Below are 230,686 nucleotides of genomic sequence, written 5' to 3' on the forward strand. Positions count from 1 at the left end.
TTCAAATCTGCATTGGCATAATTCACTAAAACCAAGGCTTGTTTGGCAAACATCCCGACCACACCAAGCTGCTTACCTTTCCAGCCCGATTGATCTATCAGCCAACCTGCTGCAATTTTAACATCACCATTCAACTGCGGATAATGTGGCAATTTTTCAAATTGTTGGGCTAAAAGGTCATAAGCTTGCTGACTAATAATTGGATTCTTAAAAAAACTGCCTACGTTTGGAAATTCTTTCGGATCAGGCAATTTACTTTGACGAATCTGAATCACTTGTTGTTGTAAATTAAAAGCTGTTAGCTCATCACCCACGGCTTGTTTTAAGTCACCATAGCTAATTTTCAAATCTTCTTTTTTCAACAACTTGAAAGTCACATGCGTAATCACATAGCGAGTTGGATCATCTTTAAAAATACTATGACGATAACTAAATGCACAGTCTTTGGCTTGAATATCGCTAAACGTTTTCAACTGTCGGTCATAGACTTGTACACTTTCAATGAACTCGCCGGCCTCTACACCATAAGCGCCAATATTTTGTACAGGAGATGCGCCCACGAGCCCTGGAATCAACGCCAAATTCTGCAAGCCAAATAAATGATGTTCTGTCGTCCAAAGCACAAAGTCATGCCAAACTTGTCCCGCGCCGACTCGTATAGTTTTGGTATTCACATCTTCAGACAAGTTTTCTACGCCTAGAATGTTCATATGCACAACTAGAGCATCAATTTGTGCAGGAAGCAGCATATTACTTCCACCAGATAAAATCATGACATTCAAAGCGTGTTGCTGTGCATAATCCAATGCTTCAACAAGCTCATCTGGACTGTGAATTTGAACATAATGAGAGGCTATCGCATTTAAGCTTAACGTATTAAAAGGTTTAAGCTGTTTTTGTGTTTCTATTTGCATGCACGAACCTTAATTACTGTTCAAAGTGTTGTTCAAAAATACTGACCCACGCTTGGCTGCTCGACTCACATTGGTCAAGAACACGTTCAAAACCATCAAAACCACCATAGTAAGGATCAGGTAATGCTTGCTGCGGATACTGCGCGTCATGTTCAGACATCAGTGCAACTTTAGCGCGGAGAGGTTGAGCACCAAATTCAGTTTGCGCTGTTTGATACAACGCTTGAATATCGTCAAAATTACGATGATCCATCGCCAAAATTAAATCGAAATGGACAAAATCACTGGTCTGTAACTGTCGTGCACGTAAGCTGGATAAATCATAGCCCCGTTTTAAAGCATGTTCTTGACTACGCAAGTCAGGTGCTTTGTTGGGATGGTAATTACTGGTTCCCGCCGAATCGATTTCGATATTGAGCTGATGTGCATCACAAAAATGTCTGAGAACCACTTCTGCCGTGGGAGAACGACAAATATTTCCTAAACAGACACATAACACCTTATAGGGCGCTGTGAATGACATAACCACCTCGAAACAGCTTTATTTTCAAGTGTCTTATGTTAAGTTATTTAGAGGATGAATCCTATAGAAGTACAAAACAATATTGTTGGATAAGATATAAAAAAGGATGCTGTTATGAACCAATTTCAATTTCAAACTGTGCCGAATATTATTTCTGGCTTAGGCAGCATTCAGCAACTCAGAGGCATTTTAACAGCACGTCCTTATCAGCATCTGTTATTGGTTACAGATGCAGGCATGTTAAAGCATCAGCTCCATCTTCCCATCTTAGAAATATTAGAAGATCTCTCTCTGACTTACAGTATTTACAGTGAGGTTGAAGCAGATCCGAGTGAGCAAATTGTTTTAAATGCGGTTGATTATGCCAAACAGCAAAAGGTAGATGTCGTTTTAGGCTTTGGTGGTGGCAGCTCTATGGATGTTGCAAAAATTATTGCCATCCTCAGCCATCCTGCACAGCAGCAGAAGTTAGCCGATCTTTATGGGGTGAATAATGCCCAAGCACCTCGTCTACCCTTAATTTTAGTCCCTACCACTGCAGGGACAGGCTCTGAAGTCACACCAATTTCGATTGTCACCACAGGTGAAACGACAAAGACTGGAATCGTAGCACCCGTTCTTTTTGCCGATGTGGCGATCTTGGATGCGACATTTACTGAAAATCTGCCGCGTCATATTAGTGCTGCCACAGGCATTGATGCGATGGTACATGCGATTGAAGCTTATACCTCTAAAATCAAGAAAAACCCCTATGCCGACATGTTAGCAAAACATGCTTTAAAACTGCTGAATCAGAACCTCAGTTTAGTGCTAGAAGATGGTCGAAATTTAGAAGCTCGACAAAATATGTTAGTCGGTTCGATGTTGGCAGGACAAGCCTTTGCCAATGCCCCTGTCGGTGCTGTTCATGCGCTTGCTTATCCATTGGGTGGGCATTTTCACATTTCTCATGGACATAGCAATGCCTTAGTGCTGACAGAGGTTTTAAAGTTTAACCTCCCCCAAGCCAAGCAACATTATGCGGAACTGATCTGCTGGCTCGATCCAAAAAGTACAGGCTGTACCGATGGTCTTTCTGATCTTTTCGTTGATCATATGCAAAACCATTTAGACCGCAGTGGTTTAACCTTAAAACTCAAGGCATTGAATGTTTCTGAACACAGTCTAGATCAGCTTGCAACCGATGCCATGTTACAAACACGCCTACTACAAAACAACCCAAGAGAACTAGAGTGGCAACAGGCACGGGAAATTTATCAAGCCATTTACAGCTAAGCCATATAATTAGCTTAGGCTATTTATAAGACGATTTTAAGGATGATATCGATGAGACAAGCTGCAAAGACACGTGACCAATTTCATTATTTTCTACCGATTCAAACACGTTGGTCAGACAATGACCTCTATGGCCATGTCAACAACGTCACCTACTATAGTTATTTTGATACTGCCGCAAATGCCTTACTGATTGAAAAAGCAAATTTTGATATTCACCAATCCCCTATTATTGGTTTAGTGGTCGACTCAGCATGCAGTTTCTTACATGAGTTGTCTTATCCTGAGATTATTGATATTGGTGTGACTATTTCTAGAATAGGAAACTCTTCACTCACTTACGAACTTGCCATTTTCAAATTTGGTCAAGAAACTGCTTCAGCTCAAGGACATTTTGTTCATGTCTTTGTAGACCGTGAAACACGCAAAAGCACCCCGATTCCATCTGAAATGCGGAGTGCTTTGCGCCACTACTTAAGCCATGGCATTACTTAAGTTGGATATTCTGCAATTCACCATCAAAAGTTTGTACAAGGCCTTTGACCGTATCTTCGTTTTGCAGTAATTCATGCGCACGTTGAAATGCTCTTTGCTTGCGCTGCGCCTGCATGGTGTACGGGGTAATCGTTTCAACTTCTGCATATTTCACATCAAAACGCGTCTGAGGCCATTCAGCTTTGAGCGCATCTTCCAAGACATGACGTAATTGGGTGAGGAGTTGCTCATAACGCTGCGGAATCATAAACACAGACTCGGCATTAATTTGCCCAGCCATTAAACCTTGCTGAGCCAACTCTTGTACCGCGGGTGATAAGCCACTGCTTCTGAACCAGTACTCCCACTTCTCCACAGTCCACTCACCGACTAACTGCTGCGTTTGAAGTTGTAAAATATCTTGTGGCATTAAATCGGCTGATGCAGTTGAAACCTGTTCAAGTTGAACGGGCTCTACAATAGCAGCAACAGTTTGCAGGCTTTCATTTTCTACAACTTGGGTGTCCTGTACGCTATCTGCTGAAAGCACTTCATTTGCTAAATCAGAAGACTCCGCTTGCACAGCAGGTTCAGCTATTGCTACGACATCTTCAAGGGAAGCATCATTTTGACTTTCTAGGTCTAGCGGTACAATTTCATCAAATAAGAAATCATCACTATTTGGCTCATCGTCATTGCTTCGAGCATTAAATTCGTCTGCTTCATCTAAATCGAACAACACTTCATCGCTTGAAGGGTCGAATACGATTTGATCAGATTGCTGAGATGAGTCCACTGGTGGTTTATTATCTTCGGCGCTTTCTGAAAGATCGACATCATCAAGTTCAGGTTTAAACTCAGGTTCTGCATTCTGAGTTATTGCAGCGTCTTCAAATGCCGCATCAACATCTACAGTTTGAGCATCTTGCTGCAAAGCCGTTTCTGGAGCAGCACTCGGTATTGCCGTTTGTTGTACAGATTCAACTACAGCACTATTGGCATGAGCCACCAACACTTCATTTGGTTGTAATGGACGGAACGCCAACATGCGCAGCACTGACATTTCAAAGCCTTGCTCTTGGGTGACTGCTAGCTGTAATTCAGCACGCCCTTTACATGCAATTTGGTAATAAAGTTGCAAGTCTTGCGCAGCAATTTGCTGAGACAATTGCATGATTTTTTTATTAATTTCAGCACTATATTTGAGACTAAGTTCAGGCAAATATTGTAATAGCGCCAACTCATGTAAAGTCGAAATCAGCTGATCCAAAACTAAAGATACATCCAGTGCTTGCTGGCGGAATTGCATCAGCAACTCACTCACCCGTTGTTTTTGGTTTTGATGTATCGCAAGTATCAAATCATAAATAATAGTACGATCGATTAAACCCAACATTTCTTTGACATCTTGGTGCTGGATGGCTCCCTGACCGTAAGCAATCGCTTGGTCTGTCAAAGAAAGTGCATCTCGTAATGAGCCTTGGGCAGACTCTGCAATTTGCCAAATCGCATCTTGTTCAGCTTGGATGCTTTCTTTATTTAAAATATTCCCCAGATGCTCGGTAATTTCATCTACAGCCAACGGGCGTAGTGTAAATTGCAAACAACGCGAAATCACAGTAATTGGGAGCTTTTGAGGATCTGTGGTTGCAAAAAGGAATTTCACATGTTCAGGTGGTTCTTCCAATGTTTTGAGTAAAGCATTAAAAGAATGCGTAGACAGCATATGTACTTCATCGATTAAATAGACCTTAAAACGACCTTGTGTTGGCGCATAAGGAACATTGTCTAAAAGTTCTCGCGTATCTTCAACTTTAGTACGTGATGCCGCATCGATTTCAATCAAGTCAATAAAACGGCCTTCATTCACGGCGGTACAGGTTGGGCAAACTTCGCACGGCGTCGAAGTCACACCTGTTTCACAGTTCAAGCACTTCGCCAAAATACGGGCAATGGTGGTTTTTCCGACCCCACGCGTTCCTGTAAATAAATAAGCATGGTGCAAACGTCCGCGCTCCAAAGCACTGGTTAGCGCTCGAGAGACGTGGTTTTGACCCACTAGCTCATTAAAATTACGAGGACGATATTTCCGTGCAAGTACTTGATACATGTATGCTCCTTTTTATAGGCCTAAGCATACTGTTTTTTTGTCAAAGAGTGAATGAATTACTTCACCCCCTTCTCGCATTTCTAAGCTATAAAGCTGATTTAGATCAATAATTCAAAAACCATTAGCTCCATTTTTATCCCACTCCCTATCTCAAGCTATTTATGTATTTAGATTATGGATTTGAAATAAAGTGAGAGCTTTGGAAAAGCAAAAAGATGTAAATATTAAAATGAATTTCTAAAATACAGATATTTAGAAAATTAAGCTGGTTTCACCAAAACAAAATCACTCTGCATTTGGTATTTTTTTCCAGTCACATCTTCACGTATTTCTAGAACACGATCTTCTAAATCGACATAAAGTAAGTTTCGCGTTGTCACATTCACCAACTCTACCTTGTGCTGATCTTGAGCATTAAAACGAAGTGGTCCAGTCAAAGTTTCGATTTCATTATGGCCACTCAAACTTTCTCGTTTTAGGGTGTAGGTCATGTTTTCATGCAGCTCAAGTGCAACTGCCATACCCGGACAGTCTTCACAACGGGACAAACACCCCATACACGGCGTTGTCCCCTGATAACTCCCAACCCACGCAGGAATAATCTGCTTTTGTTCTGCCACTTGGAGTTTAGACTGATCATGTTGCGTTTGATTCGCCTCGGAACAACCTAAGAGTAATCCTGTAGCAACCAGCGGGATAAGAATGGGAGCCTTCATGTCACAAATATTCAAAACCTAAACCGCGACGAACATAACATATTTTAGACGATGACTAAATCTCAGCCCCGTCAAAACCAGCCTTTTTTGCCTTTTAAAACCGCATCTGCGCAGCGTAAACTTTCTTGGCTCAAAGCCCAAAGTCGATAATCCCCAGTCAAAGAACCTGTAGCAAAGTTATGTGTATAAGCAAAACTCAAGCCTCGCTCACCATCGCCCCAAGCCCCTGAACCATTAAAGCCCATATGACCAAAACCCTGCTCTGCAGTTTTTCCTAAGGTTAATATACGGTGATAACCCAAGCGCCAATGCATAGGTATCGGCATCACCCGATCTCGATCGGTATATTGCACTCGACTCAACTCAGAAAACACATCAGGACGAATCAACTGCTGACCTTTCCAAATTCCTTTTTGAGATAGCATCGCATACACTTTGGCTAAACTATTGGCTGTAAATACACCATTTGCTGCGGGAATGATCGCCTGAATCGCATCATCCTGATAAAAGCTGACCTTTTTCATACCTTTGGGAATCATGCCATCTTGAAAGTCTTGTGGATCTTGCCCTGACCACTGCATCGCTTTATCAAGCAATGAAACTTTACGCACTTTCGTTGGACTTTTTTGATTTGGTTGGATAGATACAGGACGGACAATGGGTCGTGCGATACGTTTTAATTCAGCACTGGGTGCACCAAAGTAAGCCCCATCTAGCTCAAGTGGCTCAACTAAATAGGTTTGGAAGAGTTTAGTTAAAGGTTTCCCCGTTGCTTTTTCTAAAGCACCACCGACCAGCCAACCAAATGACAAAGGTTGATAGGCAGCATCTTCACTAATTGCAAAGCGTGGTTGCGCCCTTTCAAATACGTCTAACATATGTGCCCAATCCAACATCTCTGTTGCATCGGCAATGTTATTACGAATATCAAATAATCCACTTTGATGACTCAGCACGTGTCTTAGCGTCATCTTCCCTTTGCCATTTTGGGCAAATTCAGGCCAATAATCCGCAATCGGTTGGTCGTAGCTCAGTACACCCTGACTGACTAAAATATGTGCCAAGGTTGCGAGCACGCCTTTGCCCGTCGAATAACACACCGACATAGTATTGGCCTGCCAAGGAGAATCTACCGCTGCCAAACCCGTATAGATATCGACAACTTTTTCACCCTGAAAATATAAAACACAGGCTGCACCGCCATATGCTGAACGAGCATCCTGTAAACGGCTAAACAGATGGGCAACACTTTGAAAACGTGGGTCAACATAGCCTTGATAATGGTTCGGATTCGCTTGTAAATATTGTTTTAAAATTTTCATTTACACATCCTTGTATTTTAAGCTGGCATAAAAAAGCCCAGTGTAATCTAAACTGGGCTTTTAAAAATTATAGTGCTTTCACCTGTCCCGTCACATGCGGTTTTTGATTCTTACTATTTCGAATTAAGAAAGCGGTATTTGCACCTTCTGTCGCGGTCATAAAATCGACTGTTGACGGTAAATACATCGGCAGTTTAAACCAAACATCCGCTTCATAAGCATCAGGCAATGTAATCGAAGCCAACGCTCGGGCCTTACTCCACATGCCGTGCGCAATGGCCTGTTTGAAACCAAAAGCTTTTGCTGTCACTGCATGAATGTGGATGAGGTTGAAGTCGCCCGAGGTCATTGCATAACGACGACCTGTGTTTTCAGAGACTGCCCAGACTGCATTCGGCTGATAATCTGGAGTCGTTGCTTCAACTAATTTTGGTGCTGTTTTACCATCGGTCTTTTGACGTGCTAAATACGTGGTTAAGGCTTCAACCACCACTTCATTGCCAACTTTCACCGTGGTAATGAAATCGAACTGAACACCTTTATCATGTGGCTCAAGCGCGCCATATTTACATGATAAAGTAAGGGTTTCATTGACGCCAACTTTACGCATTTGTTTAACTTGATTGCGAATATGCACCAAACCTAGCACAGGAAATGGAAACGGCTCTTGCCCCATCATGTGCATTTGTAGGCTTTGCGATAATACGGCCAAATAAATCGCAGGAATATAACCATTATTTTTAAAGCCACACACTTGGTTATAAGCTTTCAAATGCTTTTGATCGACGTTAAAAGAATCCACCACATACTCAACCTGCGGTAAGACTTTTTCACCTTTTGGCTTTTTAAAGATCAAACCTTGAATGACTTTCGGATAAGCCATATATGGTTTTGGAAGTTGACTAAAATGGCGAGTCTTCATACTGAACCTTTGAGAAGTTTTTATTTCAATATTTTTGAAAGCTCCTTCTCCCTCAGGGAGAAGGTTAGGATGAGGGAAAAATACCATCCCACTTATAATATAAAGAATTTATCCCCCTCTAAAGGAGAGATAAATTCAAGCTTTTAAATTAAGCACCCAACAAGCTTTGACCACAAACACGTACCACGTTGCCGTTTAAACCAGTCGATGCTGTCGCTGCAAATAAAGCAATGGTTTCAGCAACATCTACAGGTAAACCACCTTGGCTCATCGAGTTCATACGACGACCCGCTTCACGGATTGCAAATGGAATTGCAGCGGTCATTTGCGTTTCAATGAAACCTGGCGCAACCGCATTGATGGTAATGCCATTCGTCAAAGTTGGAGCAGTAAATTTAACTACACCAATTACACCTGCTTTCGACACAGCATAGTTGGTTTGACCTAGGTTACCTGCAATACCTGAAATAGATGATACACAAACAATACGACCATTGGCATTTAAACCCTCGTTCGCAAGTAAATAATCATTTACACGTTCAATTGCAGACAGGTTAATGTTAATCACCAAGTCCCAAAGCTCAGGCTTCATATTTGCCAACGTTTTGTCGCGGGTAATACCTGCGTTATGCACGATGATGTCTAAACCACCTTGAGCAGCTGCCGCAGCTTTAATTTTTTCACCTGCATCGTTTGCTGTGATATCAATTGCCAGTGTTGAACCACCGATCTCATCTGCAACACGGTCAAGATCTGCTTGTTGCTGTGGCACATCTAAACAAATCACATGCGCACCATCACGTGCCAAGACATGTGCAATCGCTTCACCAATACCACGGCTCGCACCTGTCACTACAGCAGTTTTACCTGCCAATGGTTTAGCCCAGTCGACATCTACAACAGCAGCTTTAGAAACACGAATCACTTGACCAGAAACATAAGCAGAACGTGGAGATGCTGCAAAACGTAAAGTTGACTCAAGATTTGCCTCTGCACCTGCATCCACATAAATCAAATGTGCTGCAACACCCTTTTTAAACTCTTTACCGACAGACTTCACGAAGCCTTCAAGCGCGCGCTGTGCAATCGCTTTTTTCACACTACCCGCAGTTTCAGGTGTCGTACCTATCACAATCACACGACCAGAAGCAGCCACTTGACGTGCGATAGGGTTAAAGAAGTTATATAACTCATTGAGTTGCTCTGATGACTCAATACCAGATGCATCAAAAATAACAACTTTGAATTTAGACTCTTTGTCGCCTGCATTAAATGCACTTAAGTTTAAGCCCACTTTAGCCGCAGCTTGCTGTAAATGTGCATTGTTACCTGCATAGCTATTGGCATGAACATTTGCCAACACTTGCGCAATTGCACCAGACAATGAACTGTTTGCTGCTGCACCCAGTAAAACAGCACCTTTAATAACAGGCGTTGCTGACTCAAAACGGTCTAAAAAAGTTGGTGCAGGTAAACCCAAATTTTTAATGACAAATTTACCAATTGGAGATTTTGCAAAAGTTTGGTATTGATCAGTCATGTTTTTTATCTCTCATACAAATTAATTGTTGATGGATTCAAAGATATCCTTTTAACTTCAAAGTGATGTCTAGAGTCTTATATTTCAATAGTTCCATCGGTTTCTATAGAATCATACTTGAGTTATAGAGGATATGTCTTGACCTGAAAGCCTATTGCAATGTCATTCTAGTCAATTCAGCCCTTTTTATAATATGCTAATGTACACCCTAAGAATAGATTAACATGCTTGGAAAAGCCTTATGAGCAAAACAACTCAAGAAAATCCAGCAGTGGAAAATTCTGCTACGGAAACTGTGTCAAATACATCAAAAAGTACATCTCGTAGAACTAAAAGTACTGGCACAACAACCCAATCAGTAAATAACACGACTAAGCCGACTCGCACTCGTGCTGCGTCAACTCGTAGTAAAAGCCCCGCTTCTTCTACAAATGCTTCAAAACCAAAAACTCAAACTGCTGTTCAACAGGATCAAACCATGAGTCAAAACACTGTTCGCCGCGTGGCTATTATCGGTGGTAACCGTATTCCTTTCGCTCGCTCAAATGGCGCATATTTCACCGCTTCGAATACAGATATGTTCACAGCAGCGTTAAACGGTCTTGTTGAACGTTTTAATCTTCAAGGTCAACGCCTTGGTGAAGTGGTTGCTGGTGCGGTACTTAAACACAGCCGTGACTTTAACATGACCCGTGAATGTGTACTAAACACTGCACTTGCACCAGAAACACCTGCTTACGATATTCAGCAAGCATGTGGCACTGGCTTACAAGCAGCTTTCTTAGTTGCCAACAAAATCGCACTGGGCCAAATTGAAGTGGGTGTGGCTGGTGGTGTCGATACGACGTCTGATGCACCAATTGCGTTTGGTGATGGTTTACGTAAAGCATTGCTTGAACTCAACATTGCAAAAACGGGTAAAGACCGTTTAAAAGCTTTAACTAAAATCAACCTAAAAGACTTGATGGATGCGCCAAAAAATGGTGAGCCACGCACAGGTCTTTCTATGGGTGATCACCAAGCTATTACTGCGCTTGAATGGGGTATTGCACGTGAAGCACAAGACGAACTTGCTGCATCTTCACACCAAAAAATGGCTGCGGCTTACGAAGAAGGTTTCTTCGATGACCTCATCACACCATTCTTAGGTTTAGAGCGTGACAACAACTTACGTGCTGACTCTACGGTTGAAAAACTTGCTAAGCTCAAACCAGCTTTTGGTAAAGGCGATGCGCGTACCATGACTGCGGGTAACTCAACCCCACTTACAGATGGCGCGTCTTGTGTGCTTTTAGCATCAGAAGAATGGGCAAAAGTAAACGGTCACGAAGTGCTTGCTTACTTAACCTTCCAAGAAACGGCTGCTGTTGATTTCGTTGAGAAAAAAGAAGGCCTATTGATGGCACCTGCTTATGCAGTTCCACGTATGCTTGAACGTGCTGGCATTAAGCTTCAAGACTTCGACTACTACGAAATTCATGAAGCATTTGCATCGCAAGTTCTTTCAACGTTGAAAGCTTGGGAAGATCCAAAATTCTGTAAAGACCGTTTAGGTTTAGATGCTCCACTCGGTTCAATTGACCGCACTAAACTCAACGTAAAAGGTTCTTCACTTGCAGCAGGTCACCCATTTGCTGCAACTGGTGGTCGTATCATTGCTACTGCTGCGAAGCTGATCAACCAAAAAGGTTCAGGTCGCGTACTGGTTTCAATTTGTGCTGCTGGCGGCCAAGGTGTAACAGCGATTATTGAAAAATAATTAACTGTTTTCACTTTTGAAAAAAAGACCCTTGAAAGTTGTACTTCCAAGGGTCTTTGCATTTTTATAGATGAAATAAAAATTATGGTTAGAAAAAGCATTCCTAAATGCTTTTTCGCTGATTAGATTAAAAACGATAACCTACGCCAAGGTAAGTAATTAAAGGATCGATATCGATTTTAGTAGAAGAATGAATTAAACGATTTCCTGTATTCCTATCTATAACATCGATCGTAGTTTTATTATTTAATTTTGAATATGAAACAGATGCCACGCCGTACCAATTAGAAGTTATGTCATATGTTGCGCCAAGACTTACGATTGGAGCAAAGGCATCTTCAGATTTTACTTTTACATAATGCTACCAAAATGTGCATACATGATGCCTAAGCCAACATATGGGCGGAATTTATTTATCCCAGACTTACCAAACTGATATTGTGCTTCAAATGCAGGAGTCCAAGCACGGACTGTCGCAACTTTAGACTTACTTCCTAAATTTGTAATTGGAATATCTTGTGCTACTTGTGCTAAAGGCAAATCAAGACCTATACCTGTATGGCCTATACCTGACATAGGCGCTAATATTTCTCCTTTTCCTTTAATATCGACTTTTGGCGATATTCCTCCAATCAGCTGTAATGAAACATTATCATTTACATAATAATTCATCATTAAACCGAGCGTATCTGCATCTTGAACTTCAAGGCCGCTCCCCCCAGCTGTCCATTGCTCTAAACCGTATAAGTCTGCACTACCTGACAAAGCATCTTTTAAATAGACCTCATCTGTGCCATTCACATTTTTTAACTCAAAGAACTGGCTCAATTCAGGTTCGTTCGGATTTTCTTTATACATATCTCCAAGCATATTAAGAATACTTTTCATAGCATCTGCATTTACATCCGAAGGATCAATTGAATTAACAACAGCATTCAATGAGACCGATCCAATATTTGCATTCCTACCATTTGCAATTGGAGTCGAAATATTAAATGGATTGGTCTTTCCTTGAGGCATAGCATGTAACCACCCCGCAGAAACAGAAAACCGTTTAAAACTTCCACCTGTAGCTGAAAAGCCTGACTGTGTAACACTCAGTAAAGCTATAGATACAACTAAAGCGCCTATTTTCATCGTCTAACTCCTTGTACGATATATTTTTTATTAAGTTTTATAAAAACACTTCTTTGTTTTTATATTTAGAAGTTATGTAATAAATGGAGTTATTTGTATGATCAAATTGTGATCAATTTTCATCTTTTGTTAAAATATAAAGTATTTAATATCAATAAAGGCCTTACTTTATCAGATAAGGCCTTTATGACTAATTAATGGATTTTTTAATTAATTAGATCTCTTGCGAAAGTAAAAACCACCTCAATATAAATTTCATGAGATATCAGAAATTAAATCGTTTTTCAGATTCTGAATTCAAACGCTTGGTTGGCGTACCTCGACAAGTTTTTACTGAAATGGTAGAGGTTTTAGAAAAAGCAGAATCACTCAAAAAGAAATCAGGTCGTCCTCATACTTTAGATATAGAGGATCAGTTGTTATTAACTCTCAATTACTTACGGAACTACAGCACTCAACTGGAATTAGCGGCAAATTACCATATCGCTGAAAGTAATGTGAATCGAACCATTAAAAAGGTTGAAGATGCATTGATGAAATCAAGACGTTTTACTCTGCCAAAACGAAGCATTACCACAGCAGACGAACACTTTAACTGGGTCATTATTGATGCGACAGAATGTTCAATAGAACGTCCGAAAAAAAAATCAGAGTAAGTTCTACAGTGGTAAAAAGAAGAAACATACGCTAAAAGCACAAGTGATCTATCATCCGAACAGCAAACAAATCATAGGGCTAGATATATCGAATGGCAGTCAGCATGATATTAAATTGGCAAGAAAAACGGTTAAGAAATTCAAACATTGTGAATATGTTATGACCGATTTAGGGTACTACGGATTAGAGCAAGATGGCTTTAAATTATTGATGCCAATAAAGAAAAAGAAGAATTTACCCTTATTTGATGTTGAGAAAAGGTACAATAAAATGATTGGAAAAATACGAGTTGTGATCGAACACATTAATAGTCAATTGAAAACATTTAGAATATTAAGTGAACGCTATCGAAATAGACGGAAAAGATTCGGTTTACGCATTAACTTAATTGCTGCACTCGTAAACCGGATAAACTTGCAATAATGACTTTCGCAAGAGATCTATTATTAATGATATTTTGGTTTGTAGCCTAACTGTTCTTCTAGGCAGTCATAACACCACTGGAAAATAAAGGTATAAACCAAAATACACATGGTTAAACTAAAGTCGAGCACGATAGCTTGCCAAATACTCATTTGCATTGCATATGCCACCATTGGGATGGTTGCAAGCATCAAACCACCTTCAAAACCAATCGCGTGAAGAACACGCACGCCGATGGTTCTTTTTAGCTTTCTTTTCGCTTCAAACTTTTCAAAAAAATGGTTAAACACCATATTCCATATGACCGAAGTGACAGCCATGGCAATACCGAGTACACCGGTGACTTCTAAAGGCATATGGAATATGAAACTTAAGGCAACAGCAATGATCACCAATAGGATGATTTCATAGCTGAGCGCATGAATAATCCTTCTTTTGGAAATCAACATTTTTAATTACTCTTTCATGATTGGATGTTGGCTATTTTATTTTTATAATATTGATTAATCGAGTTAGGTTCTTTCAATAAAACTGAAAGATGGAAAATTATGAATATCAATCAAGAGCAACTGATTATTTTTAAAACTGTGATTGAGTCAGGCTCATTTTCAGCTGCTGCACGCAAGTTAGGGAAAGTACCATCGGCCGTGAGTATGTCAATTGCTAACTTGGAAATAGACTTAAATTTACAACTCTTTTTACGTGAAGGACGTGAGCCCACAGCAACTGCGCAAGCCCTGACCTTGTATGAAAAGACCGAGCAACTGTTGACCGAAATGAATCAATGGAAACAGCATGCCTATGCCCTAAGCCACGGTTTGGAGTCCTCGCTCAACATTGTAGTGGTATCTGAGCTTCTACATATGCAATGGATCGACTACATCGCAATATTAGAAGCCGAATTTCCCAGTCTACAAATCAATATTTTTTCTGCACCTCAAGAAGATGCGCAGAAAATGTTACTCAACGGCACAGCACAACTGGCGCTGATGTTTGAACGTGAGCAACTGGAAAGCAGCGAACAGTTTGTAGAATTAAAACTCGAAACTTTAGTTCCCGTCGCCAATAAAGATTTTATTCTGGCGCAATTTCCACAAGTCAGCTTTGAACAAATTCAACATAGCCGTCAAATCGTGGTTGCCAGTCGCGATAAAAGCATTAAGCCAGAATTGCTATATTCCAAACAGTATTGGCGGACAGACAACCATCACTCAGCTTGCGCCTTAATCATGCAAAACTTTGGTTGGGGTGTTTTACCCTTAGAAATGTTGAATGAAAATCCGCAGCTCAAAAAGCAGCTCAAAATATTAGATCTGCTAGATTTCACACCGAAGTTTGAATATTTTGTGGACTTGGTCTGGAGTCGTGAAAGTGAATTGGGCGCGGCTGCGCGTTTTTTAATCCAATACATCCGAAATCAGCGTAAAAAAGTATAATAACTGCTGTTAAAACGTCCGAATCTACTTGGGTTAAAAGCAGTTTGTGTTATAAATATTTTACGGGTAATAACTTTAAGAACTAACGATCAATGACACAAACAGCATTAAACCAATTAAAAAGCTTAACCACCATTGTTGCCGACAGTAGCGATTTAGCGGCGATTAACCAATTTCGCCCGCTCGATGCAACCACCAATCCATCTCTAATTACAGCAGCTGCAAGTCAACCTGAAAATAAAGAGTTGATTGAAGATGCTTTCGCTCAAGCCAAAGCTGAAGGCTTTGAAGATGACTTACTTATTGAACGCACAATCGACATTCTTACCGTCAAATTTGGTGTTGAAATTCTCAAATTGATTGAGGGTCGTGTTTCCACAGAAGTAGATGCAGCGCTGTCTTATGATACCAATGCCACCATCGAAAAAGCCAAAGAGCTGCTGGCGCTATATAAAAACTACGGCGTAGATCAAGATCGTATTTTAATTAAAATCGCTTCGACATGGGCAGGTATTCAAGCAGCGAAAGTGCTAGAAGCTGAAGGCATTCGTACCAACTTAACGCTTTTGTTTGGTGTGCATCAAGCACATGCTTGTGCGGAAGCGAATGTCACTTTAATTTCACCTTTTGTTGGGCGTATTTTAGATTGGTACAAAAAGGCCGAAGGCGTGGACAGTTATCCCGTTGAAAAAGACCCTGGCGTACTTTCTGTGAAGCAAATTTACCAGTTCTATAAAGCACATGGGGTTAAAACAGAAATTATGGGCGCAAGCTTCCGTAGTATTGACCAAGTGTTGGGACTAGCTGGCTGTGACCTGCTGACTGTTGCACCTAATTTATTGGCTGCACTTGAACAAGACACGCGTGAAGTCAAAGCACAACTGTCTGCAAGTGATATTGCTTCAACGGCTGCGCCACTTAACTCGCTTAGTGAAACTGAATTTAGAGATCAAATTGAACATGATCTCATGGCAACACAACTGCTACAAGGGGGGATTGATGGATTTATTAAAGCCCGTCAACAGCTGAACACACTGTTACGTCAGTCTTTTGGTTTAGATGAAGAAATTTCAGCTTAACTTGATTTTTCTACTTTTAAAAGCCGATTTTGTTATCATGCAACATCGGCTTTTTTATTGAGAATACGTTGTGTTTGGTATTATCGACATCGGTACTTATATCATCGGTACAATTCTAATTGTGATTTTGCCAGGCCCAAATTCTCTTTATGTGATGTCCATTGCCTCACGATTTGGTATTAAGACAGGTTACTGGGGTGCATTAGGTGTTTTCACAGGCGATTTGATCCTCATTCTATGTACCGTGCTGGGTGCAGCATCTCTTTTACATGCTTTTCCTTGGCTGTTTATTTTATTAAAAATTGTAGGCGCACTTTATCTGTCATATTTAGGTATAAAGCTCTTGATTGCAGGAGTCAAAACCTGGAACTCTAGCCCACAACAGCTTGCAGCAAGTACAGATCAGAGTACGTTGCAAACCTTACATCCTTTTCGTTCAGCGCTGACCATTAGCCTTTTAAACCCAAAAGCTATTTTGTTTTATCTGTCTTTTTTTGTTCAGTTTGTCGACCCAAATTATGCTTACCCAGCACTGAGCTTTGCCTTACTTTCCATTATTCTACAAATCATCAGTATGGCCTATCTTAGTATCCTGATTTTTTCAGGTATTAAGCTGGCGAGCTATTTCAATCGTCAGTTTAAAGTTGCAGCCGTTGCGGTGGCGACCGTCGGTCTGCTGTTTTGTGGCTTCGGCTTAAAACTGGCACTTTCTACACTGTAATTTTCGTGAATAATCTCATTATTTTCGATAAAAAATCCATAGTGTGCTGTTTTATTTTTCAAGAACCAGCGTATGATCCTCGAACAATAGTAATTTTCACTCATTCAGATTATGTTTTGATCTTCATGCAAAAATTATTTCAAGATTTCTCAGTTCCAGCTGTATTCGCAGGTTTTATTACCTTCCTCATTGGCATTAGTGTGTCTTCAGTCTTGGTCATTCAATCCGCACAAGTCTTAGATGCAAATACCGCGCAAATCAACTCATGGTTTTGGGCTTTAGGTCTGGGTATTGGTTTGAGTGGCCTGCTTTTATCTTGGAAACTTAAATATCCTGTATCGACCTCATGGTCTACAGCGGCACTGGCCTTAATTATTGCGACAGGCAGTGGTTATAGTTTACATGAAGCAATTGGCGCATTTTTGGTCTGTGGTTTAGTTACTGCCATTTTGGGCTTTTTCGGTATCTTTGAAAAAGTACTGACGTATATCCCGCAAAGCCTAACCAGTGCCATGCTGGCAGGTGTGTTATTGAAGTTTGGTATTTCATTGTTCGCCAGTATGCAAGACCATTGGGGTTTTATTTTATCCATGCTGGCGGCTTATATTGTTTCTAAGCGACTTACCCCACGTTATTGCATTGTCATTACAGTCATTGCAGGCTTATTACTCTGTCCGTTGTTCTTAGACTTCCATACTGCTCAAATCACATGGAGCCTAGCGCAACCTGTTTGGATGGCACCTGAGTTCAGCATGTCCGCTCTTTTAGGTTTAGCGCTGCCTTTGTTTGTGATCAATATGGCATCGCAATACTTACCGGGTATTGCCATGATTAAAAGCTATGGCTATAACCCACATGTCAATCAACTGATTGGTTGGACGGGTACCGCTCAAGCCTTACTCGCACCTTTTGGCTGTTATAGTGTCAATACCGCAGCAATTAGTGCAGCCGTCAGTTTAGATGAACAAGTTCACCCTGATCCATCAAAACGTTATATTGCGGGCATGAGCTGCGGTTTCTTCTACATCTTAATGGGACTATTCGCAGCCACCCTGACCAGTCTTTTGCTGTCTTTCCCTGCGATTTTTATTACAGCCTTGGCTGGTATTGCTTTGTTTGGCACGATTAGTCATAACATCGCGATTGCATTTGAAGCGGTATCAGACCGTGAAGCTGCCCTCATGACGTTCTTATTCAGCGCATCTGGGGTACAGTTCTTTGGCATTGGTTCTGCCTTTTGGGGACTACTCTTTGGTTTTGCAGTTATGCTTATATTTAAGTTAAGGGCCAAAAAAGTTTAAGCCTTCATATAAAAAGCATCCATCGATGGGTGCTTTTTTATTTCGCAGATTCAAATCCCAAGTGCGACACATTTGTAGTTAGTTGAAAAAGTTAGGTGTATTCGTAGAATCATTGGACTTTTTCAACTCGCAATTGGAAAGCACACAATGAAGAAATACACCCAACTTTCTCAAGATGAAAGATACGAAATTTATGCTACTTTGAAAAGTAAAAGTTCAATCGCTACCCTTGCTCGGGAGTTAGGGCGTTCACGATCAACCATCTACCGTGAATTAAAAAGAAATACTGGACAACGTGGATATAGAGCTCAACAGGCAGCTAAATTTGCAAGTCAAAGACGGTACCGTCCTTCATCACCCATGACAGCGTTTGCCTTCGCTTATATTGATTATTTGATTGGCTTGGACTGGTCACCAGAACAAATTTCAGGTGCTTTAACACAACGCTGTTGGCTGGATGTACCTTCACATGAGTGGATTTACCAGTACATTTATCAAGATAAATCAAAAGGCGGTAAACTCCATCTACACTTAAGGCATCAGAAGAAATATCGAAAACGAGGTTACAAAAACACGGATCGTAGGGGTCAAATCATTGATAAAACAAGTATTCATTGCCGAGACCAGGTCATTGATCAACGACAACGTTTAGGAGATTTCGAAGGTGACACGGTGATTGGTAAACATCATAAAGGTGCTTTATTAACTCTCGTTGATCGAAAGAGCCTGTACGTACATATTGTTCATTTAGGGTCAACGAGAGCATCCTCTCAAACGATTACTTGTGCATTAGATCGTTTACAGATGAGCCATGCTTATAGTGTGACATTTGATAATGGCAAGGAATTTTCCGAACACAAAAGAATTACTGATGCTGGCATAGATACGTATTTTGCTGATCCTTACAAGTCTATTCAGCGAGCTAGAAATGAAAATACGAATGGTTTAATCCGGCAATATCTGCCAAAATCGTCATCGTTTGATGACGTGTCAAACGAACAAATAGAGCAGATAGAATTTGCACTCAACCATCGTCCTAGAAAAACACTAGGTTGGCATACACCGAGTGAAGTTATGGCTGGTTTTTATACTGTTGCACTTGCCGCTTGAATCCGCCTTTTTAAATATTGCTAACTTGAAAAATTAATGCTGATAACTTCGTTGAATCAATTCTTGCTTAAGTTGCATGGTCTCAGACAAATTTTCCACCTCGGTAAATGCTGTGAGCCAAATGCCATCTGCAGCATAGCGCAAAATTTTAAGCTCCAAATCATTGTCTGTATCCTGATGTCGCGCTAAACGTTTTTCTAGCCACTCAATCCAATACTCATTAAAGGTCCGATCCGTCAGCATAATCATCGAAATAGCTGACCAAGAATGCTCCAAGCCTAGCACCTGCTTTTCCAAAGTAATCTCGATATAGGCTCGGGTAAAGCAACCATAACAATCACGGTCTTGGCTAATCAACTCATCAATAACACGATCTAATTGTTCAAGCTGTTCCACAACCATCGCTTCAAGTAGCTTTTGTTTGTTTGGAAAATGATGAAAAACACAACCCTTACTCACACCAACCAAATCAGCCACTGCTTGTATGGAGACCCCAATCACGCCTTTTTCAGCAGCCAAACAGATCGCATGTTGTAGGATACTTTGGCGAACCTGTTCTGGTGCCTTTTTACGTGGACTTGCTTGTTGCATCGAACTTAATGCCCTGTTGAATTTGAAAATAAGTTAATCACAACTACACCAGAAACAATCAGTGCAATACCGATCATTGCTGCGAAACCTAGACTTTGTCGGAAAACAAAGTAACCAATCAGAGCGGTTAAAACAATACCAACACCCGCCCAAATCGCATAAGCGATACCCAATGGAATCACTTTAATCACTTGAGACAATAAATAAAATGCCAACGAAAATAAAACCACCACCGCCAGTGAAGGCAATAGCTTGGTAAAACCTTCCGACTTTACCAAAAAAGTCGAACCAATTACTTCAGAAATAATTGCCATCGCCAGCAAAGCATAAGCCATTAATATAGGATTCATCAGGAACTCAATAATAAACATACCGAACGGTCGGTATGTTTTTAAAATAGCAAAAACTAAACAAGGCTTTCTGCATACTTTTTTATTTTGTTTCAGTCGGCCTTGGGGTTTGCTTTATAAAATCAATGGTTCGATCAAAGGTGATCTGACTCGCTTGTTTGCTCATCATGAACTGATATTCATGCACCAAAAACTCCTTAGAGTCTGGATAAAAAGCCTCCGTGACTGCAACCTGATGCTGCTTCAACACCTCGACGAAAGGTAAAGACTGGCTCTTGGTTAAAAAGTCTTTATTTCCCCCACTGATAAAGACAGGTGGATACTGTGGCGTAATATGCTCACTGGTTGAAATTGACTTTAAAAAAGCTGCATCCTCTTTACGCTCTCCTGTATACGCTTGAACCAAGTTATAAACGCCCCATTCAATGAGCCTGAGTTCCTCAGGAGCGGTGTTCACAAAGCGATATAAGTCATAAATACCACAATGCAAAATTAGCCCTTTAAGCTGTTTCGGCTGAATGCTCGGCTTAAAATTGGATGCTTGAGCAAATGCGGGATTCGTCAAAAGTGCAGCATAATGACTGGCAATATTGGCTCCAGCAGAGTCTCCTGCTAAATACAGTTGGTTCGGGTTAATATGATACTGAGCAGCATTCAATTGTAAGAAATTCAGTGCATGATCGACTTGCTGTAACTGAGTGGGATAAATAGCCTCAGGTGCAAACTGATACTCTACCGAGACCACGTTAAAGCCTTGATTAGCTAGAAGTTTGAAATAACCTCGCGCATGCTCTTTTGACCCCGAAACCCACCCGCCGCCATGAATCCAAACCACCGTGGGCACTGTGTTTAATTGTTCAATATTTTGGGGTTGATAGATATCAACATTCAGCTCAGGGCTAGCTTGATATGGAATATTATTATGTACGATGACATCGGGAGGCGCAAAGCGATCTAGCATTTTCATTTGAATAGTGGTTGCTGTATTGAATGTTCCCGCAATCAGTTTGGTATTCTTTTCTACACTTTGACACGCACTCAATAGCACAATCATGAAAGCAGTAATAAGTACTTTTATTATTGATTGAAAAATCATACTGTTCGGCCCCACCCTTTTTTCAAATGATTCTAATACAATCTCTATCACATCGCATGATTAAACAGGTCTCATTTCAGCCTCATTTAAACACTAGAAGCACCTTTTAAAGAATATTGCTTTAAATCTGAAACTTGAGTTTTTCACTCAAGATTTTGGACACGTAAATCGGCTTTTTTTTGAATTATTTTCTTTAAATTTCATGAATTTTCAATTTTTAGCCCGATCAAAATTGAACATTTAATGGCAGTGTGTTATCAATAAATTAAGAACTAAATCTTATACAAAAAGGAGTCCCTCTGATGGCTTACCAACATATTTTAGTCCCTGTTGACGGTTCACAAATTTCTTTTTCTGCGGTTAAACAAGCGGCTGAAATTGCCAAAGTTTTTGGCAGTCAACTCACATTGATTAGCTTAGTTGCTGAAGACCCTCTCAAAGATGCTGATTTTTACTATACTTCTCCAATCATGAAAGACTATTTCATACAAGCCTATAACAATGCTGAGAAAGCCCTTCAGGATGCAGTTCAAATTGCACAAGAACAAGGTGTGACAGCTCAGTCTAAAATCATCAAAGGTGAAGTCTCTGAAGATGCTGTGGTCGAAGCGGCTGCTTCACTAAAAAATGACTTGATTGTGATGGGTTCACATGGCCGTAAAGGCTTTCAAAAATTCCTATTAGGCAGCTTTGCTCAAGATGTTCTCAAGTCTACTGAGCTCCCAGTTCTCATTGTTAAAGCTTAATCAACCATAACGCGTCTTTATGTGAGCTGATTTCGCATGTACTGCAAAATGATCCGCAAAAAGACGTACCCTTAAGGAGAAAATAATGAGCTACAAACACATTTTGGTTGCCGTCGATGAATCCCCGATGTCTTATGCTGCTGTTGAACAAGCACTTGAGTTGGCCAAAGATTTAAAGAGTCGTGTGACACTCATGAGCGTGATTGCAGTCGATCCATTTGTCGGAGTCGACTTCTATAAAGTTGCACCAGCCATCACTGACTATTTCCTACATGCTGAAAAAGTCGCTCAAGATCGTTTAGCCGAAGTAAAGCTCTCATTTGACCGTGATGAAATTGAGGTGGATATCAAAGTGATCCGCGGCATCTCTCCTTCTGAAGGTATTATTCATGTGGCCGATGAAGTCGGTGCAGACCTGATTTTGATGGGCTCACATGGCCGTACAGGCTTTAAAAAGATGATGTTAGGTAGTGTGGCGCAAAATGTTCTCACACAGTCTCCGATACCTGTGCTGATCGTAAAAGTTTAAGTATTGTTTTAAACAAAAAAGACTGCCGAAGCAGTCTTTTTTTGTTTAGCAGAACTCGTTCACTTCATTAGCTTTTACTAATCTGCTGATGCAAATTTTGCAAATAATGCTCTGCTGCCGACTGTTGCATAAAAGTTTTTTGAAATAACCCCGAAGCCTGATGGTTATGCGGGCTATACTCAACATTGACTTGAAATGTTCCCAATTCAGCACTTTTCGCAATACGAATAGCAATAATATGAACGGTATTTAAATAAAACCCATCTTCAATTTTAACTAACATATCTGTTTACACTCTACATGTTTGTCTGCCCAATAGCCTGTATACAGAAGCCGAAAAAAATACAGAATATTGAGCTAATCATCTGTTATGCCATAACATTATACCCATAAAATGCGATTCATTTCACACTATTCACATAAATGTTCATTATTTAGAAAAATACCAATGTGAGCTCTTCATGCCGTAATTCTTCAGTTTGCATAAAAAAAGCCAGTCTACTGACTGGCTTTTTTTATGCATAGATCAGTTAAATACTTAACATACCACTCAAAGTCTCACTGACATTTTTAGATTTCACTTGTGGTTTTAACCCCTCAAGCTTTGCTTTCACTTCGCTACGCTGTGGCTCTGCCAATGTGTACCAACGTGACAAAACCTGAAGTAAACGAGAGCCAACAATTGGGTTTTTCTCATCTAAATATTTTGCCAGTCCAATGAAATGATCCACACCAAAACTCCATGTGTTCACTGGGTTTGCATTTAAGCCACCACTCACAGAACGAATACGGTTCGGCACGCCCAAATCATAATCGACATGAGAAGTGAGGTATTGAATGGTTTCCGTCGTAGCACAAGGATGTGCCGCTTGAAGTGTGAACCACTGATCTAGTGACAAAGCCTCATCTTTAAAACGTTGATAAAAATCATGTAAAGCAGCTTCTGCTTGCGGTGCATCGTTCCACACCAAGACACGTAATGCGCCTAAACGTTCAGACATATTGCCTGTGGCTTCATATTGCTGATATGCCAGTTCAAAAGCGGTTTCATCACCTTGACGTGCCATCATGCTGAGCATGATGTTTTTTAGCGCACGGACTCCCATGGCTTGTGAGAACTCTTTTTGCAAATCTGGGTCTAAAGCCAAATAAGTGTCTTTACAGAACTCACCTAACTCACGTGCCAGTTTGTCAATTAAAGCATTACGCTGTTCTTGAATCTTCGCTGGTTCGTAGTCGGTGTCAATGCGGCTACCCAAATAACCTTCGCTTGGTACATCAAATAAACGTGATGCCAAGAGTGGATCTTGTTCAACAAGATCTGGCAGCGTGTTTTTAATGGCTTGAATATAAATATGCGCATCATGACCATTGAGTAAAATACGCTCAAGCAGTGTTTGCGTTGCTTGCCATTGGTTAAAACCATTTGTTTCGTATTGAATCAGGAACGCCAACTCTTCATCGGTATAGTTAAATTCTAAGTTGACGGGCGCAGAAAAATTACGCAGTAATGACACGACAGGTTTCGTGCTTAAACCGCTAAACACAATGCTGGCTTGGTCTTGGTCAAAAAGATATACACCGTCTTTGACTGCATTTTCAAATAAACTGTCTGAGTTTAAAACCAATTGCTCACCTGTTGCAGCATCGAACAGTGCTAAAGCGACAGGAATTGGAACAGCTTTTAGGTTCGGATACTTAGGATGTGCTTTTAAACTTTGCTTAAAGTTTAAGGTATAAGTTTGTGCAGCAGCATCATAATGCCCCTCAGCTTCCAATTTTGGTGTACCCGGTTGGTTATACCATGTTAAGAAGTTGGATAAATCTACGCCTGAACCTGCGGTTAAAGCAGCTACCCAGTCTTCAACGGTCACAGCTTGACCATCATGGCGTTCAAAGTATTCATCAGTTCCTTTACGGAATTTTTCTTTGCCTAATAAGGTTGCCATCATGCGGTTAATTTCCGCACCTTTTTCATAGACCGTTGCAGTATAGAAGTTATTGATTTCCACAAAGTGGTCTGGACGCGGCGGATGAGACAATGGGCCTGAATCTTCTGGGAACTGATGTGCTTTGAGTACCGCAACGTCGTCAATACGTTGAACCGCAGCAGACTGTAAATCTTCTGAGAAAGATTGATCACGGAAAACCGTTAAGCCTTCTTTTAAACACAATTGGAACCAATCACGGCAAGTAATGCGGTTACCTGTCCAGTTATGGAAGTATTCATGAGCAATGACCGACTGTACACGCATGATCGCGGCATCTGTCGTGTATTCTTCATCCGCCAAAACACATGACGTATTAAAGATGTTTAGACCTTTATTTTCCATCGCCCCCATGTTGAAAGCACTGGTAGCCACAATCATATAGTTGTCTAAATCATAGGGACGACCATAGTGTTCTTCATCCCAACGCATTGAATGCTTTAAGGCTTCCATTGCAATATGACATTTCGGAATATCTTTTTCTTCGGCATAAATTTCTAAAGCTACATCACGGCCTTCCGAGGTCACATAACAGTCTTTTAAAACAGCCAAATCACCAATCACACAAGCAAACAAATACGCTGGTTTTTTGGTTGGATCTTGCCAAATGGTATAGTGACGACCTTCGCCTGCCTCGCCCGCTTCAATCAAGTTACCATTGGCAAGGAGCACTGGATATTTTTTATCGGCTTCTACACGTGTGGTGAAAACTGAAAGGACATCAGGACGGTCTGGGTAAAAGGTAATTTTACGGAATCCTTCAGGCTCATTTTGGGTAACAAACAAATCTGATGCGGCTTGGTATAAGCCTTCCAGTTGTGTATTTGACTCAGGATGAATGATCACCGATGTCTCAAGTTTGATCTGATTTGGTGCATTACGAATCACCAACTGCTCTGCATCAAGCGCATATTGCTCTTGGCTAAGTTGCTGACCATTCAGGACTACACTTTTCAACTCTAAATCACGACCGAGTAAAACCAAATCACCCTCAGTTTGGCGCGTCAGCTCCAGCACAGCATCAACTTGGCTATGCTCATCATAGACCTGAATATCGAGGTGAATGCTATCTACTAAAAAAGATGGTTTTTGGTAGTCTTTTAAATAGACGGTTTGATCTGCTTCAATAATTGGATTTGCCGCAATATTCATGTCATGTCCTAATGCTATTGGTCTACAGCTTTATATTGTGTATGTTTTGATCATACGACAAGTTTGCCGTACTGTCTGTGTATGTTGAATGATATTTATATGGGCACGTTGAACAGGCTTTTCAATTCTATTGTTCTTATCCCGCGCATATGACTGCACCAAGTGAATAATAAACAAACAACTCCTCACATCGTGCCGTGCTTGTCTAGCAATATTTGCACCAGCCTTTACACTTAAACAGTGCCATTAGCTCTCTACCATTCAAACGCTGAGAAACTTAAAGACATCAATAAAATATAAAGCCAGCTCTTTTCAAATATCTAACTTAATTTTCAAATCGGCTACATTTTGTGCACAGTTTTTGCTTGTATCTAAATATGCATAACGCATGATAAAACTTAAGCAAAACAAATAGAGGTGTGAGATGTACTTAAAAGACCATATCGTCCGCGTCGAAAATATAAAAATGCTGCAAGCAATGCATGCTGCAAAAATTGATCATAAAGTCATTGCCCTGTTCATGAGCTGTGAAGGGTTGCCATTACAAGCACACGATGTCAGCAGCATTCTAAATCACTACGACACACTAGGGAGTAAAAAGTTGCCGAGCAAAAAAGTTCAAGCCATGATTGAAGCTAAAAAACTAGGTATGGAAGATGACTCTCTACCTTGCCCCGTTTAAATTCTACTAGTCCAAAAAATACGGTGCATGCCGTATTTTTTTACCCTATATTCGCCACTGCGTTGCTTCACCCGTCTAGCGTTTACAAAGCACTTCTGCTTATTCAATTACACTGCAATTTACAACGCCTTTCTGAAATTTTAGCGTGTATAATTTGAGAAAATCCTGAGTTTCAAATTCATCTTATGTCGCTTCAAATTTTGCACAAACAACTTGATGAGAGCACGCCTTGTCCACTTTGTCAGGCGGCCATGTTTTGGGTGGATGCTGAACAATACGACAAAGAAATTAACTTTCATGAATGTAGCCACTGCCAACATCGTGTTTTTAGCAATTCCAATCTAAATTGCCACTGCGACAGTTGTTTAGCCCAGCGCAAAAAAATATTGAAAGAAACTCGTCAGCAAGAACAGCGCAAAACTAAAAATCAAAAAGACATTTATGAGTTTGAGCTGGGCCAGCTCAGTTTTATGCATAAATTATTTTTATTGGCTCTATTAGATGACTACGCACAAGAACATACACAACATCAAGAATTTATTGATTGGGAACAGATCAAATATTTTAGCATCACCCCCAATTATCTGTTTCAAAATAGTCTCGTCAAACAATTGGTAAAAGAACAAATCCTCGTTGCCAAAGATTTTGCCAGTGAAGCCCATCAGTATTATATTAATGTACGTTTGGACGGCTATTCTGAACCTAGCCTATTTAGTGTTACGCAGCAATTACGTTATTGGTTTTATGAAAATCTTAGCCTTGGTGTGCCTTTTAAGACCGCGGATGAAGTCAAAAATGCCTTGTACCAATTGCTCTATCAGGAAATTATCCAATTTATGCAGTTTTACTGCCGTACTTGGGGCATTCAAATTGCGGGAAATAACAGTTTCCAAGTGTTTTGTTATCGTTTACTCGATGTACTCGCAGTCGGACAAATTTATTATTTAATCCAAACTGCATTGGAGTATTTATATCAACGGAAAGCCTTACAACCCAGAAATGAAAACTTTATTAACACCAACTTGTTGAAAAAAACTTTACAACAATACCGTGAACGCAGTGTGGCTGAAAAATGGGAAACTTCAACGCTGCCTCGACCGCATAACCTACCATTCAGCAAAATGAGCGAAGTCTTATTTTTCCGCTTTTTAGGCTATGACGAAGCCATTTTCTTCCAGCCTGTCTCTCGTTCATGGCAAAAAATTGAACCACGTTTGAGTTTCTACTCACAAAAACGCTGTATGTACTGCGGTTCAAATGAGCTCACCGTAGATTATGATGCCGACCAATATGTGACTTTATTTTGTCGCAAATGTAAGCATCAAGACCACTATTTCACCAAATAAGGGCATCCACTATGACCCAGCTTTTAGACCTGTCCTTGCTTAACACAAAACAATCGATTCAAGACCAAACCGATGTCTTGGTGGCATATGTTGCTGAAGCTTGGACTGCCCTGCAAACGCAACAACCTTTGGTGCAATGTATCACCAACAGTGTTGCTGCCAATTATGCAGCCAACATTTTATTGGCTGCGGGCGCCTCACCTGCCATGATTGATAATCCCTTTGAAGCGGAAAGTTTCACCCGTATTAGTGCAGCGCTCAGTATTAACCTAGGTACGCCAACCTCTGAACAAATGCAAGCCATGCAAATCTCGGCACAAACCGCGCAGCAGCAAAACATTCCGTGGGTATTAGACCCTGTGGGATATGGACCATTTTTAAAATGGCGCTCTGAAATGGTAGATCAGCTTTTAGCTTTTCAACCTACCGCTATTCGTGGCAATGCATCGGAAATCAGCACACTTGCAGGGAACCAGATCGAAACCAAAGGCGTTGACAGTACGGCAAGCAGTGCCGATGTTTACCATCAAGCAAAAACACTTTTAGCGCAGGCTGAAGTCATTGCTATTTCTGGTGAGTCTGACTATATTCTCTCAAAACAACTTGATGCTGTGATCCAAGTCAATGGTGGTTCGCATTTACAACCTAAAGTTACTGCTACGGGTTGCGCCCTTGGTGCATTGATCGCAGCCTATAGCGCAGTCACTAATCCTGTCATTGCAGCGCTGTCTGCCCATGTCCACTTTGCCATTGCTGGGCAACTTGCTTATACCCGAAGCCAAAGCACAGGAAGTTTTAATGTAGCGTTTATGGATCACATTCATCAAATGAAAGCTGAAACCATTTATGAATATGCGGATATACAGCTTATCCGTACCTCAGCCTAAATAAAGTATGGCGAGAGTTTCTGCTTAAGCAACTTCTCGCCCTAAAAACACGTTCATCGCCGCTTCTAGCAGAGTCAACACATCTAATTTACAGATACACATCAAGCCCATACCAATAAAATAATCAGGCGTATGTTGCATATAAAAGTTGATATGACGACTGGCTCGATTTCGAAGTCGAATCAATTGTTCAGGCGTGGTCTGTGGAAGTACACATGGATGCACAAACACATCATCACTGCGCTGTTGCACATTCGCATGACGGTCTTGCATTAGATCAAGTACCTGTAAGTAATCCTCAGGCATTGGCACTTCTGCACGCGGATAAAAGCGTTTTGAACGTGAAGCAAACAGCCGATATACTTTTGGCTGCATCAAACTCGAAACAAACCATAACTGACGCGTAGGATATTTTAAACGATAACCTAAGGTCACTCGAATTGCAGATGAAAGTGTTCTGTTTTGATTTCGGTAGTCAGGTAAAAAAGCGGCACGCGAGCTAAGAATATATAAGGGTTGATGCGCTGTCTTAAGCTTCAAGATGGCAATAATATTTTGCCCAACTATTTTTCCGCGATGATAAAAACGAATAATTGGTAATGCCACTACATCAGGGTTATACAACAATTGATGCAGTTCTGCTGGGATTGCATTTGGGAAAATTTGTCGATCAAAAGTTTCAAGCTCTTCAAATAGAATTTGTTTTTTTCTACTGAAAGCTTTTTAAATCAATGACCTTTTCCAAAAGTTGCATGAAGTGTTTCCATTCTTATTTTAATCATTTGTTTTACTGCTATAGTCTAAATGCAATGCTTTGATGACCACAGGGATAGAAAAAACTGTCTTCACCAAACAGGTAATTTCAAGGACCAAATACGACAGCCCAATTGCGAGCATAGAATAACTGCTTTTTATTTAGGTGCATAGCGCTTATTTTATAAGCAGAAAAATGCCAGCACGAGGCTGACATTTTTCTCACAATCTAGTTTTGCAATGATTAAGCAGTACGATAGGTGATATTGACTGTCTTAATTCGATTTGAATCCAACTCAAGCACTTCAAAGTGAACACCACGGTAGTCCAGTTGAGTTCCAACGTGTACATCACCATGAGTTTTATCTAGGATTAAACCGGCAACACTAATATAGCCCGCATCTTCTTCAACCAAATCGATCATGCCAAGTTCTAGTTCAAGCTGATATAAATCCAGCATGCCTGTCGCCTTCCACGTCTGATCATCAACCTTCACCAAATCAAGTTGCTCATCGGCATCGGGGAATTCACCAGCAATCGCTTCAAATACGTCAAGCGGTGAAACAAGGCCCTGCACATTACCAAACTCATCGCTCACCAAGACCAATGAACCTTTAGACGTTCTTAGCGTATTTATCGCATCAATGACTTTCATTTTTTCAAAAATGTAAATTGGACGATGACGTTTGATCAGGTCTTTCAATTGCTCTTCATCATCTAAGACATCGAGCAATTCTTTGGCGCGCGCAATACTGATCACTTTATCCAAGCCACCGCGGCACACTGGAAATAAACTGTGCGGTACAGACAGTACCTGTTCACGAATTTTCTCAGGTGAATCATCAAGATTGACCCATGAAATTTGACTACGTGGTGTCATGATCGACGCGACTGACCGTTCAGCCAATGTCAGTACACCACCAATCATATAACGTTCTTCATCCGCAAAAGTTTCTTGCGCTTGAAGCTGATCAGGGTCTTCAGCTTGGAGCTTGCCACCCATGAGTTTTAAAATAGAATCCGCAGTACGATGACGCAGAGGAATTTTCGCTTCATGTTTTGCCGCATTGCGCTCACCAAATTGGTTAAAGGCTTCAATTGCAATGGCAACACCAATACCCGAATAGATATAACCTTTAGGAATGTGGAAGCCAAAACCTTCCGCAATCAGGCTGATACCAATCAACAGTAAGAAGCTTAAACACAAGATGACCACAGTCGGATGACGGTTTACAAAAGTCATTAATGGTTTCGACGCCAACAGCATGACCACCATTGCAACGACCATAGCCACCATCATCACATTAATGTTGTCGACCATACCAATCGCGGTAATCACCGAATCTAGTGAGAACACCGCATCAAGGATCACAATCTGTGCCACAACTGCGGTGAAACCTGCGTAGACCACATTGGTGGTCAGCTTAACTTCTGGCTTACCTTCAATTTTTTCATGCAATTCGGTAACGGCTTTATACACTAGGAATAAGCCACCAAATAAAAGAATCAAATCTCGCCCAGAGAATGTCCAATCCAATACAGTAATCAGCGGTCGAGTCAATGTAACTAACCAAGTGATGATAAACAGCAAGCCCAGACGCATTAAAAGTGCAAGCGACAGACCAATGACACGCGCTTTATCACGTTGCTCAGGAGGAAGTTTTTCGGCCAAAATGGCAATAAAGACTAGGTTATCAATACCTAAAACTATTTCTAATATAATAAGCGTAAGTAAACTTACCCATATTCCCGGATCTAATAAAAATTCCATTATTTTATTACTCCAGAATTATGTTTCTGTTTTAAAAGCATAGACCTGCACGGCGACGGATCCATATTTGTGACCTGTTCAACTAAAGATGAAATAATTATGCCTGAGATGTGTGGCTTGTAATAATTTTTTTATGGTTTTTAACAAAATTTTAATATTCGACCACTTATTATGCAAAAAATACATAAAAATATCGAAATCTCTGTTCGAAATTTTGTCACTTAATGCCAATTGTCGCATTCCATAAAGATTAGACTCGGCGGTCATTTTTTAGTTTTTCTAATAAAACACATCTTAAATAAAACCCAAATTATTGTTTTTATTTAATTATTTATTTTAATAATAGTTAAAAAATATCAATTCACTACAATTATGATTTTAATAAATGACACTTTTTGTTAAAAACACTAGTTCACAAATCCATTTTTTTCACTAAAATGAAACACGGCCAGCATTGTTGTAAAAGTGGTCAATTACCCAAACCAAGGATGCACGGATTGACAATCCGATCAAAGTAATCGAAGACAGGATTCATCGCTATGAACAATGAAAAAGCATTGACCTTCAATAAGACGTCAAAAATGCTTGCCAATACTAGCTATGAAGGCGCATATCTGCATTTGGACTCCTCATTTGATCAGCATCAAGTTAAAGTTGTGGTTTCGCATAATAACCAAAAGTTTGACATGCACTTGCCTATCGTTCTACAGGACGGTGTTCCCATGGCTAAACTCTCTTTGGATTCTCACCAGAATGCTGAAGTCGAAGATGAAGTTGTACAATTTGCACAAAGTATTGTGAGCTTCCATCAAGATAAAGACGGCTATACCCTGTCTCTTCTAAACAGCCACGCTTAACTTTTCTTGATTACTGGCAAAGGTTACCCTTAACAGATTTCCTTTATGAGGATAAATCCAGTAATTTTGTATTGATAAGTGTATGAGTGTTCACATAAAATGTGTTCAAATGATCTATAAAATAAAAATACGATTCACGGGGAATCCGTCACATGACCAAAAAGTACAGCAAGTTCCTACCAGGTTCTGAAGATTTTTCTTTAGAAAGTTTTCCATTTTACTGGGTAACTCAAGTACATGCACAGTATGTACTCAATGTCGATCACGCTTTAAAAAAGTATGGTTTAGATAACTCACGTCGTCGTATTTTACTGGCTCTAGATTCAAAGCCACATGCCAGTGTTTCTGATTTATCTGACATGGTGGTCTCTAAAATGTCGACAACCACCAAAATTGTTTATCGCTTAAAGGATGAAGGATTGGTTGAAACTTATTCTTGTGAAGACGATGCTCGTATCACCCGCGTCCTTCTCACCGAAAAAGGTGTTGAAATGACGAATAAGATCAATGATCTCACCAGTGTTGTACTTGAGCAATCATTTGAAGGCTTAACACCTTTGCAAATTGAAAAAATGATGGAAAGCTTAAAACACGTGTTTAAAAATTTAGCTCGCTAAACCGTTTAAAAGTCGAAAAAGTTGAGTTGGGGACTCTCTTTTTCGACTTTTATTTTCGGCACATGTGAACATTCAAACTCTTCAACAGGAAAGCCTTGTACAAAGGATTGAATATTCGGTGATTTCCAGCTGAGCCACTCCTCTAAGCGTTTATGTGGAATCACGATCACTGAGCGCTTCACATCACCCGGCTCATGAAACTCCCGCATCATTGGATGGTCTATGGCATCCATTGTAAGCATGGTGGCTGAACGTACTACCTCGCCTGCTATACGACAGATTTCATAAAGTGCAGCAACAAATATCACTTGCCCATCCTGTCGTCTAACACCCCATCTCTGCGGCTTTTGCTCTATATATTTGGACTCATAAAATTCAAAAACGGGAATCACCCCAAACTGATATTTTGAAGTCGCTTCAATAAAACTGGCCTTTTGCAGAAGTGTCTCACTTCGAGCATTATAAGTTTTGCTTGCAATACTCTTATCTTCTGCCCATTTCGGTATTAAACCAAAATGTACCTTACGCCACTCAAGACCTATATTTGATTTGAACAATAAAGGCAGCTCATAACCAGGATAGACTTCTTCGACATAATCAAACGGAATTTCAGGTAGACCAAACTGTTGTACTTGAGCAAGGGTTAGAGGTTTAAAATTAGCGCACATGGATTTTCATCCAACTTGATGGTTAACAATAGTATGACGAGCTTTATATAATGAATTGTATAAGGCTTTTATCCGCAGCGTCTAGCTGAAATACTTGTTTAGCCCTATGCTTAAACCCATTCATAGCTCTAAGCAAGCGCCAATCTATAGATCACTATTACCCAAAATTAAATCAGTCTTATTGTTTTCCTCCATAGACATAGTGCGACTTATTTCAGCCAATAAAAAAGCCTCCGAAGAGGCTTTTTTAGCTTTACAGATTAATCTCCTGTATAACCTTTTAACTTCAAGCGTGCAGCATGTAGAAGTGGTTCTGTATAACCTGATGGCTGCTCACCACCTTTAAACACAAGGTCATAGGCTGCTTTGTATGCATAACCATCGAAGCTTGGCGCCATAGGGGTGTAAAGTGGATCGTTTGCGTTTTGCTCATCTACGATTTTCGCCATACGCTGCATCACTTCTTCAACTTGCGCAGCAGATACGATGCCATGACGTAACCAGTTTGCAACGTGTTGAGATGAAATACGTAAAGTTGCACGGTCTTCCATTAAACCCACGTTATTGATGTCTGGAACTTTCGAACAACCTACACCCAAGTCAACCCAACGCACAACATAACCCAAGATCCCTTGAAGGTTATTTTCAAGCTCTTTGGTTTTCTCTTCTTCAGTCCAGTTGGTATCTGTCGCTAAAGGTGGTGTTAACAAATCATCTAATGATAAAGGCTCTGTATTCAATAATTCTTTTTGACGCTCAGACACGTTGCATTGGTGATAGTGAATCGCATGAATGACAGCACCAGATGGAGAAGGAACCCATGCACAGCTTGCGCCCGCTTCTGGATGTTCAATCTTGGTTTTGTACATGTCTAAAAGCATATCTGGTTTTGGCCACATGCCTTTACCAATTTGTGCTTTACCACGTAAGCCCGCTTGAAGACCGATCATCACATTACGATTTTCATATGCTGGGAACCAAATTTGTGATTTCACTTCACCCTTACGAACAAATGGACCTGCTTCCATAAAGGTATGGATTTCATCTCCTGTACGGTCCATGAAACCAGTGTTAATGAAGATGGTACGGTCTTTTGCTTGCGCAATACAGTTTTTCAAGTTTACAGATGTACGACGTTCTTCATCCATAATACCGATTTTTAACGTTTTCTCAGGTAAACCTAATGCTTGCTCTGCACGTTCAAATAATTCAACTGCAAAAGCAACTTCTTCAGGACCATGCATTTTTGGCTTAACGATGTACATAGAACCTTTACGGGAGTTCTTGTTTTCGTTTTCACCTTTAATGTCTGCAAAAGACAAAAGCGGAGTGATTAATGCATCCATGATACCTTCGTAAATTTCAGCACCATCTACCAAGATCGCAGGGTTGGTCATGAGGTGACCCACGTTACGAAGAAGCATCAATGAACGGCCATGAAGTTTCGTTTCACCACCAATCAAGTTTTTGTGCGTACGGTCTTTATTCAAAGTACGCGTAACGGTTTTACCATTTTTCTCGATAGACTCTGAAAGTGTACCTTTCATCAAACCTAACCAGTTACGGTAGCCTTCAACTTTCTCTTCTGCATCTACGGCAGCGATCGAATCTTCTAAATCCTGAATAGTCGTTACAGCAGCTTCAAGAACTAAATCTTTTACGCCAGCAGCATCTGTTTTACCAATTGGGCTGTTTGCATCAATTTCAATTACAACGTGTAAACCGTTGTTTAAAAGTACGATTTCTGTTGGTGCAGCTTCATCACCATTGAAACCGACAAATTGTGCTTCTTTAGCCAAAGTCGATGTCGAACCGTCTTTTAACGTCACAACCAACTTTTTGCCTTCAACTGCATATTTTATTGCTTCAGCATGCGAACCATTCGCTAATGGGAAGGTTTCATTTAAGAAGTTTTTAGCAAATGCAATAACTTTGTCGCCACGTACAGGGTTATAGCCTTTACCTTTTTCCGCGCCACCGTCTTCAGGGATCACGTCAAAACCGTAAAGTGCGTCGTATAAAGAGCCCCAACGCGCGTTTGCAGCATTTAAGCAGTAACGTGCATTACGCACAGGTACTACCAATTGCGCACCAGCCAATAATGCGATTTCTTCATCTACATTTTCTGTGCTGATTTGGAAATCTTCTACTTCTGGTACTAAGTAGCCAATTTCAGTAAGGAAAGCTTTGTAAGCTCCAAGTTCAAATTTGTTGTTGCGGTGCCATTCATCGATCTTCGCTTGAATGTCGTCACGCTTAGCCAATAGTGCTTTGTTCTTTGGGCTAAGATCGACAACGACTTGTTCAAAGTTTTTCCAGTAAGTTTCACTGTCCAAACCTGAACCTGGAAGTGCTTCATTTTCGATGAAATCGTAAAGTTCTTTAGCAATCGCTAACTTGCCTTTTTGAATACGTGCAGTCATTGTCTTTCCTGATATTGCTACTTTTTATACAAGAGATTCTAGTATACCGATTTAAACTTGGCTGAATAGTAATATCACCGTGCGAAATAGTGATCATTTTTTATTTAATAAAGTATACAAACTACCAAATAAAATACTGCTCAAGGCACAAGCATTATCAATTTACAAAATGCTCTTTAGTAGTTTATTAAGTTTTTGAAATGCCGAAATTAGACTTAAGTGCAGTTTTGTATATTTTTTACACTTAAAACCAATATTCTCCCTATTTTCAATCCTGATTAAGCCATGATTATTCAAAAAAGTCGATAAATTAATCGATGAAAATGCACATAAAAAAAGCACCCTTTTGGGTGCTTATATTTTTAAATTTCTTCTTGTTGTTTACTTGCTTCAGCTTGTATTTGTCGATGTGCTTCATTCAAGTAATCATCTGATTGCATTTCCAATAAACGTGAACGCGTGCGTTCAATTTCAAAGGCTAATTTATCACCAGAGTACAAATCAATAATTGTATCTTCTGAGGTTAAAATCAGTTTTACCCCACGGTCATAAAACTCATCGACCAGATAAATAAAACGACGTGTCCCTTCAGAAAGATAATCAGTCAAATGCGGAACATTACTCACCAATACAGTATTATAAATATTTGCAATTTCGATAAAGTCAGCAGGACTACGTGGTTTTAAACACAGCTCTGAATACTCACACCATAAAACATCTTCAGTATGCCCGACCGTTTCTACAATACGATTATTAATAATAATCGGCTCATCTGAAATGGTTTGAGTTTGTGTCAAGGCGCTAAAACGCTGTGCGATCCAACGTTGATGCTCATGTGTTAAAGGAGATTTAAAGAGTTGCGCTTGTTTTAAAACACGTAAACGGTAGTCCACGCCTGCATCTACATTTAAAATCACACACTGCTGTTTCACCATTTCAATGGTTGGAATGAAACGATCGCGGTGAATGCCGTTTTTATATAAACCATCTGGCACAATGTTTGAGGTTGCCACCAAGGTAATGCCACGTGCAAAAAGCTTTTGGAACAAATCACTAAGAATCATGGCATCCGTCACATTTGAGACGAAGAACTCATCGAAACAAATAACCACTGCTTCTTTATAAATTTGATCCGCAACCGCATCTAAAGGGTTACGCTGACCTGAAAGCTTGTTGAGCTCACGATGTACATGTTGCATAAAATGGTGAAAGTGCATCCGTGTTTTACGACGAAATGGAATTGAGTCATAAAACTGATCCATCAGCCATGTTTTACCACGGCCTACACCGCCCCACATATATACACCACGTGGAGAAGTTTGACGGCGGAAACGACGGAATGCTTTTTTAGATGCCTTAAAACGTTGAATTAATTCATGCCAAACGCGATCCAACTCATGAACGGCCTGAGCTTGTGCCTCATCAGACATGAACTGTCCGGATGCTAAGGCTTGCGCATAGCGCTCTGCAGGAGATAAAGGACTGAATGCGGTAGGTGAATTAAAATCTGACATATCATTTAATACTGTTTTTAGGCTATATCAATTATAGCGGAGTGGAAAAGTTAATATATAACACTTTGGCATAATTATGCTTAGGCTATTTCCCATATTGTCGTGGACTGTAACCAAACCACCGTTTAAATGCATGATTAAAGGCTGCAGGCTCCGAGTAACCCAATAACTCTGCAATCATTTCAATGGAATATTCCTGATATTCCATTAAATGTAGTGCACGATCTTTCATTAATTGCTCACGAATTTGTTTATAACTGCTATTTAACTGTTGCAACTGATGTCTTAAGGTTCGCTCTGGCAAATTCAAAGCTTGCGCGGTTTCAGCCATGGTCGGCAGTAAACCTCGTTGCAACTCCAAATAATCTTGTACACGTTGAATCAGACTCGGCTGCTCTGCTGTTTCTTCCAAACGCTGCAATTCCGCCTGACATTTGCCTGCATAAACGTTAAATGTCATCAAATCTGCTGAAGGAATCGGCACATTTAAAACCCATTCATCAAACCAAAATTCAGCTTGCTGCGTACCAAAACTCACTTGCTGACCATAAACCTGCTGATAGAGCACCAGTTTTTTCGCATCTTCAGGTCGTGCAACAGGTAAAGTAATTCGAATCTCAGGCATTTCCAGCCCAATCATCTTATAAATATCTTGTAAAAACTTATATGTTCCCGCTATTTCAGAATGTGCACGCAACTGACCCACAGGTGTTTGCAAGTCTCTCGGTAGATAACACAGTGCGACTTGATCATTTTGTTTTTTCAAACCCAATAAGCCACTCAAATGCGTCAAACTCTGATAGCGAATACCCTGTTCTAACGCGGTATGTGTCGTTGGACTGGTCATCAATAACATCAGTAAGGGGCCATATCCTGCCAAAACATAATGCTGACCAATAAACAAGCCTTGCTCAGGCTCAATATCCTCTGCAATGATTTTCAAAATATCCCACTCTAGAGCAGGATGAATGATCGCATTCGGATCAAGCGACTCCACACGTAAGCCAATGCTTTGTAACTTTTGATCGACTGCGACTCCTGCTTTACGCATTCCTTGAATCAAATACATCAAGCCAAGTACAGAACGTTTCATAATCAATTAAAAGCAAAATATTGGCCTATGTTTTACTACAGCCACCTAGCGCACAACAATTGCCGAATCTATCAATTTTCTTGTCAGGGCTATCATAGACCTTCTGGATAGTTGCTCTACAATAAAGTAAAACAAAAAGGAAAAAACAAATGCAGGCAGCAAATTCAACAACCCCTCAGGTAAAAATCGCCATTATTGGTGCAGGCTTTGGTGGTTTAGCGATGGCTATTCGTCTTTTACAAAACAATATTCGTGATTTTGTAATTTTAGAAAAAGCCAGTGAAATAGGGGGAACATGGCGTGAAAACCAATATCCGGGTGCTGCTTGTGATGTACAGTCACATCTCTATTCTTTGTCTTTTTCACCCAAGACCGACTGGTCTAAACGTTATGCTGAAGCACCTGAAATTTATCAATACATGCAAACACTTACCGCTGAACATCAATTGCAGCCTTATATCCGCTTTAACACCGAAGTGTGTGCTGCACATTACTTAGACAATCAGTGTTTATGGCAACTCACCCTTAATCAAAATGAAACTCTGACCGCTCAATTTGTTATTTTCGCATCTGGTCCACTGCATGTACCGCAAATTCCGTGTATTTCGGGTATCGAGAAATTTAAAGGCAAAGTTTTCCATTCATCACAGTGGGATCATAACTATGACCTCAGCAATAAAAATGTTGCCTCTATTGGCACTGGGGGTAGCGCGATTCAATATATTCCTGAAATTGCAGAAAAAGTGAAGCAACTATACGTACTACAAAGGACAGCTGCATGGGTTATTCCTCGGGATGAACGTCGTTATTTACCGATTGAGAAAACACTGTTTAATCGATTTGATTGGTTTCGAAAAATTCATCGAGCTCGTCTGTATTGGACAAATGAATCTCGTGTAGTTCCCATTATGAAACCAAAGGTCATGAAATATGCACAAAAACTAGCAGAAGCGTATATTCACCATCAAGTCAAAGACCCTGAAACCGCAGATAAGCTGATTCCCAACTATATTATGGGTTGTAAACGCATCTTGGTCTCCAACAAGTATTACCCAAGCTTTAACCGTAAAAATGTTGAATTGGTTACCGATGATATTTTGGAGTTAACTGAGGACAGTATCATCACCAAAGATGGAAAAAAGCGTCCTATTGATTGCCTCATCTATGGCACAGGTTTTGTGACTGACCCACGTATTTATCTTAAATCCTTTAGCTGTACAGGGCTGAATCATGTTGAGCTTACAGACGCGTGGAAAGATGGAGCCGAAAGCTTCTATGGGATTAGCACCAAAGGCTTCCCAAACTTATTTCAGCTTTTAGGGCCCAATACAGTCTTAGGTCATAACTCGGTTATTTTTATGATTGAGTCACAAGTAAATTACATTCTACAGCTCATCGAGATGGCACAAAAAATCCAATCTCAAGCAATCGTTGTGAAAGCAGATATTCAAGACCAATTTAATCAGCATTTACAAAGTCAATTTACAGATACCATTTGGCAATCTGGCTGTGTCAGCTGGTATCAACAAGCGGACGGGAAAAATTTCTCTTTATGGCCAAGCTATACATGGAAATATTGGCTAAAAACACGAAAAGCCAATCCAGCAGACTATCGTTTTTTAAATTCTAAGCAAGATAGTCAAGCAATAAGTTAAGATCGCGGTCATAATAAGTTAGTATTTTTTCACACTTTATTTGACATGCAATCGTTTTGGTTGATTTTTCAGCTTCTTATTTGTTTAGCACTTGGATTTGTTTTGGCGCGTCGTTTACCCAAATGGCTTGAACGACTTGCCTTTCAAATCCTCCCCTATTTTACTTATATTCTCTTAATCGCAATTGCGATTGAGTTTTCAACGACTTTGCATAACATTGCCCAACCTTGGCAGATACTCAATCATGCAGCGCTTTTAGCAGTGATGACCAGTATCGGTGCTTTTGTCTGTTGTTACATATTATTTAAACTTTTGGGCTACCAACCGAGTCATGGCAAAGTGTCCATGAGCCTTGTGAGCAAATCATTAATCAATATCAGTTATGCATTTATCGCACTGGCCTTGGGTTATGGCTTTGCAGAGCTATCTTCAAGTTTCGGCTATACCCTTCATATCAGCACATGGAACTTGTTACTGGTTTTTATGTTCCTGATCGGGCTTGATTTAGCCTATTCCCCACTAGATCGCTCATGGTTGAACTGGCAAATACTGCTCGTACCACTTGGTTGTATTCTGGGTTCAATTATCGGGGCGTTTGTAACGGCCTATTTTGTGCCGAGCATTCAACTAAAAGACCTGATTATGTTGTCTCAAGGTTATGGTTTCTACTCTATGACTGGCATTGTGGTCACGGAGTTAAAGAATGCACATTTAGGCAGTATTGCACTGATGAATGATTTGTTCAGAGAAATCTTTGCGATTATGTTTATGTACATTATTGGCTGGCGTTACCCTCGCTCTGCAATTTCATCTGCAGGAGCTACAGCAATGGATGTTACACTACCGATGGTCAAACAAGCCTGTGGGAATGACTTTATTCCACATGCCATGGTGAGCGGTTTCATCCTGTCAGTTTTGGCACCGATTGTTGTCAGTGTATTGGCTGCTCTGTAAAGTATAGCACTCTATTCAATGCAGTCTTTTTATTTTGCTGTTGCCACTTCGCTCACCAACAATTCTTTTAAGATTTAATCCATAAAAAAAGCCTTTCGAAAGAAAGGCTTTTTAAATTTCTAGTCGCTTAAAGCGTCGCTAAAATATCTTTGAGCATCTGACACGGATTTGCAGACTGCGTAATTGGTCGACCAATCACTAGATGTGTTGCACCGTCTAACATTGCTTGTTTTGGCGTTACGATACGTTTTTGGTCATCCGCACTTGAACCCTCAGGGCGAATGCCCGGCGTCACCAAGGCAAACTCTGAACCTAAAGTCTCACGCAGCATTTTTGCTTCTTGCGCTGAACATACCACACCATCTAAACCACTGTCTTTAGTCAGTTTTGCTAGACGCTTGACTTGTTCAAATGGTTCAATATCCAGACCAATATCGGCTAAATCTTCACGGCCCATTGAAGTTAACACCGTTACTGCAATCAGTTGAGTATTATAATTGCCAGCCTTTAAGCGCTCAACACAGGTTTCCATCATTTTACGGCCACCTGAAGCATGGACATTTACCATCCAAACCCCCATATCTGCAGCAGCACATACCGCTTGCGCAGTCGTATTTGGAATATCGTGAAATTTTAGATCTAGAAAGACTTCAAAGCCTTCACCATGTAAAGCTTTAACAATAGATGAGCCTTCATGGGTAAATAATTCTTTACCGACTTTTACACGGCATAATTGAGGGTCTAATTGCCCAGCAATTGTCATTGCGTCATAATGACTTTTTGCATCTAAGGCAACAATAATACTCATGGGGAGACCCTTCAAACTCACAAAATTATGGCATTATACGGATTAAGCCTAAAACGACCAAGACTATTTTTCTAAAAACCATTTAAAATTCAAACTAAGTTATTTATTCATATACTTTTTATATAGTTATCAATATTTTAAAGCACAATAAAAAACGCCTTTGGCTATATATCCAAAGGCGTTTAAATCAAACTTGCTTCAATACTTCCTAAGATAAAAATCTTACTTCATATTGTGGCTTAAAGCGGTGTAGATGGACGATCATTAGGATTGATGTCTAACACCGTTTTTTCATGTCTTGTATGTGCTGCAGCTTCAGCAGCAGCCAACTGAGCGGATTGAATCTGCTCTTTACGAAGGTGATCAATGTCTTTACGTAGTCGCTTAATTTCCCAACCTTTCTGGAATACACGAAATACCTGAACACCAATTAACAAACCCAACACAATCCCTAAAGCCATTGTCAATAATAACAATAGACCTAAACGCATTGCTGGAACCTGTATAAACAACAGATCAACGGTTAGCTCAGTTCCGTTTTGTAGTACCAAAGCTAGGCAGTAGCCAAACAGTACAATTAATAATGCGAATAATACGTAACGCATAAGCACCCCAATAAATTTTATTCGCCTGCAGTCTCATTTACTGCATCACGTAATGCTTTACCTGGTTTGAAGTGTGGAACAGCTTTAGCAGCCACTTCTACTGACTTACCCGTTTTAGGATTACGCCCAACACGAGGTTCACGGTGATGGAGTGCAAAACTACCAAAACCACGAATTTCAATACGATTATCAGAAGACAAAGATTCAATCATTTGATCAATCATAATCTTAACAGCTTCTTCCACTAATGGCTCTGCTAAGTGCGGGTTTTTAAGAGAAATACGCTCTATTAAGTCAGACTTATTAAGTGCTTCAGTAGTCATCTGCGACCTCTTTAATTATCAAGCTACCTTGTAGATAGATTGATAATAACCTGTTTAAATACAAAACGGTAGCGTAATAAGTGAATACTACGCTACCGTTTATTGTATTTGTGTAAAAAGTATTAGTTAACTTACATTAACAATACAATTCAAACATCTACTTAGTTGCCCATTTGAGCTTTGATCAAATCACCAATAGTCTTAGGACCATTGTCTTGACCAGTAGTTGCTGTCTTCAAGTTAGCAACTGCTTCTTTCTCTTCAGCTTCGTCTTTCGCTTTGATAGACAAGTTGATAGAGCGAGATTTACGATCTACGTTGATGATTTTCGCTTCAACTTCTTGACCAACTTCAAGGAACTTAGTTGCATCTTCAACGCGGTCGCGGTTGATTTCAGATGCTTTAAGAGTCGCTTCAACTTCGTCAGCTAACTTAAGTGTTGCGCCACGAGCGTCAACAGCAGTTACAGTACCTTTTACAAGCGCACCGCGTTCGTTAGCAGCTAAGAAATCGTTGAACGGATCGCTGTTCATTTGCTTGATACCAAGGCTGATACGGTTGCCTTCAGCGTCTACAGACAAGATAACCGCTTCAACTGTGTCACCTTTCTTGTAACGACGGATAGCTTCTTCGCCTTGTTCGTTCCAAGAAATATCAGACAAGTGAACTAGACCATCGATACCGCCTGGTAAACCGATGAAGATACCGAAGTCAGTGATTGACTTGATAGTACCTGAAACTTTTTCACCTTTGTCGTGGTTCTTAGCAAACTCTTCCCATGGGTTAGCACGAGTTTGTTTGATACCAAGAGAGATACGACGACGCTCTTCGTCAACTTCAAGAACCATAACATCAACTTCATCACCAATCTGAACAACTTTAGATGGGTGGATGTTTTTGTTAGTGTGATCCATTTCAGAAACGTGTACTAAACCTTCAACGCCTTCAGCGATTTCTGCGAAACAGCCGTAGTCAGTTAAGTTAGTTACGCGAGCTTTAACGATTGAACCTTTAGGGTAACGGTTCATGATCGCTAACCATGGATCTTCGCCTAATTGCTTAAGACCTAAAGATACGCGGTTACGTTCTTTGTCAAACTTAAGTACTTTAACAGTAACTTCTTGACCAACTTCAACAACTTCTGATGGGTGCTTGATACGCTTCCAAGCCATGTCAGTGATGTGAAGAAGACCATCAATACCGCCAAGGTCAACGAATGCACCGTAGTCAGTAAGATTTTTGATAGTACCAGTAACTGTTTGACCTTCTTCAAGCTGAGCAAGAAGAGCTTCACGGTCAGCTGAAGATTCAGCTTCCATAACAGCACGACGAGATACAACAACGTTGTTACGTTTAGCATCAAGTTTGATTACTTTAAATTCTAACTCTTTACCTTCTAAGTGAGTAGTATCACGAATAGGACGAGTATCAACTAAAGAACCTGGAAGGAACGCACGAACTGGACCGATGTCAACAGTGAAACCGCCTTTAACTTTACCAGAGATAACACCAGTAACGATTTCGCCGTCTTCAAAGATTTTTTCAAGTTTAGTCCAAGTTTCAGCACGTTTCGCTTTTTCACGTGATAAAACTGTTTGACCCATGCCGTTGTCAAGCGCTTCAACAACAACATCAACAGTGTCGCCAACTTGAACTTCAAGTTCGCGTTGTTCATTTAAGAATTCAGCGCGGTCAACAATACCTTCTGATTTAAGGCCAGTGTCAACTGTTACCCAATCAGAATCGATGTTTACTACAACGCCTTGGATGACAGCACCCTTTTCAACGTTGATGTTTAATTCGCTTTCTTCAAAGAGGGCTGCAAAAGATTCGGTCATGATATACCTGATAAAGTCAGCGGTCTTGGATCAGACAAGGCCGGTTTAGTTAAGCGTCTACATAGTCCATTTTGAACTGATCAAGCTATGCTTCTGCTGAATATAAAAATTCGTTAGTTTGCTAATTGCTTATCGATATAAGCCGTCATAAGCTGAAATACCTCATCAATGTTCAATTCAGAACTATCAATGATGTAGGCATCAGCTGCTGGTTTGAGTGGAGCAACTTTGCGCTCCATGTCACGTTTATCACGTGCCTCAATATTAGCTAAAATATCGTTTATTTTAGCATCCAGCCCCATACCCTGCAACTGCTTTACTCTGCGTTCAGCACGAGATTGGGCTGAAGCGGTTAAATAAATCTTGGCTTGAGCCTCTGGAAAGATAGATGTGGCCATGTCTCGACCATCTGCAACCAAGCCCGGTGCTTGTGCAAAAGCATGCTGGCGATCGACCAGTGCAGCTCTAAGCTCAGGAATTGTTGCAACTTTTGATGCAAACTCCCCAACCCGTTCAGTTCGAATGGTTTGACTAACATCCTCACCATTGAGCAAGACTTGTGTGCCTTGTGCGGAACTTAAAAATTGTATGTCTAAATGTTTAGCAATTTCGACACATTGACTCAGTTCGCTTGACAAAGCATCTAACAAATCTTGTTGATGCAATGACAGGCCCAACAAGCGATATAACGCTCCCGAATCAAGTAAATGAAATTGATAATGAGCTGCTATTTTCGCAGCCAGTGTGCCCTTACCCGAACCACTTGGACCATCAATTGTGATTATTTGAACTGTCATTGCTTACCCAAAGTTTGTTATACAGATTTAGCGAGTTTCGAAAAACCTAGTTTAATCGCAGATTTAAGCTGTGCAAGGATTAATTTACTTACAAAAGGTGCACGTGCCTGTAATTCAATCGTATAGGTCACTAAAGTTTTATTCGAGTCAATCGGCTCAAACTCAATAATACCCAAATGATGTTTGATGAGTGGATTTTTAATAATCTTGTATTCAATACGCTCATTCACATTCATTAATGTAATTTGCTCTTTCAACGGTTTAATTGGACCAAAACCCATACGACGTACAGAACCAAGTCCATCCGGACGTTCTGGATCTGCTGAATCTTTCACTCGCACCACTTGAACTGGTGCAAAAGCGACGTTATAGGTTGAGTGTTTAGAAAGTAAATCAAATACCTGCTCTACGGGTGCATTAAATTCTTTTTTAATCTGAATATTATTCATGGTGGTTCCAACGCCTTATTTGACAATAATTATTGTCATTTCATTTTACATGAAATTATTATTTTACGAATTCATTCATCCCTTTTCTTGTAGACGGGATAGTCGCTTTTGTTCGCGGCGCATTTTAAAAAAGTGACTGAGCTGCTGTGAGCATTGCTCATGTAAACAACCCGACTCAACCAAGAACTGATGATTATAATAGCCCGTTTCAAATAATTTACGTGCACTTATAAGAGAGCCCGCTTTCGGCTCTGTCGCACCAAATACTACTTTTGAAACGCGTGCATGCACCAAAGCACCTACACACATGGTACAAGGCTCAAGCGTCACATACATGACCGCATCATCAGGTAAACGATAATTTTGTGTATTTTGGCAAGCATCGCGAAGTGCTTGAACCTCAGCATGCGCGGTAGGGTCATTTAGCGTAATAGGCGCATTAAAGCCCGAACCAATAATTTTATTTTGACTTACAATCACTGCTCCAACAGGGACTTCACCTTTTGACGCTGCAATAGCAGCCTGATCTAAAGCAAGCTGCATCCATTCACTATCTGTTTTTAAAACATCAGTCATAAAGATTAGATTACATCGTAATGTTTAAGGAGTTCATTCCAGCTTTCAATGCTCGTTGTTGGTGGATTACTAGCGAAAATACCCTTCAAGCTGTTACTAGCCCCTTGTTTCCATGCTGGCGACAAGTCTTTATCCACTAAACGTGCACGCACACCCTCAACAAAGTCTGCATGACGAATTTTCCAGTCAGAAATTTGTGTCTCAAGCTCAAACACTTCATTCCATGAATGAACCTGCTTCCCCCACTGCCATAACAGCCATGTTAATGCTGCAGTTGTAGGCGAACCTTTTTGCAAGTTCTCACTGGCTTGACGAAGCCAATCGCTACGCGCATCACTTAAACCAACAATAGCATCATAATCATGCTCAAAGTTCACACCACGACATACACTATGAATCACATCCAACGAGTTTTGTAGTGGGCCTGGACCTACTGGGCGGTGCATACTATTTAAGGTATCATCAATCGCTCTAAAATCACCTGCTGGATAATGACTCCAGTCAATATTAATGACTTTCTCAAGCACCGTATTACGCTGTGCATCACAGATATGTGTTGCCCAACCAATACTATATGCGCCCGCAGCCGTCATGATTGAACCCGTTAAGCCCGTGAACAAACCAATTGCCCCACGATCCGCTAAGAAACGCGTTGCACCCACATCTGGGTACAAACCAATATTAATTTCAGGCATCGCTAAACGTGAATGCGGTGTCACCAAACGGAATGGCGCTGCCATAAACAGACCTAAACCACCACCCATGACATAACCTTCACCCCAGACCAAGACAGGCTTAGCATAGTTGTGTAGTAACAAATCTAAAGCATATTCTTGCTCAAAGAACTGATTGGCTGTTTCAACTTCATCGTTAATCACCAATTGACGAAGTTTACGTACATCACCACCCGCACAGAATGCTTTTGGTGTGGTTGAATCCAACCAAATGGCTTTTACTGCGTCATCGCTATGAAAATCTTGAAATACTTCAAATAAAGCTGAAACAATCGTTTCATCTAAAGCGTGAAGTGATTTTGGTCTATTCAGACGAACAATGCGCCAACCATTTTTTGCTTCTTCTACAATCAAATCTGGATGGTAGTTTTTAGAAACGGGAGAATATGTCATGCGTCCAGCTGCCAATCTATAGGCTCAATGCCATGTTGTTTAAGATAATTATTGGATTTTGAAAAAACTTTACAACCGAAGAATCCACCACGGTTTGCTGCCAAAGGTGACGGATGCGCCGCCTTTAACACCAAATGCTTTTCTTGATCAATCCGTTGTCCTTTCCGCTGCGCATATGCTCCCCAAAGAATAAAAACAATATGCTCACGCTGTTCATTTAAAACATCAATCACATGATCGGTAAAGTCTTCCCAACCTTGTTTTTGATGTGATGTAGGTTGACCAGCTTCAACGGTTAATACACTGTTCAACAGCAAAACGCCTTGCTGCGCCCAACGAGTTAAATCCCCATGTTTAGGAATATCAATTCCTAAATCTTTATTTAACTCATGGAAAATATTACGTAAAGATGGTGGTAAAGCAAGCCCCTTTTGCACAGAGAAACTGAGCCCATGTGCCTGATTCGGCCCATGATATGGGTCTTGTCCGAGTATTACCACTTTTACATTCGCCAAAGGCGTCGTATTAAATGCATTAAAAATCAGCGCATTTGGCGGATAAATCACTTTATTCGCTTTTATTTCTGTAACAAGAAACTGCTTTAACGCATCCATCTTAGTACTAAGCAAAAAGTCACTTAATCCATGTTTCCAACTGGCATCCAGCTGAATTTTATCAAGCTTGGTTTGCTGTTGTTCTGTTAAAGACATACTTGCGCCTTATTCCCTTACTGTATATTCCGTGACAAATTTCACAGTTTGACTTGCAATTCTACATTCGGATTGTGAAATTGGATACCTTCTTTTAATTTGGTATACATTTCAGTGTCCGCCCATTCCGCTTGGATTTGTTCTGAAAACTCGATCTGGCTTAAATCTAAAAGCCCCATCTGAGTATTTTCAATATCTTCAATAAAACTCTGTGCATAGCCCGTATCGGTCTCATGCACAATCACCGAGTACACTTCTACATCGCCTTCACCGTTTTGAGTCACGGTAGACGTGAGTACTTGTTGTGCAAGATAAAAGAAAATACGTGAAAATTGTTCAGCCGATGGCGAAACAGGCAGTGACACCCAACGCGCACTAAATGTTTTACATGCTTGGATATATTCTGGATCATCGTTTTGCCAAAAACAAATCGCATGATCAAAAGAGTCATAAAGGTCTTTAATCACCCCTTTCAGCAAGCCAAAGTCATAAACCATTTGACCATGATCTAATTTCGACGCTTTGAGGAGTAATTCAACTTTATAGCTGTGACCATGAATGGAGCGTTTACAACGATCCGATGTACAGTTACGTACAATATGGGCATTTTCAAACTTAAATAACTTACGAATTAACATATGCCGTAATGCAATCAAACTTTCTAAGAATTGACTTTAATTATAAAGCAAAAGTAAACCTATGCTCATTTATTTTATTATTCAATCCAATTGGTAAATCATATCAGTCTTATATCCACCATTTAAAACGGTGACATGCTCCGATAAGCCACATATACCATTTGATCTTTTCGCACCAAATCACTACTAAACTGACGCTTACGCTCATTCAACAAGATTTCAATTCTGGCTTTAAAATAGTTCGATTGAACTCCGAGAAAATCATTAACAGTAGCCCGCTGAGCTTCGTCCACTTGTTTAAACGGATCGACCTCCCACAGTTCATTAGCATTGGAAAAATACTCCAAATTGGCCTGTCTTTGCTTTTGTAAATTTTGAATAGCAGATACATCCAACTTAGGATCAATGCTGGCCAACACCAGCGCAGGTGCAGTATTTACATTCACCTTTAATTCATTACTCGGTAAAGCACTCACATAAGGTGCAATCAGTTGATAGTTACGCCCCTCAAACCCACGCACCAACTTCAACTGTTCAACATTATAAAAAGCACGATTTGATGTCAGATAACCCTGAGCTAAACTTTGATAATAAGCAGATTCAGCACCCATCGGCCCACTGACTTCATCATCTTCATCTTGCCAATCAATCACTGCTTCTGAAAGTTGCGCAGGCAACCCCACACGTACCAACAGCTTTTCAAACCAAAGTTTTGCAGCCTCATTCGGCTTTTTATCCGACTTAACTAAAGCATTTAAATTAAATTTACCCGATTCATCTTCTAAACGCCCAGAAACAAAACCATCTTCCACTGGAAAAGCAGGCATGGGCTTCGCCCAGGTTTCTTGTAGATGATCGACTTCTGCTGCATTTTGAGCATCATCCACCAACAACTCAGAAAAAAAAGCTTCAGCACTTTTTGCGTATAACAGAGCTTGGTTTTGTCGCATTAAATAAGCCGTACTCTCTGCGGTATTACGCTGATGTTTCGCAATCGTAGCCGCAAGGATAGTTGCTAAAGCCACCATCACCAAAATGGTGATCAATGCAATGCCATGCTGAGAGCGCTTCAAAACATCCACCTATTTACAACGAATACATTTAAGGAAAAATGGTTTTGCATAGAGTCCGTGAGTTTCATATCCTGCAACTTAATTTTTTTGTTTTAAAAAGTCTGTATTTAATAAACTAAACACCCATTCATAACTCACCTCATTGACAGTGAGGTTTATTTTTAAACCGCGCGGTAGTATTTTTGCCTGAGTCACATCATTTTCACTCAATGCCACCTCAGGCCATTGTGCCATTTCATTGGGATTGAGTAACATAATTTGAAATTGATCAACTGAATCAAGTAGAACACTGGTTTCAGGTTGATCATTACCTGTTTGATTTAAATTTTTATATTTATAACGGTACAGTTTTTTTTCATCTGCTTTATAAATATATTCAACTCGCTCTTCAGGCGGTATGCCTTGCATTAAAGGATCAGTCACGCCAGCTTTACTAAAGGTTAACTGACCATTTTGCAACATGACTGCGGGTTGAACCTGCCCCGCAACATTGGCAGTAATTGGTACAATTTGCACCGTGTCACGTAACACTTGTTGATATGCTTCTTGTAGTTGACCTAAGCGCTGTTCATGTTGGGTATTACGCTCTTTAATCTTGATCAGATAATCAAAAACCTTCCAACCCAAAGCTGAAAGCACAGCAAAAATCGCGATTGCCACCAATAACTCAACCAAAGTAAAGCCTGAGCGTTTTGTCATGGTTGGCTTCCATCACGATGGTTAAAAAAAACTAAACTCGTAACACCCGAATCTACTTTTCCAGTTTCAGTATTCACCAAGCTCACCTGTACATTGACGCGTTGCACATTAGTACTAATCGTTGCTTGCGCTGATTTATCAATTTGCCAAGTTTCACCTTGTTGGGTGATTTGTTTAGAGGCCGTGCCTTGTAGCCAATCACGATTGATTTCCATCATCGAAATTTCATTCAAGGCAACAAATTGTGCCTTGGTACGCAAGATGGCATGGGCTGTAGACTGAGTATATTGCATACCCACTTTGGTTAAAGCGACCGCTGCCGTAGCAAAAATAGCCAGCGCCACCATCACTTCCAGTAACGTAAATCCTGAGACACGGTTAACTCGAGCAAGGCCAAAAGCTATGCTTGAGGTACGAGAATTAATGAAATAGCATTTCATTCGAGCGCAAGCCGGCAGACTATTCTTTAAATCTTTAGCTCGCATTTATTTTACCCAAATGATCAATTTCAATTTCTGCACCCACGGGCTCATTGGCATAATAAAATTGAATACGAACAGGTTTGGCTTCGCCATTCCCCAACCAAATCAGTTTAGGTGCATTCTCTTGGGTTAAATCATCGTTTTGGGCTTGGGAAACATCATAGTCTAAGGATTGCACAGCAAAAGAAACATTTTTAGCTAACATTTGCTGCGGGAACTCATTATATTTTTGCCATTTTTGATGATTCAACATTACATTATTTTGTTGTTCTGCTTGCATGATGAGTTGTGGGTTTTTATATTCAACGACAGCATAAGAAAAATCAGCCACATCAGTCGCAGGATAGATTTCTAATGCCAAAACACGTGCTTGATCATTTGCCTCACGTGCAATTTTCTGTACATCCATGATAAAAAAATCACGGGCTTGCGCAGCTTTACGTTGGTCAACTCCATTGATATTTAACATCACCAATGATGCCAGAATGGCCATAATAACAATAACCACCATCAATTCAACCAGTGTAAATCCTTGAATCCTTGAAGGTGGTTTCTGTTTCATACATCCTATCCGCTAAGCAAGATATCCCGCTGCGCCCGTTTGTTTAGGCATCGCCAGAGCTTGGTCGATGTAGGCCACGCGCAAAGTATCGCGCGACCCCAAATATCGTTGATAAAAACTAGAGTTCAAAATCGCTGCGGCACCGTGCGTCAAAGACCAAATAGATGCTAAATAGTCACGTACTGTCATTTGACTCTCTATCGACTCCAAATACCGCTCGGTCATACGAATAATTAAACGCAGACGTTGCTTCCGAATTTGATAAAGTTCAGTAAACAACTGATAGATCCCAACACCTGTGGTGGATAATCGCTCTTCTATTTGGTGAAATAGCACCGTGCGTTCAGGATGATGCAAATGGTGTAACATAAAAAAAGCCAGATGTTCAGGGAACTGCTTATCTGTATCTTTAATCATTTCAAGCAACATCTGCTCATTACGAATAATGAGCAACATATACAGTTCATCTTTACTTTGAAAATGTTTATAAAGCGTACCTTTTGCTAGATCTAATTCCGCAGCCAATGCATCAAGGGTCATTCCTGCTTCGCCATTTTCTAAAAGTAACTGTTCAGCCACTTGGAAAATTAACGCTTCTCTTGCTCGAAACTGAGCCTGACGATCCATTTTCACCCTAGTACTCTCTTATACACTTTTATCGTTTCAATTTATTTACTTCATGTTGAGAAGGTTTTCAAAGTTCTGTGTTGTGATGAACGCCATCTCTTCTAAGGACTTATCATATACATCTGCCAAGGCTTTGGCTACATAAGGTACGTACTTTGGCTCATTAGACTTTCCTCTATATGGCATCGGGGCTAAATAAGGACTATCCGTCTCAATCAACAAACGATCTAAAGGAACTTGCTTCGCCACATCACGTAAATCTTGCGCATTTTTAAAAGATACAATTCCTGAAAATGATACATAATAACCACAGTCTAAGACAGCTTTGGCCGTTTCCCAGTCTTCTGTAAAACAATGCAAAATTCCATGCGTTGATTTTTCAGCACGGATAATATCAACAGTATCGTGCTTGGCAGAACGGGTATGCACAACAACTGGTTTTTTTACGGCTTGTGAAGCATGAATATGTCGTGCAAAACAGTCTTTTTGCTCAGCGATGAAATCTGTACTATGAAAATAATCGAGCCCAGTCTCACCAATTGCCCAAACTTTTTCAGGCTGTGCCAACTCAATTAAATAGTCTGTGGTTGCACGAGCCATGGTTTCAGGATCTTCACAAGGATGTACCCCGACGCTATAGCCCACATCGTCATGCCGTGCCGCAATTTTTGCTAGCTCAATATGATCATCAAGATCAACCGAGATACTCATAAAGCGATGAACGCCCGCTGCACGTGCTTGCGCTAATGCTAAATCTAAATCCCCATCATAAGGGGTTAAATCTAGCATGGTTAAATGGCAGTGTGTATCTACAAACACAGGCGTTTCCTACTTCATATACTTAATTACATAGTGTAACTAGTTCGCCCTTCAGACTTAATACCTGCAAGCAACTTTTCCGCTTCTGATTTGTAATAAACCCCTTTCTCCCCAGAAAGTTGAATACCAAATCCTTGGAGTTTGATTCCATTTTGCTTTTGCGAAATCCAAATCACTTTACCTGTGAGAGGAATTTTCTGTGCTTGCTCTGGCAATGTTGCCAAAACAAAGACTTCCTCTCCCATTTTTACGGGTTGTTTGGATGGAATAAATAAACCACCACCAACCACAAAGGGCATGTAGCTTGCATATAACGTTGCTTTATCTGGAATATTGGCTTGAATAATCCCGCCCATACGTGGTTGCATAAAATTCCCCTGTTTTAAACATCCATCAACCGAATACACAATTGGTCGAGCACTAAATTAGTTTGTACGTTTTGTTCAATATATTGTTTTGACTGTTGCAACTCAGCATAAATTGAAAACAAAGTTTCAAGTGAATACCGTTCTGCCAGCACATTAAAATCCAAATCAGTGTTTTTTAACTGCTGATTTAGCTTGACACAAATCAAATCTGACAACAAGTACTCAAACATTTGACTAAAATCACTAAATGTCAGCGCTTTATTCCACTTGGTCGCAATTGCCGTCGGCATATTTTTATCTATCACCAACTTTTGCCAATCTTTTAAAAATTCAGCACGTTGGGGAATCCATTCACTCTCGGACAATGTAATTGCCTGCAACGGCATATGATTGGACAAGTTCATCAACAAATGTTGCTGTGCCAAATCGCTATGGGACAAATGCTGATTTAAAAATTGCTCTGCTTGCTGTTCATTTATGCGATCCAAAGCAAAATGTTGCAAACGACTGCGAATGGTTGCAGGCAGTTTTAAATAATGATCTGCCAATAAAATGATAACAACACGATCACCTGGTTCTTCAAGCGTTTTCAATAAAGCATTGGCTGAAGCTGTATTTAAAGCTTCGGCTGGTTCAATAATGATGACGCGCCAACCGTCTACCGTTTGCTGCACAAAAGGCAGCAGATCACGAATTTTCTCAATTTTGATCTTAGCATTTTGTTTCTTATTGTCTTCATCGGTAGTGATGTGCACATAATTGGGGTGTGTATCCGCCTTTAACCACTGACAACTTCCACACTCCCCACAGGCCAAATGATTTGGCTGCCGCTTAGCACATAAGACCCAAGCAAGAAACTGCTCAGCAAAAGTCTCTTTACCACAACCTTTTTTACCATAAAACAATAAGCCATGACCGATATGAGGAAAGCGTGTGGTTAAAGTTTCCCAAACATTTTGATGCCACGGATAAATCTGCTCAGGCAGCGTTTGCTTCATGTAGATGACCTAAGTTCTATTATGCAAAATGAGCCACATCCATGGCATTTAAACGATCTAAATCCTCTTGTGTATCCACACCCGGTGGTAAGTTTGCCTCTGCGATATCAATGGCAATACGGTGCCCATTCTCCAAAACACGCAGTTGCTCTAGGCTTTCGAGCTTTTCGAGTGTACCCATATCCCATGTCACATACTCTTGGAGCAATTTCACGCGGTAAGCATACAAGCCCAAATGACGGAAGGCTTGTTTATGCAACGCTTGTTCCACTTGTTTTGCAGCATCTCGGTCATATGGAATAGTGGCACGACTAAAGTAAAGTGCTTGTTTGTACTTCGACATCACCACTTTAACAATGCTGTCACGTTTAAATTCATCTAAATGCTGAATTGGTTCACACAAGGTCGACATTGAACACTCAGCTTGTGACTCTAAAAGTTGCGCGACTTGCTTAACCAAAGCCGCCGGCAATAAAGGCTCATCACCTTGAACATTCACAATGATATCTTCGCTGGCCCAGCCCTTAATTTTCGCCACTTCACTAAGGCGGTCTGTTCCCGAAGGATGATCCGCTGAGGTCAACACTACATCCACGCCTTCAGCCATGCAAAGATCATAAATTCGCTGATCATCCGTTGCAACGCAGAGATCATCAAAACCTTCCACTTTCTTCGCCTGATCAACGACCCGTAAAATCATTTCACGACCATGAATTTTAAGAAGTGGTTTTCCAGATAAACGTGTGCTCGCAAAACGCGCAGGAATAACAATATGCTTCATAATAGACCTTAAGAAATTTCAATACCTACAGCGGCGAGCTGTTGATGTAAGGTGTCATAACACGCCGTCGATAACACCGCATCGACAGGAACAACCCAAATATCGCGGGCAAAACTAGGGTTTTGTTTGAGCAACGCTAAAATTTTCACTGCATCTTTTTCAGTGGTAATAATGGGATTGGCATCATCAAAAACCAAATCCTCTAACTCATACTCATAATGATCGGCAAACTCATGACACTGGAACTGCTGTACTCCCATACGCTCTAAAGTACGATAAAAACGCTGCGGAAACCCGATCCCCACGACCGCATAAAAATCATCTTGCGGATTGAATGCTTTCGCTTCAGTACTGTTCAACAAATAAGGCTCTGCAACTTCTAAGTGCATGTGCATACTACGTGTAGGATGATCTGCATGTTCGATCACTATGCCTTGATCCAATCTAGACTTTGGTTCTCGTAAATAACCTTCGGGCAATAACTTTTCATTGCCTAGTCCACGATTATTATCTAGAACAATCCACTCAATTTGGCGATTTAATGCCCAATGCTGAAGCCCATCATCACTAATAATCAAATCAATGGGATAGTGAGATAAAAGCAGTTCAATACTTTCTTGGCGGTTGGGACCCACTGCCATCGGCACATCAGTAGATTGCACAATGAGTGTTGGTTCATCACCTACATTTTCAGGTAATGAGTTCAGATCCACCATAGTCGGAAATGGGCCCTTGGCACCATAACCACGACTGATCACACCCACTCGAATATTCTTACTTTGCAGATAACTCACTAAGTGAATGAGCAGAGGAGTTTTACCACTCCCACCCACGGTAATATTACCAATCACCATGACAGGTACAGGAGCCGTATACGCTTTTTTAATATTGCACCGATACAACTTACGGTTTAAAAGAAAACCACCTCGATATAACCAAGACAGCGGACGAAGCACAATTAACCACTTTGCCTGTGAGTTCCAAGCATCCTGAATAAACTGTGCACCTGACATGACTTAGTTTTCCTCAAAATTACGCTGATGGAGTTGATAATAAGCACCCTGCTTTGCAATAAGTTCAGCATGTGTACCTTGCTCTACTATACGCCCTTTATCCATCACCACAATGCGGTCTGCATTCTCAATGGTAGATAGACGATGTGCAATTACGATCGTGGTACGATCTCGCATTGCAGCATCGAAAGCACGCTGGATAAAGTACTCTGATTCATTATCAAGCGCGCTGGTAGCTTCATCTAATATCAGCACAGGCGCATTTTTCAAAATCGCACGAGCAATGGCTATACGTTGGCGTTGACCGCCTGATAAATTGAGACCTTGTGCCCCCAACTTGGTGTTGTAGCCTTGTGGTAAAGCCATAATAAAGTCATGTGCATAAGCTGCTTTTGCCGCTGCAATTACCTCTTCATCAGAGGCATTTTCAAGCTGCCCATAGGCAATATTGTCACGCACAGTGCGGTTAAATAAAACCACTTGCTGATTGACCATTGCCACTTGGGTACGCAGACTATTGATTTCAATATCGTGAATATCAATACCATCAAAGAGGATTTGACCCGAGGTCGTATCTTGAAAACGCACCAGTAAATTCACCAGAGACGTTTTACCAGCACCAGAACGCCCCACTAAAGCAATCGTCTCACCTTCTTTGACACTCAGATTAAAATCATGCAGCGCTTGATAACCATCCACATAAACTAAGTTCACATCTTTAAAGTCGATATTACCTTTCAGTACTGGAGTTAAAGTCCCAGTATTTTTTTCTTCAGGCAAATCTAAAATTTCAAAGACGGAATGTGCTGCCGCCATACCCCGTTGAATTTTTTCATTCACATCAGTCAATGCTTTAATTGGCCGACTCAACATACCTGCTGCAGTAATATACGCCACAAATTGACCCGCGCTGGTATCTTGTAGAATTTCTGGGCGTAGTGCGATCCACATCACAATACTCAGAGCAACGGACATAATCAACTGTACAATTGGACTATTGAGCTGTTGCACAACCACCATTTTCAAACCGCGTCGTAAATTCTCCAATGAGGTATCTTTAAAACGTTGTTGCTCATACCCTTGACCACCAAAACCTTTCACCACTAAGTGACCATTGACTGTCTCTTGTACCACGTGATTGACATCCCCCATGGTGTCTTGGACTTGAATAGAGAGCTTACGCATACGCTTTGCTGCTTTACGAATAAGCAACCCAATCAGTGGCGCAAAAATCAAAATACACAAAGTCAAACGCCAGTTGCTATATATAAGGTAACCGAGCAATGCAAGAGTGATTAGACCTTGCTGAACAATAGTTCTTAATGACTCTGTAGATGCGGCTGTAAGCTGCTCCACGTTATACATAATTTTCGCAGTGATATGACCACTGTTATTGTCCAGATAATACTGCGAAGGAAGACGCAATAATTTGGCAAAGACTTCTTGGCGAATATTAAAGACCAAGTTTCTGGAAATGACCGCTGTAAAGTAGCCGCCCATGAACAAACCCAGCCCACGGAAGAACATTACCACAACAACCAAAATTGGGAACAATGTCGTAAAACCTTGATCACGGTGTTGAATCGCTTCAATAATTTTTTCAAGTAATTTAGCGACAGAAACTTCTGTCGCCGCATTCATAGCAAAACCAATCACCACAAGAATCGCTACGCCCCAATACGGTTTTAAATAGCTCAGTAGACGTAGATAAACTTTTAAATCGTGTTTCACTAATAACCTCGAGAAGGCACTTTGGTACTAATATTGATATTTACAAATCCCAACTGACCTGCCACATCCATCACACGGATCACATCCTGATGGGTTGCTTTTGCATCCGCAGCAATCACAAACATTAGATCACGACGGTCATTGGAAATCTGTTTAATTGCGGTATTTAATTCTGAAACATCTTTCGATGCAATAGACTGACCATTAATTGAATAATGCCCTGTGGAATCTACCACCACTTCGATTTTATGATCAAATGTTTTCGGTGGAACACCTTGCGCATCAGGCAAGGTTAAATTCATACGACTAAATTGATTGAAGGTGGTGGTCAGCAATAAAAACACCAAAATAAATAATAAGCAATCAATCATTGGTGTAAGGTTAATATGAACATCTTCAACTTGTGAACGTTTGAATTTCATACTTCACCTTAGCTCGCTTGCTTCACAACAACATCATCATGGTTTTCAAGCACAGTTTCTGTTTGCTTATAAAATAAAGCCGCATGAAATAAAGTCGATTGCTGTTCTAATTCAGCAACATACTCTTGAACTAACCGCTGAAAATAACGATAAGCAAATAATGCGGGAATCGCAATGAACATTCCTGCCGCAGTTGTAATCAGTGCTTTAGAAATCCCCGGAATCATCAGTGTTGGATTACTACTATTCCCAATATCAATCATTAAAAATGACTCGATAATCCCAAGTACCGTTCCCAATAATCCTAAAAGAGGCGCGACAGCACTCAATGTTCCCAAAAAATTGATGTTTTTTTCAAGATAACCAATTTCCTGAGAGGCTGTTGCTTCCATCTGTGCACGTGCAAACTGTTCACCTTGTGCCTTACTTTGGTAACCAGCTTCCAAAATACGACCCAATGTCGTTGCCTGTAAATCCTGATTTTGTTTAAGTTTAGGCAAAACCATTTGTACGCTTTGCGCTGGGTTTAATAGCAAATCTTTCGGTAAAATAGTAGTTTTCTTCAAGCGAATAAAACGCTCTAAGCTAATCGCAACAGTAAAGATCGAACAGAGCACAAGGGGCAGCATAAGCCACCCACCTGCTTTTACCAATTCCCACATAACACTTCCCCAAGTATTTAGAAATAGAAAATAAAATTATTCAGCTAAGCAAATATTCAAAATACCATCCAACTCGTCGAGTGAATGATAATGAATCGTGAGCTTGCCTTTCCCTTGTTTATTATGATCAATTTTGACATTTGCACTAAAACGATCTGTTAAGCGCTGTGTCAATTGTTGAAGATCTGGTGCAATTTCCGTTTTGGATTTTTCTTGTTTAGGCGCATTGAGATCACGAACATATTGTTCAGTTTGGCGAACAGATAAGCTTTTCTCTATCACCAATTCTGCGACTTTCAGTTGATCTTTCCCTTTCAAAGTCAAAATGGCACGAGCATGTCCCATGTCTAGTAAACCTTGCTGCATAAAGTCTTTAACTTGCTCAGCTAGACTTAATAAACGTAGCAAATTACTTACTGTGGTACGCGCTTTGCCTACCGTATCCGCAATTTCTTGATGACTTAAACCAAACTCTTCATGAAAACGTTGTAATGCCATCGCTTGATCAATCGGATTAAGGTCTTGACGTTGGATGTTCTCAATCAACGCCAGTGCAATTGCAACTTGGTCTGTTAAATCACGAACAATGGCTGGGACTTGCGTTAAGCCAGCAAGTTGGGCCGCACGCCAACGACGCTCACCCGCAATAATTTCATAGGGGTGCTTTTCATTATCAATTGGACGAATCACAATCGGCTGCATCACACCGTGTTTTTCAATCGATGCCGCTAACTCTTGTAAGTCTTGCTCATTAATAAAACGACGTGGCTGATATTCACCACGTTGTAATAAATGCACATCAATTTGTTTTAGCTGACCGTGATCAAGAGCTTGTGCTTCAAGTTGTAATTTCTCTTTTTGAATGGAACCGAGTAAGGCATCTAAACCACGACCTTTTGCCAGTCCACGTTTTTTAACGGTCATGCGTTACTTCCTTTTTTCACTTTGCTTTTCTTAATCATTTCAGCTGCTAAATGTAAATAAGCAACTGCGCCCTTCGAGCTTTTTTCAAAATAAATCACAGGCAAACCATGCGCAGGTGCTTCAGCTAGACGCACATTACGTGGAATGACCGTGTCATAGAGTTTTTTGCCAAAGTATTGTTCTAATTCTTCAGACACATCACGCGTCAGTGCATTACGTGCATCATACATGGTGCGTAAAACACCAATAATTTTTAACTCAGGATTTAATGCTTGTTGAATACGATCAATGGTCTGTGTTAAATCTGCCAAACCTTCCAAAGCATAGTATTCACACTGCATTGGAATCATCACACCATCCACCGCTGCCAGTGCATTAACCGTGATCAAGCTTAAACTTGGCGCACAGTCCACAATGATGTAATCATATGCTTGTTCAATTTCTTGCAACGCATCACGCAGAATAAACTCACGCCCTTCTTGTTCAGCAATCGCAAGCTCAACTCCTGCCAAATCACGGTTTGCACCCAAGACCTTATAACCCACTTCCGCCTTGGTAATTGCAGTTTCTATAGGTACTTCACCCAGTAAAACATCGGTCACTGAATACAGTAAGTCATTTTTTTGAATGCCAGACCCCATGGTCGCATTGCCTTGCGAGTCCATATCAACCAATAAAACACGCTTTTTAAGTACTGCTAAAGATGCAGCCAAATTTACTGCGGTTGTGGTTTTACCTACACCACCTTTTTGGTTCGCAATCGCAATAATTTGTGCCATGACCCGCCTAATCCTTTGAATTTTTTTAGATACGTTTTAATAAAAGTAAGTGTCGTTGTTCGTCCAAACGTGGAACTTTTAACGCAATAATGTCACAACTAAATTCGTTTTTGAACGCTTCAACTTCTTCATGCGGAATCAAGCCTTTCATAGACCCAATAATGCTGTCTTGGTGCATATAAGGCTTCGATGCATTGATAAAATCGGTTAAAGAGGCAAATGCACGACTAGTAATCACATCAAACTGACCCAAATCATGGATGCTATCTTCATTCTCAACACGCGTTTGAACTGCAATTACATTGGTTAATTTTAAGTCTGCGATAAACTGTTTTAAAAAACGAATTTTTTTACCATTGGAATCGAGCAAAACACATTGGCGCTCAGGTTGGCATAGAGCAATAATCATGCCCGGCATACCACCGCCTGTACCAATATCTAGCAAACGACCTTTCGGCAAATCTTTTAAAATACTTAAACTATCTAATAAATGCTTCACCAGCATTTCTTTAGGATCGCGAATCGCTGTTAAATTGTAAGCTTTGTTCCACAGCACAAGTGCGTCTTGATACTTCAGCAATAAATTTAATGCTTCTTCACTCAAATCTAAGCCAAGCTTTTGACTACCTTGCTTTAAGTCTTGAAAAAATGGATGCATAAAGAAGACATCTCAATAAAATTAAACTGAAGTATACCGATTTCTCAGCCGTGGAACAGTAGCTAACGCTTAGTGATTATGCACTTAAACGTACATACCTTGACGAATCTGTAGATCTAGATCACTTAATCGCTCAGGTGTGCCAACATCCACCCATGCGGCTTGCATTTTCCCGGCAGAAACTTTTCCAGCAGACATCGCTTCTTTTAGCAATGGAGCCAGTGGACGCTTACCTGCTTCTAAACCCTTAAACATCTGTGGGTGAATAACCGCAACACCACTATAAGTCAGTGCTTCACCTGACTGCTCTTGTTCAAAGGTATAAGCACGCCCTTGATTTAAGATAAAGTCGCCTTTGGGATGTTGTGTCGGATTGGTTACAAATATCAGATGCGCAAAATCTTCTCCCAAATCGACATTGAGCAATGATGCAAAATCAAAAGTGGTCCAAACATCGCCATTCACTAAAATAAACGGTTCTGTCCCCAACAGTGGTAGAGCATTAATAATACCACCCGCTGTTTCAAGCCCTTCTTCTTCACGCGTCCAACGAATAGTCACTCCAAACTGCGAACCATCGCCAAGTGCACCAATCAACACATCGGCCAACCATGCAGAATTAATCACAATTTCTGTGACCCCAATTTGCTTGAGTTTTTCAATATGCCAAACGATCAGTGGTTTGCCACCCACTTCAAGCAGAGGTTTCGGTTTATAGAGTGTTAAAGGACGCATGCGGTTGCCAAGCCCCGCTGCCAAAATCATTGCTTTCATGCTGCAACAACCTCGTATTTGCCATATTTTGCTTCAAATTTCGGCATCACTTTATCGCAAATAAATTGCATGAAAGGTTGTAGTTCTGCATAAGGTTTGCTTTCTTCAAGTAAATACCACATCACACGTGGTAAATCTTTCAAATAACCTGATTTTCCGTCACGTTCAAATAAACGCACAAAAATACCCAGAATCTTGATATGACGTTGAATCGCCATCAAGTCAGCATCTTGTTTAAATTGTTCAAAGTCACGACCTTCTTTTGCCGATGCAGGTAACAAGTCATAAAACACTTTAAACCAACGATAAACGCGCTCAGGATTCCATTGCACATACGCATCACGTGTAATTGAGATCAGATCATAAGTATCTGCACCAATCACAGCATCCTGAAAGTCAATCACCCCCTGCTCTTGCTCATCTGCCAAAAGCATGAGATTACGACTATGGAAATCACGATGTACAATCACTTGAGGTTGAGCCAAAGCAGCATTGGCTAAAATTGCAAATGTACGTTTAATCAGCGCAGACTCATCATCAGTGGGTTGAATCTGTAAACTTGGCAATAACCAATCTGTCAATAGCGACATTTCAGTGATTAACTTTTCATAAGAATAAGCCGGGAAATGACCTTCACCATCAATAGATTGCAATTGAATCAACTGCTTAAAACTTTGCTCATAATGCGCATCGACAGTCTTATCATCGAGCTGTGTAGACAGTAGCACATCGCCAAAATCCTCAAGCAATAAGAAGCCTTGCTCCAAATCTTTCGCCACAATATGTGGTACACGAACACCGTTCGTATCAAAAAATTCATCAATCGTCACAAAAGGCACACAATCTTCTTTTTCTGGTGGTGCATCCATCAGCATAAATGTTTTATTATTCAACTTGATTCGTGCATAACGACGGAAACTTGCATCGCCTGCTAAAAAGTTAATTTCAAATTGATCTGAACCAAGTACAGATGAAATCCATGTTTGTATCAATTGTTCACGTTGTGTATTCATTTGCGATAAATTCTAATACAGGCTGAGTTTTTAAAGTGCTAAGTGTAGCCACTTATCAACTTTTTCTCTATGATGCGACAATAATTAATTGCGTTTTAAGCATACTTGGTAAATGAGACACATGAAGCATCAGTTTAAATTTAATCCTTTAGCGACTGCGATATTTACCCTTCTTTGTGGTAGCTCAATCACAAGCTATGCTGCAACACCAACCACGTCTATTTCAGACGAACAACAATCGCTAAAACAAGCACTACAAGAAAGCTATCCTGGGCAAAAGTTTTTCGAACAATACTACGTTGATAAGTCATCTCCTGAAGCTCAACAGCGCCAAGGTCGTTACTTAAGCTCCGCGTATTGCCAAGGCACATGGTTAACCCCTGTAAGCCCTGAAACCAAAGCTGCTGACGCAGCCAATGCGACATCTACCATTACAGCGGACTATGGTCACTACAACCCACAAGGTGACTCTGTTCTTGAAGGTAATGTCCTGATTGATCAAGAAGGTCGTCAAATTCGTGCCGATAAAATCACCATTGACCAGACTCAGACTTTTGCCAATGCTGAAGGACGCGTGCAAATGGCGCAAAGTGGTTTATTAGCGCAAAGCGACCAAATCAATTACAACCTAAAAACTCAACAAGGCGATCTGAAAAACAGTTTCTATATTTCAGAAGAACAACATGCGCATGGGCGGGCTGAACAAATCCTACGTGAGTCACAAACGACCACCACGCTAAAAAATGCAACTTATAGCACCTGCCCACCAGAGCAATCGCCAACATGGAAAATCCAAGCAGACGAAATTAAGTTAAATCAAGAAACTGGCCGTGGTGAAACACGCGGCACAAAACTTTATGTTAAAGATGTACCCGTTCTCGCAGTTCCTTATTTCAACTTCCCGATTGATGACCGTCGTACTACCGGTATTTTGACACCAAGTTTTGGCTTCACCAATGATGGTGGTGTAGAGCTTGCAGTACCTGTTTATCTCAACTTAGCACCTAACTACGACGCGACTGTTACGCCACGCTATATCAGCGACCGCGGCCCAATGTTTGAGGGTGAGTTCCGCTATCTAACCGAAAACTTTGGTTCAGGTCAAATTTGGGGGGGTTACTTAGCTTCTGACCGAAAATATGACGATGAAGACCGTAAAGATTTGCACTTTTTACATAACTGGCAAATCAATGAACAGTTCTCAACCAACCTTGAATATAACTATGCGTCAGACAAAGACTACTTTACTGACTTAAGCAATAACCCAAACACTAAGACAGACTTAAACCTGCGTCGTGCGTGGGAGTTAAACTATAAGAATGGAATTCCTGGTCTAAAAGCCCAACTAAAAGTTGAAGACTTCCAAACACTAGACGAAACCACACCCTACGTTGACCGTCCGTATGCGCGTTTACCACAGTTCTTACTCAACTATAAAGCGGGTAATGCACTGGGCTTAGAATACGAGTTCAACAACGATACGGCTTACTTTAAAAAGGACTTTGGGACTATCGACGGCGATACCAACGATAGCTTTGAACCAAGCGGCACCCGTGTCTATAATGACTTTTCTGTACGCTATAACTACCGTACACCGTGGGCTTTCGCCATTCCTGAAGTATCTATTCGCAATGTAAACACATTCTACGATCAAGATACCATCAATGAGTTTGACAACACCAACCGCTCATCGAATGACAAATCTTATGTTGTGCCACAGGTGACTTTTGATGCAGGTTTAACTTTTGAAAAAGAAGGCACTTTCTTACAGACGTTAAGCCCACGCATGTTCTATGCCTACGCACCCTATAAAAATCAAGATGGCGCACCAAACTTTGACTCTGCAACAGCATCGATCAACTATGATCAGTTATTTAGTGCAAATCGCTTCTATGGCCATGACCGTCTAGAAGACAATAACTTCTTGTCACTGGGCTTAAGCTATAGCTTATTTGATACGGTGGGTCTAGAGCGCTTAAAAGCCAGTGTAGGCCAAAGCTATTATTTCGAAGACCGCCGCGTAACGCTTGACCAAACAGCAGACGTCTTTGACAGAGAAAATCACTCTGGTCCGATTGTCAGCGTATCTAGCCAGCTCTCACAAAACTTTACCCTCGGTGCAAACTCAGCATGGATGGAAAATGGTGATAATGCGCAACGCGACTTACAACTTTACTTTACGGGCGATAAAGGCAACCTCTATAACGTTGGTTATTTCTACCGTAAAGAAATTGCAGACCGTCAAGAACATTACGACCAAGTGGTTGCATCTTTTGTACAACCAATCCATAACAACTGGCGTATTATGGGCCACGCTCAATATGACTTAGACAACAATGTCGCTCGTGAATACCTCCTTGGTGTCAATTACGAGTCTTGCTGTTGGGGGATCTCCGTTTATGGTCGCGAGTACTATAACGACTTGGATGACGTCAATGCTGCAGGTGTAGAACCTAAACGTGCAATTATGGCCGAAATTACACTTAAAGGCTTAGGCGGACTCAACAGTAAACTTTCATCCTTACTAGAAAATCGTATTCTAGGCTTTAACAATATTAATCAGACTTGGACAGACCGTTAATGAAGACAAAACAGTTCAAACAATTTTTTAAAGCGAGTGCTTTGGCTTTAGCTCTCGCAACCGCTATTCCAACTTTTGTACATGCGTCGGATGAAGTTGTTGCTGTAGTCGATAACAGTGTCATTTTGAAGAGTGACTTAGAAGCAAGCATGGCTGAGCTCAAACATCAACTTGAGAGCCAAAAGAAACAAGTCCCACCAGAGCAATATTTGGCACAACAAGCATTAGAGCAACTGATTATTCGTCAGACTCAGCTTGAACAAGTGAAGCGTTACAACATTCAACCTGATGAAAAAAGCTTGAATGAAGCGGTTTTAAATGTTGCAAAACAATCTGGTAGCACAAGCCTAGAAGCATTCCAACAAAAGCTCGATAAAATGGCACCAGGAACTTATGCTTCTTTGCGTAGTCGCGTTGCTGAAGATTTAGCCATCAATCGTTTGCGCCAGCAAATCGTTACCTCTCGTATCCAAATTTCAGACCAAGACGTTAAAAACTTCTTAAATACCCCACAAGGTCAAGCAGCACTCGGTAACCAAGTGCATGTGCTACATGTGCGTGTTTCAGGTGACAATGCTGACGCTGTGGCTAAGCAAGTTAAAACGGTACTAGCAAACGACAACGATGTCGCTGCAATTGCTAAAAAGTTCAGTACTGCTGGCACCAAAGTTGAAGGTGCAGATATGGGCTTTAGAGCACTTTCTGACATCCCTAGCGAGCTTGCAGCACGTGTGAGTCCACTCCAAGTGGGACAAACCACAGATTTAATTACAGTACGAGATGGTGTACATCTTTTAAAATTAGTTGAACGCAAAGGGGCTGAGCAAAAAGCGATTGTACCTCAATACAAAGCACGCCATATTTTGATCCAACCGTCTGAAGTGGTTAGCCCTGAAAATGCTAAACAAATGATCGAAAGCTTGTATAACCGCGTACAAAAAGGTGAAGACTTTGCCGTTTTGGCTTCCACCTACTCCAATGACACAGGTTCAGCACGTGATGGCGGGAGTTTGGGTTGGGTCAGCCCAGGTGTGATGGTTCCTCAGTTTGAAGAAACCATGAAAAATACACCGGTAGGTCAAACCAGTAAACCTTTTCAAACTCAGTTTGGCTGGCATATTCTTCAAGTGACTGAAACACGTCAACAAGACATGACTGCTGAATACCAAGAACGTATGGCACGTCAAATTTTAGGTGAGCGTCAATTTGATGCAGAGCTTGATAGCTGGTTACGCGAAACACGCAACAGAGCTTATGTCGAAATTAAAGATCCTAACTTAGACCGTAAGAACAACAAGTCATAAGTTTGAACACATAAAAAGACCAGCATTCATGCTGGTCTTTTTTCGCTTGGACGAAAACTAAAAATTTGGCATAAAAAAAGCCTCTCATGTGAGAGGCTTTTTTAACAATCAATTAACGATTATTTTCGTCATCTTGAGTGTCTTCAAATTTTGATTCGCCATCAAAACCAGTCGATTGGCCACTGAAGCCACCTTGACCACCGAAGCCACCTTGACTACCGAAGCCACCTTGACCACCGAAACCACCTTGACCACCGAAGCCACCTTGACCACCGAAGCCACCTTGTTGACCACCAAAGCCGCCTTGTTGACCACCGAAGCCGCCTTGTTGACCGCCGAAGCCGCCTTGTTGACCGCCAAAGCCGCCTTGTTGACCGCCAAAGCTACCTTGTTGACCAGCACCAGCAGGTGCACCAGCAGGACGTGGATTACGTGCAGGAACAACTGTAGAAATTGCATGCTTGTAAACCATTTGGCTTACTGTATTTTTTAATAAAACAACATATTGGTCGAACGATTCAATATGACCTTGTAACTTAATACCGTTTACAAGGAAGATAGAGACAGGAATACGTTCTTTACGGAGAGAATTTAAGAACGGATCTTGCAAAGTTTGACCTTTAGACATGTTATAACTCCAAAAAAATTTAAAAATCAGCGCAAAAAACTATCTTTATTTTTCAATTAAAAATTATAAAAAAGATAGTAGCTAAATTTTGCTTTATCCGTAGCAGTTTCGCAAGTCTTCTTGTGCCTGCGTGATAGTAGAATACGTTGTAAATTTATGTGCCTCTTGCAAAGATCTTAACCAAGTGTATTGACGTTTGGCAAGTTGTCGTGTCGCAAAAAGTGATTTATCCTCCATTTCACGTTGTTTTTCGACAGTTTTATCTCCTTTCTGTAAAAATTCGAGTGCTTGTCGATACCCAACTGAGCGCATAGAGGGTAAATTTTCATCTAAATCGTATTTTTTCATAAGTTCTTCCACTTCATTCAAAAATCCGATGTCCCACATAATTTTCAATCGTTGTGCAATTCTTTGGTGCAATTCGGCACGGTCTGGCATCAAAGCATAATTATGAAAATTATAGCGATAAGGCACGTTTTTAGGTTGTTCAGCTTGAAGTTTAGTAATAGGCTGCCCTGTCAATTTGTAAACTTCTAAAGCCCGAATAATACGTTGTTTATCACTCACTTTAAATTTTTCGCCCGCCAGTGGATCCACACTACATAATTCAGCATAGACCGCAGACCAACCCTCACTTTCACCTTTAGCTTCTATTTCAGCACGAACAGCATAATCTGCGCTCGGTAAATTGCTTGAAAGACCTTCTAAAAGTGCCTTGAAATAGAGCATAGTTCCACCCACCAAAATCGGGGTTTTACCTCGTGCATGCATATCATCAATTAGACCACATGCATCTTCAACAAAGTTTGCAGCCGAGTAGACTTCTAATGGGCTAATAATATCGATAAGGTGATGTGGATATTGCAGTAACTCTTCTTTGGTCGGCTTTGCTGTACCAATATCCATATCCTTAAAGACCAATGCTGAATCTACAGATATCAGTTCAAAATTCCCTTGCTCATAGAGCTGACATGCCAAAGCAGTTTTACCACTTGCAGTTGGCCCCATTAAATTGATGACCGGCAATTGTGTTGACATGTACAACTACTCTCCTCGAGCAAAAAGCTTATCTAGTTGAGCCAATGGAAACGCACGCCAAGTTGGGCGACCATGGTTACATTGGCTGGCAAATTCAGTTTGTTCCATTTGACGAAGCAAAGCATTCATTTCAGAAAGACCCAAAATGCGATGGGCGCGAACAGCACCATGACAGGCCATACCCGCTAGAATTTGATCACGCTTTTGCAGTAAGCCCTGCGCTTCATCATTTGGATCCAAATCGTTCAGTAATTCAGGTACCAGCGCCTCAAAATTGGCTTTATGTAAAATCGCAGGCACACCACGAACAATCACCTGCTCATCGCCATATTGATCAATTTCAAGACCTAAACGCGCCAATTGATCTTTGAGCTCTTCCACTCGTGTCGCTTGCATTCGCGTGATATTAATCACTTTGGGAATAAGTAACTGCTGAGAAGTCCAAAACTCTGGTTTATCCCATGCTGACTTCATTTGCTGTAGCAGAATACGCTCATGCGCTGCATGCATATCAACAATAATCAGCCCTTCTGTATTTTGAGCCAGCACATAAATACCATGCAATTGTGCAATTGCAATTCCCAATGGATGTTCGTCGACTTTAGGGCTTTGCACTGTAAAATCAGCCAAAGGCTGAGCTTGATCAACAGCAGATGATGTATCACGTAGAGGTGCTAAATAGCTTTGCAAAGCATTATTGAGCTGTTGTGAGCCCTGATAGCGTGAAGGTTGCGCCGAATAATGGACGCCTTGCGGTTGATTTGAACTAAAGTCAGTAAGCACATCCGATGGAGCTTGCTCACCAGTTTGTGCAGACTCAACATGACGATGCAACTGCAAAGGCTCTTGATAGCGAGGCTGCACAGGCATCGAAGCTTGATTTTCTGCAACCTTCATGGCATCAGATAAATCTGCGGTTGCCGTTTGAAACTGCGATAAAGTATCTTTAGCATAGTGACGTACAAATTCATGTACTTCACGTTGATTTAAAAAGCGAATTTCATGTTTAGTCGGATGTACATTGACATCAATATTTTCAGGGTCGACTTCCAGAAAAAGCAAATATCCCGCATGCTGATGTCCATGCAAAATACCATCATAAGCCATACGCAGCGCATGAGAGATGGTTTTATCTTTAACAATTCGACCATTCACATAAACATACTGCAAGTCAGCCTGAGCCCGCGCATCAGAGGGATGTCCCAACCAACCTGTTAAACGCATGTTGATGCTATCTGCATCCATCCAATAAGCATTTTCAGTAAATGCGCGCCCTAGCAACTGCTGTACGCGCTGAAAACGTAGCTCACCACTATCTGCAATCGGCAAGTTTAGTTTGATGCTTTGATTATGTTCAAGCACAAAACGAATATCGAAATGCGTCAGCGCTAAACGTCGAACGATTTCCTCAATATGACCAAACTCAGTGCCAGGCTTTTTGAGAAATTTTCGACGCGCAGGCACATTAAAAAATAAATCTTGTACCCGAATATGCGTCCCTTTAGGTGCAGCTACCGCCTGAATCTCTTGATGGTCAAATGCAGTTCCATTGACTTCAACTTGATAGCCAATACCATCATCCGCTTGACTACTGGTCAAGGTTAAACGCGAAACCGCTGCAATAGAAGCCAAAGCCTCTCCACGAAAGCCTAAACTGACAATTGCATGTAAATCTTCAGCGGTTTGGATTTTACTGGTCGCATGGCGCATCACCGCCAAAGGGAGATCTTCAGCGTGAATCCCTCGACCATTGTCCATGATTTCAATTAAAGTACTGCCGCCTTGCTCTACCCGAATAATCAGCTCTGTCGCACCTGCATCAATCGAGTTTTCAAGTAACTCTTTGACCACAGACGCTGGACGCTCAATGACTTCACCTGCTGCAATTTGGTTGGCTAAAGCAGGATTCAAGGTATGAATACGGCGTATCTTTAAATCATCACGCATTGTTTAATTGGCTCTCTAAAGCTTGTAATAATTCTACTGAATGAAAACTTAAGGTAGCAGACCGTGTCAGTTCATCTTCAGATTTTTGAATATCAATAATTAAGTCTGCCTCAGGGATCTCATCGCCCCCTTTAGACGGCCATTCAAACAAAAACAATGCATTGGGCGTTTCCAAATAGTCACGGATACCCATTAACTCCAGCTCATACGGATCGTTTAAACGATACAAGTCAAAATGGAAAATATCACGCCCTTGAACTTGATACGGCTCAACTAAGGTATAAGTTGGGCTTTTCACGGAACCTTGATGGCCTAAATGCTGTAAATAATGGCGTGTTAGCGTAGTTTTACCTGCCCCCAAATCCCCAATTAAATACACTACACCCGTCGTAAAATGCTGTGCCAAAATTTGCGCTAAATTTTGGGTATCTTGTTCATTATTGAGCGTTAAATTAAATGAATACTGCATAATACTCACGACAAGTGACAAAAGAACAATTATGATAGCACTGGACTCACAAAATGCCCAAGCCACAAGCTTGAAATCTCGTATTTAACTGCACCAACCGATTAGATATTGCCTGCACATCATGTTCAACATAAAACCTGCTGAATTTTGCCCTCCCATGCTCAATGGCGTGAGCGCAAGTAAAGTGTTTCTGCCTAAAATGACGCCCGCACCACACACCGTATTGGCTTATTTATCTGACCAATTTCCGCATATTGAAGCAACTGAGTGGCAGCAACGCTTTCATGATGATTTGGTCTATGATGCTGTAGGTAATATCCTCCATACAGATTCGGCATATCTTGAAAATCAGCATGTGTTTTATTACCGTTTTTTAGCGCACGAAATTGAAGTGCCATTTCAGCATGACATTTTATTTGAAAACGATCATTTATTAGTGGTGGATAAACCGCACTTTTTGACCATCAGTCCAACGGGGCAATATGTCCAACAAACCCTATTGGTGCGCCTGAAAAAACAAACAGGTATTGAGCATTTAACGCCCATCCACCGCCTTGACCGTGAAACCGCTGGCTTAGTGATGTTTTCCAAATGTATTCACAGTCGAGGGCTGTATCAGCAAATGTTTGCAGATCGACAGGTTCAAAAAACCTACCATGCGATTGCACCGTTTAACCGTGAACTCAACTTTCCACGCATAGTAAAACTACATATGCAAAAAGGTGAACCGTTCTATACCATGCAAGTCCTAGACAAAGCACCGAACAGTGAAACCGAGATCTTGCTTCTAGAGCATGATGCAACATGGGCAAAATATGAGCTTAAACCCGAGACAGGCAAGCAACATCAACTCCGTGTACACCTCAATTTCTTAGGCCTGCCGATTAAAAATGATCCGTTCTATCCTAAAGTTGTACATAAAGCCGACGATGATTTTAGTCAGCCTTTACAGCTCTTAGCCAAGCATCTTTCATTTAAAGACCCAATAACTCAACAGCTTATGCAGTTTAGCTCCAATCTTGAATTGACATTGTAATCTGCTTGTCATTACAAAATAATTTAAAATTCCATTGTATGAATATTGAAATTACAATGGAATTGATTAAAATAACTTCTACCCTTAAGTCGTTAAAATTATTTAAAAAATCATGAGAAAAACAGAAGTCTATCAAATTCGACTCGATTCCCAAGAAAAGAAACAAGCTTTTGCAGTGTTTAAACAACTGGGAATTACGCCTGCGCAAGCCGTTCGTTTATTCTTCAAACAAGTGGTTTTAACCAAATCCATCCCTTTCTCAATCGAAAACCAGAACATCAATATTGAACAACTGATTAAGCTACGTAAACTCAAGCAAGAACAAAAAGCGGTTGAACACATCACCAGTGCAGACTCAACTGCAACCAATGATTTATTTGCAGATGATGAACATATTGATCTTTTTGAGGAATTAGCTGCAATCTTGGGAGAAAGTGACAAAACTTAACAGTGTTGCATTTCTAAACAAATTTTAGAAATATCCCTTTCAAAACTTAGGTATGCTTCATGTAAACACTATAAATACAGCATGGAGTAATACATGATCGTTAGACGTGCCACTTTAGAAGACTTAGAAAAACTTGCTGTATTATTTGATGAATATCGCCAATTTTATGGTGCATCTTCCAACTTAACACTTTCCCAAAAGTTCCTTAAACTTCGCCTTGAAAACGAACAAAGCGTCATCTTCATTCATGTCAAAGACGATGTGATTACTGGTTTTGTGCTGCTGTATTTAGGTTTCTCTTCTGTGGCCTGTGCAACTTATTATATTTTAGATGATGTTTATGTTTCTCCACCGCATCGTCGCCATGGCTCAGCAAAACAATTGATCGATACCGCGATTTTGTTTGCGCGACACGAAAAAGCCATTCGTATTACGCTTGAAACGCAAAAGAATAATTATCAATCCCACAGCTTATATGAAGCCATGGGCTTTGTAGCGGATAATGAGTTTAAGACCTATCATTGCTTTCTATAGTATTCAGCGTCTAAAGACCTTCACTCTCAAGATCATTGCGTGCCTTGGCTAAAGCCACTTGTTCAGCATTTAAATAGATCCAACGTCCCTCGGCTAAATCTGGTATCCCCGTTAAGTCGAGCGCTCCAATTTGCTGACGATGCAAGCTCTCAACTTTATTCCCCACTGCCGCAAGCATACGTTTCACTTGATGATATACCCCCTGATGCACAGTCATTTGCAGTTCGCATTCGGCTAAGCGTTTTACATCTGTTGCAGCAAAACTCCCTTTTTCATTTCGCAGCTCCACCCCTTGCTCCAGCTGTTGGACTTGTTCATCTGTAACAGGGTCGGCCGTTTGCATCCGATACACTTTTGCCACATGCTTTTTAGGGTGTGTCAGCGCTTGTAAAAACTGACCATCATCGGTGAGTAACAATAAACCTGTGGTGTCTTGATCTAGACGACCTACACATTGAATACCACGATTCAAGAGCACATCGTCAAACAAATCAAAAACACTAAAATGATGCGTCGCCTGATGTGAACATTCATAGCCTTGAGGTTTATTTAAGGCGATATAGACTTTTTCGCGGTATTCAAAGCTCTTCCCATGTACCTTGTAGTTCAAAGCATCCAATTTGAGTTTATGTTTAGGGTCAGTAATGATCTGCCCATCAATTTCAATGGCTGCATTTTTAATCAACTGTTGGCAATGCTTTCGCGAACCAAATCCTTGCGACTGCAACATTTTTTCCAACAGCATCAGCACACCACATTTTTAAATAAAGGCTCATTTTATACTTAAATACAGGAACATCAATCAAAGGACTCAGCTCATTCGGCAGAGTGGCTAAAAAAACGTTACAATGCACATGTTTTTTTGACCAGTCTCCCTCTATGCCGAACTTAGATTTGAACCTGATCGTCCTCCTGATCCTACTGGCTTGCGGTATTTTTAGTCACAATTCTGCAGTAACCATTGCTGCGGCAGTACTCATTATTTTGCGGATGACACCACTGAGTGAATACTTCCCACTCATCCAACAACATGGATTGAATATCGGGATCATCATTTTAACCATTGCAGTTTTAGTGCCTATTGCAAGTGGTAGAATTAGCGGTGAAAGTATTTTTAAATCTTTTTTAAGTATCAAATCGTTACTTGCTATCGCTATTGGCGTTTTGGTAGCATGGCTAGGTGGGCGCGGCGTAAAACTGATGTCAAACCAACCCGATGTTGTTGCAGGCTTGCTGGTCGGAACCGTTGCAGGAGTGGCTTTACTACGTGGCGTTCCAGTCGGCCCACTCATTGCGGCTGGTTTACTTACCCTAATCATTGGTACAGGACAGCCCTAGCCTAGCGAATACAAAAAAAATCCAAATTCTCAAGCTAGGTCGAATTAATCTGTATTTGCTGCCTTTAAATTTGACTTCTTTTTATAGAATGTCCACTCAATATAGCGCTATGAATAAATATTCATCGTGCAGAACCTTCAGAGTTCATATGAATATTACGCTTGCTTAGTTCACTTATAACTTTTTCGAACAACCAAATTTTCATGTGATAAAGAACGTATAATACTTTTCATTTTCTCCTCTATTTATGTCCTCTCAAGAAAATAGCATCTCTCCCACAAGCCACTTATCTGTCATTATTTTGACATTAGCACTCGGTGGTTTTTGTATTGGTACGACTGAATTCGTTGCGATGGGACTCATCCAAGAGATCTCACAAAGTTTCAATCTCAGCATTCCTGTCACAGGGCATTTTATTAGTGCCTATGCTTTAGGTGTGACTATTGGCGCACCTGTGATTGCCATTTTGGCCGCAAAGGTTCCGCGTAAAACGCTCTTAATTGGTCTCATGCTATTTTATGGTATCGCCAATGCCAGTACAGCTCTCGCAAACAGCTATGAGTCTATGCTGATATCACGTTTTATTGCAGGTTTCCCTCACGGCGCTTACTTTGGTATTGCCGCTTTGGTGGTTGCAGAATTTGCAGGAAAACAAAAACGTGCTTCGGCAATCGCCATGCTCATGATGGGGCTGAATGTCGCGACCGTGATTGGTGTGCCTTTTGCGACATGGCTGGGTCAGCTGTATGGTTGGCGGGCAGGTTTTGAGTTTTCTGCATCTATCGCATTTTTAACCGTGGTCGCAATTTGTTTTGGCCTACCCAAAATGCAACTGGATCACACAGCCAGCATTCAAAATGAACTGCGTGGACTTAAAAATACACAAATGTGGCTCACACTTGCTGTCGGTGCAATTGGATTTGGTGGGCTGTTTTCTGTCTATAGTTATGTATCGCCTATTTTGACTGAATATACCCATGCCAGCATTCAAGTCATTCCATTTGCACTGGCATGTATTGGGCTCGGGTTGGTCATTGGTGGTGTCGTCGCAGGACACTTTGCCGATAAAAACTTAAACAAGGCGATTATTTGGGTCTTAGTTTCCAATGCCTGCTCTTATGTACTTTGTGCCCTGTCTATGGATCACCTTGCCACTGCTTTTATTGCACTCTTCTTGGTCAGCTTCAGTATTGCAGGCTTGGGGCCTTTACTACAAACCCGCTTAATGGATGTCGCTGGTAATGCACAAGGCTTAGCAGCTTCACTGAATCACTCTGCATTTAATATTGCCAATGCTTTTGGTGCCTTCCTGGGCGGCTGGTTAATTAGCCAAGGTTTTGGTTGGTTAGCTCCAATCTGGGTCGGAGTTTTACTAAGTTTGGGTGGGCTGATGATTTTATTGTTGGCTTTTCAGCATGAGAAAAAGTCGATATCCGCATGTAAAAATGATGCAAACCAGACTTGTTAACCCCCTATAAATGACTTTTATATAAAAACACTCTGTACACGACAAATTTCATAGGACCCTTGTCCTATCAGGCTTTTTCTTTCTTAAAATTGCTAGCACTTTCTTAAATTCTTCTTTTTTTCCAAAACCAATCAAACGTAGAATAGCCATTTGAACATAGTCCAAACCGTAGCGAAATAAACTTACTGAAAGTCGTCCATGCTTCTTTATTTTTATCGCTTTTTTCCGATCATGTTGCCATTCACCTGTTAAATAGCACCAACAGAAACCCATAGCTAGCACTGCTATCAATTTCTTGACTCGTCTAGGGTCTGTTAAACGAGTATTTTCAAGATTGAATCCACGTCCTTTGAGACAACTAAATAACGTTTCGATTTCCCAGCGTAATGCATAATCACGAATAGCAGAAGCATTAAACATAGGAGAAACAACAAGTAAAAGTTCTCCATCTTCTAATCGTAGCGCACTAATATACAGTTTCACTCGACCAACCCAAATACGTCGTTTACGACATTCAGTTTGACCAACTTGAAGATGACGAAATAAATCACTAATTTTATGATTCTTGGCTAAGTGATTGGTCACAATAAAGTTTTTTTAACACGTATACAGAAGTTAATGTCATTTTCAATTAACCATGTAAACCATTTCTCACCGATAAATTCTCTGTCTGCAAACACATTCACAATACGATCTTTACCAAAAATGGAGATAAAGCGTTGAATCAAAGCAATACGCTCTTTTGTATCTGAATTTCCACGTTTATTGAGCAATGTCCAAACAATAGGTATCGCTATTCCACGATAGACGATGGCTAACATCAAGATATTGATATCTCGTTTTCCCCATTTCCAATTAGTTCTATCCAAAGTTAATTGGACTTTATCAAATGAAAATATATTGAAAATTAACTGAGAAATTTGACGATAATCGAAATACTGACCTGCAAAGAAGCGTTGTATACGTCGATAAAATGATTGTGGTAAGCACTTGATGGGTAAGGCTTTAGATGCAGAAGAAAGATTACATGTCTGTTTTACAATTAATGCAAGCATAATCAGTGTAAAACATTTTGCATGTGACTTGTTCCACTTTAGATATTTGTTTAAGATGAGATATAACTCATTGAAATGTGTCATCATATTCGTCTTCAGAAAACAAGTATTATGCCATTATTTCAATGAGTTATCTTTTTTTGTCGTGTACAAAGATAAAAACAATAAGCGTGCATAAAAATTCAATCGTATTGTTATGCACGCTTTTACAATCCATCATTTAGATTAATATCAAGCCGTTAAGAATCTTACTGGCATTTTTTTAAATTCTAGGTTTTATTCGATACGCGATAACGTCATCCGCATTAAGAAGTTAAATACGAAACTCCTGAACTGACTGGCATAATCATTCAGGTAGTTTCTTCCCGCAGTGTGGACAATAGGCATATTGCTCACGCTCTTGCCTTAAAGATTCTTCTTTTTGTTCACGAATGAGCTGTAAAATAATATCGTCTGTTTGCTCTTTGGTCAGCCCAACTTCTTTACGAACTTCTTCAATTTTTTCTGTCTCTAAGACAAAATCAATATCGCTATTTTGGATTAATTCTCGAAATCTAAGTTCAAGTTTTTCTTTACGTTGCTCCAGTTCATTGGCTAAACCATTCGCCAAAATACCGGCAGGCAACGCGGCCAAACCTACCCCTAAAATGGTAATAATCGCACCAAGAAAACGTCCTAACGGCGTAATAGGTGTCACATCGCCATAACCCACGGTGGTCAGTGTAACTACGGCCCACCACATTGAAGCTGGAATGGAGCTGAAAACTTCAGGTTGTGCCTGACTTTCAATCAAATACACCCCTGCAGCCGCCATAATGATCATAATCATTAAGATGAAAATAACCGCTTGAAATGAGCCTTTTTCGCGCTCAATGACACGTAATAAAATTTGTAGAGACACAAAGTAGCGGGTGAGCTTGAGAAGTCGAAGCAAACGAACAATTCTTAAGAATCGTAAGTCGAACTGAACAAAGAAGTTTAAATACGCAGGTAGAATAGCCAAAAGGTCGATAATCGCTCCACCACTTTTGACCCAATTTAGGCGGTTTTTCCAATCCGACTCAAAACTATTAGCTTCAGCAACTGACCAAAAACGTAAGAGATATTCAATCGTAAAAACGATGATCGAGAAGATTTCAAAATAATAAAAAAAGTCTTGATACAACACATAGTACTTCTGTACCGACTCCAACAGCACAGCAGCAGCATTACTCATAATCAGTACAATGAGGAAATAGTTCAGCCCTCGGCTTAAGGGTGTCTCATAGTCTTCATTATGTAAATTGTTATAAACAAATTTGCGTAACATGTACCAAGCTGTCAATTTCATTACGATTCTAAGTTATTCTTATCCCTTAAAATTCAGTTTAACCGAACTTAACAGCAAAGTAAGTAAGAAATTTCTGCACGAAATGCCCTAGTTTTAAGATGTTATTCAATATATAACAGTGCTAAGCGAACTTGGTCATAGCCCATACGTGGATTGGTCAGTTCCACAATAGGACGAAGCTTGATCACACCATCTTCGCTAAAGTGTTCTGTTTGCTGACGCTTCATTAAGCGTTTATAAATTTTCCGCACTTGCTCAACTACTTCTTCTCCAGGATGTGCCACGGAAATATCCAAGCCCTGCTCTTTATGCAACTTTGCCAAATGGTTGATAATGGTTGCTGCCGTTAAACCGCGCTCTTGTGCGATATCTGCAATTTCATAACCACCTTCAAACAACTCACGTGTTTCATCGAGTGTTGCAGAAGCATAGTTGGCTTTACCTGCATTACGGGCAATTTTCTTTTCATTACGTTCAATCTCAATTTCATTGAGCGTTCCACCGCAGTGACGAATAAAGGCCTTGTGCTGTGGTTCAAGATCAATGGCCTCAAAATGTGTTTCGGCTTCATCGGACAGTTCTTGGAAGCGGCGGTCTGCCTTAATGGCAAGACTATCTAACTCCAACGCTTGTTCATTAAAACCTAACAACCTTAAACCTTCCAAAGTCTTTAAGCGCGACAAAGCCACATAGCCCTGTCCTTTTTCAAAAGTATGACTAAGATTAATTTCTGCTGCCGCTAAAGTCATCCCTTGTGACTTGTGAATAGTGATAGCCCATGCCAAACGCAATGGAATTTGCTGAAAACTGGCAATGGTTTTGCCTGCATCATTGTCCACTGACCAAGTTTCAGGCTCAACCACCAGTACCGTACCATCAGTCAGTTTGACCTTCGGCAAGATCCCAAAGTCATCATCTTCTTCAAAGCCCACTACTTCGCCTAAGCTACCGTTGATATAGCCCACATCGAAGTTGTTCTTTACAAACATCACTTTGGCATTTTTCTTGAGGGTTAGGTTTTCAGGTGCACGCACAGAAGACTTTAAGGTTTCAATAAGCTTGTCATTGCCATCACACACCGCTTCAAACTGGCGACCTTCATTTTCAATTTCATTCAAATGTTTGAAATTGATGGTGTCCACATCCATATTATGCGTATATAAACGTGTAAAGATTTCCCCAATATCTTGCTGACGTGTGGCTTGTAAAGCCTGCAAGTGCTCAGAGTTAATACTCTGACTGCGAATAGCATTTAGAATATCATTGAGATAATCATTGCCCTGACGGTGCTGCTCGGTCAAATAGCACACACGAAACTTGGCTTCCACCCAAGCATCAGACATAAAACAGAATTTATCGCGATTGCGTTCTTCATTTTTACCGACTGGCGGTAACTGGAAGAAATCACCGGCAACAATCACTTGAATCCCGCCAAACGGCTCTTCACTTTCTTTAAAGAACTTAAGGACTTTATTGACCAAATTGAGTTGCTTAGCATGTAACATCGAAATTTCATCGATGATTAAGACTTGGGCATTTTCTAAATGCTCTTTTAAGTATTTACGTTCTTTCATGCGTTTGAGTTCATCTTCCCCCAACGCATCTTTAATTCCAATGCCAGCCCAAGTATGAATTGTCATCCCATTCATATGCGTTGCGGCAATACCTGTAGAAGCTGTAATCGCCACAGGCACTTTACGAGCTTTTAAATAGTTAATGTATTGGTTCAGCGTATAGGTTTTTCCTGCACCAGCGGAACCGGTTAAAAAGACATTTTCGCCCGCTTTTAAGAGTTTGAGTGCAGTTTCTTGCTTCATAAGACCTATACCATTAATGAACGGCTATAGCCTACCGAGTTTTTGCTAAAAAGTTAAGCAGATCTCGTCACACAGTAAATGATGTGCGACAAATTAGGTCCATTGTTGTTTAATTTTTAAGAGCTGGGTTATTGGGTTTGATTCAGCATGGCAATGAATTGTTCAGCGACGACAACATCATCGGGTAGTGCTTTTTGGTTATTTGGATATTCAAGCTGATCAAATAACAGTTGTCCTGCAATATAGTGACAACCGAGCGTCAAATGCCGCTGTGCGTCGGTATGACTCATATGAAATGCAGCATATTCACGTACAATGATTCGCTCAGCAAAACTGGCTGCTAAGCAATGTTGAAAGCGACGTGACTCAGCAATGATGCGATCAATATCTTTAAGCTCCTCAAACACCCAACTCTCAATAAAATAATAAGCTTCATGGCTGATCGGTTGCCATGAGACATAACCAAGCTTTCGTTTCAGTTCCGCAAGTAACTCTTGGCTATGCAACTGATCATGCCACTGCACAGCCTGATGAAATAGGCTCTTCCATGTGACATTTTTTAAAACCTCCTTTTGCGTCTCAAAATGTTCAGGCAAATAATCGCGCACATAAGCATCAAACACCGAAACTCGTAAAGGAGGCCGATTTAAATAAAACGACTGTCTAAAGCTTTCAATATGCAATTTATGTTGCTTTAACTGAAGATAAAAATCACGGTGTTGTTGCTTGTCTTCGCTAAAATAAACCACTAAGTCTTCAGGAAGTTTCTGCGCAATTTTATCTAGATGCTGAATATAGGCCTGCATTACACGACTTAATTTTGTGTAGACCCGTTTCCCCCATTCGGGCTGTTGTTCGACCACACGGCGCAGCAGTTCGAGCCATTCATCTAAATACAAAATAGACGGGCTGATCGCTATCCGCTGATCATCCATATCTTGGCGTCTATTTTTTAAGACCACATGCTGGTTGGCCTCCAGCTCAAACCAGTGCTGTTGTAAGGCATACTCATAGCAACTTTGTATAAATAAGCGAGCCGCAACATGTTGGAAGTACTTTAAAGTCGTGACAATAATCTCAGGATGATAAGACTGAGTATCGAGATAACTTAAAGCCGTTACGGCAACGCGTATACTACTGTGCTGAATATTTTGACTAACCCAGTCTGTCACCACCGCTTTTTGTTTGAATAACCAATTTACGGTACGGCTTTCATCAAAAATCGGGAGCTTGGCGACCTTCTTTTGCCATGTCTTGGTCTCAGTTTTTAAAAAATGCCGCTTTGCCAACAAATCACGCGATGTCCAAAAATCTCGATGCATAAGCCGCACAAAGCCAAGCATATTGGGCTGCTCTTTAGCATGCGGATATAACAAGTGAATGTCATGCGTATGATCCACCAACTCTTGTAAAGAAAACCGTTCAGGAAATGCCGTTTGTACAATGCGATAAACATACGGATCTAAGAGTTGACTAGCACTACAACACAGCTCGTCATAACTACTCATCAAAGACTGTAGCGGTAAAATATCTTCCGCCTGATCTACATCTAAGTTGCATAAGCGCTGCAACTCGGCCAGCAAACTTCGCTCAGAAGCTGGATCAGCTGTATTGAATTCAACTTGCTGGCATAACTGTTGAAAGAGTTCTGATTGTGTTTCCCGTATTTCAGGCAAAATCATGTGCACGCGACTCGGTCCATCGAACAAAACAAACACTTGTTGAAGAATCAGCTGACGCAGCTGTTTAACTTTATTGCGCAAATACAAAGAATGTTGTGGGGACTGATCACCCACTAAAAACACAATGTCGTGTAAACAAAATTCTTCGAGCGCTTCTGCATAGTGTCCTTGATAAATAAACTGCGGGACACACAGCTCCGCCTGTTCAGCTGGCGCATAAAACTGAATATGAAAACAATGATTTAAAATTTGGATCCGTTGTGTTTTTACGTCGACACTTAAAACGTTTTGCACATTGAGTGTGGAAAGAAAAGCGAATTGCTCGTGATAAAGCTGCTGAATACTCGGAAAAACTTGTCTTAACTGTATAGCAAGACTTTGATATTGCTTAAGCTTATCATTTTGCTCCACGGCTGGCCCTCTTTGAACTTGGCTATTTTCACCACAACTTCAAAACCAATATAAACAAATCCTGAACCACAGGCTATGCCTTTTATCGATAGCCATTCTGTTCGGTGAAGCCATTTCTCCTCATTCCCTTACTCATGGTAGGTATTTGGTAGGTACACAAGTTTTTTGAATCATTCAATACTCTAAAAACGGTAATGAGCACCGATAACAACATAAATAATGGTAGAAGGAATCGCACCATGGCTTTTAAAAATATTGCAGATCAAACGAACGGTTTTTATATCCCTTGTGTTTCACTTTTTGGCCCAGGCTGTGCCAAAGAAATTGGTGGTAAAGCACAAAACCTCGGTGCAAAGAAAGCACTAATTGTGACTGACGCAGGTTTATTTAAATTTGGCGTAGCCGACACCATTGCAGGATATCTCAAAGATGCAGGTGTTGATAGCCACATCTTCCCAGGTGCAGAACCGAACCCAACTGACATCAATGTCCACAACGGCGTGACTGCGTATAACGAACAAGGTTGTGACTTTATTGTGTCCTTAGGTGGTGGTTCTTCGCATGACTGCGCTAAAGGTATTGGACTTGTGACTGCGGGCGGCGGTCATATTCGTGACTACGAAGGGATCGATAAAAGTACGGTTCCAATGACCCCTCTTATTGCCATCAACACCACGGCAGGTACAGCGTCAGAAATGACACGCTTCTGTATTATTACCAATACAGATACCCATGTAAAAATGGCAATTGTAGACTGGCGCTGCACTCCACTAATTGCAATTGATGACCCTAAACTGATGATTGCAAAACCTGCAAGCTTAACAGCAGCAACAGGTATGGATGCTTTAACCCATGCAGTAGAAGCTTATGTTTCAACAGCCGCAAACCCAATCACTGATGCCTGTGCTGAAAAAGCTATTTCAATGATTAGCGAATGGTTAAGTCCAGCAGTTGCGAACGGCGAAAACTTAGAAGCACGTGATGCCATGAGTTATGCACAATATTTAGCAGGTATGGCATTTAATAATGCATCTCTAGGTTATGTCCATGCAATGGCACATCAACTCGGCGGCTTCTATAACCTACCTCACGGCGTATGTAATGCAGTCCTACTTCCACACGTCTGTGAGTTCAACTTAATTGCCTGCCCTGACCGTTATGCACGAATTGCTGAACTGATGGGAGTTAACACCACAGGTTTAACTGTGACAGAAGCTGGATATGCTGCAATTGACGCAATTCGTGAACTATCTGCATCGATTGGTATTCCATCGAGCTTGTCTGAACTGGGTGTGAAAGAGCAAGATTTGGGTGTTATGTCTGAAAATGCGCAAAAAGATGCCTGCATGCTGACGAACCCACGTAAAGCAAACCATGCTCAAGTGGTCGACATCTTCAAAGCTGCACTCACATCTAGTGCTTCAGTGGTCGATTTTAAAGCAGCGGTCTAAGTTCTCTTCTTAACTTTTTGTTTGCTTTGACAATTTAAGTGGAATGAAACAGACGTCCATACTGTTTCATTCAGGTAAGCCTAATCCTTGCTTACCTGTGCACTTAAATTGTCTTTTTTTATTTGTGGTTGACAAAGTTTTGCACTTCATCAAGGATAAGAAAACTCATGACAATAACAACCAGAGCAAATTATGTCAGCAACTCAGACTCATCCTGCGTATACAACTGATGTCCTCGGTGAAGGCTATGAACAATTAAAACTCAGTTTTCCAGACGATTATGAAGGTGCTGTATGCGCAACCCTCGTACGCAAAAAAGCACCGCAAAATACTCAAAAAGCTGTGCTGTATATCCATGGTTTTATTGACTACTTTTTCCAAACCGAAATGGCTGAACAATTTAATCAGCATGGTTATGATTTTTATGCGCTCGATTTAAGAAAATATGGTCGTTCTCACTTGAGCCATCAAAAATATTATAACGTCCGTGATCTCAACGAATATGATGCTGAGATTACCCAAGCCTTAGAGACCATTGGCAATGAAGGCCATACTGCGGTGCTGCTTGCAGGACACTCTACCGGTGGCTTAATCACGACTTTATACGCTGCGCACAATCCTAAGCATCCGCTGATCAAAGCACTTTGGGCCAATAGCCCTTTTTATGATTTTAATATGCATCCCATTAAGCGCAAACTTGGCGTGCCGCAGCTCAGTCGACTCGCAAAGCATTTTCCTGACCTCAAGTTTCCAAGTGAACTGAATAAATGGTATGTACCGAGCCTACATCAAAATGAGCATGGTGAATGGAACTTTGATTTGAAGTGGAAACAACCACGCTATTCTATGGTTCGGATCAGCTTTGTACGTGCAATCCATGAAGCACAGAAAGAAATTCATCGTGGTGGTTTGAAGCTCTCCGTCCCTGCACTCATCATGCATTCACATCAAACGCTTAACCCAAAGAAATGGGGCGTAGCCGCGCAAACCAGTGATGTGATTTTAGATGTTAAAGACATTGAAAAGCAGGCTAAAAATTTACAAGGTGACGTCAGTGTCGTGACCATTCAAAATGGTTTACACGACTTAGTCCTCTCTGCACCTGAAGTTCGTGCTGAAGTTTATGCTGAGCTGTTCCAGTGGCTCGAGCAAAAAATAGTGTAACTACACCTTTCCAAAACAATTCATAATTTTTAAATTTTATATTTCTCAAGTAGCTGATGCGCAGGATGTCCATCCGGAGTCAGCTCAATGAGTCGCTCAACGGCATCAATCGCCTCTGGGTAACGTGCGACATGTTTAAACAACATATCGGTTTCATTGGCTTTAAAAATCGCACTGCTTAAACGTGACTCCAAGCAGTCGCGCCATGCACATAGAAATGGACTTTCTGTTTTAGGCAGTAAAACACCTGAACACAGCTTCAATGCGGTCTCAATATAGGCAGCATCTAAGGCCTGCTCGGCTTGTAAAAAATCGGCCTCAATATGCGCCAAAATTCGATAGGGACGAGATCCCAACATGCCACCAAGCAAGTCACGCAGTTGTGACATTTCGGCCTTAAGTGTTCCCACACTCACCTTGCGCTCACCATATAAGGCCTGATGCAAAGTATCTAAAGTCATACCCTGTGGGCACAACGCCAAGATGGTCAAAATTTCAATTTGTCGCGGTGTGAGGACCATCACTTTGCCATTAAAATGTACTTGTGGTACACCAAAAGCACGGATATATAATTGTTGGCGCTGATATTCTAACAGTGCCGTTTGGATGATAGATGCACAGCGCTCTGCTGCGAGTAGACCAAGGCTATTATGATTTTTCCATGTGGTGGATAAATCAATCACCCCAAGGACGTGTTTTGAGTAAGGGTCAATGATTGGTGCAGCATAACAGACCCAATCATGGATGGAGCTCATGTAGTGTTCATTTGAAAAGACACAACTGGACTGTTGAGTTTTTAAGGACAAGGCCAATGCATTGGTCCCCACCAATTCCTCTCGCCACTGTCCACCTTCAACAAAATGTACACTTTCTGCCGCATTACGCATTTGTCTACTGGACGCACTCCAAATAATGGTACTACCAATATCGCCTACAGCCACCACCATAGACGACTGTTGTGCAATATGTCTCAGTTCATCTGCACAATAACTCAAAGCATGTTGCAACGCTGAACCTTGTGACATGGAACCCTCAGAAATGGGCGCAGCAAAGCGATCTTTTGGAATTTCTGCGGAGTTAGAGCGCTGCCATGAACTTGCAATACTTTTTCCCAATTGTTCAGCTTGTACCGTCGAAATACTGCTACTGGTTCTAAGCTTTTCTATTTCTTGTCTTTTCTGTATTAAATGTTGCATTGCCATCATTCCTTATACTCAAAACAATTCCTGATATACGTCCACTGTATTACTTGGTTGTAAACATTTGTCAAAGCCGTGTAAACCTCCTTCCTTCCAACCTTTTTCCAACCTTATATTAGTTATGCTACTTAAATATTGTACAGATGTACCTTATACCAAAGCTGTAGATGCTTTTAAAAAATCAATAAGCAAAGGAACTTCAATATGCGCTATGTAGACCCTAACCAATCTGGTTCTAAAGTAGAATTTAAAGCACAGTATGACAACTTTATTGGTGGCGAGTGGGTTGCTCCAGTAAAAGGTGAATACTTTGAAAATATCTCTCCTGTCGACGGTAAAGTTTTTACAAAAGTCCCTCGCTCATCTGTAGAAGACATCGAACTTGCACTTGATGCTGCGCATAAAGCCAAAGAACAATGGAACAAATCTTCTCCTACTACACGTTCAAATTTACTCCTTAAAATTGCAGATCGTCTAGAACAAAATCTAGAAAAATTGGCTGTGGCTGAAACATGGGATAACGGTAAACCGATTCGTGAAACACTTGCAGCGGACATTCCTTTAGCCATTGACCATTTCCGCTATTTCGCAGGTTGTATCCGTGCGCAAGAAGGTGGCATTTCTGAAATTGATGAAGATACCATTGCCTATCACTTCCATGAACCATTAGGCGTGGTAGGACAAATCATTCCATGGAACTTCCCAATTTTGATGGCAACATGGAAAATTGCTCCTGCTTTGGCTGCGGGTAACTGTATTGTACTTAAACCTGCAGAACAAACCCCTGCGAGCATTTTGGTTTTAATTGAACTCATTCAAGATTTATTGCCTGCAGGCGTACTAAACGTAGTCAATGGTTACGGCGTAGAAGTTGGTCGCCCATTGGCAACCAATCCACGTATTGCCAAAATTGCATTCACAGGTTCGACTCAGGTCGGTCAATTGATCATGCAATACGCCACTGAAAACATCATTCCAGTGACTTTGGAGCTTGGTGGTAAATCTCCAAATATTTTCTTTGAAGATGTTATGGCGCAAGATGACGACTACCTAGACAAAGCACTCGAAGGCTTTGCTATGTTTGCGCTTAACCAAGGTGAAATCTGTACGTGCCCATCGCGCGCTTTAGTTCAAGAAAGCATTGCAGATAAATTCCTTGAAATGGCAGTTGAACGTGTAAAACGCATTAAAACGGGTCACCCGCTCGATACAGAAACGATGATTGGTGCGCAAGCTTCACTTGAACAACAAGAGAAAATCTTGGGTTGTATCGCAACAGGTCGCGGTGAAGGTGCACAAGTACTAACAGGTGGTAGTGAGCGTAATGAAGTGGGTTCTGGTTTCTATATTGAACCAACCATTTTCAAAGGCACCAATGACATGAAAATTTTCCAAGAAGAAATTTTTGGGCCTGTACTTTCAGTGGCAACATTCAAAGACTTTGACGATGCAATTAAAATTGCCAACGACACTATTTATGGTTTAGGCGCTGGTGTATGGTCACGTTCAGCACATACCTCTTACCGCGCAGGTCGTGCAATTCAATCGGGTCGCGTTTGGACCAACTGTTACCACATCTACCCTGCACATGCCGCTTTCGGTGGCTATAAAAAGTCAGGGATTGGTCGTGAAAACCACAAGATGATGTTAGAACATTATCAACAAACTAAAAACTTACTTGTGAGCTATGCAACCAAGCCTATGGGCTTCTTCTAAGCACTTAGCTTATTCGTATACAGTTCTCTATGTGTTTAGGGTGATTCGTTACCCTAAACATTTCTCCATCAAACATCAAACATCAAACATCAAACATCAAACATCAAACATCAAACATCAAACATCAAACATCAAAACAATAATTCAAAACTGTGTCATATAAATATTAGACAGGACGTCTAGTCGCTTGGTACTGAAATTGCATAAATATTGCATCCATCAAGCCATCTATAAAACTTAAGATATGGAGCTTCACATGACCGATTCTCCCATTAACAGCTCAACGACTCCGCTCTCTACTTCAACAGTAAGCACATCTGACGACTATTTTGAAAAAAGGCAACTGAAACAAGGTGCTGTAGGCTGGCTATTATTAGTCGGTTTAGGCGTAGCGTATGTCATTTCAGGCGACTTTGCTGGCTGGAACTTCGGTCTTGCTCAAGGTGGCTGGGGCGGTATGTTTATCGCAACGGTTGTCGTAGCCATCATGTATTTATGCATGTGCCTGTCGATGTCTGAAATGGCCACCATGCTGCCCACTGCGGGCGGTGGCTATAGCTTTGCGCGTACCGCATTTGGTCCATTTGGCGGCTATCTCACTGGCACGGCGATTTTAATTGAATATGCCATCGCCCCTGCAGCCATCGCATGCTTTATTGGTGCCTACTGCGAGTCCTTATTTGGTGTCGGTGGATGGATCATTTATCTCATCTGCTATCTGGTTTTTATGGGTATTCATCTTAAAGGTGCAGGTGAAGCCCTCAAGATCATGTTTGTCATTACCGCCATTGCAGCCGTCGCTCTTTTTGTCTTTATCATCGCAATGGCACCACATTTTAATAGCGCCAACTTATTTAACATTGCACCAACTGAAAATATCGGAGCAAGTAGCTTCCTACCGATGGGTTATATCGGCATTTGGGCTGCGGTGCCCTATGCGATTTGGTTCTTTTTAGCAGTGGAAGGTGTACCACTGGCAGCAGAAGAAGCCAAAGATCCATCCAAATCATTACCGCGTGGTTTGATCGGTTCAATGCTGATTTTAGCCGCTTTTGCCCTACTTATTCTGTTCTTAGGTGCTGGTGCTGCTGGCGCAGAACAACTTAAAGAATCAGGCGCACCCTTAGTTGATGCACTGGTAGCAGTCTATGGTCAAAACAGCTGGTTAGGCAGTTTTGTTAACTTTGTCGGTCTAGCAGGTTTAATTGCAAGTTTCTTCTCCATCATCTATGCCTATTCACGTCAAATTTTCGCCTTATCCCGTGGGGGGTATTTACCGACCTCGTTATCACTGACCAATAAAAACAAAGCGCCCTATTTAGCGATTATTATTCCCGGCATCATTGGTTTTTTATTGTCCCTAACAGGTGAAGGTGATCTGCTCATCCTGATGGCGGTATTTGGTGCGACTATTTCTTATGTCTTGATGATGCTTTCTCACATTAAACTGCGCATCAGCCGTCCAGAGTTGCATCGTCCCTATAAAACCCCAGGTGGGATTGTCACCTCATCAATTGCTTTGATTTTAGCCAGTATTGCGGTGATAGCTGGTTTTGTGGTGGATCCTAAAGTTTGGTTTATGGCTGCCACTATTTATGCGGTCTTTATTGCCTACTTTATTTTCCATAGTCGCCATCGACTCGTTCAAGGTACGCCTGAAGAAGAATTTGAAAGTATTCGCAAGGCCGAACAAGACTTATAGAAGGACCTATGACATGGCTTATAAAACGTTGATTGGACATCAGCACTATGTGTTTAATGATTTAAAAACTTTAATGGCGAAAGCAACCCCGCTGCGCTCAGGTGATCAACTTGCAGGTGTTGCAGCGGAAAATGCCACGGAACGTGTTGCTGCACAAATGGCACTGGCCGATGTTCCATTGAAGCAGTTTTTAACTGAAGTGCTGATCAGCTATGAACAGGATGAAATAACCCGCCTGATTATCGATGAGCACCGTAGTGATTTATTTGCACCAATTTCACATTTTACCGTAGGAGACTTTCGTAACTGGCTACTCAGTGAAGATGCGACTACGCAGAAATTACAACAACTTGCGCTCGGTTTAACCCCTGAAATGGTGGCTGCGGTGAGTAAAATTATGCGCAATCAAGACCTCATCTTGGTGGCAAGTAAATGTGAAGTCATCACCCAATTTCGCAACACCATTGGTTTAAAAGGTCATCTCTCGACCCGTTTACAACCGAATCATCCGACCGATGATCTCTTGGGTATATCGGCCAGTATTTTGGATGGCTTGATGTATGGCAATGGTGATGCTGTCATTGGGATTAATCCTGCAACCGATAACCTACAAAATTTATCGGAGCTGCTCAAACTACTCGATCATGTGATCCAAGAGCATCACATTCCAACCCAGTCTTGTGTACTGACGCATATCAGTTCGGGGATTCAACTGGCTGAAAAAAATGTGCCGATTGATTTGATGTTTCAATCGATTGCAGGCACACAGCGTGCCAATGAAGGTTTCGGCATTAACCTCGAATTAGTGCGTGAAGGCTATGAAGCGACACTGGCTCTCAAGCGTGGGACTGTGGGACAAAATGTGATGTATTTTGAAACAGGTCAAGGCAGTGCTTTATCTAGTAATGCACATCACGGTGTAGATCAACAAACCTTAGAAGTCCGTGCCTATGCTGTGGCTCGTAAATTTAACCCACTACTGGTAAATACTGTGGTTGGGTTTATTGGCCCAGAGTATTTATACAATGGTAAACAAATTATCCGTGCAGGCTTGGAAGACCATTTTTGTGGCAAGCTCCTAGGCTTACCTATGGGCTGCGACATTTGCTATACCAACCATGCCGATGCCGACCAAAATGACATGGATGTACTACTCACCCTTTTCGGTGCAGCAGGTTTGAACTTTATTATGGGCATTCCGGGTTCGGATGACGTCATGCTGAACTATCAAACCACGTCATTTCATGATGCGCTGTATTTAAGGCAACTTTTAGGCTTAAAAGCCGCACCTGAGTTTGATCTGTGGTTGGCGGAACAAGGCATCTTTAAACAACAGCAGCAGCACATTCTCTGGCCGGAACATATCCCGCCACAATTTGAAAAACTTTTGCATATATAAGGAGCAACTTATGTCACTTGTTCCTCTAGAAAACTATCAATCTGAACAGCATCAGGATGTTTGGGAAAATTTAAAGAAATTTACCGATGCTCGTATCGCCATTGGTCGTGCTGGTTGTAGCATCCCAACCCATGAACTGCTGAAATTTCAACTGGCGCATGCGGAAGCACAAGATGCGGTACATCAAGCTTTAGATGTCGAACACTTAGTTGCGAGTTTTAATACACTAGGTTTGGATAGTCTGACGGTACACAGTCAAACTGAAAACAAACAAGAATACTTAAAACGTCCTGACTTAGGTCGCCTGTTAAGTCCAGCTTCACAACATGGCTTAGAGGTTTTTAAAGCCAGCAACCCGCAAAACTATGATGTCTGCATTGTGATTGGTGATGGACTATCTGCACGGGCGATTGAAGAAAATGCAGTGCCTTTTATTCAGCACCTTATCCCGCAGCTGCAAGCGAAACACTGGAGCATTGCACCGATGGTGATTGCTACTGGAAGCCGAGTCGCTTTGGGTGATCCAGTTGCAGAGTGCCTACAGGCGACTATGCTCGTGATGCTGATTGGCGAAAGGCCCGGTCTGAGTTCACCTGATAGTATGGGCATTTACTATACATGGAAAGCAGCCTCAGGCACTTTGGATGCTAAACGCAACTGTATTTCAAATGTTCGACCTGCAGGCTTAAGCATTCCTGTTGCAGTACAACGACTAATGTCTTTGATGCGTGGCTCTAAGAAACTCGGCTACTCAGGTGTAGACTTAAAAGATGAACATGAAATGGTCAGTCTAGACACGGAACATACGCCTAAACGATTATTTTAATTTGAAGCAGATCAGCCGTGATTTTACGGCTGATCTTAAATAGCATGTTATGTTGATTTAGTTTTTTTAGCTTGCTTTATTCAGCGCTTGTTCTACAAAATGTAGGCGATCTTGGCCCCAATACATTTCATCACCCACAAAGAATGTCGGTGCGCCGAAAATGCCACGTTGAATGGCCTGTTCTGTTTCAGTGATCAGTTTTTGTTTCACCACATCCGACTGAACCATACTCATAATATCTTCTACAGAAAAGCCACTTGGTTCTAGCACTTCTGCCAAGACAGTAGGTTCATTCAGATTTTGTGGTGTACCAAACATCGCATCGAATAAAAGTTTTAAAACTTGCTCAAACTTTTCTAGATGCAACAATTGAACGCCTGTCAAAATGCGCATTAGGGTTAAAGTGTTCATTGGAAAATGCGGATTCATTTGCATTGGGATATGGTAATACTCCGCCCAGCGCTGCATATCTAAGATTGAATAAACCCCTTTGACAGGAATCTCTATCGGACTACGATTACCTGTTGCTTTAAACACCCCGCCTAATAAAATAGGCTTATACACAATCTGAATCTCTTGCTGCTCTGCTATTTGCAGTAAACGATAGTAGGCCAAATAGCTATATGGGCTGCCCAAATCAAAATAAAATTCTACGCTTTTCATGCTTTGTCCTTTTACCACGTTTCCATCCAAGGTCTTAAATCTAACTCATGCGTCCATGCATCGCGCGGTTGCTGCGACAAATGCCAATAATTTTCTGCAATATGCACGGGATTTAATATGCCATCCTGTTCTTTGCGCGCGTACATCTCAGGAAAAGTGTCTTTAATAAAATCGGTATCAATTGCCCCATCCACCACCACGTGTGCCACATGAATATTTTTCGGGCCAAGCTCACGTGCCATACTTTGCGCTAAAGCACGCAGTGCATGTTTCGCCCCTGCAAAAGCGGCAAAGTTTGCTGCACCTCTTATGCCTGCGGTTGCACCCGTGAAAATAATGCTCCCATGTTCACGCACGAGCATACGCTTCGCCACTTCACGCCCTGTCAAGAACGCGCCGAAACATGCCATTTCCCAAATTTTAAAATACTTACGTGCAGTTTCTTCTAAAATACTACATGGCACATTCGCCCCAATGTTAAACACTAAAACATCGATTTCACCAATATTGGCTTCAATTTCTTCTACCAAAGCGATGACTTGATCTTCTTTACGTGCATCCGACGCAAAGCCATATGCAAGGCCACCTTCAGCTTCTATCTCTGCAATTAAGGGCTGGAGTTTTTCGGCATTTCTTCGCGTCATGCAGGTGATGTATCCACCACGTGCAAACCGTTTCGCAATTTCACCCCCTGTAGCATCTCCTGCGCCAATCACTAACGCGACTTTCTTTTTAGCATCAGTCTTTTGCAACTGCTGTTCTGGCTGTAATTCATCCATAAATACACTCCCTTCATAAAATAACGATCGTTATCATAACGATCACTATGTTATAGTTTTTAGCGTCAGTCAATTTTATTTTGATGAAACTCCTATGCGCTATAAAACAGGCTATAAAGAAGAAAAACGTCAAGAACTGCTTAAAATCAGTGCTCAACTGGCCAAGAAGCAAGGCTTTGCCAATACTGGTGTCGACGGTTTTATGAAAGCGGCTCAAATGACCAGCGGTGCTTTTTATTCGCATTTTTCATCAAAACATGAATTATTTGAAGCACTGATCCAGTCCGAGTTGCAACACAGCTTTCAAGCATGGCAAGCCAATCCGCATGACAACCTCGAAGAGTGGATTGACTTCGAAATTGAACGTTATTTAGCGCTGTCTCATGTGCAACGCCCAGATCAAGGCTGTGTTATTCCCTCTCTTGCAGCCGAGGTAGCACGTAGTAGTGAAACAACAAAACTGTGTTTTCAACAGGAAATGCTTCGTGGTCACGCACTCTTTACACAACATCTAGGCAGTGAAACACAAGCTTGGGCGGTACTGTGTCAACTGGTCGGCGCAATCGTCATGGCACGCAGCATGGCGGATGAACATCTACAACGAGAAATTTTAAGCTCAAGCAAATGGATGATTAAAAACATGCTACAGCTCAAGTAAAATCTTGGATTGAATTTATAGTTTTTCTACATATTTTCTGATTTATTGCCTTCAACTTCTACGCATTTCCCTGTACATTTTTAAACTCCTTTAACCCCTGTGAACGAGCCAACTATGACGACACTACCCGATACCATTTACGCGATTCAGCATCTTGCTTTTGAAGATTTGGGCGCATGGGAAGATGTGTTATATCAATTGGGTTATCGGGTACGATATTTTGAAGCCGGCAAAGATGATTTAGCTAAAGCATTGAACTACACAGGTCTAACCGTCATTTTAGGTGGACCGATTGGGGTATATGAAACTGAAGATTACCCTTTCTTACAACAAGAAATAGACTTACTCAAAGTTCGTTTAGAAAAGAATTTACCCACTTTAGGGATTTGCTTAGGTGCACAATTAATTGCACATGCACTCGGTGCAAAAGTATATGCAGGTCATAGCAAAGAAATTGGCTGGAGTCAGTTACAGCTCAATATCGTTGAACATAACCCTCTACAAACACTGGTAGGAACTGAAGTGCTACATTGGCATGGCGACACCTTTGAACTTCCTGCTCAAGCTGAACTGTTGGCCAGCTCAGAAGTTTATCCCAACCAAGCTTTTCGTGTAGGCAAAAATATTCTAGGCTTACAGTTCCATCCTGAAGTCGCAGCGGATGGTTTAGAAAAATGGCTAATTGGGCATACTGCTGAACTTCGTCAAGCGAACATCAACATTCCAGCACTGCGTGCAGACAACCAACGCTTTGCAGCTCACCTAGAACATGTCTCTGGACAAGTTTTGGCAGCGTATTTAAAAGCACTGGTTTAATAATTCAGCCATAATCCGCTCAATGCGTATTTTGCTCTAAATTTTAAGTTCACAGCAGCCACAAAAAAGCACCTCTATGAGGTGCTTTTTTGGTAGATATCGCTTATTTTGCAACAGCTTTAGGCTGTGGAACTGATGCTTCAGTGGTGATATTCACAGTGATTTTATCACCCACGTTTGGCACGTATGCGCCTACACCAAAAGCAGAACGGTCAAATGAAGTGGTTGCATTGAAACCAATTGACTGTGCTTTGGTCATTGGGTGCTCACCTTGCTTATTCAACACGGCATCTAAAACGACAGGCTTTGTCACATTTTTAATGGTTAAATCACCTGTGATTTTGTATTTGTTTGCACCAACCGCTTGTACTTTTGTACTCTTGAAAGTGATCTTTGGATATTTTGCTGCATCAAAGAAATCCCCGCCTTGCAAGTGCTCATCTAAAGCTTTTACGTTGGTGTTTAAGCTAGATAAAGGAATCGTTACATTCACCGATGAATTTGCAGGTTTTGCATTATCAACATTAATTACACCCTGAATGTCGCTGAAGTTAGCAGATGGAGTTGAAAAACCAAAGTGGCTCCATGTGAAAACTGTTGCTGTATGTGTAGGGTCAATTTGATATGCCACAGGTTTCGCCATAGCAGTAGTCGCAGTTGCAACAGCCAAACCGATTGTTAAAGCTTTAAAGTTCATGTTTTTATCTCACATTGGAATACTGCTTAGTCTATAGAGTTCTACAACGAATACATCTATAAAGATAAAACGATATGTTGCAACTTTAGAACGATATAATTGTTTTTAAATGTAGCGACTTACCTACACCTGATATTGAATAAAACCCGTCTTCTTCACGACTTTATTATAAAGTTGTTGTGCGACCAAATTGTCCTGATGGGTGAGCCAATAAACCCGATCACAGGCTCGCTTTTCGGTATGCATTTTGACGTGTTCGATTAAAGCTCTTGCAATTCCTAGCCCATGATAGTCCTCATGGGTAAACACATCTTGTAAGTATGCGTACTATCATGCTCTATCACATCCACAATGCCTACAAGCCGACCTGCTATATAAGTGCAGCAAACCATACATATATAGTCAAACTACTTTATTATCCATACATTATTATAAGAAAACTCTAAATAATTCATCGACTTATTTGTATTTGTTTTATAATGATTTGACTATATTCACGCTTAGAATCAGTCAGTTTATGCCACGTGTTTTCAGATATCTGTTCCAATAAATCAACCTGATAAAATGCCTGATAAGCTTGCCATAGTGTAACCCAGATCGACTGATCGATTTCTGTCAGTGGCACAATTTGAATATTTCGTACTTCCATTTGGCTCTCAAAGTACTATTTATTTTTGTAAGGCTTATATTTAAGCTAAAATCACCACAAAGAAAAAGCCTTATTGAATCGCTTCAATAAGACTTCTTTTAGACGTGACAACCATCATAGTTTTTCAATCAGAATCCGATCAATTAACTTCATACCTGTCTGCTTTTCATGGTTTTTACGACGGATCTTAATTTGCTTATCTTCTGCTAAATCTTGCAATAACAGTTCAACAGCAACCATCGCTTCCAAAGGTAGATCTGGTCCAATCCACTTCTGTTCGCCCGCATCCATCAATACAACTTCATCATGAATTTGATCGTACAAGCTCATATCATCACCTAAAATTTATGCAGCTAGTTCAGCAGCAGCTTGCATATTATATACACCATTCAAAATAAAAGACGCCCCTAAACTGGAGCGTCCTTCAAACAGTCAATTTTTAAAAATTAAGCTGTCAATTCTTTTACCGCAGCAACAACTGCTTCAGTGGTAATACCGAAGTATTGGTATAAGTCTTTCGCAGGTGCAGATTCACCATAAGTCGTCATACCAATTACACGACCGTCTAAACCTACAAACTTCCACCAGTAGTCTACATGTGCTGCTTCAACAGCAACACGTGCACGAATGTTTGATGGAAGAACCGCTTCACGGTATGCTGCATCTTGCTTCACAAATTCTTCTGCACATGGCATAGACACGACACGCACACCTTCAAGTTGTGCGTGCGCCTCCATCGCTAAAGATACTTCAGAACCTGTCGCAATAATAATCGCTTTTAATTCGCCTTTTTCTTCAGCCAATACATAACCACCTTTCGCTACATTTGCAATTTGTGCATCTGTACGTGTTTGGAATGGTAGGTTTTGACGAGAGAAGATCAACGCAGTTGGGCCTTCTGAGCGTACAAGTGCAGATTTCCAAGACACAGCGGCTTCAACTGTATCACATGGACGCCAAGTATTTAAGTTTGGTGTACCACGTAAAGACGCAATTTGCTCTACAGGTTGGTGCGTTGGACCATCTTCACCCAAACCAATTGAGTCATGTGTATATACATGGATTACACGTTGTTTCATCATTGCAGACATACGTACTGCATTACGCGCATATTCCATAAACATGAGGAATGTTGCAACATAAGGAATGAAACCACCGTGAAGTGCAACACCGTTTGCAATTGCAGTCATACCAAACTCACGTACGCCATAGTGTACGTAGTTACCTGCAGGATTGTCCTGAACGCCTTGGCAACCTTTCCAAAGTGTTAAGTTAGAACCAGCCAAGTCCGCAGAACCGCCTAATAGTTCAGGCAATAATGGACCAAATGCTTGTAATGTGTTTTGGCTTGCTTTACGCGTAGCAATGGTTTCCGCTTTTGCATTGGTGTCAGCAATAAACGCATCTGCTTGAGCAAGGAATTCAGCTGGCAATTCACCTGAAAGGCGACGTTTCAATTCAGCTGCTTCAGTTGGATATTTTGCTGCATATTGAGCAAATAATTCATTCCAAGCTGCTTCAGAAGCCGTCCCTTTTGCTTTTGCATCCCATGCTGCATAAACGTCAGCAGGAATTTCAAATGGACCTTCAGTCCAGCCCAATGCTTCACGTGTTAATGCGATTTCGTCATTACCTAACGGCGCACCGTGACAGTCTTCTTTACCTTGCTTATTTGGCGAACCTAGACCAATAATCGTTTTACAGATGATGATCGTTGGTTTTTTCGTTTCAGCTTTTGCTTGCAAAGTCGCAGCACGTAATGCATCTGCATCATGACCATCAGCTTTAAGTACTTGCCAACCATAAGCCAAGAAACGTTGCTCTGTATCGTCAGAGAACCAACCTTCTACTTCACCATCAATCGAAATACCGTTGTCGTCATAGTAAGCAATCAGTTTACCTAGACCTAGTGTGCCTGCAAGTGAACATGCTTCGTGAGAAACACCTTCCATTAAACAGCCATCACCTAAGAAACAGTAAGTGAAATGATCAACAACGCTCATCTCATCTTTGTTGAACTGCGCTGCTAAGGTTTTTTCAGCTAGAGCAAAACCAACTGCGTTTGCAATCCCCTGACCAAGCGGGCCAGTTGTCGTTTCAATACCTGGTGCATAACCTAATTCTGGGTGACCCGGCGTTTTAGAGTGCAGTTGACGGAATGCTTTTAAATCTTCAATTGATAAATCATAGCCCGTAAGGTGCAATAACGCATATTGCAGCATAGAGCCATGACCATTTGATAGTACAAAACGGTCACGGTTCGCCCATTGAGGGTTAGTCGGGTTATGGTTAAAAAACTCACGCCATACCACATCAGCGATATCAGCCATCCCCATTGGCGCACCTGGATGTCCAGAGTTTGCTTTTTGCACAGCATCCATTGCCAATACACGAATTGCGTTTGCAATACGACGTTCGTTAAGCGGGGTTGTCATAGGTCAGAGTCCAAACAAATGATTTAAAGAGTAAGATGAATAGAATTCAAAGATAGGTGTATTGTCTTAAAAAAAGAGGAATGGGTAAAGCCTAATGGACAATATTTCGCTATTTATTCATCATCAATGTCTAATAAATGCGGGCATTGCCTAAAATCACAACAATTTCACTCAGAAATGTCTCTCTCGCTTTTCTCCAGTTCAAATCCTACACGATAGAATCATCAGCTTTTAAAAACAAAGCTCAGCCACCCTATTCACTAATCAGAACAAACCGTTATCCTTGAGGATCAAACACATCACAAGATACATTTGTATTTTTTACATACAATTAAACATTCATGGTGAATTTTATTCACCTTTTTAAATTATTCATGAATTACTACAGATTATCGATTATTTTCTGATGCTTATTTTGAGCATTTTTATTTACCCACTTAACACCCAAGCCAAAAAAGACTCAAACAAACTATTGTTTTACAATTAGATATAACCAAAGCACAAAATCTCATGATACGCACCCATAAACTTTGAATCAGAACCCGTTACTTTGTCATTTCGAACTAAAAATAAACGCTATATCAATTTTTTAGATGCTTATATCAGATAAAAAGTCGTTGAATTGAAATAAATTCAGTCATTTTGGTCGTGTAGAACTGGCTCAAACGGCTAAGTCGATGTACCATATTGCGTCTTTTAAATTAACTGTGATAGGACTTATGCGCGAGTACGCTGTATTTACCTCGGAATCTGTAAGCGAAGGCCATCCAGATAAAATGGCTGACCAAATCAGTGATGCTATCTTGGATGCGATCTTAAAAGAAGACCCATATGCGCGGGTTGCTTGTGAAACGCTTGTAAAAACGGGTGCGGTAGTACTTGCAGGTGAAATCACAACAACTGCAAATGTGGACTTTGAAGCGATTGTTCGTCAAACCGTAAATGGTATTGGTTACCACCATTCTGACCTTGGTTTTGATGGTTCAACATGTGCCGTGATCAACATGATTGGTAAACAGTCACCAGAGATTGCTCAAGGTGTAGACCGTCAAAAGCCTGAAGATCAAGGTGCAGGTGACCAAGGCTTAATGTTTGGTTATGCAAGCCGTGAAACTGACGTGCTTATGCCTGCTCCAATTTCATATGCACACCGTTTAATGGAAAAGCAAGCTGAGCTACGTCGTAGTGGCGCTTTACCATGGTTACGTCCAGATGCAAAAAGCCAAGTGACTTTTGCTTATGAAAATGGCATGCCTGTTCGTTTAGACGCAGTCGTATTATCTACCCAGCACGATCCTGAAATTTCTCAAAGCAACTTAAAAGAAGCTGTGATTGAAGAAATCGTGAAAAAAGTGATCCCTGCTGAAATGTTCCATGCAGACACCAAATTCCACATTAATCCAACAGGAATGTTTGTGATTGGTGGTCCAGTGGGTGACTGTGGTTTAACAGGTCGTAAAATCATTGTAGACACTTACGGTGGCATGGCACGTCACGGTGGTGGTGCTTTCTCTGGTAAAGATCCATCTAAGGTTGACCGTTCTGCTGCTTACGCAGGTCGTTATGTTGCGAAAAACATCGTAGCTGCGGGCCTTGCTGACAAATGTGAAATTCAAGTGTCTTATGCCATTGGTGTGGCTGAGCCAACATCTATTTCGATCAATACCTTCAATACAGCAAAAGTATCTGAAGAGTTGATCATTGCATTAGTCCGTGAACACTTCGACTTACGTCCATACGGGATCACTCGTATGCTTGACCTCATTCAACCGATGTATAAGCAAACTGCTGCTTATGGTCACTTCGGTCGTGAAGGTTCAGATACAGCATTTACGTGGGAAAAAACCGACAAAGTGGAAGCACTTAAAGCTTCAGCTGGTCTATAAGTTTGATCCTAAAAGAAACCCGCTTAATGCGGGTTTTTTTATTTGAACTGATGGAAAATAGCCCATCAGTTAAGTCGTGAAGTCATTGAACCTCACTACTTGGGTTTGTTGTCATGATTGAGCACATCAAAGAGCGAAGTCACGGCAGCGGGTTCGCTGTTTCGGTCGGCCAAATAGACTTGTACAGATTTAACAATAATCGCTGCTGCAAGACATGCAACAATACAGAAAATCCAAAATCCAAAAGGACTTCGAATATTATGTGATCCACAGTTTGGACAGTCTTTATCTGTTGATGCGACAACTGTTTCACAACATGCGCAGTGGTATTGATAGAGCATGGCTTTACCCCCCTTGTTTTTGTCCTTTCTTGTTTTTATTGTCCATCACCCTGCCTCACAGAATGTTAGATTCATTTATCTTATGTGAGTATTTGTTGAGACTCAAGCGCCATTCACCTGAAGTGATGTCAGCAACGGCTTACACTGAAAGATTAATCAATTGATTTAACGCATATTCCTCTTTATAACACCGAATCATGACAATTTCATTTTGTAACATAATAGTTTTTGACGTATTCCAAAGTATTTGCTCGAAACCCTTTAGTTTTCTCGCGATTGTTTATTAAAATAAGATGCAACGATGAGGAAGAAAGAATGGTTCTGTTGATTAAAAAAGGCGGTTTACGCGAACGTGCCAACCGCAGCCGTAGCTATAAAGGTTCAGAAAATACCGAAGCGACATTACAGCCCAACCGCTATGCGCAAAGTAAAAAAGATGAGGCGTCCACCTTGGAACAAGCTCCATCATCTAAAGAACTTAAAAATGACTTAAATGTAGATTGCGAGAGCATCATACCAAAGCCATAAAGCAAAAATCAGGAACAACCCGCCAGAAAAAATGTCAATATAACTTCCTGAACGCTGATATGCCGCCTTAATTTTAGGTAATGACAAAAGCAGCATCAACAGTGCAAAAGTCATAAAAGTTTGGATTGGAATAATCACCGCAAGTTGCATTTTTAAATAGGGACTTGCGCTAGAACTCAGTGCCAATGAAAACACACTACTGAAATAAATCAGCGTTTTCGGGTTAGACAAGTTAGTCAGCAAACCTGACATGAAATAATGGTTGGCCTTTGGTGGAGGCAGTTTTTGACCATCATCTAGCAAGGCTTCTTGCTGCATTGCGCTGAGGCCTGCTTTCAACATAAGCCAACCCATACGTGCAAGGAACACCCCACCAACCACCATCAATACTTGTTGAATCCACGGCATTTTGTCGATGAGTACGGTAAAACCTAACAAGGTTAAAACCACCCAAACGACGATGCCAACAGAAATACCTAAGATAGTTTTTAAAGTATTTTTTTGTGTGGTCGAAGCTGAACTTTTGGCAATCAGCAAAACATCAGGACCAGGACTTAGCTGCGCAACAAAATGCAATGCGCAAATCGTGAAAAGCAATGACATAAAAAAGCGGCATAAATTTTAAAAAATAATTATATCGTTTGTTATATTTATTTTAAATCATAAGCACTTAAAACATTTTCATAAAGATAAAAAAAGCCGAGTTAGAACTCGGCTTTAAAATTAGGTATGAAATTATTTATTCACATCTTTCATTTCAATTTTTTTCGCATCTGGCGTGACTTCTCGTGCTTCGCCATCAATAATACTCGAGTCACGATAAGCTGAACCGCCCTGCTGTTGCTGCATTTCTTGCATCTGGCGCATGATATCTGCAAATGGGTTTTGACCTTGAGCACCACCGCCCATGCCATTCATATCCCCCATCATGCCACCCATCATTTTTTCCATCATCGCTTGCTGACGTTTCATCATCACGTTCATCAGTGCACCTGTCATGGCTTTTTGCACCGCAGGAATAAGCAATAACACGGCAACCACATCTGTCACCAAGCCAGGAATCAATAAAAGAAAACCCGCAATGATTTTTGGCAGATTGTTTGTTAATGCAGGATCTGCACCCATCTGGCCCGCTTGCATTTGCTGCATTTGTGGCATTAAACCTGTTGAATACTTACGAATCAGGCTCATACCAATAAAGAAAGCGGCAATAAACCAGAAGAACACGTACCACATGCTACCAACGAGGTCGCCCACGCCGATCCATACGAAGACTTCGAGAATGACACCAGCTAATATAAAAAGAAATAATTTCATGAAAATTAATCTAATCTCAACAAAATGAATAAGGTGCAAGAATCAAGTGCTCAATCTACATCAAGCTTTTTTGATACGCTTATGTAACAATATGGGCATATTATTTTTTTTAAAGGGCAAGCATGTCATTAATTATTGGTATTGACCCCGGTTCTCGCCTCACAGGCTACGGTATTATTCAAAAAGAAGGTCAAAAACTAATTTTTGTCGATGCTGGCACCATTCGTACCGAAGCTGCTGATATGCCTGAACGGCTAAAACGTATTTTTGCAGGTATTGATCGTATTGTAAAATTTCATGGCCCAACCGAAGCCGCAGTTGAGCAAGTGTTTATGGCACAAAACCCTGACTCCGCACTGAAGCTAGGGCAAGCACGCGGGGCTGCTATTGCTGCACTGGTCAACCTTGACCTACAAGTTGCAGAATACACCGCACGCCAGATTAAACAGTCGGTGGTCGGTTATGGCGCTGCGGACAAAGAACAAGTACAAATGATGGTGATGAAGCTCCTAAACCTGAGCATCAAACCACAGCAAGATGCAGCCGATGCTCTCGCTGCTGCTATTTGTCATGCACATGCTTCAGGCAGTATGACCAAGCTTGCTGTACTCAATGCTCTTGGCGGTATGGCGCGCGGACGCAGCCGTAGTAGCTCTCGTCGACGCTAAGTGTTAAGTGTTAAGTGACATAGTCTTTAAAGTCTTTACGCATTTCACGTATCGATGGTGCTTTGGGATAAGTTGCTATCAGCATTCTTCCCGAAATGCGTAAATTTTTCTTTTGAGCAGGATCGATACGAATAAAGACCAATTCTTCTGGCTCATTGCGGTGGTTGATCTCACAAATCATAATGGTGTAGTTTTTTTCAATCACTTTATAACGACTAAATGCCTGCTGTACGATTTGCTTAAAATTTTTCTGTCCACCTGATGGTGCAAGTTGGGTATAAATCACCAACAGTATGCATGCACCAACTACCAAGGCCACCAGTAAGTATTTATCCATTCTTCGGCTTTGTTGCATAAATATGTAAGCATCTGATTTAAATAAATTTAATTTTGGATCAAAAAATAATCAAAACTTTTAAAATCATATAGTTATGAAATCTTTGTGCAACAAAGCCGAATCGATCTCTTAAATTTGTGACCTGAATCACAATTATAAAATTAACATATCTCAGCTTTATTGAGGCTGTATTTAAACGTATTGATAAGTTTAATGAACTATAAATTCAGTAGTTACCAACATTAAGTAGCGCTTAATTTTCATATTGAATTCCACAGTTAAAATGCTATAAAAAAAGCCCATCAAATGAGATGGGCTTTTTTAGTAAGTACAAATACTTACTTCATGCTTGCAAAAACTTCTTTCGCTGCTTGCAGGGTAAATTCAATATCTTCATCAGAATGAGCAGCTGAAATAAAGCCAGCCTCAAATGCAGATGGTGCAAGGTTCACACCACGGTCTAACATGCCATGAAAGAACTTACGGAATGCATCGATATCACACTTCAGCATCGAGTCGAAGCTGGTAATGTCTTCTTGATCGGTAAAGTACAAACCAAACATACCGCCTACTTGTTGCGTTTTAAAAGCAATACCCGCTTCATCAGCCGCGCCTTGTAAACCCACAAGCAGTTTTTCTAGCTGCGCTGTCAATTTTTCATAAAAACCATCTTGGCGCAGGTGTTTAAACATCTCAATCCCTGCACGCATTGCAAGTGGATTCCCCGACAGTGTTCCAGCTTGGTAAACTTTACCCAGTGGAGCAATACACTCCATCACTTCTCGTTTCCCACCAAAAGCACCAACGGGTAAGCCTGCACCAATAATTTTACCCAAGGTGGTTAAATCAGGAGTCACACCATAGTGAGCTTGTGCACCACCCAATCCAACACGGAAACCAGTCATCACTTCATCAATGATAAAAACAGAACCATGTTCATCACATACATCACGAATCGCTTGTAAGAAGCCTTCGATTGGTTTGACTAGGTTCATGTTCCCTGCCACAGGCTCCACAATCACCCCTGCAATCTCCGAACCAAACTTTGCAAAGCACTCTTTTAAAGTGGCTATATCGTTATACGGAAGTGTGAGTGTATGTTTGGCAAAGTCGGCAGGAACACCGGCTGAAGTCGCTTCACCTTCGCCGCTGGTTAGCAAGCCAGAGCCTGCTTTTACTAGCAGTGAGTCTGAGTGACCGTGGTAACAACCTTCAAATTTTACAATCTTGTCACGACCTGTATAACCACGTGCAAGACGAATGGCGGTCATGGTTGCTTCAGTACCTGAGTTGGTCATACGAACCAGCTCAATTGACGGCATAATTTCGCAAATAATGTCGGCTAAAGTCGTTTCATGTACGGTAGGTGCACCGAAGCTTAAACCATCCACTGCAGCATTTTGAACTGCTTTAATAATTGCAGGATGAGCATGACCTAAAATCATTGGTCCCCATGAGCCCACATAGTCTACATAGCGCTTACCATCCACATCGTACAAGTATGCACCTTGCGCCTTTTCAATAAAGACAGGCGTTCCGCCTACGCTATTAAATGCACGTACAGGTGAGTTCACACCACCCGGAATATGTTTGCTTGCTTGTTTAAACAATTGTTCTTGCTTTGGAGATAAGCTCATGAAGTTACTCAACTCAAAAAATAAAAAAACATCTAAAAATACTTAAGCTTTAGATGCAAATAAATCAGCCCACTGTTCTATACGATCAGGAATCGCAGACATTGATAGCCCTAATATATCACTAATCACCGCGCAAAGGTCGGCACCGGCCTCGATCACTTCACCTGAATTTTCAACTGTTAAGCCACCAATAGCACAAATCGGCACATTCAATTTGGCTTTGGCTTCTTTTAAAGTCTGCAAGCCAATATTGCCAGCTTCTGGCTTGGTCTCAGTTGCATAAATTGCACCAAAAGCCACGTATGTTGCACCTTCAGCAATCGCCTTTTCAGCCAGCTCAATCGAGTTCAAACACGTACGACCAATCACCGCATCTTTTGGCAGGCGTGCGAAAGCTTCAGCAACTTCGCCATCTCCTTGCCCTAAATGCACGCCAACACCGTATTTCACTGCCATTTCTAAGTCATCGTTAATCACAAAAGGAACACCATACTCAGCGCACATAGCTTTCATATACTCGACTTCGTAATCCTGTTCTTCTTTAGGTACTTTTTTACGGCGATACTGCAAAATGGCAACTTCACGTGTTGCCATTGCACCTTCTAATTTAGCCAAAAGTAGCTCTAAAGGATCATCATTTGTAATTAAATATAAACCGCGCATTTAACTCTACCTTTGGGTTATGTCGTTCTATTATAAAGCCAAAGGCGACTAATGCTTTAATGAATTGGAACTGAAAATGCGTTGCTTTGCACAAAAATCCCGCGACTAAGCTCAGGCTATATAAAAATACCTATTTTCAGTGATAGTCGCCCCACCGCTTTCGCAGTTTAATGGATACAGAAAGCAACAAGAATAAAATAAAAATAACAACTTTATAACAAGAATAAGAGACACGCAGCGATCTGATACGGCTTTTTAGCTTTTTAAACCAGTGGTGTTTGAACAACATCATAAAAGCTAAAAAGCCGCATATTTTTACTTAACGTCCATATAAAAAAAGCCTAGAGAAGGTCACTCTAGGCTTGGAAAACTAAAAGCACTTTAAGGTTCAAAGCACTTATATATTATTTGGTGAAAATATAAACAACGATCTCATTATTAGAACATTAACTCATACTTTGCAACTGTTAATTTCAAACTTTTAATAAAACTTTCATGATGAAGTCACAAAGTGCTTCACTAACTTGGAATTTTATCCAAAGCACGATCTTGTAAGCTTAAATTTCCACGTAAAACATCGGAAAACATGCGCCAGTCAGAAATAAAACTATACAAAGGCTGTTTAAAACTAGCTGGCTTATTTTTTTCAAAAACAAAATGACCCACCCACGCACAGGCATAGCCAGAGACTAAGCCGTATATAAAATAACGCGGCTTGCGTTTAAGTATGGCTTTAGAGAAAAAGTACAGTCCAATTGAACTGCCCGCAACGTGTAGCCGACGACTCATGATGTTGCGGTGCTCTGTTAGATAAAAACGATAAAACTGGTGATAGGCCTTAATCGGCAATTGAAAATTAGGTTCAGCGTCGTGTTCCTGTTTCGGTTCAACCTGAGCATTCATCTGTCATCATCCTGATGTTTTTCTATCAACATAACTGAAAATATGCAATCTGCAAAGTGCAATCGCCTCTGGGAGCGCGTCCACTAAAAACAGAATTGTTTTTTGATCAATCTCGCACTGCAACTTTGTTTTATTGTGTCGTCAAGTCTTACATACTGTCTCTTTTTCGCTACAATCCAGTGGTCCATTGGTGTGCCTTTAGCGCACATAAAAACAAACTACAGATCATGCATCTCAATACATAAAGGCTTGGCATTGACCTAGCCCCTCAAATTAGGAATTTTTCATGGTTGAAATTGAATTAAAATTTCAGATTAGCGAAGCACGACGTACCGCCCTTCTTAAAGCTTTAGATCCTAAAAAATCTGAAACGATTCAACTTCAAGCCAAGTATTTTGACACGCCTGATCGCCTCTTGGCTCAACACGGCGCTGCTTTGCGTCAGCGTCTTGAAGGTACTCGCTGGATCCAAACACTCAAAGCCGCAGGTAAAAGTCATTTACACCGTTTTGAACATAATCATAATTTGGGTGAGTTAGAGTCATCTCCTGAACTGGACTTAAGCATTTATCAAGCTATTCCAGAGGCTCAGCAAATTTTAACCCAAGCTTTAGGCTCAGATGCAGCTGCGTTAAAGCTCACCTTTGAAACGGACATCCAACGTACCTATCGCGTCATTGAATTTGAAGACGCTGAAATTGAAGTCTGTTTGGATGTAGGAGTGGTTCGTGCATCTGGTCGAGAACAGACCATCCATGAGGTAGAATTCGAACTCAAATCTGGCTCTGTTCAGTCACTTTTGGCCTTTAGTTTTGAATGGGTGAAAAAGTATCAACTATGGTTAGATGTCCGCAGCAAAGCCGAAATGGGTAACTTACTGGCGCTTGAGCAAACAGTGAGTCCAGCACGTTTTGAAAAAGAGTTTGTCTTATCGAAAAAAGAAAGTGCAGCACATAACCTGAGTTTGTTGATTGGCCAGCAAATGCAGCATTTACTGCCGAATATTGCTGCAATTTCAGCAGGTGTTGCTGAGCAAAGCCATATTGATCAAGCACAAACTGCTTTAGAGCACTTACAACTAACCTTAGCTTTGTTTAAGGACTGGAATAGCAATATTTCTGATAAATGGGCGATGCAACTTGCCGCATTCAAACATCAGTTTGATCATTTACAACATTTGCAGCATATGCAAAGTACCCTAGGCGCTTTTCTTCAGAATCCAACCACTACAGAAAATCTTGCCAAAGACATCCTATATGCTCAAGAAAAGCTTGGAAATTTAGTTAAATCGACCCAAAACGTCCATCATTATCTTGAGTTATTAACCTTTAGTTTAAGTTCACATTATCAGGTGCAAAAGCAGGATTTAAAAACCTATGCGCACAATACCCTGCAAAACCAATATCGACAGCTACAGGAAAGCTTAAATGCTGCGGATATTAGTCACTTTGAAAGCTTAGATGTATTGGCGCAGAAAATTAAGGAATTGAAGTTTAGCTTTCCTATTTTAACGTCAATTTATGATGTGAAAAATTTGCAGAAATACAGTAAAGCGTTGAATGATGCCCAACAAGCTGCACATGAATATCAAATCTTGGCGACTTCAGCTGCATACATTCAACAGACCGAACTTGAAGCCAGTGATTGGTTTGTTTTGGGTTGGCTCACGGCAAAGCTTGAAGTTTATGCCGATAAACTTTTAGAAGCGACAGAACAGTTCTTAGTTAGCCGTAAATTCTTAAAATAACGCTCTGTATCCCATAGCAGTCATGTTAAATACATGACTGCTATCGACTCTCCATGAGGCTTGATAAGCCCCAAAACCACGATAGACAATCGTGGTTGGTGGCATGGATGTCACCAATTTATCTGTGATAAAAAAACATTATCAGAACAATACAGGCTTTCTATCACTTTTCATCTTTAAGAAGATATAGCTATGCACCCCTACTTAACGTCGAGTTATAGTCACTTCACGGCGACAATCCATACTTATTAACCCTGCATGTTTCTCAACCACGATCTTATTTTAAAAGTGACATCTAGCCCACTATTTCTGCTCTTTTAGCTTATACCTATTCAAAACTGGTCTTTTTTTGCTCAATTTAGCATATAGTAAAACGTAGATTGTCATGAGTCAGGGCTATGCAAGAGATTGAATTTAAGTTTCAAGTTCCAGTTAAGAAGCGTAAGGCCTTGCAAAAAACCTTTACACTGCTCAAGGCTGAGCCGATTCATTTGGCAGCCCAATACTTTGATACAGTCGATCAAACGCTTGCTAAGCATTGCATAGAGATTCGACGGCGTCTGGAAAATGATGCATGGAAACAAACCTTCAAAGCAGTGAACAGCGCAAAAGCATTGAGTCGCTTTGAACTTGAATTTGATATTTCACTACCTGAAACGACTACACTCGACTTAGATAACTATGAAGCTTATCCTGCTGCCTATAAAAAATTAAAACGCGCTTTGGGGCTTCCACTTCCAACCCTTGAATTGCTCTTTGAAACCAAGATCCAACGTTTACGCGTTTTGCAGGATGTTGGAAACAGTACAGTTGAAATTGCTCTCGATATTGGAAAAATTTTTAAAGAACAAAGCAGTGTTGATATTTTCGAGATCGAATTTGAATTAAAACAAGGATCGATAGAAGATTTAATCGCATTTATACGACCTTGGATTCAAAAGTATAAACTGTCGCTCGACACACACAGTAAATCTGACTATGGCCTTCTAGCTGTTCGTCAGAAAAGTTGCTTTCCTGCACAGTATCAAACACTTCTTGTACTGAACAAAACCTCAAGCGAAGCTGAAACGCTACAAAGCATAGTGGCCAATTGCTTACAGCACTTACTTCCCAATGCCAGTTCAATTGCTCGACAGCAGTACTCCAGTGAGCATGTGCACCAAGCCCGCGTGGCAATCCGCCGTTTACGTACCGCACTGAAAAGTTTTGCTGCATGGTCGGAGGACATTCAACCACACTGGAAAAAGGAACTCACCACTATTTTTCAAGCCTTAGGTGGAACACGTGACATCGATGCGCTAAACGAAGACTTACTCCCTCAACTGATTGAGGCAGGTTATCCTTTAGACCATCTTGCCCCAAGTATAGATGCTATTTCTGATGTCTGCGCCCTATTCCAACGAGCAGAAACGACGCAACTTTGGCTTGAATTAATTTTATTTACAGAGCAAGAACTAGATTCGCCTTCAAAAGCCAAACTGAAAAAGCATGCACTCAAAGTTATACATGCTTTACACGATAAAATATGTGCACATGCCGAGCACTTTAGCCAGCTTGAAGATGAGGAAAAACACCGTATTCGTAAACAACTCAAACAACTGCGTTATAGCATTGAGTTTGTGACGTCTTTACTCGATGCAAAAGCATTAAAAACCTATTTAAAAAAACTCAAAGCAGTTCAGGAAAGCCTAGGGCACTATAATGATTTGGTGGTTGCAGATGCCTTATTTCAACAAGCCCCTGAACCAGAAGCCGCTTATAGTTTTGCTACAGGATGGATCGCCGCGGAAAAAAATAGAATGCTGAAATTGGTTGAACAAGAGCTTAGGCTGTTCAGTCAAACCAAAAAGCTGAAATAGTCTTTTAAATTAAAATATAGATCAGCAGCGAAAAGTTCTTCTATAGGTGAATTCCCTGTCTACACCTAAGTTAACGATACTTTCCGTACACCTTCCACGTATTGTTATCTGCTAAGGGGGCGTTATAGCTATCACTGCGCTGCTTACGTGGTTTGTCTCGTGCATCGACCAATTCAAAGTGTGCTTCGGTACTTAACACGATACCATTTACATAAAATCGGGTACGGGTATATTCACTCTGCCCATGCTGAAACACATAGGTTCTGAGGTCAATAAATTCCCTATGCGCAACCAAGGCGGCGTTATCATCGCTGTCCAACCAAGCGCGCATGGCTTGGACTTGCTCTGGCTCAAACTGCCCACATTTTTCGATTAAGCTTGCAATACCGCGAAAACTTTTAGATTCTTTGGCGCGGGTTTTATTAATCCGAATACGATCGACGTGAAAATAAAACAGCGGTAAGTTCAAATGACTAGGTAAATGAATTGCATCCAACACTTCATCTTCCATAAAAGGTTGGAACAAGTCTTGTGCCCGCTCAATCAAACCCATCCACTGACGGTAGTAGTCCTCAACTTCCGCTTTCGTGCCATAGTAGATCGGTAAGCCTTCGACATTGGCTAAATTTTGTGGTGGCCAAATGTTTTGACGCAATAAAGCAATATCACTTTTTAAACTTTGTACCGCAATCGCGTCTTGCATGGATATTCTCTATTTTATTGCTTAGGCTATTTTTAGATTAAGGCAAAGGTTTAGTTTCTGCAAGGCTTTGCCTATAATGCAGTCTGAGTTATTTATGTATTTTAGGACAAGTTCATGGTTCAGAAGATTGAAGCAACAGATGTAACCGAAGAAGAAGCGTTGAATGCTGCTTTTTTTGAACGTGCAGATGAATTTATTAAGCAAGCAAACGATTTTTGTCGCACTGAAAAAGGTTCACAAGTGAAACCTGCTGAAATACGTGGCCAAGTGAGTGCTGCGATGTTGTTTGGTACAGCCCGTTTTAACACGTGGGTGGCAGCCAACAACTTTAAAGATGGCGATGAAATGCGTGATGCCAAAGAGCAAGTGATGTCTTATATTTTGCAACAGTTCCAAATGATGCTTGAAGACAACTATGACGAATATTGTGAACAGTTTGAAAACTACCTTCGTTTCCGTCATAACGAAGAATTTCATGCCAACAAGCATGACCACAAACACGATCACTGATCAATCCAAGCCTGCCTTGCGCAGGCTTTTTTTATTTCGTCGTATTTGAAACGAAATACAATGTTGCAACACCTCAATTTACAGTAAGGTAATCGCTAAGGAATATGACTTAGGGAAGAACATGCAGCATTTGGACTTTGCACTCATCGATCCGCACATCCATCAGTGGGACCCCTATAACACGCCACATGCAGCGGCTTTGGCAGTCAAATTATTGGGTAAGCATCCTAAGCTTTTGGACAAAATGGTTCGTTTGGTGAAACCTAAAGATCTGATTGAAACCCTAGGCCTAACCCGTCATATCACACGTCCTTATTTGCCCCAAGACTATAAACTCGATACTGGCCCATACACAGTAGAGCAAGTGGTACATGTTGAAGCCAGTTGGCATCACAGCAAAGGTAAAGGTGTGGTTGAGGAAACTCAGTTTATCGAGTCTTTAGCTTTTGGGGCAGATACGGTCAAATTGGGTGGCATTGTCGCAACAGCTGACCCACGTGATCGTAACTTTAAAAAAATCCTAAAATTACACCATAAAGCTTCACCACACTTTCGTGGTATTCGTAAAATGGCGTCTTTTCATGAAGACAAAGCAATCCATTCGTGGACAGATGAGCCACACTTATATCGCAATAAAAAATTTCTCAAAGGCTTCGAAGTGCTGTCCCAATACAACTTGAGTTTTGATGCTTGGGTTTATTCCACACAGCTTGAAGATGTGATTTATCTGGCCAAGCAGTTCCCTGAAACTTCCATTGTGCTAGACCATCTAGGTACACCCGCAGGTTTATTTGGTCCAATTGGTGCAAATACAGGGATGACACAAACAGCGCGGGAAAATATTTTCTTTCGTTGGAAAGACGACTTAGCTGAACTTGCAAGCTATCCAAATGTCTATACCAAAATGTCGGGGCTTTTCATGCCTGTATTAGGACATCGTTTTCATAAAGAAGGCCGACTGGCTTCCAAACAAGAAGTCTTTGACCTTGCACATCCCATGATTACACATGCCCTTGCCTGTTTTGGAACCTATCGGGTAATGTTTGCCTCGAACTTTCCTATGGATTCGGTCAATACATCGTTAGTGAATATTATCGATGCCTTTAGCGATGTCGTCGCTGCCTATGAGCCTGATGCTTTAGAGCGCGTATTCCATCACAATGCCAAACAGTTTTATCGGCTTTAATTGAAAATTAATTCACAAAACCTATGACAAAAAGAACCCCTCAATTTTGAGGGGTTCTTTTTAGCTGAGAACTGAAATCTTTACTTTTTCAACGCTGGCTGCGCTTTGCCATATTGGTCAGCCATCACTTCAACCAACTGATCCAGCTTAATATACTTCTGAATCACTGCATCAACATCAGCTCTACTGATTTTGGCCAATGCTAAATCACGCTGCTCACGATCCAGTAAAGTACGATTACGTTTCATTTGAGGAATCAGCATGCGATGGATATTGCGACTATCTTCAAGTGCAGTCACACGCTTTTTCAAAATATCGGCCTTGGCAGCTTCCACTTCCTGTTCAGTAACGCCTTTTGCCAGTAACTCATTCAACACTTTATAGACCGCCTGAGACACTTGAGCCGATTTACCTGCGCTATAGTTTGCATCAATCGTCAGCGCTCCTGACTCCGTCCAGTCATCCAGCGAAATGCTGCTGCCAAAACCATAGACCAAGGCATTCTTTTCACGTAGCTCTTGCGCCAAACGAGAAGATAATTGCGACTCACCTAAAATGTGCTCGAGTACCTGTAAGGCTGGTGCATCTGGGTGGTATGTGCCCACGGGGAACGTCATAATGCTCTGATAGCTACCAAACTCACGCTGCTCTGACAGTGCATGTACACGCTGCGCTTTATATGCAGTAAAGTCAGAAGTAATTCGCTGATAAGGCGCTGCCGAATTCCAGTTTGCAAAAGCCTGATTTAAAGTCTTTTTCATCTTTTTCGTATCAATCACGCCCGTTACCGAAATTTGTGCATGATTCATCGCAAAAAACTGCTGATACAGCTGTTTAACCTGAGCTTGTGTTGCGGCCTGATACTGCTTCTTGACATATTCAGGCTCGAAGTGATGTCGAATATCCCCAATTGGATAAGTTTCAAGTAACCGAGCAATGGTTAAAGCCGCTACAGTTTCAGGCTCAGTATACGGTCGATCTAGACTTGCTAAGCTTTGTGACTTAATCAAATTAAACTGGCTTTGTTCAAAAGTTGGATTTTTAAGTACATCGATCACGAAGTTAAAAAATTCATCAAACTTTTCTTTCTTCGCCACGATTGAGATATTGATGCCGTTACCATTACTTGCTGCACTTGCACCACCGCCTGCGTCGATCGAGTGGTCAGCAATATCTTGCAAACTATATTGAGTTGACGCTCTGAGCAGTAAATAAGAAGTCAGGTCTAATAACTCTGCTTTATTAAACAAACTTTCTGCTGTACCAAAGTCAATCGAAATGGTGGCATAGGTCTTATCGTCACGCGTAGTACTTGGGTACAGCGCATATTGCATGCCATTTTTTAACTTGCCACGCTGAATTTGTTTTTCAGCACTTTCTAAATATTGCTTTGAACTTTTTACATATCCAGCCACTTCTGCTTTATACGCACTGACATCTTTCAATGGTTCTTCAGCCACGGTTTGCTGATCTAAAGTTTTTGTAGGCGTGGCTGCTGCCGCATGTTCAAGTGCTTTTTTCTGATCTTCTGGGGTCGGTAAAATAGTGCCTGAAATCCGATGCTCTGGGATCAAAAAGTCATCTAAACGTTGGTTCACATCAGTAACGCTGAGCTGTTGTAATTGTTGCTGATCTTTAAAGTATTGTGTCCAATCACCATTGGCAGAAACCACATAGTCACTGAGCATGCCACCGACTGCTGTTGCACTGCTGAACATGCTTTCTTGTGCATTTTTAATCATACTCTTCACACGGTTGAGCTCAACCTCATTGAAGCTTGGTGTTTTTTCTACACCAGTAACCAAAGCTGACTCGACTTTCTTTACATCATGGTTGGGTGCATAAACTGCACCCATAAACACCATATTGAAATCTTGGTCTAACCATGTGGTTGACTGAACTGCTGTCGCCGTTCCTGTTTCTACAATGCTTTGGTACAAATGCCCACTGGGTTGCATGGTGTATAAATACGGTGACACCGCCAGCGCAGTCTTAATGTTCTCGTTTTTACCATTCAGGTAGATATTATATTTGGCGAAATTACTGCCTTTTTTCACCACAAACTGGCGATCTTTAATCTTACTGGCATCTAAGACAGGCACTTTAACTTTCGCAGGCACAGCGCGCGTTTTAATCGCACTAAACTTTTCATCAATCTGCTTCAGTACAGCTGCTTGGTCAAACTTACCTGAAATGACAAATACCGCATTATTCGGTGCATACCAGTCACGATAAAACTTATTCAGTTCAGCCATTTTGATTGACTGTAACTCATTTAGATCACCAATCGGTAAACGCCCTAAATATTGATTACCATAAGCAGACTTCCACATCTGATCCATGAGTACCGAAAAAGGCTGATCCATACGGACTTCACGCTCGCGTTTTACAATCGCGATTTCAGACGGTACATATTTTTCTTGGAGCACCAAGCCGTCCATACGCTCAGCTTCAAGATGAATCAGCTCATTAATCGCATTTTGTTCAGGACGAACCACATTAATATATTTGGTTGAATAATAGTCCGTGCTGGCATTATTCATTAAACCGTACTGATCTAAACGGCGCTGAAACTCGTCCCCTGGAACATTTTTAGTTCCCTTGAACGCTAAATGTTCCAGTAGGTGCGCCAAACCGCCCTTACCTTTGGGATCGTTCAATGAACCAGTCAAATAGACCATATTCATATACACTTTATTTTCTTTATCGTTTGGCGCAAGAATAATACGTAAACCGTTATCTAATTTATATTCTTCAATTTTCTGTTCCGATTTTACCAATACGGGTTGTGCCCATACTGTGCCCCCAAAGCCAAGTAGCAATACCGACAAACTCAATGTTTTAAAACGCATTAACATTATTTTTCCAAATAATTCGACAAAATATGAATGATTCTCAACATCATAGAGGAAAGTGAAATTATTTTTATAGTAATTTGGTGAAAAATAGCATTTTAATCAATGCTTATTTTTCACCAGTAGTTTTAATTTAAGAGAATTACAACTTAATCTAAGTAAAGTTCAGCCGTCATATATAACTTGGCATAGCCTGAGATTTGGATCCGTGTTTCAGACTGAAGATCGCAGTAAAGCAATCCTCCACGGCTCGATGCCTGATAGGCAATCAATGAGGTTTTACCCAACTTCTCCGCCCACAAGGGCGCAAGACCTGTATGCATGGAGCCTGTCACAGGGTCTTCATTGATGCCTTTATGCGGTGCGAAATAACGCGCGATATAGTCATAGTCTTGCGACGTTGAAGTCAGGGTAACATCCAAGTTTTCAGCGGTAATAGCAGTACTGACTTTGTGCTTTTCTGCCATTTGACGAATTTTATCCAAGTTCGGTTTGGCATCCTTAACGGCCTGCTCAGACTCACACACTAAAATATAAGCCTGTGGATTTAAATAGACTTCTTTAATTTCACAATCGACCAATTCATGAATTTCCGCAGGATAGTCTTCTAACTTATGCGGTGCACGAATTGGAAAATTCATATGAATCTTGCCATCAACATCTTGATCAATGATAAAAACACCCAAGTCTTTCACATGAAACTGGATACGTTTGGCATCGGTATAATCCCGAAACAGGACGAAACTACTGGCTAAAGTCGCGTGCCCACAAAAGTCCACTTCAACCTGAGGAGTGAACCAGCGAATTTCATAGTTTTCAGCATCAATCACTTTCACAAAAGCCGTTTCTGCCAAATTATTTTCCAAGGCAATATTCTGCATCAAATCTACTGCTAACCATTCATCACGCACAATCACAGCGGCAGGATTACCTTTGAATAATTCAGTTGTAAAGGCATCGACTTGATACATTTTCATCGTTTTTCTCCTAAATTGAAGCTTTATTCTGCAAAAAACTGAGTAAAAAAGTAGATACAGTTTTTAGTCATTTATGGATACACGCCCAATAAAAAGAAGCCTAATCATGAAGATAGGCTTCTTTTCAGTTCATAAGCTATATATTTCTCAGCTTAAACTTCTTTTAAGTCCACATTGTCTTGCTCAAAAATACGCTTATCCGTTTGACCTAAGACTTGACTGGTCACGACACCTGCGGTCATAGAACCATTCACATTCAAAGCTGTACGCCCCATATCAATTAAAGGCTCAATTGATATGAGCAGTGCAACCAAAGTCACAGGCAAGCCCAGCATCGGTAGGACAATCAGTGCTGCAAATGTTGCTCCACCACCTACACCAGCCACCCCAATCGAGCTCAAGGTCACGACACAAACCAAAGTCAAAATCCAGAGTGGATCGAGTGGATTAATGCCCACTGTCGGTGCAACCATAACGGCCAACATCGCAGGATACAGCCCCGCACAGCCATTTTGCCCAATGGTCGTACCAAATGATGCTGAAAAGCTGGCAATTGACTCAGGTACGCCCAGACGTCGTGTTTGTGCTTCAATATTTAAAGGAATACTCGCAGCACTTGAACGGCTGGTAAATGCAAAGGTCAGCACAGGCCAAACCTTTTTAAAGAACTGAATTGGGTTCATACCTGTGAGTGCCAAAATCACGGCGTGCACGATAAACATAATCGCCAAGCCGATATAAGACGCAACCAAGAAGCCACCTAAGTTTAAGATGTCCGCCATTTTAGAATTGGCCACAATATTGGTCATAAGTGCGAACACACCATAAGGAGTGAGCATCATAATTAGACGCACCAACTTCATGACCCACGCTTGCAAGATGTCAATTGCAGACAACAGCTTTTGCCCTTTTTCAGCATCCGCTTTCATTAGGTTCAAGCCTGCAATGCCTAAAAACACTGCAAAAATGACTACACTGATAATTGAGGTTGGATGTGCCCCTGTCAGCTCGGCAAAAGGATTGCTCGGAATAAATGACAGAAATAAATCAGGCACTTGCAAGTCAGCCACTTGCCCGACATAGTCAGTTTGAATCGTATTTAAACGTTCAGTTTCTTGTGTCCCTTGCACTAAACCTGCCGCAGTTAAGCCAAACAGATTGGTCACCACCACACCGACAAATGCAGCAATTGCTGTGGTAAATAACAAAGTTCCAATACTGATAAAACTAATTTTACCCAATGAACCCGCATCGTGTAGCTTAATCACAGCGCCTAAAATGGAAACAAATACCAAAGGCATCACCACCATTTGTAGTAGTTTGACATAGCCTTTACCGACCAAATTAAACCACTGTACCGACTCTTGCAGTACAGGCGAATGCGTACCATAAAACCCATGTAAAGCGAGACCAAAAACAATACCGAGACAGAGACCTGCCAGTACTTTCTTCGCTAAACTCCAATCGGTTTTACGGGTTCGGCCCAGTAAAAAAAGCAATGCAATAAAAATGATGACATTGACGATTAAGGGGATATTCATATTGTTTCCCTAAATGATGCTGTCATAATTATAAATCAAAATTTAAACGGGCTTACCGTTTTGCGCCATATTCCACGCTGAATGTACAAATTTAGACTGAATTGGCAGTTTTAGAATGTGGTATAAAGCATTTAAACGGCTGTTAAAGTGTTCTTTTATATGAATCAATCTCTGCTTAATCCTCACATTCTGCCCGTCCCTTTAGAAAAAACATATCGGCTACTCAACCACGGCCCAACCGTGCTGGTTTCCAGTCAAGATGATGAAAGCACCGATGTCATGGCCGCGGCTTGGGCATGCGCCCTAGAGTTTAGCCCAGCCAAAGTGACGGTCGTACTCGATAAATCGACAAAAACCCGCAGTATTATTGAAAAATCGGGTTTGTTTGCGCTGCAAGTCCCTACACTTAAACAGCTGAAAATGGTCTACGCACTGGGCATGATCAGTCAATATGATGCTCCTGAAAAGTTACGTCAGTGTGGGGTCGAACTTTTTCAGTTTGGTCACAGCCCAATTCCAGTGGTTGAAGGCTGTAGTGCTTGGATTCTGTGTGAACTCATTCCTGAACCACATAATCAACAGCAACATGACTTGTTTATTGGCAAAGTCATTGCCGCTTATGCAGATGATCGTGTTTTTAGAGATGGGCATTGGTACTACCATGAAGCCGCAGATGAATGGAAAAGCATCCACCATGTTGCAGGCGGACACTTTTATACCATTGGTGATGCAGTGGATATCAATCAACTCAAAGATACTGATTAAATTGACTGCGCCTTTACTCCGCTCGACTAAAGGCGGACATCACCCGATTGTTTTATTGTAAATTTCATCTTATAGTTCAAGTGTATTTTTTAAACAAATAGTCAAATTATGATGAACAGGACGTTCTCAAGCACCGTACAACTGAGTCTCTTTCTCTGCCTGAGTATGTGCTTGGGAATTGGCATCTTACGTTTTTCTTATACCGCTCTGCTGCCGTCCACACGCGAAGCCTATGAGTGGTCACACAATTTCGCCAGCTTACTCGGTAGTGCCAATCTGCTGGGCTATCTGATCGGCGCATTTTGGGCGATGAAGTTGCCACAAAATGCAAAAATGCCGATCTATATCATTTTTGCTGCGCTCTTTGGTTCAATCAGCCTGTTTGCCTGTGCATTTGCGCATTTTAATGAAGTCTGGTATTTGGTGTGGCGCATCATTTCAGGTATCGGCGGTGGTTTGCTGATGATTCTATCGCCCAGTATTGTGGCACAGTGCAGTGAGTTACAGCACCGTTTTAAAATTAATCTCATTGGATTTAGCGGAATAGGAATTGGTGTATTGGCAGCCACGCTGTTTATGCCGTATTTAGACCGTATTGCAATCAGTAGCGCATGGTTCATTCTCTGTGGCTTTGCATTTGTCATTACATGGTTATTATGGATACTTGTTCACCCTTTCCAAAAACAACTGCACAGTATCCCTACAAGCCAGCCCCAGACTTATACAGTGAATAAAATTTACTATAGCTTACTCATTGTTTATGCCTGCAGCGCCTTTGCGTATATTCCCCATTCTTTGTTTTGGATTGATTATTTAAGCCATGTGTTAACGCTAAATTTATATTGGATCAATTTTAACTGGATTTTATATGGCTTAGGCAGCGCTTTGGGTGCAGCGACAGCTTATGCTTTAGCGCGTAAATTTGGCAACTTTCTGGCTTTAAAGATTTTATACAGTGTCTATATTGCGGCAGTTTTTATTGCGGTTCTGAGTTTCTCGCCTGTATTTACGCTCCTGTCTTCATTTCTCACAGGCCTACTGAACCCTGCGGTGGTCTTTCTCACCTCCTACACCATCTTACAACTCTACGGCTTGGCCTATAAAAAACTGTGGAGTATGGCGACACTCAGCTTTGCAACGGTACAGCTGGTTGGTGGCCTAAGTTTTAGTACCTTGCAGCATTTGGGTTGGTCATATCACTTTCAGTTTATGCTTGCTGCGGGAGTACTCGGTTTAGGAACACTGCAACTATTTTATTTTACTCGTAGGACATCCACCTCCAATCCAACAACTAAAAAAGAGGCCTTTTAAGCCTTCGCATTGAAGAGAAACAAAAAAGAATTAACCTACTTGCGTTAGTCGGGCGCGTTATAGAGGGTCATCCATGTTAAATACGTAGTGATATTTTTAACTTACTCCTAAATATTACAAACGTAAGGTGTAAGAATAAGAAAAGAACCTAATTGATATACCCTCTATGACCAATACAATGAACGCATTCAAACTTTTACAGCTTTAGATGAAAGCTCTGTTATTCAATGCATTTAAAGTTAAATACGGATAAGGATTTACGGCTCCTTTTCCAGTCCTATAAATTCCATAGTGCAAATGTGGTGGCGTATTCTTGGCATTGCCAGTGTTTCCGACATAACCCAACACCTCTCCTACTTCAACCCAATCACCCGTTTGAATATTAGGCGCATAAGCATCTAAATGTGCATAGTAGTGACGGCTTAAGTTTGGTCCCATTACCCATACTACTTGTCCACCTAGACTATTGAGGCCGACATCCAAGACAATGCCTGATGTAGCGCTTAAGACAGGTGTACCACGTTTAGCGAAGATATCAATACCTTGATGTTTTCGGCCCTGACCACGTGCAGCCCCCCCCAAGTGTCCTGTATCTGCTTATGGCTTACACCTTGTACAGGCACATTTAAGATTTTCTCTAAAGGTGTCTTATATAATTGCCAAGGCTCTAGACTAGCAGATTTACACTTAATTTTACCTAATGAGGTTCCACAGCTCAGTTGCTAACTCATTAGGTTCCCTCATCCAACGCCATTCAGTTTCTTTAAGATGATAATCAAAGTACTCTTTTGATATGCCGTTAAACTTTGCTAGCCTTCGTTTACAAAAGCTCCAAAATGATTCTATTCCATTTATATGGCATTGTCCTCTAGCAAACTCATTTGCTCCGTGATTTACCCTAAAATGCTTTGAATAACCCACATCAACAAGACCATTAATCACTATAAATCACACTCTCAAGTGAAACTTTACCAATGATAACCTCTTGTAAAGTCTTCATTTTACAGTCAGGTACGATTTCAGTATAGACGCGCCCATTACGTTCGAATATTCCAAACACTGGCTATTTTAGAGTCCCACGACCACGCTTTAACTTTCCATGAAACCCACGTTGCCTTTTCGCTCCAAAATAGCTTTCATCTACTTCTATTGAACCAACAAACTTAGCTCTTAAATCTGTTTGATGATCATAGATAGTTTCTCTAAAAAGCATGTACCAATAATTAATCGTATTACGATTTAAATTGAGTAATAAGGCTGTTTTGGAAGCAGGAATATCAACACAAAAGCATTGAATAATTTTTTTAATCTTGTAGTGACTTAATTTACTGTTTTCTATCATTATTCTAGACTAACATAATTATTCTGCTAGTCTAGAGCCATTGCCAATATAAATATGGATAACTCAAACCTGCTGCTTCACCCGAAGCGGGTGGCTGACATCCACTCATCAGCAGACTTGTACTTAAAATAGCTCCACTCAGAACTAAACGAGACATGATTCAACTACTCAGCTAATTTTTAGATATTAAAATAAGATAAAGTTACCTTTTCATACTAAATGCCTCATATATTGAAAGATATCTTATATATGTAACGGCAAAGCCCTCATATAAAATGAGGGCTTTGCTTCGAATAAACCACGTAAAACTACTTACACTTCTTCAGTTTTTTCTCTAAGGCTTTCAGCTTAGACTGATGCTTAGAGATTTTTTTTAAACGTGCTTTGATCTTCTGTTTTAATGTTTTCACAACATTATTCGACATAGGGGCCTCCTTTGGTTCAACTCCCTTTGATCGATTCTTCCTTGAAATACCTTTAACATTCGTTCATGAAATAGCAATACGCCTAGCGTTGATGCTGATTTGGGTTCGGTTAGTTTTGATTAGGCTGTTTTTGCGGATTTTGCTGTTCTTGTGGCTGGTTCGGCTGTTGCTGTTGTTGCTGCTGATCTTGCTGTTCTTGGGGTTGATTCGGCTGTTGTTGACGTTGTTGCTGATTATTTTGTTGTTGATTAGCCATGAGACTACTCCTTTTTCATCATTTGCCGTAGTTGACAAGTCCCACCTTACAGTAATAGGGAGAAAACCCAAGCCATAAGCTGTATCAAGGTGATTCAATGTAATTACATATATAAATTATGGTTAAGAATCAACTCCCCCTTATTATTCAGCCTTACCTATACTCACTCAAAACACTGATCCCTTAACCTAGCCTTACATTGTAATCATATTTCCACAGCTATTCTCAAGCCAACAAAAGAGAACCCGCAGTATATGCGGGTTTCTATCATTTTTAGCTTAAGGCTTATTCCATATTCGCAATAATAGCCTCACCAAACTCCGAACAACGCAATAAGGTCGCATTCGGCATTAATCGCTCAAAATCATAAGTGACTGTTTTCGCCTCAATTGCCCCTGAAATGCCTTTAATAATCAAATCTGCCGCCTCTACCCAGCCCATATCCCGTAGCATCATTTCAGCAGAAAGAATAATGGAGCCTGGATTGACTTTATCTTGACCGGCATATTTTGGCGCTGTTCCGTGCGTGGCTTCATAAACAGAAATCGCCCCACCAATATTCGCACCCGGCGCAATACCAATCCCTCCAACTTCTGCAGCCAGTGCATCAGAAATATAGTCACCATTCAGGTTTAAAGTCGCAATCACTGAATAGTCCGCAGGACGCATTAAAATCTGCTGCAAGAATGCATCGGCAATCACATCTTTAATGATGATGTCTTTACCATTTTTTGGATTTTTAATTTTTACCCATGGCCCGCCATCAATGAGCTCACCACCGAAACGGTCCATCGCAAGTTCATAACCCCACTCTTTAAACGCTCCTTCGGTATATTTCATGATGTTGCCTTTGTGAACCAAGGTCACACTCGGCTTATCATTATCAATGGCAAATTGAATGGCTTTACGCACAAGACGCTGCGTTCCCTCTTTCGATACAGGCTTAATCCCGATACCACAGTTATCTTCAAAGCGGATTTTAGTCACGCCCATTTCTTCTTTGAGAAACTTAATTACTTTCTTTGCCTCGGGAGAATCGGCTTTCCACTCAATTCCTGCATAAATATCTTCTGAGTTTTCACGGAAAATGACCATGTCAGTCAGTTCAGGGTGCTGAACAGGTGATGGTACCCCTTCAAACCAACGTACAGGGCGTACACAGACATACAAATCTAATTCTTGGCGTAGCGCCACGTTCAAAGAACGAATGCCCCCGCCGACGGGTGTTGTTAAGGGGCCTTTAATTGAAACCACAAACTCGCGTAGCGCATCAAAAGTTTCTTCTGGCATATAAGAGCCATAAATTTTATTGGCTTTTTCACCGCAGTAGACTTCCATCCACTCAATCGAGCGTTTACCACCATATGCTTTTTGTACTGCAGCATCTACTACAGTTTTCATGGCTGGTGTAATGTCGACACCAATACCATCGCCTTCAATAAAAGGAATAATCGGTTGATTTGGAACATTTAATGATAAATCTGCGTTTACGGTAATTTTACTACCATCCGCAGGAACGATGATCTTCTGATAACCCATTTTGCAGGTGCTCCCTTTTATTATAATTGGCAAATTTAAAAAATAATTGCCGATAGACAATACTTTCCACTCTTCTTATCGCATAATAGCTTAATCGAATTCCGCTGTTTTTGAGATTTATACGAGAAATAACTACATTTCTCTATTAAATAAATCTTGATATTTCTTATTTTATGTAATTACAGAAGTTATTGACTATGAAAATCGTCATCCTGAATAATGCTGATAATATGAGTCTGTATCAATCCGTTACAATCTAATCAAAACCACTAAAACCCTTACAAAACAAAACTTACACTCTATTTTAGTCTTTTTTATTCTATTTTAATCCTCAATAAAAACGGGTATCTTAACGGGTAACATATTTCTATTAACAAGATACCCGTATGCTCACAGATGCAAAAGTCAGAACTTTAAAATCACTAGAAAAATCTTACCGAATACTTGATGCTGAACGTTTATATATTGAAGTGCGCCCGACTGGTAAAAAAATTTGGCGATTCAAATTTGTCTTACATGGAAAAGAAGGGACTATTAGTTTTGGCGAATACCCTGCAGTATCACTTCAGGATGCTCGTAAGCTTAAAGACGAGGCTAAAGCTAAACTTGCTAAAGGCTTGAACCCTGTTGAAGAAAAGAAAAAAGATAGAATTGAAAAAGAATTGGCTGTTAACAATACATTTAAGGCCATTGCTCAAGAATATGTTCAAGAGAGAATGAAGTACAAATCAGAGGACTATATCGGCCGTTTTAATAATTCTATGGAAAAGGATGTCTACAAAGCCATTGGCAATAAGCCAATCAATGACGTTAGCTCTGCAGATATCTTATCCATTATGAAGAACACTGTTCAACGTGTATTAAGTCAAGGGAAGCATGGCACTGGTGAGTCTGCTGCCAACCTTAATCGTAGATTCATTGGTTTAGTTATGCGCTATGCAATTGTGACTTTACGCGCTGATAACGATCCCACATACGCGGTAAGGGAGGCCATTGAATCCCCTGAGGTAGAACATGCTCGACCACTTGAAAAGCATGAGAAGAATGCACTACGACAAAATATTGATAGTTATGGAGGTTCTACAACCGTTAAGAATGCATGTTTGGCAATGCTTTACTCTATGCTCAGGACTGTTGAAATAAGAAAAATGGAATGGAGTTTTGTAGATTTTGAAGAGAAGATTATCAAATTTCCTAAAGCCTCTAGACGATTAAAGCAAGAACGAACAATGAAGAAAAATCGAGTTCATATCGTTCCCATTTCCAATCAATTACTTAATATTTTGAATGAACAATATGCTTTTACTAAAGATCAAAAATATGTATTCCCTTCCCCGCAAAAAAGAGACTGCATGATCTCTAGAACTACTCTAAACAAAATGCTTACATATATTGGCTTAAATCAAGTAACAGCTCATGACTTTAGGGCTACAGCCTCAACTGAATTAAATGGCCTTGGCTATAATACTGACTGGATTGAAACACAACTAGCCCATGCCGAAGTAAATAAGACCCGCGCTTCATATAACCATGCGAAATATTTGACTGATCGTAGAAAGATGCTTCAGGATTGGGCAAATATTGTAGATAGCTGGAGCACATGAATTATGAAAATATCAGATATAACACCCAACTAACTACCTAATGCACTAGATAAGTAATGAAAGTAAAATCGGTTCTAGTGATTGATTGGGAGTTATTTGGAAAGCTAATCGAAAAAGAAAAAATTAACATATCTCCCTCGGTCTCAAGATGGAGTGCGTTTTATACTGGCTTTGGTGTAAACGATCAAAAAATTGTATATTACTGAATATTTCTCTCATGTGCGCAAACTTTGAAGCGATCAGAAAGAATCGCGCATTCTTGCTAGACCTTCCTGAACCAGATCAATTAGAATTCCCTAAAGACATATTTCCGAACTCCCCCTCACCTTTGATCTTTTCCAATGACGTCAAGATCAAATAGATATCAGTTGATTTTGGAATGATTCTCAAATGGGCAAAAGAAAAAATTTTTGGAAAGTACACATATAATGCCTGGACAGAGATGGTTGCTGAGAAACCCAGTTTTAGAGAAGCTCGGCACAAGTCTCAATTTGGTTTAATCCATTTCGAAACCATCTTTGAACCCCAATACATTAATGGGAAATCGCACTCGAATGAGCTGTTTCAAGAAGGAATTTAGTTTAAAAAGTGCTGTATGATTTTAATATGTATCGAGAACAAGGCTGCATACAACCTGGCCTTGCTTACTAATGTTGAATCGATAGAACGAAATGAAAAGCTACAGCTTGCTGTGAAAGGTGTCAAAGAAAGGTTTAGGTTGACAACAAAAATGTTTAACACTAGAGGGATTGCCAGTTCCTCCTTATTAAAACAACGTGGAAAGGTGCTAAGGTTATTAGAAAATTAGGCCCTAATTTATTGATTTATGTATAATCCTTTAAAAAATTAGGACACAACTCTAAATATGAAAAGCTTTTTAATCTCTGGGGCTTTCGCACTCTCACTATTTTCCACCTTAGCGAATGCGGAATACTATAAAGTTTACATTAAAAGAGACGACAGCAACATCTACATGGATACCCAAGCAAAACTAATTATTAAAACTAAATATTGCTATGAATATATTTATGGAGAGGAAGCTATTTTGATTTACGATAAATATTCATACTCAAATCAGTTAATTTTTAAAAATGGTGAAAAGTGTGACGTTGACTGGATTGCGGTCATTCAATAAATCAGTTTTACCTCCTTTTTCTCAATTCACACACTGCACACAAACTAGGACATGTACCTTTGTCGAAATCGAATATGCTGCACAGCCTGATAGCAGTTGGGTGGCCGCTTTTTGTTTTTCTGGAAGTAGTCGTCTGCTTACACATGGTACGCTTATTAAAAAACCACCCTAAGGTGGTTAAAATATCTAGAAATAATTATTATGAGTTCTATTTTATTATTAGAACTTATTATTCATCAGTAATTTTTTCCTTAGATGGCTCTCTGAAATACTTATAAATTTCATACTCATAATTAACATCATCTAACAAAGTATGTTTGCTGGATTTTTTACTTTGTTTCATAACAATGGATAAAGGAATCTGGTCTTTCTTACTCTCATCAATAGTAATATGTTGTATGAAACCTGCTAACCATAACAGAAACTCATCTTCATTTGAGATTCGAGGAATTAGGGTTAAGAGGTGGATCAGGAAATTTGAACAACACTTATAAGTGATATTTTGCTCCCCAAATGATGTTATAAACATCAATATATGGAGTATTTTATGGCACGTAGACCAAGAAGAAATCATTCAAATGATTTTAAAGCTAAGGTAGCACTTGCTGCGATTAAAGCAGAAAAAACACTTGCTGAATTGAGTGCTGAATTTGATGTTCATCAAAACCAAATTATCGACTGGAAAAATCAACTGATTTCAGCTTCCTCGCAAGCTTTCGATCAATCAAAAGCTCCAACAGAACCACCCATCGATCTAAAAAAACTACATGCAAAAATCGGTGAGCAGGCATTAGAAATTGATTTTTTAGAAGGTGTGTTGAAGAAACTGGGCCGCTTCAACCACAAAAGTTAATCGATGACTCACTTCAGATTTCAGTATCTAAGCAAGCTCAGCTGCTGAAAGTCTCCCGTGGTTGTTATTACTATCGCCCAAAACCTGTGAGTACATCAGATCTGAAGCTGATGCGGTGTATGGATGAGTTACATATGCAATACCCTTTTGCAGGTAGCCGTATGATGCGTGATTTGTTGAATCGTCAAGGACATCATATAGGACGACGTCATACACGTACTTTAATGAAGAAAATGGGCATTAATGCGTTATATTGCAAACCAAATTTAAGCCAGGCTAATCAAGCTCACCGCAAATATCCATATCTGCTCAAAGGATTGGCTATTCAGCGCAGTAATCAAGTGTGGTCTACGGATATAACGTATATCCCTATGGCAAAAGGCTTTGTTTATTTATGTGCTGTGATTGATTGGCATAGCCGCAAGGTACTTGCGCATAGAGTATCGATTAGTATGGAGGTTACATTTTGCATAGAAACATTAAATGAAGCTATTGAAAAATATGGTCGACCTGAAATATTTAATACAGACCAAGGCAGTCAGTTTACCAGTGATGCATTTATTGATGTATTGAAATCAAATGGCATTCAAATCAGTATGGATGGTAAAGGTCGATGGGTTGATAATGTGATGGTTGAACGATTATGGCGGAGCGTTAAATATGAAGAGGTGTATCTCAAAGCCTACAGCAATGTTTTGGATGCGAAGAAGCAATTAAACGCATATTTTGAATTTTATAATTTGAAACGACCTCATTCGAGTCTGGACAAAATGACTCCAGATGAGTTTTACTATGACCAGCTACCACAACAAAATAAGGTAGCTTAACTAGAGCAGAGTATCACTTATAAATAAGCTTTTAGTTGTTCAAACATGTGGGACCACCTCTGTTAAATCCAACCTTTTAATACCGTCAATTTTATTCTCATCATCAAAAATGGTCGCACAAATTTCATGATCAACTTTTAAATTACTTGAGTGGGTATACTCTCTAACTTTGAGGATTATCAATGTGAAAAGGCCTTTTTGATCCCTTTCAATACCAACCTCTTCCTTAATGTCTTTTATGACTTTTTCAGCCAAAGCTAGATATTGTGGCATGATAATTTCCTTTATATAAATCATACCTAAACTATTATGTGAATACATAATCAATAATTAATTACTCGTTTGTTACGTAAATGAAACTTCCAGTAAATATTGTAAATTCACAATTACACTAAAATTTAACCAGTTTACATATTCTATCCATATTGTGATGTAGTTATATCTTGCAATAAAAAACCACCCGAAGGTGGTTTAACTAAACATCATTGACATCTGTCCAAACTCATAAATGAGTAATGTGAGACCAAATGCTGAGGCTGAAAATACGAGTACTTCTTGCGAGGTCATATCCATCTCCTTCTATTGTTCTATTTAATGCTCTAGTCATTAAGAATGCATTTGACTCTAAATGCAAACAATTATCACAAATTCTAGGGATAGACATGTAAGAGGTTTTATAAAAGTAACTGTGACGTTGATTAAGTGTATAAAGTTGTATAACAACATTTCATAAGAGAGAAAAAACCTCCGCGAATAATAGATATCGAACAGGGTCTTTTATGTCTGATCCATTTAAAAAAATAGAGGCTTAGAACTCTCTTAAGATGGATTGCTTAAAAAATTTACGCATCTGTCTATGTCTTCTAGTGAGACCTAGTACCTCTTTGCGCTTAATAATTTCATCTTCAGTAAAAGGCAGATGATTGATAAGCTCCTCAATCGCCATAACACTATTTTCAATTAAGAAAATATCCTGCTCGGTTGTCCAATTTGAGGTTATATGCTCAGATTTTTTAGGCAGTCTTTTCATAAAAAGAAATTATACCTAATCATGAGGACTTTTAAATTTCTTCAAGCACTCTCGGCATACACAAATTTCTTTATGGTCATTTGTGTAATCAATCTCTCTAGCTCCATGAAGGCCAAATATACACATTAATAATCTGATCATCTTATTCCTCCTTTAAGTACCTAAAAAGTATATGTCTTAGGCATCTATATTTATATGAATCCCTGTAAGACAGCATTTCGAACAACTTTATCGAAGTTTGAATGAAATGAATTTTCAGTAGTGTGACTCTTTAACAATAAACAGAAACTTGCTACCGCACCTATGCTCACCAAAGTTAAGAATTTCATCTTTAATTCCATCCATGTAGAACTTTTGATTCAAACATATCACTGTGATTTGTATTTATCTAACCGCCTTATGATGAATTACTGTTCATAATGTAACCACATTATTATTTATGTAATTGAATTTGTTAAACAATGAAACAATTCCTATTAAATTACACTGATTTATTACAACTTATAAATTTAAAGCTTTATGTGCCCATTTCAGAAATTTATCTTTATCGTTGAAATTAGGGACATTCAATAAATTGATATAGGAAACTTCACCAAAGTTTCCTGAGATTTTATTTGATTCAAGAATTGTAAAATCTTCTTCTCGCCCTACATGTACTTCCCGAAAAAACTCCGTAACTTTCCGATCAAGGTTTAGTGAGGTAAACGCCTCTCTTTCAACTAAAAAGTCATAGATCTGGCTAATCACATGTAGTTCAAATTTTCTATTCATTTTTTCCGTTCTCATAATTATTTTAACAATTGGTTCAATTTAAACTAATTTCTTTTACGGATAAAGACAATAAAAAACTTACTATCAGGGACAGTTAAATAGATTTTCGCTTAGTCTTTGCCAGTAAGATCTCTATACGTTGAGTAACTTCCAATAATTTAAGCTCAGCATCACGCCAAAAATAATAGACGTCACCATGTATGACATACATTTGCTTAATGTAGTTTGCTGCTTTTGTCTTGTTTACTTTTTTAGCATTAAAACATGGTTTATCAAGCACTATTACCCTGCCATCTAAATCACCACCGATATAAATATTCATTTCTATTCTTCTTGTTGTAAGTAATGATTAAAATATATCACAACAAAAAAGCGCAATTATTTGAACGCACTTTATCGACTAAGCATCTGATAAAAAATTAAAATTTATACCAATACGATTTAAGTTAAGCTCCTATTAAAAAAGCCCTACATTTCTGTAAGGCTTTCCCCTTGGTCTTTTGCGCCGAAACAAGGAATCGTTGTTTTTATTTACAACAAAATAATTAAATCATTAATCGAATAAAAAATGAAGAAAAAAAACCTGCAACTTAGGGAAGGTGCAGGTATAAACTGATATTAACTATCATGGAGAACTTAATACCAACTAATATACTTGGTTTATATTGAGACCTCATTCACATTTTATTCCAAATTATCTAGCAACAAAAAATCCCATCAAATGATGAGCTTTTTACGGTAATTAAGTGAATTTCCATATGTACGTCCACTATAGCAGAAATATGCCATATACCTTGATCAGGGTCAAGTGAGCATATTCTCAATTTGCACTTCTGGCTTTGCTTTAATACTATTCATCTAAGCACTTCAAATAATTGATCTAATGTCTGAACCTCAGTTTTCTCTCAGTGATTATCTATCAACCGTACAGGAAGTAATTCAAATTACTTTCAATGAGCCTGTATGGGTGAAAGCTGAGATCCGTAATCTAAATATTAAGGGCGGACATTACTATCTTGAGTTAGCTGAAAAGGATGAAAGTACCGACAAAGTTATAGCGAGTTGTAAAGGAACCATCTGGAAATTTACAGCTCAGAAAATGGTGCTTAAGTTTGAAAGGGAAAGCGGTGTAGAGCTTTCAAAAGATTTAAATGTCCTGGTAAAAGTCAGAGCCAAGTTTGATCCACAGTATGGCTTTTCAGTTAATGTTGAAGATATTGATTCAAGCTATACCCTTGGAGACATTGCACGGCGTTATCAACAAATATTAGAAAGACTAACCACTGAAGGTCTGTTAAATAAAAATAAGCTCATTCCTACTCCGTTTGATATTCAGAATGTCCTGGTAATTGCTCCTGAGAATGCGGCAGGTTTAGGTGACTTCAAAAAAGATGCTGATGCTTTAGAAAAATCTGGTGTATGTCATTTCAAATACTATTCAGCCACATTTCAAGGGAACACGGCAGCAAAGAGTATCATCACTTCTCTAAGTAATGGTCTGAGACAATGGGCTACTGATTTCAATACGCCACCCGATCTCATCGTGATTATCCGTGGTGGCGGTGCTGTGAACGACCTTGCCTATTTAAATGATTTCGAACTGGCAGCATTGTTGGCCAAACGAACCGTTCCGATTTGGGTCGGTATTGGTCACGAGAAAGACCGTACGATATTGGATGAAGTTGCAAACCGTTCATTTGACACACCAAGTAAGGTAATTGGTGGTATTCGTAATCTTATCGCTGAACGGACTCAGGGTGTCTTAGATTCATTCCAAACCATTAAGCTATTATCCCAACATCAAATCACGACGTACCAAAGCCAAAATGATCAATACATGAGAGTGATTAAGACGCTTGCGCATGGGCAAATTAATGAAGCAAATAAGAGCGTAGATTTGATGCGAAGCACCCTACATTACTTAGCCCAGCAACAGATCAAACTGGCAATGAATCAAGTCGAATCGCTGATGCGTGAAACCCTAATCCAGAATCCGCGAAACGTGATGGCTAAAGGCTATGGAATAGTTCGTAGTGAAGGGAAAGCTATTCGCTCTATTCAACAGATTTCAGGTGATAACATCCAGGTCGAATTACAGGATGGTACCATTCAAGCAAATGTAACGAAGGTAATTGGTAATGAGTAAAAAAGAACTCTCTTTCAAGGAAGGCTATGGAGTCCTTAAAAAGAATGCCGAGCTATTGGAGTCACACGAAGAGCCAGACATCGACAATTTAATGAAAATCGTTGAAGAGTCTATGGTGGCATACAAAGCCTGTAAAACACGTGTTGATGCTGTACAACAAGCTTTGAATGAGACATTTAAGGAATAATAAGTTAATAATTTGGATGGATGTGTTCGAATAAGTTTAATTTCAACCATGTTTGCCTTTGGGAGGAGTCTACCATTAAGTTGTAAGATCAAAACCAATCGAGATATTTCCTCGATTTATTAAAGCTCGGTTATTGGGGGACCAATTCACTGTACGATAGATTTTAGGTACAGGCTTCTTCATTTGGAATTTATATTGTTGAAAAATATTCAAGAAGAAATTTATGCAATAAAGCGACTTCAACTTATACATCTTTGTGTAACAAAGCCATAATAAATATAAAAAATGAATTCTTATTAAACATGTAAGAAAGGTTTACGATGTATTATAAGCATTAATAATGTAAATTACGTTCTGCTTGTGTTTGCTTATTGACAACTTAAGTATTATAAAAAAAATATCGATCTATAATAAAATATAATCGCAATATGAGATATTAAAAATTGAGAGACATAATAGATAAATCAATTTCACAATTAGAATACTTGAACTCTTTATTAAGAGATAAGCTTAGCTCAAATTACAATAAGCCATGTCTATTTTTAGATATAGATGGCACTTTATCTGATTTTCAATTAAATCCTATCGATAGTTATATTCCGACTAAGACTTTAAATATTTTAAGACAAATTATTTCAAAGAAGATTCCTGTTATAGCTGTGACTGGACGAGATATTGATTCTGCACGTAAATTATTTGAATCCATTGATCTTCCAATTGCCGCATTGCATGGATTAGAAATATATATAGGAAATGAAAAAAAATTACATACACCAAAGAGTTTCTTAGAAATTTCAAATATTTACAAAATTTTAGCTCGAGCATGTATCGCCTATCCAAGTTTACTGATTGAAAACAAGAAATCATCAATTGCGTTGCATTATAGGAAAGCTCCAGAGCTCGAAGATATAGCAAAAAAAATAATGTTAGAAGCTCAAAAGATATTCCCCAACCTAAGATTAATTCAAGGGAAATTCGTTTATGAATTAATACCCGCTCAAGCCAATAAAGGCTTGGCAATCAAGGAAGTTTTAGCTCATTTAAACCAGTATGAGGTTTACACACCAATTTTCATTGGTGATGACGTTACGGACGAAGATGGTTTTTATTTTGTGAATCAGTTGGAAGATGGCATCTCAATCAAAGTCGGTCAAGGGCTTACCCATGCCAAATACCAGCTTAAAGACACAAAGCAAGTATATGATTTTTTAGAATTATTTTTAGACCATATTCGAAACCATGATAACAATTTTAAGGGTAACAACAACTTAGATGGAGAGAAAACATGTCTAAATTAATTATTTTATCGAATCGAGTCACTATTCCCAACGGGCAAAAAACTACCGCAGGTGGGCTTGCAGTCGCTATACAAGATGCATTAGATGATATTGGTGGTATATGGCTCGGATGGAATGGCGAACGAGTTCATAAGCAAGAGGAAGTACATTTTAATATTTTTCGGAAGGATAAAGTTGATTATGTCACCTGCCCTTTAACAAATTCTCAATATTCAGATTATTATGCAGGGTTTGCCAACAATTCACTTTGGCCTGCCATGCATTATCGTTCAGACCTGATTGAGTTTAAAACATCAGAATACGAAGGATATCAAAAAGTAAATTCTTTATTCGCTCAAAAACTTGCCGAAATTGCAGATCCAGACGATACCATTTGGGTTCATGATTATCATTTTTTAAGTGTGGCGAAATATTGCCGTGAACTCGGTATGCAGAATAAAATTGGATTTTTCCTGCACATTCCTTTTGCACCTTTATTTATCTGGCAAAAAATTCCATGTGCTCAACAATTGATTGAGGATCTATGCCAATACGATGTGGTGGGTCTACAAACAGATAAAGATCAAAAAGTGTGTATGCAAGTATGCACATCTTTATTGAACGCACAGAAAATTCAACAAACTTTGTTAAGCTACCATCAACGTTTAACCATAATTAAATGCTACCCAATTGGTGTAAATCCAACAGCGATTCAAAAAGCGGCCCATAAGTTTATTGATGTACAAGACTTCCTTACCCGCCCAGTAGAGCTGAATGCTGCAAAAACCATTATCGGCGTAGATCGGATTGATTATTCAAAAGGTTTACTGGAACGCTTTTTGTCCTATGCAGAGTTCTTAGAGAAATATCCTGAGTATCAGCAGCATATTCAACATTTACAAATTGCTTGCCCATGTCGTTTGGAAGTTCCAGCTTATCAACGTTTATTTGAGCGTTTCAAGATTAAGATCGAGATGATTAATCAGGAATTTGCAAAGGAAGAGTGGCAACCCGTGGAATGTATTTATGATGCAATAAAACATCATCATTTGATGCAAATCTATCGTCAAGCCGATGTGTGCTGGATCAGTTCAATACGAGACGGGATGAATCTGGTCGCGAAAGAATATATTGCCGCGCAAAATCCATCAAATCCTGGTGTACTTATTCTATCCAAATATGCAGGTGCTGCAGAGCATATGTCAGAAGCACTACTGGTTGATCCTACCGATAAAACGGCAATGGTCGATGTTTTAAAAACAGCACTGGAAATGCCACGACAAGAACGTATTTCACGCTACAAACAACTAATGAAAGGTTTAAAAGATTTTGATATTAATGACTGGCGCAATGCATTTCTTAACGACTTACAGAACAAAACCGCTATGCAGGATTTCAGATTCCTGGGAATACGTAACGTCAACCCTATTTATCAAAATTTATAGTACTTCGATTTGTAAGGAACTGGCAGTATCCAGATATTGCCAGTTCAATTCACTATGATACTTATTTCACATAAGTAAACCGATTTAAAGCCACAATCAATAATAATAGACCAGATAGTGCCATAAACACTGTACTTAGGCCAATCAGCTCACTCACCATTCCAATGAAAGCCGGTCCAACCAGAATACCCGTATAAGCCATGGTCGAAACACAAGACAATGCAACTGCGCTCGGCATCACCGTCTGACGTCCAGCACGGGAAAACATGATCGGGACGATGTTAGAACAACCTGTCCCAACCAGTGTATAACCCACTAAAACCAGCCACCAATAAGGCACGATACTGACCAAAGCTAAACCTAAAGTTGCACAAATCGCGCTATAGGTTAAAAGCTTTTTTTCACCAAAATAACGGATCAGATAATGCCCCGTAAAACGTCCTGTGGTCATGGCAATCGCGAAGAAGGTATACGCCAATCCCGCAAAAGCGGTATTAACTCCATATTGTTGCGTTAAATAAATACCACTCCAGTCCATCGCCGCGCCTTCCACCATGAAAATGATGAAGCAGGCAATACCAATTAATATAATCAAAGGTTGTGGCAGGCGCTGGCGTATCGACTTTTTCACTTTCGAAGATGCTTCAAGACTGGTATTTTCTACAGCTTTTATGCTGTATGGCACTGAAAGAAAAACAATAATTACCAACAGTAAACTCACAGCAAATGCGCTCATAACAGCCGAAATACTTAAAGCAAGCAATGCAGTAATCGTCAGTACCCCAGCTAATCCGCCTAGACTCGCCATACCATGAAAGCCAGACATCAATGATTTTAAGCTATTTTTCTCAACCACTACGGCCTGAATATTGAGTGCAACGCCCAGACTTCCTGCTGCTGTACCAAATAAGAATAAGGTGATCGCCATCATTAACGGCGTGGTCCATAAGCTTAGGCTTGGCAATAAAACGGCAAGCAAGAGTAAAGCGAAACCGATCGGCACACGACAACCAACACGCTGAACAATTTTACCTGTTGCAGGCATAGCTAGCATTGCACCTAAGCCGCTGCATAATAGCAACAAACCAAAATCGGCATGATTAAAATGTAAACGTTGCTGGGCAAAAGGAATCAGCGGCGCCCATGCAGCCGTGGCGAAACCCAGACCGAAAAAGCTAAAACGAGTTGAAAGACGTTGAGCACTTAATTGAATTTCAGGATCAATAAGAGCAGTTCTGGAAAAAAGGATCATTTAATACCATCCACACAAATTAACTCAGAGCGTCCATCTCGGATAAATCGCCATAGAAAAACCCCTGCTAATCTATAGAGAAGTTCTATAAATCCACAGAGGCTTTTATGACGAAATTATACACAAAACCAATCTAAAAACAGTATTTTTTACAAAAATAAAATTTATATATATCAATAACTTATTATTACTTATCCAAATAAAATTAAAGCATTTATTTTTAACACTTTTTCTTCTTAGCTTTTCAATTTAATTAGGCAAAGATATGAATTTACTTAAATTTTGTAAAGATGACAGAATTAAATAGCTCATTTATAAAGCTGAATAATATATGTCACCCGCTAAAGCTGTGGATTAACTTTCTCTCTCGAATTAGGTCAATTTTATAAATGTTTTAAAAAGTACGATAAACCTTCAGGTGCACGTCCATTTAATCGACTGCTAGTGGTGACCCGAACCAAATTGCTCCAAGTGATTTTGCAACATTGCTTAATAAATTTTTCAATTAATGAGACATCCTCATGACAAGGAATAGGTTCAAAGCCTCCTGCCTGAATATAGGCTTCGGCACTAAAGCTTAAATTCGCCCCATGTATATGTTGATGATCCATCATGTCCTGATAATGCGTCAGATATTTCTGCTGTTGTTGTATTGATAAGTGACTAAGATCATCCAGTATAACGATACCACAAATGGCATCTGTTGGCTGATGTCGCATTTGGCATAGTAACCAATCTGGATCTACAATTGTATCAGCATCCGTGCAAGCGACCCATGTAACTCCTTGATCGATTAGCTGCCTAATACCAAGGTCTCTGGCCTTGCCCACACAAGCAAAATTACATTCAACCCAGTTCATCTGATGTGACTTTACAATCATGAGGGACTGGTCAGTACAACTGTCTAAAACCACTAGAATCTTGACCTGACCGTGACCTATATACTGTGTAGCTTGTTCAATTGACTGCAAACAAGCGGATAAATTCTGTTCTTCATTATGGGCTGGGATAACAATACCTATTTTCATATTAAGCCCTGTTGTTTTGCCAAAGATGAAGGATTTACCGTCCAGATATCAATAATGAAATCTGGATCATTCAGACTTAAATAATGAGTGAACAACAAAGATTGTTTTAAATGATGATGGACTTGAGAAGCATCTAGTTCAAAATCCTGAATGGCGTGACGCCAGTGACAACACAGGATTTCACCTTGTGGCGTTAAACTGTCTTGGAGCTGATCGATCAGTTCATGCAGTTCATTGCGTGATAAGTAATAGGCCACTTCACTGATGACAATCAGATCAAATTTCTGTTCAGGAAAATATTCAGGAATTTTTTGGTGTTGAACGCTCACATGCTTCAAACTCTCTAAACGTTTAGAGGCCCAATGAACAGCATGTTCAGAAAAATCTAGACATAAAAGCTGATCAGCGCGTTTGGCTAAATGTACACTTAAATGTCCATTGGAACAGCCGATTTCCAACACTGATGAATAACGCTCTTGAGTAAGCAATGCCAAACAAATCTGCCTTTTACGAGCTTCATACCAATGTAAATCATAGCCCCAAGGGTCATTATTGTGATGATATAAGGCTTCGAAATATTGACTAGAATCATTCACAAAGATAAACCTCCCAAGGCATTAACAAACGTTCGATGATTGCTGGAGATAAAATCGCAGCATTGCCTGTACTTTCATCAGCTTCAATCTGACTCTTAAACTGCATGATGGCCTGACGTTTTTTGATTAATTGGGCCTGAGTTAAGTTGTAAGCTCTAGCCTTTTGCCAGTGGATACGCGGATCTAGTGGTCGCGCCCAATGCCAAGCCCAGATCAGCACGTGTAAATATGATATGTCATGAGCTTGAGCAAATGCCTGTACAGTTTTTCCTACCGCTTCATGATCTGGATGCCCATCCAGTGCATAGCTACAAATTAAAATATCTTCCGCTTTAACCAACTTGTCTAATTCTTGCCACAGATGTTCCCTGTGCAAATGAATCTGCCCGTCTGGTAAATTTAATGCAATACGTTGAACATATTCAGAAATATCTAGACACTGTAAAGCCGCTAAGCTTTCTTGTGGGCGAATTTGATCTAATTGATCTGGGCTGTATTTGGTTGAATGTGGATGGCTTTGTGTCCCATTACTGACGGCAACGATCACCAACTGACAATTCAACATAATTAATTGTTGCATCAAGCCGCCACACCCCAGTATCTCATCATCTGGATGGGGTGCGACAATCAAGATTCTTTTAGATTGAAATTTTTTAAAATTGAGTAGAGAAAGCGGCTGCTGCTCAAATGCATGCAGCCATTGTTCTCGGGAGGTCCCTTGCCCTTCAATAATACGATCTTCGACTAAAGCATGTTTTAGAGCTGCCATGATATTTGCTCCTGTAAACATCGTTCAGCAATTTGCTCATCATCGAATGCCGCATGACTTTGCCGAATAAATACAGGTAAATCAGCCATTAGGCTGGCAAAAGTTGCTTGTTCACAAAAAGGCCGTGCTCCAAGCGCTTTTCCTACCCCTTCAATAACCTCCAAACAGCTTTGTTCTGCCTGCGCACGCAAGATCCGTACATCCCGTTCATGGCTAAGCTTGGGTTGGCTATCAATCAGTTGCGCGATATATTGGAAATATTGTCGGGTTACAGCAAGTCGAGTTACCAACCGCCCTAAATACATTTTCTTAAAAGGATTAGGGGTTTTAAGGCAACTTTGTTGTAGCTCATCCACTAACCGTACCGCGGCACCGTACCAGCAAGCTGCAACACCCGCAGCACCATGCCAAAAACCAACCCGATCAAGGTAGTCATTGGGATGACCAATGAGTTTGACTGCTATCCCCTGAAAATTGACTCTTGCGGTCTGTGTTCCCTTCATGCCTATAGCTTGCCAGTGAGCCAGATCAATGGTGATCAATGATTGGTTGAGGTCAATAATGCAGAGCTGAGATTGCCCCTGTTGATCTTTAAAACTGATTAATGCTTTATGAATAAATTCAGCGCCTGAACACCACGGCTTAATTCCATGACAAAGCCCATTTTCGACCTGTAACGGCACGGGTCCACCATCGGCAGCCCAAACAGCCCATGTCTCCTCATTGATTTCATGTTGATAACCGAGTTCATGCAAAATACTTAAAGCATCAAAATGGGACTCAAAAAGCTTTCCTAAACTTAGGTCAAAGCCAGCTATCTGGGCAAAAATTTGCCAGCGTTGATAGGTTTGTCCCGAAGCAGGTTCAGGCAATCGTCCAACAGAATGAATCAACTGTTTCAACACAATCGGACGTTGACTTAGCTTTTCTTCAGCTGAATACTGCTCAAAGCGATTTAATATGTCTAAAGTTGAGCCTTTTATAAATATTTTTCTATTCATTCTTAAAATTTTAATTCAAATGAGTTTATTTAAATAATAATTGAAATAATCTGTTTAGTTAAATAGATAAATTGTAATGAAAAGATAATTATTCGTAATTATTTAACTATTTATTTCTTTTGTTTCATTGTTAACTAAATAGCAGGTTTATGTGAATCTATAAAATCATCATGTAAGGATTATTTAAAATCCAACAATTATGATGAAATAAGCAGTAGCTTAAAGGCTTCTGTGTTGTAATGTTTATAAAAGAGGTTTAAGAAATGAGTACTTTAAATATTCAAGATATTAAAAAACATTCAGATGTAATTGCTTCTTGTGGTACCAAAGTCGGAACAGTTGATCATCTCGAAGGTGATAGCCAACTCAAACTGACGCGTGATGAAAATGATCAGCATCATCTGATCCCAACGGCATGGATTGGTGAGGTCAAAGATGACAAAGTAGTTCTGATTAAAAATTCAGAAGAAGTTAAGCAACAATGGCAAGCTATTTAAATTATCGTAAAATAAAGAGTACGGCTAGACTTTGATCGTACTCTTTATTTCTTTGTAAGTAATTTCAAAAAAGCCCTAATCCTTCGCAATGTCCGTTTGAGTCATAGGTATTTGATTTCATACTTGTAAAAAATAGCTAGATGCAATCTATTTGTCATAGACTACATCTATTCTGTATAAATTAATAAGTTAGCCTACTCTTATTTAAAATTACTGCCTAAGAATGGGAAAATATACTCAACTACTTTTTGCGTAGCCCATAAACCAATCTCTTGGTGATGTTGATGTGGAGCTAAATATGGCATCAATTTGCTAATTTTATGCCCAGTATTTGTAGATATCTGAATTTGCTGCTGTAACAGCGATAATTCTTTTTCTGACAAATAACTAAAATCATTTAGTTCTATAAAGTTTTTTATATATTCTGTATTTACTGGGTTAATGCGTCTACTTAAATTAGCACCCGCAATCCAATCATAAATAAAAGCTTTTTCTGCAGCAGAGAAAACACCAAACATTTTCCCATCTTCTTCATTGATCATTTTCCAAAATCGGCTATGTTCTGGATCTTCGTTAAGCTTAATCCATCCTATTTTTATTAGCTCACTAATGAATTCCTCAACCTGATCTTCTTCTGATAGCCATGAATTTACAGACTTATTATTAAACTTGCATTTCTCATTATGCATGTGCTTTCCAACCAAAGCTTTGCTCTTGAAAATTTCCAGAACCACTCGCTCAGTATTTAGGTTCTTTATTATTTGAACTGAGCTAACTCCCCGATTATTCAATAAAAAGCCTATCTTTAATTTACGAATAAATTCGGATTGATTTGGGTAGCGTTTGGCTAAACATTTAATCGCATTTGTAGCTAATTGAGCATGCCCATTATCAAAGTTATCAATTGTAATGTGTAGGTTAAAATATTTGGAATCAATACCTAACTCTTTAAGTTCATAATTTGTAATCAGTAAATGAAGTGGTAGTTGTTCGTATCCAAAATTAAAACCTGCAATCTCGGGTATAAAATCTGATGGAGCATAAGCTAAAGCTAATTGTATTGCTGACTGGTGATAATATTCATCAGGCAAATTCATTGAAAATTGATGAAGACCAAGTGATAGAAGTAATTTATTGAAAAGTTTTACATGGTTACTTTGACTGGAACCTAACCCCAACTCCTCAACATATATCTGTATAAAGTCTCTAAAAGCTGGATCATTCCAGTACTGTGTAAAGCTATAAAGCCAAGCCCCGTCTACACGTTTGGTCGGTGCTACTTTGTATAAAAACTCATAAGCTTTACTTGTAGTTCCAAAAAACTCCCTTGCACTCCCATTTTCACGCCTTTCTAAGTACTCTTTGTAATGCAAGCATTGTGTTTTATTTTGTTTCTGCATCCAGACTGCCAATTGATCAACATTAGTAGGAAAATCAGAGAAATCACTATCCAAATGAAGTATTTCGTTTTCTAGGAAATGAAAAGCTTTCAACTCTTTTGCAGAACGCGACACTGATGGATCTAAGAAAAATTGTGTTATTTCAAAATATTTCTGATGGGCATCGGTTATTAAATTTAAAATTCTCTCTTTTACTGCAGTAGGCATTATAATTCTCTCGCGGTAAATAACTTATACCAACATAATTGACACTTGCACTTAATTAATTAACAACTTTGAAAAGAAACGTTAACAAATGTAATCCTTTAGTTTATTTATTTTAAAATACAAAAATTTAAGTAAATAATTATAATATTTGAAATAAAGAAACATTTCACAATCTGTGATATAAATCACACTCATTGGAATTAAAAAAATTATGGTGTTTAAAATTAGTAAAAAGCATTATATCTAATTTATAAAATTTTTAACTTTATTTATTGAAAGTACAAGCACCGTTATTATTCCTTTCGTTATTTCATTGATCCAACACAGATTTTTATTTTTTCAAATTCAAAAAAATCAATAAATTACAAACACAAATCCAATCAAAAAGATATAAATCTGAATTAAGAATAAAATTTAACATTGTTAGCCTTTTGTAAAAAACAAAATATATATTTCCATTTATTATCAACACCTAAACCTTTAAAACAAACACAATTTAACTCAAAAATTAAAATGTAACACCTCTGATGTTTTTTAAAACACAAATTATGATATTAATAATAAATCTACTGATTAATTAATGTAGATTAATTCTAATCTTATGAGGTTCAGTAAAATGACTAATCAAAATCAACAGCAGAAAAATCAGCAACAGCAGCAGCCAAATCAACCGCAAAAAAAGCCAGATCAGCAACAACAGCAACAGCAACCAGACCAACCACAAAAAAATCCGAATCAGCAAAAACAACCGAACCAAAACCAGAAAAATGACCAACACGCTCAACAGAAATAATAGTTTTTCATGTTGAATAATATTATTAAATTCTTAAACTCATTCATTAATTAAATCCAACTATGAATTTTTTTTGAATTCTTAGTTGGATAGAATTGGAGTTCATTATGACTATCAATGACCATCAAGACGAAAACCCAATCAAGCATGATTGGCGTACAGATTATTCAAACCGCCCATATTACGGCGATATCCAACGAGAACTTCCTGATGTAGATTATGACCGTGATCTTCGTTCAGCCTATGAATTAGGTCAGCATGCCCGAAATGAGCGTGGTACTGATGCACGATTTGAGGATTCAGAAAGTGATCTAAAAGTAAAATGGGAAGAACTAAAGGCTGAATCACGCTTAAAGTGGGAACAAGCCAAACATGCGATTAAAGATGCATGGGACAAAATGTAAGCCAATATAATGATAATGAGCCTTTTAGGCTCATTATCAGCACATCTAAATAATAATTAAATAGGTGTAAAATGGACTTTATAAAAATACTATTAGCTGATACTACATTTACTTTTGCAGCAGAAATTGTACTTCGTAGTGTCTTGATGTACTTCCTGATTATCTTAGTTTTAAGATTTTCTGGTAAACGTGGTGTTAGACAACTTTCCATCTTTGAAATCGCAATTATTCTTAGTTTAGGATCTGCTGCTGGCGATGCTATGTTCTATGAAGAAGTTCCGATCATACATGCTGTCATCGTTTTTGCAGTAATTATGGCTTTATATCGCTTAACAACTTATTTAATGATGAAATCCGATGCTATTGAGACCGTATTGGAAGGTCGACCTATATACATCGTCAAAAATGGTTTACTGATTGTTGAAGATATTAAGCAAGAAAAGTATTCATACGATGAATTCTTTGCTGAAATGCGCCAAAAAAAAATAGAGCATCTCGGACAAGTTAAAATAGCACTGCTTGAGACTGATGGCTGCCTAAGCGTGATCCCATATTCTAAAGAAAATATAAAATGGGGCCTTCCTCTGTTTCCCGATGAATACCAAATCGCAGATCATCATAATGTCGATCACTTTTATTCTTGTATGTTGTGTGGTCAAACCCAACGTTTAAATCATTTAAATGAAGAATGCCCTCGCTGTCAAAATACAAAATGGGCTAAATCCTGTTTGTATTGCGAGGAATATCAAAATTAATAAGCTTTTGTTTTGACTTAGATTATTTCAATATTATTTAAAATGAATAGTTTAAGCGAACAAAAAATACACATTTCTTTACCTTACTCAAAGCATAAATACTTAAAGTTTATATGAGTATCTTTGATCCAAAAAAGAGTTTTCTTGCAAGAAACTCATATTCGATTGTAGATAACCTAATTAAATTGTATAAGCACACAATATCCGTCAACAAATAAGCCATTAACTTAAGTGAAAACAAATACTTAATTTCACAAAACGTTATAAAGCAAATGTATAAGAGAATGTGATATGAAAGAACCAAATACACCAAAAATCGACCAACTTTCTGAGGAAGCATACGTGGATCCTATAGGTAAAACCCTTACCTCTTCTTTAGGTGTTCCCGTAGCTGATAATCAAAATAGTCTAAAAATTAATGAGAAAGGCCCTACTCTTCTCGAGGACTTTCTTCTAAGAGATAAACTTATTCATTTTGATCGTGAGCGTATTCCAGAACGTGTTGTACATGCTCGAGGGGTCGGTGCTCATGGTTACTTTCAAGCTTATACAGGTAATGAAAAATGGACTAAAGCCAAGTTCCTAACGGACACAAATAATCGAACTCCTATCTTTGTCCGTATTTCTACAGTTCAAGGTGGGCGAGGTTCGGCTGATGTCGTTCGAGATGTACGAGGTTTTTCTATAAAATTTTATACTGAAGAAGGAAATTATGATTTGGTGGGGAATAATATCCCTGTCTTCTTCATTCAGGATGCTATTAAATTTCCGGACTTTGTTCATGCAGTAAAACCAGAAGATGCCAATGAAGTTCCAACTGGTCAATCTGCCCATGATACTTTCTGGGATTTTATTTCTTTAAACACCGAAGCATCACATATGACTACTTGGATAATGTCTGATAGAGCAATTCCAAGAAATCTACGCTCTATACAAGGTTTTGGTGTCCATACATTTAGATTGATTAATAAGAATAATGAAGCATTCTTAGTGAAATTCCATTGGACTCCAAAGCAAGGGGTAGCTCAAGTCGTCTGGGATGAAGCTCTAAAAATTAATGGCAAAGATCCCGATTTTCACAGACGTGATCTGTGGGATGCTATTGAGCGTGGCAATTACCCGGAATGGGAATTAGGCGCACAAATTTTCTCTGAAGAAGATGCAAAACAATGGGACTTTGATGTCTTAGATGCCACAAAATTAATCCCAGAAGAACTTGTACCAGTTACTCCACTAGGTAAATTTGTTTTAAACAAAAATACAGATGATTTTTTCGCAGAAACAGAACAAGTTGCTTTTAGTCCTGCAAATATTGTCTCAGGTATAGATTTTAGTAACGATCCCCTTTTACAAGGACGGCTATTTAGCTATACGGATACTCACTTACACAGACTAGGTACGGTAAATTTTAATCAAATTCCAATTAACAAACCCGTTTGTCCTTTTCATACGAATAGACGAGGTGGTTATGCTAATCACGAAGTTTATAAAGGAAAGGCAAATTATGAACCTAATTCTGTTGATGAAAATTGGCCAAGAGAATCACCTAATGACAGTGGTGCTTTCAAGACACATCCTGAAGAAGTACAAGGCAGCAAACTAAGAGTTCGACCAGAAAGTTTCGCTGATCATTTCTCGCAAGCCACAATGCACTACCATAGTTTGGAAAAATATGAACAACAGCATATTAAGGATGCATATTCTTTTGAATTATCTAAGGTTAAATCGGAAGATATCCGCAGACGTGTAGTTTACGCTGTCTTAGCTAATATTGACTTGGACTTAGCTGAATATGTTGCGAAAGAGTTAGGTATTAAAACTCCCCCTAAACAGCAAGATAGTCTGCACCAACCCGTAATTGCATCTTCGAAAAGATTAAGTACCTCATCTTTTCCTGCATCTGATATTAAACAGCGAAAAATTGCCTTGCTCGTTCATGACGGTGTAAATGCGTCATCAATAGATGATATTAAAATATGGGCTGAAGCAGAAAAAGCTATTGTGGAAACTTTAGCACCGAACGCAGCCCCTGTTAAATCTAGTGATGGCAATGAAATACCAGTAGATGGAAGACAAAATGGCGAGCCTTCAGTGACTTATGATGCCGTAATCGTGATTGATGGGAATAATTTAGAAGTATTTAAGGCTGATGGAGTTTCTAAACATTATGTATTAGAGACATATAAACATCTCAAGCCTATTGTTTTCCTGGGTGATAAATGCGCTTTAATAGATGAGTTTCAGCTCACTAAGGATGCAGCTCTATTCTCTACTCAAAATTTTAAAGAGATCCAAGATCAATTCAAACAAGCTATTCAAAATCATCGTTTGTGGGATAGAGAAAAAGTTGTCGCAGCTATTCCAGCATGAATCTATTTGAGCTTAAAAGTAGTGTAAGCATTTGATTTCAAAAAGCCCTCGACGAGGGCTTTTTGATCTACTTTTGCTCTTTAAGTGGATTCTTAGGTTCTTGATTTGGTTTTTTTTGGGGATCTGGATTCTGATAGGTTTTCTGATCACCCTTGTCATCGTTTGATTCTTTTTGAGGTTTTGATTCTGGATTTTGCTTATTAATCATGTCGGTTCCATCACCAGTATAGCTTATATAAATAAATATGACTTGTAGAGCTGAGTATCAATTATAGATATGTAAAACTCACTGTTTTTAGGTTTAATACTGCAAATTCTTATGTGAGCACTGCGTTGACGATACTAAATTGTTTTGAAATCATTTTATTCTTAGTTGGGTTATTATTTGAGCGATGATTACAAAGAATAAAAAGGGATAAGTCTATGTGCGCAGACTTTGAAGCTATCAGAAAGAATCGTGCTTTTCTCCTAGATCTCCCTGAGCCTGATCAGTTGGAGTTCCCTGAAGACATTTTCCCGAACTATCCTTCACCTTTGATCTTTTCCAATGACGGCAAGATCGAATGGAGATCAATTAATTTTGGAATGATTCCCAAATGGGCCAAGGAAAAGAATTTCGGCAAGTACACATACAATGCCCGGACTGAGACGGTCGCTGAGAAACCCAGTTTTAGGGAAGCTTGGCATAAGTCTCAGTTTGGCTTGATTCCAGTCGAAACCATCTTTGAACCTAAATACATTGACGGGAAATCTCACTGGTATGGGATTGCACGTGAGGATGGCATGCCCTTTACTGTGGCGGCCATATACGAGAATGCTGTCATCGATGGGGAGCAAATCCGATCAATGAGCATGCTCACCATCAATGCCGATAAACACCCCTTTATGAAGCAATTCCATAAACCTAAAGATGAGAAGCGCTCGATCATCGTAATCCCTGACGAATACCGCGAAGAATGGCTGAATTGCAGCTTTAAAGAGGCGCATGAGTTCTTCTTTGAAATGCAGGATGAGTACATCACCTTCCCTAAATCCCACTTATCCGAAAATGGTGCTCAACCTAATTTAATTTGAAGGTGCCTTGATTATCCACAGCTTTTAAATTTGAAATTTAATTCAGCGCAGACTATTCTAAAAAAAGAGTTCAGTTCCAAACACGCCTCGTAGCGTAGGAGTCAAACATGTCAAAGAAACTACCGATCTATTTCTCGGATGACGTCTGGTCATTCCTTCAAACACTCATGGGTCCCGATGGTGCTCCTAGTCCTACAGTCAATGCTGTCTTTGAAAAAATACAAAAAAAGCATGAGCTAGGCTCTAAGTTTGATCTTAAAGAAATTTCAGTCAAAACCCGCCTCGAAATTCCGTCTGCACTGGAACGTTTTTCAGCTGGTCCTGCTTTTGGTACCAAAGACCATATCGATAAGTCGATCGACTTAAATGACTTTCTTATCTTCAACCCCATATCCACTTTTATGGGACGGGTTGATAGTGAGTCTATGCTTTACGCTGGTTTTGAAATCGATGACCCTTTCTTGGTCGATAAGAGCATTACAGCACAGCATAGAGATATCGTTTTAGCCCTCATCGATGAGCGTGAAATAACACTTAAGCGGTTAATGATGACCGCTAAGATGTCAAAACAAGAAATCAAAGAAATGTTTGGGGATGAAGACTATGAACTTCCCCCTATTTGGCTGAGAGCTGAAAATCCAGCTTACGAGCATATTATTCCTAAAGACAGCCAGTCTATCTCTATCCAAGGGGTTGTGACTTTCAACCTCAAGCAATTTTATAGACGCTCGACCAGCAAATAAGAAGTATAAAAAATGAAAGCTGAAAATCGTATATTCGCGTTAGTGGACGTGAATAACTGCTACGTCAGTTGTGAGCGTATTTTTAATCCGTCCCTTAATAATCGTCCGGTCATTGTTCTCTCGAGTAATGATGGTTGTGCCGTGGCGCGCTCCCAAGAAGCCAAAGACATTGGTATTAAAATGGGTGTGCCGGTATTCCAGATTCAAGACATCATCAAGAAGCATGATGTTCAGGTGTTCTCCAGCAACTTTGCCCTATATGGGGCCATGTCTCGTCGTTTTATGACTTTACTGGGGATGTATGTTGCACCAGGAGAGCAAGAGATTTATTCAGTTGATGAATGCTTCTTGGATCTCACCAGCTATGAGCACTTATTTGATTTAACCGACTATGCCCAAGACATTCGCAAGACTGCTTGGCAGTGGCTCACTTTACCCTGCTGTGTGGGCATTGGACGTTCAAAGACTGAAGCCAAAATTGCCAATCATCTAGCCAAGAAGAATAAGTTCTTTAATGGAGTGTGCAATCTGGTCGATATGGATCCCTGCTCAACTGAAGCCATGCTTGCACAGATCGATGTTGGCGAGGTTTGGGGAGTTGGTCGCCAGAACAGTAAAAAGCTCAATACAATGAATATCCGTACCGTTTTGGATTTAGTTCAAGCGCATCCAGCAGAGATTAAAAAGCAGTTCAGTATTGTTATGGAAAAGACTGTACGCGAGTTGAATGGGATCTCATGCATCGATCTAGAGAGTGATGCGCCTGCTAAAAAGCAAATCATCAGTAGCCAATCTTATGGCCAACCGATTTACGACATTGAAAATATCAAATCCTCAGTGCGTTTATATGTGCAAAGAGCTGTCTCAAGGCTTCGGGATGATATGTCCCTATGCAAAATGATTGGGGTGTTTATTCAAACTGGTCGCTTTGATAAATGTGCAAAATACACACCTTACGTGATTATGCAGCTACATGAACACAGCGATGATGTATTAGAGATTACCCGCATAGCAATGCAGGCCATTGATGAAATATTCAAACCCGGATTTAAGTATAAAAAGGCAGGCATCATCCTGATGGAGATCATACCTAAAACCAAATTCTCCCCTGACCTATTTACCGATTATTCTCTACAGATTAAGCGAGCCAAGCTCTCCGACACCTTAGATCACATCACCCACAAGTATGGCAAGAACACGCTGTCGTTGGGCTTGTGTGGGCGAAAAGAAGAACACTGGCAAATGAATCAAGAACGCAAATCCCCAAACTATTTAACCGAATGGAATGAACTCTTTAGAGTGAGATAAGACTATGCATTTATTTAAACTTTCAAATGAACAATTGGCACAGATTTTAATTCCTAAGCGGTTCGTGCCGCCTACTCCTGAAGAATTCAAAGACAAGAATATGGTCTATGTCTTTGACAGTGAGGATAAGTTTGAGCTGACTTATGATGAGCTGGTTGAGATTATTGGTAAGGCTAGACAGGCTGGACCTAGAATGATTCCAGTGTTGGGAACAGTAAACTAAAACAATCGGCAGGAATACGGGTTTTAGAGAAATTGAACAATTGAAGTAGGTCAAAAATGAGAGATGAATTAAAAGAAATTTTTATTCGTGGGTGCAACGAGAAAATTGAGAAAAAAGGAGAAAATGTCGGTCTATCCTTTTATGCTTTCTTCAAGAATAAAAATGATAATCCAGAACTATTAATGGAGGCTGCTCACTGGTGGATTATGAAACACAAATTAGATCACTTCGAGAAAGCAGTTAAAGTTAGGCAGCTTATTTTAAGTGAGCATTAATCATAGATATTACATTGCACCAGCCAAAAATTGGCTGGTCGCTGAATTAGGGGAAGTTTGACGCGGGATTACTTTAGTTGGGAAGGCATGTTGACTGCGCGTAGTGCTATTTTATAAGTGAAGAATATTAAATTTATCAGTTTGATAAAACATCTTACGCATATATGGGTATATTTAGTTAAAACAATACCACTAACATTAGATCAAAAATTTAGGTACTTCAAATACAATCACATTTGTAATGTACTAGCAAAATTTAACTCTAGAAAGAAAAAAATCTTCAAAAGATTTTCGATTGAATTCCTAAGAATATTTCGACAAATCAAATATTTTTTTGTTATAATTCAGTTAATTAATTTTTAGAAATTCACATATGAAAAAATTTGAAATTAAAAAATTTGATATTACTAACTTTAAAGATATATATCAAAATATAGGGGTAAATTTTGCTGATGGAAATGTCACTGTTTTATATGGTCAAAATGGTAGTGGTAAAACTAGCTTTTTGAAGGCTATTCACGCTTTTCTTAGCCAAAATGAGGCAGAACTAAATAACTTAAAAATTTCTAGAATAGACACAACTTTTACGTTTGAAGAAAGAAGGGATTTTCTATCATTTAATAATGAACCAACAATAAAACAAGAAATAAATATTTGGGTAGAAAAAAACCCAGATGATAATAATTTCACATGGTCTGAGAATAGTAATATTTTAGATCAAATTAGCTCCCTATCTCTAGGTGTAGAACGTGGAGTGACAACATCTCCACTAAACATTCCAGAACAGTTTATATTTGATTCATTAAGAAACTATTTTGCTAGAAATGCTGTCTCTAATAAATTAAACATTTCAGAACTCCAAGATATAAGTCAATTTCTTGATATGCGAATTAAAACATATCATAGATCAAATCGAAAGAGATCTACAGACTTAGATTTTGCTTCTTCCCATATATTTATTCAGAATATTAAAATTGAAAATATTGAAGAAATGCTAGTTGAAAACTATAGGGTAGCCAGATATTTTGCATCTCAAAGAATTCAAAGTGCTTTATTTGAAACACTTTCTGAAGCAATTACAATAAATGAAATTGAAAATGAAAATGAAAATCCAGATAAATCTATTAGTTTTTATGACCCACAGTTAATAACTAAATTAGTCAATAACAAGGAAAGATTAGTAGAAGCTCTAATGGATGGAGAGAACAATGGTTTTAAAAAAAATATATTAGAAATTATTAATAATATTGATCAAAAAGAATATCAACTTAGAGTCTCAAAAAACGAATTACTGCAAAAACTTTTTTTGAATATGATTAAAGAACTTGATTTTGAAAAATTCCATTTAAGCTCAATGAACACACTAATTGATACATTTAATAATTTTTTAATTAATGGAAAAAAATTAAAAGTTACTCATGAAGAAGCCAGTGTAGATATCAACGGAAAATATCATCAAATAAATGACTTATCTAGTGGTGAACGACATATATTAACTTTACTCTGTTTAGTTCTATTTAAAGGCCGACAGAGAGATTTATTGATTATTGACGAACCAGAAATATCTTTGAATATAAAATGGCAAAGAGAACTAATAGGTTTATTCTCAAAACTACTACCTAAAACTCAAATCATAGTTGCATCACATTCACCATTTATTACAAGACAAGATCCTAAGGTCTTACGTGAATTCAAAATTGGTAAAGTTTAGAAGTTAAATATTATGTCTCTTATTCAAGTTAATGATTTGATCACTATAGCGAAAATGTCTGGAACCCCGTACCTAATAGTTGAGGGTGTCGATGACATTCCAATATACGATAAAATTAAAAATTTAAATTCTTTAGATATTGAAATTTATGCTTCAAAACAATTAGATGGTATAGAGCCTGGTTGTAAGGGTGTTGAAAGAGCTATAGATATTTTAAATGCAACATTTACGGAAGGTCTGGCAACTAAGTATGTTTTGGGTGTTATGGATAAAGATGTAAAAGACTTTAGAAATGAAATTAGATCATTACAAAATCTCATTTATACACCCTATTACTCCATGGAAACTCATTTAGTATCCAACCAAATTGTATTAAAAATTATTTCTAACTTTATTCGGTCGCCTGAAGCATTAATTGACCGATTAATAGTTGAAAAATTTTTTATTTTTTTCCAAGAAAAATCTTTTGATTTATACAAAATATCTTTAGATGCTTTGAAAAACTCTACTCAAAGAAATTATCCCAATATATATTCTTACTCTGACTCGTATCAAGAATTAAAGAACAAAAGGAAACTGGAATTATTGAATGAGATCAATATACCTTTAGGAGAATTTGAATCATCATTGAATTTAAATCATTCAATTGAAGCCCTGAAAAAAATATGTAAAGGTAAATGGTTTTTATCATTTTTTTGCGAAATTCTAGCTCTTTATATTAATACAGAATTGAAAAACTGTAATTGTGATTCTGAGCGAAGTCCCTGTAGTATGTGTATCATCCAAAATAATACTGAATGTTTATACAAGATTAAGAGTGATCTAGCTGTTAATAAAGATACTATACGGACAACTCTTGTTGCTATGTCAGAACATGGAGACTTTAGTTTTTTGATTCAAAGGATTCATGAGAATCTTTTCGCTGCTTGAAGATTAAATTGTAAGAAAGCCCTCACCTGAGGGCTTTTCAATTCACACATTGTACACATACAGTGACATGCACTTTTGTCGAAATCGAATGGCCTGTGCAGGCTGAAAGCAGGAGGCACAGTATTAAAACTTTGATCATGTGTATTAGTTCCGACCTAATCTGACAGTTACCGATATTTGGTTAAGACTGTCTAGGATCAGCTCAATCAGATTTCTCAAAGAGGGAATTTTAGCCCTATTTAACATAATGGGGCTATTGATTCTGCAGGCTATGCAGAAACAACAAAAAATGGGAGCTGATAGCTCCCATTTTTTATTTTTGTTCATGTTCTTTATAGTACTGATGTGCTCTCTTAGAATTATGTTTCCAACTTTTAGCAACTTTATAAACGCAAGTCGGAAAATCATCCCAAACTTGAGGTAAGCCTGCACCACGTGCTACTCGAATTTTAAGCGAATAACTTTTGTATTCAATACGATGCAAAAAATAAAAGCTACGCTCTTGCTGAAAACTAAATTTCTTAAATATAGCACTTCTGACATTAGGGTAAACCTTCCAAAGATAATCGTGTCGAGTACTTTGTATTGATTGCTTGTATTGATGTTTTAGTTTTTTCATTGTTCCTCCTAGGTAACATTACCTAGAAGGGATCCTCTGCGAAATAGTACATCGTCTTTAAACCTGTGAATTAAAAATTAGTATATAAAAATATCACCAAGTAGTATGAAATAAACTACTGCAAGGTAGTATAACTAAAATCAATGTATACAATATGTGAGACTCATTATTTACTAAATACTGTCTTGTTTATTAGACTCAGGAAAAATATGAGGAATTCAAAACATTCTTAGCATTAAATCCTGAAGCAGGAGATGTAGAGCCTAATACAGGTGACAGTCCAAGAATAGACCATATTTGTCTAGGAAAGTGGTGGCAGTCCAATTTTCATAATCACTCATCAACCTTTTGATCCATTGCGACAAATAGGCTGAAAGTAACTTTGCATAATCTTCAGGTGATAACTCATTTTTTATTGCTTTGTACTGGCTTATAATCGAATCTAAAAATATAACAGTTAAATTAGTTTTACCAATTCCAACTGTATAACACCCTTTCCGTTCAAGGGTATCTGAATCAAATCTTACGAAAATCCCATAATTATCACCAACAGCTATGCTTATTGCCCTTCTGCTTCTTCAAACACACCTTTTTTGTTCAAAAGCATAGGTCTGATCGGCTGACCAGTTAACTGAGCAATATCCAACAGATCACAAACCATCTGTTGTCCTAGCTGTTCAGGTCGAGCAGCTTCAACGATTTCCTGGATGTTTTGAAATTCTTCAAAGCTTAGAACAACAGCTTCGGGCGTATTGTTCCTGCAAACAAAAACAGGTTCATGGCTATCTTTGGCAGCTTGAACAATTTTACTCCAAGATTTGCAAACATCAGTCGCAGAAACAGTCGCACCATTAATCAAAGTTAATCCCTTCATATCTAAGACCTCATACTATATGGTAAGAATTGCATCATATTTGCCCTATAATTTGACCATATTTCAAGCATGTAATATCAATATTAACTATGTAATTTAATTCTTGATCGCCTACTTGGAACAGGAATGATAGGTAGGGTGCAAATAGGAATAGTTCGTAGGCTTACACAGGAATGGGCTATTTCAGCAAATCTGCTGAAAGTAACTTTGCATACTCCTCAGGTGATAACTGATCTTTGATCGCTTTTATGATCTTATCATCCACAACATTTGGTCCTAAATAATACAGAGCAGAGATCACCATACCGACCTTTTGCAAAGGATATTGGAGGAGCCGCTGATCATCCGTGTGATTCAGTACCACATCTACACCCGCCAGTTTGAATCGCCTTGAACGGCCATTGGTATGTAAGACATGATATAGAGGCACTTGAGTACTTAACCCTAAACGATTGGCACAATAGCCACCATCATATTGAAACGTCTCACCGGTTAATCGAGTGATCGCGGCTAACACTTTGGAGAGATCAGGAGGTAAGGCTCTCGGCGGATTAAAAAGACTTGAGAATTTAACTTTATAGTAAATATTGGGTATAACCTGGCTGACTTCCTCTTGATCTAAATAGGGAGATAAAAAGCTTAGAAGCTGCTTCTTAGAAAGAGCAACACTAAACTCTTGAACAGAAAACACTGAGCCCGCTGCTAAGTTTTTCAATTCAGCTTCTACTAAAAGTCTTTTAATATTGTCATCCATAGGCACAATCCGTCATCAAGTCATCTTTATTTCAAACCAAATTTTTCTAATGCAGCTTCATTAAAATCCTCATTAAACATCTGCTTCACTCGATGCTCTCTTTTTAACGTTGCGAGAGTCGCGAAGAAACATGCCTCACATAAATGCAGTTGATACTGTTCTCCATCATGCTTCGACCCACTGCCCCAATTGGCGGATAGGACTGCATAGTTCAGTTGAGTGAACTCCTGACAAACGTCACATAAAATATCTTTCGTTTGCTCTAAGTGGTTGTATTCTTCTAAAGCTTCCTGTTCTTTGCTTTCCATCTCGCTCTCCTCACTTTTGAGCCCTATGCGCTTTATTTCAGTGCCAGATCCAAAGCAATCAGGATCTCACCCTCTTGGCATTCACTGGGTGGAGGTAAAATCCGACCCTCTTCACGATAGAAGTCCACACTGGTAAACAGCGCATCTTTGGCCATCTGTAGCGCATCCTCGAAATTGTCACCACAAGTCATTGCCTCAGGAATATCTCGAAAAGAGACGTTATAAGCTTGCCCTTCTTGTTCGAATTTTGCTGGATAAAACATTGGACTACACACCATGATTGAATTCCTTTAAATACTGATCGAACTATTCATTTCTTGTTTTAAAGCCCCTACCTCAGCAAGGGCCTGTCTTGATCACTATTCCGATCTTGTTATCTAAAATAATAACCCAGCGTATCGTCTTTTGAGTCTCCCCACCCTGTCCAGATCTCAGTCAGCTGGACATAATCCTGATTGATGCTTTTGACTTTGTATAAAAAGCTACGGGGTGGAGAGGTCTCATTGAGACGTACTTTTTCAATTAAGATAAAGGTCTTGTCATCCAACCATCTGACCCTAAGATGTAAGGGATCCTGACACTGTCCCAGTTCTGCATACATCGCCGCATCTTTGCCATTTTTGGAGAAGGACAAGCCCGCACATTGGACATCCGGGATGTCCATCACCAGACGTTTTCCGATCAGGCTTTCTTTGGCGCCCGCACAGGCCAAGCTTGAAAGGCTGAGACATAAGCCCGCTAAAAATATTTTTTTCATGACGTTACTCTTTCTTTATTCAGTTGAAGTGGTTTAAAACACATTGTCAATAAAGCCACACTGTAATATGTGCTGTGATGGATTCACGGGATGGTCATACAGACTGATATAGGCAATCATGCTGCTCAGATCAGAAGCATCCCGTTTATAGTGCTGGGTATAGATGTAAATCTGTTTAGGGCTGTAACGTTTTCCGTTTTGAAAGACCTCCCCGTTAAACACTTTTAAATGTGGATACTGCTGAAAGACCTGATGGGTCTTGGTTCGTTTCTCATTGTCATGTGCTGAGGCTTGATCCCACTGCTGCTTAAAACGTTTAAATTGCTGTCCACTATAGTGACTGAACTGAATCTTTAACCCTTCCTCTAGCTTCTGCTTGGTCTGAGCCATGTCATCATTGCGATAAATCGAAGTACTTGCCCCAGCCACACTGACCTGCATCAAAGCCTCAATCCGTTGAATCGGATTGCGTTTATCTTTGGGCAAATAGACTTCTATTTCAGGACAATCCTCACAGTAGTTTTCATCGTCTGGATCATCCACAACGCTTGATTTTTGCTGGGTGTAGTGCTGCTGAAATTGTTGTTGCAGAGTCGTTAGATTAGAGGCTGCGGTATACGTCCAATCTCCCGTAGCCAGTTGATTGCTAAACGACTGTTCTTGCTTGGCCCAATCCAAACAGTTTAAGCCCTGCGCTAAAGTCACTGGCTGCAAAGTCAATGCATTGGCGTTAGAAACGGGTTGAGCTACCGCTGTCTGTAATACCAGTAGTGAAGCACTGGCAAGTAAAAATGGCCTCAGCTTAAATCTCATTGGATGATTCTCCTGATAAGTGTTGTTCACTAGACTGATCATCAACTTTAAACCAGTAGGTATAGTCCTCAGCTTTTCCATCCACCCATACATTCTGCACATTAACGTCATAGATCACGTTGTATTCCATTGCGCTAAAATGGAATTGCAGATTATTGGCGACTAAACCATAGCTGATATTGTCATACTGGATGTTGCTGATCGTTTGGATGTGCTGATTATCCCGTCTCGTCACTGTCAGTTTTGCCTGAGAAAAATCCACCGTATTGTTGGCATAGGCATTTTGTGGATTGACTAATATCGACAGGGATAAAGGTTCAGTTTTTGAAAAGAATTTCTTTGGATAGGCATGATACGGATAGGCAATCACCCCTTTCGGCATCGTGGTGCTTAAGGTTTGTGATGCATAGGGATAGACCACTTTCATGGCAGCGCCTAAGATGGTCGATACGCTTTTAGCCTCGGTATTGGAGACTTCGCCATAGGCGGTTTTATTCAGGAAGGGACTCAAGATATGACGTCGATGACCAATGCTGCTCGAGTTTTTTTCAATCAACCAATTGATCAAATGGGTATCTGCACCGTAGCTGGCTAAAGGCTGATAGGCTTGAATAAAGTTCAAGTTCGATGTCGAAGTACCCTGATAGCCAATATCACTAAAACAGTGCCATGTTCCATCTGGATAATGTGAAGTCTTTTCATTCACTGCCAACAGCATGGAGGCTTGCATCATCTGATCTTCATAGGCTTGGTCATAGCGAACTTTCGGCAGATGGTGTAAGGCACGGATCTCATTCAGGGTATTGATAAACAGCTGCCGCTCCGCCTCACTGGGTCTCCCTGCCTGACAGGCATTCAGATCTTTGTGCTGCTCTGCATCATTCTCAATGACATCCACCACCATCGTGCTATTCACAGGCAGAAGCTGTGAGGTTCCCGCCTGTGTCAGTTTTAAACTACATTTGCCTAAATCTAAGGCTTTTAACTCGCCTTGTTCGAAGTCACAAATACTCGGACTTTCACTGCTAAAACTGAGGGCCAGATCTTGATCCGTCTTTAGGTTCAACTGATAGGCCTGACCTTTGAGAAAGCGCTGGAGCTGTAAGGGTTCAAAGCGTTGTGCTGTCTTGTTTTTACAGATCCCTTCTTGGAGATATTGCGTTTCAGAACACGTGACAGGCTGAGGTGAAGTACCGCCATCGTTTGCTCCATCCGTTCCACCACTATTGGAACCAGTGCTTCCGCCTGAACCACCACCGCCACATCCGGCCATCGCCATACTGATGACCAGCATCAAGGTGCTGGTTCTAATCGATGCTATCCCCGTTTTTGAATGTTTCATCATTTTATTCGCCCTCTTATTCTTGGTTTTTATTGGTAATGATCAGCCGACAGCAGTTGACGAATTTCACTGGCCATTTTTGGGCTACGCCAAGGAAACAACACTTTGAGGCAGTAATGCGGTTTGAATTGATCTCGTGTTCCAATATTGACTTGGTATTCTCTTTTGACTGGGCTGCGATGTTCGTGATGGTGGATATGCGTTCCCGTCATCGGATTGCTGGTGACTGTGCTGGTATAAGAGACTTTGTCTTCAACTAATTTGAAGTGACCGACCGACGTAATATAGTCAAAGGGGTATTTCACTAAACGCTGTTCGGGTTCATCAAACAGGATGATGGTTTTATGCTGACTGTTAATCCAGACCCCACGATTGTGATAATTAAACTGTTCACCTTGACGGGTCAGTTGCTCCGTCATGCCTGCAAAATAGGTATTGCCATATTCATAGAAGTAATAGGTGATCACAAACCATAACAGCCAAATGCCAAAAAATAGAGAACCAAACCAGCCAAAGGAAAAGACTTTGGCCATAATTAAAAAGATGACGATCGGCGCCACAATGCACTTTATAAAGACTTTGGATTTTGGTGGGCGATTTTCGATTGGAATGATTTTTGGTTGAGTGAATTCAGACATCATTGTTCCCCGCATGTTCAATGCAATTGACAATCACAAGGGGATATAAAAATAAGTATTTTTTATAGGCGTGATTGAGCCATCCACCTTAGAGATTGTTCGTGTAAAAATGTTTTTTTAATACAGCTTAAAAATTAAAATCAGTGCTGTATGCCCTGTTGAATGACACAACAAGGTTGAACAGGTGCGGAGGCACAATAAAGAATAGATGGATACAGCATGAGAAGCTCCTTGAATCTTAAGAAGCTCTGCCGATTACTGCTAAATAATGGTGGCAGAGCAAAAGAGGGTTAGCAGACTGGGATCCAAGGAACCAGCACGTCAAAGACGTCCCCCTCCTGCCCTACCATAGAAAAAAAGGGGGACGAGAAGGTCCACAAAAAATAGACAGGCTATTTTCTGTGCTGGATCAACGGTCTGCTAAAACCGACTGGCAATGTAGGCCAGCGAGCTCATATTAGATTTATCCAGCGCTTTAGTCAATTTCGCGATACGATAAAATTCACATGATCGCCTTGAATAAATTCAGTTAAGTTATTGATTTCACCCATAAGCTCAAATTAAAACCATCAATGGGCTGATTTTGATGCTATGGATCGGTTTAAAATGAACTGCTCTTCTGTAATAAAATAAATGAATAAAATGATTGAATAGATCTTCACCAAACATTCACTTTTTTAAGTGGATCTGAAGAAAAGCCCTGCCGTATCCAACGACATACTCCTGTTCATCATAGGTAAACCCAGCCGTCAGACTTCCCCAATAACTAAAGCTTAATCAATGAATTAATTAAATGTAGCGTTTTGTAAAAATATGCAAATACAGCGTTGACAGTGCAATGGATACGCAGATAAGCTTATAGGACACAGCAAAATCTGTGTTCAGGCGTGAGAACCTGATACAATCTAGGTGCAAATTAATGTCGCACTCGCGGCTATTTTTTTGTCTACTGTTTTAGCAGTCGTTATGGCAGCTTGATAGGGCAACCGTAAGGTTGGCTGATCCTAGATTCAGTATTCTCACCCCTGTCTCGCTGCCACCATTACCGTGAGAAGTAATGCTGGTAAGTATTTAAAACTTATCTAGGACTACTGCTATGAACGCTACTTTTCATGGTGCATACACTTGCACATCTAAAAAACAAGCCTCTCAACTGATTGTTGAACTTGGCAAAAGCATTTCAAATCCCCAGCGTCAAAGTCTAACCCATCTTTATCAAGCACTCGATACTGCAGACTCCTTGTTGACCGAGCTTGAACATGCGCACCAAATTATTCGTCAATGTATACGCCAGATGAATGATGAACAAATCGCTGAAGTCGCAAAACTCAATCAAAATAATCATACCCCATCGCTCTGGGCATTCCGCACCCATCAACGTCAAAACCTGATTGAACGTGCTGAGCGTCTTTTGGGAGCACGTTATGAAGCATAATCAGCATATTCTGCTGGCTCCCTCTGACTACCCTTTAATTGCTTCGCCTACGCTTGCAAAAGCGTATGGCGTCGCAGCCGCGACTTTTTTACAAAAGCTGCACTACTGTTTAGAACACAGTGATGCTCAAGTCCACAAAGGAAAAAAGTATTGGTTTCATAGCTATGAACAGTGGCAACAAACTCTGGGGATTTATAGTGTCTCCACAATCAAACGGATCGTCGCTAAATTAAAACAAGCGGAGATTTTAGTGATTAAAAAGCTCTCAAAAAATAAATGGCTTCAAACCAACTTTTATTCAATTAACTATCGAAAGTTAAAGCAACTGATCCAGCCGAATACTGAAACTCAAGCTCAACCGCAATCGTCGGTGCAAATGACAAATACAACTGGTACAAAGCCTGAAAGAAGTACAAATCCACTTAAAGACACCCAAGCTGATACGCTAACGCAGTCAATTCAACACGCGTTTCACACTCTCAAAACTCAGACAGATACACCCACACAGTCCTTAAGACCAGCGAAAAGTTCCGTACAACCGAAAATTGTCATTTCTGGAAATACGACGGCACAAGGATTGAGTCAGCCACGCTCTCCAATTGCATCACATGAAATTTTGAAAAATATGAACCCTGATTATCGTCATTTTTATCAAGCGCTGTTGCAGCAGCGCGTTGATATTCATTATGCAGATCAGCGCATTCAGCATTTACTCAAACAGCAGAAACACGTGATTCGACATATTGCCTATATCAAACAGCATTTTTCAGGTCAGGATCGTTATCAATGGCATGCACTTGAGCAATTGCAAATCGACAGCTATTTAATCAAGTAAGCAAGTTCATCTTATCCAGATTGAACTTGCTTATTAGAAACTATCCTTACACTGAGAATCAAAATAAATTAGAAGTCGAAATCATTAGATTTTGGCTTCTGAACAATATCATTATTTTCATATTGATACTGATTTTTTCTGGACAATTCAAGCTGATACTCGGCTTGATGCAATTCATATAAATTCGCTTCTCGAATCTCTTTAACTGTTTGCCTAACCATTTGAATTTTTTCTTGAATATTCGGATCTTTACTATGTAAATAATGCCTCGGTATTTGCGGAACATCTTTTAAATTTGTCCCATTTTTTTGATTATAATCTTCATTCGATAAACATGAGACCTTATTTTCGACGTGGAACTTAATTCCGTAGATCTCCACCTCTTTAATGGGTGCATATTCTTTTAAAAATTTATTTATGACATTTTCTGTGATTTTTCGATAATGATTAATTTGATGACGACCGAGACCAATTACATCTGCTGTTAGTTTCTTGGCACCGCCTCTCTCAGGATTCTTTGGACAGTGTCTTTGAAAATACAGTTCTGGTGTTCGTTCAATACCATCATAAATACTTCGCTCTGAATATAATAAATGTAGGTGTGGTTGTTCATAACGCCCATCTAGGGTTGAAACATGATTGTGGATGGCAAAGCTGTAGGGCATCTGATATTGACCGCAGAATTCATATATAAGTTGATTTGATAAATCTATCCGCTGCATATAATTGAGTTCTTTCGGCAGAGCCACGGTAATATGCGTAGATGTCCTCCCCTTCATACTTTCATATTGATCCGCTGCATTCCAAAATACTTCGGGGCAATCAGCTGCCCAGATTGGCATATTGGCTGATGCTGTATATTCAAGCTCTTCAATATCTTGTTTATGCGTTGAAAAATATAATGTTCGCGTAATGTAGTGATAACCGAGTTCTGAAGAATGTCTAAATTTGTCTCTACGCAAATTTTTATGCTGAATTTTTAGTTCTTTCACATTATGACGTAAATCAAAATAATACATATACAAATCCAATTTCAAATAAAGAAAATGGAGCATATAAAATTATTCAAAAATTTTATTCGTTTGATACAGAAAATGAAAAAATAATGCGATTTTTTTATAGAAAATATATCAGCATCATAAATGTATGTACTTTTAACGTGTAACACCCCCCAGTTTTAACGTGTAACAACAGAAATTTTAACGTGTAACACCGAACGAAATTTAAGCAAAAAAACATGTAACAGCCCCAATTTTTAACGTGTAACAGGCGTTTGTGCAATTTTTAGCCACTTCAAGTAAATTTTCGAATATTTAATAAATAATATCATTTAAATACAAACACTTAACTAACTAAAAGTGCTCCGCAGGACGAGCCGTAGTGTTCATTAAAATTTTCTGAAAGAAAATTTTAATGAACACGGAGACGAGATAAAAATCTTTTTTTTGCATTCGCAAAAAATGATTTTTATCGCTCACCACTAACAGTAAAACTAACAGCCAAACTAGCAGGACTAACAGAGAGCAGAAAAAAAACAGAACTTTTTTTGAATATTTAAACTTTTCTCAAGTTTTAAAATTGACATGTGATATACATTTTTTATTATTTTAGTGAGAAAATATCACGATGAGTCGTACAGCATTAACAACACAAGAGCATATTAATTCAATCGAATATTTTGCAATGAATAACCGTGCATTCGAAAGTTCACATTATGATGTCATTCAATTAATCGAACAAAAAAAATTAGGGGAACTGAGTGATAAAGAAAAACAATTAATCAGAAAAACGTATCTATATACAAAAAAAAGAAAGACGTATGATAATAAACTTCTTTTTATATCTAAAAAAGATCCAAAATCGATCACAAAAATAGAACGCGATATTTTAGATTATAGTTATTTCGGAGAAGTTGTTCCACCAGTGCTTGAACATTATTTTTTAGCTGAAAAAATGTTAGACAATTATATGTCAAAATTACCCGATGATATAAAAATAAAAATCCATCAAAACATCTTAGACACGGATGATGCTTTAGAAAAGAAACAAAATATTAAAAAGAGAAATAGAGAGAATCATCAAAAATTTTTTATTGGTGGGACATTATTGTCGCTTCTTAAATTAAATAATAATGATGATGATCCAATCGATATATTATTTGAGATCATGAAACTCTATTTAATGCATGATTATTTTGAGAGAAAATCATTTAACACTGAAGAGATAAATGAATTTAGTACTTCAGAAACTGGAAGAGAATTTAACAACAAAAAGAATTCAATTTTACTCAATTTAAATAATCCATTCTTAATTTACGATGAGTAAATAAAAAAACTAACAGAAAAAGCAGTATGCGTTAATAGCCGACCTTTTTTTCAGGGTCGGCTAAGCCGTGTGCGTTTTTAAAAATTTAACTCTCTTACTTTATAATAATATTTTTTTAAAAATCACTTTACAAAAAACCATTTCTAATTTAATGAATATCCATCTAAACAAACTTAAGATTATTTTACTGATATAATAAATTAAAAAATAAACCTTTTTTTTGTTTTTTAAACTTTTCTCATCTTTTTTTTAAATATTTTGATAATGTGCATATTCGGTTTTTCATTTAATTACCAGCTCACCCTGAAAATGAAAAATTTATCAATTTATGGGAGGATCGATGAACTTCAAAATTCGGTTTGAATTATCTGAATATGTAAAAAAAGTACAAGCTAATGGTAGCTGCACTTTTTCTGGTAACAGTACGAAAAATTCACTTAGATTTATATTTAAAAAGCACAATTTAAAAGCTAATACAGTTTACCCGTCATTTGATGAAGAATACATGAATCACCAAGAGTCTTATCCTCTAGATATGAAGGTGGTGGGATGAGCACAGAGGATGCAAGATGATTGAGATTGATCGCAGAATTCGAGCTAAAGAATTTATGCAACTCCTATCCATTGGAAAAGATAAATTCTATAACATGATTCTTTGTACACGACAAAAAAAGATAACTCATTGAAATAATGGCATAATACTTGTTTTCTGAAGACGAATATGATGACACATTTCAATGAGTTATATCTCATCTTAAACAAATATCTAAAGTGGAACAAGTCACATGCAAAATGTTTTACACTGATTATGCTTGCATTAATTGTAAAACAGACATGTAATCTTTCTTCTGCATCTAAAGCCTTACCCATCAAGTGCTTACCACAATCATTTTATCGACGTATACAACGCTTCTTTGCAGGTCAGTATTTCGATTATCGTCAAATTTCTCAGTTAATTTTCAATATATTTTCATTTGATAAAGTCCAATTAACTTTGGATAGAACTAATTGGAAATGGGGAAAACGAGATATCAATATCTTGATGTTAGCCATCGTCTATCGTGGAATAGCGATACCTATTGTTTGGACATTGCTCAATAAACGTGGAAATTCAGATACAAAAGAGCGTATTGCTTTGATTCAACGCTTTATCTCCATTTTTGGTAAAGATCGTATTGTGAATGTGTTTGCAGACAGAGAATTTATCGGTGAGAAATGGTTTACATGGTTAATTGAAAATGACATTAACTTCTGTATACGTGTTAAAAAAACTTTATTGTGACCAATCACTTAGCCAAGAATCATAAAATTAGTGATTTATTTCGTCATCTTCAAGTTGGTCAAACTGAATGTCGTAAACGACGTATTTGGGTTGGTCGAGTGAAACTGTATATTAGTGCGCTACGATTAGAAGATGGAGAACTTTTACTTGTTGTTTCTCCTATGTTTAATGCTTCTGCTATTCGTGATTATGCATTACGCTGGGAAATCGAAACGTTATTTAGTTGTCTCAAAGGACGTGGATTCAATCTTGAAAATACTCGTTTAACAGACCCTAGACGAGTCAAGAAATTGATAGCAGTGCTAGCTATGGGTTTCTGTTGGTGCTATTTAACAGGTGAATGGCAACATGATCGGAAAAAAGCGATAAAAATAAAGAAGCATGGACGACTTTCAGTAAGTTTATTTCGCTACGGTTTGGACTATGTTCAAATGGCTATTCTACGTTTGATTGGTTTTGGAAAAAAAGAAGAATTTAAGAAAGTGCTAGCAATTTTAAGAAAGAAAAAGCCTGATAGGACAAGGGTCCTATGAAATTTGTCGTGTACAGAGAACATGATTAATACTGGGGATATTCAGCAACCAATTAGACTTTCTGATAAAGATGTTTTTTGGTATTCCTCGTACGTTAAGAATAAAGTTGAGGAGCATAAGCCTAAATCTGATATAGTACCCCACAATTAGTGGTCATTTTATTCCTAATTTCTCCGCTATCTCTCCCAGAGCGGGTACTTAAACGGGTAAGTAGGAAACCACATCAAAATTAATTTATATATTTTAGTAGGTTATAATGAAAATCGTCATCCTGAATAAGCCCTATGACGTCCTCTCCCAGTTCCGTAAAGATGAAGCACATATGACGATGTCTGACTTTGTCAGTGACTCAACTTTACGTTTGGCTGGTCGTTTGGATATGGACTCTGAAGGCTTGGTATTTTTAACCGACCATGGTGGTTTGAACCAATACATCACCAACCCTGCCAATAAAAAATTTAAAACATATTTGGTTCAGGTCGATGGTGATGTCACTGAAGAAGCCCTTGAGCAGTTGCGTAAAGGTGTGGAATTAAAAGATGGTATGACTTTACCTGCTGAAGCATCTAAAGTTGAACAACCTGAGTGGTTATGGGATCGTGATCCCCCTGTACGTTTCCGTGCGTCTGTGCCGACTTCTTGGGTCGAAATTTCCATTTGTGAAGGCCGTAACCGTCAAGTACGTCGTATGACTGCTGCTGTAGGTTTTCCTACTTTACGTTTAATCCGTACTAAAATTGGTGCAATTGATTTGGTTCAAATGGGTTTACAGCCAGGCGAAACCAAAGAAATCGAGCCACTTTTATACCCTGACTTTCAGAACATTCCTGCGGAAGAACCTTACCGTTCACGCTCTTATGTGAAAAAACCGGGTGGTACAGGTGGTAAGCCTATGGTTCGTAAGAACAAAGATGGCTCTGTGAAAAAGTCTGGTACGAAGCGTATTTGGCAAATGGATGATAGTGAGAAACCAAAGCGTAAAACCAATGGTACTACTCGTCCAAATACGAAAGCACCACGTGGTCGCGGACGTAATAATGGTCGTTAAAAATTAAGTATTTTAAAGCCCACGAAAGTGGGCTTTTTATTATAAATTTATTTCTTTATATAGCTCATCAATTTGTGTCAAAGTCCAATACCGCTTATTTGTGGCTTTGTTGCACAAACCTATCTGTAAAGGGTTTTTCAGCGATATAATTTTCAAATGAAGAAGCCTACACACAAAATCTACCGCACAACCAATTGGCCCGCATATAACCGAGCACTCATGAGTCGCGGAAATATTGCCATTTGGTTTGATCCTGCTTAATGATTAAATCCTTATTCCGTCTGTCTTTACGTATGGTCACTGGCTTTGTGCAAAGTCTGATTAAACTTTGCGGATTAAATTGGATAGCTCCAGATTACACCACGCTTTGTAGAAGACAAAAGCATATTGATATTGTAATCAGCTACCAAAAAAGTAGCGATGGGCTGCATCTACTCATGGACTCTACAGGCATGAAGTTTCTAGGTGAGGGCGAATGGAAACGCAAGAAACATGGACCTGAATTTCGTCGCCAATGGCGTAAATTACATATTGGTATAGATGATAAAACCCTGCAAATACGAGCAGTTTAGCTTACAACCAATAATGTCAGTGATTCACAGGTGCTTGGTGATTTACTTAATCAGATTCCACAAGATGAGCGGATTGACTCTGTTTATACCGATGGAGCTTATGACACCAAGCAATGCCGTCAGGTCATTGCAGATCGGCAAGCGCATGCAATGATTCCACCTAGAAAAAAATGCGAAACCATGGAAAGATACAAAGAGCAAGCAGCTCGCTAGAGCAAAATGAATTACTTCGAACAGTTAATCTTGCGAAACAGTGCTTCTCAGGCAGGGCACTATGGAAAAAATGGTCAGGCTATCATCGGCGAAGTTTGGTTGAAACTAAGATGCATTGCATCAAATTATTAGGAGATAAACTCAGCGCAAGGAGTTTTGATAGCCAAGTGAATGAAATCCATGCACGTGTAGCAGTCCTTAACAGATTTACGGAATTAGGTCGACCACTTACCCAAGTTACGCCTTAAATTTAGCTCAATTAGGGGCGCTTTGCATTTCCAATCTTTGTGCAACGAAGCCTATCACATTTCGAGTGATTCACATCACTTGCACAGCGGCTTTGTTCGTAAGCTAGAAGCAACTTTAAGACAGCGCGTGAGTAATGGCACTGGTGTGATTCTTGAGATTAATAGCAATGCTGATTTGTATTATCACATGCTGAGCAGCTATATCGCAGAGCATGACCGGTTTAGTGTGGTTCAAAGCTTAAAGGAGGTGTCTTAGATGGGGATTTTTCAAATTACTGTACAAGGTGAAGCACCTCAACTATTTGTAGGTTCTGAAGTTGGCGGTGCAAAGATCGTATCGATCAAGGATGTAAGCCCAAAACTGGTATCAGCTGCTGAACTAGCTCAATACTACGGTATAAGTGTTGATGCTGTCCGTGACCGCTGTACAGAGATCAACAAAGGTACTCGCGGTAAATGTCTTTACGATCCAGAGCAAGCAAATTTGATTTTGACGGCGAAGCCTGTGGCCAAGCGTGGGCGTGCGAGGAAAAATTAGTGACTATGAAATATAAAAAAGGGCTTAAAGGCCCTTTTTAATTATTGCAGTTCCATCTTAACGAACCTGTTCCATTCATCAATAGCTTTAGAAGCAGCCTCTTGATGATTTTGACTTTCACGGTTTTGTTTTTCAACAAAATCTGAAATGCACCGTTTATATCTATTAACACTATCAAGATATTGTTGTACTTCCCATTCATTATTAAATTTGTATGGCTTAGATGGTTTTGTACAATAAGCACTTGGTGCAAACATGTCTGCATAAGAAAGACTTGTAAAAAGAATAGAACCTGCCAGCAAGCCCAGTTTAATAAGTTTCATTATTTTCTCTTAGATATTGACCCCATAGTGGATATTATCAGGTATTTAACTCAAGCATCCATCATATCCGCAATATCTTCAACATCCGGGTTGTAATAAGTATTCACCAGGACTTTAATATTTTTATGGCCTGTAACCTTGGCCAGCACTTCTACCGGTAATTTCTGGTTATTTACAAACCGAGTAATGGCCTCATGGCGTGTATCATGGAAATGAATATCTGCCAGCCCTACTTTTTCTTTACGACGTTCCCACATTAACCGAAAAGCATTCTCAGACTGAGGAATCAACTTATCCCCTCCATGATTGATTAGATCTAGAAGTGCCAAAGCCTTTTTAGTCAGAGGAACATTACGAGCATCACCATTTTTAGTTTTAGGTAAATGAACATGCCGATCATAAATTTCTGACATTGTGATACCTAGAATTTCACCACGGCGCATTGCTGTTTCCAATGCAAATAGAAAAGCCCAGGCAACATAATGCTCTGGCAATGTCGGTGTCTGCCCTTCACGATAATTCAATCCCTCTAAAATGAGCTGAATTTCTTCATCACGAATACGTCGATTACCCGCTTTAGGTTTGGCCGGTTTCTTAATACCCATCCATGGATTGGCTTCCAATAAGAAAAGCTCTTTAACTGCATAGCTAAAAACTGATGAGTACATCGCAATTTCTCGCAGTACTGTATTTGCTCCAACTTGTTTTAAGCGCTTATTGCGCCAGATAGTTAAATGCTGTGGTGTGATGTCATGAATCGACATATCTGCCAGTGCACCAAACTTTTCATCAAACGGCGCTAATTGCTCTTTGACGTATTTGGATCCACGAAGCTTTCGCCCATGCTCATCATAATATTTATGAAAAAGTGTTTTGAATGGATAGTGCTGTTTTACGCCCAGATCTTCAGAGAGTTTATTTGCTTTTGCCTCAAGCATCTTTTGCGCAGCCCATTGCTCGCATTCTTTTACGGTATCTCTGGTTGCTGAATATGTAGTTCCAGCAATCATTATTTTAATTCTGTAGCTTTCACCGCGCTTGACCGCTTTAGGCATTTTCATGATCTATAACTCTATATTCTTGGTCTAATCTTGGTCTAAATTTAACTGCATTATCGGCAAAAAGTAGCGATTTTACGGATAGTGCTGTTAAGGGTAGACTTTATTCAAGACAACAAAAAAGGGTTTTAAGCTATTGTTTTCGCTTAAAACCCTTATAACATAACGTTTAGAATCTTGGTAGGTATATCCAGACTCGAACTGGAGACCTCTACGATGTCAATGGGCGTTAAGTTATTAAAAATCAAAAACTTAACACTTATTGGTGCCCACATTTCGCCCATGTTTTTTGTTACAATTTAGTTTGCCGTTTACACAAAAAAATCGATCCATATTATCTCTTGGAAAGTTGCTCGAATAATCCCTCCAATGATTAACTTAAGAAGAAAGCTATAAATTCATCTTTTGCACGATGCTTTCTCGATTTCTTATTCCAAATAAAATAGCTTTGAATCAGTATACCCTTTTAAATTGCTTATAGCCCCCTCTAGACACTAGTGAAACGTCAGATCCCGCACTCACGTAACCTAAGATCATTGCATAGCTTTCAATACTCTATTAGATGCCATACCAAATAAAGGTAGTAGCGAAAATTAAAGGAAGTGTGAGAATCATACTTCCTTTAATTGAACTTCCATTCGAGAACTTAGGTAGTGAAATTTAGTATTGTAGTTGCCCTGGAACCCAGTTTGTTCCTGCAAGTGGTACACGAGCCATCGCCGCTGCTTCTACAGTTAAAGCTACTAAATCTTCAGGGTCAAGGTTGTGCAAATGCGATTTACCACATGCACGCGCCATTGTCTGTGCTTCAAGTACCAACACGCGTAGATAGTTAGCCAAGTGACGTCCACCTTCAATCGGATCAAGACGTTTCGACAACTCTGGGTCTTGTGTGGTAATCCCTGCTGGATCACGACCATTTTGCCAGTCGTCATAATAACCTGATGCTGAACCAATTTTTTTCAATTCATCATTCAAACGCGGGTGATTATCACCTAATGCAATCAGTGCAGCTGTGCCAATCGCCACTGCATCTGCACCTAGTGCCATTGCTTTTGCAACATCAGCACCTGTACGAATACCACCAGAGACAATAAGTTGTACTTTACGATGCATACCCATTTCCTGAAGCGCCTGTATTGCTTGAGGAATTGCGGATAAAATAGGAATACCGACATGCTCGATGAAGACTTCCTGAGTAGCCGCAGTACCACCTTGCATCCCATCTAAAACAATAACATCTGCGCCTGCTTTCACAGCCAATTTGACATCATAATAAGGACGGCTTGCACCAATCTTTACATAAATCGGTTTTTCCCAATCTGTAATTTCACGAATCTCAGCAATTTTAATAGCTAAATCGTCTGGTCCAGTCCAATCAGGGTGACGGCAAGCACTACGTTGATCGACCCCCACAGGAAGTGTGCGCATACCCGCAACACGTTCGGTCACTTTCATACCTAAAAGCATACCACCACCACCAGGTTTTGCACCTTGCCCCAATACAATTTCAATTGCATCAGCCTTGCGCAAATCATCAGGGTTCATACCATAACGTGATGGTAGATATTGATAAACTAAAGTTTCTGAATGGCCACGCTCTTCAGGTGTCATGCCGCCATCACCTGTTGTGGTTGATGTTCCGACCATTGAAGCACCACGACCGAGTGATTCTTTGGCATTGGCAGACAATGCACCAAAGCTCATCCCAGCAATGGTGACAGGAATTTTGAGATGGATGGGTTTTTTCGCAAAACGTGTCCCCAATACTACATCGGTTCCACATTTCTCACGATAACCTTCTAATGGGTAACGTGACATACTCGCACCCAAAAGCAATAAATCATCAAAGTGTGGTAAATGACGCTTGGTACCACCGCCGCGTATATCATAAATACCTGTTGAAGCCGCACGCTGAATTTCTTGAATCGTCAAACGATCAAACGTAGCGGATTCACGTAATACTGGTTCAAACTGTGTAGTAGATTGTGTCATGCTGAAATCTCCGAGCTACGTTAAATTTAGTATGCAGATGCATTGTCGACTTTAAAGTTATACAGTTGGCGTGCCGAGCCATAGCGTTTAAATGTGGTTGGATCTTGTGCAAAGCCCGCTTTAATAAGTAATTCTGTTAGTTCAGCAATATGTTCAGGGCGCATTTCTTTTTCTATGCAATCTGAACCCAGTGATTTAACTGTGCCTTTTACATAGATACGGGTTTCATAGAGTGAATCGCCTAGTGCATCGCCAGCATCTCCACACACCACCAAGCGCCCTGCCTGACCCATGAAGCAGCTCATGTGACCGATACTACCGCCAACCACAATATCTACACCCTTCATGGAAATACCGCAGCGAGCACCTGCATCCCCTTCAATCACCAGCAAACCACCATGTGCCGTTGCACCTGCTGCTTGGGATGCATTACCTTTAATATGTACAGAACCTGACATCATATTTTCTGCCACGCCAACACCGACATTACCATTCACTACGATGTCTGCTTCTTGGTTCATACCTGCACAGTAATAACCTGCATGTCCATCAATAGTGACTTGAACTGGCGCTTTAATCCCAACGGCAATGTTATGTTGACCCGCTGGATTTTTGACATTCCAATAAGTGACTTCTTCAACAATTTCTGCAGTATGTAACGCCTGATTCAGCTCACGAATCGTATCGACGCTTAGATCATAAGTATCTTTAAAAGTGGTTGAAGTCATTTTTTCTGATAATACTGTGCTATTCATCTTTTTTGCTCCAATTTTTCGGTTAACTTATGCTGCTGCGCTGCTATTGCTTGAAGAACGTTCCCAAACATATAAAGTCGCTGGCTCTGGCTCCCACACTTTGGCTTTATCAATATTCGGTAATGATGCAAGTGCTTGATATTCAGAAGCCATTGCTACGTAATCGTCTGTTTCCGCTAACACCGCAGGTTTACATGCAATTGGGTCCCGAATCACAGCAAAACCATCTCGTGTGCCGATTGCAAATGTGAAGAAGCCATCTAAATCATCTAGTGCATGATTTAGTGCTTGCTCCAAGTTGTCTCCTTGTTGTAATCGCCAAGTGAGATAACCTGCAGCAACTTCTGTATCGTTATCGGTTTCGAAGCTAATGCCTTCACGCTTTAATTCTTGGCGTAAACGGGCATGGTTCGATAATGAACCATTGTGCACAAGGCAAAGGTCGGCACCAGTTGAGAATGGGTGGCTCCCTTCCATCGTTACAGCACTTTCAGTTGCCATACGGGTATGACCAATAATATGACTACCTTTCATCTGGGCTAAACCGAATCGCTCAGAAATTTCGACTGGCAAACCCATACCTTTCAGAATTTCAATACTTTGCCCAACACTCATAATTTTAAGTTCGGGAGCTAGTTCTAAAATTGCAGCACGTACTGTTGTTTCATCCGACTCTACTTTGACAACTGCAGCAGTAGCATTTTGGAACCAGTCAAAACCTGTATTTAATTTTGCTTGTAAATGCTCTGCAAAACCTTGCCAGTTAAAATTTTCATCTGTGCTTTGTAGTGTTAATTTGACCCAACCATCTTTGACTTCATCGCCGTAAATTGCAAAACCTGCACTGTCTGGTCCACGGCCTGTCATCGACTCTAACATCGGTTCAAATAGCTTACCCAGTTGTGACTCAAGCGCAGGATTTTTAAGATATAAACCAACAATTCCACACATATTTTTTCTCCGATTATTTTGTATTAGCGGTTACGTTTAGTCTTTTACTTAGAAGAACTCTGTATAACGCTGTATTTCCCAGTCTGAAACATGGCGACAGTATTCGACCCATTCCATACTTTTTTGTTCAATAAATTCATCCACAATCTCTACCCCCATTTTGTCTTTAAATAATGGATCTGCTTTTAAAGCATCGACTGCTTCTTTTAAGGATTGCGGTAAGGTTTCAATCCCACGTGCAGCAATCTCATCAAAACCTAAGGTGTATAAATTTTCATTGCATGCTGGTGGTGGACTCAACTCACGTTCAATACCGTCTAAGCCAGCAGCAATGATGGCTGCGGAAACCAAATAAGGGTTACATCCTGCATCAGGTAGACGAAGCTCAATACGCCCATATGGAATACGGACCATTGCTGAGCGGTTATTCGCTCCGTAAGTGATAAAAGCAGGTGCCCATGTTGCGCCCGACAGTGAACGACCAACCACTAAGCGTTTGTAAGAGTTGACTGTTGGGGCACAAAATGCGCAAAGTGCTGGTGCATGAGCCAACAAACCAGCAATAAATTGGTAAGCCATTTTCGAAAGCCCCATACCGCTTGGGTCATTCGGATCATGGAATAAGTTGTTCGACTCATCACTCCCTATTGATAAATGGAAGTGCATACCATTCCCTGCACGTTTAGGGTCTGGTTTAGGCATAAAGGAACAAATCATGCCTAAATCATTCGCAATTTCTCCTGCTGCCATACGGAAGAAAGTAAACATATCTGCCGAATTCATGGCATCACTATAGGTATAATTAATTTCAAACTGCCCATTTGCATCTTCATGATCAATTTGATAAATATCAAAACCTACAGGGATTAATGCTTCGGTTAAACGCTCAAGGAACTGACGAGAGCGGGAAAGGCCTTTATAGTCATAACAAGGCTTAGCTAAAGTGTCCGAGTCATCCACTGCTTTTAATTTTCCATCTTCACCACGGCGGAATAAACTGAACTCTGGCTCTAAACCTGTATTTAATGTCCACCCTTTTTCCGCCAAGCGTTCCACTTGTTTACGCAGTACATAACGAGTGTCATAAAGATGAGGCTTACCATTTACATGGCCTTCGCACACCACTCGACCATAACCAGGTTGCCAAGGTACAGGAATTAAAGTGGATAAGTCTCCCTTTACCATAAAGTCAGGACCGTGTGGTTGCATTCCCATACCAGAAATTGCAAATCCAGCAAAACCTACTCCCTCTTTTTCAATGGCTTTTAAACCAGAAATCGGAACTGATTTTGTTTTTGCTGCGCCATGAATATCCACAAATTGTGCAAGCACATATTTCAAATGATGCTGATCAATGACTTTTTGTACTTCTGGACGATACATGGGTTTGTTAATCACTTCGTGGTGATCAAACATCTCCTTTACAGCCTGCTGCAACATGATTGACATACTCCTAATATGACAAAAACAGTGTTTGGCTTGAAAAATGCATTAATATATTTATATCAGCACAAGTTTCATATCAAGAAATTTTATTTCCTGTAAAGAAAAGCAAATCTCTTGCCAACTTTCATTTTTCATAGAAGAATTTGATCAAAAATAGCCAAGTGTTTAATTTACCTGAAAGAATATTTGTTTCTTATCAGGATTATTAAATTTTAGAACAATTGTTTTTTAATTTTAGTAGAATTTAAAAGGCATAATTTTCAAAACAGTGCAGAGTTGAACCATAATGAGTCAAATCAAGAACAGCCTAAAGTTGGAACAATATATAGGTATTCAAATTAAGAAACATCGACAAGAACAAAGCCTCAAGCTGTCTGAAGTAGCCCAAATTTCAGGTATTAGCCAAGGCATGTTAAGTAAAATTGAAAATGCTCAGGTGTCGACTAGCCTTGAAACTCTTAGTCGTCTATGTGAAGTCCTCGGGATTCCAATGTCGACATTGTTTAGCCAATATGACCAACAAGAAAGTAATGCCATGTTGGTTAAATCAGGTGATGGTATGGAAGTGGTTCGACGCGGTACTGAAAAAGGACACACCTATCATCTCCTCACACATTCGAGAGGACCTCGCAAAAATTTTGAAGCTTATTTGGTGAGTATGGATGATGCCAGTGAAGAGTTTCCAACCTTTGCCCATCCCGGTACGGAAATGCTGTATTTGGTCGAAGGGGAATTAATGTATCGCCATGGACATGAGATTTTTCACATGCAGCCAGGCGACTGTTTAACCCTTGAAGGTGAAATCCCACATGGTCCGGAAAAGCTCATTAAAGTGCCGATTCGTTTGCTCTCGATTATGAACTATGGGACAAATGGAGAAGCATAAGTTTCTTCATGACATCTTTTAAGAAAAGGTGCATGCGAAGTAGACAACACTTTTCACATGTTTAATTTTTCACGAATTTATCTATCACACAGCCTTAACACTAGATAAGAATGCCTAGTAAATAATCATGGTACAAGAATTGCTTTAACCGAAGGGAAATTATTATTCCCTTGAGGAATGTAAATACCCTATGCATTCCTTAAGAGCCAATCAAATAAGCAAACCCTCTATTTGGGAGTACTTCATGATGACTCATGTGTTGAAAAAATTCTTTTTGGCCTCGCTATTCCTTGTCCCTACCTGCGTTTTTGCTGAAGAACCTCGCTTAGATGCTGCATCTACCGTATGGATGATGATTTCTGCAATTTTAGTGCTGATGATGTTCATTCCAGGTCTTGCCTTATTTTACGGTGGGATGCTGCGGACAAAAAATGTTCTGTCTTTATTCTCTCAATTTTTTGCGGTTGCTGGTGTTTCAGCGATTTTATGGGTGGCTTTTGTTTATAGCATGACCTCCGACACCAGCAACATGGTTGAAGGGAGTTTAAACCTTAATAGTTTTGTCGGCTCATTGAATAAAGCATTTCTATTCGGCATAAATGACCAGACCTTAGTAGGTGGTGTGCCTGAATATGTGTTGATTACTTTTGGTCTGACTTTTGCCATTATCACGCCTTGCATTGCTATCGGCGCTTTTGCAGAACGCATGAAATTTAGTGCTGTTATATTATTTGCTGCACTTTGGCTGACGTTAGTTTATGGTCCTTTAGCACATATGGTCTGGGGTGGCCCTGGGGCAATTATGCACAACTGGGGCGTATTGGACTTTGCTGGAGGGACAGCAGTTCATATTAACTCTGGAATTGCAGCCTTAGTGGGTGTTCTGGTTTTAGGAAAACGTCGTGGATGGCCTACGATAGCAATGCCTCCACATAATTTGGTATATACCATGATCGGCGCTGCACTATTATGGGCAGGTTGGTTTGGTTTTAATGTTGGCTCTGCGCTCTCTGCCAATACCACAGCGGGCGTCGCACTGTTAACCACGATGCTTGCAACTTGTGCGGGTATTACGGGTTGGATGTGTATTGAAAAAATGATGGCAAAACATGTGACATCGCTTGGGCTTGCTTCAGGTGCCGTTGCAGGCTTGGTTGGTATCACACCTGCTGCTGCCTATGTTGGACCATTAGGTGCACTTGCGATTGGCTTTCTTACCAGTATTTGTTGTTTTTATGCTGTGACGACATTAAAACGAAAATTTGGTTTTGATGATGCTGTTGATGTATTTGCCCTACACGGTGTGGGGGGGATGGTTGGGGCAATATTAACAGGTATTTTCTGTATCCCTGCTTTGGGAGGTACTGTAAGCGACGTTAATTTAGTCCAACAATTCTTTGCTCAAGTTGCAGGGATTGTCTTAACTATTGTGTACTGTGGATGTTTTACATGGCTCATTATGAAAGGCATAGATATGACAATCGGATTACGGGTCAGTGCGGAAGAAGAACAACAAGGTCTAGATATTATTGAACATAATGAACGCGCTTATAACAGTTAAAAAAATATTTGCTTTATACGTTGATGTAATGTAACCATGAACCAAATAAAAAGAGAAACAGCAGTTTCTCTTTTTATTTCATATATAAGGCTAAGCTTCTGCCTCAAACTCTTTAATCGCTTCTTTGGCAATACGGAAGCTGTCCACCGCTGCTGGTACGCCACAGTAGATTGCAACTTGTAATAACACCTCACGAATTTTTTCTTTGGGCACACCATTACGCAATGCACCTTTGACATGCAGTTTTAATTCATGTGGACGGTTCAAAGCAGAAATCATCGCCAAATTAATCATGCTTCTTTCAGCTTTGGATAGTTCTTCTCTGCCCCAAACTGCACCCCAACAATATTCTGTCACAAGTTCTTGTAAGGGAAGATTAAAATCATCGGCATTGTTGAGTGAGTTATTGACGTATTCTTCACCCAAGACTTGCTTACGAATAGCTAAACCTTTTTCAAATTTTTCATTGCTCATACTTAAATTCCTCCAAATAAGGTGTATTTAATTTCAAGATAGTCTTCAATACCATATTTAGAACCCTCACGCCCCAAACCTGAATGTTTCACGCCACCAAAAGGTGCAACTTCATTTGAAATGAGACCTTTATTGATCCCAACCATCCCATATTCAAGCTGTTCACTCATACGCCATGCACGACCTAAGTCTCGGGTATAACAATAAGCAGCAAGACCATATTCTGTGTCATTTGCCATCTGTACGGCTTGATCTTCAGTTTCAAACTTAAATACCACTGCAAGTGGACCAAAAGTTTCTTGAGTTGCCACTAACATGTCAGTATTTGCATCGGCAATCAATGTCGGTTCAAAAAACAGAGGGCCTGCTACGTGGCTTTGTCCACCAGTCACTAAACGGCCCTGCTTGGAAAGAGCATCTTGAATGTGTGATTGAACTTTTTCCACGGCACCTTGATTAATCAATGGACCAATTTCATGTCCTGCTTCTAAACCATTGCCGACTTTTAAAGCTTCAATTTTACTTTTGAAGACTTGAATGAATTTTTCATAAATCCCTGCTTGCACCAAAAAGCGATTTACACAAACACAGGTTTGTCCTGCATTTCGGAACTTGGCAATGAGTGCACCTTCAACAGCGGCGTCGATATCAGCATCATCAAATACAATAAACGGTGCGTTGCCACCCAATTCCAAGGAAACTTTTTTCAGGGTTTTTGCTGATTGTTGCAGAAGCATTTTCCCTACAGGTGTTGAGCCAGTGAACGTAAACTTGCGTACAGCATCACTAGAAAAAATGGCATCACCAATTTGCACTGCGTCGCCTGTAATCACACTCAAAAGTTCTGCAGGAATTCCAGCTTGTACCGCTAAATAGGCTAAGGCTAAAGCTGTAAATGGTGTTTCTGGTGCAGGTTTGACAATACAAGGACAACCCGCAGCCAGTGCAGGTGCAACTTTTCGGGTAATCATCGCAGCAGGAAAATTCCAAGGGGTAATCGCTGCAACGACACCAATCGGTTGTTTGTTTACAATAATGCGCGCGTCTGGATAAGGGCTAGGGATAACATCCCCATAAATTCGTTTCGCTTCTTCAGCGAACCATTCAATAAAGCTAGCGGCATAAACAATTTCACCTTTGGCTTCAAATAAAGGTTTGCCTTGTTCAATGGTCAATATCGCTGCCAATTCATCACTATGCTGAATAATCAGTTCATACCATTTTTTTAATAAAACTGAACGTTCTTTTGCAGTTTTGGCTTTCCACATTGGCCATGCTGCATAAGCTGCTTGAATCGCACGTTCTGCTTCAGCTTTGCCCATATTGGGAACTTGACCGATCACTTGCTGATTGGCAGGGTTATAAATCGTGGTTGTTTGTTGATTATCTGCATCGCACCATTGTCCTGCAATCAATGCTTGCTGATGAAAAAGTGGGCCCATTGGAGTCATTGTATATCCTACCTTTTAAACTGTAACTTCAGTCAAAATATCTATAGCACGTATTCCGTTAACTGAATAATAAATTGGATACCATATTATTGAAATATGGTATACCAAATAAATGATGAAATTTTTTTGAGCACACTGCTCATTTATGTTCCAAATTAGAAATAATAGAAGAAGGTTAAGTTCAACAGTCTATTCCATTTATCATCAGCATCGCCTCGTGCTAAAGCCGCCTGAGTTCCACCAATAAATGGATCATTTTTACTGAAGATATATTCAGCCACTAAAGATACCTTTTTATAGTCAAATGAAGCACCTAAAAAGTTTCGGGTTGAATCTTTATAGCCATCCTGATCTTTGGCATAAGTGGTATATGCCACATAGGGGGTAATGCTTAAACCTTTGTACACATCTTTAAAGTTATAACGAACATCGGCGGTATAAAATGCCCCTTTATTAGCAACATCATATTCACCGTCATAAGAGCCCATCACTGACTCATGTGGACGAATGGAGTCTTGATTGCTTACTGAATTTTTACCACCAGTAAGTGTCAATGCTAGATTTTGATAGGCCAAACTTCCAAACAGTGCCCATGCTTTACGTGAGCCTTCTAAGTCTGTGGTCTTATTTTCAATGTCTGAATACCAGTAGGAACCTCCTAGGTTTAAACTCAAATCAGGCGCACTGTTTAATTTAATGTCTTGGCTAATTCGTCCAATCCACATATTTTTTTCATTCAGTGTTGAACGCGTTGGATCATCCGATTCTACAAAGTTGCCCGTATAACGTGCTGAATCACGACTATCACCATGGTAGTTTCCACCATCAGTGGCAAAGTAAGCCAAATCTATTTTGGTTGAATTCAATTCATGATGGTAGTTCACGCCCAAATTATGTGCATCTTCTAAGCCCATGGTGTTGTTAATACCACCATATAATGAACTTTCCCAAAAACGTGCCACACCAAAAGGAATCGGTTGTAAACCTACGGTCACATTTTGTTGTTCATTAAAACGATAACCAGCATAAGCATCAACCAAAGTCGAGAAATCGCATAAGGTACTGTACTGATAGCAACGGTATTCACCATGTGCAAACCATTTGGGTGCTGCATAATCTAAAGCCAGCTTTGCAGCATTAAATTGCAATTTATGGTCATTATCGGAACCATAATTTTTATCTTGGTAATTGGCACGTACATAACCTGAAATGGTCAGTGCACCAGTGTCGGTTTGTGCATCACCCAAAGTAATTGCTGCAAAACAAGGCAGTGTGAGACTCGTACTGATTAAACCTAATCCAAAACGATAATATGAATATTTCATTTTTTATTCCTTACAAACTTAATGTCTTTACGTTGACTTAACATTTTTTGGTTGAGACGTCGTAATGACGTGCAGAGACCTTGGACTGATTTAACAGGTAATAGATCACTGCGGTAACCAACATGCCGACAATCCACGAAATATCAACATCTGGAATAATGTTGGCAAACGTACCAGTAAAAAACGAGTTGGTCAGGAATGGAATTTGAACCACAATGCCAATGAAATAGGCAGCGAGGGTTTTGACATTGTATTTACCGTATTTACCACCGTTTTCATCAAAAATAGAATCAATGTCATAACGCTTTTTGTTGATGTAATAGAAATCCATCAGGTTAATAACGACCCACGGAATAAGAATAAATAACAACGCAAAGATGAAGTTTAGGAAGTAGCTGATAAAGCTACTTGATGCCCAGAGTGCAGTTCCTGTTGAAAGAATAAGCACGAAGATCGACAAAAGAATGCGCGTATTTTTACTCGGAATCCACTTCCCTGCAAAGGTTTGAATCGCAGTAATAAAGGAAAGTGATGCGCCATATAAATTCATGGCATTATGCCCAATGATATTGCATAAGAACAAAATCATGAGTACATAGCCAAAACTACCTGTGACAGTTTTAACCGCAAGCATGGCATCATTGGTGGTCATAATACTGACCGCAAGCATACCAAAGCTAAATGCAATGATCGTACCTAGAGCTGCACCTAAGTAGGTATTAATAAACGGTTTGAAAATACCAATTTCTTTAGGTAGGTAACGTGAGTAATCCGAAGTGTAAGGAGAAAAACTAATTTGCCAGATTGCGCATACGCAGAACATAGCAAACCAACCTTTTAAGTTAAAAGAACCTTTGGCAAGCACCTCAGCCGTTACATGCGGAATCATCAACGCAAAACCAATTAAAAGCGCCCCACCCATGAACCATGTGCCAATTTTGTTGAACTTATGGATAAAGTGATAACCAATAATCCCGATTAAGGTCGCAACAATGGCACCAATTACGGTTGCTGTCGGTACGGGGATTGCAGGAATAACGGTATGTAAGGTTTTACCCGACAGAATAATGTTTGAAGTAAAAAAACCAAGGTAAATAAAGGTCGTAAATATAACCACCAATAATGCACCATATCGACCAAATTGTGCACGACTCTGGATCATTTGAGGAATGCCGACCTGTGGCCCTTGAGCCGAGGTTAAGGCTAAAATAGCGGCACCAAAGAAATGACCGAACAGAATTGCTGTAAAGGCACTGATGATGTTCAATTTAAATGTCTGTACAGCCATGGCACCCGTAATCACCGCTAAGGGCGCAATATTGGTACAGAACCATAAAGTAAATAAATCTTTTACGTTGCCATTTCTTTGCGATGGATCAACATAATCAATACTGTTGCTTTCTATTTCAAAAGCTTTTCCTGTTGTTGCATTTTGACTCATATCCTTAATCTCACTTTTATAGAGAATTGGCCTAGATGACGATTCCAAGAATTCTTTCAAGGAATTTTTTATTCCCAAAATGCAAAGCAATTTTTAAACCATTTATTAATTAATCTAAAAATAATGCAATTGAGCTTCGTCTACTAGGGATATCCTTTTTGTTAAGTCAAACGGAATTGAATAAAATAAAATTTTGTAGGTCATTGTTTTAAATATTATATAAAGCAATGCCGTGCCAACTCGATATCTACATCGAAGTTGGCTCAGTCGAAAATCCATTTTCTTCGAGCAATCCGTTTATTTAAATTACCTAAATAATTAAATAATCCTAAAATATGGCATAAACCAGCTTTACCTCATGACGAAGGGGTCATCAATCGGGTCATCTGAGGTTCTTAGCCATACCGTTTTAGTGGTGGTGTAATCCAATACCGCATCTAAGCCACCTTCGCGACCATGCCCCGATAAACCATAGCCACCAAAGGGGGCTAAAGGAGAAACAGCTCGGTATGTATTTAACCAAACAATGCCTGCACAGATCGCTTTGGTCATGCGGTGGGCACGGGTTAAGTTGGTGGTAAATACACCTGAAGCCAATCCATAGGGGGTGCTATTGGCTTTTTGGATGGCTTCTTGTTCAGTGGTGAAGCTATCTACCGATAGCACTGGGCCAAACAATTCTGTGGTAATACAATCGGCCTGAGGTACCGTACTACAGTCCAAAATGGTTGGCGCATAATAAAAGCCATCTCTGTCTAGTACCTGCCCACCCGTCAACAAGATTGCCCCTTGTTGAATTGAAGCGTGTACCACCTGCTCAATTTTCTCACGTTGGCGTAATGTACAGAGTGGACCATATTCAGTGGTCATGTCATTTGGCAAACCGACACGAATGCGTTGGACACGCTCAACCAATTTTTCCAGAAATTGATCTTTGATACTGGCTTCAATCAATAAACGCGAACCAGCCACACAGCTTTGACCTGTTGCTGCAAAAATTGCAGCCACTTGTGCGTTGACTGCACTTTGTAAGTCAGCATCTGCAAATACGATGAAGGGAGATTTACCGCCCAGTTCCAAAGAAACCTTGGCTAAATTTTCAGCACTATTTTTGACGATATGCTTAGCTGTTTCAGGCCCACCCGTAAAAGCAACATGTGCCACTTTAGGATGGCTACTCAACACTGCACCACATTCGGGACCGAAGCCTGTAATAATGTTCACGACACCTGCTGGAAAACCTGCGGCATGCACAAGTTTTGCAAACGCAAGTAAAGGCCCTGGCCCTTCTTCTGATGCTTTGAGCACAACAGTACAACCTGCGGCCAAAGCTGGACCAAGTTTAACAGCAGACAAAAACAGTTGGCTGTTCCAAGGCACAATCGCAGCAATCACCCCAACAGGTTCACGTACTGTCCAGACTTGCATGTCTGGCTTATCGACGGGAATAAAACTGCCCTGTATTTTATCTGCAACACCTGCGTAGTAACGGTAATACTGCGCCACATAAGCAATTTGACTAGACGTTTCACGAATAATCTTGCCTGTATCCTGAGTTTCGATTTCAGCTAACTGCGGTGCAGCCTGTTCAATTAAATCGGCAAGTTTATAAAGTAACTGCCCACGCTGAGATGCAGTTAAGCTAGCCCAAGCTGAATCAGTTAATGCCTGTTGTGCAGCATCAACAGCACGATTGACTTCATCGCTGCGAGCCTCGGGCATTTCTGCCCACGCTTGACCAGTTGCAGGGTTAACACTGCTAAAACGTGCAGCACCCGCTTCAAACTGACCGTTAATATACAATTGAAATTCTGAGGTCATCGTCCTTGCCTCTCTTATGCAAATGCAGGCATTACTTCATTGATCATACGTTCTAACGAAGCTTTTTTGCGCTCAAAACTCATACCTGTGTCAATCCAGAATGAATATTCGTTATATCCCATCGCTTCATAAGCTTTCAGACGATCAATTACTTCTTGCGCTTGACCAATCACATTATTCTTACGCATTGCTTCTGGGGTATAAAATGGATGTGCTGCGATTTCTTCAGCACTTAATGGTGCAATTAAGCCTTGAGTAATTTCTCGCTCATTTTTAAACCATGCACCAAAATAGTTATAAAACGTATTAATTTCATCGGCTGCCAATTGAGCGTCTGCTTCACTGTCAGCTACATAGGTATGGCGGAGTAACATAATTTCAGGGCGAGGAATATCAGCAAACTTTTCACAAACTGTGTTGAAGTGTCCCATTAGTTTTTCAACTTCGTCATCGCCAAAATGTAAAGGTGTCACTTGCACATTACAGCCGTTTTGTACCGCAAATTCATGACTATTTGGATCACGCGCTGCCACCCAAATTGGCGGAAAAGGCTGTTGAAGGGGTTGCGGTGCTGATGTCGTTTTCGGGAACTGCCAAAACTCGCCTTTATGTTCGTAATCACCTTTCCATAAGTTCTTTACAGCAGGAATCATTTCACGTAGACGCTGACCTGCACTCCATGCATCCATTCCAGGAACCATCCGTTCATATTCAAATGAATAGGCTCCACGGGCAATCCCGATATCTAAACGACCATTGGTAATAATATCAGTCATCGCTGCTTCGCCAGCAAGCTTAATGGGATGCCAAAAAGGGGCAACAATTGTTCCTGTACCTAAACGTACATTTTGAGTTTTATTGGCCAAATCCGCTAAATTAATAAAGGGGTTAGGAGCAATGGTAAAGTTCATCGCATGGTGTTCACCCGTCCAAATCGCATGCATACCGCCACGGTCTGCAATTTGACAGAGTTCAACCATTTCATCATAAAGTTGCTTCTGTGTTTGTTGATCAGAAACACGTTCCATATGCACAAATAGTGAAAAACGCATGATTAAACTCCCTCTTTAACAATTTGACGAACCGTTCCGCTGGTTTGATTACCGTAATAAACGCCATAGTTTTTTAGGTCATTTTCTTTACGGTAACGCATTAACATACTTTCTAAAGCACTATCGACAAATTCGAGATTTTCTAATTGATTTAAATCGACAAAAGTCCCCGAAATGGCATCATCTACTGGGGTATTACATAAGAATGAAATATACTGTTGTTGGTTTTCAATATTTTCATAAACTGAATAAATGAAGCTAGCAGAAGCATCGGGCTGATATTGTCCAAAAATGCTTTCTAATGCTTGATCGGCACCATCTTTGCCGACCATGACATGTGGAATCGTCCATTTATAATCGGGCGTTTTCACCAATAGAATTTTATTTTCATGGCCAATAATGGCACTGATCACGACTTTCGGACCAGTAATGACTTCAGCAGAAAGTTTTGCTGGAGTGAAATAGCCACCACGGTAGTAGCCTAATCCTGCAAAACCAGCCGATGCAAAATTTTCTACTTTACCAATAAGAATTGCATGATCACCCGCATCCACAATCTGATGCGTCGTGCAGTCAAACCATGCACTCACTTGATCAATTAATGGATTTTTACAAGGGCTGGTTGTCCATTCAAGATTTGCAAAGCGGTCATCACTTGGACGAGCAAAAGTGTTAGAAACATCTTTTTGCTCCTCTGCTAAAATGTTAATCGCGAAATGTGCAGTATTGGCAAAATTATGATAATTGCTTGATGTCTTGGCAATACTGACAAGCAGTAAAGCTGGGTCCAAAGACACCGAAGCAAAAGAGTTTGCGGTAAAACCCAGAGGTGTTCCATCCTCTTTACAGGTTGTAACTACGGTTACGCCAGTCATAAAAGACCCGAAAGCGTCGCGTAGTTCTCGCATTTTATTGACTACATCCTGTTCACTCATGTCGATACTCCTGTTCTTCGATCAGCAACCTAAGCGGCTGTATTTAGCCAAGCTTGCATTGCCTGATTAACTTTTTCTGGTGCGGTTAAATTCACCATATGTCTTTCATTTTCAATAATAACTGCTGTTCCATTTGGCGCTTGATTCGCCATTTGTTCGGTCATTTCTGCTGTTGAGTTTGGGTCATCTGTCCCAGTTAAAACCAGTGCTGGGCAGGCAATTTTTGACCATCCATCTGCATAGGTTTCATCGCCACTGGCAAATGCTGAATATGCGGTTGTATACCCCAACAGATTTACACTTTCTAACCAAGATTTCACTTTTGCTGAAGCAATTTGTTCTAGTTCACTTTCACCAAACCAACGTTGTAATGGTGTTTCAACATCAATATGACCATGCTTCAACTCTTCAGCGCGTTGCATTACCGCTTGGCGAGCTTGTGGTGTTCTACGGTATACCCCATTTAACACCGCCATACGTTTGACTAAATCAGGACGCATGACACTAACACCTGCGGTAATCAGTGAGCCCATGGAGTGTCCAGCCAAATTGACTGGACCTAAACCTAACGCACTAATAAATTCAATGGTCCAATCGACAAAGTCTTGTAATGAGGCATCGACTGGTAATTGAGTACTTTGACCATGACCGGGCATATCCACTGAAATAACCCGATATTGGTTCGAAAAAAATTCGATTTGCGGATACCAAGCTTCCGCTTGCATACCGACTCCGTGAATGAGAACCAAAGGTTCTCCTTCACCTTGCTCAAAATAGTGAGCAATACGGTTATTTGACAGCTGCTGGGTTTTTGAGATCATGTCCTAACTCTTCTAAATCCTTGTAACGATCACCAATACGGTGGTGTGGACGTCCTGTTGTCGCAGCACCAATGACAATCACAATTTCATCTGGTCCAGGTGCATCAGGAATAGCGAATTGCAACGTTAAATAATGTGAGCGGCGACCTTCATCATTTTTGTCCATCATTGGAACTAAAATGGCTGCATTGGCTGGACCACGAGTATTGTTAAATGCCAAGTACGATTTGGCTTCTACTGCACTGCGGTAAGTGTTGCCAAAATGTAAGGTGTGGATGAGCGCTGAAGCATGTTCAAGTTCACCATTTAGCCCGACAACCGCACTTTTACCAAATGCTTCAACGGCTGCACCAGAACCGACCTCATCAATAATTAATTTGGTTAAGTGTTCACTTAAAATGGGTGCGATACGACGGATTTCTGGGGTTAAGTTTTCAACATATCCCTGTCCTGCCCATGGATTTTTAATGACTGCTGCGGCTGCCACCATTTTTAATGGTGTTTCGGCTTCTTTCGCGCCATCTATATAGGTGGTTTCTATATGAAGTACGGTTTTGCGTATCAGGTTCATTGTTCTTCCCTGTTGAGTCGGTTAGTATTGTCATACATCTTATGGTATACCATAATACATAATGAAAAAAATGCAATACTTTGTTATGCTCTTTTCTAAAGAAAGTTATGTAACAAAATTGCGACTCACATATTTAGGTAAGATCGACTCTTATGAATCTTAAAATTGAAAATCCGCCAGTCACCTTGCGTGAACTTTGTTTAGATAAAGTTCGCAATGCGATTATTACGGGCTACTTTCCATCGGGAAAACGTTTGGTAGAACGGACATTATGTGAAGAGTTAGGGGTCAGTCGTTCTGTGGTCCGTGAAGTGATACGTTACCTTGAAGCTGAAGGTCTTGTTGAGATTTTGCCGAACAAAGGCCCTATAGTTTCTTTACTGAATTGGGACATTGCTTCGCAAATTTATGAAATTCGATTGTTGCTCGAACAAAGTGCCGTAGCGGACTGTACTAAAAACCTCAATGATGCAACCCGTGAACGTTTAAAGGTTCTACTGGCTGAATTAGAACAAGATTTTGCTGCCGATGATATTAATCACATTATCGCAACGTCTGCCAAACTATATGAAACCATCTTTAACACGGCTAAACATTACATCGCATGGGAAGTAGTACAGCGTTTAAATGGTCGGATTAGCCGTTTACGTGCCATGACTATGAAATCAACCAAGCGAGAAGTTTCGGGTTATCAACGGATTAAAAATATCTGCGAAGCTATTTATATTCATCAAGACCCTGATCGGGCAAAACAAGCTGTCGCTGAGCATATTGCGGAAGCCGCTGCAGTTGCTAAAAATGTTTTAGATCAGACTTAAAAGGAATTCGCCATGACTGCTTACTGGATTGCACATGTAACCATCCATGACATGCAACAATACCAACACTATATGCAATTGGCCCCCGCTGCATTTCAGAAATATGGCGCTAAATTTTTGGCTCGTGGCGGTGACTCACATAGCTTAGAAGGTCATAAATTTAGCCGTCATGTTGTGATTGAGTTTGCGGACTTAGCAACGGCACAAGCATGCTATGACTCCGAAGAATATAAAGCTGCTCGTCTCGCTCGTGAAGGTTGTGCCGATGTAATGATTAGTTTGGTTGAATCAGTCTAACTATCTGAATAATTTTATATTCTTAATCAATTGAACACTCGAAGATAGATGATGTTCTTTCATGGACTGATATTACATTTTCGTTTTAGCATATAGCCAATACCGATCTGAACATTAGGTTGGGGCAAAATGATCAAATCGGTATTTGATTGGCTATATCGGTTTAGAGGATGGCTTCAATACCTGCCACCTGCCCATCAAATTCGTCAATTGCATCAATCAAGACATCCCAGAGGTATAAAGCAGCCGCACGGTCGCACAGCAGATTAAACTTTTGGGTTTGAGCATCACTGATATTAATCAAAATCGCATTAATACGTGCGACGGAGGTCTGCACTACCTGTCCAACAGTAAAAGCCTGTTGTTGTAGATCAACTCCACAAAGTTTTGCCATAACCAGCGCTACATGCTGCCCTGTTAACTGAATCCATGCATGGCTGTCTTGACGCGGCAATAAATAATTTGCCCGCTCATCCATCGTCCAGCCTTGTTCAAGCTGGCTGACACGTTCACCAAAGTCATGTAGTGAACCCAATACACAATATTCAGTAAAGGATAAACGTGCGACCCAGCAACCATCTTCTTGGAGTAAGGCTTGGTTGGGCTGCTCAGGCAGTTGAAAACCATAGCTTGTTAGGTAGTCAGCAGCATCTTGTCCACGAAAACCGACTCGAGATAAATTGGTCAAGTCGACGATTGCACACTGCTGAATCTGTTTTTCTGCGTCTATATCTATATCTTTTAAAAATTGTTTACCCAAGCCAAAAGTTTGATAGGACGCAGTCGTACTTTTCGCAATCGGGCTACGTTCCACTTCGTATAATGCGTTCATATTTAAATCTCCTGACGTTGGTTTTTCGGGTCATAGAAAGGGGCTTTTACCACTGTCGCATGCACCACATGGCCTTTTTCTACCCGAATCGGGAATTGCTGCCCAATTTCACTTTGCTCGATTCCGACATAAGCCATGCCAATAATTTGATCTAGTGTAGGCGAGTATTCACATGAGGTAATATTTCCAGAAATATCATTACCATCCAATACAATATGACCTTCAAGTGGCTTTTCTTGAGTTTTATCTAAAACAAAAGAGACCAATTTACGTTTTAAATTTTGTGCCTCTAAAATTTCAATGGAACGTTTACCCACAAACCAAGGTTTACTCCGTGCCACTGCCCAACCCAAATCCACTTCTTGAGGATGCGTCATCCCATCAGTATCTTGGCTAATGATGATATGGCCTTTTTCTAAACGTAACAGACGTTGGCTTTCCACCCCAAAAGGTCGCATGTCAAAGGCTTGACCTGCTTGCATGAGCTTATCCCACATAAATTCACCATAGCGTGCTGGGAAGTGGATTTCATAGCCCAACTCACCGACAAAACCAACCCGTAAAATACGGACAGGAATGCCATAAATAGTGCCTTCTCTCAGACCTAAGTACGGAAAGGCTGCATTGGATAAATCCACGTCATGACAGACCATTTGCATCACTGCACGTGAGTTCGGACCTGCAATATTCACCGCCGCAAGCGCAGTAGTGACATTGGTAATATCCACATTCAAACGCCATTGCACATTCCACTTCAACATTTGTTGATAGATGCGATCCACTCCACTGGTGGTGGCTGTCACGTAAAAATGATTTTCACTGAGGCGCCCTGCAACCCCATCATCAATCACGACACCATCTTCATTCGCCATAACCGCATAACGAGTTTTTCCTACTGGCAATTTTGCGAATCCAAAGGTATAGAGGCGGTTTAAAAATTCAGCACTGTCTAAACCACGAATCTCTAAGCCCCCCAAAGTCGACACATCAATCATGCCGACATTTTGGCGCACATTCTGCACTTCACTTTCGATATGTTGCAGACGTTTATTGGCATCTCCGTAAAATGCAGGACGTTGCCAATTCCCCGCGGGCATCATTTTTGCACCAGCTTCGACATGGCGTACATGCATTGGGGTTTGGCGGAACGGATCGAAACCACGACCCGCAACATGCGCAAGTTTTTCTGCGGTAAATGGTGGACGTGCAGTGGTTACACCTGTTTCACTAACACTACGATCGGTCGATTTCGCCACTAAACGCGCAGTTGGCAAGGCTGAATGCCGACCTTGCGATGGTCCCATACCAACGGTTGAAAAGCGTTTGACCAATTGCACATCACGATAGCCGCTCTTGGTGGCATTCACGATATCTTTAATTTGTAAATCTTCATCAAAATCGACAAATTCTTTGCCTTTAGGATGACTAAAGATCGGCCAAGGGAAATTCACATCTTGATCTGAGAATTGTTGCAGCGATAAACCCTCATCTGCTTGCCCCCACGCTTGTGCAGCCGCCAATTTTGCAGTTTGTTGCGCATTTTCTAGCACATTCTCAAGCGTATGTATCCCATTCACTGAACCTGCAACATACAGTCCTTTTGGTAAACCAGAAAGGGTAAATTCAGCTTTGTGGTCGTCATAACTGAGCTTGGCACCTGCCTGACAAAGCAACTGATACACTGGCATATAACCCGAAGACATACACAGTACATCACAATCAATTTTTTTAGACTCTGGAGCTACTTCACCTTCAGAGACAATCTTACGAACATCAACACCCGTTAAACGATGCATATGTTTTTCATGCAGTGCTTCGTAAACAGTGCTGCCCATATAGCACGGAATTTTTTTGGCTTTGAGTGCCCCGTAAAGTGCAGGATCCTTCGCTGTTTCTCGCATGTCGACCAATGCCACAACATTTAGGCCAGCATCAATGAAATCCAGCGCAGCCAAATAACCATCATCATTACCTGTCAAAATCGTAATCTTCTGACCCGGTTGAACGGCATAGAGTTTCATTAAACGCTGCACCGCACTGGTTAAAATCACCCCTGGCAAATCATTATTTCGAAATACCACCGGTTGATCAAAGCTACCACTGGCGACAATGCATTGCTTTGCGCGGACTTTGTATAAGCGCTTGCCTTGAATCACAGGCAGATAATGATCGGTAAACCATGCGTTACAGATGGATTCGGTCATTACGGTAATATTGGCATGCTGCTCAACTGCACTCAGCAATTGTTGACGTAAAGCCTCGGCTTTTTCACCTTTAAGATCGAAACGTGCATAGTTCAGACTACCACCGAGAATTTTATCTTGCTCAATCAGCAATACTTTGGCACCTGCATCCGCAGCACTGAGAGCTGCTTGCAGCCCCGCTGGACCTGCACCCACAACCGCGATATCGGTAAATAAATAGGCTTTGTCGTAATATTCAGGTTCGAAATTGAGATCCAAGACCCCTAAACCTGCTTTCTTACGAATTAAGGGTTCCCAAAGCTTCCACACCCCTTTCGGTTTATAAAAAGAGCGATAGTAGAATCCGACTGGCATAAATTTGGAAAACCTTCCTAAAAATGCATCCGAGTCTTTCATCAGGGAACCTGAGAAATTTTGCCCGCCAGAAACCAATCCAGAATGAATGGTCGTCGTATCTGCTAACACATTGGCTTCATGTGGCAATTGGATTAAAGTATTGGCATCTTGACCAGCCATAGTGAGTGGCGCACGAGGACGATGGTACTTAAACGAACGGGACATCACCCAACGCTGGTTGGCAATCAAGGCACTGGCGATACTATCCCCTGCGAAACCTTTAAATTTTTCAGCGTCAAATTCGAATTCAATTTCTTGGCTACGATCAAGTAATGTACCGTAAGGCAAAGGGAGTCGGGGTAAGTTTAAATTGCTCATGCTAATGACTCCTTCTGTTGCTGTTTGACAGCTGTTTTTTCGCTTTCTACGGCTACAAATTCGACGCGCGTATTAAAAATTTCTTTGGCATCAAAAGTTCGGATAATTTCATCTGTTACGGTATGGCGTTCTGCGATAAACCAGTAACTACTGGGGGTATGCATCCACCATTCACTTACAATTCCTGCGGTGTTATCGCTATTAAAAACGTAGTCTGCCCATTCAATATCGGTACAAGTATTTTGATCTGGCATCTGTTTGACTTCACCACCATAGGTAAATTCACTGATGTTACGAGGTCCATTTAAAGGACAATGCATAATTTTCATCTGATATTCTCCTTAATGGCTCGCAGCCGTTGCACCCATTTCATTGACTTGCTGGAAGCGACTAAAACGTTCTAATTCAAAAGGTTTTATCATTTCTGGTGTGCGACCTGTCGCGACCAGTTCAGCCATAGTTTTTCCACAAATTGGCGTTGCTTTAAAGCCCCATGTGCCCCAGCCTGCATCTAAGTAGTAATTGTCATAGGGCGAGTGCCCCATAATTGGACTGTAGTCTGGGGTCATGTCCGTAATCCCAGCCCATTGACGCATAAGTTTGGCATTGGCCATAAAAGGAAACATTTCAATGGCATGGGCAAGTAAACTTTCTTTCAAATCCAAAGTCGAACGAGTGTTATAAAGTGGGTACGGATCAGAGCCACCACCAAAAACAATCTCACCACGACTGGTCTGTTGCACATAGCAATGTAAGGCAGAAGAACTTACCAGTGGATTTAAGAATGGCTTAAATGGTTGAGTGACCATGGCTTGTAGGGGGTAAGTATGAATCGGTGCACGAATGTTTAACTTATTCATTAGAATAGAAGATGCACCTGCAATTGCCTGAACAATACAACCACAGCGGACAGTTCCACGGTTAGTTTTAACAGCGGTGACTTTATTCTTCTCAATCACAAAGTCCTGTACTTCAGTTAACTGATGAATTTCCACCCCACGTTTGGCCGCTTCTTTGGCATACCCCCAAGCTACAGCATCATGTCGTGCGGTCGCACCATCGATGTGCCATAGACCTGCTAGAACGGGTAAATATCCTGGGTCAAGATTTAAGCTCGGTACAAGTTCTTTAATTTGTTGACGGTCAATCATTTCTGTACGACCACCAAAGTGTTTATTCACTTCAGCACGTTGTCTAAATGCACGAACGGTTGAGTCGGTATGCGCTAAAGTCAACTGACCACGTTCCGAGTACATAATGTTAAAGTCAAACTCATTCGATAGATCTTTAAACATCCGGACAGATTCAGCGTAGAACTTCACCCCTTCTGAAGTTAAATAATTTGAACGAATCACTGCGGTATTACGTGCTGTATTTCCACCGCCAAGATATGATTTTTCCAATACAGCGACATTTTTAACACCATGATATTTAGCGAGATAATAGGCAATTGCTAAACCATGCCCACCGCCACCAATAATGATGACATCATAGTGAGATTTCAGTTCCTTTGGTGGAGGTAAATCTACTTCCACAGGATACTCATTACTTAACCCATACTTCAGCAGACTAAAAGGCATGGCGTAATCCTCCGCGGTGCGATATAGCACCTATCAATAATTCTATAAATCTGGGTGTTGCAAGCGGGCAGCTTGTACGGTGTTTTTCATTAGATAGGCAATTGTCATTGGACCTACACCTCCGGGTACTGGGGTCATTGCACTCACCATAGGTAAGACATCATTGAAGGCCACATCACCCACTAAGCGTGGTTTGCCATCTTCGAGAACTCGGTTAATTCCTACATCTATAACTACGGCATCGGCTTTTAAATAGGATGCAGTAATCATATTTGGCCTTCCGACAGCTGCGACTAAAATGTCGGCCTGCTGACAGACCAGATGTAAGTCTTGAGTCTTAGAATGCACAACGGTAACGGTACAATTTTCTTTTAATAGCAAGGCAGCCATGGGCTTGCCTACAATATTTGAACGACCAACAATAACGGCATGTAAACCACTCAAATCTTGGCCTAAAGTTTCTTTAATCAAGCGAACACAGCCAGTCGGGGTACATGGTGTAAGTACATCTCTCCCTTGGCTCATCCCGCCGACATTTTCACTGTGAAAACCATCGACATCTTTTTTAGGGTCAATGTGCTCTAGCACTTTTATTTCATCAATATGCTTAGGCAATGGCAGCTGTACCAAGATGCCATGTACAGTGGGATCGGTATTTAATGTGTCAATGGTTTTAAGCAAATCCACTTCACTTAACTGTTCATCAAATCGGAACTCTAAAGAACGAATGCCAACAACATTTGCTTTTTCAACTTTATTGCGTACATACACATGGCTCGCTGGATCATCCCCTACCAAAACCACAGCCAGACATGGATCAATTCCCTTCTGTTTGATTTTGCTGACATCGGCTTGTACTTCCTGCAACACTTGATGTGCGATGGATTTTCCGTCGATGATTTTGTTATCTTCGCGTTGTAATAATGCAATGCTCATTTGAACACCACTGTACGGTTGTCATTCATAAATACGCGATGCTCAACAAAATATTTCACCGCCTTTGAAAGTGCGATCGTTTCAGTATCGCGACCAACAGCCACAAGATCTTCAGGAAGATAAGCATGGTCTACGCGTTGTACAGCTTGCTCGATAATTGGACCTTCGTCTAAATCACTGGTTACGAAATGTGCTGTTGCACCGATGAGCTTTACCCCACGATCGAAAGCTTGGTGGTATGGTTTTGCCCCTTTAAATCCAGGTAAAAATGAGTGGTGAATGTTGATGGCACGACCTGCCAATTGAGTACATAAATTATTTGATAAAATCTGCATATAGCGCGCTAAAATCACCAATTCAGTTTTTGTTTCATCAACAATTTTAAGGAGTTCTTCTTCTTGCTGTTGTTTGGTTTCTTTAGTCACAGGAAGGTAAATAAACCGAATGCCTTCACGTTCAGCAACTGCACGTAAGTCTAAATGGTTAGAAACAATTGCTGTAATCTCAAAATTTAACTCACCTTTATGCTGGCGATATAATAGGTTCAGTAAACAATGATCAAACTTACTCACCATGATCATGACTTTCATGGGCTTTTTCTTTTCATAAAATTGTGCATTCAATGAAAACTTGTCTGACACCTCTGCAAAGCCAAGTTTTAGTTGCTCAAGATCTCCATTGCCATCATTGAAGCGAAAAACAATACGAGTAAAAAAGCGTCCAGTAATTTCATCGTCATATTGCGACATTTCACTAATAAAACAATTATTTCCTGCTAGATATCCTGAAACTGCAGCGACAATACCAGAGGCAGCTGGACAAGAAATTTTTAAGACATACTGGTTAACAAGATCGTGAGACATGGTATTTCCTCAATATAAATTTGTAGGAAGCCGGAATCTGAAACTAAATAAATTCCCTAAAAGAAATATTTTTTCCTACAGGGAATTTATATAAGATTTTTTTTAGATCGTCCATCTATTTTTTATATTTTTATTTATATAAATCAAAACTTTATGGTTATTTTGGACGTGAAAAACCAGGGTAATGTTCACTTGATCATTACCCTGTTATAAATAGACATTTAACATAAAACTTCGATTTTATGATATTGCTTAAGCTGAAGTAATGAGGCAAATGGATTATCAGATTGACAAAGATGATTGAGCTGTTCATGAAATTGATGCTCAAAAATATCATTACAATGTATGGTCCACCCTTTGGTTAAATGGGTTTCAATATTCTCCATATACAATTCACATGACTTCTGCCCAATTAAGCGAATATCTTTAATTTTAAATAAACTGAATTTACTCATCTGAGTCACTCTACTAATCAACATATTTAAAGCTAGCAAGGAATATGCCATATTATTATTTATATATATTTCAGTATGTTATATTTAAATAAATTACATAAATTCCTGACAGGAAATTTTTATGCATTAATTTTGCGCATTCAGCTACAGCTCCGTTTAGTTTTGTTGCATTTAGATTGAAAGGAATCGTGTGGCCATGCGTAAAGAGAGTCGAAATAGCGATTTGATCATTAAACAGCACTGAATCGCGGCATCGGCATAAGTTTGATTTCGTCCGTGTTTGCCTTATGGTTGAGCATACTATTGAGTCGTAGGATCTTTCCTCGATTTATTAATGCTCAGTTATAAGCGGACCAATTGGTTAAGCGGTAGATTTTAGGTGCAGGCTTCTTCATTTAGAAATTATATTGCTGAAGAAGACTTTTAGAATAGGTTTATGCAAAAAATCCAAGTAAAATTAGAAACAGCTCAAGCTATCGCAATAGTTAAACTGATTTAATCTTTAATAGGACAGTGGTAAATATTAACTATTTCAATTAATTATAAAAGCATATTTATAAGATGTACCTTCTTAATCAAATAAGAAAAATATTAGACTTCCTTCATAAATCATTTTTCAATCAATTTAATTGTTTATCTTTCACCCAATCTAAATTGTATATGCCAGCAAGTAAATTAAACCGCAGGTTTAATCTTTTACGACGATTTCTATATACACAAGATAAAATCTTAAAACATTTCATCCTTCCAAATACATGCTCTACTTGAATTCGTCTACGACCAATCTCTCTATTTAACTTTTTTAATTCAGAATCTAGTTTTTCAGTTTTCTTTGCTTTAGATGGCATGAGGCATCCAAAACCCAATTTCTTTATCCCTAAATAACCCTTATCAACGATAAAAAAGGGCTTAAATTTTAATTTCCTCATACTTTTTTTAAATATTTTAAAATCATGCATGCTTCCATGACTTCCACATACACTCAGTATTTCACCTGTTGTATAGTGCATAGATAGCTGAAATTTAAAGGTATGTCGCTTTTTTTTACCGCTATACCATTTCTTCTGTTTTTTTTGGACGTTGAACTAATATTTCAGTTGCATCAATCACAACAACTTCCCAATCCACTTCATCTCGATTAGGAAGTTGTTTTGGCAAGTTAAATTTTCCAGAACGGATTAAGGTATCTTCAATAACACGTGTGATACGAATTGCACTCGTTTCAGATACACCGTAACTCATACCAAGATGGAAAAATGTTCGATATTCTCTCCAATATTCTATACATAAGAGCAAACGATCTTCCAACGGTAATTTATGCGGTCGTCCTTTACCAATATGACGAGGTAAATGCTTATTTAGCTCGGCCAACATGAGGTTAAATGTAGCCCAACTAACACCGGTAAGCCTACGAAACTTAACGTTTGATAATTTTTGAATATCTTTGAATTTCATCCAAGGATTATCTCTTGAATTAAATAATTTTGCTGATTAATTTAAGATCAAATAAATTGTACGTTTTTTGATTTATGACGGAAGTCTATTGTTCATATAATTTTGCATACTTCATCGATGAATTTTTTAAAATGATAGATGATCGACTCCCCTTTTTGAGTTAATTGATATCCATCAATACCATTGAAGATTGTTTTCTCAACTAGTTGCAATTGAATCAGTAATAAAAGTTTTCTAGATAGTACGGCTCGACTTTGTTGCACAAAGATTTGAAATGCAAAGCGCCCCTAATTGAGCTAAATTTAAGGCGTAACTTGGGTAAGTGGTCGACCTAATTCCGTAAATCTGTTAAGGACTGCTACACGTGCATGGATCTCATTCACTTGGCTATCAAAACTCCTTGCACTGAGTTTATCTCCTAATAATTTGATGCAATGCATCTTAGTTTCAACCAAACTTCGCCGATGATAGCCTGACCATTTTTTCCATAGTGTCCTGCCTAAACGTTTAATTGTTCGAAGTAATTCATTTCGCTCTAGCGAGCTACTCTTTGTATCTTTCCATGGTTTCGCATTTTTTCTAGGTGGAATCACCGCATGCGCTTGCCGATCTGCAATGACCTGACGGCATTGCTTGGTGTCATAAGCTCCATCGGTATAAACACAGTTAATCCGCTCATCTTGTGGAATCTGATTAAGTAAATCACCAAGCACCTGTGAATTACTGACATTATTGGTTGTAAGCTGAACTGCTCGTATTTGTAGGGTTTTAGCATCTATACCAATATGAAGTTTACGCCATTGGCGACGATATTCAGGTCCATGTTTCTTGCATTTCCATTCGCCCTCACCTAGAAACTTCATGCCTGTAGAGTCCATGAGTAGATGCAGCCCATCGCTACTTTTTTGGTAGCTGATTACAATATCAATATGCTTTTGTCTTCTACAAAGCGTGGTGTAATCTGGAGCTATCCAATTTAATCCGCAAAGTTTAATCAGACTTTGCACAAAGCCAGTGACCATACGTAAAGACAGACGGAATAAGGATTTAATCATTAAGCAGCATTGGATGGCTGCGTCGGAGTAGGTTTGATTTCGCCCTTGTTTGCCTTTTGATGGCGCATACCATTGCGTAGCAGGATCAAACCAAATGGCAATATTTCCGCGACTCATGAGTGCTCGGTTATATGCGGACCAATTGGTTGTGCGGTAGATTTTGTGTGTAGGCTTCTTCATTTAGAAATTATATCGCTGAAAAACCCTTTACAGATAGGTTTGTGCAACAAAGCCATTCAGCTCGCGTACATACCGCTTTGCAAGGCGTTTGTTCATCAGAAGGTGCTTTTCAAGGTGCATTTGCTTATGCAAAAGACCGTTTAGCAATGCGTTCACTTTCAGGACCAAAAAATCCTGAAAAAGAAGCAGACCCTATTATTGTTCATCCTGCTGTACGCAACATGTTATTGACACAAAAATGCTTTGCTGAAGGTGGTCGTGCATTGGTGTATTGGTTAGCGAGTCAAATTGACTTACTACATCATGCTGAAACAGAAGAGCAGCGTAAACATGCGGATGATCTGATGAGTTTAATTACTCCTATCGCCAAAGCATTTCTTACGGAAATGGGATCAGAAGCAGCAAAACACGGCGTGCAAATATATGGTGGACATGGATTTATTAGTGAATGGGGCATGGAACAAATTGTACGTGATACACGCATCTCTACTCTTTATGAAGGAACCACTGAAATTCAGTCATTGGACCTAATTGGTCGAAAAGTGATTCAAAGTCGTGGAGAACTTCTGCAAAAATTCACCAAGATCATTCACAAGTTTTGTGAAGAAAATCGAGACAACAAGCAACTCTCATCTCATATTGAAAAGCTCTCTTCATTGAACAAACAATGGATTGATTTATCCATGAAAGTTGCAGTTGACGGCATGATGGATCCTGAAGAAGTTGGCGCTGCTGCGGTAGATTTTATGTATTTTTCAGGTTATGTCACTTTTGCATATTTATGGGCTTGGATGGAAAAAACAGCTATTGATCAACTCAAAAATCAACCAAGTGATTCTGCTTTTTATGAAGCAAAAGTTAAGACGTCCCAATTTTACTTCAAAAAAATCTTACCTAGAGCCCAAATGCATGTTGAGGTTATAAATGGTGGTTTAGATGTTCTAATGCAGCATAAGGAAGAAGAGTTTATTTTTTAAAAATTTTTAAATGTGAGAGCTAAAGCTCTCACATTTTTCTATTAGATAAAAAATTATTAATAAAACTCAAAATTACTTAATATGATCCAACAAAAATAATAGCGTAATATATCTCCGAAAGTTCTCCTCTTAAACGCATTTTTTATTTGTATATCAGAAAGCTAAACTATACCAGCATGGACTACTTTAATTGCTCGTTCCACAAAAGTTAGCAGCTCACCATCTACAATTTGGACCTGATCAGCAGCAGCGTTTGTGTCATGATGAAATTGGCCAGCATAGCTATTTATTTCATTCAATTCATTGGTAATATTTTGAGCATAAACTAATGGATTAGGATGTTGAGCAGTGTTTATCTGCTGAACAACAGTGCCAAATAAATGACCTTGAGTTATAAGTCCAGGGAATCTTCTGTGCAAATAGCCTTCAAGCATAGGTCTAATTGATCTTGCGACTTCCATACTACTTTGAGCATTACCAGCCTTATATTCCTCTAGTAGCCGATGACTTTTGAAATATGCACTCTCACATTCCTGATCAATATCTATCTGATCAAAATTACTATAACGATTAGTAACGGCTTTCAATGTAAGAAACTTAATGTTATTAGATGGAATATTACTGCGAATCAGATCATCACGTAAGTTCCTCAAAAAATGAATATCATGAGCGATAATCACTAGCTGCTTACTACTATCGAACAATCTCTTTAATACTGTTCGTGTTTGCTGCTTTCTATTCAAATCAAAACTACACATCGGATCATCAATAATGATAATTTTATTAGCCAGATCAGGAGTAGACTCCGTTGATGCAATGAAAAATGCAAATGCTAAAGTTCTCTTATCACCTTCACTTAGTGATGTTTTAAAGTCTGGAACACCGCCGCTTAATGCAATGTTTGCTCCACGCATTTCCAAAGAGTAGTCACTTCTCAAACCACCGCGATAATTAAAATCGATACTTGGAATGAGAAATTGCGCTCCAAAACTCCGCAGTAGTTGATTAATACGGTCTTTGTAACTATTTAAAGTGGTTTCCATGACTAGATTTAACGCTTCTTTTTTGGCTTGTTTCACACTTTGAGCAGTAGATTCAGCCTGTTTACTAGTGTCAAGTTGATTAAATAAGTCAATAGTATGTGCACTAAAGCGAATTTTTACTAATTCCAATTCTTTAATTTGTTGCTCTAGTAGCCCAATATTCAACCCACCCAAACTTTCCTTGTATTGAGTAATTTGTTGGAGCGCATTATTAATGTTGTCATTGCATGAATTTACAGCGTTGATGATCACCTGCCATTCATCATGAATTTGATTTGACTGCTCCGCGATATCGACTGATTCTAATAAATTACATTCTTTTTGCTGTTTTAAGGTCTCTAATATACATCTAATATTTGAAAGAGCTCCACGGGCTTCTGCTTCATTAAAAATTGGATAGGCGATTTCTAGATGTTCTTGCCAACCACCAATAACAGCGTTAGTTGTTTCACAACGTGACTTCAATCTGTCAATTATCCCATCCGAGCAGACTTGATTAATTAAGCTCCCTAACCGCGCCACATCAGATTTTAAGCCTCTATACTCTTGATTAAAATAGCTTTGATATGCTTGAATAATCTCGACCCCCTCAAGTGATTGATCGCAAAACGGACAATTATCCGACTCTATATAACCTTGTCCATCACTTATCCATTTCTCCAAACCATTTTTCTGATGCTTATCTAAATGTGCTTTTACTTGTTGTTCAGCAGTCTGGTTAATGTTAGCAATTGAAGTTCCCATAATTTCAATAATGGGATTAATATCAATACTTGGAGATTCAAGTAACTGTGGTAATGCTTTGGCTTGAATCAATACAATATTACGAGCTTCAGCAATTTTGCCATTAAGTTCAATAATCTGCTCATTAGCATCAGGTATATCTTGAAGCTGTCTAAACTGAAGTAAAGTACGTCCCTGATGAATGAGAGCCAACTGGTTAGTTATACTACTAACAACCCCCATGGCACTCCTCAAATCTTGATCAGCTTGATCATATTCTTGTTGAGCAGTAACTGCTGTTGCACCTATAGCAAATTTTAATAAATTTTTCCTTTGATCTGTTGATACTTGCCCTCCTGCATAAACATTCTGCTCAACAAAATCAGAATCAAAAACAAGAATCTCAGGGCGACTAATATCCCAACTACCATTTTTAAATCTTGACCAATTCCCATTTGAAAATTGAAAGTCAACTTCTTGGTTGTTAGTTCCGTCAATCGTACGACGGTTGATTACTAAAGCTGGGTTATTTGTACTGCATGAGCGAAACAATGAGGCTAGCGTTGATTTACCCCTTCCATTATCGGCATATATAAAAGTTGCCTTTTGAAATGCATATTGGCGTCCATCAGCATCATGCAGCAACCCGACCCCTTTTACTTTATGTATTCTCTCTAACATTTATTATTTACCTTTCTTCATTTTAATTTGCGAATAATGAATTATAGTATCGTATATCGATTGCTCTATATTTTCTATAGCATTGACCATATAAAATTAACATTAAATCAAACTATTATGTTCATAATAGTGAAATTTTGACATCGATATTCAATTGGAGAAAAGCATTTTGAATGCCATTAAAACTGTATTGAGTTCAAAATCATTAAAGATCATACACAGGAATCGTTCTAAGTTTTTGATTAGGTGCTTTGGTACGAAGTTGTTCATCTAAAGATGCCCCACTTAGCCAGTTTTAAGTCATTAACTTAGCTTTACGCTCAGCTCTGCTAATCAGCCATGTCAGCAATAATGAAGGAATCAAAAAACCTCCTGTTTTTTCAGCACACATCATACGCTCGAAGCTGTTGTTCTAAGCTTTGAAGAATTTCAAAACATGCAGGAAATCGTTGAAGCTGCTCGGCGTGAACAGCTAGGACAACAGATGGTTTGTGATCTGTTGGATATTGCTCAGTTAACTGGTCAGCCGATCAAACATATGCTTTTGAATAAAAAAGAAGTGTTTGAAGAAGCAGAAGGGCAATAAGCATGGCTGTTGGTGTTATTTATCGAATTTTCGTAAGATTTGGTTCAGATACCCTTGAAGGGAAAGAGTGTTATACAGTTGAAATTGGTAAACTAATTTAACCGTTGTACTTTAGATTCGATTACAAACCAGCGTAATAGCTCCAACCTGATCTAACAGTTACCGATATTTGCATAAGACTGTCTAAGATCAGCTCAATCGGATTTCTTAAAGAGGGAATTTTACCCCTATTTAACATAATGGGGCTTATGCCGAAACAACAAAAAATGGGAGCTGATATGATAGCTCCCATTTTTTATTTTTGTTCATGTTCTTTGTAGTACTGATGTGCTCTCTTAGAATTATGTTTCCAACTTTTAGCAACTTTATAAACGCAAGTCGGAAAATCATCCCAAACTTGAGGTAAGCCTGCACCACGTGCTACTCGAATTTTAAGCGAATAACTTTTGTATTCAATACGATGCAAAAAATAAAAGCTACGCTCTTGCTGAAAACTAAATTTCTTAAATATAGCACTTCTGACATTAGGGTAAACCTTCCAAAGATAATCGTGTCGAGTACTTTGTATTGATTGCTTGTATTGATGTTTTAGTTTTTTCATTGTTCCTCCTAGGTAACATTACCTAGAAGGGATCCTCTGCGAAATAGTACATCGTCTTTAAACCTGTGAATTAAAAATTAGTATATAAAAATATCACCAAGTAGTATGAAATAAACTACTGCAAGGTAGTATAACTAAAATCAATGTATACAATATGTGAGACTCATTATTTACTAAATACTGTCTTGTTTATTAGACTCAGGAAAAATATGAGGAATTCAAAACATTCTTAGCATTAAATCCTGAAGCAGGAGATGTAGAGCCTAATGCAGGTGGAGTCCAATCCATAGGAAAAACTCATCATTGAGTCATCTTTATTTCCGGCCAAATCGTTCCAATTCAGCTTCATTAAAATCCTCATTAAACATCTGCTTCACCCGATGTTCTCTTTTTAACGTTGCTACTGTTTGAAAGAAACACGCCTCACATAAATGCAGTTCATACTGTTCTCCATCATGCTTCGCCCCCTTGCCCCAATTGGCTGACAGGACAGCATAGTTCAGTTGAGTAGATTCAATGCAGACGTCACATAAAACCTCTGTGGCTTGCTCTATGTCTTTGTGTTGCTCTAAATCTTCGTGTTCTTTTCTTTCCACATTGCTCTCCTCACTTTTGATCCCTATGAGATTTATGTCAGTGACTAAACTAAAGCAATCATGATCTCACCTTCTTGTATTTCACTGGGTGGATGGAAGATACGACCCTCTTCACGATAAAAGTCCACACTGGTGAACAGCGCATCTTTGGCCATCTTCAGCGCATCCTCGAAGTTGTCACCACAAGTCATTGCCTCAGGAATATCTCAAAAAGAGACGTTGTACGCTTGCCCTTCTTGTTCGAATTTTGCTGGATAAAACACTGGACTACACACCATGCTTGAATTCCTTTGAAATACTGATCGAACCATTCATTTCTTGTTTTAAAAGCCCCTGCCTCAGCAAGGGCCGGTCTTGATCACTATTCCAATCTGATTATCTAAAGTAATAACCCAACGTATCGTCTTTTGAGTCTCCCCACCCTGTCCAGATCTGAGTGAGTTCTACATAGTGCTGATTGACGCTTTTGACCTTATATAAAAAGCTACGGGGTGGAGAGGTCTCATTGAGGCGTATTTTTTCGATTAAGATAAAGGTCTTGTCATCCAACCATCTGACCCTAAGATGTAGGGGATCCTGACACTGTCCCAATTCTGCATACATCGCAGCATCTTTGCCATTTTTGGAGAAGGACAAGCCGGCACATTGAACATCAGGGATGTCCATCACTAGACGTTTTCCCACAAGACTTTCTTTGGCACCCGCACAGGCCCAGCTTGAAAGGCTGAGACATAAACCTGCTAAAAATATTTTTTTCATGACGTTACTCTTTCTTTATTCAGTTGAAGTGGTTTAAAACACATTGTCAATAAAGCCACACTGTAAAATGTGCTGTGATGGATTCACGGGATGGTCATACAGACTGATATAGGCAATCATGTCGGTCAGATCAGAAACATCCCGTTTATAGTGCTGGGTATAGATGTAAATCTGTTTAGGGCTGTAACGCTTTCCGTTTTGAAAGACCTCCCCGTTAAACACCTTTAAATGCGGATACTGTTGAAAGACCTGCTGGGTCTTGGTTCGTTTCTCATTGTCATGTGCTGAGGCTTGATCCCACTGCTGTTTAAAGCGTTTAAATTGCTGCCCGCTATAGTGACTGAGCTGAATCTTTAAACCCGCTTCAATTTTTTCTTTGGTTTGGGCCATGTCATCATTGCGATAAATCGAGGTACTTGCCCCAGCCACACTGACCTGCATCAAAGCCTCGATGCGTTGAATCGGATTGCGTTTATCTTTGGGCAAATAGACCTCTATTTCAGGACAATCCTCACAGTAGTTTTCATCGTCTGGATCATCTACAACAGTTGATTTTTGCTGGGTGTATTGCTGTTTAAATTGTTGTTGCAGCATTGTTCGCTTAGAGGCTGCGGTATACGTCCAATCTCCCGTGGCCAGTTGATTGCTAAAGGACTGTTCTTGCTTGGCCCAATCCAAACAGTTTAAGCCCTGCTCTAAAGTCACTTCATTAGAGGTGGAAACAGGTTGAGCTGTCGCTGTCTGTAATACCAGTAGTGAAGCACTGGCAAGTAAAAATAGTCTCAGCTTAAATGTCATCGGATGGTTCTCCTGATGAGCGTTGTTCACCGGACTGATCATCAACCTTAAACCAGTAGGCATAGTCTTCAGCTTTTCCATCCACCCATACATTCTTCACATTGACGTCATAGATCACGTTGTATTCCATTGCGCTAAAATGAAATTGCAGATTATTCGCCAATAAACCATAGCTGATATTGTCATACTGGATGTTGCTGATCGTTTGGATGTGCTGATTATCCCGTCTCGTCACTGTCAGTTTTGCCTGAGAAAAATCCACCGTATTGTTGGCATAGGCATTTTGTGGATTGACTAATATCGACAGGGATAAAGGTTCAGTTTTTGAAAAGAATTTCTTTGGATAGGCATGATACGGATAGGCAATCACCCCTTTCGGCATCGTGGTGCTTAAGGTTTGTGATGCATAGGGATAGACCACTTTCATGGCAGCGCCTAAGATGGTCGATACGCTTTTAGCCTCGGTATTGGAGACTTCGCCATAGGCGGTTTTATTCAGGAAGGGACTCAAGATATGACGTCGATGACCAATGCTGCTCGAGTTTTTTTCAATCAACCAATTGATCAAATGGGTATCTGCACCGTAGCTGGCTAAAGGCTGATAGGCTTGAATAAAGTTCAAGTTCGATGTCGAAGTACCCTGATAGCCAATATCACTAAAACAGTGCCATGTTCCATCTGGATAATGTGAAGTCTTTTCATTCACTGCCAACAGCATGGAGGCTTGCATCATCTGATCTTCATAGGCTTGGTCATAGCGAACTTTCGGCAGATGGTGTAAGGCACGGATCTCATTCAGGGTATTGATAAACAGCTGCCGCTCCGCCTCACTGGGTCTCCCTGCCTGACAGGCATTCAGATCTTTGTGCTGCTCTGCATCATTCTCAATGACATCCACCACCATCGTGCTATTCACAGGCAGAAGCTGTGAGGTTCCCGCCTGTGTCAGTTTTAAACTACATTTGCCTAAATCTAAGGCTTTTAACTCGCCTTGTTCGAAGTCACAAATACTCGGACTTTCACTGCTAAAACTGAGGGCCAGATCTTGATCCGTCTTTAGGTTCAACTGATAGGCCTGACCTTTGAGAAAGCGCTGGAGCTGTAAGGGTTCAAAGCGTTGTGCTGTCTTGTTTTTACAGATCCCTTCTTGGAGATATTGCGTTTCAGAACACGTGACAGGCTGAGGTGAAGTACCGCCATCGTTTGCTCCATCCGTTCCACCACTATTGGAACCAGTGCTTCCGCCTGAACCACCACCGCCACATCCGGCCATCGCCATACTGATGACCAGCATCAAGGTGCTGGTTCTAATCGATGCTATCCCCGTTTTTGAATGTTTCATCATTTTATTCGCCCTCTTATTCTTGGTTTTTATTGGTAATGATCAGCCGACAGCAGTTGACGAATTTCACTGGCCATTTTTGGGCTACGCCAAGGAAACAACACTTTGAGGCAGTAATGCGGTTTGAATTGATCTCGTGTTCCAATATTGACTTGGTATTCTCTTTTGACTGGGCTGCGATGTTCGTGATGGTGGATATGCGTTCCCGTCATCGGATTGCTGGTGACTGTGCTGGTATAAGAGACTTTGTCTTCAACTAATTTGAAGTGACCGACCGACGTAATATAGTCAAAGGGGTATTTCACTAAACGCTGTTCGGGTTCATCAAACAGGATGATGGTTTTATGCTGACTGTTAATCCAGACCCCACGATTGTGATAATTAAACTGTTCACCTTGACGGGTCAGTTGCTCCGTCATGCCTGCAAAATAGGTATTGCCATATTCATAGAAGTAATAGGTGATCACAAACCATAACAGCCAAATGCCAAAAAATAGAGAACCAAACCAGCCAAAGGAAAAGACTTTGGCCATAATTAAAAAGATGACGATCGGCGCCACAATGCACTTTATAAAGACTTTGGATTTTGGTGGGCGATTTTCGATTGGAATGATTTTTGGTTGAGTGAATTCAGACATCATTGTTCCCCGCATGTTCAATGCAATTGACAATCACAAGGGGATATAAAAATAAGTATTTTTTATAGGCGTGATTGAGCCATCCACCTTAGAGATTGTTCGTGTAAAAATGTTTTTTTAATACAGCTTAAAAATTAAAATCAGTGCTGTATGCCCTGTTGAATGACACAACAAGGTTGAACAGGTGCGGAGGCACAATAAAGAATAGATGGATACAGCATGAGAAGCTCCTTGAATCTTAAGAAGCTCTGCCGATTACTGCTAAATAATGGTGGCAGAGCAAAAGAGGGTTAGCAGACTGGGATCCAAGGAACCAGCACGTCAAAGACGTCCCCCTCCTGCCCTACCATAGAAAAAAAGGGGGACGAGAAGGTCCACAAAAAATAGACAGGCTATTTTCTGTGCTGGATCAACGGTCTGCTAAAACCGACTGGCAATGTAGGCCAGCGAGCTCATATTAGATTTATCCAGCGCTTTAGTCAATTTCGCGATACGATAAAATTCACATGATCGGCTTGAATAAATTCAGTTAAGTTGTTGATTTCACCCATAAGCTCAAATTAAAACCAACGATGGGCTCATTTTGATGCTATGGATCGGTCTAAAATGAACTGCTCTTCTGTAATAAAATAAATGAATAAAATGATTGAATAGATCTTCGCCCAACATTCACTTTTTTAAGTGGATCTGAAGAAAAACCCTGGTGTATCAAACGAGATACTTCTCTTCATCATAGGTAGCTCTAGCCGTCAGACTTCCCCAATAACTAAAGCTTAATCAATGAATTAATGAAATGTTGCGTTTTGTAAATATAATCAAATACAACGTTGACAGCTCACGGGATACGCAGATAAGCTTATAGGACACAGCAAAATCTGTGTTCAGGCGTAGGAAACCTGATACAATCTAGGTGCAAATTAATGTCGCACTCGCGGCTATTTTTTTGCCTACTGTTTTAGCAGTCGCTATGGCAGTTTGGCAGGACAACCGTAAGGTTGGCTGATCCTAGATTCAGTATTTCCTACTCCTGTCGAGCTGCCACCATCACCGTAGGAAAGTGATGCTGGTAAGTATTTAAAACTTATCTAGGACCACTGCTATGAACGCTACTTTTCATGGTGCATACACTTGCACACCTAAAAAACAAGCCTCTCAACTGATTGTTGAACTTGGCAAGACCATTTCAAATCCCCAGCGCCAAAGCTTAACCCATCTTTATCAAGCACTTGATACTGCAGACTCCTTGCTGACCGAGCTTGAGCATGCGCATCAAATTATTCGTCAATGCATGCGCCAGATGAATGATGAACAAATCGCTGAAGTCGCAAAACTCAATCAAAATAATCATACCCCTTCGCTCTGGGCATTCCGTACCCATCAACGTCAGAACCTGATTGAACGTGCTGAGCGTCTTTTGGGAGCACGTTATGTCCAAGCATAATCAGCATATTCTGCTGGCTCCCTCGGACTACCCTTTAATTGCTTCGCCTACGCTTGCAAAAGCGTATGGCGTCGCAGCCGCGACTTTCCTACAAAAGCTGCATTACTGCTTAGAAAAAAATGATGCTCAAGTTCACAAAGGAAAAAAGTATTGGTTTCATAGCTATGAGCAATGGCAACAAACCCTCGGGATCTATAGTGTCTCAACCATTAAACGGATCGTCGCTAAATTAAAACAGGCAGAGATTTTAGTGATTAAAAAGCTCTCAAAAAATAAATGGCTCCAAACCAATTTTTATTCAATTAACTATAAAAAGTTAAAACAACTGATCCAACCGAATACTCAAGCTCAACCGCAATCGTCGGTGCAAATGACAAATACAACTGGTACAAAGCCTGAAAGAAGTACAAATCCACTTAAAGACACCCAAGCTGATACGCTAACGCAGTCAATTCAACACGCGTTTCACACTCTCAAAACTCAGACAGATACACCCACACAGTCCTTAAGACCAGCGAAAAGTTCCGTACAACCGAAAATTGTCATTTCTGGAAATACGACGGCACAAGGATTGAGTCAGCCACGCTCTCCAATTGCATCACATGAAATTTTGAAAAATATGAACCCTGATTATCGTCATTTTTATCAAGCGCTGTTGCAGCAGCGCGTTGATATTCATTATGCAGATCAGCGCATTCAGCATTTACTCAAACAGCAGAAACACGTGATTCGACATATTGCCTATATCAAACAGCATTTTTCAGGTCAGGATCGTTATCAATGGCATGCACTTGAGCAATTGCAAATCGACAGCTATTTAATCAAGTAAGCAAGTTCATCTTATCCAGATTGAACTTGCTTATTAGAAACTATCCTTACACTGAGAATCAAAATAAATTAGAAGTCGAAATCATTAGATTTTGGCTTCTGAACAATATCATTATTTTCATATTGATACTGATTTTTTCTGGACAATTCAAGCTGATACTCGGCTTGATGCAATTCATATAAATTCGCTTCTCGAATCTCTTTAACTGTTTGCCTAACCATTTGAATTTTTTCTTGAATATTCGGATCTTTACTATGTAAATAATGCCTCGGTATTTGCGGAACATCTTTTAAATTTGTCCCATTTTTTTGATTATAATCTTCATTCGATAAACATGAGACCTTATTTTCGACGTGGAACTTAATTCCGTAGATCTCCACCTCTTTAATGGGTGCATATTCTTTTAAAAATTTATTTATGACATTTTCTGTGATTTTTCGATAATGATTAATTTGATGACGACCGAGACCAATTACATCTGCTGTTAGTTTCTTGGCACCGCCTCTCTCAGGATTCTTTGGACAGTGTCTTTGAAAATACAGTTCTGGTGTTCGTTCAATACCATCATAAATACTTCGCTCTGAATATAATAAATGTAGGTGTGGTTGTTCATAACGCCCATCTAGGGTTGAAACATGATTGTGGATGGCAAAGCTGTAGGGCATCTGATATTGACCGCAGAATTCATATATAAGTTGATTTGATAAATCTATCCGCTGCATATAATTGAGTTCTTTCGGCAGAGCCACGGTAATATGCGTAGATGTCCTCCCCTTCATACTTTCATATTGATCCGCTGCATTCCAAAATACTTCGGGGCAATCAGCTGCCCAGATTGGCATATTGGCTGATGCTGTATATTCAAGCTCTTCAATATCTTGTTTATGCGTTGAAAAATATAATGTTCGCGTAATGTAGTGATAACCGAGTTCTGAAGAATGTCTAAATTTGTCTCTACGCAAATTTTTATGCTGAATTTTTAGTTCTTTCACATTATGACGTAAATCAAAATAATACATATACAAATCCAATTTCAAATAAAGAAAATGGAGCATATAAAATTATTCAAAAATTTTATTCGTTTGATACAGAAAATGAAAAAATAATGCGATTTTTTTATAGAAAATATATCAGCATCATAAATGTATGTACTTTTAACGTGTAACACCCCCCAGTTTTAACGTGTAACAACAGAAATTTTAACGTGTAACACCGAACGAAATTTAAGCAAAAAAACATGTAACAGCCCCAATTTTTAACGTGTAACAGGCGTTTGTGCAATTTTTAGCCACTTCAAGTAAATTTTCGAATATTTAATAAATAATATCATTTAAATACAAACACTTAACTAACTAAAAGTGCTCCGCAGGACGAGCCGTAGTGTTCATTAAAATTTTCTGAAAGAAAATTTTAATGAACACGGAGACGAGATAAAAATCTTTTTTTTGCATTCGCAAAAAATGATTTTTATCGCTCACCACTAACAGTAAAACTAACAGCCAAACTAGCAGGACTAACAGAGAGCAGAAAAAAAACAGAACTTTTTTTGAATATTTAAACTTTTCTCAAGTTTTAAAATTGACATGTGATATACATTTTTTATTATTTTAGTGAGAAAATATCACGATGAGTCGTACAGCATTAACAACACAAGAGCATATTAATTCAATCGAATATTTTGCAATGAATAACCGTGCATTCGAAAGTTCACATTATGATGTCATTCAATTAATCGAACAAAAAAAATTAGGGGAACTGAGTGATAAAGAAAAACAATTAATCAGAAAAACGTATCTATATACAAAAAAAAGAAAGACGTATGATAATAAACTTCTTTTTATATCTAAAAAAGATCCAAAATCGATCACAAAAATAGAACGCGATATTTTAGATTATAGTTATTTCGGAGAAGTTGTTCCACCAGTGCTTGAACATTATTTTTTAGCTGAAAAAATGTTAGACAATTATATGTCAAAACTACCTGACAATATAAAAATAAAAATTCATCAAAACATTCTAGATACTGATGATGCTTTAGAAAAGCAGAAAAATACTAAAAATCGAAATAGAGAGAATCATCAAAAATTCTTTATCGGTGGAACAGTACTTTCTCTTCTTAAGTTACGTAATATTGATGACGACCCAGTTGATATATTATTTAAGATCATGAAGTTTCATCTAATGCAAGACTACTTCAACAAAAAAATATTCTCAGATAAAGAGATAAATGAGTTTAATATCTCAGAAGGTGGTCGAGAATTTAACAACAAAAAGAATTCAATCTTACTCAATTTAAACAATCCATTCAAAATTTACGATGAATAGATAATTAAAAAATTAACAGAAAAAGTAGTATGCGTTAATAGCCGACCTTTTTAGGTCGGCTTAGCAGTGTGCGTTTCTAAAAATTCAATTCTCTTATTTTATAATAATATTTTTTAATAAATAACTTTACAAAAACTCATTTCTAATTTCATAAATATCCACCCAAACAAACTTAAGATTATTTTACTGATATAATAAATTAAAAAATAAACCTTTTTTTTTGTTTTTTTAAACTTTTCTCATCTTTTTTTTAAATATTTTGATAATGTACATTTTAAGTTTTTTATTCTGGTGTTCTTGCGAAGTGATCATATAGCTGACTCTCTGTGATCATTTCATAAGAACACCAGTTTCACAGGATAATAAAATGGGTATGAATAAATATATTGTTATTGTTGAGGCGGAACATCCTCCGCAAGTCTTCCTACATGACACTATTCCAAATGTTGGTAAGGTTCTTGAACTTAAAGCAGAGGAATTCCCGAATCGAGTAACTGCAGCATGGCTAGCGCAGCGTTTTAACCTTTCTCGTAAAACCATAATTGAAAAGATTGGTGCTTTTAATAAAGGTGACGATAATAAGCATCTATATGATCCTAGAGAGGTAATGCCCATCTTAGAAAATTTCAACGTGATGGCTTCTAAACGTGGAGCACGGCGTAAAAATTAAAAAAATGGGGGCTTAGTGCTCTCTATCTTCTTGGTAAATCTTTGATGAGCTTTATAAATTCGTCCGCATATTTCTCAGCTTGATCTTTTTGTTCAATCACAGTTATATTTTCATTATTAAATGATGCTTTCACAGTCCAATTAAAAGAACCCGTAATAACTTTCTTGAAATCAATAACACAAAATTTATGATGCATTAAATTATTGAAATTGCCATTTTTAGGTGAGATTTTATAGTATTCGATCTCAGATTTTTCAAAGCGTATTCCCTTGCTTTCAGTCAAACTATCATCATTCACTATAATTCTTATGTTAACCCCTTTTTGATGTTGCCTATAAAGTGCCTCAGCTATCGGCTTAGAAGTAATCCATGCAACCGCAACCCATACGGAATACTTACTTGTTTTGATATGTTCTATTATTTCTTTCTCTATTTTTTCAAAAACAGGCTTGAGCTGTAAATCCTCTTGAATATATTTTCCACCAATTTTATAGATTTCATTCTCAGTTTTATAAAGCAATAAACCATCATGTTTCAGTATTTTATTGAGTTCACATGCAATCTCATCAGGATTTTGTGTTTGGCGATCATCAACCAAAATCTCGATCAAGGAAATTAATTTAAAAGTTCCATTTATCTCAGCAAGCTTTTTATTTGTGAAGTCCCTTCTACTACCAAATTCCCCTTTTTTATTCAACTCCCAATAATCATCACTGAAGCCTAAATAATTAAATAGTTTTACAATATCAGGGCCAGATCTCCTCTCTGAAGAAAATTCACGCAAAATTACTGTTGTTAATTCATTTAATGATAAATCAGAAATCTGCATAATAAAAAGCCCCATTCAATGGGGCATATCTTAAGCAGCATTTAGCATTTTTGCTATCTCAGAAGCGGTTGGGTTGTAGTATGTGTTCACAAGAACCCCAATGGTTTTATGCCCAGTCAACTTAGCTAATATCTCAACAGGCAATTTTTGGTTATTCACAAAGCGTGTAATGGCCTCATGACGTGAATCATGGAACGTAAATGCTCCAGCAAGTCCGACACGCTTTAAATTACGCTGCCAAAGCAATCTAAACGAATTAGAGTTGTGTTTGACCAGTAACCCTTCGCGCTTAGGCAGAAGATCTAATAGCGCTCTTGCCTTTGTCGTTAGTGGGACATCTCGTGAGGTACCATTCTTAGTATCAGGCAAATGAACATAATCATGAAAGACATGTTGGTTCTCAATTCCTAATATCTCACCTTTACGCATAGCAGTTTCCAATGCAAATAGAAAACTCCAAGCTACATAGTGCGCTGGTGTTTTAGGTACCATACCTTCTTCATAATTATCTAAACCCACCAAAACCATTTTGATTTGATCTTGGCTTATACGGTTGTTTCGTGCAGGTGGTTTAATTGGCTTCTTAACCAAATTAAATGGATTAGAAGGCAGTAAGAATAGTTCACGTACTGCAAATGTGAAAACAGAAGATCCAAGGCTCATTTCTTTATGAATCGTCCCTGCTTTCACATACTGCAGTCGTCTTTCTCTATTTTCAGTGATTAGCTTTGGCGTGAGATCATAAATAGAATATTCAGTCAACTTGCCGTAATACCGTTCTAAATATTTAATGTGATTTTTGATGTAGACTTTGCTTTTAGTAAACTGACCAATTTTTTCGTAATAGATATTAAATAGCTGCTTTACGGTGTATTGGGGTTTATCTAAATTTTTGAGCTGCTTCTCATACTCAAGCTGTAATTCCATGAGTCGCTTGTGCGCCCATTGAATACATTCTTGTGAGGTATCTTTAGTTGCTGCATCACGAAGATGCTTGTATTTGACTTGGATGCGCCAGGCATTGCCGCGTTTGATAGGTTTTTGCATATTAATAAACTCTCAATATTTGGTGCCGAAAACGGGCGCCATCCATCTTGAGATACATACGACCATCTCAAAATGGCGCCCGAAAGCGAAATATAAAGCAGTTTTTAATGCAAATTTTGGGTATTTTGATTCCCCAAAGCTGACCTATTTGACAATAAAAACAGGGGAATATCGTTACAATATTCCCTTAAAATATTGATTTTACTCAATATATATCTTGGTAGGTATATCCAGACTCGAACTGGAGACCTCTACGATGTCAACGTAGCGCTCTAACCAACTGAGCTATACACCTGAAGTAAAAGCATAATATTCACTTTTAAAAAGTATGACAAGCGCTATTTCTTGTTTTTTAAAGCAGATGCACAAGTTTTAAGCATCCGTTTAAATTGTTGAATATTTTTTGAATTCAACCTATTGGAATAACGCATTTGTTGATAATAATCAGCCGCCTGATGAAATAAAACTTGCTGTTCGGGTTTAACTTCTCGAGCTAAGCGCAACAACCATTGATTTACAGTTTCAGCATCTTGCTTACGCTTCTCTGCTGTTAGGCTTCGAGAAAAAGATTGAACGACCATGTCATATTCAGAAGTTTGAGCACGTTTACGCCAAAATATAACCCACCAGTACAGTAAAACTAATCCACTGATGCTAATCATAATCAGCAATACCAATGAATAACTGGATTGGAGTCCTAGCTTCTGTAACCAACCTCGTTGAGCCTCTGCATTATAGCCAACCACCTTACTTTGCCATTGGTAGCTTGCGTAATCGCTCCAAATGCGTATTTTGTTTAATACCGAATAGCGCTGTACATGCCATCGACTTCTATCACCCCAAACACTGGCATCTTGGCTCATTAAATCTTGCATACCCTGTTCAATACGCTGTGGTGCAATCATGGCTGTTGGGTCATAGCGGTTCCAGCGTCCATCCACAAAGACTTCCGTCCATGCATGCGCATCTAACTGTCGAACTTCCCAACTTTTTGCATCTGGTGAAGGCTGACCACCTTGATACCCAACTACAATACGCGCTGGAATTCCCGCATAACGCATCAGCATCACGAAGCTAGAAGCATAATGTTCACAAAAACCTTGTTTGGATTGAAACAAAAACTCATCAATACGATGCTGTCCCAACAAGCCTGGCTGCAAGGTATAGCTAAAGCCATTGTTGCGATACCATTGCAAAACATTTTGGATATAACGTTTCGGGTTCTCATCACTTTGCTTAAACAGCTGCTGTGCCAATTGTTGCGCTTTCAAGTCCATGTGCTCAGGCGCTTTTAAGTTTGTGCTTCGTTGTATCTTAGATAATTCACTTTGGGAAAATTGAACATTTCCCATCCATTGCAATGCAATAAGTTCCACATGCTGCACTTGACGATAAGCCTGAATACTCCAATCCTGACGTAGCTGATAACGTAGCTCTAAGGGTTGTGAATATTCCAATGCCATAATCCACGGAATCGCGACATCAGCGGGTAAATATTGATAGTTCCATTTTTTGGATGTAGAGATATGCGTTAATGTATCATCTGAAATACTTTGTTGATTAATAAAACTACTGGTCCACTTTTTCCCATCATATTGATCTAAGACCATCGCGCGCCAATAAAGCTCTGAACGATTTGGGAGCTTAGTAACATCACCGATAATACGAAAAGCCAAATGGCTGGACTGGGATAATTGCGCAATATCTCCAGGTGAAATACTGTCACTCATCCCTGTCACAGCCTTATTTTCAGGAATTGGAATATGCCAAAGTGGGGGTAAACGCGGAAAAAAGATAAACAACAGCACAAAAAAAGGCAGTGCAAGACCTACAAATTTAATGACGTGTTTTGCATCTTGCCTTAATGCCATACGATTCGAGTTTTCAGATGCAAAAGCATGGGTTTGCACTCGATACAGCCCCAACAAACAACTCAATAAACAGAGTAAAACCATCACTGCCGTCATAAATGACTGACTATGTAAAAACATACTCGCCGCAACAAATAAAGCAAAGTTAAACAAAATGATCGCATCACGCTGCGTTTTTGTTTCTAAGGCTTTCGCAAAGAGAAATATGCTTAAAACAGCTACGCCCGCTTCTACCCCTAAAAAGCTTTGATAGCTCCAAAAAGTGACCGCTAGAGCAACAAGGGTCAAAATGTAAATTGCCCATTTCGGAAAATAGTTGCCCGTAGATTTCATGAAATACCATAGACAACCGATACAAATGGCGAAAATGACACTCAATAGCACAGGACTAAAACTTAGTTGTGTGATCCAAATCAAACTCAGTGTCAGTACAATGGCAATACGAATAGAAGAATGCATACTGTGCTCGCTATGCCTGCGCCAAAAGTAATTTGGCTTGAAGGTATTGTTCTCGTCCTATCCCTTTGGCTAGTTCAGTATGAGGTAAATACAGGGCATAGGCATACTGCAACTGCTCACATTGTTCAACCAAGCCCATCATTAAGCTTAATTTTTCTTCATGTGAAGGACTCGGCATATGTGCATAGTGGATGTCTAAACTGTGTTGATCCTGATGTTGTTCAAAGACTTTAATAAATAAACCTTGTCCTTGTGCCACTTGTTTCCATGAAACCGCCTGTAAAGAGTCACCCTCTTTAAAATTTCGCAATTCTCGGAATTCATCCATGTCCGGTTCAAAACTGTGCTGTTGCTGTTTATTTTCTGCCGCTAAAGACTTAGTTTTAGGCGCGATCCACACAGGTGCTTGGATAAAAAAATAACTCCATGCACGAACGAGGCCAAATGGATAAGTCGAATATATTTTAATCTCTGGAAAACTAAACTGTCCGCGCGCTTTTGGAAAAAAATTTAAATCGAACACCTGATGGGTATCTTGAATAAACAACTGTTCTATATGATCAGCATAAGCGAGCCAAAGATATCGAGGCTGTGAATGATGTTGTTTGAAATGCATTTGTAATTGCAATGCACTCTCAACCTGCCCTATTTCAGGCAATACAAGGTCAATACTTAACCCATGTAGCTGTTTAAAGGTCAAATAAAAACTCATACATAGCACAGCACTGATTAAAAAACAAAACGCTAAAATTAAGTTATTGGCATAATTCACCCCAGCAATAAAGGTGATTAAAATCAGCACCACATACAAATATCCTTGCTGATAAATAAACACCAGTACATCTTTTTGGGTCAGTTGTTTTTCAGCTTTAAATTGAAAGCGTTTATTTATCCAGTTTTGCCACAGCATGCGTCAGCTTATCCTATCAGTGAACTTTGACTTGCTTCATCAGTTGCTCAGTTTCAGCTTCACCCAGCCCTATTCGATGCGCGGTCACTGCGACAAATACAGCCTGTACATCATCCGGTGTAACAAATGCACGGGCTTTAACCAGAGCATAGGCTTGTGCTGCTTTCTTCAAAGCCAGTACGCCACGTGTAGATAACCCATGTCGACCTTTACGAGTTTCAACCGCCAAATCTAAAATATAGTCCAAGACTTCTTCAGATAAATAAATCTGTGGCACCAAAGCTTGTAAGGCGAGAATGTCTTGTTCGGAGAATACTGTCATCAACTGCTGAATCAAGTCATGACGAGATTGTTGCTGCAATAAAGCCTTTTCTGCCTGACGGGATGGATAACCCAAAGATAACCGCATAAGAAAACGGTCGAGCTGTGACTCTGGTAGTGCATAGGTTCCACTTTGAAAAAGTGGGTTTTGCGTTGCAATCACCCAAAAAGGTTGCGGTAGTACATAACGACTTGCATCGATTGTCACCACACCCTCTTCCATCGCCTCTAAAAGCGCACTCTGCGTTTTCGGACTACAGCGGTTAATTTCATCTGCGAGTAAAATTTGAGTAAAAATTGGCCCTTGCTTAAACTCAAACAGATGTTCTTTTTGGTTAAACATATTCACCCCAATCACATCGCTTGCCAGCATGTCATTGGTAAACTGAATCCGTTTAAATTGAAGACCTGCCAAATGGGCCAAGCTACTGGCCAATGTGGTTTTGCCTAAACCGGGCAAGTCTTCAAATAAGATATGCCCACCTGCTAACAGGCTACATAAGGCCAATTGGGTTTGTTGATTTTTATCTAAAACGATTTGATTAACTTGATTGAGAAATTCTTGGATTTTTGGATAAAAAACACTTAACTGCGATTCATCGAGCATGCCATGTTGCTGCGTTTCTACCGTTTTTTCTTTTCCCCAAAGCACCTTATTCTCCCCAATCAAAATATAAATCAAGGTTTAACATACAGGTTTTTCAACCATACTCAAAGGTGATCCTTATAAATCTTCAATGATTTGCGTATGTATAACCTCCCTCGCCTCAAGCTATTGTTTCGCTGCAGATTTCAACTGATCTTTTAAAGCATCTGCGCTCATTGAAAATGATGGTGATGATTTCTCTGATTGCTTAATCAATGCTATGAGTCGTGCATTGATTGGCGCCTGTCTACCAGATTGCTCTGCGAGTTTTAGAACCTCACCATTAATCCAATCGACCTCTGTGGGACGACCTGCAATTAAATCATCTTGCATAGATGACCGAGCCAATGGATCGATTGCCAACATTTTACGACTTAATAATTTATATAATGGATTGGGTAAACTTAGCAATTTTGGAATCAAATGGGTCGGAACTACGGTTAACTTTGCAGGTTTAATCTGAGCACAATCAAGCAGTTCTAAAGCTTCCTGCTGCGCCATTGCCACACATTGGCGATATTTACGAATCGACAATTGTTCCTTTAACGGTTTTTTTGACAGTGCATTAATTGAATTATTTAAATTAAGTAAAAGCTTGGCCCACTGCACAGCCAGCATGTCTTTTTCAAAAACAATCTCTAAACCTGCTTTTTGAAATGCATTTTCAAGCAATTTTTGATTTGGATATTGCTTAACACTTAATGCACCAGAGGTACCTTGATGATAATGCCCAGCTTCTTGCGTGGCGACGTTAAAAGGAACCATCCCCTCTAAAATCATCGGCCCTTGCAAAACCCTTTTTAAAATAGGGACATTACTTAAACCATTTTGAAAGCTGATGATCAGCGGTGTTTTAACCCCTAAATATTCTTTGAGTTCATGCGCAACTTGTTCGGTTGCCGCCGATTTCACACAAATAAAAATAACATCGGCATCCACAACCTGAGTCGGATCGGTCGTTAGTTTTAGTTGATGAGGTGCAAGTTTGATCTTTTTGCCTAAATAATCGGTTAAGACTAAACCCCATTGGGAAAGATCTGCATGAATACGTGGCCGCGTAATAAAAGTAACATCCTTACCTACAACAACCAAACTTCCACCTAAATAACACCCAATGCTTCCAGCACCATAAATATATATTTTCATTCAATTTCCCTTTGCAAACATTCCAGTATTTTAAGAACTATAACAATCAAAAGCTGTCAAATATACGACATGAACCTTTTATACCTCACACTCCGTGTTCGTTATGATTTAATCTACGATGCAACAACTTGCTTCATGCAAAAAAGTACACTGTCGAATCTAACACGTGCAACCGCATGTGATTGAATATTTTCACTCGATTTTTCACAAAAAAAACGGCACCGAAGTGCCGTCTTTCAATTGATTCATTACATTAACAAGGGCACTTTTTCATGCCATTCGTTGCAGATGGATAACGCGCATCGACACAGTGACGATAAAAAGTTTTAGCATCCATCGCTTCTAAATCAGGATGGTGCTTTTTCATATGCTCCAAATAGTTTGGATAATCAGGCACTCCCACCATCAAGCGGAAACTTTGCTGCAAACGTTGCCACAGCGTCGCAATTCGAGACCAATTTTTAGGGTTCAGAATCAAATCTTTCTGCGACATCACGGTCATTTTAATGATTTTATAAATCATCGTTTTTCCACTTTTAGCAAATTTTAGATTCATCTGACTCTCCTTAATGTCCAGCTTTTGATGGCTGAATGTCTTCAGGATCACGATAAATGGCTTCTGCTTCATGCACAGTCGGAACTGGGCTTGCCAATGCACGACGAATCACTCTAATCGCAGCAAAGAGCATCACGATCGCCACAATCATAAAGAATCCACAGAGTGCAGCATTGATCTGATTTGACATTGCAACGGTCTGCATTTCAGCAACCGTTTTTGCTGGTGCTAAAATTTCATTGTTTGCAATTGCATTGTTAAAGCGTTCAGCTTGTGCCAAGAAACCAATTTTTGGGTTTTCGTGGAAAATTTTCTGCCAGCCTGCTGTCATACATGTTACCAACAAGAATATGGTCGGGATAATCGTGACCCATACATACTTCTCTTTCTTCATTTTGAAGAGGATAACCGTACCTAATATCAATGCCATTGCCGCAAGCATTTGGTTACCCACACCAAACAGTGGCCATAAGCTATTGATCCCCCCGAGCGGATCGACGACACCTTGGTAAACGAAGAAGCCCCAACCCGAAACCGCAACCGCTGTACCCAACAAGTTTCCGAAGAAGTTATGTGAGTTTTTCACCGCAGGAATCACAATACCCACTGTATCTTGCACCATGAAACGACATGCACGCGTACCCGCATCAACTGCCGTTAAAATAAATAGTGCTTCGAATAAAATGGCAAAGTGATACCAAAACGCCATCATTTCACGGCTATTGAAAATTTCCGTAATGATGTGAGCCATACCAATAGCAAAAGTTGGCGCACCGCCAGTACGTGAAAGGATGGTACTTTCACCCACTTCTTGAGCCAGTAAAGTTAATGTTTCTGGAGTAACAACAAAACCTAAGTTACGAACAGCTTCAGCTGCGGTGTCTACACTTGTACCCAGTAAAGCGGCTGGTGAGTTAATCGCAAAATATACACCTGGATCAAGCACTGCGGCACAGATCAGAGCCATGATTGCAACAAATGACTCCATGAGCATACCGCCATATCCGATCATTCGAATATCACGTTCATTGTTGACAAGTTTCGGCGTGGTGCCTGACGACACTAATGCGTGGAAACCTGAAATTGCGCCACAGGCAATGGTAATAAATAAGAATGGGAACATTGAACCTGCAAACACAGGGCCAGTACCATCAATAAATTGCGTGAACGCTGGCAGCTTCATTTCTGGCATTGCGAAAATAATACCGACTGCCAAACCTGCAATGACACCAATCTTTAGGAAGGTTGATAAGTAATCGCGTGGCGCAAGCAATAACCACACAGGTAGTGCTGAAGCCACGAAACCATAAATAATCAGCGCCCAAGTCAACTGAGTGCCCGACAGGGTAAAGAACGCACCCCAATATGGATGCTGTGCAATATTTTCACCGTAGACAATGCCGAGCATCATCAAAACGAAACCAATAATAGATACTTCTGCAATTTTACCCGGGCGGATAAAACGCATGTAAATCCCCATAAAGAGCGCAATTGGAATCGTTGCCGCAATACTAAATACGCCCCATGGGCTGTGTGCAAGTGCTTTGACCACAACCAGTGCCAAAACTGCAAGGATAATAATCATTACCCCCAATGCACCAAGCATGACCACAATACCTGCAAAAGTTCCAAGCTCTTGCTTTGCCATTTCACCGAGTGAACGTCCATCACGACGGGTAGAAATAAACAACACCAAAAAGTCTTGTACTGCACCTGCAAGCACTACACCGACAAGTAACCAAATCGTGCCAGGTAAATAGCCCATTTGCGCTGCTAAAATAGGCCCTACTAATGGACCTGCACCTGCAATCGCTGCAAAGTGATGTCCAAATAGAACACTTTTGTTGGTTGGAACATAGTCCAGACCATCATTCAAACGATGCGCGGGAGTTAAGCGACGTTCATCAAGCTCAAAAACTTTATTTGCAATAAATAAACTATAGAAGCGATAAGCAATACTATAAATACAGCCCGCAGCAAGTACGAGCCAGATGGCATTGACATGCTCACCACGACTGAGTGCCAATATCCCAAAAGAGACTGCACCGACGATGGCTACCAGTAGCCAGATGATTTTTGAAGTCAGGGTTGACTTCGGCCGAACAGATTCCATTTCAATCCCTCATATTTGTTGCATTCAATCAGCGTCTTTAATTATTCGAGGTACTGCTGTTTTCCTTTGCGACTTTACTCTGCATCTCCTTGTTTTGATCTAATACTTTGGCATAAAAAAAGGGATGATTTTCATCATCCCTTCCGATAATAGTCTATTTTTAAACTATTATGCACGTTCTAAATAATCGCCAGTACGAGTATCTACACGAACGCTTTCTTCTTGCTGTACAAATAATGGAACACGTACTACAGCACCTGTTTCCAATTTTGCAGGTTTACCACCACCGCCAGAAGTATCACCACGTACACCCGGATCAGTTTCAACAATTTTCAAAACTACGAAGTTTGGTGGGTTTACTGTTAACGGCACGCCATTGAACAACATAATGGTACATTTTTCATTTGAATCATCTTTTAACCATTTTGCAGCATCGCCCATTGCTGTTTTGTCAGCAGCGATCTGTTCAAATGATACAGGATCCATAAAGTTCCACATTTCGCCGTCGTTGTACAAGTATTCCATTTCTACTTCTACAATGTCAGCCGCTTCTAAAGAATCGCCAGATTTAAATGTTTTTTCTAAAACTTTACCAGAACGTAAATTACGTAGTTTTACGCGGTTAAATGCTTGACCTTTACCTGGCTTTACATATTCATTTTCCATGATTGAACATGGGTTACCATCAAGCATAACCTTAAGGCCTGACTTGAAATCATTCGTAGAATAATAGGCCATGACTGGCGCACTCCAAACTAACTAACTTAAATATTTATGTCTTTATCTTAGACACCAAAGCTTTGAAAAGCTGGGCTGTAAAGATAGGGCATCTTTTTTGATGCCTCGTATTGTAAATGAGCAAGGTGTTATGAAGCAATGAAAATCCACTGCCTATAAGCCTAAGATCTTGATAAAATAGCCCCGTTCCGCGTGTTTTTGTGTATTGAAAAAGCCTTTTTAGACCGCGCACATCCGAACAACTCGTTTCGACATCACCCGATTTGATGACCTAACTTTCTTTTGACCTAGTATTTGACCCCTTATTGCATGACTCATTATTTGTACCAAGAGCAAAATTGGCAAGCTCAACTCAGTGATTTAATTACTGACCCTTTAGAATTACTTAACATTCTAGAGCTTTCTCCTGAGCAACTGCTGTCAGGCGCACTGCTTGCATCAACCCAATTTAAACTCCGTGTTCCCCGTGCTTTTGTGACAAGAATGCAAAAAGGTAATCCGCTTGATCCTTTACTCCTTCAAGTCCTGCCCCATCATCTTGAGCTTGAAGAACATCCCGACTTCGTGACCGACCCCTTGGGTGAGGAAAAGGCCAACCAACAACCCGGTGTTTTGCACAAATATAAAACTCGTTTCTTACTTACGCTGACAGGGGCATGTGCCGTTCATTGTCGTTACTGTTTTCGCCGACATTTCCCCTATCAAGAGAACCTGCCAAAGTCAGAAGATTGGATCAATATTCAACACTATATTCAGTCGCAACCTGACATTAATGAAGTCATTTTGAGTGGCGGAGACCCCTTAACACTGTCCAATCGTAAAATAAAATTATGGATTGAACGCTTAGAAAGTATTCCCCAACTTAAATTTTTGAGAATTCACTCACGAGTTCCTATCGTAATGCCTAACCGTGTCGATGATGAGCTAATTTCCATCTTAAAAAACAGTAGGCTGCGCATTATTCTAGTGGTACACTCAAATCATGCATCGGAATTGGATGATCTTACCTGCCGTCAATTACAGCAATTAGTCGCAGAAAAAATCACCGTTTTCAATCAGGCGGTTTTGTTGAAAGGGGTCAATGATCACGTTCAAATTTTGACAGATTTGAGCTACCGTTTATTCGATGCAGGTGTATTGCCATACTATTTACATGTTTTAGATAAAGTAAAAGGGGCTCACCATTTTGATTTAAACCCGCAAGACATTGATTTTCTATATCAAGGATTATTGGCGAATCTACCCGGCTATCTGGTTCCCAAGCTGGTCAGGGAAATTGCGGGAGAAAAGAATAAGACACCACTTTTCGGGGTTTCAACTTTTTGAGTTAAATAATAACGATGATGACGACGAGTACTTCAGATATCTTCCAAAAACCAACCGAATTAAAGTTGGATAAGCTTAGTTTCTGCCCAAGCACAGTCAAAGGCTTACAAGAATGGTTGGCAAACTTATCCATTTTACAATTGGGTGATTCTTCTCGTTCCTTATTTCAAGCATTACTTGAGGTTTCCGAGCTTCAAGTCAGCGAAACACTTCGCTTTGATTTGGTTCAAGTACTGCATCCAAATTTGGAAAATGTGCTTACCAGCTTAGAAAAACATTTTTTTAATCAGGGCCTCATCACCACTGATCGAAATGACCATATTATTGAGCTTGCCTTATTAATGCGTAGTCATTTTGCTAAAGTCTATATCGACATTGCAAAACGTGTTTCTCAGCAAATCACTCAAAATAAGTTTTCTCTATTTGCTTTTAATCAAAAAAAGAACCTACAAACGGCTCGAACCGTATCGAGTTATTATGCTTTACAACAACTGTCACTGTTGTTGTACCAACAACACTTGCTCTATAGTTCCCCTATTCCGGGTCAGTGGCTAGCGGCTCATCAGCTCTTAGATTCTGCTATCCAAAATAACTTCTATTTGACCAACATTAATCAAATACAAGGTACACAGCATCAACTCAACAATATTAGCCAAGCCTATGCGCAGCTCATTCTATTGGATATTTTTAATACCCATCAAATCCGTCCAGGTGAGATTCAAGGGCTATTTTTGTGTAGTTTTGATTGGGCGAAACTGATTCAAATATTACCTAAAGAAACCACCTTATCTCGCTATATTGTCGATGCATCAAAAGACTATCCACCGACCTATAATTCTCAAAAAAACAGTCATATTCAACCCAATATTTTTATCTCGACGCAAGCCCTGCTTGATCATCTCTCAGAGATGCAAACTAAACGCGCTGAGCCACTGTCTCGCGATGAGAAGATTTTCCTTACCCCTGCTCTGCATTTTCACATTCATAACTTATTGACCAATAACATTGAACGTAAGCATGAACGATATGAATACTCGGCCCAATTACAAATTTGTTTTGGCCTGTCAGTCGCACATTTCTATTTGTCTAAAGGCAAGAACTTTAATGAAACTTTAGAGCTAGAAGGTAACTACAACTTTCAGAATGAAAGTCACGTGATCAACTCCATGAACAGTAATATTCCTGTGGAGACGAGTTCTGCTCGTATGATTGATCGTGAGTCGAAACAAATCTACCCTGCCGAAGTTTTAGATATTAGCGTGAATGGTTACCGTATTCGTTGGACTGGACCAACACCTGCACATTTAAAAACAGGTGAGTTTATTTTGGTCCAAGAAAATGCGCATAGCCAATGGCGCGGTGGTGTGATTCGCTGGATTAAACAATCAAGTGAAAAAAGCTTGGAACTAGGGTTAGAAATCTTAGCGCAAGATCTTTTCCCATGTGCCGTAATGGTAAAAACAGACCGAACCACTCAGAACTATCAACCTGCGTTATTGGTACAAACGTCCCAGCTTGATGAAGTACAGACTAGTCTTATTGTCCCAGGTTCGAATATGTACCGAGAAAAACAAACCATTCACTTACGCCTAGGTGATGAAGATCTTAAAATTTATTTAGTAAAAGCACATTTAATTACACAAAGTTTTATTCGTTTTGATTATGAATTGTTGAATGACCAACAAGAACCATTGGTTCAAAGTTTTATTCAAAAGCAAATGAATGCTATTAAGAATCACGATTTATGGGAAGCATTGAAGTGAGAAATCCATTATTATCTAAAAAGTTAAAACGTACGGAAACACGTTTACTCATTATTGATGATAATCAGATCCGTTATAACCAAATTCGTGACCTTTTAACTTCTAGCGATCATCAAGTTCATGCCACTTTACTGGATGACTTACAAAACTTTGAAAAACAGCTTCATCTGCCTTGGGATGTGGTGATTTTTGGTCGCGCTTATGACCTAAAGTATGAACAAGCACTGACTTTGATTCGCAACTCTAACCAAGTCAATTTACCACTGATTTTATTAAAGCCAGAGGAATATCAATCAACCCAATACGCAAGTTTTATTCGTAAAGGGGTCTATGATATTTTGGACTTAGAAGAAGCGGATAACTTTTACTTAGGTCTACTGCGTGCGCTGTCATTAAGTCGCTTATTGCAAAGTCAACAACAACTCATGAATGAGCTTGAAACAGCGCAAAGCCAAGCACAGACTTTAGTTGAAGAAAGCAATAAAGCCATTGCTTTAATTCAAGAAGGGATTCATGTTTCAGCCAATGCTGAATACTTACAACTGTTCGGCCTAAGCTCTGAAGATGATATTATTGGTCAACCTCTGCTTGATATTCTCCAGCCGAAAGATGTAAACGATTTCAAAATCCGTTTTAAGAAAATTTCACAAGGTCAGTTTGATTTAGGTGCTTTTGAAGTTGCTACTCTTAATAATAATGCCCATACTAAAAATCCTTTAAAGGTTGAATTTTTAGCTGCACCTGAAGAGGATGCGCTCCAACTGACGATTGAAGTCGAATCTGAACGCACCACTGCTCCATCGGTCAACACTGAAAAGCATGCGATACAACCTAATACGTATCAACAAATTAACCGTGCTATGACCAAACAGCCTTCTGATCAGAATGCTTTGGTTAGCTTTGCACTCAGCTCTTGTCCAGATGAAATTTTTAAAGCCAACTGGGCAACTACGCGTGATTATTTTAACAATATTTACAGCTTTTTAAATGAACAGACTCATATTCCTCTGTTTAAGGCGGGTGGGCAAACCATCGTTGGTTTATTCCAAGCAGAATCACAGGCCAAACTCGAATCTAAGCTGATTGCGTTAAATGCGCTCACCAAACCACAACTCATTACCGTAGAAAACAATAGCTATCCCGTAAATTTGCGCATTGGCTATACTTTATTGAAAGGTGAAATTTCAAATCAAGATCAGTTTGAAAACTTATTGTGCTCAGCCTTTAAAACCGCTTTACCGACCAATCAAGACGATTGCGAAATTGAGCAAAAAGCCAGTATTGATATGCCTGTGATTGAGTTGATCAACCCTACTGTCAGCGATACTTTAGACACTCAAAAAAAAGCAAATGAGCCTACGGTACTTAAAGCTTTACATCTTGCATTAGAGCGTGGTGAGATTCATCTTAAATATCAACAGCTTTATGACAAAGAAGACACCAATTTATATACCTATGAGGTTACCAGTGGCTTTATTTATGGTAATACGTGGAAAGATATATCAAGCCTCAAAGAGTTAAGTGAAGATCACGAACTGTCTATTAAACTTGACCGTTGGATTTTAGTTGAGTCGTGTAAACAACTACACAATTTTATCACTCAGTATCCTGAAGCAAAGTTGATTGTAAACTTAAACAAAGCCGTACTCTTGAATGACCGCTCTTTCCCAGAATTTATCGCCAAACTGATTACCATTGTACGCAGTAAGTTAAGTCATCCAATTATCCTTCAGTTCTCTGAGGATGATATCAGCCAAAACATTGCTGAAGCGCAAAAATACATTGCCCAGCTTCGCCAATATGGTGCTGAAGTTTCGATTCGCGACTTTGGTAATAGTATTTATAGTGAATCTATCTTACGTCAGCTCGATATCAACAATCTCACCTTACATGAAAACTTAACTCGCATGCTCAGTAGCGACGCTAACACGGAAGAGTTGCAAGAAAAAGTTGCGGTATATCATCAATTGAAAAACATTCAAATTATGCTGCGTGATCTGAATGATATGACTTCGTTTGCCAATGCATGGAATGTCGATGCCCGCTTTATTCAAGGCGATTATTTCCAGAAGAAACTCGATCATCTGATTGATGTGCAGGATCAGTAAAGCTTTGACCTTGGATACTGACCTCTAAATTTCAAGGCCCCTATACGGGGTCTTTTTATTATATGGTCTAACTAGCAGCCCCATGACTCTGTATTCAAATATCATAGGCATAAAAAAACGGGCAAATGCCCGTTTTTTTCTTTTGCTATTAGTCGCGTTTGATAGAACGTGACATGCCAGCAAAACGCTGTTTGAACTTGTCGATACGACCTCCAGTGTCAACGTTCTTTTGCTTACCAGTGTAGAATGGGTGGCAAGCTGAACATACGTCCAGGTAAACAGTTTCTTTACCAAGTGCTGAACGAGTTTCAATTACGTTACCGCAAGAACATGTAGCAACTAAAGTTTGGTATTTTGGGTGAATATCGGCGCGCATCGTCGATTACTCCATAAAAATTAAAGAAGGTTTTGCTGTCATCGCAATTGATCACTCTCAAAATTGAGGAAAGGGCCACTTAATTAAATTAAGTTGCAGATCAACACCATAACAGACCATTCTTTTGGCCCACCGAGACGGATACCGTCAGGGCTAAGCACAACAAGTGGCAAATATTATACGAGATATAGTATCAGATAGCCAATTATTCTTTCGTTTCAATTTCAGATTGCTTGGCCCAATAGTTAGCAATAATCCCACACACCATCAGCTGTATTTGATGAAAAATCATAATCGGTAAAACAATCATCCCCAAAGGTTGTCCAATAAAAAGAATCTGTGCCATCGGAACACCACTAGCCAAAGTCTTTTTAGAGCCACAGAAAAAAATGGTTTTCTGATCGGCACGATTAAAGCCTAACCAACGTGGTAAAAACAACCCAAGCAACATAATAATCGTCAATAAGACCGAACAGACAATGATCAATAAGATTAAAGTACCAACACTCACCTCTTGCCATAGACCGGCCACCACAGCACCGCTGAAAGCACCGTACACCACCATTAATATCGAACCCTGATCGAATGCTTTGACGATGCTTGGCATTTTTTGCATATACGGAAAGACATATGGTCGAAGTAGCTGTCCAAGGACAAAGGGAACCAACAGCAATAAGGTGATTTGAAGAATAGACGAGGTTGGATCAAAACCATGCTCTGATTGCCCCAAAATGAAAAAGGCCACCATCACAGGGGTAATAAACATCCCGATCAAATTCGAGAATGAAGCACTACATACCGCCCCAGCCACATTGCCTTGCGCGACCGAAGTAAACGCAATTGAAGACTGTACTGTCGATGGCAAAAAGCACATAAACAAAAAGCCCCAATACAACTCCTGCCCAAGTAGTGGTACCAATACAGGTTTAGCAAGCAAACCTAAAACGGGAAAAAGGATGAAGGTAAATGCAAAAACCAACGCGTGGAGTTTCCAATGCATCATGCCCTGAATCACGGCTTCACGGGATAGTTTAGCCCCATGCAAAAAGAATAATATTGCAATCGCGACCGTCGTCAGTACACCAAAAACACTGGCAGCTTGACCTGAAACAGGGACAAAGCTGGCTAAGAGCACCATAACAAATAGCAATAACGTAAACCGATCGAGTGCCAATAATTTCAACATACCAACATCCTGTCATTCCTCTAAAAATGAAAAAGCCCAGTGACTAATTTACCTTTGGGTAAATTCATCTTACTGAGCTATATAAATAAAGCTAGCTTTTACAGAATATGTTCAATATTTTTTTAATTAATACTGTGCATACACGCTGCATATGACCGAATAACGGTTTAGTTATTACGTGCATTATTATCTTGTTGAATCAGTTCAATTTTATAGCCATCTGGATCTTCTACAAAGGCAATAACCGTTACGCCACCCTTCATTGGTCCGGCTTCACGCACGACATTACCACCGCGCGCTTTGATTTCCTCACAAGCTTTATATGCATCGTCTACTGCAATCGCTATATGACCATAAGCATTGCCCAGTTCATAACTGTCCGTATCCCAGTTATGTGTCAGCTCTAAAACCGTATGATTTTCTTCATCACCATAACCCACAAATGCCAAAGTAAAACGACCTTCTTCATAATCACGCTTACGAAGTAAAGTCATACCAAGCACTTCAGTATAGAATGCCAAAGATTGTTCTAAATTGCCTACACGTAGCATGGTATGTAGCATGCGCATTGGAATTTCCTCATGATTTATTCTCAGCCACCCAATATAGGCAATGCCGCTCTATATTTCAAACCTCAACCATAAAAAAAGCAGCCACAAGGGCTACTTTTTTCATTCGAAATAAATCGATGCTTTAACTTTGCTCAGCGGCATGCTCACGTAGAAGTTTCGCCACCCAGACCACTAAGATTAAAATTGGGATCCCAATGAGTGTGGTCAGCAAGAAGAAATTTGGATAGCCAATATTGGACACAATTGTCCCTGAATATCCACCTAGTATTTTAGGTGTCAACGTCATCAATGAACTAAAAATCGCATACTGAACCGCAGTAAAAGATACGCTGGTCAAACTTGATAGAAATGCAATAAATGCAGCACCAGCTAAACCTGATGCCAAGTTATCGACAATAATCGCAAAATACAGCCAGTTTGAACTATATTCTTTAATCACCTTCCCTTTAACTTCTAACTGCCCATCAACTGCTTTATTCAAATTAATCGGTTGAAGATCAACATCTAGAGTTGCAGATTTCTCAGCTTCAGGATCCACCTGATAATTCAGTGCAGTGTGTTGTTGCGCACGCTCATTTTGCATCAATACGGCATTCAGCTTTTTAGAGTTTGAATCAAGAAGCAGTTGAGCAGGGATTGCTGCGCTAAACACACCTTCTTTGTCTAGCTTTGCATCAAAACTTTGACCATCTAAGCTCAATTTAATACTTTGGTTTTCAGCCAGTGTAGCAAGGTATTGACCTCGTACCACGATACTTCCTTCAGACTCTCGTTGATCAATCACATTATCAGCCGTGATCGGAAGCAACAGCAATGCCGTAGATGCA

The 230,686-nt window shown here is 39.8% G+C and carries 221 protein-coding genes, 1 tRNA gene and 12 pseudogenes (2 of these 234 cut by a window edge); 84 read left to right on the forward strand and 150 right to left on the reverse strand.

The window, feature by feature from the left end:
• Together murB and AC4CU3_RS00580 are read right to left on the reverse strand one after the other, a co-directional pair.
• Nucleotides 1-914, reverse strand: partial view of a UDP-N-acetylmuramate dehydrogenase gene (gene murB / locus AC4CU3_RS00575; RefSeq protein ID WP_490737903.1) — the 5' portion only. The gene continues 124 nt to the left of window position 1, outside the view; only the first 914 of its 1,038 coding nucleotides appear in the window; its start codon is at nt 912-914; its stop codon lies beyond the left edge, outside the window.
• A gap of 13 nt (nt 915-927) precedes the next feature.
• Nucleotides 928-1,437: a low molecular weight protein-tyrosine-phosphatase gene (locus tag AC4CU3_RS00580; RefSeq protein ID WP_178927965.1), complete on the reverse strand. Its 510-nt coding sequence runs from the start codon at nt 1,435-1,437 to the stop codon at nt 928-930.
• 114 nt (nt 1,438-1,551) lie between these two features.
• On the opposite strand from AC4CU3_RS00580, the gene AC4CU3_RS00585 reads away from it, so the two are divergent.
• Both AC4CU3_RS00585 and AC4CU3_RS00590 read left to right on the forward strand, forming a co-directional pair.
• The gene (locus AC4CU3_RS00585) at nt 1,552-2,712 is read left to right on the forward strand and encodes an iron-containing alcohol dehydrogenase (RefSeq protein WP_178927966.1); all 1,161 of its coding nucleotides are present in this window, start codon (nt 1,552-1,554) and stop codon (nt 2,710-2,712) included.
• Between the two features lie 51 nt (nt 2,713-2,763).
• Complete coding sequence (locus AC4CU3_RS00590) at nt 2,764-3,207, forward strand: acyl-CoA thioesterase (protein ID WP_178927967.1); 444 nt, start codon at nt 2,764-2,766, stop codon at nt 3,205-3,207.
• Here AC4CU3_RS00590 and dnaX read toward each other — a convergent pair.
• From dnaX to AC4CU3_RS00615, 5 genes are all read right to left on the reverse strand, one after another.
• The gene (dnaX, locus tag AC4CU3_RS00595) at nt 3,200-5,296 is read right to left on the reverse strand and encodes a DNA polymerase III subunit gamma/tau (protein WP_490737904.1); all 2,097 of its coding nucleotides are present in this window, start codon (nt 5,294-5,296) and stop codon (nt 3,200-3,202) included. The two genes, AC4CU3_RS00590 and dnaX, sit on opposite strands and share 8 nt — an antisense overlap.
• A gap of 260 nt (nt 5,297-5,556) precedes the next feature.
• A complete protein-coding gene (locus AC4CU3_RS00600) occupies nt 5,557-6,012 on the reverse strand; it encodes a copper resistance protein NlpE N-terminal domain-containing protein (RefSeq protein ID WP_058951900.1) in 456 nt (151 codons plus the stop codon).
• 71 nt (nt 6,013-6,083) lie between these two features.
• Nucleotides 6,084-7,334 carry a serine hydrolase domain-containing protein gene (locus AC4CU3_RS00605; RefSeq protein ID WP_490737905.1) on the reverse strand — a complete coding sequence of 417 codons (1,251 nt, stop codon included), beginning with the start codon at nt 7,332-7,334 and terminating at the stop codon, nt 6,084-6,086.
• 67 nt (nt 7,335-7,401) lie between these two features.
• A complete protein-coding gene (locus AC4CU3_RS00610; protein ID WP_262470382.1) occupies nt 7,402-8,256 on the reverse strand; it encodes a MaoC family dehydratase in 855 nt (284 codons plus the stop codon).
• A 148-nt stretch (nt 8,257-8,404) separates the two neighbouring features.
• The gene (locus AC4CU3_RS00615) at nt 8,405-9,796 is read right to left on the reverse strand and encodes a 3-oxoacyl-ACP reductase (protein ID WP_490737906.1); all 1,392 of its coding nucleotides are present in this window, start codon (nt 9,794-9,796) and stop codon (nt 8,405-8,407) included.
• Nucleotides 9,797-10,037: 241 nt separating this feature from the next.
• Here AC4CU3_RS00615 and AC4CU3_RS00620 point away from each other — a divergent pair, with 241 nt between their 5' ends.
• The gene (locus AC4CU3_RS00620; protein WP_490737907.1) at nt 10,038-11,555 is read left to right on the forward strand and encodes an acetyl-CoA C-acetyltransferase; all 1,518 of its coding nucleotides are present in this window, start codon (nt 10,038-10,040) and stop codon (nt 11,553-11,555) included.
• 127 nt (nt 11,556-11,682) lie between these two features.
• On the opposite strand, the pseudogene AC4CU3_RS00625 reads toward AC4CU3_RS00620, so the two are convergent.
• Nucleotides 11,683-12,692, reverse strand: a pseudogene (locus AC4CU3_RS00625) (OmpW/AlkL family protein).
• Between the two features lie 257 nt (nt 12,693-12,949).
• Between AC4CU3_RS00625 and AC4CU3_RS00630 the strand changes: the two are divergent.
• Nucleotides 12,950-13,772, forward strand: a protein-coding gene (locus AC4CU3_RS00630; protein ID WP_087554504.1) for an IS5 family transposase whose coding sequence is annotated in 2 segments (ribosomal slippage) — nt 12,950-13,330 and nt 13,332-13,772 — 822 coding nt in all. Because the reading frame shifts where the segments join, the coding sequence is not laid out codon by codon here.
• A gap of 23 nt (nt 13,773-13,795) precedes the next feature.
• On the opposite strand, the gene aceI is transcribed toward AC4CU3_RS00630, so the two are convergent.
• A complete protein-coding gene (gene aceI / locus AC4CU3_RS00635) occupies nt 13,796-14,221 on the reverse strand; it encodes a chlorhexidine efflux PACE transporter AceI (RefSeq protein ID WP_004696918.1) in 426 nt (141 codons plus the stop codon).
• A 99-nt stretch (nt 14,222-14,320) separates the two neighbouring features.
• Between aceI and aceR the strand changes: the two genes are divergently transcribed.
• The 5 genes from aceR (at nt 14,321) to AC4CU3_RS00660 (ending at nt 19,419) form a co-directional block, all read left to right on the forward strand.
• The gene (aceR, locus tag AC4CU3_RS00640) at nt 14,321-15,208 is read left to right on the forward strand and encodes an HTH-type transcriptional regulator AceR (protein WP_325086943.1); all 888 of its coding nucleotides are present in this window, start codon (nt 14,321-14,323) and stop codon (nt 15,206-15,208) included.
• Between the two features lie 92 nt (nt 15,209-15,300).
• Complete coding sequence (tal, locus tag AC4CU3_RS00645) at nt 15,301-16,287, forward strand: transaldolase (RefSeq protein ID WP_279678203.1); 987 nt, start codon at nt 15,301-15,303, stop codon at nt 16,285-16,287.
• A 70-nt stretch (nt 16,288-16,357) separates the two neighbouring features.
• The gene (gene leuE, locus AC4CU3_RS00650) at nt 16,358-17,008 is read left to right on the forward strand and encodes a leucine efflux protein LeuE (RefSeq protein WP_004696909.1); all 651 of its coding nucleotides are present in this window, start codon (nt 16,358-16,360) and stop codon (nt 17,006-17,008) included.
• 125 nt (nt 17,009-17,133) lie between these two features.
• Entirely contained in the window at nt 17,134-18,309 is a 1,176-nt protein-coding gene (locus AC4CU3_RS00655; RefSeq protein WP_336000878.1) for a benzoate/H(+) symporter BenE family transporter, read from the forward strand.
• A 147-nt stretch (nt 18,310-18,456) separates the two neighbouring features.
• On the forward strand, nt 18,457-19,419 hold the full coding sequence (locus tag AC4CU3_RS00660) for an IS30 family transposase (protein WP_005401265.1): 963 nt from the start codon (nt 18,457-18,459) through the stop codon (nt 19,417-19,419).
• Nucleotides 19,420-19,452: 33 nt separating this feature from the next.
• On the opposite strand, the gene AC4CU3_RS00665 is transcribed toward AC4CU3_RS00660, so the two are convergent.
• The 3 genes from AC4CU3_RS00665 to AC4CU3_RS00675 form a co-directional block, all read right to left on the reverse strand.
• On the reverse strand, nt 19,453-20,010 hold the full coding sequence (locus AC4CU3_RS00665) for a TetR/AcrR family transcriptional regulator (protein WP_490737908.1): 558 nt from the start codon (nt 20,008-20,010) through the stop codon (nt 19,453-19,455).
• A 5-nt stretch (nt 20,011-20,015) separates the two neighbouring features.
• Nucleotides 20,016-20,360: a DMT family transporter gene (locus tag AC4CU3_RS00670; RefSeq protein ID WP_490737909.1), complete on the reverse strand. Its 345-nt coding sequence runs from the start codon at nt 20,358-20,360 to the stop codon at nt 20,016-20,018.
• An 82-nt stretch (nt 20,361-20,442) separates the two neighbouring features.
• Nucleotides 20,443-21,456 (reverse strand): alpha/beta hydrolase, encoded by a 1,014-nt coding sequence (locus tag AC4CU3_RS00675; RefSeq protein ID WP_490737910.1) that lies wholly within the window; start codon nt 21,454-21,456, stop codon nt 20,443-20,445.
• A gap of 302 nt (nt 21,457-21,758) precedes the next feature.
• On the opposite strand from AC4CU3_RS00675, the gene AC4CU3_RS00680 reads away from it, so the two are divergent.
• Together AC4CU3_RS00680 and AC4CU3_RS00685 are read left to right on the forward strand one after the other, a co-directional pair.
• The gene (locus AC4CU3_RS00680) at nt 21,759-22,202 is read left to right on the forward strand and encodes a universal stress protein (RefSeq protein WP_004696902.1); all 444 of its coding nucleotides are present in this window, start codon (nt 21,759-21,761) and stop codon (nt 22,200-22,202) included.
• 85 nt (nt 22,203-22,287) lie between these two features.
• On the forward strand, nt 22,288-22,731 hold the full coding sequence (locus AC4CU3_RS00685; RefSeq protein ID WP_078425036.1) for a universal stress protein: 444 nt from the start codon (nt 22,288-22,290) through the stop codon (nt 22,729-22,731).
• A gap of 67 nt (nt 22,732-22,798) precedes the next feature.
• Here AC4CU3_RS00685 and AC4CU3_RS00690 read toward each other — a convergent pair whose 3' ends face one another.
• Nucleotides 22,799-23,014: a hypothetical protein gene (locus tag AC4CU3_RS00690; RefSeq protein ID WP_004696898.1), complete on the reverse strand. Its 216-nt coding sequence runs from the start codon at nt 23,012-23,014 to the stop codon at nt 22,799-22,801.
• A 247-nt stretch (nt 23,015-23,261) separates the two neighbouring features.
• Nucleotides 23,262-25,871, reverse strand: a complete 2,610-nt coding sequence (pepN, locus tag AC4CU3_RS00695) for an aminopeptidase N (protein ID WP_078425035.1) — start codon at nt 25,869-25,871, stop codon at nt 23,262-23,264.
• Nucleotides 25,872-26,295: 424 nt separating this feature from the next.
• Between pepN and AC4CU3_RS00700 the strand changes: the two genes are divergently transcribed.
• From AC4CU3_RS00700 to thiM, 3 genes are all read left to right on the forward strand, one after another.
• Entirely contained in the window at nt 26,296-26,553 is a 258-nt protein-coding gene (locus tag AC4CU3_RS00700) for a hypothetical protein (RefSeq protein WP_078425034.1), read from the forward strand.
• 185 nt (nt 26,554-26,738) lie between these two features.
• Nucleotides 26,739-27,899, forward strand: coding sequence for a hypothetical protein (locus tag AC4CU3_RS00705; RefSeq protein WP_078425033.1), 1,161 nt, complete (start codon nt 26,739-26,741; stop codon nt 27,897-27,899).
• A gap of 11 nt (nt 27,900-27,910) precedes the next feature.
• Nucleotides 27,911-28,786 carry a hydroxyethylthiazole kinase gene (gene thiM, locus AC4CU3_RS00710; RefSeq protein ID WP_490737911.1) on the forward strand — a complete coding sequence of 292 codons (876 nt, stop codon included), beginning with the start codon at nt 27,911-27,913 and terminating at the stop codon, nt 28,784-28,786.
• 24 nt (nt 28,787-28,810) lie between these two features.
• Here thiM and AC4CU3_RS00715 read toward each other — a convergent pair whose 3' ends face one another.
• Both AC4CU3_RS00715 and AC4CU3_RS00720 read right to left on the reverse strand, forming a co-directional pair.
• Nucleotides 28,811-29,413, reverse strand: coding sequence for a hypothetical protein (locus tag AC4CU3_RS00715; protein ID WP_490737912.1), 603 nt, complete (start codon nt 29,411-29,413; stop codon nt 28,811-28,813).
• Between the two features lie 370 nt (nt 29,414-29,783).
• A complete protein-coding gene (locus AC4CU3_RS00720) occupies nt 29,784-31,310 on the reverse strand; it encodes a TerC family protein (protein ID WP_279744060.1) in 1,527 nt (508 codons plus the stop codon).
• Between the two features lie 539 nt (nt 31,311-31,849).
• Here AC4CU3_RS00720 and AC4CU3_RS00725 point away from each other — a divergent pair.
• Nucleotides 31,850-32,167 carry a hypothetical protein gene (locus AC4CU3_RS00725; protein ID WP_332477361.1) on the forward strand — a complete coding sequence of 106 codons (318 nt, stop codon included), beginning with the start codon at nt 31,850-31,852 and terminating at the stop codon, nt 32,165-32,167.
• Between the two features lie 152 nt (nt 32,168-32,319).
• Nucleotides 32,320-32,784 (forward strand): MarR family winged helix-turn-helix transcriptional regulator, encoded by a 465-nt coding sequence (locus tag AC4CU3_RS00730; RefSeq protein ID WP_004696885.1) that lies wholly within the window; start codon nt 32,320-32,322, stop codon nt 32,782-32,784.
• Between the two features lie 5 nt (nt 32,785-32,789).
• On the opposite strand, the gene AC4CU3_RS00735 is transcribed toward AC4CU3_RS00730, so the two are convergent.
• From AC4CU3_RS00735 to AC4CU3_RS00750, 4 genes are all read right to left on the reverse strand, one after another.
• Nucleotides 32,790-33,452: an SOS response-associated peptidase family protein gene (locus AC4CU3_RS00735; RefSeq protein ID WP_335998243.1), complete on the reverse strand. Its 663-nt coding sequence runs from the start codon at nt 33,450-33,452 to the stop codon at nt 32,790-32,792.
• Nucleotides 33,453-33,712: 260 nt separating this feature from the next.
• Entirely contained in the window at nt 33,713-35,875 is a 2,163-nt protein-coding gene (locus AC4CU3_RS00740; RefSeq protein ID WP_178927940.1) for a malate synthase G, read from the reverse strand.
• A 362-nt stretch (nt 35,876-36,237) separates the two neighbouring features.
• The gene (gene zapE / locus AC4CU3_RS00745; protein ID WP_490737913.1) at nt 36,238-37,389 is read right to left on the reverse strand and encodes a cell division protein ZapE; all 1,152 of its coding nucleotides are present in this window, start codon (nt 37,387-37,389) and stop codon (nt 36,238-36,240) included.
• 85 nt (nt 37,390-37,474) lie between these two features.
• A complete protein-coding gene (locus AC4CU3_RS00750) occupies nt 37,475-38,482 on the reverse strand; it encodes an AraC family transcriptional regulator (RefSeq protein ID WP_004696875.1) in 1,008 nt (335 codons plus the stop codon).
• 149 nt (nt 38,483-38,631) lie between these two features.
• On the opposite strand from AC4CU3_RS00750, the gene AC4CU3_RS00755 reads away from it, so the two are divergent.
• Together AC4CU3_RS00755 and AC4CU3_RS00760 are read left to right on the forward strand one after the other, a co-directional pair.
• The gene (locus tag AC4CU3_RS00755; protein ID WP_490737914.1) at nt 38,632-40,137 is read left to right on the forward strand and encodes a flavin-containing monooxygenase; all 1,506 of its coding nucleotides are present in this window, start codon (nt 38,632-38,634) and stop codon (nt 40,135-40,137) included.
• A gap of 45 nt (nt 40,138-40,182) precedes the next feature.
• Complete coding sequence (locus AC4CU3_RS00760) at nt 40,183-41,091, forward strand: LysO family transporter (RefSeq protein WP_159151530.1); 909 nt, start codon at nt 40,183-40,185, stop codon at nt 41,089-41,091.
• 127 nt (nt 41,092-41,218) lie between these two features.
• Here AC4CU3_RS00760 and pyrF read toward each other — a convergent pair whose 3' ends face one another.
• From pyrF to AC4CU3_RS00900, 28 genes are all read right to left on the reverse strand, one after another.
• On the reverse strand, nt 41,219-41,899 hold the full coding sequence (gene pyrF, locus AC4CU3_RS00765) for an orotidine-5'-phosphate decarboxylase (RefSeq protein ID WP_004696869.1): 681 nt from the start codon (nt 41,897-41,899) through the stop codon (nt 41,219-41,221).
• A 239-nt stretch (nt 41,900-42,138) separates the two neighbouring features.
• Complete coding sequence (locus AC4CU3_RS00770; protein WP_004696867.1) at nt 42,139-42,504, reverse strand: lipopolysaccharide assembly protein LapA domain-containing protein; 366 nt, start codon at nt 42,502-42,504, stop codon at nt 42,139-42,141.
• A gap of 17 nt (nt 42,505-42,521) precedes the next feature.
• The gene (locus AC4CU3_RS00775; RefSeq protein WP_114837717.1) at nt 42,522-42,827 is read right to left on the reverse strand and encodes an integration host factor subunit beta; all 306 of its coding nucleotides are present in this window, start codon (nt 42,825-42,827) and stop codon (nt 42,522-42,524) included.
• A gap of 161 nt (nt 42,828-42,988) precedes the next feature.
• Nucleotides 42,989-44,665 (reverse strand): 30S ribosomal protein S1, encoded by a 1,677-nt coding sequence (gene rpsA / locus AC4CU3_RS00780; RefSeq protein WP_159151531.1) that lies wholly within the window; start codon nt 44,663-44,665, stop codon nt 42,989-42,991.
• A 113-nt stretch (nt 44,666-44,778) separates the two neighbouring features.
• Nucleotides 44,779-45,462: a (d)CMP kinase gene (gene cmk, locus AC4CU3_RS00785; protein ID WP_348929048.1), complete on the reverse strand. Its 684-nt coding sequence runs from the start codon at nt 45,460-45,462 to the stop codon at nt 44,779-44,781.
• Nucleotides 45,463-45,479: 17 nt separating this feature from the next.
• Entirely contained in the window at nt 45,480-45,911 is a 432-nt protein-coding gene (locus AC4CU3_RS00790; protein ID WP_490737915.1) for an SRPBCC family protein, read from the reverse strand.
• Between the two features lie 75 nt (nt 45,912-45,986).
• The gene (gene tadA / locus AC4CU3_RS00795; protein WP_490737916.1) at nt 45,987-46,487 is read right to left on the reverse strand and encodes a tRNA adenosine(34) deaminase TadA; all 501 of its coding nucleotides are present in this window, start codon (nt 46,485-46,487) and stop codon (nt 45,987-45,989) included.
• A 5-nt stretch (nt 46,488-46,492) separates the two neighbouring features.
• Nucleotides 46,493-47,614: an enoyl-CoA hydratase/isomerase family protein gene (locus AC4CU3_RS00800; protein ID WP_490737917.1), complete on the reverse strand. Its 1,122-nt coding sequence runs from the start codon at nt 47,612-47,614 to the stop codon at nt 46,493-46,495.
• On the reverse strand, nt 47,611-48,324 hold the full coding sequence (ung, locus tag AC4CU3_RS00805; RefSeq protein ID WP_004696856.1) for a uracil-DNA glycosylase: 714 nt from the start codon (nt 48,322-48,324) through the stop codon (nt 47,611-47,613). The genes AC4CU3_RS00800 and ung overlap by 4 nt, the downstream gene beginning before the upstream one ends.
• 41 nt (nt 48,325-48,365) lie before the next feature.
• Entirely contained in the window at nt 48,366-48,962 is a 597-nt protein-coding gene (locus AC4CU3_RS00810; RefSeq protein ID WP_278344805.1) for a 6-pyruvoyl trahydropterin synthase family protein, read from the reverse strand.
• Nucleotides 48,963-49,084: 122 nt separating this feature from the next.
• A complete protein-coding gene (gene gspK / locus AC4CU3_RS00815) occupies nt 49,085-50,035 on the reverse strand; it encodes a type II secretion system minor pseudopilin GspK (RefSeq protein WP_490737918.1) in 951 nt (316 codons plus the stop codon).
• Between the two features lie 78 nt (nt 50,036-50,113).
• A complete protein-coding gene (gene gspJ, locus AC4CU3_RS00820; RefSeq protein ID WP_178927931.1) occupies nt 50,114-50,734 on the reverse strand; it encodes a type II secretion system minor pseudopilin GspJ in 621 nt (206 codons plus the stop codon).
• The gene (gene gspI, locus AC4CU3_RS00825) at nt 50,731-51,174 is read right to left on the reverse strand and encodes a type II secretion system minor pseudopilin GspI (protein WP_373863453.1); all 444 of its coding nucleotides are present in this window, start codon (nt 51,172-51,174) and stop codon (nt 50,731-50,733) included. The genes gspJ and gspI overlap by 4 nt, the downstream gene beginning before the upstream one ends.
• A 34-nt stretch (nt 51,175-51,208) precedes the next feature.
• Entirely contained in the window at nt 51,209-51,778 is a 570-nt protein-coding gene (locus AC4CU3_RS00830; protein WP_078388685.1) for a type II secretion system protein, read from the reverse strand.
• Between the two features lie 12 nt (nt 51,779-51,790).
• A complete protein-coding gene (locus AC4CU3_RS00835; protein WP_114836892.1) occupies nt 51,791-52,405 on the reverse strand; it encodes a TetR/AcrR family transcriptional regulator in 615 nt (204 codons plus the stop codon).
• A gap of 45 nt (nt 52,406-52,450) precedes the next feature.
• Entirely contained in the window at nt 52,451-53,224 is a 774-nt protein-coding gene (locus AC4CU3_RS00840; protein ID WP_078425022.1) for a TatD family hydrolase, read from the reverse strand.
• 26 nt (nt 53,225-53,250) lie between these two features.
• Nucleotides 53,251-53,592: a PilZ domain-containing protein gene (locus AC4CU3_RS00845; RefSeq protein WP_005401154.1), complete on the reverse strand. Its 342-nt coding sequence runs from the start codon at nt 53,590-53,592 to the stop codon at nt 53,251-53,253.
• Between the two features lie 14 nt (nt 53,593-53,606).
• Nucleotides 53,607-54,590, reverse strand: coding sequence for a DNA polymerase III delta subunit-related protein (locus tag AC4CU3_RS00850; RefSeq protein ID WP_490737919.1), 984 nt, complete (start codon nt 54,588-54,590; stop codon nt 53,607-53,609).
• Between the two features lie 19 nt (nt 54,591-54,609).
• Nucleotides 54,610-55,371, reverse strand: a complete 762-nt coding sequence (kdsB, locus tag AC4CU3_RS00855) for a 3-deoxy-manno-octulosonate cytidylyltransferase (protein ID WP_490737920.1) — start codon at nt 55,369-55,371, stop codon at nt 54,610-54,612.
• An 8-nt stretch (nt 55,372-55,379) separates the two neighbouring features.
• Entirely contained in the window at nt 55,380-56,384 is a 1,005-nt protein-coding gene (lpxK, locus tag AC4CU3_RS00860) for a tetraacyldisaccharide 4'-kinase (RefSeq protein WP_218288436.1), read from the reverse strand.
• Between the two features lie 3 nt (nt 56,385-56,387).
• Complete coding sequence (gene msbA, locus AC4CU3_RS00865) at nt 56,388-58,115, reverse strand: lipid A export permease/ATP-binding protein MsbA (RefSeq protein WP_114836896.1); 1,728 nt, start codon at nt 58,113-58,115, stop codon at nt 56,388-56,390.
• On the reverse strand, nt 58,115-58,537 hold the full coding sequence (locus AC4CU3_RS00870; RefSeq protein ID WP_004696832.1) for an ExbD/TolR family protein: 423 nt from the start codon (nt 58,535-58,537) through the stop codon (nt 58,115-58,117). The genes msbA and AC4CU3_RS00870 overlap by 1 nt, the downstream gene beginning before the upstream one ends.
• 8 nt (nt 58,538-58,545) lie before the next feature.
• A complete protein-coding gene (locus tag AC4CU3_RS00875; RefSeq protein WP_004696831.1) occupies nt 58,546-59,199 on the reverse strand; it encodes a MotA/TolQ/ExbB proton channel family protein in 654 nt (217 codons plus the stop codon).
• Nucleotides 59,200-59,235: 36 nt separating this feature from the next.
• A complete protein-coding gene (locus AC4CU3_RS00880) occupies nt 59,236-60,123 on the reverse strand; it encodes a ParB/RepB/Spo0J family partition protein (protein WP_004696828.1) in 888 nt (295 codons plus the stop codon).
• Nucleotides 60,120-60,902 (reverse strand): ParA family protein, encoded by a 783-nt coding sequence (locus AC4CU3_RS00885; RefSeq protein ID WP_004696827.1) that lies wholly within the window; start codon nt 60,900-60,902, stop codon nt 60,120-60,122. The genes AC4CU3_RS00880 and AC4CU3_RS00885 overlap by 4 nt, the downstream gene beginning before the upstream one ends.
• A gap of 25 nt (nt 60,903-60,927) precedes the next feature.
• A complete protein-coding gene (rsmG, locus tag AC4CU3_RS00890; protein ID WP_279735810.1) occupies nt 60,928-61,560 on the reverse strand; it encodes a 16S rRNA (guanine(527)-N(7))-methyltransferase RsmG in 633 nt (210 codons plus the stop codon).
• Between the two features lie 84 nt (nt 61,561-61,644).
• On the reverse strand, nt 61,645-62,334 hold the full coding sequence (gene murU / locus AC4CU3_RS00895; RefSeq protein ID WP_078425016.1) for an N-acetylmuramate alpha-1-phosphate uridylyltransferase MurU: 690 nt from the start codon (nt 62,332-62,334) through the stop codon (nt 61,645-61,647).
• Nucleotides 62,331-63,347, reverse strand: coding sequence for an aminoglycoside phosphotransferase family protein (locus AC4CU3_RS00900; RefSeq protein ID WP_078425015.1), 1,017 nt, complete (start codon nt 63,345-63,347; stop codon nt 62,331-62,333). The genes murU and AC4CU3_RS00900 overlap by 4 nt, the downstream gene beginning before the upstream one ends.
• Before the next feature lie 121 nt (nt 63,348-63,468).
• Between AC4CU3_RS00900 and AC4CU3_RS00905 the strand changes: the two genes are divergently transcribed.
• Together AC4CU3_RS00905 and AC4CU3_RS00910 are read left to right on the forward strand one after the other, a co-directional pair.
• Nucleotides 63,469-65,928 (forward strand): LPS-assembly protein LptD, encoded by a 2,460-nt coding sequence (locus tag AC4CU3_RS00905; protein WP_490737921.1) that lies wholly within the window; start codon nt 63,469-63,471, stop codon nt 65,926-65,928.
• Nucleotides 65,928-67,232 carry a peptidylprolyl isomerase gene (locus AC4CU3_RS00910; RefSeq protein WP_004696818.1) on the forward strand — a complete coding sequence of 435 codons (1,305 nt, stop codon included), beginning with the start codon at nt 65,928-65,930 and terminating at the stop codon, nt 67,230-67,232. Before AC4CU3_RS00905 ends, AC4CU3_RS00910 begins: the two co-directional genes overlap by 1 nt.
• Before the next feature lie 112 nt (nt 67,233-67,344).
• On the opposite strand, the gene hfq is transcribed toward AC4CU3_RS00910, so the two are convergent.
• From hfq to tsaE, 4 genes are all read right to left on the reverse strand, one after another.
• Nucleotides 67,345-67,860, reverse strand: coding sequence for an RNA chaperone Hfq (hfq, locus tag AC4CU3_RS00915; protein ID WP_004984873.1), 516 nt, complete (start codon nt 67,858-67,860; stop codon nt 67,345-67,347).
• Between the two features lie 93 nt (nt 67,861-67,953).
• The gene (miaA, locus tag AC4CU3_RS00920; protein WP_335998209.1) at nt 67,954-68,898 is read right to left on the reverse strand and encodes a tRNA (adenosine(37)-N6)-dimethylallyltransferase MiaA; all 945 of its coding nucleotides are present in this window, start codon (nt 68,896-68,898) and stop codon (nt 67,954-67,956) included.
• 6 nt (nt 68,899-68,904) lie between these two features.
• Nucleotides 68,905-70,845, reverse strand: coding sequence for a DNA mismatch repair endonuclease MutL (gene mutL / locus AC4CU3_RS00925; RefSeq protein WP_490737922.1), 1,941 nt, complete (start codon nt 70,843-70,845; stop codon nt 68,905-68,907).
• Complete coding sequence (tsaE, locus tag AC4CU3_RS00930; RefSeq protein WP_490737923.1) at nt 70,838-71,314, reverse strand: tRNA (adenosine(37)-N6)-threonylcarbamoyltransferase complex ATPase subunit type 1 TsaE; 477 nt, start codon at nt 71,312-71,314, stop codon at nt 70,838-70,840. The genes mutL and tsaE overlap by 8 nt, the downstream gene beginning before the upstream one ends.
• Before the next feature lie 121 nt (nt 71,315-71,435).
• Between tsaE and AC4CU3_RS00935 the strand changes: the two genes are divergently transcribed.
• From AC4CU3_RS00935 to AC4CU3_RS00945, 3 genes are all read left to right on the forward strand, one after another.
• Nucleotides 71,436-72,350, forward strand: coding sequence for a pseudouridine synthase (locus AC4CU3_RS00935; protein ID WP_490737924.1), 915 nt, complete (start codon nt 71,436-71,438; stop codon nt 72,348-72,350).
• A 112-nt stretch (nt 72,351-72,462) separates the two neighbouring features.
• Entirely contained in the window at nt 72,463-72,798 is a 336-nt protein-coding gene (locus AC4CU3_RS00940) for a type II toxin-antitoxin system RelB/DinJ family antitoxin (protein ID WP_004984882.1), read from the forward strand.
• Between the two features lie 93 nt (nt 72,799-72,891).
• Nucleotides 72,892-73,332 (forward strand): GNAT family N-acetyltransferase, encoded by a 441-nt coding sequence (locus AC4CU3_RS00945; protein ID WP_151836481.1) that lies wholly within the window; start codon nt 72,892-72,894, stop codon nt 73,330-73,332.
• Nucleotides 73,333-73,342: 10 nt separating this feature from the next.
• On the opposite strand, the gene AC4CU3_RS00950 is transcribed toward AC4CU3_RS00945, so the two are convergent.
• The gene (locus AC4CU3_RS00950; protein ID WP_490737925.1) at nt 73,343-74,077 is read right to left on the reverse strand and encodes a pseudouridine synthase; all 735 of its coding nucleotides are present in this window, start codon (nt 74,075-74,077) and stop codon (nt 73,343-73,345) included.
• A gap of 134 nt (nt 74,078-74,211) precedes the next feature.
• Here AC4CU3_RS00950 and AC4CU3_RS00955 point away from each other — a divergent pair, with 134 nt between their 5' ends.
• A complete protein-coding gene (locus AC4CU3_RS00955) occupies nt 74,212-74,670 on the forward strand; it encodes a DUF441 domain-containing protein (protein ID WP_062032888.1) in 459 nt (152 codons plus the stop codon).
• A 247-nt stretch (nt 74,671-74,917) separates the two neighbouring features.
• The gene (locus tag AC4CU3_RS00960) at nt 74,918-76,138 is read left to right on the forward strand and encodes an MFS transporter (RefSeq protein WP_490737926.1); all 1,221 of its coding nucleotides are present in this window, start codon (nt 74,918-74,920) and stop codon (nt 76,136-76,138) included.
• A 48-nt stretch (nt 76,139-76,186) separates the two neighbouring features.
• Here AC4CU3_RS00960 and AC4CU3_RS00965 read toward each other — a convergent pair.
• From AC4CU3_RS00965 to AC4CU3_RS00980, 4 genes are all read right to left on the reverse strand, one after another.
• Nucleotides 76,187-77,277 (reverse strand): IS4-like element ISAba33 family transposase gene (locus AC4CU3_RS00965; RefSeq protein ID WP_155115347.1). Its coding sequence is split into 2 segments (ribosomal slippage): nt 76,187-76,737 and nt 76,737-77,277, totalling 1,092 coding nucleotides; the frame shifts between segments, so codons are not numbered across the junction.
• 262 nt (nt 77,278-77,539) lie between these two features.
• Complete coding sequence (locus tag AC4CU3_RS00970; RefSeq protein WP_279043788.1) at nt 77,540-78,523, reverse strand: ion transporter; 984 nt, start codon at nt 78,521-78,523, stop codon at nt 77,540-77,542.
• A 101-nt stretch (nt 78,524-78,624) separates the two neighbouring features.
• A complete protein-coding gene (locus AC4CU3_RS00975) occupies nt 78,625-80,340 on the reverse strand; it encodes an AAA family ATPase (RefSeq protein WP_178927914.1) in 1,716 nt (571 codons plus the stop codon).
• Nucleotides 80,341-80,468: 128 nt separating this feature from the next.
• Complete coding sequence (locus AC4CU3_RS00980; RefSeq protein ID WP_335998194.1) at nt 80,469-82,433, reverse strand: hypothetical protein; 1,965 nt, start codon at nt 82,431-82,433, stop codon at nt 80,469-80,471.
• A 239-nt stretch (nt 82,434-82,672) separates the two neighbouring features.
• Between AC4CU3_RS00980 and mdh the strand changes: the two genes are divergently transcribed.
• Both mdh and AC4CU3_RS00990 read left to right on the forward strand, forming a co-directional pair.
• Nucleotides 82,673-83,884: an iron-dependent methanol dehydrogenase gene (mdh, locus tag AC4CU3_RS00985; RefSeq protein ID WP_279740925.1), complete on the forward strand. Its 1,212-nt coding sequence runs from the start codon at nt 82,673-82,675 to the stop codon at nt 83,882-83,884.
• Between the two features lie 192 nt (nt 83,885-84,076).
• Nucleotides 84,077-85,048 carry an alpha/beta hydrolase gene (locus AC4CU3_RS00990; RefSeq protein ID WP_490737927.1) on the forward strand — a complete coding sequence of 324 codons (972 nt, stop codon included), beginning with the start codon at nt 84,077-84,079 and terminating at the stop codon, nt 85,046-85,048.
• A gap of 29 nt (nt 85,049-85,077) precedes the next feature.
• On the opposite strand, the gene AC4CU3_RS00995 is transcribed toward AC4CU3_RS00990, so the two are convergent.
• Entirely contained in the window at nt 85,078-86,253 is a 1,176-nt protein-coding gene (locus AC4CU3_RS00995; protein WP_010326873.1) for a helix-turn-helix domain-containing protein, read from the reverse strand.
• Between the two features lie 198 nt (nt 86,254-86,451).
• Between AC4CU3_RS00995 and exaC the strand changes: the two genes are divergently transcribed.
• The 4 genes from exaC (at nt 86,452) to eutC (ending at nt 91,890) form a co-directional block, all read left to right on the forward strand.
• Nucleotides 86,452-87,963, forward strand: a complete 1,512-nt coding sequence (exaC, locus tag AC4CU3_RS01000) for an acetaldehyde dehydrogenase ExaC (RefSeq protein WP_078388662.1) — start codon at nt 86,452-86,454, stop codon at nt 87,961-87,963.
• A gap of 256 nt (nt 87,964-88,219) precedes the next feature.
• Nucleotides 88,220-89,665: an ethanolamine permease gene (gene eat, locus AC4CU3_RS01005; protein WP_490737928.1), complete on the forward strand. Its 1,446-nt coding sequence runs from the start codon at nt 88,220-88,222 to the stop codon at nt 89,663-89,665.
• A gap of 13 nt (nt 89,666-89,678) precedes the next feature.
• A complete protein-coding gene (locus AC4CU3_RS01010; RefSeq protein WP_490737929.1) occupies nt 89,679-91,064 on the forward strand; it encodes an ethanolamine ammonia-lyase subunit EutB in 1,386 nt (461 codons plus the stop codon).
• 10 nt (nt 91,065-91,074) lie between these two features.
• Nucleotides 91,075-91,890 carry an ethanolamine ammonia-lyase subunit EutC gene (gene eutC / locus AC4CU3_RS01015; protein ID WP_279043782.1) on the forward strand — a complete coding sequence of 272 codons (816 nt, stop codon included), beginning with the start codon at nt 91,075-91,077 and terminating at the stop codon, nt 91,888-91,890.
• A 66-nt stretch (nt 91,891-91,956) separates the two neighbouring features.
• On the opposite strand, the gene AC4CU3_RS01020 is transcribed toward eutC, so the two are convergent.
• Both AC4CU3_RS01020 and AC4CU3_RS01025 read right to left on the reverse strand, forming a co-directional pair.
• On the reverse strand, nt 91,957-92,553 hold the full coding sequence (locus tag AC4CU3_RS01020) for a 2-hydroxychromene-2-carboxylate isomerase (RefSeq protein ID WP_279043781.1): 597 nt from the start codon (nt 92,551-92,553) through the stop codon (nt 91,957-91,959).
• Between the two features lie 11 nt (nt 92,554-92,564).
• Nucleotides 92,565-93,332, reverse strand: a complete 768-nt coding sequence (locus tag AC4CU3_RS01025; RefSeq protein ID WP_279043780.1) for an SDR family oxidoreductase — start codon at nt 93,330-93,332, stop codon at nt 92,565-92,567.
• Nucleotides 93,333-93,426: 94 nt separating this feature from the next.
• Here AC4CU3_RS01025 and AC4CU3_RS01030 point away from each other — a divergent pair, with 94 nt between their 5' ends.
• Nucleotides 93,427-93,990 carry a TetR/AcrR family transcriptional regulator gene (locus AC4CU3_RS01030; RefSeq protein WP_195728038.1) on the forward strand — a complete coding sequence of 188 codons (564 nt, stop codon included), beginning with the start codon at nt 93,427-93,429 and terminating at the stop codon, nt 93,988-93,990.
• 114 nt (nt 93,991-94,104) lie between these two features.
• Nucleotides 94,105-94,806 carry a glutamine amidotransferase gene (locus AC4CU3_RS01035; RefSeq protein WP_279043779.1) on the forward strand — a complete coding sequence of 234 codons (702 nt, stop codon included), beginning with the start codon at nt 94,105-94,107 and terminating at the stop codon, nt 94,804-94,806.
• Between the two features lie 103 nt (nt 94,807-94,909).
• Here the strand turns inward: AC4CU3_RS01035 and AC4CU3_RS01040 are convergent, their stop codons facing one another.
• The 4 genes and pseudogenes from AC4CU3_RS01040 to tkt all read right to left on the reverse strand — a co-directional run bounded on the left by AC4CU3_RS01040 (nt 94,910) and on the right by tkt (nt 98,587).
• Entirely contained in the window at nt 94,910-95,503 is a 594-nt protein-coding gene (locus tag AC4CU3_RS01040; protein ID WP_279043778.1) for a YceI family protein, read from the reverse strand.
• Nucleotides 95,504-95,626: 123 nt separating this feature from the next.
• A pseudogene (locus tag AC4CU3_RS01045) lies at nt 95,627-96,152 on the reverse strand (GNAT family N-acetyltransferase).
• A gap of 114 nt (nt 96,153-96,266) precedes the next feature.
• A complete protein-coding gene (locus tag AC4CU3_RS01050; RefSeq protein WP_004696769.1) occupies nt 96,267-96,482 on the reverse strand; it encodes a hypothetical protein in 216 nt (71 codons plus the stop codon).
• Between the two features lie 116 nt (nt 96,483-96,598).
• Entirely contained in the window at nt 96,599-98,587 is a 1,989-nt protein-coding gene (tkt, locus tag AC4CU3_RS01055; protein WP_490737930.1) for a transketolase, read from the reverse strand.
• 719 nt (nt 98,588-99,306) lie between these two features.
• On the opposite strand from tkt, the gene metK reads away from it, so the two are divergent.
• Nucleotides 99,307-100,473, forward strand: a complete 1,167-nt coding sequence (gene metK / locus AC4CU3_RS01060) for a methionine adenosyltransferase (RefSeq protein WP_004984924.1) — start codon at nt 99,307-99,309, stop codon at nt 100,471-100,473.
• Nucleotides 100,474-100,568: 95 nt separating this feature from the next.
• Here the strand turns inward: metK and AC4CU3_RS01065 are convergent, their stop codons facing one another.
• A complete protein-coding gene (locus AC4CU3_RS01065; protein ID WP_005401120.1) occupies nt 100,569-100,814 on the reverse strand; it encodes a hypothetical protein in 246 nt (81 codons plus the stop codon).
• A 315-nt stretch (nt 100,815-101,129) separates the two neighbouring features.
• On the opposite strand from AC4CU3_RS01065, the gene AC4CU3_RS01070 reads away from it, so the two are divergent.
• Nucleotides 101,130-101,342: a hypothetical protein gene (locus tag AC4CU3_RS01070; protein WP_125274210.1), complete on the forward strand. Its 213-nt coding sequence runs from the start codon at nt 101,130-101,132 to the stop codon at nt 101,340-101,342.
• Here the strand turns inward: AC4CU3_RS01070 and AC4CU3_RS01075 are convergent.
• Both AC4CU3_RS01075 and AC4CU3_RS01080 read right to left on the reverse strand, forming a co-directional pair.
• Nucleotides 101,304-101,945, reverse strand: a complete 642-nt coding sequence (locus AC4CU3_RS01075) for a LysE family transporter (protein ID WP_125274209.1) — start codon at nt 101,943-101,945, stop codon at nt 101,304-101,306. The genes AC4CU3_RS01070 and AC4CU3_RS01075 overlap by 39 nt on opposite strands.
• A gap of 132 nt (nt 101,946-102,077) precedes the next feature.
• A complete protein-coding gene (locus AC4CU3_RS01080) occupies nt 102,078-102,659 on the reverse strand; it encodes an FxsA family protein (protein ID WP_419275614.1) in 582 nt (193 codons plus the stop codon).
• Between the two features lie 122 nt (nt 102,660-102,781).
• On the opposite strand from AC4CU3_RS01080, the gene ruvC reads away from it, so the two are divergent.
• Entirely contained in the window at nt 102,782-103,327 is a 546-nt protein-coding gene (gene ruvC, locus AC4CU3_RS01085) for a crossover junction endodeoxyribonuclease RuvC (protein WP_004696760.1), read from the forward strand.
• A gap of 10 nt (nt 103,328-103,337) precedes the next feature.
• Here the strand turns inward: ruvC and AC4CU3_RS01090 are convergent, their stop codons facing one another.
• The 4 genes from AC4CU3_RS01090 to AC4CU3_RS01105 form a co-directional block, all read right to left on the reverse strand.
• Entirely contained in the window at nt 103,338-103,664 is a 327-nt protein-coding gene (locus AC4CU3_RS01090; protein ID WP_490737931.1) for a hypothetical protein, read from the reverse strand.
• A 338-nt stretch (nt 103,665-104,002) separates the two neighbouring features.
• Nucleotides 104,003-105,301 (reverse strand): glutamate-1-semialdehyde 2,1-aminomutase, encoded by a 1,299-nt coding sequence (gene hemL / locus AC4CU3_RS01095; protein ID WP_279044362.1) that lies wholly within the window; start codon nt 105,299-105,301, stop codon nt 104,003-104,005.
• A 42-nt stretch (nt 105,302-105,343) separates the two neighbouring features.
• Nucleotides 105,344-105,964, reverse strand: a complete 621-nt coding sequence (gene thiE, locus AC4CU3_RS01100; protein WP_279044361.1) for a thiamine phosphate synthase — start codon at nt 105,962-105,964, stop codon at nt 105,344-105,346.
• A gap of 519 nt (nt 105,965-106,483) precedes the next feature.
• Nucleotides 106,484-106,867, reverse strand: coding sequence for an Mpo1-like protein (locus AC4CU3_RS01105; RefSeq protein WP_259233806.1), 384 nt, complete (start codon nt 106,865-106,867; stop codon nt 106,484-106,486).
• 286 nt (nt 106,868-107,153) lie between these two features.
• Here AC4CU3_RS01105 and AC4CU3_RS01110 point away from each other — a divergent pair, with 286 nt between their 5' ends.
• Complete coding sequence (locus tag AC4CU3_RS01110; protein ID WP_279044358.1) at nt 107,154-108,614, forward strand: CYTH domain-containing protein; 1,461 nt, start codon at nt 107,154-107,156, stop codon at nt 108,612-108,614.
• 398 nt (nt 108,615-109,012) lie between these two features.
• On the forward strand, nt 109,013-110,473 hold the full coding sequence (locus AC4CU3_RS01115; protein WP_279044357.1) for a CYTH and CHAD domain-containing protein: 1,461 nt from the start codon (nt 109,013-109,015) through the stop codon (nt 110,471-110,473).
• A gap of 70 nt (nt 110,474-110,543) precedes the next feature.
• On the opposite strand, the gene AC4CU3_RS01120 is transcribed toward AC4CU3_RS01115, so the two are convergent.
• Nucleotides 110,544-111,176 carry a hypothetical protein gene (locus AC4CU3_RS01120; RefSeq protein WP_178927894.1) on the reverse strand — a complete coding sequence of 211 codons (633 nt, stop codon included), beginning with the start codon at nt 111,174-111,176 and terminating at the stop codon, nt 110,544-110,546.
• Between the two features lie 114 nt (nt 111,177-111,290).
• On the opposite strand from AC4CU3_RS01120, the gene AC4CU3_RS01125 reads away from it, so the two are divergent.
• Entirely contained in the window at nt 111,291-111,686 is a 396-nt protein-coding gene (locus tag AC4CU3_RS01125; protein WP_004696747.1) for a DUF3144 domain-containing protein, read from the forward strand.
• 121 nt (nt 111,687-111,807) lie between these two features.
• Nucleotides 111,808-112,872 (forward strand): amidohydrolase family protein, encoded by a 1,065-nt coding sequence (locus AC4CU3_RS01130; RefSeq protein ID WP_004696746.1) that lies wholly within the window; start codon nt 111,808-111,810, stop codon nt 112,870-112,872.
• Between the two features lie 80 nt (nt 112,873-112,952).
• Here the strand turns inward: AC4CU3_RS01130 and AC4CU3_RS01135 are convergent, their stop codons facing one another.
• The 3 genes from AC4CU3_RS01135 to AC4CU3_RS01145 form a co-directional block, all read right to left on the reverse strand.
• Nucleotides 112,953-115,730, reverse strand: coding sequence for a M16 family metallopeptidase (locus tag AC4CU3_RS01135; RefSeq protein WP_279044353.1), 2,778 nt, complete (start codon nt 115,728-115,730; stop codon nt 112,953-112,955).
• Nucleotides 115,731-115,876: 146 nt separating this feature from the next.
• Nucleotides 115,877-116,704, reverse strand: coding sequence for a PhzF family phenazine biosynthesis protein (locus tag AC4CU3_RS01140; protein ID WP_279044352.1), 828 nt, complete (start codon nt 116,702-116,704; stop codon nt 115,877-115,879).
• 152 nt (nt 116,705-116,856) lie between these two features.
• Complete coding sequence (locus AC4CU3_RS01145) at nt 116,857-118,245, reverse strand: L-cystine transporter (protein WP_490737932.1); 1,389 nt, start codon at nt 118,243-118,245, stop codon at nt 116,857-116,859.
• 159 nt (nt 118,246-118,404) lie between these two features.
• Here AC4CU3_RS01145 and AC4CU3_RS01150 point away from each other — a divergent pair, with 159 nt between their 5' ends.
• Nucleotides 118,405-119,010, forward strand: coding sequence for a flavin reductase family protein (locus tag AC4CU3_RS01150; protein WP_490737933.1), 606 nt, complete (start codon nt 118,405-118,407; stop codon nt 119,008-119,010).
• Nucleotides 119,011-119,118: 108 nt separating this feature from the next.
• The gene (locus tag AC4CU3_RS01155) at nt 119,119-120,321 is read left to right on the forward strand and encodes a YbfB/YjiJ family MFS transporter (protein WP_490737934.1); all 1,203 of its coding nucleotides are present in this window, start codon (nt 119,119-119,121) and stop codon (nt 120,319-120,321) included.
• Between the two features lie 204 nt (nt 120,322-120,525).
• On the opposite strand, the pseudogene AC4CU3_RS01160 reads toward AC4CU3_RS01155, so the two are convergent.
• The 5 genes and pseudogenes from AC4CU3_RS01160 to icd form a co-directional block, all read right to left on the reverse strand.
• Nucleotides 120,526-120,983 (reverse strand): annotated as a pseudogene (locus AC4CU3_RS01160) (M23 family metallopeptidase); the annotation flags it as partial.
• 31 nt (nt 120,984-121,014) lie between these two features.
• Nucleotides 121,015-121,663 (reverse strand): annotated as a pseudogene (locus tag AC4CU3_RS01165) (IS1595 family transposase).
• Nucleotides 121,664-121,694: 31 nt separating this feature from the next.
• Nucleotides 121,695-121,820 (reverse strand): hypothetical protein, encoded by a 126-nt coding sequence (locus AC4CU3_RS01170; protein WP_279044365.1) that lies wholly within the window; start codon nt 121,818-121,820, stop codon nt 121,695-121,697.
• Between the two features lie 377 nt (nt 121,821-122,197).
• The gene (locus tag AC4CU3_RS01175) at nt 122,198-122,344 is read right to left on the reverse strand and encodes a hypothetical protein (protein ID WP_279044366.1); all 147 of its coding nucleotides are present in this window, start codon (nt 122,342-122,344) and stop codon (nt 122,198-122,200) included.
• Between the two features lie 285 nt (nt 122,345-122,629).
• Nucleotides 122,630-123,883, reverse strand: coding sequence for an NADP-dependent isocitrate dehydrogenase (gene icd / locus AC4CU3_RS01180; protein WP_005401098.1), 1,254 nt, complete (start codon nt 123,881-123,883; stop codon nt 122,630-122,632).
• 386 nt (nt 123,884-124,269) lie between these two features.
• Between icd and AC4CU3_RS01185 the strand changes: the two genes are divergently transcribed.
• The 3 genes from AC4CU3_RS01185 to AC4CU3_RS01195 all read left to right on the forward strand — a co-directional run bounded on the left by AC4CU3_RS01185 (nt 124,270) and on the right by AC4CU3_RS01195 (nt 128,302).
• The gene (locus tag AC4CU3_RS01185; protein ID WP_078424976.1) at nt 124,270-125,487 is read left to right on the forward strand and encodes a tyrosine-type recombinase/integrase; all 1,218 of its coding nucleotides are present in this window, start codon (nt 124,270-124,272) and stop codon (nt 125,485-125,487) included.
• Nucleotides 125,488-126,460: 973 nt separating this feature from the next.
• Nucleotides 126,461-126,622: a hypothetical protein gene (locus AC4CU3_RS01190; RefSeq protein WP_212749328.1), complete on the forward strand. Its 162-nt coding sequence runs from the start codon at nt 126,461-126,463 to the stop codon at nt 126,620-126,622.
• A gap of 535 nt (nt 126,623-127,157) precedes the next feature.
• A protein-coding gene (locus AC4CU3_RS01195) for an IS3 family transposase (RefSeq protein ID WP_126624276.1) occupies nt 127,158-128,302 on the forward strand; the annotation gives its coding sequence in 2 pieces (ribosomal slippage) (nt 127,158-127,422 and nt 127,422-128,302; 1,146 coding nt in all).
• 39 nt (nt 128,303-128,341) lie between these two features.
• On the opposite strand, the gene AC4CU3_RS01200 is transcribed toward AC4CU3_RS01195, so the two are convergent.
• From AC4CU3_RS01200 to AC4CU3_RS01215, 4 genes are all read right to left on the reverse strand, one after another.
• Complete coding sequence (locus tag AC4CU3_RS01200) at nt 128,342-128,575, reverse strand: hypothetical protein (protein ID WP_490737935.1); 234 nt, start codon at nt 128,573-128,575, stop codon at nt 128,342-128,344.
• 535 nt (nt 128,576-129,110) lie between these two features.
• The gene (locus AC4CU3_RS01205) at nt 129,111-129,332 is read right to left on the reverse strand and encodes an acyl-CoA thioesterase (RefSeq protein ID WP_078424974.1); all 222 of its coding nucleotides are present in this window, start codon (nt 129,330-129,332) and stop codon (nt 129,111-129,113) included.
• Nucleotides 129,333-129,833: 501 nt separating this feature from the next.
• On the reverse strand, nt 129,834-130,103 hold the full coding sequence (locus AC4CU3_RS01210) for a hypothetical protein (protein WP_004984984.1): 270 nt from the start codon (nt 130,101-130,103) through the stop codon (nt 129,834-129,836).
• Nucleotides 130,104-130,197: 94 nt separating this feature from the next.
• The gene (locus AC4CU3_RS01215; protein ID WP_004984985.1) at nt 130,198-130,425 is read right to left on the reverse strand and encodes a hypothetical protein; all 228 of its coding nucleotides are present in this window, start codon (nt 130,423-130,425) and stop codon (nt 130,198-130,200) included.
• Between the two features lie 561 nt (nt 130,426-130,986).
• On the opposite strand from AC4CU3_RS01215, the gene xseA reads away from it, so the two are divergent.
• Both xseA and xseB read left to right on the forward strand, forming a co-directional pair.
• Nucleotides 130,987-132,249, forward strand: a complete 1,263-nt coding sequence (gene xseA, locus AC4CU3_RS01220) for an exodeoxyribonuclease VII large subunit (RefSeq protein WP_078424973.1) — start codon at nt 130,987-130,989, stop codon at nt 132,247-132,249.
• Nucleotides 132,242-132,436 carry an exodeoxyribonuclease VII small subunit gene (gene xseB, locus AC4CU3_RS01225; protein WP_078424972.1) on the forward strand — a complete coding sequence of 65 codons (195 nt, stop codon included), beginning with the start codon at nt 132,242-132,244 and terminating at the stop codon, nt 132,434-132,436. The genes xseA and xseB overlap by 8 nt, the downstream gene beginning before the upstream one ends.
• 78 nt (nt 132,437-132,514) lie before the next feature.
• Here xseB and AC4CU3_RS01230 read toward each other — a convergent pair.
• Nucleotides 132,515-132,619: pseudogene (locus AC4CU3_RS01230) on the reverse strand (IS5/IS1182 family transposase); the annotation flags it as partial.
• Nucleotides 132,620-132,879: 260 nt separating this feature from the next.
• Here AC4CU3_RS01230 and otsB point away from each other — a divergent pair.
• Both otsB and AC4CU3_RS01240 read left to right on the forward strand, forming a co-directional pair.
• Nucleotides 132,880-133,734 carry a trehalose-phosphatase gene (gene otsB / locus AC4CU3_RS01235; protein ID WP_078424971.1) on the forward strand — a complete coding sequence of 285 codons (855 nt, stop codon included), beginning with the start codon at nt 132,880-132,882 and terminating at the stop codon, nt 133,732-133,734.
• Nucleotides 133,722-135,158 carry a trehalose-6-phosphate synthase gene (locus AC4CU3_RS01240; protein WP_114392964.1) on the forward strand — a complete coding sequence of 479 codons (1,437 nt, stop codon included), beginning with the start codon at nt 133,722-133,724 and terminating at the stop codon, nt 135,156-135,158. The genes otsB and AC4CU3_RS01240 overlap by 13 nt, the downstream gene beginning before the upstream one ends.
• 61 nt (nt 135,159-135,219) lie before the next feature.
• Here the strand turns inward: AC4CU3_RS01240 and AC4CU3_RS01245 are convergent, their stop codons facing one another.
• From AC4CU3_RS01245 to AC4CU3_RS01265, 5 genes are all read right to left on the reverse strand, one after another.
• On the reverse strand, nt 135,220-136,410 hold the full coding sequence (locus AC4CU3_RS01245) for an MFS transporter (RefSeq protein WP_114392966.1): 1,191 nt from the start codon (nt 136,408-136,410) through the stop codon (nt 135,220-135,222).
• A 383-nt stretch (nt 136,411-136,793) separates the two neighbouring features.
• On the reverse strand, nt 136,794-137,438 hold the full coding sequence (locus AC4CU3_RS01250; RefSeq protein ID WP_004986552.1) for a glycosyltransferase family 2 protein: 645 nt from the start codon (nt 137,436-137,438) through the stop codon (nt 136,794-136,796).
• Nucleotides 137,435-138,034 (reverse strand): class I SAM-dependent methyltransferase, encoded by a 600-nt coding sequence (locus tag AC4CU3_RS01255; protein ID WP_004986550.1) that lies wholly within the window; start codon nt 138,032-138,034, stop codon nt 137,435-137,437. Before AC4CU3_RS01255 ends, AC4CU3_RS01250 begins: the two co-directional genes overlap by 4 nt.
• A complete protein-coding gene (locus AC4CU3_RS01260) occupies nt 138,027-138,803 on the reverse strand; it encodes a PIG-L deacetylase family protein (RefSeq protein ID WP_335998132.1) in 777 nt (258 codons plus the stop codon). The genes AC4CU3_RS01255 and AC4CU3_RS01260 overlap by 8 nt, the downstream gene beginning before the upstream one ends.
• A complete protein-coding gene (locus AC4CU3_RS01265; protein WP_058951824.1) occupies nt 138,791-139,804 on the reverse strand; it encodes an acyl-CoA/acyl-ACP dehydrogenase in 1,014 nt (337 codons plus the stop codon). The genes AC4CU3_RS01260 and AC4CU3_RS01265 overlap by 13 nt, the downstream gene beginning before the upstream one ends.
• 263 nt (nt 139,805-140,067) lie before the next feature.
• Between AC4CU3_RS01265 and AC4CU3_RS01270 the strand changes: the two genes are divergently transcribed.
• On the forward strand, nt 140,068-140,301 hold the full coding sequence (locus AC4CU3_RS01270; protein ID WP_004772208.1) for a DUF2171 domain-containing protein: 234 nt from the start codon (nt 140,068-140,070) through the stop codon (nt 140,299-140,301).
• Between the two features lie 200 nt (nt 140,302-140,501).
• On the opposite strand, the gene AC4CU3_RS01275 is transcribed toward AC4CU3_RS01270, so the two are convergent.
• Nucleotides 140,502-141,908, reverse strand: coding sequence for an iron-containing redox enzyme family protein (locus AC4CU3_RS01275; protein WP_058951822.1), 1,407 nt, complete (start codon nt 141,906-141,908; stop codon nt 140,502-140,504).
• A gap of 616 nt (nt 141,909-142,524) precedes the next feature.
• Between AC4CU3_RS01275 and AC4CU3_RS01280 the strand changes: the two genes are divergently transcribed.
• The 4 genes from AC4CU3_RS01280 to AC4CU3_RS01295 all read left to right on the forward strand — a co-directional run bounded on the left by AC4CU3_RS01280 (nt 142,525) and on the right by AC4CU3_RS01295 (nt 146,230).
• The gene (locus tag AC4CU3_RS01280; protein WP_004986537.1) at nt 142,525-142,701 is read left to right on the forward strand and encodes a hypothetical protein; all 177 of its coding nucleotides are present in this window, start codon (nt 142,525-142,527) and stop codon (nt 142,699-142,701) included.
• A 107-nt stretch (nt 142,702-142,808) separates the two neighbouring features.
• Nucleotides 142,809-143,105, forward strand: coding sequence for a hypothetical protein (locus tag AC4CU3_RS01285; protein ID WP_004981674.1), 297 nt, complete (start codon nt 142,809-142,811; stop codon nt 143,103-143,105).
• Between the two features lie 71 nt (nt 143,106-143,176).
• Nucleotides 143,177-143,860 (forward strand): DUF421 domain-containing protein, encoded by a 684-nt coding sequence (locus AC4CU3_RS01290; RefSeq protein ID WP_004986536.1) that lies wholly within the window; start codon nt 143,177-143,179, stop codon nt 143,858-143,860.
• A gap of 291 nt (nt 143,861-144,151) precedes the next feature.
• Entirely contained in the window at nt 144,152-146,230 is a 2,079-nt protein-coding gene (locus AC4CU3_RS01295; protein WP_131230069.1) for a catalase, read from the forward strand.
• A 67-nt stretch (nt 146,231-146,297) separates the two neighbouring features.
• Here the strand turns inward: AC4CU3_RS01295 and AC4CU3_RS01300 are convergent, their stop codons facing one another.
• On the reverse strand, nt 146,298-146,438 hold the full coding sequence (locus tag AC4CU3_RS01300) for a hypothetical protein (protein ID WP_335998123.1): 141 nt from the start codon (nt 146,436-146,438) through the stop codon (nt 146,298-146,300).
• Nucleotides 146,439-146,653: 215 nt separating this feature from the next.
• Between AC4CU3_RS01300 and AC4CU3_RS01305 the strand changes: the two genes are divergently transcribed.
• From AC4CU3_RS01305 to AC4CU3_RS01335, 7 genes are all read left to right on the forward strand, one after another.
• Entirely contained in the window at nt 146,654-147,304 is a 651-nt protein-coding gene (locus AC4CU3_RS01305) for an SOS response-associated peptidase family protein (RefSeq protein ID WP_094149022.1), read from the forward strand.
• Nucleotides 147,305-147,411: 107 nt separating this feature from the next.
• Nucleotides 147,412-148,047 carry a LexA family protein gene (locus AC4CU3_RS01310; protein ID WP_010326904.1) on the forward strand — a complete coding sequence of 212 codons (636 nt, stop codon included), beginning with the start codon at nt 147,412-147,414 and terminating at the stop codon, nt 148,045-148,047.
• A gap of 12 nt (nt 148,048-148,059) precedes the next feature.
• A complete protein-coding gene (locus AC4CU3_RS01315; RefSeq protein ID WP_010326905.1) occupies nt 148,060-149,355 on the forward strand; it encodes a Y-family DNA polymerase in 1,296 nt (431 codons plus the stop codon).
• A 4-nt stretch (nt 149,356-149,359) separates the two neighbouring features.
• On the forward strand, nt 149,360-149,578 hold the full coding sequence (locus tag AC4CU3_RS01320) for a hypothetical protein (RefSeq protein ID WP_010326906.1): 219 nt from the start codon (nt 149,360-149,362) through the stop codon (nt 149,576-149,578).
• Nucleotides 149,579-149,634: 56 nt separating this feature from the next.
• The gene (locus AC4CU3_RS01325; RefSeq protein ID WP_490737936.1) at nt 149,635-149,853 is read left to right on the forward strand and encodes a DUF6500 family protein; all 219 of its coding nucleotides are present in this window, start codon (nt 149,635-149,637) and stop codon (nt 149,851-149,853) included.
• 373 nt (nt 149,854-150,226) lie between these two features.
• Nucleotides 150,227-151,564: an AAA family ATPase gene (locus AC4CU3_RS01330; RefSeq protein ID WP_078424958.1), complete on the forward strand. Its 1,338-nt coding sequence runs from the start codon at nt 150,227-150,229 to the stop codon at nt 151,562-151,564.
• Nucleotides 151,565-151,576: 12 nt separating this feature from the next.
• Nucleotides 151,577-152,494: a DUF4435 domain-containing protein gene (locus AC4CU3_RS01335; RefSeq protein ID WP_078424957.1), complete on the forward strand. Its 918-nt coding sequence runs from the start codon at nt 151,577-151,579 to the stop codon at nt 152,492-152,494.
• Between the two features lie 313 nt (nt 152,495-152,807).
• Here the strand turns inward: AC4CU3_RS01335 and AC4CU3_RS01340 are convergent, their stop codons facing one another.
• From AC4CU3_RS01340 to AC4CU3_RS01380, 9 genes are all read right to left on the reverse strand, one after another.
• Nucleotides 152,808-153,113, reverse strand: coding sequence for a hypothetical protein (locus AC4CU3_RS01340; protein WP_279683722.1), 306 nt, complete (start codon nt 153,111-153,113; stop codon nt 152,808-152,810).
• A 559-nt stretch (nt 153,114-153,672) separates the two neighbouring features.
• Nucleotides 153,673-153,987 carry a type II toxin-antitoxin system Phd/YefM family antitoxin gene (locus tag AC4CU3_RS01345; RefSeq protein WP_078424955.1) on the reverse strand — a complete coding sequence of 105 codons (315 nt, stop codon included), beginning with the start codon at nt 153,985-153,987 and terminating at the stop codon, nt 153,673-153,675.
• A gap of 178 nt (nt 153,988-154,165) precedes the next feature.
• Nucleotides 154,166-154,741 (reverse strand): DUF6088 family protein, encoded by a 576-nt coding sequence (locus AC4CU3_RS01350; RefSeq protein ID WP_078424954.1) that lies wholly within the window; start codon nt 154,739-154,741, stop codon nt 154,166-154,168.
• A 26-nt stretch (nt 154,742-154,767) separates the two neighbouring features.
• Nucleotides 154,768-155,049 (reverse strand): hypothetical protein, encoded by a 282-nt coding sequence (locus AC4CU3_RS01355; protein WP_078424953.1) that lies wholly within the window; start codon nt 155,047-155,049, stop codon nt 154,768-154,770.
• Between the two features lie 32 nt (nt 155,050-155,081).
• Complete coding sequence (locus tag AC4CU3_RS01360) at nt 155,082-155,327, reverse strand: type II toxin-antitoxin system HicB family antitoxin (protein ID WP_078424952.1); 246 nt, start codon at nt 155,325-155,327, stop codon at nt 155,082-155,084.
• 95 nt (nt 155,328-155,422) lie between these two features.
• Entirely contained in the window at nt 155,423-155,806 is a 384-nt protein-coding gene (locus AC4CU3_RS01365; RefSeq protein ID WP_078390424.1) for a hypothetical protein, read from the reverse strand.
• A 33-nt stretch (nt 155,807-155,839) separates the two neighbouring features.
• Nucleotides 155,840-156,619, reverse strand: a complete 780-nt coding sequence (locus tag AC4CU3_RS01370; RefSeq protein ID WP_490737937.1) for a hypothetical protein — start codon at nt 156,617-156,619, stop codon at nt 155,840-155,842.
• Nucleotides 156,609-157,964: a CAP domain-containing protein gene (locus AC4CU3_RS01375; RefSeq protein ID WP_490737938.1), complete on the reverse strand. Its 1,356-nt coding sequence runs from the start codon at nt 157,962-157,964 to the stop codon at nt 156,609-156,611. Before AC4CU3_RS01375 ends, AC4CU3_RS01370 begins: the two co-directional genes overlap by 11 nt.
• A 26-nt stretch (nt 157,965-157,990) precedes the next feature.
• Complete coding sequence (locus AC4CU3_RS01380; protein ID WP_490737939.1) at nt 157,991-158,614, reverse strand: hypothetical protein; 624 nt, start codon at nt 158,612-158,614, stop codon at nt 157,991-157,993.
• A 1,081-nt stretch (nt 158,615-159,695) separates the two neighbouring features.
• On the opposite strand from AC4CU3_RS01380, the gene AC4CU3_RS01385 reads away from it, so the two are divergent.
• Together AC4CU3_RS01385 and AC4CU3_RS01390 are read left to right on the forward strand one after the other, a co-directional pair.
• Nucleotides 159,696-160,034 (forward strand): hypothetical protein, encoded by a 339-nt coding sequence (locus tag AC4CU3_RS01385; RefSeq protein WP_078424950.1) that lies wholly within the window; start codon nt 159,696-159,698, stop codon nt 160,032-160,034.
• Nucleotides 160,024-160,869, forward strand: coding sequence for a hypothetical protein (locus tag AC4CU3_RS01390; protein ID WP_010326923.1), 846 nt, complete (start codon nt 160,024-160,026; stop codon nt 160,867-160,869). Before AC4CU3_RS01385 ends, AC4CU3_RS01390 begins: the two co-directional genes overlap by 11 nt.
• A 68-nt stretch (nt 160,870-160,937) precedes the next feature.
• Here AC4CU3_RS01390 and AC4CU3_RS01395 read toward each other — a convergent pair whose 3' ends face one another.
• Nucleotides 160,938-161,888 carry a MobA/MobL family protein gene (locus AC4CU3_RS01395; protein ID WP_029575044.1) on the reverse strand — a complete coding sequence of 317 codons (951 nt, stop codon included), beginning with the start codon at nt 161,886-161,888 and terminating at the stop codon, nt 160,938-160,940.
• Nucleotides 161,889-162,495: 607 nt separating this feature from the next.
• On the opposite strand from AC4CU3_RS01395, the gene AC4CU3_RS01400 reads away from it, so the two are divergent.
• From AC4CU3_RS01400 to AC4CU3_RS01435, 8 genes and pseudogenes are all read left to right on the forward strand, one after another.
• A complete protein-coding gene (locus AC4CU3_RS01400) occupies nt 162,496-163,194 on the forward strand; it encodes a hypothetical protein (RefSeq protein ID WP_114392980.1) in 699 nt (232 codons plus the stop codon).
• A 572-nt stretch (nt 163,195-163,766) separates the two neighbouring features.
• A pseudogene (locus tag AC4CU3_RS01405) lies at nt 163,767-163,847 on the forward strand (helix-turn-helix transcriptional regulator); the annotation flags it as partial.
• 71 nt (nt 163,848-163,918) lie between these two features.
• Nucleotides 163,919-165,009, forward strand: a protein-coding gene (locus tag AC4CU3_RS01410; protein ID WP_155115347.1) for an IS4-like element ISAba33 family transposase whose coding sequence is annotated in 2 segments (ribosomal slippage) — nt 163,919-164,459 and nt 164,459-165,009 — 1,092 coding nt in all. Because the reading frame shifts where the segments join, the coding sequence is not laid out codon by codon here.
• A gap of 33 nt (nt 165,010-165,042) precedes the next feature.
• Nucleotides 165,043-165,159, forward strand: a pseudogene (locus AC4CU3_RS01415) (helix-turn-helix transcriptional regulator); the annotation flags it as partial.
• Between the two features lie 106 nt (nt 165,160-165,265).
• Nucleotides 165,266-166,057: a pseudouridine synthase gene (locus tag AC4CU3_RS01420; protein ID WP_279045166.1), complete on the forward strand. Its 792-nt coding sequence runs from the start codon at nt 165,266-165,268 to the stop codon at nt 166,055-166,057.
• A 156-nt stretch (nt 166,058-166,213) separates the two neighbouring features.
• Nucleotides 166,214-167,090: pseudogene (locus tag AC4CU3_RS01425) on the forward strand (IS5 family transposase).
• A 79-nt stretch (nt 167,091-167,169) separates the two neighbouring features.
• Complete coding sequence (locus AC4CU3_RS01430; protein WP_490737940.1) at nt 167,170-167,346, forward strand: hypothetical protein; 177 nt, start codon at nt 167,170-167,172, stop codon at nt 167,344-167,346.
• Entirely contained in the window at nt 167,347-167,628 is a 282-nt protein-coding gene (locus AC4CU3_RS01435; protein ID WP_058869457.1) for a hypothetical protein, read from the forward strand.
• Nucleotides 167,629-167,669: 41 nt separating this feature from the next.
• Here AC4CU3_RS01435 and AC4CU3_RS01440 read toward each other — a convergent pair whose 3' ends face one another.
• The 6 genes from AC4CU3_RS01440 to glnT all read right to left on the reverse strand — a co-directional run bounded on the left by AC4CU3_RS01440 (nt 167,670) and on the right by glnT (nt 174,150).
• The gene (locus AC4CU3_RS01440) at nt 167,670-167,951 is read right to left on the reverse strand and encodes a hypothetical protein (RefSeq protein ID WP_178927887.1); all 282 of its coding nucleotides are present in this window, start codon (nt 167,949-167,951) and stop codon (nt 167,670-167,672) included.
• Between the two features lie 50 nt (nt 167,952-168,001).
• Nucleotides 168,002-169,012: a tyrosine-type recombinase/integrase gene (locus tag AC4CU3_RS01445; RefSeq protein ID WP_279043811.1), complete on the reverse strand. Its 1,011-nt coding sequence runs from the start codon at nt 169,010-169,012 to the stop codon at nt 168,002-168,004.
• A 657-nt stretch (nt 169,013-169,669) separates the two neighbouring features.
• Nucleotides 169,670-171,004 (reverse strand): FMN-binding glutamate synthase family protein, encoded by a 1,335-nt coding sequence (locus AC4CU3_RS01450; RefSeq protein ID WP_279683200.1) that lies wholly within the window; start codon nt 171,002-171,004, stop codon nt 169,670-169,672.
• Nucleotides 171,005-171,030: 26 nt separating this feature from the next.
• Nucleotides 171,031-171,759 carry a GltB/FmdC/FwdC-like GXGXG domain-containing protein gene (locus tag AC4CU3_RS01455; protein ID WP_279683199.1) on the reverse strand — a complete coding sequence of 243 codons (729 nt, stop codon included), beginning with the start codon at nt 171,757-171,759 and terminating at the stop codon, nt 171,031-171,033.
• A gap of 27 nt (nt 171,760-171,786) precedes the next feature.
• Nucleotides 171,787-172,710, reverse strand: coding sequence for a class II glutamine amidotransferase (locus tag AC4CU3_RS01460; RefSeq protein ID WP_279683197.1), 924 nt, complete (start codon nt 172,708-172,710; stop codon nt 171,787-171,789).
• Between the two features lie 48 nt (nt 172,711-172,758).
• Nucleotides 172,759-174,150 (reverse strand): type III glutamate--ammonia ligase, encoded by a 1,392-nt coding sequence (gene glnT, locus AC4CU3_RS01465; RefSeq protein WP_279683195.1) that lies wholly within the window; start codon nt 174,148-174,150, stop codon nt 172,759-172,761.
• A gap of 292 nt (nt 174,151-174,442) precedes the next feature.
• Here glnT and AC4CU3_RS01470 point away from each other — a divergent pair, with 292 nt between their 5' ends.
• Together AC4CU3_RS01470 and AC4CU3_RS01475 are read left to right on the forward strand one after the other, a co-directional pair.
• Complete coding sequence (locus AC4CU3_RS01470; RefSeq protein WP_279683194.1) at nt 174,443-175,042, forward strand: helix-turn-helix domain-containing protein; 600 nt, start codon at nt 174,443-174,445, stop codon at nt 175,040-175,042.
• 244 nt (nt 175,043-175,286) lie between these two features.
• On the forward strand, nt 175,287-176,603 hold the full coding sequence (locus AC4CU3_RS01475) for an ammonium transporter (RefSeq protein ID WP_490737941.1): 1,317 nt from the start codon (nt 175,287-175,289) through the stop codon (nt 176,601-176,603).
• A 90-nt stretch (nt 176,604-176,693) separates the two neighbouring features.
• Here the strand turns inward: AC4CU3_RS01475 and AC4CU3_RS01480 are convergent, their stop codons facing one another.
• The 9 genes from AC4CU3_RS01480 to AC4CU3_RS01520 form a co-directional block, all read right to left on the reverse strand.
• On the reverse strand, nt 176,694-177,077 hold the full coding sequence (locus AC4CU3_RS01480; RefSeq protein ID WP_279683190.1) for a carboxymuconolactone decarboxylase family protein: 384 nt from the start codon (nt 177,075-177,077) through the stop codon (nt 176,694-176,696).
• 2 nt (nt 177,078-177,079) lie between these two features.
• Nucleotides 177,080-178,528 carry an NAD-dependent succinate-semialdehyde dehydrogenase gene (locus AC4CU3_RS01485; RefSeq protein ID WP_279683189.1) on the reverse strand — a complete coding sequence of 483 codons (1,449 nt, stop codon included), beginning with the start codon at nt 178,526-178,528 and terminating at the stop codon, nt 177,080-177,082.
• A gap of 155 nt (nt 178,529-178,683) precedes the next feature.
• Nucleotides 178,684-179,853 carry a hypothetical protein gene (locus AC4CU3_RS01490; RefSeq protein WP_490737942.1) on the reverse strand — a complete coding sequence of 390 codons (1,170 nt, stop codon included), beginning with the start codon at nt 179,851-179,853 and terminating at the stop codon, nt 178,684-178,686.
• A 37-nt stretch (nt 179,854-179,890) separates the two neighbouring features.
• On the reverse strand, nt 179,891-181,294 hold the full coding sequence (locus AC4CU3_RS01495) for a purine-cytosine permease family protein (RefSeq protein WP_279683185.1): 1,404 nt from the start codon (nt 181,292-181,294) through the stop codon (nt 179,891-179,893).
• A gap of 351 nt (nt 181,295-181,645) precedes the next feature.
• A complete protein-coding gene (gene tgnC, locus AC4CU3_RS01500; protein ID WP_279683183.1) occupies nt 181,646-183,115 on the reverse strand; it encodes a (Z)-2-((N-methylformamido)methylene)-5-hydroxybutyrolactone dehydrogenase in 1,470 nt (489 codons plus the stop codon).
• A 14-nt stretch (nt 183,116-183,129) separates the two neighbouring features.
• Nucleotides 183,130-184,167 carry a flavin-dependent trigonelline monooxygenase oxygenase component gene (gene tgnB, locus AC4CU3_RS01505; protein WP_490737943.1) on the reverse strand — a complete coding sequence of 346 codons (1,038 nt, stop codon included), beginning with the start codon at nt 184,165-184,167 and terminating at the stop codon, nt 183,130-183,132.
• A gap of 2 nt (nt 184,168-184,169) precedes the next feature.
• The gene (tgnA, locus tag AC4CU3_RS01510) at nt 184,170-185,102 is read right to left on the reverse strand and encodes a flavin-dependent trigonelline monooxygenase reductase component (RefSeq protein WP_279683180.1); all 933 of its coding nucleotides are present in this window, start codon (nt 185,100-185,102) and stop codon (nt 184,170-184,172) included.
• 29 nt (nt 185,103-185,131) lie between these two features.
• Nucleotides 185,132-185,923, reverse strand: coding sequence for an alpha/beta fold hydrolase (locus AC4CU3_RS01515; protein WP_279683178.1), 792 nt, complete (start codon nt 185,921-185,923; stop codon nt 185,132-185,134).
• Nucleotides 185,892-186,494 (reverse strand): amino acid synthesis family protein, encoded by a 603-nt coding sequence (locus AC4CU3_RS01520; RefSeq protein WP_279683176.1) that lies wholly within the window; start codon nt 186,492-186,494, stop codon nt 185,892-185,894. Before AC4CU3_RS01520 ends, AC4CU3_RS01515 begins: the two co-directional genes overlap by 32 nt.
• A gap of 152 nt (nt 186,495-186,646) precedes the next feature.
• Between AC4CU3_RS01520 and AC4CU3_RS01525 the strand changes: the two genes are divergently transcribed.
• Together AC4CU3_RS01525 and AC4CU3_RS01530 are read left to right on the forward strand one after the other, a co-directional pair.
• Entirely contained in the window at nt 186,647-187,312 is a 666-nt protein-coding gene (locus tag AC4CU3_RS01525; protein ID WP_279683174.1) for a GntR family transcriptional regulator, read from the forward strand.
• A 12-nt stretch (nt 187,313-187,324) separates the two neighbouring features.
• The gene (locus tag AC4CU3_RS01530) at nt 187,325-187,609 is read left to right on the forward strand and encodes a DUF1330 domain-containing protein (RefSeq protein ID WP_279683172.1); all 285 of its coding nucleotides are present in this window, start codon (nt 187,325-187,327) and stop codon (nt 187,607-187,609) included.
• A 163-nt stretch (nt 187,610-187,772) separates the two neighbouring features.
• On the opposite strand, the gene AC4CU3_RS01535 is transcribed toward AC4CU3_RS01530, so the two are convergent.
• From AC4CU3_RS01535 to AC4CU3_RS01580, 10 genes and pseudogenes are all read right to left on the reverse strand, one after another.
• Nucleotides 187,773-188,441 carry a sarcosine oxidase gene (locus AC4CU3_RS01535; protein WP_279683171.1) on the reverse strand — a complete coding sequence of 223 codons (669 nt, stop codon included), beginning with the start codon at nt 188,439-188,441 and terminating at the stop codon, nt 187,773-187,775.
• A gap of 2 nt (nt 188,442-188,443) precedes the next feature.
• The gene (locus tag AC4CU3_RS01540) at nt 188,444-191,359 is read right to left on the reverse strand and encodes a glycine cleavage T C-terminal barrel domain-containing protein (RefSeq protein ID WP_279683170.1); all 2,916 of its coding nucleotides are present in this window, start codon (nt 191,357-191,359) and stop codon (nt 188,444-188,446) included.
• Entirely contained in the window at nt 191,356-191,688 is a 333-nt protein-coding gene (locus tag AC4CU3_RS01545; RefSeq protein WP_279683169.1) for a sarcosine oxidase subunit delta, read from the reverse strand. The genes AC4CU3_RS01540 and AC4CU3_RS01545 overlap by 4 nt, the downstream gene beginning before the upstream one ends.
• 12 nt (nt 191,689-191,700) lie before the next feature.
• Complete coding sequence (locus AC4CU3_RS01550; RefSeq protein ID WP_279683168.1) at nt 191,701-192,939, reverse strand: FAD-dependent oxidoreductase; 1,239 nt, start codon at nt 192,937-192,939, stop codon at nt 191,701-191,703.
• Between the two features lie 42 nt (nt 192,940-192,981).
• Complete coding sequence (gene folD / locus AC4CU3_RS01555) at nt 192,982-193,875, reverse strand: bifunctional methylenetetrahydrofolate dehydrogenase/methenyltetrahydrofolate cyclohydrolase FolD (RefSeq protein ID WP_279683166.1); 894 nt, start codon at nt 193,873-193,875, stop codon at nt 192,982-192,984.
• Nucleotides 193,872-194,738: a formyltetrahydrofolate deformylase gene (gene purU, locus AC4CU3_RS01560; RefSeq protein WP_279683164.1), complete on the reverse strand. Its 867-nt coding sequence runs from the start codon at nt 194,736-194,738 to the stop codon at nt 193,872-193,874. Before purU ends, folD begins: the two co-directional genes overlap by 4 nt.
• 635 nt (nt 194,739-195,373) lie before the next feature.
• Nucleotides 195,374-195,588 (reverse strand): annotated as a pseudogene (locus AC4CU3_RS01565) (transposase); the annotation flags it as partial.
• Between the two features lie 225 nt (nt 195,589-195,813).
• Nucleotides 195,814-196,206 (reverse strand): annotated as a pseudogene (locus tag AC4CU3_RS01570) (transposase family protein); the annotation flags it as partial.
• Between the two features lie 37 nt (nt 196,207-196,243).
• Nucleotides 196,244-196,567, reverse strand: a complete 324-nt coding sequence (locus AC4CU3_RS01575; protein ID WP_032031561.1) for an IS5 family transposase — start codon at nt 196,565-196,567, stop codon at nt 196,244-196,246.
• A 383-nt stretch (nt 196,568-196,950) separates the two neighbouring features.
• On the reverse strand, nt 196,951-197,883 hold the full coding sequence (locus AC4CU3_RS01580; RefSeq protein WP_490737944.1) for an IS5 family transposase: 933 nt from the start codon (nt 197,881-197,883) through the stop codon (nt 196,951-196,953).
• Between the two features lie 53 nt (nt 197,884-197,936).
• On the opposite strand from AC4CU3_RS01580, the pseudogene AC4CU3_RS01585 reads away from it, so the two are divergent.
• Nucleotides 197,937-198,860: pseudogene (locus tag AC4CU3_RS01585) on the forward strand (acyl-CoA dehydrogenase C-terminal domain-containing protein); the annotation flags it as partial.
• Between the two features lie 161 nt (nt 198,861-199,021).
• Here the strand turns inward: AC4CU3_RS01585 and AC4CU3_RS01590 are convergent.
• Nucleotides 199,022-201,307 (reverse strand): AAA family ATPase, encoded by a 2,286-nt coding sequence (locus AC4CU3_RS01590; RefSeq protein WP_490737945.1) that lies wholly within the window; start codon nt 201,305-201,307, stop codon nt 199,022-199,024.
• A gap of 394 nt (nt 201,308-201,701) precedes the next feature.
• Between AC4CU3_RS01590 and AC4CU3_RS01595 the strand changes: the two are divergent.
• A pseudogene (locus tag AC4CU3_RS01595) lies at nt 201,702-201,893 on the forward strand (type II toxin-antitoxin system Phd/YefM family antitoxin); the annotation flags it as partial.
• 295 nt (nt 201,894-202,188) lie between these two features.
• Here AC4CU3_RS01595 and AC4CU3_RS01600 read toward each other — a convergent pair.
• From AC4CU3_RS01600 to AC4CU3_RS01630, 7 genes are all read right to left on the reverse strand, one after another.
• A complete protein-coding gene (locus tag AC4CU3_RS01600; protein ID WP_279683722.1) occupies nt 202,189-202,494 on the reverse strand; it encodes a hypothetical protein in 306 nt (101 codons plus the stop codon).
• 314 nt (nt 202,495-202,808) lie between these two features.
• Nucleotides 202,809-203,090 (reverse strand): hypothetical protein, encoded by a 282-nt coding sequence (locus AC4CU3_RS01605; protein WP_490737946.1) that lies wholly within the window; start codon nt 203,088-203,090, stop codon nt 202,809-202,811.
• 44 nt (nt 203,091-203,134) lie between these two features.
• Complete coding sequence (locus AC4CU3_RS01610; RefSeq protein ID WP_490738453.1) at nt 203,135-203,293, reverse strand: type II toxin-antitoxin system HicB family antitoxin; 159 nt, start codon at nt 203,291-203,293, stop codon at nt 203,135-203,137.
• Between the two features lie 172 nt (nt 203,294-203,465).
• Nucleotides 203,466-203,849 (reverse strand): hypothetical protein, encoded by a 384-nt coding sequence (locus AC4CU3_RS01615; protein ID WP_279683716.1) that lies wholly within the window; start codon nt 203,847-203,849, stop codon nt 203,466-203,468.
• 33 nt (nt 203,850-203,882) lie between these two features.
• Entirely contained in the window at nt 203,883-204,647 is a 765-nt protein-coding gene (locus AC4CU3_RS01620; RefSeq protein WP_279683714.1) for a hypothetical protein, read from the reverse strand.
• On the reverse strand, nt 204,637-205,992 hold the full coding sequence (locus AC4CU3_RS01625; RefSeq protein ID WP_490737947.1) for a CAP domain-containing protein: 1,356 nt from the start codon (nt 205,990-205,992) through the stop codon (nt 204,637-204,639). The genes AC4CU3_RS01620 and AC4CU3_RS01625 overlap by 11 nt, the downstream gene beginning before the upstream one ends.
• 26 nt (nt 205,993-206,018) lie before the next feature.
• Nucleotides 206,019-206,642, reverse strand: coding sequence for a hypothetical protein (locus AC4CU3_RS01630; RefSeq protein ID WP_490737939.1), 624 nt, complete (start codon nt 206,640-206,642; stop codon nt 206,019-206,021).
• 1,084 nt (nt 206,643-207,726) lie between these two features.
• Between AC4CU3_RS01630 and AC4CU3_RS01635 the strand changes: the two genes are divergently transcribed.
• Nucleotides 207,727-208,068 carry a hypothetical protein gene (locus tag AC4CU3_RS01635; protein WP_333640488.1) on the forward strand — a complete coding sequence of 114 codons (342 nt, stop codon included), beginning with the start codon at nt 207,727-207,729 and terminating at the stop codon, nt 208,066-208,068.
• Nucleotides 208,055-208,897: a hypothetical protein gene (locus AC4CU3_RS01640; protein ID WP_490737948.1), complete on the forward strand. Its 843-nt coding sequence runs from the start codon at nt 208,055-208,057 to the stop codon at nt 208,895-208,897. Before AC4CU3_RS01635 ends, AC4CU3_RS01640 begins: the two co-directional genes overlap by 14 nt.
• Before the next feature lie 68 nt (nt 208,898-208,965).
• On the opposite strand, the gene AC4CU3_RS01645 is transcribed toward AC4CU3_RS01640, so the two are convergent.
• Nucleotides 208,966-209,916 (reverse strand): MobA/MobL family protein, encoded by a 951-nt coding sequence (locus AC4CU3_RS01645; RefSeq protein WP_029575044.1) that lies wholly within the window; start codon nt 209,914-209,916, stop codon nt 208,966-208,968.
• A gap of 607 nt (nt 209,917-210,523) precedes the next feature.
• Here AC4CU3_RS01645 and AC4CU3_RS01650 point away from each other — a divergent pair.
• Both AC4CU3_RS01650 and AC4CU3_RS01655 read left to right on the forward strand, forming a co-directional pair.
• Nucleotides 210,524-211,222: a hypothetical protein gene (locus AC4CU3_RS01650; protein WP_490737949.1), complete on the forward strand. Its 699-nt coding sequence runs from the start codon at nt 210,524-210,526 to the stop codon at nt 211,220-211,222.
• A 373-nt stretch (nt 211,223-211,595) separates the two neighbouring features.
• Nucleotides 211,596-211,892: a hypothetical protein gene (locus tag AC4CU3_RS01655; RefSeq protein ID WP_110974796.1), complete on the forward strand. Its 297-nt coding sequence runs from the start codon at nt 211,596-211,598 to the stop codon at nt 211,890-211,892.
• 22 nt (nt 211,893-211,914) lie between these two features.
• Here AC4CU3_RS01655 and AC4CU3_RS01660 read toward each other — a convergent pair whose 3' ends face one another.
• From AC4CU3_RS01660 to efp, 10 genes are all read right to left on the reverse strand, one after another.
• Nucleotides 211,915-212,721: a phospholipase D-like domain-containing protein gene (locus tag AC4CU3_RS01660; RefSeq protein WP_490737950.1), complete on the reverse strand. Its 807-nt coding sequence runs from the start codon at nt 212,719-212,721 to the stop codon at nt 211,915-211,917.
• A gap of 30 nt (nt 212,722-212,751) precedes the next feature.
• Nucleotides 212,752-213,768, reverse strand: coding sequence for a site-specific integrase (locus tag AC4CU3_RS01665; protein ID WP_490737951.1), 1,017 nt, complete (start codon nt 213,766-213,768; stop codon nt 212,752-212,754).
• A 218-nt stretch (nt 213,769-213,986) separates the two neighbouring features.
• Nucleotides 213,987-214,063, reverse strand: a tRNA-Val gene (locus AC4CU3_RS01670).
• A gap of 43 nt (nt 214,064-214,106) precedes the next feature.
• A complete protein-coding gene (locus tag AC4CU3_RS01675; protein WP_490737952.1) occupies nt 214,107-216,098 on the reverse strand; it encodes a transglutaminase TgpA family protein in 1,992 nt (663 codons plus the stop codon).
• Nucleotides 216,099-216,108: 10 nt separating this feature from the next.
• Nucleotides 216,109-217,008: a DUF58 domain-containing protein gene (locus AC4CU3_RS01680; protein ID WP_490737953.1), complete on the reverse strand. Its 900-nt coding sequence runs from the start codon at nt 217,006-217,008 to the stop codon at nt 216,109-216,111.
• A gap of 16 nt (nt 217,009-217,024) precedes the next feature.
• A complete protein-coding gene (locus tag AC4CU3_RS01685; protein WP_439328830.1) occupies nt 217,025-217,981 on the reverse strand; it encodes an AAA family ATPase in 957 nt (318 codons plus the stop codon).
• Nucleotides 217,982-218,101: 120 nt separating this feature from the next.
• Entirely contained in the window at nt 218,102-219,121 is a 1,020-nt protein-coding gene (locus AC4CU3_RS01690) for a 2-dehydropantoate 2-reductase (protein WP_490737954.1), read from the reverse strand.
• A gap of 253 nt (nt 219,122-219,374) precedes the next feature.
• Nucleotides 219,375-219,677 carry a YbdD/YjiX family protein gene (locus AC4CU3_RS01695; protein ID WP_004693572.1) on the reverse strand — a complete coding sequence of 101 codons (303 nt, stop codon included), beginning with the start codon at nt 219,675-219,677 and terminating at the stop codon, nt 219,375-219,377.
• A gap of 10 nt (nt 219,678-219,687) precedes the next feature.
• A complete protein-coding gene (locus AC4CU3_RS01700; protein ID WP_281963620.1) occupies nt 219,688-221,790 on the reverse strand; it encodes a carbon starvation CstA family protein in 2,103 nt (700 codons plus the stop codon).
• 168 nt (nt 221,791-221,958) lie between these two features.
• On the reverse strand, nt 221,959-222,528 hold the full coding sequence (efp, locus tag AC4CU3_RS01705) for an elongation factor P (protein ID WP_004693574.1): 570 nt from the start codon (nt 222,526-222,528) through the stop codon (nt 221,959-221,961).
• 309 nt (nt 222,529-222,837) lie between these two features.
• Here efp and epmB point away from each other — a divergent pair, with 309 nt between their 5' ends.
• The 3 genes from epmB to AC4CU3_RS01720 are packed head-to-tail and all read left to right on the forward strand — an operon-like array spanning nt 222,838 to nt 227,725.
• Nucleotides 222,838-223,854 (forward strand): EF-P beta-lysylation protein EpmB, encoded by a 1,017-nt coding sequence (gene epmB, locus AC4CU3_RS01710; RefSeq protein ID WP_411935667.1) that lies wholly within the window; start codon nt 222,838-222,840, stop codon nt 223,852-223,854.
• Between the two features lie 17 nt (nt 223,855-223,871).
• Complete coding sequence (locus AC4CU3_RS01715; protein WP_148827089.1) at nt 223,872-225,617, forward strand: cyclic-di-GMP receptor FimW-related protein; 1,746 nt, start codon at nt 223,872-223,874, stop codon at nt 225,615-225,617.
• Entirely contained in the window at nt 225,599-227,725 is a 2,127-nt protein-coding gene (locus AC4CU3_RS01720) for a sensor domain-containing phosphodiesterase (protein WP_490737955.1), read from the forward strand. Before AC4CU3_RS01715 ends, AC4CU3_RS01720 begins: the two co-directional genes overlap by 19 nt.
• Before the next feature lie 148 nt (nt 227,726-227,873).
• On the opposite strand, the gene rpmE is transcribed toward AC4CU3_RS01720, so the two are convergent.
• From rpmE to AC4CU3_RS01740, 4 genes are all read right to left on the reverse strand, one after another.
• Complete coding sequence (rpmE, locus tag AC4CU3_RS01725; RefSeq protein WP_004693579.1) at nt 227,874-228,101, reverse strand: 50S ribosomal protein L31; 228 nt, start codon at nt 228,099-228,101, stop codon at nt 227,874-227,876.
• Nucleotides 228,102-228,306: 205 nt separating this feature from the next.
• Nucleotides 228,307-229,287 carry a bile acid:sodium symporter family protein gene (locus tag AC4CU3_RS01730; protein WP_004693581.1) on the reverse strand — a complete coding sequence of 327 codons (981 nt, stop codon included), beginning with the start codon at nt 229,285-229,287 and terminating at the stop codon, nt 228,307-228,309.
• A 167-nt stretch (nt 229,288-229,454) separates the two neighbouring features.
• Nucleotides 229,455-229,856, reverse strand: a complete 402-nt coding sequence (gloA, locus tag AC4CU3_RS01735; protein WP_004693583.1) for a lactoylglutathione lyase — start codon at nt 229,854-229,856, stop codon at nt 229,455-229,457.
• 124 nt (nt 229,857-229,980) lie between these two features.
• Nucleotides 229,981-230,686 carry the 3' end of an AmpG family muropeptide MFS transporter gene (locus AC4CU3_RS01740; protein ID WP_490737956.1) on the reverse strand. It continues 1,436 nt past the right edge of the window, so 706 of the gene's 2,142 nt are visible here — the last part of the coding sequence; the start codon falls outside the window, past its right edge — the gene reads right to left on this strand; it ends in the stop codon at nt 229,981-229,983.

Source organism: Acinetobacter sp. 802_lipA (genome assembly GCF_058242885.1).

Bases quoted from the DNA above. Each gene is read 5' to 3' on its own strand.
- AC4CU3_RS00755 (WP_490737914.1), top strand. From the start codon at position 38,632: ATGCAGGCAGCAAATTCAACAACCCCTCAGGTAAAAATCGCCATTATT.
- AC4CU3_RS00585 (WP_178927966.1), top strand. From the start codon at position 1,552: ATGAACCAATTTCAATTTCAAACTGTGCCGAATATTATTTCTGGCTTA.
- eutC (WP_279043782.1), top strand. From the start codon at position 91,075: ATGTCACTTGTTCCTCTAGAAAACTATCAATCTGAACAGCATCAGGAT.
- AC4CU3_RS00830 (WP_078388685.1), bottom strand. From the start codon at position 51,778: ATGAAACAGAAACCACCTTCAAGGATTCAAGGATTTACACTGGTTGAA.
- AC4CU3_RS01315 (WP_010326905.1), top strand. From the start codon at position 148,060: ATGAAAGCTGAAAATCGTATATTCGCGTTAGTGGACGTGAATAACTGC.
- AC4CU3_RS00660 (WP_005401265.1), top strand. From the start codon at position 18,457: ATGAAGAAATACACCCAACTTTCTCAAGATGAAAGATACGAAATTTAT.
- tgnA (WP_279683180.1), bottom strand. From the start codon at position 185,102: ATGAGTGAACAGGATGTAGTCAATAAAATGCGAGAACTACGCGACGCT.
- AC4CU3_RS01720 (WP_490737955.1), top strand. From the start codon at position 225,599: ATGGGAAGCATTGAAGTGAGAAATCCATTATTATCTAAAAAGTTAAAA.
- AC4CU3_RS01660 (WP_490737950.1), bottom strand. From the start codon at position 212,721: ATGCAGATTTCTGATTTATCATTAAATGAATTAACAACAGTAATTTTG.
- AC4CU3_RS01200 (WP_490737935.1), bottom strand. From the start codon at position 128,575: ATGCCACAATATCTAGCTTTGGCTGAAAAAGTCATAAAAGACATTAAG.
- AC4CU3_RS01400 (WP_114392980.1), top strand. From the start codon at position 162,496: ATGAGTCGTACAGCATTAACAACACAAGAGCATATTAATTCAATCGAA.
- AC4CU3_RS01280 (WP_004986537.1), top strand. From the start codon at position 142,525: ATGACTAATCAAAATCAACAGCAGAAAAATCAGCAACAGCAGCAGCCA.
- AC4CU3_RS01135 (WP_279044353.1), bottom strand. From the start codon at position 115,730: ATGTTAATGCGTTTTAAAACATTGAGTTTGTCGGTATTGCTACTTGGC.
- AC4CU3_RS01395 (WP_029575044.1), bottom strand. From the start codon at position 161,888: ATGTATTATTTTGATTTACGTCATAATGTGAAAGAACTAAAAATTCAG.
- AC4CU3_RS00690 (WP_004696898.1), bottom strand. From the start codon at position 23,014: ATGTTAGTTAAAATTGAAGATGGGTTTTATTTAAATACCGTTCATATT.
- AC4CU3_RS01675 (WP_490737952.1), bottom strand. From the start codon at position 216,098: ATGCATTCTTCTATTCGTATTGCCATTGTACTGACACTGAGTTTGATT.
- AC4CU3_RS01545 (WP_279683169.1), bottom strand. From the start codon at position 191,688: ATGAAAATTATGCATTGTCCTTTAAATGGACCTCGTAACATCAGTGAA.
- glnT (WP_279683195.1), bottom strand. From the start codon at position 174,150: ATGTTGCAGCAGGCTGTAAAGGAGATGTTTGATCACCACGAAGTGATT.
- AC4CU3_RS00940 (WP_004984882.1), top strand. From the start codon at position 72,463: ATGAGAAAAACAGAAGTCTATCAAATTCGACTCGATTCCCAAGAAAAG.
- AC4CU3_RS01480 (WP_279683190.1), bottom strand. From the start codon at position 177,077: ATGAGCAATGAAAAATTTGAAAAAGGTTTAGCTATTCGTAAGCAAGTC.
- AC4CU3_RS00905 (WP_490737921.1), top strand. From the start codon at position 63,469: ATGAAGCATCAGTTTAAATTTAATCCTTTAGCGACTGCGATATTTACC.
- AC4CU3_RS01385 (WP_078424950.1), top strand. From the start codon at position 159,696: ATGAACGCTACTTTTCATGGTGCATACACTTGCACATCTAAAAAACAA.
- AC4CU3_RS01650 (WP_490737949.1), top strand. From the start codon at position 210,524: ATGAGTCGTACAGCATTAACAACACAAGAGCATATTAATTCAATCGAA.
- AC4CU3_RS01375 (WP_490737938.1), bottom strand. From the start codon at position 157,964: ATGATGAAACATTCAAAAACGGGGATAGCATCGATTAGAACCAGCACC.
- AC4CU3_RS01620 (WP_279683714.1), bottom strand. From the start codon at position 204,647: ATGACATTTAAGCTGAGACTATTTTTACTTGCCAGTGCTTCACTACTG.
- AC4CU3_RS01335 (WP_078424957.1), top strand. From the start codon at position 151,577: ATGTCTCTTATTCAAGTTAATGATTTGATCACTATAGCGAAAATGTCT.
- AC4CU3_RS00945 (WP_151836481.1), top strand. From the start codon at position 72,892: ATGATCGTTAGACGTGCCACTTTAGAAGACTTAGAAAAACTTGCTGTA.
- AC4CU3_RS00670 (WP_490737909.1), bottom strand. From the start codon at position 20,360: ATGAATCCTATATTAATGGCTTATGCTTTGCTGGCGATGGCAATTATT.
- AC4CU3_RS01525 (WP_279683174.1), top strand. From the start codon at position 186,647: ATGAATCTTAAAATTGAAAATCCGCCAGTCACCTTGCGTGAACTTTGT.
- rsmG (WP_279735810.1), bottom strand. From the start codon at position 61,560: ATGCATCCATTTTTTCAAGACTTAAAGCAAGGTAGTCAAAAGCTTGGC.
- AC4CU3_RS01490 (WP_490737942.1), bottom strand. From the start codon at position 179,853: ATGAAATATTCATATTATCGTTTTGGATTAGGTTTAATCAGTACGAGT.
- AC4CU3_RS00605 (WP_490737905.1), bottom strand. From the start codon at position 7,334: ATGAAAATTTTAAAACAATATTTACAAGCGAATCCGAACCATTATCAA.
- AC4CU3_RS00835 (WP_114836892.1), bottom strand. From the start codon at position 52,405: ATGGATCGTCAGGCTCAGTTTCGAGCAAGAGAAGCGTTAATTTTCCAA.
- AC4CU3_RS01535 (WP_279683171.1), bottom strand. From the start codon at position 188,441: ATGAACGCATTATACGAAGTGGAACGTAGCCCGATTGCGAAAAGTACG.
- AC4CU3_RS00705 (WP_078425033.1), top strand. From the start codon at position 26,739: ATGTCGCTTCAAATTTTGCACAAACAACTTGATGAGAGCACGCCTTGT.
- AC4CU3_RS01730 (WP_004693581.1), bottom strand. From the start codon at position 229,287: ATGTTGAAATTATTGGCACTCGATCGGTTTACGTTATTGCTATTTGTT.
- AC4CU3_RS00655 (WP_336000878.1), top strand. From the start codon at position 17,134: ATGCAAAAATTATTTCAAGATTTCTCAGTTCCAGCTGTATTCGCAGGT.
- AC4CU3_RS01110 (WP_279044358.1), top strand. From the start codon at position 107,154: ATGGTTGAAATTGAATTAAAATTTCAGATTAGCGAAGCACGACGTACC.
- AC4CU3_RS01700 (WP_281963620.1), bottom strand. From the start codon at position 221,790: ATGGAATCTGTTCGGCCGAAGTCAACCCTGACTTCAAAAATCATCTGG.
- AC4CU3_RS00810 (WP_278344805.1), bottom strand. From the start codon at position 48,962: ATGTTAATTCGTAAGTTATTTAAGTTTGAAAATGCCCATATTGTACGT.
- eat (WP_490737928.1), top strand. From the start codon at position 88,220: ATGACCGATTCTCCCATTAACAGCTCAACGACTCCGCTCTCTACTTCA.
- AC4CU3_RS00790 (WP_490737915.1), bottom strand. From the start codon at position 45,911: ATGAATAATATTCAGATTAAAAAAGAATTTAATGCACCCGTAGAGCAG.
- AC4CU3_RS01120 (WP_178927894.1), bottom strand. From the start codon at position 111,176: ATGCAAGACGCGATTGCGGTACAAAGTTTAAAAAGTGATATTGCTTTA.
- AC4CU3_RS00590 (WP_178927967.1), top strand. From the start codon at position 2,764: ATGAGACAAGCTGCAAAGACACGTGACCAATTTCATTATTTTCTACCG.
- AC4CU3_RS00845 (WP_005401154.1), bottom strand. From the start codon at position 53,592: ATGCAACCACGTATGGGCGGGATTATTCAAGCCAATATTCCAGATAAA.
- AC4CU3_RS00960 (WP_490737926.1), top strand. From the start codon at position 74,918: ATGTCCTCTCAAGAAAATAGCATCTCTCCCACAAGCCACTTATCTGTC.
- AC4CU3_RS01655 (WP_110974796.1), top strand. From the start codon at position 211,596: ATGAATAAATATATTGTTATTGTTGAGGCGGAACATCCTCCGCAAGTC.
- AC4CU3_RS01265 (WP_058951824.1), bottom strand. From the start codon at position 139,804: ATGAATAGAAAAATATTTATAAAAGGCTCAACTTTAGACATATTAAAT.
- AC4CU3_RS01600 (WP_279683722.1), bottom strand. From the start codon at position 202,494: ATGAAAAAACTAAAACATCAATACAAGCAATCAATACAAAGTACTCGA.
- AC4CU3_RS01090 (WP_490737931.1), bottom strand. From the start codon at position 103,664: ATGGATAAATACTTACTGGTGGCCTTGGTAGTTGGTGCATGCATACTG.
- AC4CU3_RS00935 (WP_490737924.1), top strand. From the start codon at position 71,436: ATGTTCAACATAAAACCTGCTGAATTTTGCCCTCCCATGCTCAATGGC.
- zapE (WP_490737913.1), bottom strand. From the start codon at position 37,389: ATGTCAGATTTTAATTCACCTACCGCATTCAGTCCTTTATCTCCTGCA.
- AC4CU3_RS00955 (WP_062032888.1), top strand. From the start codon at position 74,212: ATGCCGAACTTAGATTTGAACCTGATCGTCCTCCTGATCCTACTGGCT.
- cmk (WP_348929048.1), bottom strand. From the start codon at position 45,462: ATGACAGTTCAAATAATCACAATTGATGGTCCAAGTGGTTCGGGTAAG.
- AC4CU3_RS01320 (WP_010326906.1), top strand. From the start codon at position 149,360: ATGCATTTATTTAAACTTTCAAATGAACAATTGGCACAGATTTTAATT.
- AC4CU3_RS01645 (WP_029575044.1), bottom strand. From the start codon at position 209,916: ATGTATTATTTTGATTTACGTCATAATGTGAAAGAACTAAAAATTCAG.
- AC4CU3_RS00885 (WP_004696827.1), bottom strand. From the start codon at position 60,902: ATGGCACAAATTATTGCGATTGCGAACCAAAAAGGTGGTGTAGGTAAA.
- AC4CU3_RS01115 (WP_279044357.1), top strand. From the start codon at position 109,013: ATGCAAGAGATTGAATTTAAGTTTCAAGTTCCAGTTAAGAAGCGTAAG.
- AC4CU3_RS00900 (WP_078425015.1), bottom strand. From the start codon at position 63,347: ATGAATACACAACGTGAACAATTGATACAAACATGGATTTCATCTGTA.
- AC4CU3_RS01325 (WP_490737936.1), top strand. From the start codon at position 149,635: ATGAGAGATGAATTAAAAGAAATTTTTATTCGTGGGTGCAACGAGAAA.
- AC4CU3_RS01185 (WP_078424976.1), top strand. From the start codon at position 124,270: ATGCTCACAGATGCAAAAGTCAGAACTTTAAAATCACTAGAAAAATCT.
- xseB (WP_078424972.1), top strand. From the start codon at position 132,242: ATGAGTAAAAAAGAACTCTCTTTCAAGGAAGGCTATGGAGTCCTTAAA.
- AC4CU3_RS01360 (WP_078424952.1), bottom strand. From the start codon at position 155,327: ATGGTGTGTAGTCCAATGTTTTATCCAGCAAAATTCGAACAAGAAGGG.
- AC4CU3_RS01065 (WP_005401120.1), bottom strand. From the start codon at position 100,814: ATGCTCTATCAATACCACTGCGCATGTTGTGAAACAGTTGTCGCATCA.
- AC4CU3_RS01460 (WP_279683197.1), bottom strand. From the start codon at position 172,710: ATGTGTGGAATTGTTGGTTTATATCTTAAAAATCCTGCGCTTGAGTCA.
- AC4CU3_RS01355 (WP_078424953.1), bottom strand. From the start codon at position 155,049: ATGGAAAGCAAAGAACAGGAAGCTTTAGAAGAATACAACCACTTAGAG.
- AC4CU3_RS00600 (WP_058951900.1), bottom strand. From the start codon at position 6,012: ATGAAGGCTCCCATTCTTATCCCGCTGGTTGCTACAGGATTACTCTTA.
- epmB (WP_411935667.1), top strand. From the start codon at position 222,838: ATGACTCATTATTTGTACCAAGAGCAAAATTGGCAAGCTCAACTCAGT.
- murU (WP_078425016.1), bottom strand. From the start codon at position 62,334: ATGAAAGCAATGATTTTGGCAGCGGGGCTTGGCAACCGCATGCGTCCT.
- AC4CU3_RS01140 (WP_279044352.1), bottom strand. From the start codon at position 116,704: ATGAAAATGTATCAAGTCGATGCCTTTACAACTGAATTATTCAAAGGT.
- AC4CU3_RS01295 (WP_131230069.1), top strand. From the start codon at position 144,152: ATGAAAGAACCAAATACACCAAAAATCGACCAACTTTCTGAGGAAGCA.
- AC4CU3_RS01150 (WP_490737933.1), top strand. From the start codon at position 118,405: ATGAATCAATCTCTGCTTAATCCTCACATTCTGCCCGTCCCTTTAGAA.
- AC4CU3_RS01205 (WP_078424974.1), bottom strand. From the start codon at position 129,332: ATGAAAAGACTGCCTAAAAAATCTGAGCATATAACCTCAAATTGGACA.
- AC4CU3_RS01580 (WP_490737944.1), bottom strand. From the start codon at position 197,883: ATGAAGAAGCCTACACACAAAATCTACCGCACAACCAATTGGTCCGCA.
- AC4CU3_RS01070 (WP_125274210.1), top strand. From the start codon at position 101,130: ATGGTTCTGTTGATTAAAAAAGGCGGTTTACGCGAACGTGCCAACCGC.
- AC4CU3_RS01485 (WP_279683189.1), bottom strand. From the start codon at position 178,528: ATGACTCCAATGGGCCCACTTTTTCATCAGCAAGCATTGATTGCAGGA.
- efp (WP_004693574.1), bottom strand. From the start codon at position 222,528: ATGGCCTATTATTCTACGAATGATTTCAAGTCAGGCCTTAAGGTTATG.
- thiM (WP_490737911.1), top strand. From the start codon at position 27,911: ATGACCCAGCTTTTAGACCTGTCCTTGCTTAACACAAAACAATCGATT.
- AC4CU3_RS00800 (WP_490737917.1), bottom strand. From the start codon at position 47,614: ATGACATATTCTCCCGTTTCTAAAAACTACCATCCAGATTTGATTGTA.
- AC4CU3_RS01550 (WP_279683168.1), bottom strand. From the start codon at position 192,939: ATGCCTTTTAGTCTGCTGAAGTATGGGTTAAGTAATGAGTATCCTGTG.
- rpsA (WP_159151531.1), bottom strand. From the start codon at position 44,665: ATGACCGAATCTTTTGCAGCCCTCTTTGAAGAAAGCGAATTAAACATC.
- AC4CU3_RS01615 (WP_279683716.1), bottom strand. From the start codon at position 203,849: ATGAAAAAAATATTTTTAGCAGGTTTATGTCTCAGCCTTTCAAGCTGG.
- AC4CU3_RS01635 (WP_333640488.1), top strand. From the start codon at position 207,727: ATGAACGCTACTTTTCATGGTGCATACACTTGCACACCTAAAAAACAA.
- AC4CU3_RS01540 (WP_279683170.1), bottom strand. From the start codon at position 191,359: ATGAGCAATTTAAACTTACCCCGACTCCCTTTGCCTTACGGTACATTA.
- ruvC (WP_004696760.1), top strand. From the start codon at position 102,782: ATGTCATTAATTATTGGTATTGACCCCGGTTCTCGCCTCACAGGCTAC.
- AC4CU3_RS01215 (WP_004984985.1), bottom strand. From the start codon at position 130,425: ATGAATATTTATATCGGTGGTGATTTAGATGGCAGGGTAATAGTGCTT.
- thiE (WP_279044361.1), bottom strand. From the start codon at position 105,964: ATGCGCGGTTTATATTTAATTACAAATGATGATCCTTTAGAGCTACTT.
- AC4CU3_RS00870 (WP_004696832.1), bottom strand. From the start codon at position 58,537: ATGAAATTCAAACGTTCACAAGTTGAAGATGTTCATATTAACCTTACA.
- AC4CU3_RS01340 (WP_279683722.1), bottom strand. From the start codon at position 153,113: ATGAAAAAACTAAAACATCAATACAAGCAATCAATACAAAGTACTCGA.
- AC4CU3_RS01035 (WP_279043779.1), top strand. From the start codon at position 94,105: ATGACGACACTACCCGATACCATTTACGCGATTCAGCATCTTGCTTTT.
- AC4CU3_RS01260 (WP_335998132.1), bottom strand. From the start codon at position 138,803: ATGGCAGCTCTAAAACATGCTTTAGTCGAAGATCGTATTATTGAAGGG.
- AC4CU3_RS01680 (WP_490737953.1), bottom strand. From the start codon at position 217,008: ATGCTGTGGCAAAACTGGATAAATAAACGCTTTCAATTTAAAGCTGAA.
- AC4CU3_RS01300 (WP_335998123.1), bottom strand. From the start codon at position 146,438: ATGATTAATAAGCAAAATCCAGAATCAAAACCTCAAAAAGAATCAAAC.
- AC4CU3_RS01175 (WP_279044366.1), bottom strand. From the start codon at position 122,344: ATGGCTAATCAACAACAAAATAATCAGCAACAACGTCAACAACAGCCG.
- AC4CU3_RS01630 (WP_490737939.1), bottom strand. From the start codon at position 206,642: ATGCGGGGAACAATGATGTCTGAATTCACTCAACCAAAAATCATTCCA.
- AC4CU3_RS01515 (WP_279683178.1), bottom strand. From the start codon at position 185,923: ATGATCTCAAAAACCCAGCAGCTGTCAAATAACCGTATTGCTCACTAT.
- AC4CU3_RS01365 (WP_078390424.1), bottom strand. From the start codon at position 155,806: ATGAAAAAAATATTTTTAGCGGGCTTATGTCTCAGCCTTTCAAGCTTG.
- AC4CU3_RS01435 (WP_058869457.1), top strand. From the start codon at position 167,347: ATGGGGATTTTTCAAATTACTGTACAAGGTGAAGCACCTCAACTATTT.
- AC4CU3_RS01050 (WP_004696769.1), bottom strand. From the start codon at position 96,482: ATGAGCTTGTACGATCAAATTCATGATGAAGTTGTATTGATGGATGCG.
- lpxK (WP_218288436.1), bottom strand. From the start codon at position 56,384: ATGTCAGGTGCACAGTTTATTCAGGATGCTTGGAACTCACAGGCAAAG.
- folD (WP_279683166.1), bottom strand. From the start codon at position 193,875: ATGAGCATTGCATTATTACAACGCGAAGATAACAAAATCATCGACGGA.
- purU (WP_279683164.1), bottom strand. From the start codon at position 194,738: ATGTCTCACGATCTTGTTAACCAGTATGTCTTAAAAATTTCTTGTCCA.
- metK (WP_004984924.1), top strand. From the start codon at position 99,307: ATGCGCGAGTACGCTGTATTTACCTCGGAATCTGTAAGCGAAGGCCAT.
- AC4CU3_RS00675 (WP_490737910.1), bottom strand. From the start codon at position 21,456: ATGATTTTTCAATCAATAATAAAAGTACTTATTACTGCTTTCATGATT.
- AC4CU3_RS01350 (WP_078424954.1), bottom strand. From the start codon at position 154,741: ATGGATGACAATATTAAAAGACTTTTAGTAGAAGCTGAATTGAAAAAC.
- AC4CU3_RS00750 (WP_004696875.1), bottom strand. From the start codon at position 38,482: ATGAAACGTTCTGTACTTGGCTTGATGTATTTGATTCAAGGAATGCGT.
- icd (WP_005401098.1), bottom strand. From the start codon at position 123,883: ATGGGTTATCAGAAGATCATCGTTCCTGCGGATGGTAGTAAAATTACC.
- AC4CU3_RS00580 (WP_178927965.1), bottom strand. From the start codon at position 1,437: ATGTCATTCACAGCGCCCTATAAGGTGTTATGTGTCTGTTTAGGAAAT.
- AC4CU3_RS01240 (WP_114392964.1), top strand. From the start codon at position 133,722: ATGTCTAAATTAATTATTTTATCGAATCGAGTCACTATTCCCAACGGG.
- AC4CU3_RS01155 (WP_490737934.1), top strand. From the start codon at position 119,119: ATGATGAACAGGACGTTCTCAAGCACCGTACAACTGAGTCTCTTTCTC.
- kdsB (WP_490737920.1), bottom strand. From the start codon at position 55,371: ATGAAGCATATTGTTATTCCTGCGCGTTTTGCGAGCACACGTTTATCT.
- tgnB (WP_490737943.1), bottom strand. From the start codon at position 184,167: ATGCGTTTTTCACTATTTGTGCATATGGAACGTGTTTCTGATCAACAA.
- AC4CU3_RS00775 (WP_114837717.1), bottom strand. From the start codon at position 42,827: ATGACTACTGAAGCACTTAATAAGTCTGACTTAATAGAGCGTATTTCT.
- AC4CU3_RS00730 (WP_004696885.1), top strand. From the start codon at position 32,320: ATGACCAAAAAGTACAGCAAGTTCCTACCAGGTTCTGAAGATTTTTCT.
- AC4CU3_RS00975 (WP_178927914.1), bottom strand. From the start codon at position 80,340: ATGAAGCAAGAAACTGCACTCAAACTCTTAAAAGCGGGCGAAAATGTC.
- aceR (WP_325086943.1), top strand. From the start codon at position 14,321: ATGAATATCAATCAAGAGCAACTGATTATTTTTAAAACTGTGATTGAG.
- gspJ (WP_178927931.1), bottom strand. From the start codon at position 50,734: ATGACAAAACGCTCAGGCTTTACTTTGGTTGAGTTATTGGTGGCAATC.
- AC4CU3_RS01145 (WP_490737932.1), bottom strand. From the start codon at position 118,245: ATGAATATCCCCTTAATCGTCAATGTCATCATTTTTATTGCATTGCTT.
- AC4CU3_RS01130 (WP_004696746.1), top strand. From the start codon at position 111,808: ATGCAGCATTTGGACTTTGCACTCATCGATCCGCACATCCATCAGTGG.
- AC4CU3_RS01170 (WP_279044365.1), bottom strand. From the start codon at position 121,820: ATGTCTCGTTTAGTTCTGAGTGGAGCTATTTTAAGTACAAGTCTGCTG.
- AC4CU3_RS01310 (WP_010326904.1), top strand. From the start codon at position 147,412: ATGTCAAAGAAACTACCGATCTATTTCTCGGATGACGTCTGGTCATTC.
- AC4CU3_RS01640 (WP_490737948.1), top strand. From the start codon at position 208,055: ATGTCCAAGCATAATCAGCATATTCTGCTGGCTCCCTCGGACTACCCT.
- AC4CU3_RS01450 (WP_279683200.1), bottom strand. From the start codon at position 171,004: ATGACACAATCTACTACACAGTTTGAACCAGTATTACGTGAATCCGCT.
- AC4CU3_RS01290 (WP_004986536.1), top strand. From the start codon at position 143,177: ATGGACTTTATAAAAATACTATTAGCTGATACTACATTTACTTTTGCA.
- mdh (WP_279740925.1), top strand. From the start codon at position 82,673: ATGGCTTTTAAAAATATTGCAGATCAAACGAACGGTTTTTATATCCCT.
- AC4CU3_RS01075 (WP_125274209.1), bottom strand. From the start codon at position 101,945: ATGTCATTGCTTTTCACGATTTGCGCATTGCATTTTGTTGCGCAGCTA.
- AC4CU3_RS01020 (WP_279043781.1), bottom strand. From the start codon at position 92,553: ATGAAAAGCGTAGAATTTTATTTTGATTTGGGCAGCCCATATAGCTAT.
- AC4CU3_RS01250 (WP_004986552.1), bottom strand. From the start codon at position 137,438: ATGAAAATAGGTATTGTTATCCCAGCCCATAATGAAGAACAGAATTTA.
- AC4CU3_RS00700 (WP_078425034.1), top strand. From the start codon at position 26,296: ATGTACTTAAAAGACCATATCGTCCGCGTCGAAAATATAAAAATGCTG.
- AC4CU3_RS01530 (WP_279683172.1), top strand. From the start codon at position 187,325: ATGACTGCTTACTGGATTGCACATGTAACCATCCATGACATGCAACAA.
- AC4CU3_RS01370 (WP_490737937.1), bottom strand. From the start codon at position 156,619: ATGAGATTTAAGCTGAGGCCATTTTTACTTGCCAGTGCTTCACTACTG.
- miaA (WP_335998209.1), bottom strand. From the start codon at position 68,898: ATGTCAACACAATTGCCGGTCATCAATTTAATGGGGCCAACTGCAAGT.
- AC4CU3_RS00880 (WP_004696828.1), bottom strand. From the start codon at position 60,123: ATGACCGTTAAAAAACGTGGACTGGCAAAAGGTCGTGGTTTAGATGCC.
- AC4CU3_RS00665 (WP_490737908.1), bottom strand. From the start codon at position 20,010: ATGCAACAAGCAAGTCCACGTAAAAAGGCACCAGAACAGGTTCGCCAA.
- AC4CU3_RS01390 (WP_010326923.1), top strand. From the start codon at position 160,024: ATGAAGCATAATCAGCATATTCTGCTGGCTCCCTCTGACTACCCTTTA.
- AC4CU3_RS00735 (WP_335998243.1), bottom strand. From the start codon at position 33,452: ATGTGCGCTAATTTTAAACCTCTAACCCTTGCTCAAGTACAACAGTTT.
- tal (WP_279678203.1), top strand. From the start codon at position 15,301: ATGACACAAACAGCATTAAACCAATTAAAAAGCTTAACCACCATTGTT.
- AC4CU3_RS00850 (WP_490737919.1), bottom strand. From the start codon at position 54,590: ATGAAGCAAACGCTGCCTGAGCAGATTTATCCGTGGCATCAAAATGTT.
- AC4CU3_RS01420 (WP_279045166.1), top strand. From the start codon at position 165,266: ATGAAAATCGTCATCCTGAATAAGCCCTATGACGTCCTCTCCCAGTTC.
- AC4CU3_RS01030 (WP_195728038.1), top strand. From the start codon at position 93,427: ATGCGCTATAAAACAGGCTATAAAGAAGAAAAACGTCAAGAACTGCTT.
- tadA (WP_490737916.1), bottom strand. From the start codon at position 46,487: ATGACTGATGTTTTAAAAACAGATAGTGAATGGATGCAGCTTGCTTTA.
- AC4CU3_RS01080 (WP_419275614.1), bottom strand. From the start codon at position 102,659: ATGAAATTATTTCTTTTTATATTAGCTGGTGTCATTCTCGAAGTCTTC.
- AC4CU3_RS01495 (WP_279683185.1), bottom strand. From the start codon at position 181,294: ATGAGTCAAAATGCAACAACAGGAAAAGCTTTTGAAATAGAAAGCAAC.
- hfq (WP_004984873.1), bottom strand. From the start codon at position 67,860: ATGTCTAAAGGTCAAACTTTGCAAGATCCGTTCTTAAATTCTCTCCGT.
- AC4CU3_RS01665 (WP_490737951.1), bottom strand. From the start codon at position 213,768: ATGCAAAAACCTATCAAACGCGGCAATGCCTGGCGCATCCAAGTCAAA.
- AC4CU3_RS01025 (WP_279043780.1), bottom strand. From the start codon at position 93,332: ATGGATGAATTACAGCCAGAACAGCAGTTGCAAAAGACTGATGCTAAA.
- AC4CU3_RS01105 (WP_259233806.1), bottom strand. From the start codon at position 106,867: ATGAATGCTCAGGTTGAACCGAAACAGGAACACGACGCTGAACCTAAT.
- AC4CU3_RS01715 (WP_148827089.1), top strand. From the start codon at position 223,872: ATGACGACGAGTACTTCAGATATCTTCCAAAAACCAACCGAATTAAAG.
- AC4CU3_RS00910 (WP_004696818.1), top strand. From the start codon at position 65,928: ATGAAGACAAAACAGTTCAAACAATTTTTTAAAGCGAGTGCTTTGGCT.
- AC4CU3_RS01520 (WP_279683176.1), bottom strand. From the start codon at position 186,494: ATGAACCTGATACGCAAAACCGTACTTCATATAGAAACCACCTATATA.
- AC4CU3_RS01380 (WP_490737939.1), bottom strand. From the start codon at position 158,614: ATGCGGGGAACAATGATGTCTGAATTCACTCAACCAAAAATCATTCCA.
- AC4CU3_RS01590 (WP_490737945.1), bottom strand. From the start codon at position 201,307: ATGTTAGAGAGAATACATAAAGTAAAAGGGGTCGGGTTGCTGCATGAT.
- gspI (WP_373863453.1), bottom strand. From the start codon at position 51,174: ATGAAATGCTATTTCATTAATTCTCGTACCTCAAGCATAGCTTTTGGC.
- exaC (WP_078388662.1), top strand. From the start codon at position 86,452: ATGCGCTATGTAGACCCTAACCAATCTGGTTCTAAAGTAGAATTTAAA.
- pepN (WP_078425035.1), bottom strand. From the start codon at position 25,871: ATGAATATTGCGGCAAATCCAATTATTGAAGCAGATCAAACCGTCTAT.
- AC4CU3_RS00720 (WP_279744060.1), bottom strand. From the start codon at position 31,310: ATGGAATTTTTATTAGATCCGGGAATATGGGTAAGTTTACTTACGCTT.
- AC4CU3_RS01455 (WP_279683199.1), bottom strand. From the start codon at position 171,759: ATGAATAGCACAGTATTATCAGAAAAAATGACTTCAACCACTTTTAAA.
- pyrF (WP_004696869.1), bottom strand. From the start codon at position 41,899: ATGAGTATTATTGTTGCCTTAGATGCAAAAAGTCATTATGACGCAATG.
- AC4CU3_RS01470 (WP_279683194.1), top strand. From the start codon at position 174,443: ATGAGTCAAATCAAGAACAGCCTAAAGTTGGAACAATATATAGGTATT.
- AC4CU3_RS01445 (WP_279043811.1), bottom strand. From the start codon at position 169,012: ATGAAAATGCCTAAAGCGGTCAAGCGCGGTGAAAGCTACAGAATTAAA.
- AC4CU3_RS01125 (WP_004696747.1), top strand. From the start codon at position 111,291: ATGGTTCAGAAGATTGAAGCAACAGATGTAACCGAAGAAGAAGCGTTG.
- AC4CU3_RS01285 (WP_004981674.1), top strand. From the start codon at position 142,809: ATGACTATCAATGACCATCAAGACGAAAACCCAATCAAGCATGATTGG.
- AC4CU3_RS01695 (WP_004693572.1), bottom strand. From the start codon at position 219,677: ATGAATCTAAAATTTGCTAAAAGTGGAAAAACGATGATTTATAAAATC.
- AC4CU3_RS00875 (WP_004696831.1), bottom strand. From the start codon at position 59,199: ATGTGGGAATTGGTAAAAGCAGGTGGGTGGCTTATGCTGCCCCTTGTG.
- ung (WP_004696856.1), bottom strand. From the start codon at position 48,324: ATGTCTTTAACAGAACAACAGCAAACCAAGCTTGATAAAATTCAGCTG.
- AC4CU3_RS00685 (WP_078425036.1), top strand. From the start codon at position 22,288: ATGAGCTACAAACACATTTTGGTTGCCGTCGATGAATCCCCGATGTCT.
- tgnC (WP_279683183.1), bottom strand. From the start codon at position 183,115: ATGACCTCAGAATTTCAATTGTATATTAACGGTCAGTTTGAAGCGGGT.
- mutL (WP_490737922.1), bottom strand. From the start codon at position 70,845: ATGCGTGATGATTTAAAGATACGCCGTATTCATACCTTGAATCCTGCT.
- AC4CU3_RS01440 (WP_178927887.1), bottom strand. From the start codon at position 167,951: ATGAAACTTATTAAACTGGGCTTGCTGGCAGGTTCTATTCTTTTTACA.
- AC4CU3_RS01190 (WP_212749328.1), top strand. From the start codon at position 126,461: ATGGATACCCAAGCAAAACTAATTATTAAAACTAAATATTGCTATGAA.
- AC4CU3_RS01270 (WP_004772208.1), top strand. From the start codon at position 140,068: ATGAGTACTTTAAATATTCAAGATATTAAAAAACATTCAGATGTAATT.
- dnaX (WP_490737904.1), bottom strand. From the start codon at position 5,296: ATGTATCAAGTACTTGCACGGAAATATCGTCCTCGTAATTTTAATGAG.
- AC4CU3_RS01305 (WP_094149022.1), top strand. From the start codon at position 146,654: ATGTGCGCAGACTTTGAAGCTATCAGAAAGAATCGTGCTTTTCTCCTA.
- AC4CU3_RS00970 (WP_279043788.1), bottom strand. From the start codon at position 78,523: ATGAAATTGACAGCTTGGTACATGTTACGCAAATTTGTTTATAACAAT.
- AC4CU3_RS01330 (WP_078424958.1), top strand. From the start codon at position 150,227: ATGAAAAAATTTGAAATTAAAAAATTTGATATTACTAACTTTAAAGAT.
- tkt (WP_490737930.1), bottom strand. From the start codon at position 98,587: ATGACAACCCCGCTTAACGAACGTCGTATTGCAAACGCAATTCGTGTA.
- AC4CU3_RS01210 (WP_004984984.1), bottom strand. From the start codon at position 130,103: ATGAATAGAAAATTTGAACTACATGTGATTAGCCAGATCTATGACTTT.
- AC4CU3_RS01040 (WP_279043778.1), bottom strand. From the start codon at position 95,503: ATGAACTTTAAAGCTTTAACAATCGGTTTGGCTGTTGCAACTGCGACT.
- rpmE (WP_004693579.1), bottom strand. From the start codon at position 228,101: ATGCGCGCCGATATTCACCCAAAATACCAAACTTTAGTTGCTACATGT.
- AC4CU3_RS00680 (WP_004696902.1), top strand. From the start codon at position 21,759: ATGGCTTACCAACATATTTTAGTCCCTGTTGACGGTTCACAAATTTCT.
- AC4CU3_RS01010 (WP_490737929.1), top strand. From the start codon at position 89,679: ATGGCTTATAAAACGTTGATTGGACATCAGCACTATGTGTTTAATGAT.
- AC4CU3_RS00950 (WP_490737925.1), bottom strand. From the start codon at position 74,077: ATGCTGTTGGAAAAAATGTTGCAGTCGCAAGGATTTGGTTCGCGAAAG.
- AC4CU3_RS01690 (WP_490737954.1), bottom strand. From the start codon at position 219,121: ATGAAAATATATATTTATGGTGCTGGAAGCATTGGGTGTTATTTAGGT.
- AC4CU3_RS00770 (WP_004696867.1), bottom strand. From the start codon at position 42,504: ATGCGTTACGTATTATTCGCATTATTAATTGTACTGTTTGGCTACTGC.
- AC4CU3_RS01275 (WP_058951822.1), bottom strand. From the start codon at position 141,908: ATGCCTACTGCAGTAAAAGAGAGAATTTTAAATTTAATAACCGATGCC.
- hemL (WP_279044362.1), bottom strand. From the start codon at position 105,301: ATGAGCTTATCTCCAAAGCAAGAACAATTGTTTAAACAAGCAAGCAAA.
- AC4CU3_RS01625 (WP_490737947.1), bottom strand. From the start codon at position 205,992: ATGATGAAACATTCAAAAACGGGGATAGCATCGATTAGAACCAGCACC.
- AC4CU3_RS00990 (WP_490737927.1), top strand. From the start codon at position 84,077: ATGTCAGCAACTCAGACTCATCCTGCGTATACAACTGATGTCCTCGGT.
- AC4CU3_RS00610 (WP_262470382.1), bottom strand. From the start codon at position 8,256: ATGAAGACTCGCCATTTTAGTCAACTTCCAAAACCATATATGGCTTAT.
- AC4CU3_RS00740 (WP_178927940.1), bottom strand. From the start codon at position 35,875: ATGACTGCACGTATTCAAAAAGGCAAGTTAGCGATTGCTAAAGAACTT.
- AC4CU3_RS00760 (WP_159151530.1), top strand. From the start codon at position 40,183: ATGCAATCGTTTTGGTTGATTTTTCAGCTTCTTATTTGTTTAGCACTT.
- AC4CU3_RS00725 (WP_332477361.1), top strand. From the start codon at position 31,850: ATGAACAATGAAAAAGCATTGACCTTCAATAAGACGTCAAAAATGCTT.
- AC4CU3_RS00995 (WP_010326873.1), bottom strand. From the start codon at position 86,253: ATGATGGCAATGCAACATTTAATACAGAAAAGACAAGAAATAGAAAAG.
- AC4CU3_RS00615 (WP_490737906.1), bottom strand. From the start codon at position 9,796: ATGACTGATCAATACCAAACTTTTGCAAAATCTCCAATTGGTAAATTT.
- AC4CU3_RS01245 (WP_114392966.1), bottom strand. From the start codon at position 136,410: ATGATCCTTTTTTCCAGAACTGCTCTTATTGATCCTGAAATTCAATTA.
- AC4CU3_RS01475 (WP_490737941.1), top strand. From the start codon at position 175,287: ATGATGACTCATGTGTTGAAAAAATTCTTTTTGGCCTCGCTATTCCTT.
- aceI (WP_004696918.1), bottom strand. From the start codon at position 14,221: ATGTTGATTTCCAAAAGAAGGATTATTCATGCGCTCAGCTATGAAATC.
- AC4CU3_RS01575 (WP_032031561.1), bottom strand. From the start codon at position 196,567: ATGTTGGCCGAGCTAAATAAGCATTTACCTCGTCATATTGGTAAAGGA.
- AC4CU3_RS00620 (WP_490737907.1), top strand. From the start codon at position 10,038: ATGAGCAAAACAACTCAAGAAAATCCAGCAGTGGAAAATTCTGCTACG.
- xseA (WP_078424973.1), top strand. From the start codon at position 130,987: ATGTCTGAACCTCAGTTTTCTCTCAGTGATTATCTATCAACCGTACAG.
- AC4CU3_RS01345 (WP_078424955.1), bottom strand. From the start codon at position 153,987: ATGAAGGGATTAACTTTGATTAATGGTGCGACTGTTTCTGCGACTGAT.
- tsaE (WP_490737923.1), bottom strand. From the start codon at position 71,314: ATGCAGTATTCATTTAATTTAACGCTCAATAATGAACAAGATACCCAA.
- gloA (WP_004693583.1), bottom strand. From the start codon at position 229,856: ATGCGCATGCTACATACCATGCTACGTGTAGGCAATTTAGAACAATCT.